The organism is Microbacterium sp. sgz311019, assembly GCF_056135325.1.
Map to the genome: position 1 here is coordinate 169,850 of NZ_JBWAXO010000006.1, position 170,261 is coordinate 340,110.

Annotated in this window: 140 protein-coding genes, 4 tRNA genes and 2 pseudogenes; 92 read left to right on the plus strand and 54 right to left on the minus strand. The window is 70.0% G+C overall.

Going from position 1 to position 170,261, the window contains the following annotated elements; translation table 11 throughout:
* Positions 1-474: 474 nt before the first annotated feature.
* Positions 475-1,404, minus strand: a complete 930-nt coding sequence (locus AC0NZN_RS11425; RefSeq protein WP_474592425.1) for an aldose 1-epimerase family protein — start codon at positions 1,402-1,404, stop codon at positions 475-477.
* Between the two features lie 223 nt (positions 1,405-1,627).
* On the opposite strand from AC0NZN_RS11425, the gene AC0NZN_RS11430 reads away from it, so the two are divergent.
* The 5 genes from AC0NZN_RS11430 to AC0NZN_RS11450 all read left to right on the plus strand — a co-directional run bounded on the left by AC0NZN_RS11430 (position 1,628) and on the right by AC0NZN_RS11450 (position 5,678).
* On the plus strand, positions 1,628-1,801 hold the full coding sequence (locus AC0NZN_RS11430; protein ID WP_474592426.1) for a hypothetical protein: 174 nt from the start codon (positions 1,628-1,630) through the stop codon (positions 1,799-1,801).
* A gap of 42 nt (positions 1,802-1,843) precedes the next feature.
* On the plus strand, positions 1,844-2,446 hold the full coding sequence (locus tag AC0NZN_RS11435) for a DUF1326 domain-containing protein (RefSeq protein ID WP_474592427.1): 603 nt from the start codon (positions 1,844-1,846) through the stop codon (positions 2,444-2,446).
* A 46-nt stretch (positions 2,447-2,492) separates the two neighbouring features.
* Complete coding sequence (locus AC0NZN_RS11440; RefSeq protein WP_474592428.1) at positions 2,493-3,293, plus strand: DUF2182 domain-containing protein; 801 nt, start codon at positions 2,493-2,495, stop codon at positions 3,291-3,293.
* Between the two features lie 535 nt (positions 3,294-3,828).
* Positions 3,829-4,152 (plus strand): hypothetical protein, encoded by a 324-nt coding sequence (locus AC0NZN_RS11445; protein WP_474592429.1) that lies wholly within the window; start codon positions 3,829-3,831, stop codon positions 4,150-4,152.
* Complete coding sequence (locus AC0NZN_RS11450; RefSeq protein WP_474592430.1) at positions 4,149-5,678, plus strand: DEAD/DEAH box helicase; 1,530 nt, start codon at positions 4,149-4,151, stop codon at positions 5,676-5,678. Before AC0NZN_RS11445 ends, AC0NZN_RS11450 begins: the two co-directional genes overlap by 4 nt.
* Before the next feature lie 51 nt (positions 5,679-5,729).
* On the opposite strand, the gene AC0NZN_RS11455 is transcribed toward AC0NZN_RS11450, so the two are convergent.
* Positions 5,730-6,299 (minus strand): TetR/AcrR family transcriptional regulator, encoded by a 570-nt coding sequence (locus tag AC0NZN_RS11455; protein WP_474592431.1) that lies wholly within the window; start codon positions 6,297-6,299, stop codon positions 5,730-5,732.
* A gap of 59 nt (positions 6,300-6,358) precedes the next feature.
* On the opposite strand from AC0NZN_RS11455, the gene AC0NZN_RS11460 reads away from it, so the two are divergent.
* On the plus strand, positions 6,359-7,108 hold the full coding sequence (locus AC0NZN_RS11460) for an MBL fold metallo-hydrolase (protein WP_474592432.1): 750 nt from the start codon (positions 6,359-6,361) through the stop codon (positions 7,106-7,108).
* Positions 7,109-7,229: 121 nt separating this feature from the next.
* Here AC0NZN_RS11460 and AC0NZN_RS11465 read toward each other — a convergent pair whose 3' ends face one another.
* From AC0NZN_RS11465 to AC0NZN_RS11475, 3 genes are read right to left on the minus strand one after another with little or no spacing between them, the layout of a single operon-like run.
* Positions 7,230-8,294 carry an Rv2578c family radical SAM protein gene (locus tag AC0NZN_RS11465; RefSeq protein ID WP_474592433.1) on the minus strand — a complete coding sequence of 355 codons (1,065 nt, stop codon included), beginning with the start codon at positions 8,292-8,294 and terminating at the stop codon, positions 7,230-7,232.
* Between the two features lie 31 nt (positions 8,295-8,325).
* The gene (locus AC0NZN_RS11470) at positions 8,326-9,261 is read right to left on the minus strand and encodes an NADP-dependent oxidoreductase (protein WP_474592434.1); all 936 of its coding nucleotides are present in this window, start codon (positions 9,259-9,261) and stop codon (positions 8,326-8,328) included.
* Between the two features lie 26 nt (positions 9,262-9,287).
* Positions 9,288-10,340 carry a M15 family metallopeptidase gene (locus tag AC0NZN_RS11475; protein ID WP_474592435.1) on the minus strand — a complete coding sequence of 351 codons (1,053 nt, stop codon included), beginning with the start codon at positions 10,338-10,340 and terminating at the stop codon, positions 9,288-9,290.
* A gap of 129 nt (positions 10,341-10,469) precedes the next feature.
* Here AC0NZN_RS11475 and AC0NZN_RS11480 point away from each other — a divergent pair, with 129 nt between their 5' ends.
* Positions 10,470-11,627 (plus strand): acyl-CoA dehydrogenase family protein, encoded by a 1,158-nt coding sequence (locus AC0NZN_RS11480; protein WP_474592436.1) that lies wholly within the window; start codon positions 10,470-10,472, stop codon positions 11,625-11,627.
* 82 nt (positions 11,628-11,709) lie between these two features.
* On the opposite strand, the gene AC0NZN_RS11485 is transcribed toward AC0NZN_RS11480, so the two are convergent.
* Genes AC0NZN_RS11485 through AC0NZN_RS11500 form a run of 4 tightly spaced genes read right to left on the minus strand, consistent with a single transcriptional unit; the run spans position 11,710 to position 15,779 of the window.
* Positions 11,710-12,495 carry an energy-coupling factor transporter transmembrane component T gene (locus AC0NZN_RS11485; protein WP_474592437.1) on the minus strand — a complete coding sequence of 262 codons (786 nt, stop codon included), beginning with the start codon at positions 12,493-12,495 and terminating at the stop codon, positions 11,710-11,712.
* Positions 12,492-14,195, minus strand: a complete 1,704-nt coding sequence (locus tag AC0NZN_RS11490; protein WP_474592438.1) for an ABC transporter ATP-binding protein — start codon at positions 14,193-14,195, stop codon at positions 12,492-12,494. The genes AC0NZN_RS11485 and AC0NZN_RS11490 overlap by 4 nt, the downstream gene beginning before the upstream one ends.
* 33 nt (positions 14,196-14,228) lie before the next feature.
* On the minus strand, positions 14,229-14,780 hold the full coding sequence (locus AC0NZN_RS11495; protein WP_474592439.1) for an ECF transporter S component: 552 nt from the start codon (positions 14,778-14,780) through the stop codon (positions 14,229-14,231).
* Positions 14,781-14,822: 42 nt separating this feature from the next.
* Positions 14,823-15,779, minus strand: coding sequence for a pirin family protein (locus AC0NZN_RS11500; RefSeq protein WP_474592440.1), 957 nt, complete (start codon positions 15,777-15,779; stop codon positions 14,823-14,825).
* Between the two features lie 59 nt (positions 15,780-15,838).
* On the opposite strand from AC0NZN_RS11500, the gene AC0NZN_RS11505 reads away from it, so the two are divergent.
* Positions 15,839-18,319, plus strand: coding sequence for a DEAD/DEAH box helicase (locus tag AC0NZN_RS11505; RefSeq protein WP_474592563.1), 2,481 nt, complete (start codon positions 15,839-15,841; stop codon positions 18,317-18,319).
* 42 nt (positions 18,320-18,361) lie between these two features.
* On the plus strand, positions 18,362-19,588 hold the full coding sequence (locus AC0NZN_RS11510; protein WP_474592441.1) for a glycoside hydrolase family 3 N-terminal domain-containing protein: 1,227 nt from the start codon (positions 18,362-18,364) through the stop codon (positions 19,586-19,588).
* A 13-nt stretch (positions 19,589-19,601) separates the two neighbouring features.
* Here AC0NZN_RS11510 and AC0NZN_RS11515 read toward each other — a convergent pair whose 3' ends face one another.
* Positions 19,602-19,910, minus strand: a complete 309-nt coding sequence (locus AC0NZN_RS11515) for a GNAT family N-acetyltransferase (RefSeq protein ID WP_474592442.1) — start codon at positions 19,908-19,910, stop codon at positions 19,602-19,604.
* 90 nt (positions 19,911-20,000) lie between these two features.
* The gene (locus AC0NZN_RS11520) at positions 20,001-21,482 is read right to left on the minus strand and encodes a dicarboxylate/amino acid:cation symporter (protein WP_474592443.1); all 1,482 of its coding nucleotides are present in this window, start codon (positions 21,480-21,482) and stop codon (positions 20,001-20,003) included.
* A gap of 173 nt (positions 21,483-21,655) precedes the next feature.
* On the opposite strand from AC0NZN_RS11520, the gene recQ reads away from it, so the two are divergent.
* From recQ to AC0NZN_RS11535, 3 genes are all read left to right on the plus strand, one after another.
* Positions 21,656-23,479: a DNA helicase RecQ gene (recQ, locus tag AC0NZN_RS11525; protein WP_474592444.1), complete on the plus strand. Its 1,824-nt coding sequence runs from the start codon at positions 21,656-21,658 to the stop codon at positions 23,477-23,479.
* A 97-nt stretch (positions 23,480-23,576) separates the two neighbouring features.
* Positions 23,577-25,250 carry a formate--tetrahydrofolate ligase gene (locus AC0NZN_RS11530; RefSeq protein WP_474592445.1) on the plus strand — a complete coding sequence of 558 codons (1,674 nt, stop codon included), beginning with the start codon at positions 23,577-23,579 and terminating at the stop codon, positions 25,248-25,250.
* A 43-nt stretch (positions 25,251-25,293) separates the two neighbouring features.
* Positions 25,294-27,072, plus strand: coding sequence for a glycoside hydrolase family 3 protein (locus tag AC0NZN_RS11535; RefSeq protein ID WP_474592446.1), 1,779 nt, complete (start codon positions 25,294-25,296; stop codon positions 27,070-27,072).
* An 18-nt stretch (positions 27,073-27,090) separates the two neighbouring features.
* On the opposite strand, the gene AC0NZN_RS11540 is transcribed toward AC0NZN_RS11535, so the two are convergent.
* The 3 genes and pseudogenes from AC0NZN_RS11540 to AC0NZN_RS11550 all read right to left on the minus strand — a co-directional run.
* On the minus strand, positions 27,091-28,029 hold the full coding sequence (locus tag AC0NZN_RS11540; RefSeq protein ID WP_474592564.1) for a universal stress protein: 939 nt from the start codon (positions 28,027-28,029) through the stop codon (positions 27,091-27,093).
* On the minus strand, positions 28,026-29,057 hold the full coding sequence (locus tag AC0NZN_RS11545; protein ID WP_474592447.1) for an amino acid permease: 1,032 nt from the start codon (positions 29,055-29,057) through the stop codon (positions 28,026-28,028). Before AC0NZN_RS11545 ends, AC0NZN_RS11540 begins: the two co-directional genes overlap by 4 nt.
* A gap of 136 nt (positions 29,058-29,193) precedes the next feature.
* A pseudogene (locus tag AC0NZN_RS11550) lies at positions 29,194-30,312 on the minus strand (diaminopimelate decarboxylase family protein); the annotation flags it as partial.
* Between AC0NZN_RS11550 and AC0NZN_RS11555 the strand changes: the two are divergent.
* The 3 genes from AC0NZN_RS11555 to AC0NZN_RS11565 all read left to right on the plus strand — a co-directional run bounded on the left by AC0NZN_RS11555 (position 30,232) and on the right by AC0NZN_RS11565 (position 36,262).
* A complete protein-coding gene (locus AC0NZN_RS11555) occupies positions 30,232-32,352 on the plus strand; it encodes an acyl-CoA dehydrogenase family protein (protein WP_474592448.1) in 2,121 nt (706 codons plus the stop codon). The pseudogene AC0NZN_RS11550 and the gene AC0NZN_RS11555 overlap by 81 nt on opposite strands.
* Before the next feature lie 90 nt (positions 32,353-32,442).
* Positions 32,443-34,170 carry an ABC transporter ATP-binding protein gene (locus tag AC0NZN_RS11560; RefSeq protein ID WP_474592449.1) on the plus strand — a complete coding sequence of 576 codons (1,728 nt, stop codon included), beginning with the start codon at positions 32,443-32,445 and terminating at the stop codon, positions 34,168-34,170.
* Between the two features lie 31 nt (positions 34,171-34,201).
* Entirely contained in the window at positions 34,202-36,262 is a 2,061-nt protein-coding gene (locus tag AC0NZN_RS11565) for an ABC transporter ATP-binding protein (protein WP_474592450.1), read from the plus strand.
* A 90-nt stretch (positions 36,263-36,352) separates the two neighbouring features.
* On the opposite strand, the gene AC0NZN_RS11570 is transcribed toward AC0NZN_RS11565, so the two are convergent.
* The 7 genes from AC0NZN_RS11570 to AC0NZN_RS11600 are packed head-to-tail and all read right to left on the minus strand — an operon-like array spanning position 36,353 to position 44,052.
* A complete protein-coding gene (locus AC0NZN_RS11570; RefSeq protein WP_474592451.1) occupies positions 36,353-37,531 on the minus strand; it encodes a glycine C-acetyltransferase in 1,179 nt (392 codons plus the stop codon).
* 17 nt (positions 37,532-37,548) lie between these two features.
* Positions 37,549-38,592 (minus strand): L-threonine 3-dehydrogenase, encoded by a 1,044-nt coding sequence (gene tdh / locus AC0NZN_RS11575; RefSeq protein ID WP_474592452.1) that lies wholly within the window; start codon positions 38,590-38,592, stop codon positions 37,549-37,551.
* Positions 38,589-39,800 carry a Gfo/Idh/MocA family protein gene (locus AC0NZN_RS11580; protein WP_474592453.1) on the minus strand — a complete coding sequence of 404 codons (1,212 nt, stop codon included), beginning with the start codon at positions 39,798-39,800 and terminating at the stop codon, positions 38,589-38,591. The genes tdh and AC0NZN_RS11580 overlap by 4 nt, the downstream gene beginning before the upstream one ends.
* 59 nt (positions 39,801-39,859) lie before the next feature.
* A complete protein-coding gene (locus AC0NZN_RS11585) occupies positions 39,860-40,915 on the minus strand; it encodes a LacI family DNA-binding transcriptional regulator (RefSeq protein WP_474592454.1) in 1,056 nt (351 codons plus the stop codon).
* Between the two features lie 3 nt (positions 40,916-40,918).
* Positions 40,919-41,806 carry a carbohydrate ABC transporter permease gene (locus tag AC0NZN_RS11590; RefSeq protein WP_474592455.1) on the minus strand — a complete coding sequence of 296 codons (888 nt, stop codon included), beginning with the start codon at positions 41,804-41,806 and terminating at the stop codon, positions 40,919-40,921.
* Positions 41,799-42,773 (minus strand): carbohydrate ABC transporter permease, encoded by a 975-nt coding sequence (locus AC0NZN_RS11595; protein WP_474592456.1) that lies wholly within the window; start codon positions 42,771-42,773, stop codon positions 41,799-41,801. The genes AC0NZN_RS11590 and AC0NZN_RS11595 overlap by 8 nt, the downstream gene beginning before the upstream one ends.
* A gap of 1 nt (position 42,774) precedes the next feature.
* The gene (locus AC0NZN_RS11600; protein ID WP_474592457.1) at positions 42,775-44,052 is read right to left on the minus strand and encodes an ABC transporter substrate-binding protein; all 1,278 of its coding nucleotides are present in this window, start codon (positions 44,050-44,052) and stop codon (positions 42,775-42,777) included.
* Positions 44,053-44,242: 190 nt separating this feature from the next.
* Here AC0NZN_RS11600 and AC0NZN_RS11605 point away from each other — a divergent pair, with 190 nt between their 5' ends.
* The 17 genes from AC0NZN_RS11605 to AC0NZN_RS11685 all read left to right on the plus strand — a co-directional run bounded on the left by AC0NZN_RS11605 (position 44,243) and on the right by AC0NZN_RS11685 (position 70,233).
* Positions 44,243-44,812, plus strand: a complete 570-nt coding sequence (locus AC0NZN_RS11605) for a DNA-3-methyladenine glycosylase I (protein ID WP_474592565.1) — start codon at positions 44,243-44,245, stop codon at positions 44,810-44,812.
* A gap of 178 nt (positions 44,813-44,990) precedes the next feature.
* Positions 44,991-51,053, plus strand: coding sequence for an Ig-like domain-containing protein (locus AC0NZN_RS11610; protein WP_474592458.1), 6,063 nt, complete (start codon positions 44,991-44,993; stop codon positions 51,051-51,053).
* 28 nt (positions 51,054-51,081) lie between these two features.
* Positions 51,082-52,053 carry an AAA family ATPase gene (locus AC0NZN_RS11615; protein ID WP_474592459.1) on the plus strand — a complete coding sequence of 324 codons (972 nt, stop codon included), beginning with the start codon at positions 51,082-51,084 and terminating at the stop codon, positions 52,051-52,053.
* On the plus strand, positions 52,053-53,315 hold the full coding sequence (locus tag AC0NZN_RS11620; RefSeq protein WP_474592460.1) for a DUF58 domain-containing protein: 1,263 nt from the start codon (positions 52,053-52,055) through the stop codon (positions 53,313-53,315). The genes AC0NZN_RS11615 and AC0NZN_RS11620 overlap by 1 nt, the downstream gene beginning before the upstream one ends.
* On the plus strand, positions 53,312-55,663 hold the full coding sequence (locus AC0NZN_RS11625; protein ID WP_474592461.1) for a transglutaminase-like domain-containing protein: 2,352 nt from the start codon (positions 53,312-53,314) through the stop codon (positions 55,661-55,663). Before AC0NZN_RS11620 ends, AC0NZN_RS11625 begins: the two co-directional genes overlap by 4 nt.
* Positions 55,660-56,973, plus strand: a complete 1,314-nt coding sequence (locus AC0NZN_RS11630) for an RDD family protein (protein ID WP_474592462.1) — start codon at positions 55,660-55,662, stop codon at positions 56,971-56,973. Before AC0NZN_RS11625 ends, AC0NZN_RS11630 begins: the two co-directional genes overlap by 4 nt.
* Complete coding sequence (locus AC0NZN_RS11635; RefSeq protein WP_474592463.1) at positions 56,970-57,797, plus strand: PP2C family protein-serine/threonine phosphatase; 828 nt, start codon at positions 56,970-56,972, stop codon at positions 57,795-57,797. Before AC0NZN_RS11630 ends, AC0NZN_RS11635 begins: the two co-directional genes overlap by 4 nt.
* The gene (locus tag AC0NZN_RS11640; protein WP_474592464.1) at positions 57,794-58,969 is read left to right on the plus strand and encodes an FHA domain-containing protein; all 1,176 of its coding nucleotides are present in this window, start codon (positions 57,794-57,796) and stop codon (positions 58,967-58,969) included. Before AC0NZN_RS11635 ends, AC0NZN_RS11640 begins: the two co-directional genes overlap by 4 nt.
* Entirely contained in the window at positions 58,966-60,588 is a 1,623-nt protein-coding gene (locus tag AC0NZN_RS11645) for a serine/threonine-protein kinase (RefSeq protein WP_474592465.1), read from the plus strand. Before AC0NZN_RS11640 ends, AC0NZN_RS11645 begins: the two co-directional genes overlap by 4 nt.
* Complete coding sequence (locus AC0NZN_RS11650) at positions 60,576-61,301, plus strand: hypothetical protein (protein ID WP_474592466.1); 726 nt, start codon at positions 60,576-60,578, stop codon at positions 61,299-61,301. The genes AC0NZN_RS11645 and AC0NZN_RS11650 overlap by 13 nt, the downstream gene beginning before the upstream one ends.
* 37 nt (positions 61,302-61,338) lie before the next feature.
* On the plus strand, positions 61,339-65,817 hold the full coding sequence (locus AC0NZN_RS11655; protein WP_474592467.1) for an FtsK/SpoIIIE domain-containing protein: 4,479 nt from the start codon (positions 61,339-61,341) through the stop codon (positions 65,815-65,817).
* 74 nt (positions 65,818-65,891) lie between these two features.
* On the plus strand, positions 65,892-66,224 hold the full coding sequence (locus AC0NZN_RS11660; protein ID WP_474592468.1) for a hypothetical protein: 333 nt from the start codon (positions 65,892-65,894) through the stop codon (positions 66,222-66,224).
* Positions 66,221-67,699, plus strand: coding sequence for a putative T7SS-secreted protein (locus tag AC0NZN_RS11665; protein WP_474592469.1), 1,479 nt, complete (start codon positions 66,221-66,223; stop codon positions 67,697-67,699). The genes AC0NZN_RS11660 and AC0NZN_RS11665 overlap by 4 nt, the downstream gene beginning before the upstream one ends.
* Positions 67,700-67,745: 46 nt before the next feature.
* Entirely contained in the window at positions 67,746-68,369 is a 624-nt protein-coding gene (locus tag AC0NZN_RS11670) for a hypothetical protein (RefSeq protein ID WP_474592470.1), read from the plus strand.
* A complete protein-coding gene (locus tag AC0NZN_RS11675; protein WP_474592471.1) occupies positions 68,362-68,976 on the plus strand; it encodes a hypothetical protein in 615 nt (204 codons plus the stop codon). Before AC0NZN_RS11670 ends, AC0NZN_RS11675 begins: the two co-directional genes overlap by 8 nt.
* A 44-nt stretch (positions 68,977-69,020) precedes the next feature.
* Positions 69,021-69,827, plus strand: coding sequence for a hypothetical protein (locus AC0NZN_RS11680; protein WP_474592472.1), 807 nt, complete (start codon positions 69,021-69,023; stop codon positions 69,825-69,827).
* Positions 69,828-69,933: 106 nt separating this feature from the next.
* A complete protein-coding gene (locus tag AC0NZN_RS11685; protein WP_474592473.1) occupies positions 69,934-70,233 on the plus strand; it encodes a WXG100 family type VII secretion target in 300 nt (99 codons plus the stop codon).
* 87 nt (positions 70,234-70,320) lie between these two features.
* On the opposite strand, the gene AC0NZN_RS11690 is transcribed toward AC0NZN_RS11685, so the two are convergent.
* The 3 genes from AC0NZN_RS11690 to AC0NZN_RS11700 all read right to left on the minus strand — a co-directional run bounded on the left by AC0NZN_RS11690 (position 70,321) and on the right by AC0NZN_RS11700 (position 73,680).
* Positions 70,321-70,785: a recombinase family protein gene (locus AC0NZN_RS11690; protein WP_474592566.1), complete on the minus strand. Its 465-nt coding sequence runs from the start codon at positions 70,783-70,785 to the stop codon at positions 70,321-70,323.
* Between the two features lie 82 nt (positions 70,786-70,867).
* The gene (locus AC0NZN_RS11695) at positions 70,868-72,667 is read right to left on the minus strand and encodes a cation:proton antiporter (RefSeq protein WP_474592474.1); all 1,800 of its coding nucleotides are present in this window, start codon (positions 72,665-72,667) and stop codon (positions 70,868-70,870) included.
* Entirely contained in the window at positions 72,667-73,680 is a 1,014-nt protein-coding gene (locus AC0NZN_RS11700) for a malate dehydrogenase (protein WP_474592475.1), read from the minus strand. Before AC0NZN_RS11700 ends, AC0NZN_RS11695 begins: the two co-directional genes overlap by 1 nt.
* A gap of 60 nt (positions 73,681-73,740) precedes the next feature.
* Here AC0NZN_RS11700 and AC0NZN_RS11705 point away from each other — a divergent pair, with 60 nt between their 5' ends.
* On the plus strand, positions 73,741-73,872 hold the full coding sequence (locus AC0NZN_RS11705) for a hypothetical protein (protein ID WP_474592476.1): 132 nt from the start codon (positions 73,741-73,743) through the stop codon (positions 73,870-73,872).
* Positions 73,869-74,849, plus strand: a complete 981-nt coding sequence (gene pip / locus AC0NZN_RS11710) for a prolyl aminopeptidase (protein WP_474592477.1) — start codon at positions 73,869-73,871, stop codon at positions 74,847-74,849. The genes AC0NZN_RS11705 and pip overlap by 4 nt, the downstream gene beginning before the upstream one ends.
* An 18-nt stretch (positions 74,850-74,867) precedes the next feature.
* On the opposite strand, the gene AC0NZN_RS11715 is transcribed toward pip, so the two are convergent.
* The 6 genes from AC0NZN_RS11715 to AC0NZN_RS11740 form a co-directional block, all read right to left on the minus strand.
* On the minus strand, positions 74,868-76,532 hold the full coding sequence (locus AC0NZN_RS11715) for a GMC family oxidoreductase (protein ID WP_474592478.1): 1,665 nt from the start codon (positions 76,530-76,532) through the stop codon (positions 74,868-74,870).
* Complete coding sequence (locus AC0NZN_RS11720) at positions 76,529-78,271, minus strand: aldehyde dehydrogenase family protein (RefSeq protein WP_474592479.1); 1,743 nt, start codon at positions 78,269-78,271, stop codon at positions 76,529-76,531. The genes AC0NZN_RS11715 and AC0NZN_RS11720 overlap by 4 nt, the downstream gene beginning before the upstream one ends.
* Positions 78,272-78,468: 197 nt before the next feature.
* A complete protein-coding gene (locus AC0NZN_RS11725; RefSeq protein ID WP_474592480.1) occupies positions 78,469-79,725 on the minus strand; it encodes a kynureninase in 1,257 nt (418 codons plus the stop codon).
* Between the two features lie 28 nt (positions 79,726-79,753).
* Positions 79,754-80,722: a hypothetical protein gene (locus AC0NZN_RS11730; protein WP_474592481.1), complete on the minus strand. Its 969-nt coding sequence runs from the start codon at positions 80,720-80,722 to the stop codon at positions 79,754-79,756.
* A complete protein-coding gene (gene kynA / locus AC0NZN_RS11735; RefSeq protein WP_474592482.1) occupies positions 80,719-81,579 on the minus strand; it encodes a tryptophan 2,3-dioxygenase in 861 nt (286 codons plus the stop codon). Before kynA ends, AC0NZN_RS11730 begins: the two co-directional genes overlap by 4 nt.
* Positions 81,580-81,612: 33 nt before the next feature.
* Entirely contained in the window at positions 81,613-81,870 is a 258-nt protein-coding gene (locus tag AC0NZN_RS11740; protein WP_474592483.1) for a glutaredoxin family protein, read from the minus strand.
* Between the two features lie 200 nt (positions 81,871-82,070).
* On the opposite strand from AC0NZN_RS11740, the gene AC0NZN_RS11745 reads away from it, so the two are divergent.
* Positions 82,071-83,213 carry a glycosyltransferase gene (locus tag AC0NZN_RS11745; RefSeq protein ID WP_474592484.1) on the plus strand — a complete coding sequence of 381 codons (1,143 nt, stop codon included), beginning with the start codon at positions 82,071-82,073 and terminating at the stop codon, positions 83,211-83,213.
* A 33-nt stretch (positions 83,214-83,246) separates the two neighbouring features.
* Positions 83,247-84,512: a threonine/serine exporter family protein gene (locus AC0NZN_RS11750; RefSeq protein ID WP_474592485.1), complete on the plus strand. Its 1,266-nt coding sequence runs from the start codon at positions 83,247-83,249 to the stop codon at positions 84,510-84,512.
* 38 nt (positions 84,513-84,550) lie between these two features.
* Here AC0NZN_RS11750 and AC0NZN_RS11755 read toward each other — a convergent pair whose 3' ends face one another.
* Both AC0NZN_RS11755 and AC0NZN_RS11760 read right to left on the minus strand, forming a co-directional pair.
* Entirely contained in the window at positions 84,551-85,783 is a 1,233-nt protein-coding gene (locus tag AC0NZN_RS11755) for an FAD-dependent oxidoreductase (protein WP_474592486.1), read from the minus strand.
* 116 nt (positions 85,784-85,899) lie between these two features.
* A complete protein-coding gene (locus AC0NZN_RS11760) occupies positions 85,900-86,559 on the minus strand; it encodes a fasciclin domain-containing protein (RefSeq protein ID WP_474592487.1) in 660 nt (219 codons plus the stop codon).
* Positions 86,560-86,684: 125 nt separating this feature from the next.
* Here AC0NZN_RS11760 and AC0NZN_RS11765 point away from each other — a divergent pair, with 125 nt between their 5' ends.
* The gene (locus AC0NZN_RS11765) at positions 86,685-88,241 is read left to right on the plus strand and encodes a molybdopterin-dependent oxidoreductase (RefSeq protein WP_474592488.1); all 1,557 of its coding nucleotides are present in this window, start codon (positions 86,685-86,687) and stop codon (positions 88,239-88,241) included.
* A gap of 19 nt (positions 88,242-88,260) precedes the next feature.
* Here the strand turns inward: AC0NZN_RS11765 and AC0NZN_RS11770 are convergent, their stop codons facing one another.
* Entirely contained in the window at positions 88,261-88,863 is a 603-nt protein-coding gene (locus AC0NZN_RS11770; protein WP_474592489.1) for an acyltransferase, read from the minus strand.
* A 400-nt stretch (positions 88,864-89,263) separates the two neighbouring features.
* Between AC0NZN_RS11770 and AC0NZN_RS11775 the strand changes: the two genes are divergently transcribed.
* The 15 genes from AC0NZN_RS11775 to AC0NZN_RS11845 all read left to right on the plus strand — a co-directional run bounded on the left by AC0NZN_RS11775 (position 89,264) and on the right by AC0NZN_RS11845 (position 111,388).
* Positions 89,264-94,138: a DUF4082 domain-containing protein gene (locus AC0NZN_RS11775; RefSeq protein ID WP_474592490.1), complete on the plus strand. Its 4,875-nt coding sequence runs from the start codon at positions 89,264-89,266 to the stop codon at positions 94,136-94,138.
* A gap of 51 nt (positions 94,139-94,189) precedes the next feature.
* Complete coding sequence (locus tag AC0NZN_RS11780) at positions 94,190-95,293, plus strand: Gfo/Idh/MocA family protein (protein ID WP_474592491.1); 1,104 nt, start codon at positions 94,190-94,192, stop codon at positions 95,291-95,293.
* Positions 95,290-96,282 (plus strand): NAD-dependent epimerase/dehydratase family protein, encoded by a 993-nt coding sequence (locus tag AC0NZN_RS11785; RefSeq protein WP_474592492.1) that lies wholly within the window; start codon positions 95,290-95,292, stop codon positions 96,280-96,282. Before AC0NZN_RS11780 ends, AC0NZN_RS11785 begins: the two co-directional genes overlap by 4 nt.
* Positions 96,282-97,421 (plus strand): DegT/DnrJ/EryC1/StrS family aminotransferase, encoded by a 1,140-nt coding sequence (locus AC0NZN_RS11790; RefSeq protein WP_474592493.1) that lies wholly within the window; start codon positions 96,282-96,284, stop codon positions 97,419-97,421. Before AC0NZN_RS11785 ends, AC0NZN_RS11790 begins: the two co-directional genes overlap by 1 nt.
* The gene (locus tag AC0NZN_RS11795) at positions 97,418-98,044 is read left to right on the plus strand and encodes an acetyltransferase (protein WP_474592494.1); all 627 of its coding nucleotides are present in this window, start codon (positions 97,418-97,420) and stop codon (positions 98,042-98,044) included. Before AC0NZN_RS11790 ends, AC0NZN_RS11795 begins: the two co-directional genes overlap by 4 nt.
* Complete coding sequence (locus AC0NZN_RS11800) at positions 98,041-99,168, plus strand: DegT/DnrJ/EryC1/StrS family aminotransferase (protein ID WP_474592495.1); 1,128 nt, start codon at positions 98,041-98,043, stop codon at positions 99,166-99,168. Before AC0NZN_RS11795 ends, AC0NZN_RS11800 begins: the two co-directional genes overlap by 4 nt.
* Positions 99,165-101,408: a glycosyltransferase family protein gene (locus AC0NZN_RS11805; protein ID WP_474592496.1), complete on the plus strand. Its 2,244-nt coding sequence runs from the start codon at positions 99,165-99,167 to the stop codon at positions 101,406-101,408. Before AC0NZN_RS11800 ends, AC0NZN_RS11805 begins: the two co-directional genes overlap by 4 nt.
* Positions 101,401-102,840, plus strand: a complete 1,440-nt coding sequence (locus AC0NZN_RS11810) for a lipopolysaccharide biosynthesis protein (protein WP_474592497.1) — start codon at positions 101,401-101,403, stop codon at positions 102,838-102,840. The genes AC0NZN_RS11805 and AC0NZN_RS11810 overlap by 8 nt, the downstream gene beginning before the upstream one ends.
* A complete protein-coding gene (locus AC0NZN_RS11815; protein WP_474592498.1) occupies positions 102,837-103,988 on the plus strand; it encodes a glycosyltransferase family 2 protein in 1,152 nt (383 codons plus the stop codon). Before AC0NZN_RS11810 ends, AC0NZN_RS11815 begins: the two co-directional genes overlap by 4 nt.
* Positions 103,989-104,016: 28 nt before the next feature.
* A complete protein-coding gene (locus tag AC0NZN_RS11820) occupies positions 104,017-105,240 on the plus strand; it encodes a rhamnosyltransferase WsaF family glycosyltransferase (protein WP_474592499.1) in 1,224 nt (407 codons plus the stop codon).
* A 31-nt stretch (positions 105,241-105,271) separates the two neighbouring features.
* Complete coding sequence (locus AC0NZN_RS11825) at positions 105,272-106,579, plus strand: glycosyltransferase family 4 protein (RefSeq protein ID WP_474592500.1); 1,308 nt, start codon at positions 105,272-105,274, stop codon at positions 106,577-106,579.
* The gene (locus tag AC0NZN_RS11830; RefSeq protein ID WP_474592501.1) at positions 106,576-108,138 is read left to right on the plus strand and encodes an acyl-CoA ligase (AMP-forming), exosortase A system-associated; all 1,563 of its coding nucleotides are present in this window, start codon (positions 106,576-106,578) and stop codon (positions 108,136-108,138) included. Before AC0NZN_RS11825 ends, AC0NZN_RS11830 begins: the two co-directional genes overlap by 4 nt.
* Positions 108,135-109,361 (plus strand): pyridoxal-dependent decarboxylase, exosortase A system-associated, encoded by a 1,227-nt coding sequence (locus AC0NZN_RS11835; protein ID WP_474592502.1) that lies wholly within the window; start codon positions 108,135-108,137, stop codon positions 109,359-109,361. The genes AC0NZN_RS11830 and AC0NZN_RS11835 overlap by 4 nt, the downstream gene beginning before the upstream one ends.
* Before the next feature lie 22 nt (positions 109,362-109,383).
* The gene (locus AC0NZN_RS11840; protein WP_474592503.1) at positions 109,384-109,650 is read left to right on the plus strand and encodes an acyl carrier protein; all 267 of its coding nucleotides are present in this window, start codon (positions 109,384-109,386) and stop codon (positions 109,648-109,650) included.
* 193 nt (positions 109,651-109,843) lie between these two features.
* On the plus strand, positions 109,844-111,388 hold the full coding sequence (locus AC0NZN_RS11845; RefSeq protein WP_474592504.1) for a hypothetical protein: 1,545 nt from the start codon (positions 109,844-109,846) through the stop codon (positions 111,386-111,388).
* Here the strand turns inward: AC0NZN_RS11845 and AC0NZN_RS11850 are convergent.
* From AC0NZN_RS11850 to AC0NZN_RS11865, 4 genes are read right to left on the minus strand one after another with little or no spacing between them, the layout of a single operon-like run.
* Positions 111,342-112,577, minus strand: coding sequence for a glycosyltransferase family 4 protein (locus AC0NZN_RS11850; protein WP_474592505.1), 1,236 nt, complete (start codon positions 112,575-112,577; stop codon positions 111,342-111,344). The two genes, AC0NZN_RS11845 and AC0NZN_RS11850, sit on opposite strands and share 47 nt — an antisense overlap.
* An 18-nt stretch (positions 112,578-112,595) precedes the next feature.
* Complete coding sequence (locus AC0NZN_RS11855) at positions 112,596-113,504, minus strand: glycosyltransferase family 2 protein (RefSeq protein WP_474592506.1); 909 nt, start codon at positions 113,502-113,504, stop codon at positions 112,596-112,598.
* Positions 113,501-114,775, minus strand: a complete 1,275-nt coding sequence (locus AC0NZN_RS11860) for an O-antigen ligase family protein (protein WP_474592507.1) — start codon at positions 114,773-114,775, stop codon at positions 113,501-113,503. Before AC0NZN_RS11860 ends, AC0NZN_RS11855 begins: the two co-directional genes overlap by 4 nt.
* A 32-nt stretch (positions 114,776-114,807) precedes the next feature.
* The gene (locus AC0NZN_RS11865; protein ID WP_474592508.1) at positions 114,808-115,638 is read right to left on the minus strand and encodes a YveK family protein; all 831 of its coding nucleotides are present in this window, start codon (positions 115,636-115,638) and stop codon (positions 114,808-114,810) included.
* 96 nt (positions 115,639-115,734) lie between these two features.
* Here AC0NZN_RS11865 and AC0NZN_RS11870 point away from each other — a divergent pair, with 96 nt between their 5' ends.
* Positions 115,735-116,433, plus strand: coding sequence for a YveK family protein (locus AC0NZN_RS11870; protein WP_474592509.1), 699 nt, complete (start codon positions 115,735-115,737; stop codon positions 116,431-116,433).
* Positions 116,434-116,470: 37 nt separating this feature from the next.
* Positions 116,471-117,322: a hypothetical protein gene (locus AC0NZN_RS11875; protein ID WP_474592510.1), complete on the plus strand. Its 852-nt coding sequence runs from the start codon at positions 116,471-116,473 to the stop codon at positions 117,320-117,322.
* A gap of 35 nt (positions 117,323-117,357) precedes the next feature.
* Here the strand turns inward: AC0NZN_RS11875 and AC0NZN_RS11880 are convergent, their stop codons facing one another.
* Positions 117,358-118,959 carry a DUF4082 domain-containing protein gene (locus AC0NZN_RS11880; RefSeq protein ID WP_474592511.1) on the minus strand — a complete coding sequence of 534 codons (1,602 nt, stop codon included), beginning with the start codon at positions 118,957-118,959 and terminating at the stop codon, positions 117,358-117,360.
* Between the two features lie 181 nt (positions 118,960-119,140).
* Between AC0NZN_RS11880 and AC0NZN_RS11885 the strand changes: the two genes are divergently transcribed.
* The gene (locus AC0NZN_RS11885) at positions 119,141-119,581 is read left to right on the plus strand and encodes a VanZ family protein (protein ID WP_474592512.1); all 441 of its coding nucleotides are present in this window, start codon (positions 119,141-119,143) and stop codon (positions 119,579-119,581) included.
* Positions 119,582-119,586: 5 nt separating this feature from the next.
* Here the strand turns inward: AC0NZN_RS11885 and AC0NZN_RS11890 are convergent, their stop codons facing one another.
* The 5 genes from AC0NZN_RS11890 to AC0NZN_RS11910 form a co-directional block, all read right to left on the minus strand.
* Positions 119,587-120,240: a polysaccharide deacetylase family protein gene (locus AC0NZN_RS11890; protein ID WP_474592513.1), complete on the minus strand. Its 654-nt coding sequence runs from the start codon at positions 120,238-120,240 to the stop codon at positions 119,587-119,589.
* Positions 120,241-120,245: 5 nt separating this feature from the next.
* The gene (locus AC0NZN_RS11895; protein WP_474592514.1) at positions 120,246-121,109 is read right to left on the minus strand and encodes a glycosyltransferase family 2 protein; all 864 of its coding nucleotides are present in this window, start codon (positions 121,107-121,109) and stop codon (positions 120,246-120,248) included.
* A gap of 46 nt (positions 121,110-121,155) precedes the next feature.
* Positions 121,156-122,181: a TolB family protein gene (locus tag AC0NZN_RS11900; protein ID WP_474592515.1), complete on the minus strand. Its 1,026-nt coding sequence runs from the start codon at positions 122,179-122,181 to the stop codon at positions 121,156-121,158.
* Positions 122,182-122,306: 125 nt separating this feature from the next.
* Complete coding sequence (locus AC0NZN_RS11905) at positions 122,307-122,957, minus strand: hypothetical protein (protein WP_474592516.1); 651 nt, start codon at positions 122,955-122,957, stop codon at positions 122,307-122,309.
* 224 nt (positions 122,958-123,181) lie between these two features.
* Complete coding sequence (locus tag AC0NZN_RS11910) at positions 123,182-124,732, minus strand: sugar transferase (protein WP_474592517.1); 1,551 nt, start codon at positions 124,730-124,732, stop codon at positions 123,182-123,184.
* 451 nt (positions 124,733-125,183) lie between these two features.
* On the opposite strand from AC0NZN_RS11910, the gene AC0NZN_RS11915 reads away from it, so the two are divergent.
* From AC0NZN_RS11915 to AC0NZN_RS11930, 4 genes are all read left to right on the plus strand, one after another.
* Positions 125,184-126,140, plus strand: coding sequence for a GlxA family transcriptional regulator (locus AC0NZN_RS11915; protein ID WP_474592518.1), 957 nt, complete (start codon positions 125,184-125,186; stop codon positions 126,138-126,140).
* Between the two features lie 173 nt (positions 126,141-126,313).
* Positions 126,314-126,901, plus strand: a complete 588-nt coding sequence (locus tag AC0NZN_RS11920) for an NAD(P)H-dependent oxidoreductase (RefSeq protein WP_474592519.1) — start codon at positions 126,314-126,316, stop codon at positions 126,899-126,901.
* Positions 126,898-127,893: an SLAC1 family transporter gene (locus AC0NZN_RS11925; protein WP_474592520.1), complete on the plus strand. Its 996-nt coding sequence runs from the start codon at positions 126,898-126,900 to the stop codon at positions 127,891-127,893. The genes AC0NZN_RS11920 and AC0NZN_RS11925 overlap by 4 nt, the downstream gene beginning before the upstream one ends.
* Positions 127,894-128,082: 189 nt before the next feature.
* Positions 128,083-130,818, plus strand: coding sequence for a DUF8189 domain-containing protein (locus tag AC0NZN_RS11930; protein ID WP_474592521.1), 2,736 nt, complete (start codon positions 128,083-128,085; stop codon positions 130,816-130,818).
* A gap of 77 nt (positions 130,819-130,895) precedes the next feature.
* Here the strand turns inward: AC0NZN_RS11930 and AC0NZN_RS11935 are convergent.
* Positions 130,896-131,099 (minus strand): annotated as a pseudogene (locus AC0NZN_RS11935) (IS5/IS1182 family transposase); the annotation flags it as partial.
* Positions 131,100-131,282: 183 nt separating this feature from the next.
* On the opposite strand from AC0NZN_RS11935, the gene AC0NZN_RS11940 reads away from it, so the two are divergent.
* Positions 131,283-134,159: a DUF8189 domain-containing protein gene (locus AC0NZN_RS11940; RefSeq protein ID WP_474592522.1), complete on the plus strand. Its 2,877-nt coding sequence runs from the start codon at positions 131,283-131,285 to the stop codon at positions 134,157-134,159.
* A 436-nt stretch (positions 134,160-134,595) separates the two neighbouring features.
* Here the strand turns inward: AC0NZN_RS11940 and AC0NZN_RS11945 are convergent.
* The 3 genes from AC0NZN_RS11945 to AC0NZN_RS11955 all read right to left on the minus strand — a co-directional run bounded on the left by AC0NZN_RS11945 (position 134,596) and on the right by AC0NZN_RS11955 (position 134,911).
* A tRNA-Phe gene (locus AC0NZN_RS11945) sits at positions 134,596-134,668 on the minus strand.
* A 69-nt stretch (positions 134,669-134,737) separates the two neighbouring features.
* A tRNA-Asp gene (locus tag AC0NZN_RS11950) sits at positions 134,738-134,811 on the minus strand.
* A 27-nt stretch (positions 134,812-134,838) separates the two neighbouring features.
* Positions 134,839-134,911: transfer RNA gene (locus AC0NZN_RS11955), tRNA-Glu, on the minus strand.
* Positions 134,912-135,137: 226 nt separating this feature from the next.
* Here AC0NZN_RS11955 and AC0NZN_RS11960 point away from each other — a divergent pair.
* Entirely contained in the window at positions 135,138-136,505 is a 1,368-nt protein-coding gene (locus AC0NZN_RS11960; protein ID WP_474592523.1) for a peptidoglycan DD-metalloendopeptidase family protein, read from the plus strand.
* A 61-nt stretch (positions 136,506-136,566) separates the two neighbouring features.
* Here the strand turns inward: AC0NZN_RS11960 and AC0NZN_RS11965 are convergent, their stop codons facing one another.
* Entirely contained in the window at positions 136,567-137,055 is a 489-nt protein-coding gene (locus AC0NZN_RS11965) for an inorganic diphosphatase (protein WP_474592524.1), read from the minus strand.
* Between the two features lie 199 nt (positions 137,056-137,254).
* Here AC0NZN_RS11965 and tilS point away from each other — a divergent pair, with 199 nt between their 5' ends.
* From tilS to lysS, 14 genes are all read left to right on the plus strand, one after another.
* A complete protein-coding gene (tilS, locus tag AC0NZN_RS11970; RefSeq protein ID WP_474592567.1) occupies positions 137,255-138,238 on the plus strand; it encodes a tRNA lysidine(34) synthetase TilS in 984 nt (327 codons plus the stop codon).
* A gap of 73 nt (positions 138,239-138,311) precedes the next feature.
* On the plus strand, positions 138,312-139,214 hold the full coding sequence (locus AC0NZN_RS11975; protein WP_474592525.1) for a VOC family protein: 903 nt from the start codon (positions 138,312-138,314) through the stop codon (positions 139,212-139,214).
* A gap of 43 nt (positions 139,215-139,257) precedes the next feature.
* On the plus strand, positions 139,258-139,809 hold the full coding sequence (gene hpt, locus AC0NZN_RS11980) for a hypoxanthine phosphoribosyltransferase (RefSeq protein ID WP_474592526.1): 552 nt from the start codon (positions 139,258-139,260) through the stop codon (positions 139,807-139,809).
* A 135-nt stretch (positions 139,810-139,944) separates the two neighbouring features.
* On the plus strand, positions 139,945-141,948 hold the full coding sequence (gene ftsH / locus AC0NZN_RS11985; RefSeq protein ID WP_474592527.1) for an ATP-dependent zinc metalloprotease FtsH: 2,004 nt from the start codon (positions 139,945-139,947) through the stop codon (positions 141,946-141,948).
* 5 nt (positions 141,949-141,953) lie between these two features.
* Positions 141,954-142,547 (plus strand): GTP cyclohydrolase I, encoded by a 594-nt coding sequence (gene folE / locus AC0NZN_RS11990; protein ID WP_474592528.1) that lies wholly within the window; start codon positions 141,954-141,956, stop codon positions 142,545-142,547.
* Positions 142,548-142,597: 50 nt separating this feature from the next.
* Positions 142,598-143,398: a dihydropteroate synthase gene (gene folP, locus AC0NZN_RS11995; RefSeq protein WP_474592568.1), complete on the plus strand. Its 801-nt coding sequence runs from the start codon at positions 142,598-142,600 to the stop codon at positions 143,396-143,398.
* Positions 143,395-143,763, plus strand: coding sequence for a dihydroneopterin aldolase (folB, locus tag AC0NZN_RS12000; protein WP_474592529.1), 369 nt, complete (start codon positions 143,395-143,397; stop codon positions 143,761-143,763). The genes folP and folB overlap by 4 nt, the downstream gene beginning before the upstream one ends.
* A complete protein-coding gene (gene folK / locus AC0NZN_RS12005; protein WP_474592530.1) occupies positions 143,760-144,371 on the plus strand; it encodes a 2-amino-4-hydroxy-6-hydroxymethyldihydropteridine diphosphokinase in 612 nt (203 codons plus the stop codon). The genes folB and folK overlap by 4 nt, the downstream gene beginning before the upstream one ends.
* Positions 144,368-144,862 (plus strand): DUF3180 domain-containing protein, encoded by a 495-nt coding sequence (locus AC0NZN_RS12010; protein WP_474592531.1) that lies wholly within the window; start codon positions 144,368-144,370, stop codon positions 144,860-144,862. Before folK ends, AC0NZN_RS12010 begins: the two co-directional genes overlap by 4 nt.
* Positions 144,863-144,893: 31 nt before the next feature.
* Complete coding sequence (locus AC0NZN_RS12015) at positions 144,894-145,454, plus strand: PH domain-containing protein (protein WP_474592532.1); 561 nt, start codon at positions 144,894-144,896, stop codon at positions 145,452-145,454.
* 14 nt (positions 145,455-145,468) lie between these two features.
* The gene (locus AC0NZN_RS12020; RefSeq protein ID WP_474592533.1) at positions 145,469-147,073 is read left to right on the plus strand and encodes a PH domain-containing protein; all 1,605 of its coding nucleotides are present in this window, start codon (positions 145,469-145,471) and stop codon (positions 147,071-147,073) included.
* Positions 147,070-147,789 (plus strand): DUF2520 domain-containing protein, encoded by a 720-nt coding sequence (locus tag AC0NZN_RS12025; protein ID WP_474592534.1) that lies wholly within the window; start codon positions 147,070-147,072, stop codon positions 147,787-147,789. Before AC0NZN_RS12020 ends, AC0NZN_RS12025 begins: the two co-directional genes overlap by 4 nt.
* Positions 147,790-147,817: 28 nt before the next feature.
* Positions 147,818-148,663, plus strand: a complete 846-nt coding sequence (locus AC0NZN_RS12030) for a 4-phosphopantoate--beta-alanine ligase (protein ID WP_474592535.1) — start codon at positions 147,818-147,820, stop codon at positions 148,661-148,663.
* A 93-nt stretch (positions 148,664-148,756) separates the two neighbouring features.
* Positions 148,757-150,286 (plus strand): lysine--tRNA ligase, encoded by a 1,530-nt coding sequence (gene lysS, locus AC0NZN_RS12035; protein WP_474592536.1) that lies wholly within the window; start codon positions 148,757-148,759, stop codon positions 150,284-150,286.
* On the opposite strand, the gene AC0NZN_RS12040 is transcribed toward lysS, so the two are convergent.
* Entirely contained in the window at positions 150,279-151,445 is a 1,167-nt protein-coding gene (locus AC0NZN_RS12040) for a DUF4192 family protein (RefSeq protein WP_474592537.1), read from the minus strand. The two genes, lysS and AC0NZN_RS12040, sit on opposite strands and share 8 nt — an antisense overlap.
* A 121-nt stretch (positions 151,446-151,566) precedes the next feature.
* Here AC0NZN_RS12040 and AC0NZN_RS12045 point away from each other — a divergent pair, with 121 nt between their 5' ends.
* The 7 genes from AC0NZN_RS12045 (at position 151,567) to AC0NZN_RS12075 (ending at position 158,928) form a co-directional block, all read left to right on the plus strand.
* Positions 151,567-151,743 carry a hypothetical protein gene (locus AC0NZN_RS12045; protein WP_474592538.1) on the plus strand — a complete coding sequence of 59 codons (177 nt, stop codon included), beginning with the start codon at positions 151,567-151,569 and terminating at the stop codon, positions 151,741-151,743.
* An 86-nt stretch (positions 151,744-151,829) separates the two neighbouring features.
* Entirely contained in the window at positions 151,830-153,287 is a 1,458-nt protein-coding gene (cls, locus tag AC0NZN_RS12050; RefSeq protein WP_474592569.1) for a cardiolipin synthase, read from the plus strand.
* Between the two features lie 202 nt (positions 153,288-153,489).
* A complete protein-coding gene (locus AC0NZN_RS12055) occupies positions 153,490-154,197 on the plus strand; it encodes a hypothetical protein (RefSeq protein ID WP_474592539.1) in 708 nt (235 codons plus the stop codon).
* Between the two features lie 170 nt (positions 154,198-154,367).
* On the plus strand, positions 154,368-156,893 hold the full coding sequence (locus AC0NZN_RS12060) for an ATP-dependent Clp protease ATP-binding subunit (protein ID WP_474592540.1): 2,526 nt from the start codon (positions 154,368-154,370) through the stop codon (positions 156,891-156,893).
* A 91-nt stretch (positions 156,894-156,984) separates the two neighbouring features.
* Complete coding sequence (locus AC0NZN_RS12065; RefSeq protein WP_474592541.1) at positions 156,985-157,488, plus strand: amino-acid N-acetyltransferase; 504 nt, start codon at positions 156,985-156,987, stop codon at positions 157,486-157,488.
* A gap of 71 nt (positions 157,489-157,559) precedes the next feature.
* Entirely contained in the window at positions 157,560-158,264 is a 705-nt protein-coding gene (locus AC0NZN_RS12070) for a hypothetical protein (protein WP_474592542.1), read from the plus strand.
* Positions 158,265-158,532: 268 nt separating this feature from the next.
* Positions 158,533-158,928 carry a dehydrogenase gene (locus AC0NZN_RS12075; protein ID WP_474592543.1) on the plus strand — a complete coding sequence of 132 codons (396 nt, stop codon included), beginning with the start codon at positions 158,533-158,535 and terminating at the stop codon, positions 158,926-158,928.
* 4 nt (positions 158,929-158,932) lie between these two features.
* On the opposite strand, the gene radA is transcribed toward AC0NZN_RS12075, so the two are convergent.
* A complete protein-coding gene (radA, locus tag AC0NZN_RS12080) occupies positions 158,933-160,294 on the minus strand; it encodes a DNA repair protein RadA (protein WP_474592544.1) in 1,362 nt (453 codons plus the stop codon).
* A gap of 131 nt (positions 160,295-160,425) precedes the next feature.
* Entirely contained in the window at positions 160,426-161,376 is a 951-nt protein-coding gene (locus AC0NZN_RS12085; protein ID WP_474592545.1) for an L-lactate dehydrogenase, read from the minus strand.
* 68 nt (positions 161,377-161,444) lie between these two features.
* Between AC0NZN_RS12085 and AC0NZN_RS12090 the strand changes: the two genes are divergently transcribed.
* The 3 genes from AC0NZN_RS12090 (at position 161,445) to AC0NZN_RS12100 (ending at position 163,308) form a co-directional block, all read left to right on the plus strand.
* Positions 161,445-162,290 carry a class II glutamine amidotransferase gene (locus tag AC0NZN_RS12090; protein WP_474592546.1) on the plus strand — a complete coding sequence of 282 codons (846 nt, stop codon included), beginning with the start codon at positions 161,445-161,447 and terminating at the stop codon, positions 162,288-162,290.
* A gap of 24 nt (positions 162,291-162,314) precedes the next feature.
* Positions 162,315-163,172, plus strand: a complete 858-nt coding sequence (locus tag AC0NZN_RS12095; protein ID WP_474592547.1) for an LLM class F420-dependent oxidoreductase — start codon at positions 162,315-162,317, stop codon at positions 163,170-163,172.
* A gap of 45 nt (positions 163,173-163,217) precedes the next feature.
* Positions 163,218-163,308, plus strand: a tRNA-Ser gene (locus tag AC0NZN_RS12100).
* Positions 163,309-163,337: 29 nt separating this feature from the next.
* On the opposite strand, the gene AC0NZN_RS12105 is transcribed toward AC0NZN_RS12100, so the two are convergent.
* The gene (locus tag AC0NZN_RS12105; RefSeq protein ID WP_474592548.1) at positions 163,338-164,504 is read right to left on the minus strand and encodes a tyrosine-type recombinase/integrase; all 1,167 of its coding nucleotides are present in this window, start codon (positions 164,502-164,504) and stop codon (positions 163,338-163,340) included.
* On the minus strand, positions 164,497-165,117 hold the full coding sequence (locus tag AC0NZN_RS12110; RefSeq protein ID WP_474592549.1) for a hypothetical protein: 621 nt from the start codon (positions 165,115-165,117) through the stop codon (positions 164,497-164,499). The genes AC0NZN_RS12105 and AC0NZN_RS12110 overlap by 8 nt, the downstream gene beginning before the upstream one ends.
* 115 nt (positions 165,118-165,232) lie before the next feature.
* Here AC0NZN_RS12110 and AC0NZN_RS12115 point away from each other — a divergent pair, with 115 nt between their 5' ends.
* From AC0NZN_RS12115 to AC0NZN_RS12145, 7 genes are all read left to right on the plus strand, one after another.
* Positions 165,233-165,460, plus strand: coding sequence for a helix-turn-helix transcriptional regulator (locus AC0NZN_RS12115; RefSeq protein WP_474592550.1), 228 nt, complete (start codon positions 165,233-165,235; stop codon positions 165,458-165,460).
* Positions 165,461-165,720: 260 nt separating this feature from the next.
* Entirely contained in the window at positions 165,721-166,719 is a 999-nt protein-coding gene (locus tag AC0NZN_RS12120) for a hypothetical protein (RefSeq protein ID WP_474592551.1), read from the plus strand.
* Positions 166,720-166,830: 111 nt separating this feature from the next.
* On the plus strand, positions 166,831-167,109 hold the full coding sequence (locus AC0NZN_RS12125; protein WP_474592552.1) for a hypothetical protein: 279 nt from the start codon (positions 166,831-166,833) through the stop codon (positions 167,107-167,109).
* A gap of 177 nt (positions 167,110-167,286) precedes the next feature.
* The gene (locus AC0NZN_RS12130; RefSeq protein WP_474592553.1) at positions 167,287-167,580 is read left to right on the plus strand and encodes a hypothetical protein; all 294 of its coding nucleotides are present in this window, start codon (positions 167,287-167,289) and stop codon (positions 167,578-167,580) included.
* A 45-nt stretch (positions 167,581-167,625) separates the two neighbouring features.
* Positions 167,626-167,919 carry a hypothetical protein gene (locus tag AC0NZN_RS12135; RefSeq protein ID WP_474592554.1) on the plus strand — a complete coding sequence of 98 codons (294 nt, stop codon included), beginning with the start codon at positions 167,626-167,628 and terminating at the stop codon, positions 167,917-167,919.
* Positions 167,920-167,992: 73 nt separating this feature from the next.
* On the plus strand, positions 167,993-168,271 hold the full coding sequence (locus tag AC0NZN_RS12140) for a hypothetical protein (protein ID WP_474592555.1): 279 nt from the start codon (positions 167,993-167,995) through the stop codon (positions 168,269-168,271).
* Complete coding sequence (locus tag AC0NZN_RS12145) at positions 168,264-169,181, plus strand: zeta toxin family protein (RefSeq protein ID WP_474592556.1); 918 nt, start codon at positions 168,264-168,266, stop codon at positions 169,179-169,181. The genes AC0NZN_RS12140 and AC0NZN_RS12145 overlap by 8 nt, the downstream gene beginning before the upstream one ends.
* Before the next feature lie 215 nt (positions 169,182-169,396).
* Here the strand turns inward: AC0NZN_RS12145 and AC0NZN_RS12150 are convergent, their stop codons facing one another.
* On the minus strand, positions 169,397-169,819 hold the full coding sequence (locus AC0NZN_RS12150) for a DUF1801 domain-containing protein (RefSeq protein WP_474592557.1): 423 nt from the start codon (positions 169,817-169,819) through the stop codon (positions 169,397-169,399).
* Between the last annotated feature and the right edge of the window lie 442 nt (positions 169,820-170,261).

Genomic DNA, 170,261 nt, shown 5'->3' on the forward strand with positions numbered 1-170,261 from the left:
GGAGCCCGCGGTTGCGGAGCATGCTGCTGAGCCGGTCGTCGGCGAGATGCCAGCCGAGGCGGAGGCGGAAGACGAGCCCGCGGTTGCGGAGCCTGCTGCGGAGCCCGCGGTTGCGGAGCCCGCTGCGGAGCGTGCGGTTGCCGAGCCCGCTGCGGAGCCCGCGGTTGCGGAGCATGCTGCTGAGCCGGTCGTCGGCGAGATGCCAGCCGAGGCGGAGGCGGAAGACGAGCCCGCGGCGACTGACGAGAAGTCGGCCGTGTCCGAGGCCGAGCCCGCCCCCGAGGCCGACCACGAGGGCGATTCGGACGCCGGTTCGACGGATGCGTCGGATGCCCCTGAGCCGGAGCCGTCGGATGAGTCGGCCGCGGAGCCGTCGGACGAGTCGGGCTCAGAGCCGCTCGAACCGGACGTGGAGGCATCCACGGAGCAGACCGATGACTCCGGCGAGGAGCCTCGGCACGACTGACCCGAGACTCAGGCGACGAGGCGGATGCCCCACTCCAGGGTCCAGAGTTCGCCGGGGGCGAGCCACCGCAGCCCACGGCCGGAGTTGAACGCATCCGCGGGTGCGGTCATCGGCTCGATCGCGACGGCCATGTCGTGTCCGGGATACGCCCTGTTCGTGAAGATCTGCAGGTAGTCGAAACCGGGTCCGGCCCAGAGTTCCGCCGCGCGGCCTTCGGGGGTCCGCACCACAGCCCGGATGCGGTCGTCCTCGCCGCGGACGATGTCGGAGTACGCCGTGTCGAGCTCGAGCTCTCCCAGCCGGCGCGGTGTCCGCAGGTCGGTCGCAGCATCCACCGGCGCCTCTCCGATCGGCACCTTCTGATCGTCCACCAGGAACCGCGTGGGTGCGTCGAGCTGCACGGTGACGTCCGCCGTCGGGCCGTCGCCGAGCGACAGGTACGGATGCTGGCCCAGCGCGACGGGTGCGGCATCCGCCCCGACGTTCTGGATCCGATGCGTCACCGTGAGGCCGTCGCCGCCGAGCGCATAGGTGACCGAGATGGCGACGTGGAACGGATAGCCGGTCTGGGGGAAGACCTCTGCTGTGAGCGTGACGGCATCCGGCCGCTCCTGCGTCGGCAGGTACGCGGTGAAGCGCAGCAGGCCGTGCGAGGCATTGTGGAGAGCCGGCTCCGTGATGGCCAGCCGGTGCTCCGTGCCGTCGTGCATCCATGCGCCGTCGCGCACGCGGTTCGGCCAGGGGAAGAGGACGATGCCGGAGGCCCCGGGGGCCGGCATCCCGCCGGGATAGTCCGCGATGATGTTGACCCCGCCGATCGCGAGAGCGCGGAGGGATGCCGCGACCTCGGTGACCTCGGCACGGGCGTCGCCGTGCTCGAGCACGAACCTGCGGCCGGTCGGATCGGCGCCGATGGTCGAGGGGGAGTCGGCTGCCATGCAGCAATGCTAGGCCTCGACGGCATCCGCGATTGAGAGCACTCCCGTCGTCACGGGGGTCCGCGTATCATGAGACCGTACCTCGACCAGGACGCAAGGAGATGGTGGAGAGACGTCATGTCTCCGGCCACATCTGTCGAAATCGATGTCCTGCCGCGCGGGTTCGATCCCGAGGACGCGACATCGACGGGGTCGTCGTACGCCGATGACGATTGGATGGTCGATGTCGACCGAAGCCTGTCGGCCGGGCGCGCTCTGGGAGATCGGCTCCCATCTCACGGTCACCGACGACCGTCGATACAGCCACATCGAGAATTCGTCATCGATCACGATCGCCGAACTCGACGACCGCCACTCGATCGAGCGCCCGACGGCGATGGTCGCCGGGGATGGCTGACACGAGCCGGCCCGCGCGATCCCGACCTTCTGGGGTGTGATCATGTCGTGGAATCTGACAGGGAGTTATGCGGAGACGTGTTCGTGTGAGTTGATGTGCCCGTGCAACACGAGCTTGGACCACGGTGCGACGTACGACTACTGTCGCGTCACACTCGCGTTCAACATCCGTGAGGGCGCGATCGACAGCACGAACGTCGGCGGCTGCAAGGTCGTGCTCATCGCCGACACGCCGAAGGTGATGACCGAGGGCAACTGGAGACTCGGTGTCTACGTCGACGACGATGCGACCGCTGATCAGTTCGACCGGCTGGTCGAAGTGTTCGGCGGCCAGCGCGGCGGTCCGATGGCAGGGCTGGCGCCGCTGATCGGAGAGATGGCCGGTGTACAGCGCGCAGCCATCACCATGACCGACGACGGACTGCGGCATTCCGTCCAGGTCGACGACAGCATCATGTTCGAGATCAAGGACATCGTGCCCTTCGGCAAGGAGGACGGCCAGCCCGTCAAGTTCGCCGGGATGTTCCACCCCGTCGCCTCCGACCTCACGATGGCGGAGGCGACGACGTCGCAGATCGATGCCTACGGCATCCAGTACGAGGGGAAGACCGGCCTCTCGTACTCGAACTTCACGTGGGCCGGATGACGTCGTGTCCGCTGAACCATCAGGCACGGCGGACCAACCCCGACCTGTGACGCCGGTATTCCGCGCCATCCGTGCGCGGCTCGGCTCCGTCATCGTGCTGTTCGCCATCGCCGGGGTCGGCTGGTGGTGGGTCGCCCAGCAGATGGCCGGAATGGACAGAGGCCCCTGGTCACCGCTGGGGTCGCCAGCCTGGTTCCTCGGCGCGTGGACGGTGATGATGGCGGCGATGATGTTCCCGTCGGTGTCGCCCACCGTCGCCCTATACGCGCGGATGACGAAGACGCATCGACCGCATCTGCCGCTGGCGTTCACGTCGGGATACCTCATCGTCTGGGTCGCGCTGGGCGTTCTCGTGCTGGCACTCGCCGGCCTCGCAGGCGCGGTTGCAGGCGATGCGCTCGCATGGGACGGACTGGGACGGCCCCTCACCATCGCGACTCTGCTCTTCGCGGCGCTGTATGAGTTCACGCCGTGGAAGAGTGCATGCCTCGGCAAGTGCCGGAGTCCGCTGGGCTTCCTCCTCGGGACGTGGCGGGACGGTTGGTACGGCGCCACGCTGATGGGAGCGAAGCTCGGAGCGTGGTGCCTCGGCTGCTGCTGGGCCCTCATGGCCGCGATGTTCGCCCTCGGGGTCATGAACATCGTCTGGATGGCATCCGTGGCTGCGCTGATCGCGCTGGAGAAGCTGCTGCCGTGGCGTCGAACCGCCACGTACATCACGGCCGGCGTACTCGTCGGGCTCGCGATGCTCGCGCTCTTCGCACCACAGGCGATGCCGGGCACCGCATCGACCCCGCCGATGCCGATGTCGATCGTGGATCTCGGTGGCTCCGTGATCGCCGCGTAGCGCGAGTCGAGGCTCGGGTGTTCTCCCAGCCCGGCACGGTAGCCTGTATGCGTCGGCTCTGGACACCGCGTGTTGCGGATGGGTTTGTGAGTCCAATGGGGCCGATGGTGAGCGCCGATCGGCGTGCATGACCATCACATGAATGGCCCCCGGCCGACGACAGTCCGGGTATGCCCGCCGGCCCCTCGTCAGCAACGCTGAGAGCTTCGGGCCCCGAATGCGGGTGCTGTTCTCGTGCGCAGAGAACCCAGAAGGACACCCATGCCCAAGAACAAGAAGCCCGCCGGCGGACGCCCGGCGAAGAACTTCGAGCCGCGCTACGGAACGAAGACCTCGTATCAGGACCGCAAGCACCGTCCGACGGATGCTGCGGCCAAGCCGGGCAGCAAGAGCCCGAGCCACCGCGGCTACCGCCCGCCGGTCGACGAGACCGCCGACCCGAAGCGGCGGTGGACCGCTCAGGAGCGGGCCGGCCGTGACTCGGCTCGTGCGATCCGCACGCAGGGACGGGATGACCGGGGGACTCGTTCGTACGATGACCGTCCGCGTCGGGATGACCGTCCGGCTCGGTCGTACGACGATCGTCCGCGTCGGGACTACAACGACCGTCCGGCTCGGCCTTACGACGACCGCCCTGCTCGTTCGTACGATGACCGCCCGCGTCGGGATAACACTGACCGTCCGGCTCGTTCCTATGACGACCGCCCGCGTCGGGATAACGCCGACCGTCCCGCTCGTTCGTACGACGATCGTCCGCGTCGGGATGACCGTCCCGCTCGGTCTTACGCCGACCGTCCGGCTCGTTCGTACGACGATCGTCCGCGTCGGGACTACAACGACCGTCCGCGTCGGGACGTGAACGACCGTCCGGCTCGTTCGTACGATGACCGTCCGCGTCGGGATAGCGCCGACCGTCCTGCTCGTTCTTATGACGACCGTCCGCGTCGGGATAACACCGACCGTCCTGCTCGTTCGTACGACGACCGTCCGCGTCGGGATGACCGTCCCGTTCGGGCTCGTGATGACCGTCCGGCTCGGTCCTACGACGACCGCCCGCGCCGCGACCACAGCGACCGTCCCAACCGCTCCGACTGGAACCCGCGGCCGAAGGCCGAGGACGACCGCCTCGACGTCGTCCACGAGCGGCTGCAGGCCGAGGCCGTGCAGGCCGAGACCGTCGCCGGCCAGAGCTTCGCGGATCTCGGCCTCGGCCAGAACATCGTGCGGGCTCTCGCCGACATGGGCGCGGCGAATCCCTTCCCCATCCAGGCCGCGACGATCGGGCCGATCCTGAACGGCAAGGACGTGCTGGCGCGCGGCCGCACCGGATCGGGCAAGACCATCGCGTTCGGCGCGCCCCTCGTCGAGTCGATCCTGGCCTCGCAGGCCGGCCAGAAGCGCGAGTTCGGTCGCGCGCCGAGGGCGATCATCCTCGCGCCGACGCGCGAGCTGGCCCTGCAGATCGACCGCACGATCCAGCCGATCGCCCGCAGCGTCGGTCTCTTCACGACCCAGATCTACGGCGGCGTGCCGCAGGCCCGCCAGGTCGGTGCGCTCAAGAAGGGCGTCGACATCATCATCGGCACCCCCGGTCGCATCGAGGACCTGATCAATCAGGGCAAGCTGGACCTCTCGCAGATCCGGATCGTCGTCCTCGACGAGGCCGACCACATGTCGGAGCTCGGTTTCCTCGAGCCGATGCAGCGCATCCTGCGTCTGGTCGGCTCCGACCTCGACGGTGCGACGCAGAAGCTGCTGTTCTCCGCGACGCTCGACCGTGAGGTCGCCGCGCTCGTCGAGGAGTTCCTCGTCGAGCCCGAGGTGTACGAGGTCGCGGGTGAGGACCAGGCATCCGGCACCATCGACCACCGCGTGCTCGTGATCGACCACCGCGACAAGGCCGAGATCCTCACGTCGCTGGTCGACCGCGAGGGAAAGACGCTCATCTTCGCACGGACCCGCGCGTACGCCGAGATGCTGGCCGAACAGTTCGACGACGCCGGCATCCGCGCGGTCGCCCTCCATGGCGATCTCAACCAGGCCAAGCGCACACGCAACCTCGAGAAGCTGACGTCGGGACGCGTGGACGTACTGGTGGCGACGGATGTCGCGGCACGCGGCATCCACGTCGACGACATCGATCTCGTGATCCAGGCGGACGCGCCCGATGAGTACAAGACGTACCTCCACCGCTCCGGCCGCACCGGTCGCGCGGGGCGCAGCGGCACGGTCGTCACGCTCATCCCGCGCCAGCGCCGCCGCCGCATGACCGAGATGCTCGAGCGCGCCGAGATCGAGGCGCCGTTCGACGACGCCCGTCCGGGTGACGACGTCATCGACGAGCTGTCGGGCCGTGTCCCAACCGCCGCGGCGCTCACTGAGTAAGCGCCGATCGACGACGCGGGCGCATCCTTCGGGGTGCGCCCGCGTCGTCTGTCAGCGGGCGGTCATCGCCAGCGCGTCGGCGATGCGCCGGGAGCCGTACTCGAAGGCGTCGTCGACGTCGCGGCCCATGCGGAAGCGGTCGGCCAGCTCCATCGACACAAACCCGTGCACCCACGCGGTGAGTGTGCGCGCGGCGTCGAGCGCATGCTCCTCGCCCACGAGGTCGCTGGACACGGTGAGCACCGCCGCGATCGTCCCGGCGAGAACGGCCGGCTCGGGCAACGCCGCGTCAGGCAGGCGAGCGAACAGGAGCGAGTAGGCGTTCGGGCGTGCGTGCGCGAACGCCCGCGTCGCGTGCAGCAGCGCGAGGACCCGTTCACGGGGATCGTGGATGCCGGCCACCGCCGCATCCAGTGCGTCGCCGAGGTCGACGGCGACCCGTTCCATGACGAGCCGGGTCACGTCGTTGCGACTGCGGACGCGCTTGTACAGTGACGGTGCACGCACGCCGACAGCGGCGGCCACGGCCTGCATGGTCAGGGCGTCGGTGCCGTCCCGCTCGAGGATCTCGGTCGCTGCGGCGACGATGGCATCGACGTTGGTGCGCTCGGGGGTCGGCATCTCGAATCCTCCAGAATGGCTATTGACAATAGCCATCATAGCTACATATCGTAGCGATCATGGAACTTCGCCCCGGATTGAACCGCATCGGCAACGACATCGTCGCCTGCTACCTCGTCTCCGATGACAGTGGCATCACTCTCATCGACGCCGGCATCCCCGGCCAATGGAACGACTTCCTCGCCGAACTCACCGCCATGGGCCGGAGCATCGAGGACGTCCGCGGTGTCGTGCTGACGCACGGCGACAGCGACCACATCGGCTTCGCCGAGCGCCTGCGGCGCGACCACGGCGTCCCCGTCTACGTGCAGGAGGAGGATGCGGCGCGCGCTCGCGGCGAGGTCAAGTCCTCCGCCTCGTGGGGCGGCATGCGCATCGGCCCCACGGCCCGCTTCCTCTGGTACGCGGCCCTCCACGGCGGCCTGAAGACGGCGTACCTCACCGAGGTCGTGCCGATCCAGGCGGGTATCACCCTCCCGCTGCCCGGCTCGCCCGCCATCGTCTCGATGCCCGGTCACTCGCCGGGCAGCATCGCGGTGCACGTCCCCGCCGTGGATGCCGTCTTCGTCGGCGACGCCCTGACGACGCGCAACGTCCTGACCGGCGTCGAGGGTCCTGCGCCGGCGCCGTTCACCGACGACCCGGCCGAGGCCCTCGAGGTGCTGGACCACATCGCCGGCTTGACGGCGACCTGGGTCCTGCCGGGTCATGGAGCGCCCTGGTCGGACGGCGTGGACGAGGCCGTGCGCCGCGTGCGCGCGGCGGCCGCGGCGAAGGCCGCAGGCTCCGGCGAGGCGAAGGCGGCGTGACGGCGTCTCCGCCTCTGGCCGACCGCATCGAGGATCGGCCAGAGGTGGAGGAGTCGCATCCCGCGGCGACCGGAACGGGTCGCGGCCGTCGGGACTCGTCCGCCCCGCGTCGGTCGCGGTCTCAGAAGAGCCGATCCGCGGCCGTCGCCCCGACGGGTGGCCCGGTCTTGCGGATCGCGGCGCGCGCAGCGAGACCCGACACGGGGCCCCGAGGCGGGCCATCATCCTCGGCGCGCCCATCGAGTCCGTGCGCGCGCACCAGCGGCCGCACCCGCCGCGCGAGCCACTGCCGATAAGCCTGGGGTGCCATCGCGGCGGCACCCGGATAGAGCCCGCGATACGACGACACCAGCTCCGGATGCTCCCGCTCGAGCCACTCGAAGAACCACGGCTTGACCCCGGGCCGCAGGTGCAGGGCGCCGAACACGACGTTTCGGGCGCCCGCATCCTTCACCCGCCGGAGGGCGTCGTCGATCGCGGGGATCGAGTCGGTGAGGTGCGGCAGGATCGGCATCATGAACACCGTCACGCCGAAACCGGCATCGGTCGCGGCGCGGACCGTCTCGAGCCGAGCGGCGGCCGTGGGTGTGCCGGGTTCGACCGAGTGCTGGAGCCGCTCGTCGAAGACCGCGATCGACGTCGCGATCGTGACGTCGACGTGCGATGCCGCCTCCTTCAGCAGAGGCAGATCGCGACGGATCAGCGTTCCCTTCGTGAGCACGGAGAAGGACGTGCCCGATTCCGTCAGCGCCGAGATGATGCCCGGCATGAGGCGGTAGCGCCCCTCGGCGCGCTGATACGGATCGGTGTTGGTGCCGAGCGCGACCGGGTCGCGCTGCCAGCTGCCGCGGCGCAGCTCGCGCTGCAGCACCTCGCCGACGTTGATCTTGACCACGATCTGCGAATCGAAGTCGTGCCCGCCATCCAGATCGAGGTACTCGTGCGTGCCGCGGGCGAAGCAGTATGTGCATGCATGTGTGCAGCCCCGGTAGGGGTTCACCGTCCAGTCGAACGGCATGTGCGATGCGCCGGGAACGTGGTTGAGCGCGCTCTTCGCCATGACCTCGTGGAAGGTGACGCCGGCGAACTCCGGCGTCGTCACACTGCGGACGAGGCCGTTGAGCTGTTCGAGTCCGGGCAGGGCTGTGACATCGGTCGTCCCCAATTGCTGCCCTTGCCACCGCATGGACCCATAGGAACAGAAATACGATACTGTGTCAAGTGAGGGTCGAATTTTTGATCGACAAACGCATGACGACCTTGCCGGTCAGGTGCCGGCCCTCCAGCAGGCGGAAGGCGTCGTGCAGGTCGTCCAGTTCGAATTCCTCCTGCACCGGCAGCGTGAGGTGGCCCACTGCGACGTGGTTCGCGAGTTCTTGGAGCACGTCGGCGGAGCGCTCGCCGGCGGGCGTGACGAGGCCGAGCTCCGAGGCGGCGGGGTAGTCCGCGATGGTGCAGATGCGATCCGGTGCGACGCCGAGCGCGAGCGCGGCGTCGATCGTGGCGCGGCCTTGCGCATCCACCGCGGCAGTCACCTCGCCGAGGTCGCGCACGGCATCCACGAGGCCCTCGCCATAGACGACCGGCTCGATCCCCACCTCGCGGAGCCGATCGTGATTCGACGGACTCGCGGTGCCGATGACGCGGGCGCCGGCGCGCCGGGCGAGTTGCCCGTAGAGGAAGCCCACCCCGCCGGCGGCCGCGCCGACGAGAACCGTGTCGGCAGCGCCGATGGGCACGGCGCGCAGGCAGGCGACCGCGGTGAGACCCGGCGTGGCAAGAGACGCGGCGACCCCCCACGGGAGCGCCTCGGGCTTGCGCGCGAGATTGGCGGCCGACACCGCGAGCCGCTCGCGCAGGGTGGAGACGCCCCAACCGAGGACCTCGTCGCCCGCCTGCACGTACGTGCCGTCGAAGTACTGCGCACCGAGGCCGTCGCGCGTCACGGTGCCCGCGAAGTCGCCGCCGAGACCGCGGGGGAAGGCGCTCTTGAGGGGCACCGCGCCCGAGCGGGCCTTCGCATCCCAGAAGTTCAGCCCGACCGCCTCCACATCGACGATCACCTGTCCGTCGCGCGGCTGCGGCTCGGACACCTCGGCGATGTACAGGACCTCGGGCCCGCCCACTTCGTCGTAACGCACGGCTCTGCTCATGCGTCGATCATGCACCCATGGCCCGCCTAATAGGTGGGCGCTGCTGGCAAGCCGAAGAACTCTTCGAGGGTGTGGAATCCGCCGTCGTGGTACGCCTTCGCCAATTGCACCCCGATGAAGCGGAGGTGCCAGGGCTCCGACGTATACCCGGTGACCGGGGTGTGGCCGGCCTCGTAGCGCACGATCCAGCCGTACTCCCAGCCGTGCGCGACGATGAACTGGTCCTGCGGAGTGCCGGCGAGCATGTCGAGGGTGCCGCAGGATCGGCTGCACGCGACCACGTCTCCCGCGAGCCCCGACTGGTGCTCGCTGAACCCGGGCCTCGCGCTCACGAGGTCGGCCCCCGACGAGCCGCGGGAGTTCACCTGGACGCCGTAGGACGTGACCTGTGTGTGGTACGACCGGAACCCGCTGTCGAGCGCGATCGCGCCGACACCCGCCTGCTTCGCCGCCGCCGCCATCTTCGACAATGCGGCGGCGGCGTCGGAACGGAGCGATCCGCCGTTGATCACCTGCACGCCGGCGGGCGCGCCGACCGGTGACGGTGTGTAGTCCTTGGGGGAGTAGGGACGCTGCTTGTTCACGACGACCCACGTGAACGAGGGGTCGTCGAGATGGACGCACGGTGCTTGGCCCGTCGCGACCTGCTCGCGGAACGTTGCGGCGCCCCCGGCGGCCGTGACGGCGGCCTCGGTGTCGTGCGCGGCGAGCGCGGCGGTGAAGGCGGCGTCCGTGCAGGGATTGCGTGTGGTCGTCACCGTGGTCGGATCGACGGGCGGTGGCGTGGCCGACGGGCGGGGGGACGGAGAGGCGGATGCGGTGGCGACCGCAGCGGAACCGGGTGCCGTGCTCGTCCCGTACGCAGCCGCGCTCACCGCCGCGGTGCCTCCGGCCAGCAGGGCGCCGGCGGCGACGAGAGTGAAGACGCCTCGGGTGCGGCGTGCGCGCCGATCGGCGGAATGGCGCACCCGCGCGACGGCGTCCGTCAGGGGGTCGGCGATGTCCGGCGCGTGGGCACGCTCGGCCGCGGCGCGAGCGGCGCGGCGGGTCAGAGGGGTGCCGGTGCTGGGGTCCGTCACCCGCCCATTGTCCCCCAATCGTGCCGAAAGGCACCTCACAGGACGACGACGTGCGGGCACGAGTGAGACTGAGTACCATGAAAGGTGAGGATCAGTCTCACGGATTCACTACCGAAGGAGGACACCGCGATGGAGCGGGACATCTACGACGAGGACCACGAGGCGTTCCGCGACGTCGTCAAGGAGTTCGTCAAGCGCTACGTCACGAACGAGAAGCGCGAGCAGTGGGATGCTGCGGGCGAGATCGATCGCGAGACCATGCTGGCCGCCGGTGCGGCGGGAATCATCGGCCTGTCGGTGCCCGAGGAGTTCGGCGGTGCCGGGATGCTGCAGGACTACCGCTTCCGCGCGGTCGTCAACGAGGAGACCATCGCCGCCGGTGCGGGCTCGCTCGCGGGGGCCTTCGGCATCCAGGACGACCTGGCCGTGCCGTACCTCGTGCACATGGGCACGCAGGAGCAGAAGGAGAAGTGGCTCCCGCGCATGGCGACGGGCGAGATCCTCGGGGCGCTCGCGATGAGCGAGCCCGGGGCCGGCAGCGACCTGCGTGGCATCAAGACGACGGCCAAGCGCGTCGAGGGCGGCTACCTCGTCAACGGCGCGAAGACGTTCATCTCCAGCGGCAAGACCGCCGACATGATCGTCACGTTCGTCAAGACCGGCGAGGGCAACCGCCCCGACGCCTTCAGCATCCTGATCATCGAGAACGGGATGAGCGGCTTCGACCACGGCAAGAAGCTGCACAAGATGGGCTTCCAGGGGCACGACACCGCCGAGCTCTCGTTCAGCGACGTGTTCGTGCCGGAGGAGAACCTCATCGGCGGGCAGGAGGGCCGCGGCTTCGTCCAGCTCATGATGAACCTGCCGCTCGAGCGCCTGTCGATCGGCGTCGCCGCGGCGTCGGCGGCGCAGGCCGGGTTCGACTGGACCGTCGCCTACACGCGCGACCGCGAGGCGTTCGGCGAGCGGATCATCGACTTCCAGAACACGCGGTTCCAGCTCGCGACCGTCTCGGCCACCGTCGAGGCGCTGTGGGCCTACAACGACCGCGCCGTGAAGGCGTACGGGGAGTCGAAGCTCACCGCCGAGGAGGCGGCCAAGTACAAGTTCTGGGCGACCGAGCGCGAGTGGGAGGTGCTCGACACCTGCGTGCAGCTCCACGGCGGCTACGGGTACATCACCGAGTACCCGATCGCCCGTGCGTTCCTCGATGCCCGCGTTCACCGCATCTACGGCGGCACGAACGAGATCATGCGCGACATCGTCAGCCGCCCGTTCGCCAAGTAGCCGACACGATTCAGGATGCCGTCTCCCTCGGGGAGGCGGCATCCGTCGTTCACGGTCCGCACGACCCGCCCGGACGACGAGCTCAGACGAGCAGGAACAGGGCCGCCGACACCGCCCAGAAGAGCACGACGAAGACCACATCCCGCACCCGGAACGGCACGTGGTGCCGCTCGGTGCGAGTCGGGTGGGCGCCGAAGGCACGCGCATCCATCGCCAGCGCGACGCGCTCCGCGTGCCGGATCGAGCCGGCCAGCAGCGGAACGACATAGCCGTACCAGCGTGCGATCGCCGCGAACGGACCGCGCCCGCCGTGCGCGCCGCGCACCCGGTGCGCCTGCCGGATGAGATCCAGCTCGTGGCCGAAACGGGGGACGAAGCGGAACGCCGCGATCGCCGTGTAGCCGACGCGGTACGGGACGCGGAGCTGCTGCACGAGCGACCGCGCGAGGTCCGGCCCGCTCGTCGACATGCCCGCGACGAGTGCGAGCGCGATGATCGCGACCAGCCGCAGAGCGGTGGCGAAGCCGACGACAACGGCCCCGCCGTACAGCGTCCAGCCGCCGAGCCGCAGGACGACGACATCGTGCGGTACCTGAGCGGGGTCGGTCCAGATCGACAGCCCGACACCGACGAGCACGGCGACTGCGGGGAGCCCCACGAACAGCAGCAGCGCCAGGGCGCGCGTTATCCGCATCCCGACCAGCAGGATCGCGTACGCGAGCACGATGAAGGCGAGCGGCGTCACCAGGTCGCGCACGAAGACGAGCAGCACCATCGCCGGCAGCGGCGCGGCGAGCTTCGCGAGCGGGTTCAGCCGGTAGAGGAAGCCGAGGGATGCGGGCATCTCGGCGTAGGGGTCGAGGCTCATGAGGAGCCTCCGGGAAGGTCCGCGAGGCGCATCGCCGAGGCGAGCTCAGGATGCTGCGACAGCCCATCCAGCGCCTGCCGAAGAGGCGGGGGCCGCAGCCCCGACCGCGCGAGCAGCTCGAGGTCGGTGAAGAGGTCGGCTGTCGCCGCATCCGCGACGACCCGCCCGTCCGAGAGGACCACCACGCGTTGCGCGTGGTCGGTGACGAGCTGCATGTCATGGGTCACCATGAGGACCGTCGTGCCGTCGTCGTTCAGGTCGCGCAGAAGCGCCAGCAGCTCGTCCGCCCGTGCGCGATCCTGCCCGAACGTCGGCTCGTCGAGCGCCAGGATCGGTGCGCCGGCGATGAGCGCTGTGCCCACCGACAGGCGTCGCTTCTGACCGCCGGAGAGGAGGAACGGATGGATGCCCGCCTTCTCGGCGAGTCCGAACCGCGCGAGCATGCGCTCGACCTCGGCGGTCGACGTGCCGCCGTGCGCGAGCTCGCCCGCGACCGTGTGGGTGATGAATTGGTGCTCGGGGTTCTGGAACACGAACCCGATCGCGCGGGCAAGGCTTCCGGAATCGAGCCGGGAGACGTCCTGGCCGTCGATCCGGACGGTCTCCCGGGGAGGTCTGACGACGCCGGCGATCGCCTGCAGCAGGGTCGTCTTGCCCGCCCCGTTCGCGCCGACGATCGCGACGAACTCGCCGCGGTGGATGTCGAGGTCGATCCCGTGGAGGACCTCGGTGCGCCCGCGGCGCAGGGTGAGATCGCGCACGGTGATCAGCGGCGCGAGGGCCGCGGAGGCGGTCTCCGCGCACACCGCGGAATGCGGCGCGACCTCCGACCCGGAACGCGGGTGCGCCTCGAGCGCCGCCCGCAGCTCCGCGGGCGTGAGCGGCACCGGATCCAGCGCATACCCGGCGCGCCGCAGCCGCAGGGCGGCGAGCGTCGACACCGGGAGCCACACGCCCAGCTCGTGCAGCTCGTCGGCGCGCGTGCGCAGGAGGTCGATCGGACCGTCGGCGATCAGCATCCCGCCCTGATCCAGGACGACCACGCGCGTCGCGAGGGCCACCGCGGCATCGAGATTGTGCTCGATCAGGACGATCGCGCGATCTCCGGCGGCGACGACTCCCGACAGGGTCGCGTAGACCTCGTCGACCCCGCGGGGGTCGAGGTTCGCGGTCGGCTCGTCCAGCACGAGCAGCGGCGAGCCCATCGCCAAGGCCGCCGCGATCGCGAGCCGCTGGCGGCCGCCGCCGGACAGCCGGTCGGGGTTCTCGCGACGGCGGTCCCACAGGCCGACGCGCCGCAGCGCGTCCTCGGTGCGCGCCAGCACCTGCTCCACGGGAAGCAGCAGGTTCTCAGGCCCGAAGGCCACCTCGTCGAGGACGCTGCCGGTGACCAGCTGCGCATCCGGATCCTGGAACACCATCGCGACATGCGTGCTCAGCTCTGCCACGGTGGAGTCCGCCGCGGTGATCCCGGCGATCTCGACCGATCCGGCCACCGCGGCCGGCACGTCGTGGGGGATCAGCCCGTTGAGCGCCAGCGCGAGCGTCGACTTGCCGGACCCGCTCGGCCCGAGCACGAGCACGACCTCGCCGGGGCGGACGTCGAACGAGACGTCCGCCGGCGTCGGGGACCACGCATCCACATGAGTGACCGCGAGGTGCCGCACGCGAGCGAGCGGCCCCGCGGACTCAGGCGGCACGGCCGGATGCCGGCCGGCTCGGGGTGAGCCGGCTCATCGGCGCACCGTGCGCGCGACCCCCGCGTTGCGGAGGGCGACGCCGATGCGCAGCCCGATCCAGGTCCAGAGCACCGGGGCGAGCAGCAGCACGGCGTACAGCGTGATCGTCGCCCAGAGGGGGAGCGCCGCGGCGTTCAGCACGAAGCCCATCACGACCGCCAGCGCGACCCCGACGATTCCGGCGGAGATGAAGAACCGCCAGGGCGCCCACGACCGGTACCGGGTGAGGGCGGCGACACCCTCCTGCAGGCCGCCGATGAGGAGCGCGGTGCCGAGGTAGCGGCCGATCCACTGCGGCGCGAAGGCGCTCGCGATCAAGGCGGCGAAGAGGTGGGTCAGCAGCGCCACCCACGGCAGTCGCAGCAGCGCCTGTGCGACGACACCGGGGATGACGTGGGAGGCGAGCACCAGTCCGTACAGGACCGGGAGCGTCGCGAAGACGACGGGGCTGACGTAGCCCGCGACGGCGGCCAGGAGGCCGGTGGCCACGCCGATGGCCGCGCAGATCAGCAGGACGCGCGTCGACAGCGTGCGGGATGGGGCCACGGGCACAGCCTAGCGGTCGGCAGTGAGGGTACCCTAACTCCCTCAGATCCGGCGGTGCCGGCGGGTCAGCCGCACGGCCGGCATCGGGGGAGCGGGGATCCGCTCGTCACCGTGACCCACGACGTGCCCGAAGCGGGGCGAATCGGCCTCCCACGCCTCGCGCGCCTCGACGATCTCGTCGTGCGTCCGGCCGACGAAGTTCCACCACATCACGATCTCGTCCTCGAACGGCTCACCCCCGAGCACGAAGATCGTGGCGTCGGCGTCCGCCCGCAGCGACGCCTCGGATCGATGGATGCCGAGATAGAGCAGGTGGTCGCGCGCGACCGCGGAGCCCTCGACGGCGACCTCGCCCGTCACGCCGACGATCCCGTACTCCCAGTCCGGCTCGAGCGGCAGCGTCACGTCGACCCCCGCGGGCACCGAGATCTCCACGCCGGCGATCGGCGTGTAAGCGGAGGCGGGGGATGCGACGCCCCCGAACGCGCCCATCACGATCGTCGCCGTGGCTCCTGAGCCGAGGTCGAGCGTCGGCAGCTGCAGGTGCTGCTCGAAGGCCGGCTCACCGTGTCGCCGCGACTCGGGCAGCGCGACCCACAGCTGCAGCGCGTCGAGCGGGATGGGCTCCTCGCCGACGGAATACTCGGAGTGCGCGATGCCCGCCCCGCTCGTCATGAGGTTCAGCTGCCCGCGGCGGAGCACGACGTCGCTGCCGACGGTGTCACGATGGCGCACCTCGCCGATGAGCGGCCACGTGACGGTCTGCAACCCGATGTGGGGGTGCGGCTCGACACGCATCCGCGTCGGGTCGGGGCCGAAGCGGTCGAGGAAGCACCAGGCGCCGATCATGGGCAGGTCGCGCTGCGGGAGAGCGCGCCGCACCTGCATCGCGCGCACCCCGCCGAGCGGGACCTCGCGAGCCTCGAGCAGCAGGGTTCGAGGGCCGTCGCATTCGGCAGCGGACTCGGCTTCCATCGGGCCGGCATCCAGGCGGGTCATGCCGCCAGGCTACGCCGCGTCGCGCGCGCTGGCAGACTCGGACGGTGCCTGCTTCGCTGATGGATGCCGTCCCCCTCGGCGCCGAGCCCGACGACGTCTACACGGGCTTCGTCGGGTGGGCCGAGGACCAGGGGTTCACGCTGTACCCGGCGCAGGACGAGGCCGTCATCGAGATCGTCTCCGGGGCGCACGTCATCCTGTCGACGCCGACCGGCACGGGCAAGTCGCTCGTCGCGGTCGCCGCGCATGCCGCCGCACTCGCCCGAGGCGGGCGCTCCTACTACACCGCGCCCATCAAAGCCCTCGTCAGCGAGAAGTTCTTCGCGCTGGTCGAGATCTTCGGCGCCGCGAACGTGGGCATGGTCACAGGCGACTCGTCGGTCAACGCGGATGCGCCGATCGTCTGCTGCACCGCGGAGATCCTCGCGAACCTGGCGCTCCGCCAGGGTGCTGTCGCGGATGTCGGCCAGGTCGTGATGGACGAGTTCCACTACTACGGCGATCCCGATCGCGGCTGGGCGTGGCAGGTGCCGCTCCTGCTGCTGCCGCGCACGCAGTTCATCCTCATGTCGGCGACGCTCGGCGACGTGACCGCGATCGCCGACGACCTCACTCGCCGCACCGGCATGCCCGTCGCGCGGATCACGGGCGTGGAGCGGCCGGTGCCGCTGCATTTCGAGTACGTGCGCACCCCCATCCACGAGACCGTCGAGGAGCTGCTTCACACGGCGCGCGCGCCGATCTACATCGTGCACTTCTCGCAGGCCGCGGCGATGGAGCGGGCGCAGGCGCTGTCATCCATCCGCATCGTCGACCGCGCGCAGCGCGACGAGATCGCCGACGCCATCGGCGGCTTCCGCTTCACCACGGCCTTCGGCCGCACCCTCTCCCGGTACGTGCGGGCCGGCATCGGCGTGCACCACGCCGGGATGCTGCCGCGCTACCGCCGGCTCGTCGAAACGCTCGCCCAGCGCGGGCTGCTGCGCGTGATCTGCGGCACCGACACCCTCGGCGTCGGCATCAACGTGCCGATCCGGACGGTGCTGCTCACGGCGCTGACGAAGTTCGACGGACAGCGGATGCGGCAGCTCACGGCTCGTGAGTTCCACCAGATCGCGGGCCGTGCGGGCCGTGCCGGCTACGACACAGCGGGGACCGTCGTCGTCATGGCGCCCGAGCACGAGATCGAGAACGCCGTCCAGCTCGCGAAGGCCGCGGACGACCCGAAGAAGCTCAAGAAGATCATCCGCAAGAAGGCGCCGCAGGGCTTCGTCAACTGGACCGAGAGCTCCTACGACCGTCTCATCGCCGCAGAGCCCGAGCCGCTCACACCGCAGCTGCAGCTCACCGCGGCGATGCTCATCAACGTCATCGCACGCGGCGGCGACGTGCTGCACAACATCCGCTCCCTCGTGTTCGACAACCACGAGCCGCGCGCCCGCCGGTACGAGCTCGCCCGGCGCGCGCTCGCGATCTTCCGCACCCTCGTGGTGGCGCAGGTCGTCGTGTGGGATGCCTCCGGGATCCGGCTCACCGTCGAGCTGCAGCCGAACTTCGCCCTCAATCAGCCGCTCTCGCCGTTCGCGCTCGCCGCGATCGACCTCCTGGATCCGCAGGATGCCCCGGGCGGCGTCGGCACGGGTCACTACGCCCTCGACGTCGTGAGCGTCATCGAGTCGACCCTCGACGACCCGCGGCCCGTGCTGTCGCAGCAGGAGTTCCGGGCGCGCGGCGAGGCGGTCGCGGCCATGAAGCGCGACGGCCTCGACTACGACGAGCGGATGGAGGCCCTCGAGGAGATCACCTACCCGCAGCCTCTGGCCGAGCTGCTCGCGGAGGCCTACGCCGTGTTCGCCTCGAGCCAGCCGTGGGTGCTCGACTTCGCCCTGCGTCCCAAATCCGTCGTGCGGGACATGTTCGAGCGCGCCCTCTCGTTCACGGAGCTCATCTCGCTGTACCAGCTCGCGCGCAGCGAGGGTCTCGTTCTGCGCTACCTCAGCGACGCCTATCGCGCGATCCGGCAGACCGTACCCGCGGACGCGCAGACCTCCGACCTGCTCGACGTCATCGCGTGGCTCGGCGAGATGGTCCGCCAGGTCGACTCGAGCCTCGTCGACGAGTGGGAGTCGCTCGTCAATCCGTCGCTCGATCCGGACGAACCCGTCGTCCCGCCCGCGCCGCCGTCGGTGCTCACGAACCGCCGCGCGTTCGGGGTGCTCGTGCGCAACGAGCTGTTCCGCCGTGTGCAGCTCGCCGCGCTCCAGCGCGACGACGACCTGGTGGAGCTGGATCCGGATGCGGGCTGGCCCGAGGCCCTCGACGCCTACTACGACGACCACGACGAGATGCTCACCGGCGGCCCGGCGAGATCGGCGGCCCTCGTTCACATCGAGGAGCACGCGGACGCGTGGAACGTCGAGCAGACGATCGACGATCCGGCCGGCGACCACGATTGGCGCATACGCGGCGTGGTCGACATCCCGGCGTCCGAGGAGGCGGGGACGGCCGTCGTGCGCGTGACGGAGGTCGTCCGGCTGTAGGTCGGTCATGCTCCGTTCAGGCTCGGGCCGGAGAATGGCCCGATGCCTCTCACGCGTTCTCGATCCGGCTCGCCGTGCCGGTGGCCGAGGCGCGCCCGCCGCCTCGCCGTCGGCGTCACGGCGCTCATCGCGATCGGGGGAGCGGCCGTCGCCTGCGCACCGGATCGGCCCTCAGCATCCGGTTCGCCGTCGACCTCCTCTGAACGGCCGAGCGCGACTCCGACGCCGACCCCGACCGTCGATCCGATCGGCGCACTGACGCTCGAACAGCGCGTCGGCCAGCTGTTCATGGTGGGCACGAGCGTGCGCGGCGCGGACCCGGTGACCCTCTCGGCCATCGCGGACCGGCACGCGGGCAGCATCTTCCTGCACGGCAGGTCGCAGGCGGGGGTGGATGCCACGGCATCCCTCGTCCGCTCGTTCACGTCGCTCGTGTCTCCGGCGACGACCGGCGACGAGCCGCTCTGGGTGGCGACCGACCAGGAGGGCGGCCAGGTCCAGGTGCTGCAGGGTCCCGGGTTCGACCGCATCCCCGCCGCCCTGGCGCAGGGGGCGATGCCGCCCGCCCAGCTCGCGATGCAGGCGCGGACCTGGGGCGGCCAGCTCGGCATGGCCGGCGTCAACATGAACCTCGCCCCCGTCGCCGACATCGTCACGAGCGCCGGCGCCGCGCGGTCGAATGCGCCGATCGGCGCGATGCAGCGCGAGTACGGCTTCGACGCGCAGACCGTGGAGTCGCACGCGGGCGCCTTCGCGGACGGGATGCGGGCCGCCGGCGTCGTCCCGACGTTCAAGCACTTCCCGGGCCTCGGGCGGGTGACCGGGAACACCGACGTCGACGAGGGCATCGTCGACGACACGGTGGATGCGGGGGCCTCCGACGTCGACGTGTACCGCCGCCTCACGGCCGGGCCGGGCGTCTCGACCGTGATGCTGTCGACGGCGGTCTACGAGAAGATCGACCCCACCGCGCCCGCGGTGTTCTCGAAGGCGATCGTGACCGACCTCCTCCGCGACGAGGTGGGCTTCGACGGGGTCGTCATGACCGACGACCTGTCGGCCACCGCGCAGGTGAAGGCGTGGTCACCCGCCGACCGGGCGGTGCTGTCGATCCAGGCCGGTGTCGATGTGGTGCTCGTCTCGGCGGACCCGACCGTCTACGCGCCGATGTACGACGCCGTCCTGGCGAAGGCCGAGGCCGATCCGGGCTTCCGGCAGCAGGTGGATGACGCGGCCCGCCGCGTCGTGGAGGCCAAGGCCCGCGGCTGAGAACGGCGGGCCCTCAGCTCTCGGCCGGCCAGTCGATCTTCAGACCGGGGACCTCGTACTCGCGCAGGTACTTCGTCACGACCGGGCACCGGGGGACCACGGTCTCGCCGCGGGACGCGACATCCTCCATGGCCCGCTCGACGACGATGCCGGCGAGGCCCTGCCCGCGGAAGGCCGGATCGATCAGCGTGTGCGGGAAGACGAGGCGCCCGTGCGTGTCCTTGATGAACTCGGTGAATCCGGCGAGCGTGTCGCCGACGCGCAGCTCGTAGCGGTGGGTCTCGTCATTGCGCGTCACGGTGATGTGGTCCATCGCGTTCATGCGTCCACTCAATCACGTCGCAGGGCGGCCGAGACCGAGGGGGCGGCATCCGTCCGGTGAACGGATGCCGCCCCCTGCGGTCACGAGAGGTCAGCGCGTGAGCGCAGCGTCCTCCTCGGAGGCCCGCTCCGAGGCGCCATCCTGCAGCGAGACGGTCGCGAGCGACCGGGCCTCGCGGGTCGCGAGGTCGTCGCTGTCGTCGTCGAGGTCCTCGGCGAACGGCTGGCCGTCGCGCGGAGCGTGGTAGAGCTCCTCGTCCAGGATGCCTTCGCGCCGCGAGACGATCGTCGGCACGAGCGCCTGACCGGCGACGTTGACCGCCGTGCGGCCCATGTCGAGGATCGGGTCGATCGCGAGCAGCAGACCGACGCCCTCGAGCGGCAGTCCCAGGGTCGACAGCGTGAGCGTCAGCATGACGACGGCGCCCGTGGTGCCGGCGGTGGCCGCCGAACCGACCACCGACACGACGATGATCATGAGGTACTGCCACCACTGCAGCTGGATGCCGTAGAACTGCGCGACGAAGATCGCGGCGATCGCCGGGTAGATGGCCGCGCAGCCGTCCATCTTGGTGGTCGCGCCGAGCGGCACGGCGAACGACGCATAGCCGCGCGGCACGCCGAGGTTCCGCTCGGTGACCCGCTGCGTCAGAGGCAGCGTGCCGATCGACGAGCGGCTGACGAAGCCGAGCTGGATGGCCGGCCACGCGCCCGAGAAGTACTGGCGGATCGACAGGCGGTTGCTCTTGAGGATGATCGGGTACACCACGAACAGCACGAGCGCGAGGCCGATGTAGATGGCGCCGGCGAACCAGGCGAGCGACGTCAGGCGCTCCCATCCGTACGTCACGACCGCCGAGCCGATGAGGCCCAGGGTGCCGAGCGGCGCGATGCGGATGATCCACCACAGCACGCGCTGGATGACCTTGAGCAGCGACTCGGTGAAGACCAGGAACGGCTCGGCCTTCTTGCCGGCCTTCAGCGCGGCGATGCCGACGGCCGCCGCGACGACGATGACCTGGAGGACGTTGAATCCGACGGTCGAGGTGATCGCACCCGAGGCCGGGTCGGCGGCGCTCGTGACCTGGAGCCCGAGGAAGTTCTGGGGGATGAGCCCGATGAGGAAGTTCCACCAGGTGCCCACTGTGTAGGGGTCACCGGGCTGGAGGTCCGTGCCCGCACGGCTGCCGGGCTGGATCACCAGGCCGAGCACGATGCCGATCGACACGGCGATGAACGCGGTGATCGCGAACCACAGGATCGTCTGGCCCGCGAGGCGCGCCGCGTTCTGCACGCGGCGCAGGTTCGAGATGCTCGCGACGATCGCGGTGAAGATGAGCGGCACGACGGCGGCACGCAGGAGGGTCACGTAGGACGTGCCGATGGTGGCGAGCGTGTCGGAGAGCGGCGTGTGGGTGGTGGCGCTCGCGCCGAGGCTGCGAGCGAGCAGACCGAGGGCGACACCGAGGATGAGGGCGACGACGATCTGGAAGCCGAACGAGGTCAGCACCTTGCGCAGGGGGCTGCGCGTATCGGGTGCCTTCGCACGGCGAGCGGGGGATGTTGCGGACATGCGGGGGTTACTCCTTAGGGGTTCCGTCCACCGTATGGAATATCGGATCCCATTCAGACGGATGTTTCTTCCTGTGACAGCCCTGTCAGCAACCGATGCCCGCGCTGAAGATATTCCCCCTGAGGTCGACGTCGACACCGGTGCTGTCGGCGCCCGCGGATATCGTGGGGCGGGTGGATGCTGGGCAGCGAGTGGTGGACGCGCACTCCGTCCTGCACGAGGTCTACGGCTACGACGACTTCCGCGGCGACCAGGCGGCGATCGTCGAGCACGTGATCGCGGGCGGGGATGCCGTCGTCCTGATGCCGACCGGCGGCGGCAAGAGCATCACCTATCAGGTGCCCGCTCTGGTGCGTCCCGGCACCGGACTCGTCGTGAGCCCGCTCATCGCGCTCATGCACGATCAGGTGGATGCGCTGCTCGCCAACGGCGTGCGGGCCGCGTACCTCAACTCGACGCAGTCGGTCGACGAGCGCCGCATGGTCGAGCGCGCCTACCTCGACGGAGAGCTCGACCTCCTCTATGTCGCGCCCGAGCGCCTCGGCAACGCGAACACCGTCGCGTTCCTGCAGCGCGGCGAGCTGAGCGTCATCGCCATCGACGAGGCGCACTGCGTGTCGCAGTGGGGTCACGACTTCCGTCCCGATTACCTCGCCCTCGGCGGGCTCGCCGACGCGTTCCCCGGCGTCCCGCGCATGGCGCTCACCGCGACGGCCACGCGCGAGACCCACCGCGAGATCACCGAGCGCCTCCGGCTGCCCGACGCCCGCCACTTCGTCGCCAGCTTCGACCGGCCGAACATCCAGTACCGCATCGAGCCGAAGGTCGACGCGCGACGTCAGCTGCTCGCGTTCATCCGGTCGTTCCCCGACGCCGCGGGCATCGTCTACGCGCTCAGCCGCAAGTCGGTCGAGCAGGTCGCCGACTACCTCGCCGGTCAGGGGATCGACGCGCTGCCGTATCACGCCGGACTGCCCGCGCAGCAGCGGGCGGCCAACCAGTCCCGGTTCCTTCGGGAGGATGGCGTCGTGATGGTCGCGACCATCGCCTTCGGCATGGGGATCGACAAGCCGGACGTGCGGTTCGTCGCGCACATCGACCTGCCGAAGTCGGTCGAGGGGTACTACCAGGAGACCGGCCGCGCCGGCCGCGACGGCGAGCCGTCGGTCGCCTGGATGGCCTACGGCCTCGGCGACGTCGTGCAGCAGCGCCGGCTGATCGAGGCGTCCCCCGGCGACCGCGCGTTCAAGACACGGCTGGGAAGCCACCTCGATGCGATGCTCGCCCTGTGCGAGACGGTGGGATGCCGGCGCCAGAACCTGCTCGGATACTTCGGCGAGACCTCCGAGCCGTGCGGCAACTGCGACACGTGCCTGACCCCGCCCGAGACCTGGGATGGCCTCATCCCCGCCCAGAAGCTGCTGTCGACGATCGTCCGGCTGCAGCGCGAGCGGGGTCAGGCCTACGGCGCAGGTCAGCTCGTCGACATCCTGCGCGGCGCATCCACCGAGCGTGTGCGCCAGTTGAACCACGACACGCTCGCGACGTTCGGCATCGGCGCCGACCTCGCCGAGCAGGACTGGCGGAGCGTCGTGCGCCAGCTGCTCGCCCGGGGCCTGCTCGTCGCGCGCGGCGAGTACGGCACCCTCGGTCTCACCGACGCGAGCGCCGGCGTGCTGCGCGGGGACGCGGAGGTTCCGCTCCGCCGCGATGTGCTCGGCCGCTCGAGCTCGAGCAGGTCGCGCAAGCCCGCGTCCTCCGACGCGGTCGCACCCGCGAATCAGGGACTGTTCGAGGCGCTTCGTGCCTGGCGTGCCGACACGGCGCGCGAGCAGGGCATGCCGGCCTACATCGTCTTCGGGGATGCCACGCTGCGCGCCCTGGCCGAGCAGCGACCAGCGACCCTCGCCGACCTCGACGGCATCAGCGGCATCGGCGCGAAGAAGCGCGAGGCCTACGGAGAGGCCGTGCTCGCGGTGGTCGCCGCCTCCGCATGACGGGCACTCCCGCGTCCTAGGCTGGCGGAATCGGGCCGACAGGGCCCGGCAATCCGGAGGGCCCGCGTCACCCGTGCGGGCCGGAGAGGGTTCGACGATGAGCCTCAGCAATATCGAGATCGCACAGGGCGCCCGGATGCTGCCCATCGGAGAGGTCGCCGACGGTCTCGGCATCCCCTTCGACAGCCTGGAGCCGTACGGACGCTTCAAGGCCAAGGTCTCGCTGCCGTTTCTCCGGTCGCTGCGCGACCGGCCGCAGGGCAAGCTCATCCTGATGACGGCGATCTCGCCGACGCCTGCGGGTGAGGGCAAGACGACCACCACCGTCGGCCTCGGCGACGCGCTGAGCCGCATCGGCGAGCGATCGATGATCTGCTTGCGCGAGCCGGCGCTCGGACCCGTCTTCGGCATGAAAGGCGGGGCTGCCGGCGGCGGCTACGCGCAGGTCGTGCCGATGGAGGACATCAACCTGCACTTCACGGGCGACTTCGCCGCGATCGAGGCCGCCACCAATCTCCTCGCGGCGCTCGTCGACAACCACGTCACGCACGGCAACGCGCTCGACATCGACACCCGCAGGATCACCTGGCGGCGCGTGCTCGACGTCAACGACCGGTCCCTGCGCGATGTCGTGATCGGACTGGGGGGTCTGGGCAACGGCAACCCCCGCGAGACGGGCTTCGACATCGTCGTCGCCTCCGAGGTCATGGCGATCTTCTGCCTCGCCACGAGCATCGCCGATCTCCGGGAGCGCCTCGGCGACATCGTCGTCGGGTACACGCGTGGGCGGGCCCCGGTGCGCGCCCGCGACCTGCAGGCCCACGGTGCGATGACCGCGGTGCTGCGCGACGCGATCTCGCCGAACCTCGTGCAGACCCTCGAGAACACCCCGGCCTTCGTCCACGGCGGCCCGTTCGCGAACATCGCCCATGGCTGCAGCTCGGTCATCGCCACCAGCGCCGCGCTGCGCCTCGCCGACTACGTCGTCACCGAGGCGGGGTTCGGGGCGGATCTCGGCGCGGAGAAGTTCGTCGACATCCTGTGCCGGACGACCGGTCTGCGCCCATCGGCGGCGGTCATCGTGGCGACCGTGCGCGCGCTGAAGTTCCACGGCGGCGTCGAGGTCGTCGACCTCCCGACTCCCGACGTCGCGGCGCTGGAGCGCGGGATGGTCAACCTGCGCCGACACGTGAAGACCGTGCGTGAGACGTGGGGCATCCCGGCCGTCGTGGCCGTCAACCACCGCGCCGAGGACACGGCTGAAGAGATCGCGGCCCTCGTCGCCGCCGTCGAGAAGGCCGGCGCCAAGGCGATCGTCGCGAAGCACTACGCCGAAGGCGGGGCGGGAGCAGAGGATCTCGCCCGCGAGGTCGTCCGCCTCTGCGCGGAGCCGACCGATCTGCACTTCACGTACCCCGACGAGTTCGGGCTATGGGACAAGATGAAGGCGATCGCCACGCGCATCTACGGCGCGAGCGACATCATCGCCTCCACCGCGGTGCGCACGCAGGTTCGCCGCCTCCAGGAGGAGGGCTACGGCGACTACCCGGTCTGCGTCGCGAAGACCCAGCACTCGTTCTCGACGGATGCCAAGCTCCGGGGCGCGCCGTCGAACCACGTCGTGGACATCCGGGAGGTGCGGCTTGCCGCCGGCGCGCGGTTCGTCGTGATGATCTGCGGCGACATCATGACGATGCCGGGGCTGCCCGCATCCCCCGCCGCCAACTCGATCGATGTCGACGACGACGGCCGCATCACCGGCCTCTTCTGACGCGGCGCGCAAAACCTAGCGGCATTCGGTTTATGATGGGCCGATGAGCAACGACGCCGAACTCGACACCGTCATCGACACCCGCTATCGCGATGCCTCCCTCCCCGTCGACGAGCGCGTCGAGATCCTCCTCAGCCAGATGACGCTCGAGGAGAAGGCCGGCCTCTTCTTCCACACGATGATCGCGATGGGCGAGGACGGCGAGCTCTCCGAGGGCGACCCGGTGTTCGGCATCGCCTCGAATCGCGAGTACATCGCCGGCCGCCACCTGTCGCACTTCAACCTGCTCGGCATCGCGCCGAAGGCGAGCGACATCGCGTCGTGGCACAACAGGGTGCAGGAGGTGGCGGCATCCACCCGCCTCGGCATCCCCGTCACGATCTCGACCGACCCGCGCCACTCGTTCAGCGAGAACCCGGGCGCCGCGTTCTTCGCCGGACCGTTCTCGCAGTGGCCGGAGCCCCTCGGGCTCGCGGCGACCGCCGATGCCGAGCTCGTCGAGCGCTTCGGCGACATTGCGCGCCAGGAGTACACGGCCGTCGGCATCCGCGTCGCACTGCACCCGCAGGTCGACCTCGCCACGGAGCCGCGCTGGGCGCGCCAGCTGCAGACGTTCGGAGAGGATGCCGATCTCTCGGGCGAGCTCGGTGCGGCCTACGTGCGCGGGTTCCAGGGCTCCTCGTTCGGACCGGGCTCCGTCTCGACGATGACCAAGCACTTCCCGGGCGGTGGCCCGCAGAAGGACGGCGAGGACCCGCACTTCGACTACGGCCGCGAGCAGGTCTACCCGGGCGACAACTTCGAGCACCACCTGAAGCCGTTCGAGGCCGTCTTCGCGGCCGGCGGCCGGCAGATCATGCCGTACTACGGCATGCCCGTCGGCACCGCCTACGAGGAGGTCGGCTTCGGCTTCAACAAGGGCGTCCTCACGGGTCTGCTGCGTGAACGCTACGGCTTCGACGGCATCGTCTGCACCGACTGGGGTCTCATCACCGACCAGCCGATCATGGGCACCGACTTCGCGGCACGCGCGTGGGGCGTCGAGCACCTCTCGCCGGCGGAGCGCATGGTGAAGGTGCTGGATGCGGGTGCCGACCAGTTCGGCGGCGAGCACGACCCCTCGATGCTCGTGGAGCTCGTCGAGTCGGGCGCGGTGAGCGAGGACCGGCTGGATGTGTCTTGCCGGCGCCTGCTGCGCGAGAAGTTCCTGCTCGGCCTGTTCGAGAACCCGTTCGTGGATGTCGAGGCGGCCGATGCCGTCGTGGGCTCGGCCGCGTTCCGGGCGGCGGGTCTGGATGCGCAGCGCGCGTCGGTCGTGGTGCTCTCGAACGGATCGGCGCTGCCCTTCGCGCGCGGCGCCAAGCTGTACGTCGAGGGCATCGCCCCCGAGGCCGCCGCCGCCTACGGCGAGGTGGTGGAGACCCCGGGTGAGGCGGATGTCGCGATCCTCCGCATCCAGGCGCCCTACGAGGTGCGCGACTCGATGTTCGAGAACTTCTTCCATGCCGGGTCGCTCGAGTTCCCTGAGGACGTCGTCGCCCACGTGCGCGAGGTCGCCGCTGCGGTGCCGACCGTGGTCGACGTGTTCCTCGACCGGCCCGCCATCCTCGCGCCGGTGGTCGAGGCCGCGGACGCGGTCGTCGCGAACTGGGGTGCGAGCGCGGGCGCGCTCCTGGACGTGCTGTCCGGCACCGCTCCGGCGCAGGGCACTCTCCCGTTCGACGTGCCGCGCAGCATGGCGGCCGTCGAGGCATCCCGTCCCGACGTGCCGTTCGACACGGAGGACCCGCTCTTCCGCTTCGGCCACGGCCTCACGCTCTGAGGCTCGCGTCAACTGGCGCTACGCGAGGCCTTCGCCCTCTTCGTCGAGCGCCTCTTCGGCGAGCTCATGCACGGCGCGCCGCGGCACCACGACGACGGGGACGGGGGAGTGGCGCACGACCTTCGCGGCGTGCGAGCCGAGGAAGACCCGGGCGATCGGCCCGAGGCTGCTCGACCCGACGACCAGCACGTCGTCCGCGTTCCACTCGACGTCGTCGATGGCCGACTCCCACGTGTGGCCCATGCCGACGACGGTTCCGGCGGTCTCTGGCGGTCGCGGCAGCGACGAGACCTCGCCGAGGAGCTGCTGCGCGTGTCGCTCGATGTCGTGCGCCCACTCGCCGATGATGTGCTGCTCGTCGTCGAGGCCTGTCCCCGCCGTGCCCGACACGATCGGAACCACGGCGAACGACGCGATCCGCAGCGATGCGCCCACCTGCGCGGCGATGCCCGCGGCCCCGATGACGAGGTCGGCCGCGGCCTCTGTTCCACCGTAGGCCGCGGTGATCCGCCCGACGCGGGCGTCGTCCTTCGTGCGGAACCCGCGGGGCGCGATCGCGACGGGCACGTGCGACGCGTGCACCAGCGCATCGCTCTCCGAACCGAGGGCGATGCGCCCGAGGGGGCCCGCGGAGGACGATCCGACGACCACGAGGTCGCAGCCCCGCTCATCGACGAGTTCGAGCAGTCCGCGGCGGGCGGAGGACGCCTCGCGCAGGACGTAGTCCGCCTTGACGGAGCCCCCGAGCACGGCGGCGGCGTGGTCGAGGACGACGTTCGCCGTCTGGTGCGTGTACCTCTGCCACTCCGCATCCGCCCTGCGCGCAGACGTGGGCCACGTCTGCGGCACGATCGCCGCCACGACGAGGTCGGTGTCCGCCGACCGGGCCAGCATGCCCGCCAGGTGCAGCGTCGATGCGGAGCGCTGACCCGGGTTCACGCCGACGAGGAAGGTCATCCCCGCTCCTCCTTCTTCCGCTCGGCGGCAGCCCTGCGCACCTCGCCGGTCGTCGGCTGCGCGACGTTCGTGGTGTAGGGCACATAGGGGGCGTTGTCGTCCGGATCTGCGCGGACCACGGGGTGGCCGACCTCCAGCTCGGAGTGCTTCCGTCCATAGAACCAGTAGAAGATGAGGAACACGATCGTCCAGATCACGAACACTTCGATCGTGATCAGGCGCAGCTGGGTGATGATCGCGATGCACCCGATGATCGACAGGATCGGGATCGTCCAGCCGAGCGGCAGGCGGAAGCCGCGTTCGAGTTCGGGCTCGCGCACACGCAGGATGATCACGCCCAGCGACACGACGATGAACGCGACGAGGGTGCCGATGCTCGTCATCTCGGCGAGGAAGTCGATCGGGATGACGGCGGCCAGGATGCCCGTCAGGATCATGACGATGACCGTGTTCGGGATCGGCGTCATCGTCCGCGGGTTCACCTTCGCGAAGATGGGCGGGATCATGCCGTCGCGCGACATGGCGAACAGGATGCGGGTCTGCCCGTACAGCACCACGAGGGTCACCGAGAAGATCGAGATGATGGCGCCCGCGGCCACGATCGTTCCCGGCCAGGTGGCGCCGATGATGTTCTGCAGGATGGCGGCGAGCCCCGCATCCTGATTCTTGAACTTGTCCGGCGCCTGCGCGCCGAGCGCCGCAATGCAGGTCAGCACGTAGAGCGCGATGATGATGAGCAGCGCGAAGATGATCGCGAGCGGCAGGTTGCGCTTCGGGTTCTTCGCCTCGTCGCCCGCGGTGGACACGGCATCCAGCCCCACGAACGAGAAGAAGATGATGCCCGCCCCGCCGATGATTCCCGCGAAGCCGGCCGGCGCGAAGTTCTGGAAGTGGTCGGTGTTCCAGCCGGTGAAGGCCACGGCGCAGAAGAACAGGATGACGGCGATCTTGATGACCACCATGACGCTGTTCACCGTCGTCGACTCGCTCGCGCCGCGGATCAGCAGCAGCGAGCACAGCACGATCACGATGATCGCCGGGATGTTGATGATGCCGCCCTGCTCGGGTGCCTGCGACCACTGGACCGGGATCTCTCAGCTCGGCGCCCGCCGGCAGGTGGTCGCGCGCGGCGCCGATGAGGGCGTCGAGATAGTCGGCGACGGATGCCGGGTGCTCGGCGTACGTGTACCGGGCGCCGAGCCCTCCGCCGAGGTCGTACACCGGGAACTCGCCCATCGCCGCCAGCGGAGCGACCGCCGCGGCGAGCTCCGCAGGATCCATGATCTGCGAGCCGACGTGCGCGTGGACGCCCCTGACATCGATGCGGTCGCTCGTGCGCATGCGGTCGATGAGCGCGCTCGCGGCGGGTGGGGTCAGGCCGAACTTGGACCCGATCTGGCCGGTCTGCACATGCGCGTGGGTGGATGACTCGACTCCGGGGACGATCCGCACGAGGACGCCCTGGCGCCGGCCCGCAGGCACGGCAGCTTCGAGTCGGTCGACGTCGTCGGCGTTGTCGACCACGACGAGTCCGACGCCGGCGTCGACGGCGAGCTCGATCTCCTCCGTCGACTTGGCGTTGCCGTGCAGCACGATGAGCGCCGGATCGACCCCGGCGCGCAGGGCGCTCTTGATCTCGCCGCCTCCGGCGACGTCGAGCCCGAGGCCCTCCTCGACCATGACGCGCTGCACCGCCGTCGCCGGGAAGGCCTTCGACGCGAACACCGCGCGGGCATGCGGCCAGCGCTTCGTGAGCTCCTCGCGGTACTCGCGCGCCCGGGCGCGCAGCGCGCCCTCGTCGACGACGATCGCGGGCGTGCCGAACTGCGCGGCCAGGTCGTCGACGCGGCAGCCGCCGAGCCGCAGGGTTCCGTCGGCATCCACCGTCGTGCCGTCGGGGAAGAGGGAGAGGATGTCGCGTTCCACGGCCCCAGGGTAGGACAGGGGCGTCGGGGGCTCTACGCGACCACGGGCACCTGGCTTCCGCGCACGGGCGGATATCTGCTCAGCAGAGGACCGCTGGGGGATGCGGGGCCCGCCGCTGTGCGGATATCCGTCGTACGCGCCGCGCTGTAGTCGTTCCACAATCGGGCCAGCGGGCGGCGCCCGCCGAAGTTGTCGGAGATGCCCAACCGAGTGGCGGTCGAGTTGTGGGAGTCCTACCGTTGACACCGTCCCCCGCCGATTCTGAAAGGTGCCGTCATGGTCGACGCCGTTGTCCGTCCGCACACGCCCGCTACCTCCAAGCACACGCCGGCCGGCGGCGCGCCCACCGCGCCGCACTCGGCTGAGGAGGCTCAGGCGGTCGAGGCATCCGAGCCCCGTCTCGACCTGGTGGCGGTCAACGATCTGCTGCTCGGAACCTGGGCCGCGACCCGTCGCGAGGCGCGCGAGCTCATCAAGGACCCGCTGTTCTGGAGGGTCGACGGTTTGCTGATGGCTGAGCACCGCGAGCGGGCGCTCGAGGCGATGCACGTGCTCGTGCAGAACAACGGCTCGCGCCGCGCGTTCCCGGAGAGGTTCGGGGGCCACAACGACAACGGCGCGAACATCGCCGGGTTCGAGGAGCTCGTGCTGGCCGACCCCAGCATCCAGATCAAGTCGGGCGTGCAGTGGGGCCTGTTCGGGTCGGCGATCTACCAGCTCGGGACCGATGCGCACCACGAGGCGTGGCTGCCCGGCGTCATCAGCCTCGAGCTGCCGGGCGCTTTCGCCATGACCGAGATCGGGCACGGATCGGATGTCGCCGCCATCGGCACCACGGCGACGTACGACGCGGAGGCCGAGGAGTTCGTCATCCACACGCCCTTCCGTGCGGCGACGAAGGAGTACCTCGGCAACGCGGGTCTGCACGGTCGCGCTGCGACCGTGTTCGCGCAGCTCATCACGGGCGGCGTCAACTACGGCGTGCACTGCTTCTTCGTGCCGATCCGGGATGCGTCGGGCGCCGACCTCCCCGGGATCACGACCGAGGACGACGGGGTCAAGGGCGGCCTGAACGGCATCGACAACGGCCGCATCACGTTCGACCACGTCCGCATCCCGCGCACGAACCTGCTCAACCGCTACGGGAACGTCGCCGCAGACGGTTCGTACTCGAGCGACATCGCGTCGCCCGGCCGCCGCTTCTTCACGATGCTCGGCGCTCTCGTGCAGGGTCGGGTCTCGCTGGACGGTGCCGCGACGACCGGATCCGCGCTCGCGCTCACCATCGCCGTCACGTACGCGAACCAGCGTCGCCAGTTCGACTCGGGCGCGGGGACGCCCGAGGTGGTCCTGCTGGACTACGCGAAGCACCAGCGCCGGCTCCTCCCGCGGCTCGCACAGACCTACGCGCAGGCCTTCGCGCACGACGAGCTGCTGCGCTCCTTCGACGGCGTCTTCAGCGGCCGCAGCGACACGCCCGCCGAGCGCGAGAACCTCGAGACGCTGGCCGCCGCATTGAAGCCGCTCAGCACGTGGCATGCCCTGGACACCATCCAGGAGTGCCGTGAGGCGTGCGGCGGCTCGGGGTTCATCGCCGAGAACCGCCTCGTCGGCCTGCATCAGGACCTCGACATCTACGTCACGTTCGAGGGCGACAACAACGTGCTGCTGCAGCTCGTCGGCAAGCGCCTGCTGAGCGACTACGCCAAGCAGTTCAAGGGGAAGGATGCCGCGGCCCTCGCCCGCTTCGCCGTCGGTCAGACGGCGGGCAAGCTGTTCCACGGCGCGGGCCTGCGCCAGCTCGGTCAGAACGTCGGCGACCTCGGCCGCACCGCACGCTCGGTGGAGCGGGGCCTGCGCGCCGACCAGCAGCACGAGCTGCTCGCCGGCAGGGTGCAGCAGATGGTCGCCGATATCGCGGCCCGGCTGCGACCGGCATCCAAGCTGTCTCCCGTCGAGGCGGCCGCCGTCTTCAACGAGAACCAGTCCGAGCTCATCGAGGCCGCCCGCGCGCACGGCGAGCTGCTGCAGTGGGAGTCGTTCACCGACGCCATCGCGAAGGTCGGCGACGAGGGCACCGTGCACATCCTGACGTGGCTGCGCGATCTCTTCGGCCTGTGGCTCATCGAGAAGCACCTCGCCTGGTACCTCATCCACGGCCGCCTGTCGGCTCAGCGCGCCGCCGCCGTGTCGTCGTACATCGACCGGCTGTGCGCGCGGCTGCGCCCGCACGCGCAGGATCTGGTGGATGCATGGGGCTTCGCACCGGAGCACGTGCGCGCGCCCATCGCCTCCGGCGCGGAGCGGGAGCGGCAGGATCAGGCCCGCGCGTACTACGCCGCGCTCGCGACGTCGGGGCAGGCGCCCGTCTCGGAGAAGGCCGTCAAGAAGCACTGATCGCGCCGGCATCCCTCCGTCGCTTTCGCTGACAGCGAAGAGGGATGCTTCGGCCTTCAGAATGTCGGAAGGTCGTGCAACTCTAGATCAGTGCTGGGCAAGATCCTCCTCCGTTATCTCAAGACCTACCGCTGGCTGCTGCTGGGCGTGCTGGTGTTCCAGTTCGCGTCCGCGTACGCGCAGCTGACGCTTCCACGACTGAACGCCGACATCATCGACCAGGGTGTCGCCAAGGCCGACATCGGCTACATCTGGTCGCACGGCGCGCTCATGCTCGCGGTGGCGCTCGGCCAGATCGTCGCCGCGATCATCGCGACATATTTCGCCGCCCGGGCCGCGATGGCCGCGGGTCGCGACATCCGACGAGACGTGTACCGCACGGTGAGCGGCTTCTCCGAGCGCGAGGTCACGCAGTTCGGGGCGGGCTCGCTGATCACGCGCAACACGAACGACGTGCAGCAGGTGCAGATGCTGGCCATGATGGGCGCCACCATGCTCGTCAGCGCGCCGCTGCTCGCGATCGGCGGCATCATCATGGCCCTGCAGCAGGACATGGGGATGGTGTGGATCATCGCCGTGTCGATCGTCGCCATCCTGCTCCTGATCGGCATCATCGCGAGCCGCATGGTCCCGCTGTTCCGCAGCTACCAGCACAAGCTCGACGGAGTGAACCTCGTGATGCGCGAGCAGCTCACGGGCGTCCGCGTCGTGCGCGCGTTCGTCCGCGAGCGGATCGAGGAGGCGCGGTTCCGCCTCGCCAACACCGACATCATGGTCGTCGGCCGGCGGGTCGGGTCGCTGTTCGTGCTCATGTTCCCGATGGCGATGCTCGTGATGAACCTCGCGGTCGTCGCCGTCATCTGGTTCGGCGGCATCCGGGTCAACGACGGCGAGATCCAGATCGGCACGCTGTTCGCATCCATCCAGTACGTCGGCCTGATCCTCGGCGGCGTCCTGATGGCCAGCTTCATGACCATCATGATCCCGCGCGCCGCGGTGTCCGCCGAGCGCATCGGCGAGGTGCTCGACGCGGAGGGCTCCCTCGAGCGTCCGGCATCTCCCGTATCGACCTTCCCGGCGCGGGGCACCGTCGAGTTCGAGGACGTCTCGTTCGCCTACCCCGGCGCGGACGAGCCCGTGCTCTCCGGCATCAGCTTCCGCGCCGAGCCGGGAGAGACCGTCGCGATCGTCGGGTCGACGGGCGCCGGCAAGACGACGCTGATCTCGCTCATCCCGCGGCTGTTCGACGTGAGCTCGGGCGCGGTCCGGGTGGCGGGCGTGGATGTGCGGGATGCCGACCTCGACCTGCTGTGGAAGAGCATCGGGCTCGTGCCGCAGCGGCCGTACCTGTTCACCGGAACGGTCGCGTCCAACCTCCGGTTCGGTCGCGAGGAGGCGACGGACGCCGAGTTGTGGCACGCACTCGAGATCGCCCAGGGGCGCGAGTTCGTGGCGGAGATGGAGGGCGGGTTGAACGCCCGCATCGCCCAGGGCGGCACGAACGTCTCGGGCGGGCAGCGGCAGCGGCTCGCCATCGCGCGCGCCATCGTGCACCGGCCCGACATCCTGGTGTTCGACGACTCGTTCTCGGCACTCGACCTCTCCACCGATTCGAGGCTCCGGCAGGCCCTGTGGCGAGAGCTGCCCGACGTCACGAAGATCGTGGTGGCGCAGCGCGTGTCGACGATCACCGATGCCGACCGCATCATGGTCCTCGACGGCGGCCGGGTCGTGGGCGCGGGCACGCACGACGAGCTCGTCGCATCCAACCAGACGTATCGCGAGATCGTCGAGTCGCAGCTGGGGGTCGACGCGTGAGCGCGGCGCGGGCAATCGAAAGGAGCGAGTCGTGAGCACTCCCGACATCCCCACCGAGGAGGAGCGCCTCGAGGCCGAGCTCGCAGAGCAGGCGCGCGTGTCGTCCGGCGACTGGGACAGCGTCAAGCCGGGCAAGGCCCAGGACTTCCGCCGCAGCTTCGGCCGCATGATCGGGCTGCTCGGCCCGCACAAGTGGGCGTTCGCGTTCGCGTCTGTGCTCGGGGCGCTCGGCGTCGTGCTGACCGTCATCGCGCCGAAGGTGCTGGCGCAGGCGACCAACCTCATCTTCGAGGGCTTCACCTCCAACGTGCTCGCGGCGTACTTCCCGGCGGGAACGAGCTCGGAGCAGGCAGCGGCCGCACTGAAGGCGGCGGGCAAGACCGACCAGGCCAACATGATCGACGCCATGGGCCACTTCACGGTCGGGGCCGGCATCGACTTCGACCAGCTGCGGGTCGTGGTCGCGTGGGTGCTCGCCATCTACGTGGGCTCCGCCATCCTCGGCTGGCTGCAGGGCTACATCATCAACGTGCTCATGGTGCAGGCGATGTGGCAGCTGCGAGAAGACGTCGAGGCGAAGATCAACCGGCTTCCGCTGTCGTACTTCGACAAGGTGCAGCGCGGCGAGCTGATCTCGCGCGTGACCAACGACATCGACAACATCACCCAGACGATGCAGCAGTCGCTCTCGAGCGCCCTGACCTCGGTGCTCACGGTCGTCGGCGCGCTCGTCATGATGTTCTCCGTCTCGTGGCAGCTCGCGCTCATCGCCCTCGTGGCGCTTCCGCTGACGGCGGTGATCTTCGGAGTCATCGGCCCGCGCTCGCAGAAGGCCTTCGGCGTGCAGTGGCGCAAGGTGGGACGTCTGAACGCACGCGTGGAGGAGTCGTTCTCCGGCCACGCCCTCGTGCGCGTGTTCGGTCGCGAGGCCGACTCGATGGAGAAGTTCCAGGTCGAGAACGAGGAGCTCTTCCAGGCCTCGTTCAAGGCGCAGTTCCTCTCCGGCGTCATGCTTCCCGCGATGATGTTCATCGGCAGCCTGACCTACGTCGGCATCGCCGTCGTCGGCGGGCTCATGGTCGCGAACGGGGCACTCCGCCTCGGCGACGTGCAGGCGTTCATCCAGTACTCGCAGATGTTCACCCAGCCGCTGTCGCAGCTGGGTGGCATGGCCGCCGCGGTGCAGTCGGGCACGGCCTCGGCCGAGCGCGTCTTCGAGCTGCTGGACGCCGACGAGCAGGGACCGGATGCGGCGGACTCGCCGGAGCTCGTCGAGGGCAACGGCGTGATCGAGTTCGAGCACGTCAACTTCTCGTACTCGCCCGATCACCCGCTGATCAAGGACCTCTCGTTCCGCGTCGAGCCCGGGCAGACGGTCGCGATCGTCGGCCCGACGGGCGCCGGCAAGACGACCCTGGTCAATCTGCTCATGCGGTTCTACGAGCTCGACGGCGGGTCGATCCTGCTCGACGGCCAGGACATCGCGGTGCTGACGCGCGACGACGTGCGCTCGCGCACGGGCATGGTGCTGCAGGACCCGTGGCTGTTCGCCGGCACGATCCGGGAGAACATCCGCTACGGCCGCCAGTCCGCCACGGATGAGGAGGTCGTCGCCGCGGCGGTCGCCACGCGCGTGGACCGGTTCGTCCGCTCGCTGCCCGACGGCTACGACACGATGCTGGACGAGGATGCGTCGAACGTCTCGGCCGGCGAGAAGCAGCTGATCACGATCGCCCGGGCGTTCGTTGCGCAGCCGGCGGTGCTCATCCTCGACGAGGCCACGAGCTCGGTCGACACGCGCACCGAGCTGCTGCTCCAGCACGCGATGGCCGTCCTGCGCGAGGGGCGCACATCGTTCGTGATCGCTCATCGACTCTCGACGATCCGCGACGCCGACCTCATCCTCGTGATGGAGCACGGCGACATCGTCGAGAAGGGCAGCCACGACGAGCTCATCGCCGCGCGCGGCGCCTACTGGCGCCTCTACCAGGCCCAGTTCGAGCAGGCCTCGGCCGAACTCGACCCGATCCTCGCCGGGATCGACGACGAGTCGGCCGACGGCGAGCCCGCGGAGCGCTCGATCCAGAGCTGATCCGCCGCTTGCGCGCGCGTGGGGGCTTGCGCGCAAGGAAGGGCCACGGTTCGGGGGAACCGTGGCCCTTCGTCTCGTTCGGGCTCGCGCCTACGCGACGGCGTCGCGGGCGGCGGCGAAGGCCTCCACGCAGCGGCGGATCTGGTCCTCGGTGTGCGCGGCCGAGAGCTGCACGCGGATGCGGGCCTGCCCCTTGGGCACGACGGGGTATGAGAACGGCGTCACGTACACGCCGCGGCGCTGCAGCTCGTCCGCGATCCGGCCGGTGAGCACGGCATCCCCGAACATCACCGGCACGATCGGGTGCTCGCCGGGAAGCAGGTCGAAGCCCGCGGCATCCATCCCCGCCCGGAACTGGGCGGCGTTTCGGGCGAGACGCTCGCGCAGCTCACCCGAGGATGCGAGGAGGTCGAGAGCCTGGAGCGTCCCGGCGACGATCGACGGCGCGAGCGAGTTGGAGAACAGGTACGGCCGAGCGCGCTGACGGAGGAGGTCGACGATCTCCTGGTGTGCGGCGACGTAGCCGCCCGAGGCGCCCCCGAGCGCCTTGCCGAATGTTCCGGTCGTGATGTCGACGCGGCCCTGGACTCCGGCGCGCTCCGGCGTGCCTCGTCCGCCCTCGCCGACGAAGCCGACGGCGTGCGAGTCGTCGACGAACACCAGCGCGTCATAGGTCTCGGCGAGATCGCAGATCGCCTCGAGCGGGGCGAAGTAGCCGTCCATCGAGAAGACGCCGTCCGTGACGATGACCCGCCGGCGCGCGTCCGACGCGTCCTTCAGCTTCGCCTCGAGGTCGGCCATGTCGCGGTTCCTGTAGCGGAAGCGCTGCGCCTTGGACAGACGGATGCCGTCGATGATCGAGGCGTGGTTCAGCTCGTCCGAGATGATCGCGTCATCGGCGCCGAAGAGAACCTCGAAGATTCCGCCGTTCGCATCGAAGCACGACGAGAACAGGATGGCGTCGTCGTACCCGAGGAACGACGCCAGCCGCCGCTCGAGGTCGAGGTGCTGGTCCTGCGTGCCGCAGATGAAGCGCACGCTCGCCATGCCGTATCCCCAGTCGTCGAGGCCGCGGTGGGCGGCTGCGACGATGCGCGGGTCGTCCGCGAGGCCGAGGTAGTTGTTGGCGCAGAAGTTGAGGACCTCGTGGTCCGCGACATCCACCAGCGTGTTCTGCGGGCCGTGGATGCCGCGCTCCCGCTTCGTCAGACCCGCCTGCTCGATGTCGTCCAGCTCGCCGCGCAGCTGCGCGCGCACATCTCCGTACATGCTCGGATCCCTTCCCTTCAGACCTGGGTCCAGTCCAGGATGACCTTGCCGACGCCCCCGGACTTCGCCGCGGCGAACGCGCGCTCCCACTCATGGGCGGGGTAGCGGTCGGAGATCGTCGAGGCGACCCGCTCTCGCAGCATCTTGCTGGTCTGCATCATCGCGCTCATCGAGTTCCACGTCTCGAACATCTCGCGGCCGTAGATGCCCTTGAGGGTCAGCATGTGCGTGACCACCTTGCCCCAGTCGATGGGGAAGGGCTCGCTCGGCAGACCCAGCATCGCGATGCGCGCGCCGTGGGTCATGTTGTCGATCATCGATGAGAGCGCCGAGGGGGCGCCGCTCATCTCGAGCCCGATGTCGAAGCCCTCGCGCATCTTCAGCGCGTGCTGGACATCGCCGATCGAGTCGCGCGACACGTCGACCACGGCATCCGCCCCCATGCCGATGGCGAGCTCGAGGCGGGCCCGGCTGATGTCGGTCGCGACGATGAAGCGCGCCCCGGCGTGCCGCGCGACGGCGATCGCCATGAGCCCGATGGGGCCGCATCCGGTCACCAGCACGTCCTCGCCGACGACGTCGAATGCGAGCGCCGTGTGCACGGCGTTGCCGAGCGGGTCGAAGATCGCCGCGACGTCGGGATCGATCTGCGTGTGGTGGACCCAGACGTTCGCACCCGGGATGACGATGTACTCGGCGAACGCCCCGTCGCGGTGCAGGCCGACGCCCTGGGTGCGGATGCACATCTGGCGCCGACCGGCGCGGCAGTTGCGGCACATGCCGCACACGATGTGCCCTTCGCCCGAGACCAGGTCGCCCACGGAGATGTCGTGCACCAGCTCGCCCACCTCCACGACCTCACCGCTGAACTCGTGCCCGGGGATCAGGGGAGTGCGGATGTTCGAGGCCGCCCAGTCGTCCCATCCGAGGATGTGGAGGTCTGTGCCGCAGATCCCGGTGCGGAGCACCCGGATCTTCACGTCGGCGGGGCCGATCTGCGGTTCGGGGCGCTCGACCCATTCGAATCCGGGGCCGGGGGCGGGCTTGAGCAGTGCTTTCATGTGGTGGCTGTCTCCTTGTGGGAATAGGCGCCGTGGGACGGGATCTGCCCCCGCTCGAAGTAGGAGACGAGGTCAGGGTCGAGCGACGGGACGGCGATGGCCGACCCGTCGCCACGCAGGGAAGCGGTCGCCAGGATGCCGGCGGCCACGGCCTCGCGCGCAGCGATGGGGGAGGTCTCGGTGAGGCCTCCGTCGCGGACGAACCGCAGGAATTCTGCCATGAGCAGCGCGTCGGCGCCGCCGTGGCCGGCGTCGGCGACGTCGGGGACGACGAAGGTCTCGTCGGGGGCCGCCGCGCCGCGGTGACGCCGGTTCCACAGGGCGACCGTGCCGCCCGGGGCGTCGTCGAGGTTCTCGATGCGGCCCTGGGTGCCGATGACCGTGTAGTTGCGCCAGTAGTCCGGGGTGAAGTGGCACTGCTGGTAGGAGGCGAGCACTCCGTTGGACAGGTGCATGTTCACCATCGAGACGTCCTCGACGTCGACGACCGGATGCAGACCGCTGAGCGATGCGGGCGGCCAGTTGTCGAGGCTGAACCAGTCGGGCATGCGCTCCCCGGAGCGGTCGCGTCGGTCGGAGATGTCTCCGTACACGCTGAGGGACCCCATCGCCGCCACCCGATCAGCGTACGCTCCCGCGAGCCAGTGGATCACGTCCAGATCGTGGGCGCCCTTCTGCAGCAGGAGGCCCGTGGTGCGGCGGCGGTCGGCGTGCCAGTCCTTGAAGTAGTAGTCGCCGCCGTGGCCCACGAAGTGACGGCACCAGATCGCCTTGACCTGCCCGATGCGGCCCTCCGCGATGAGCTCGCGCATGAGGGTGACGACCGGCATATGCCGCATGTTGTGCCCGATGTACAGGCGGGTGCCGGTGCGCATCGCGGTGCGGAGCATCTCGTCCGCGTCATCCAGGTCGATCGCCATCGGCTTCTCGCAGAAGACCGCGACGCCCGCTTCGAGCGCGCGGATCGCGACCGCGGCGTGCGAGTCGTCGGGGGTCAGCACGAGGACGGCGTCGATGCCGCTCGCGAGCAGCGCGTCGAGCGAGTCGGTGACCAGCGACTCCGGGAATTCGGCCAGCGCCGCGGTGCGAGCGGACTCGGCGCTGTCGCAGATCGCCGTGATGCGCGAGCCGAGGCCGGGGCGGTGGGCTTCGGCGCGCATGCTGCCGCTGCGGGCGCCGAAGCCCACGATGCCGATGGAGAGGTCCATGAGTGTGCTCCTTGAGAGAGGGCGAGCAGTCCGCGCTCGGGCGCGGAGGAAGGGATGGGTCAGCGCTGCGGCGCGGACAGGTCGGTCGAGCCGCCCGGGAAGAGCGACCATTCGAACTCGTGCACGCGCGGCGGCTCGGCGTCCTCGCCGAGCGCGCGGCGGACGATGATCTCGGCCTGGCGGCGGTAGAAGTCCGTGGGTCCGACGGTGGTCAGCGTCGGGGCGATGAGGTGGGCGTCCGGGGTGTTTCCCACGCCGATCACGGCCACGTCGTGCGGTACCCGCAGCCCGAGCCGGTGCGCCGCATTGATGGCGGCGATGGCGGCGAAGTCCGTCGTGGCGTAGATCGCGGTCGGGCGCACCGGGCGGGAGAGCAGGTCGAGCGCCGCCGTGAACGCGCTTGCGCTGGACTCCCGGTAGCTCGCAGTCAGGCCCGGATCGAGCGGGATGCCGTGCTCCTCGAGCCCCCGGATGTACGGGGTGTACCGCGTGACGCCGCGGGCGGCGCCCGCGACGGCCCCCTCGGCGGCGAGGCATCCGATGAGGGTGTGGTCCTCGAGCAGGTGCGCCATCGCCATGTCGCATCCGGGGATCGCGTCGGAGCGGATGACGTCGAACCCGTCGGGCTCGAGTGTCTCGGAGAACACGACGAGGTGCTGCCCCCGATCGGCGAGGGCGCGCAGCTTGTCGCGGGTCTCCTCGCCGCCGCGTGCGCTGTCGAGATACGCCACGTCGCACTCGATGCGATCGAGCGCGGCGTTCCAGTCGCCGTCGGCCAGGATCAGCGTCGTCAGCCCGTGCCGATTCGCCTCGGTGTTCACGGCATCCGCCACGGCCAGCGACCACGGGTCGCTCAGCATGTGCAGCGACAGGTGCACGGTGCCCGTTCGTCCCGTGCGGATGGCGCGCGCCGCGGTGTTCGGCCGGTAGTTGAGGCGGTCGGCCGCCTCCAGCACGCGCCGCACGGTGTCCTCCGCGATGCCGGCGCCGCTCGCGCGCCGGCCGGAGAACACGTACGACACCGTCGCCGTCGACACGCCCGCCTCGGCGGCGACGTCCCGCAGCGTCGGCCGCCGGTGGCCCGTGGCCGTCGATGTCTGCCAGGGGTTCGCCATCCGTCAGCCCTTGCTTCCGGAGAACGCGATGCCCTGGATGAACTGCTTCTGCAGGAGCATGAACGTCACGAGCATCGGCAGCGTCGCCAGCAGCGCCCCCGCCATCAGCACCGGGTAGTTCGTGCTGTGCAGGCCGACGAGCTGCGAGAGCCCGACCGACAGCGGCATCTTCTCGGGGTCGGTGGTCACCACGAGCGGCCACAGCAGGTCGTTCCACGACCACAGCACGGTGAAGACCACGAGTGCGATGATGCCAGGCTTCGCGAGCGGCAGCATGACCCGCCAGAAGGTCTGCCACGGGTTGGCGCCGTCGATGCGCGCCGCCTCCTCGAGCTCCGCGGGCATCGACATGAAGAACTGCCGCATCAGGAACGTGCCGAACGCGCTGAAGATGCCGGGCACGACGAGCGCCTGCAGCGAGTTCAGCCAGCCGAGGGTCTCCATGATCTCGTACTGCGGCAGCAGGTAGAGCTGCGACGGCACCATCAGCACCGACAGGAACACCACGAAGACGAGGTTGCGGCCCCGGAAGGGGATGCGGGCGAAGCCGTAGCCCGCCATCGTGCACAGGGTGACCTGGCCGACCGTGCGGCCGATCGTCAGCAGCACCGAGTTCAGGAACATCTGCCCGAACGGCATGGAGGCGAAGACCTCGGTGAAGTTCGTCCACACCCACGGCTGCGGAATGATGACGGGCGGCACCGCGACCGACTGGGTGAACGTCTTGAACGCCGTGAGCGTCTGCCACACGAACGGGAAGATCATGACGGCGGCGCCGACGATCAGGATCGTGTGGACGACCCAGTGACCGCGCGTGCGTCGCGCGACCGGCACGCTGCGCTCGGCGGTCGCGCTCGTGAGGGCGCGGGTGTCGAGGCTGAGCTCACTCATAGTGCACCCACTTCTTCTGCAGACGGAACTGGATGACGGTCAGCACCAGGATGATGATCAGCAGCAGGAACGCGATCGCCGCGGCGTAGCCGCGTTCGTTGTCGATGAAGCCCGCCCGGTAGAAGAGGTAGACGATCGTCTGGGTGTTCGGCAGGGCGGGGTTGCTCTTGCCGAGCATCATGTACACGAGGTCGAAGACCTGCAGTGCGCCGATCACGCTGACCACGCTGACGAAGAAGATCGAGGGGCTCAGCAGCGGGATGGTGATCGAGAAGAACTTCCGCACCGGCCCCGCGCCGTCGAGGTCGGCCGCCTCGAGGATCGTGTCGGGGATGCCTTGCAGGCCGGCGAGGAAGATCACGATGTTCGTGCCGAGTCCCGCCCAGATGCCGACGATCGCGATCGCGACGAGAGCGGTGGTCGGGTCGGTCAGCCAGGACTTCCCCTGGATCCCGAAGAGGTGCAGGAACTGGTTGAGGACGCCGTAGTCGCCGTTGTAGATCATGCGCCACACGAGCGCGATGGCTGCGGGCATCGTGACCACCGGGATGAAGTAGAGCGTCCGATACGCGCTGCGACCCTTGAGGCCCGTCGTGTTCAGCAGGGCCGCGATCGCGATGGCGATCGGGATGCCGACGAGCGCGATGATCGTGTACTCGGCGGTGTTGATCAGTGCGCCGACGAGCTCGGGGTCCTGGAACAGCCGCACGTAGTTGGCGAGTCCCACGAAGGTCGAGCCGCCGAATGGGCCGGTCTCGGTGAACGACATCGTGAAGGTGCGGATGGTCGGCCACAGGTAGAAGACGAGCAGGCCGACCGCCGTCGGGCCGATGAACAGCACCGCCCACAGGGGCGACTGTCCCGGCCCGCGGCCCCTCCGGCGGGAGCCGGGGGCGCGCACGGTGACGCGCCCCCGGTCCAGCTCGGAGATCGGCGCGCTCGAGCGCTGCGCGATCAGATCGGACATGTCACTTCTTCTGCTCGGCGTCGAGTGCGGCCTGCATCTTGTCGGCGAGCTGCTTCATGCCCGTCGCGGGCGCGAGCGTGCCCGCCCACACCTGGGAGAGGATGTCGGTCTCGTCCTGCGTCCAGGCCGAGGTGTTCTTCGAGACCGGGTAGGGGACGGCATCCTTCACTGCGTCGATGTAGTAGTGCAGGTCGTACTTCGGCATGGACGTCACCCACGCGTCCTGGGTGCCGTTGTAGGCGGGGATGACGGTGCCGGTGTCGGCCTGGATCTGCGACGCCTGCTTGCCGCTCGCGAAGGCCGCGAACTCCTTCGCCTCGGTCGCATGCGGGCTCTTGGCGTTCGCGACGTTGGCCAGACCGTGGATCACGCTCTGGTTGCCGGCGGGACCTGCGGGCAGCGGCGCGACGTTCACCTTGTCGGCGATGTCGGCGTTCTGCGCGTAGCCGATCGCCGCCCAGGAGCCGGTCTGCAGCATGGCGACCTTGCCGGAGAGGAACATGTCCTCGGGTGCGGTGTCGGTCATCTGCTGGGCGGTGGGGGAGCTGCCGGTCTTGATGAGGTCGATCCAGTACTCGATGCCCTTCAGCGCCTCGGGTGAGCCGTAGCCCGTCTTCTTGTGGTCGGGGCTGATGACGTAGCCGCCGGCCTGAGGGATCGAGTCGTAGTAGTTCTCCTGGCTGTACTGCGAGGCGGCGACGCCGTACACGCCCTTCGCCTTGTCGGTCAGCTTCGCGGCGGTGTCGGCCATGTCCTGCCAGGTCCAGCCGGCCTTCGGGTAGGCGAGCCCGGCGGCGTCGAACAGCGCCTTGTTGTACCAGACCGCGATGGTGTCGAAGTCCTTGGGAGCGCCGTACAGCTTGCCGTCGTAGGTGTAGAGATCGACGAGGCTCTTCGGGTAGTCCGCGGTGGGGATCTTCTGGTCATCGAGCGGGGCGAGGACGCCGTTGGATGCGTAGAGCTGGATGTGGGGGCCGTTCATCCAGAACACGTCGGGGCCGGAGCCGCCCGAGACGGCGGTCTGCAGCTTCGTCCAGTACTCCTTGTTCGGCGTGAGCTGGATCTTGACCGTCACGTTCGGGTGCTCCTTGTGGAACGCGTCGGCGATCTTCTGCATCGCCGGCTGCTGGTTCTGATCCCAGATGGCGTAGGAGAGCGTGACGTTCTCGGACGAGCTTCCGCCGGCGCTGCCGCCCGCACAGGCGGTGAGGGCGAGAGCGGCGGCGGCCGCGGTGGAGGCGGCGGCGAGGGCGCGGCCGCGGGGGGACAGGTGGCGCATGGGTATCAGGTACTCCTTCGGACGAGATAGGGGGTCGCACACGGCGTGAACGATGTTAATCGTTTAGCGTCGACAGTACATCGATCATTTCGTGCACGCAAGGTGCTCATTGCAATCACTTTCAATCATTTCTCTTGACCGTGGAGGAACGTCCGAGGCGCCGGATAGCGTGGTGCCCGTGACCGAACCCGTGCGCGACCTCGTCACCGGACCCGACGGGCGCGCCCGCTGCGCGTGGGTCGGCAGCGACCCGGAATACCTCCGCTATCACGACGAGGAGTGGGGCCGCCCGCTGCACGGCGATCGGCCGCTCTACGAGAAGCTGACCCTCGAGGGGTTCCAGGCCGGCCTCAGCTGGATCACGATCCTGCGCAAGCGTCCGGCCTTCCGGGCGGCCTTCGCCGGCTTCGAGCCCGAGGTCGTCGCCGCGTTCGACGAGGGCGACATCGAGCGGCTGATGGGGGATGCCGGCATCGTCCGCAATCGCGCCAAGATCGAGGCCGCCATCTCCAACGCGAGGATCGTCTCGGCCATGGCCGAGGGTGAGCTCGATGCCCTGCTCTGGTCGTTCGCGCCGTCGCCGAGCGCGCGGCGCCCGGCATCGTTCGCCGATCTCCCGGCGACCACCCCCGCGTCGGAGGCCGCGAGCAAGGCTCTCCGCAAGCTGGGCTTCCGCTTCGTCGGGCCGACGACGCTCTACGCGCTCATGCAGTCCGCGGGCATGGTCGACGACCACATCGAGGGATGCTGGCGCGCCTGAGGGGCGCCGCATCCCTGCTGGCCCCCGCCGGGTCCATGGGGAAACAGACCCATCGGCGGGATTCGCCGTGGGGAAACCTCCAGGCTATGGTGTAAAAGCCCTCCGCGCCCGCCGGTATCGATCGGTCGCTGGTGTGGAGCGCCGATCCGATGCTCCCCAGCGCACCCGGAGGTCCCTCATGAAGCTGCTCGCCCGGCTTCGGTCGCGCCCTCGCGCGCTGGCCTCCGGCGGCATCGTGACGGTGGCCGCGGTCGCGCTGACGGCGATGGCCTTCCTCTATCAGGGGATGCCGACCACCAAGGTCGACCTCAACGATGGCGGCGTCTGGGTGACCAAGGGCAGCGCCCTCCTCGTGGGGCACTACAACGACGAGTCGAAGCTGCTCGACGGCGCCGTACGCGGCGCCTCACGCGATCTCGACGTCCTGCAGTCGGGCAGCACGGTCGTCGTGGTCGATCCCACCGCGTCCACGGCGACGGCCGTCGATCCGGCCATGGTCGCGCTCGGCTCGAGCGGGCATCTGCCCTCGGGTGCGAAGGTCGCCCTCGGGGGCTCGGCGGTGGCGGTGCTCAGCACCAAGGGGCAGCTGTGGGTGGTGCCCGCATCCGCCATCTCGTCGTTCACGACGGGAAAGACCAAGCCGATCGCCGCACTCGGGGCCGGAGCGGCCGCCGCGGTCGGCCGCGACGGCATCGTCCACGCGGTCTCGGCGAAGAACCGCGAGCTCGTCGACATCCCCACCGACCAGCAGGGCAACCCCGCCGCGCCGCAGCGGCATGCACTCGGCGAGCTGAATGAGCGATCCCAGCCCTCGATCACGGCCGTCGGATCGACGGCGGTCGTGCTGGATGCGGCGAGCGGGAAGATCCTCACCGCCGATGGTGTGAAGGCGACGATCGCGCATGCCGACAGCGCCGCCCTGCAGCAGCCGTCCGACGGGGTGGATGTCGTCGCCGTCTCGACCACGACGGACCTGCTGCGCGTGCCTCTCGACGGCTCTGCGGTGCGGAAGACCTCCGCGCGCGGCTCGGGCGACCCCGCATCGCCCGTGCAGGTCGCCGGCTGCACCTACGCGGCCTGGTCGGGCTCGTCTCGGTACGTGCGCGACTGCCCCGGCGCCGGCGACGACGTGGCGAAGGCCATCCCGGGTGCGACCGGCTCGTCCAAGCTGCGGTTCCGCGTCAACCGCGATGTCGTCGTGCTCAACGACGTGTTCGGCGGCTCGGCGTGGGCGGCCAGCGACAAGCTGCAGAAGGTCGACAACTGGCAGGACGTCACACCCCCCGAGGGCAAGGAGCAGAAGCAGGACGAGCAGACGACCGACGAGCAGGTGCAGACGTCGCTGCCGCAGCGCAGCGACAAGAACTCGCCTCCCGTCGCCAACCCCGACGACTTCGGCGTGCGCCCAGGGCGCACGACGATCCTGCCGGTGCTCGAGAACGACACCGATCCCGACGGCGACGTGCTCACGGCATCCGCGCCGCTGACGACGCGGGTCGGCGATCTCCAGCCCATCGACGACGGCGGCGCCCTGCAGCTGCAGGTGCCCGACGACGCGACGGGCGGAGACTCGTTCGGCTACACCGCGGATGACGGGCGCGGCGGCTCCGCACGGGCTCAGGTGACCCTCGCCGTGCACGGCTGGGACGTCAACGGCGCTCCCGAGCAGAAGCGATCGACGACCCTCACGATGGAGGCCGGCGGCACCCTGACGTACAACGTGCTGCCGGACTGGCGCGACCCCGACGGCGACGAGATGACGCTCGTCGCGGCCGAGCCGGCTGTCGGCGACGAGGTCGAGGTCGCGGCCGACGGGACGCTCACGTACCGGGCGATCAGCGGCGCACTCGGGCGCCGCGATGTCGCCGTCAAGGTCTCCGACGGCGCGAAGACGGGCCAGGGCGTGCTCCACATCGACGTGCGCCCGGCGGGCTCGGTCGTGCCGATCACCAATGCCGACCACATCGTCGTGCGCGTCGGCGACACCGCCTCGGTCGCGCCCCTGGCCAACGACTACTCCGCGGGCAGCGAGCCGCTGCGCCTGACCCGCGTCGACAACGTCGCGGGGCTCAGCCTCAGCCCCGACTACTCCGCCGGGACCTTCACGGTGCGTGCCGACGCGATCGGCACGTACTACGTGCAGTACCTCGTCGCGGCCGGTGCCCCGACCGCCGCCGGCATCGTGCGCGTCGACGTCATCGACGACAAGGGCAGCGACCTGCCGCCGGTCGCGGTCCGCGACGTCGCCCTGGTGCAGGCCGGCGGCGACGTGCTCGTGAACGTGCTGGCCAACGACTCCGATCCCTCCGGCGGCATCCTCGTCGTGCAGTCCGTCAAGGTGCCGGCGGCCGCAGGCGTCACCGCAGCGGTGCTCGACCACGACACCGTCCGCATCGGCAACCAGGGGGCCCTCAGCGGGCAGGTGATCGTGGAGTACACGATCTCCAACGGCCGCAAGTCCGCCACGGGGACGATCGTCGTCATCCCGATCCCGGCGCCCGACACGCTGCGCCCGCCGGTCGCCGAGGACGACACCGCGGTCGTGCGCGCGGGCGACGTCGTCACCATCCCCGTGCTCGCCAATGACCACGATCCCAACGGCGGCACGCTGCACGTCGTCCCGCAGCTGGTCGCACCGCTGCCCGACCCGAAGTCGGGTGAGATCTTCGTCGCCCAGGACACCGTGCGGTTCCGCGCCTCGGACACCCCCGGCACCGTCCACGCGACGTACGAGGTCGTCAACGACAGCGGACAGAAGGATGCGGGCTACATCACGATCCAGGTCGTGCCGCGCAACGCCGACACGAACGCGGCACCCTTGCCGAAGGCGCTCGTCGCCCGCACCCTCGCCGGCGCCACCGTGCACATCGCCGTGCCGCTCGACGGCATCGACCCGGACGGCGACTCGGTGTCGCTCGTCGGCATCGCCTCGGCTCCGCAGAAGGGCCGCGTGATGAGCGTCGGTCCCGACGAGATCGTCTATGAGGCGCTCGCCGGCAGCTCGGGTGACGACTCGTTCACCTACCGGGTGCGCGATCGCCTGGGCGCGGAGGCGACGGCGACCGTGCGCGTCGGCATCGCGCCGGCACCCGGCGTCAACCAGGCGCCGTACGCGGTCAAGGACGCGATCACCGTCAGGCCCGGTCGCGAGGTCGCCGTTCCCGTGCTCGCCAACGACTCCGACCCGGACGGCGACCAGATCGGGCTCGTGACCGGCGGGCTCGTTCTTCCCGCGGGCCTCACGGCGAAGGTGCAGGGCGATCGCGTCGTCGTCACCGCGCCGGACAAGGTCGGCTCCACGTCTCTGCAGTACACGATCCGCGACGCCCGCGGCGCCGAGGCGATCGGCGTCGTGCAGGTCACCGTCAAGGGCGACGTGCCGCTGCTCGCCCCCATCGCCCGCGACGACGGCGTCGACGCATCCGTCGTCCACAGCGGCGTCGCCGACGTCGACGTCCTGAAGAACGACGAGGACCCGGACGGCACGACCACGGCGCTGAAGATCTCACTCGACGGGTCGTCGGCGCGTGTGGTCTCCGGTGGCACGGTGCGCGTCACGCTGACCGATGCCGACCAGCTGGTGATGTACACGCTCACCGACCCCGACGGGCTGACCGCATCGGCCTTCATCCGCGTGCCGGCGAAGGGATCGCTGCCGCCGACGCTGCGCTCGACCACGCCCCTCGAGGTGAAGAGCGGCCAGACCGTCGAGGTGCCGCTCGCCGACTACGTCCGCGCCGCCGACGGCGGACGGGTCGTCGTCACGGAGGCCGCCAAGGTCTCGACCGTGCACGGCAACGGCGACGGCCTCGTGAAGGACCAGACGACGCTCGTCTACACGTCCGCCACCGGCTACTTCGGACCCGACGCGCTGACCTTCGAGGTCACCGACGGCACCGGCCCCGACGACCCGAAGGGCCACAAGGCGACCCTCACGATCCCGATCACGGTGCTGCCGCCCGACGACCAGCCGCCGACCTTCGTGAACGGGCAGCTCAGCGTCGCGCCGGGAGAGGATGCTGCGACCCTCGATCTGCGCGGGCTCACGAGCGACCCCGACAAGGGCGACCTCGCCAGGATGGCCTACCAGCTCGTCGGCGGTGCGCCGGGCGGATTGAACGCCTCGATCGACGGCTCCACCCTCACGGTCAGCGCGCCGGCCGATGCGAAGAAGGGCACGGGCGCGACGCTGCACATCCGTCTGACCGACGGCCGCACCGGCCCGGTGGACGGCGAGGTAGCCGTGAGCATCACGGCATCCACCCGTCCGCTCGCCACCGCGAACGACGATGTGGTCACGGAGGCCCACCAGGGCACGACCGTGAGCGTCCCCGTGCTCGAGAACGACTTCAACCCGTTCCCGGACAAGCCGCTCGGGCTCGTCTCCGCGGCCACCGTGACCGGCGATGGACGGGCGACCGTCAGCGGGTCGAAGGTCGACGTCGCCATCGCGAAGGACTACGTCGGCACGCTCGTCGTGCGCTATCGCGTGCAGGATGCCACGGCCGACGTCGACCGTGAGGTCGAGGGGCGCATCGTCCTGACCGTGCAGGGGCGGCCGGGTCAGCCGGGCAAGCCGACGGTGACGAGCGTGCAGGACCGCACGGTGGTGCTCAACTGGACGCCCCCCGTCGACAACGGGGCAGAGATCACCGGCTATACCGTCCGGTCCCTGGCCGGTGGGTACTCGAAGGCGTGTGCGTCCACCACCTGCACGCTGGACGGGCTCACCAACAACGTCGAGTACAACTTCACGGTCACCGCGACGAACCGCGTCGGGACATCGGATGCGTCGCTGCCGAGCGAGACCGCACGCCCCGACGCACGGCCGGACACGCCCGACGCGCCGACGCTGGCGTTCGGCGACAAGAGCCTCGCCGTCTCGTGGAAGACGCCGACCACCCCCGGCTCGCCCGTCGAGTCGTACAACCTCGAGATCTCGCCGGCGCCGCCCTCGGGCGCCGTGCAGCGCACCGGCGTCACGGGCAACACCCTCACCTGGACGGGCCTCGAGAACGGCACCGACTACCGGGTGCGCGTGCAGGCCGTGAACAAGGCGCCCGAACCCTCGTCGTGGAGTGCGTGGTCGCTCGGCGAGACGCCGGCCGCCGCCCCCGCCGTTCCCGCGGCGCCGACGACGAACCGCCTCGAGCCTGTGCCCCCGCAGGCGCAGATCGAGGTCGTGTGGGCGGCCCCGGCGAGCAACGGCGACGCGATCGCGGGCTACGAGGTGCAGGTGCTCCAGGGCGGCGCGGTGCAGCGGACCATTCCCGTGTCGGCCTCGCAGACCCGTCAGGCGATCCCGCTGCCGACCTCGACGACCGACTACACCTTCAAGGTGCGCGCGCAGAACAAGGCGGGCTGGAGCGCGTGGAGCGCGGCATCCGCCCCCAAACGCGCCTTCATCGCACCGGGCCAGCCGACGAACGTCACCGCCTCCACGCCGAAGGGCGACAGCGCGATCGTCGTGGCGTACAGCCCCGCGCCCGGCAACGGCGCGACGGCGAGCGAGGTGAACTACGAGTACTCGCTCAACGGCGGCGCGTGGAAGGCCCTCGCGGGCACGACCATCGGCGGATTGAACAACGGCACGACCTACACGGTGCGCCTGCGGGCGTACACGTCGATGGACGGCGTGCGCTACACGGGTGACCCCTCCGCGTCCTCGAACGGCGCGGTCCCGTACGGCCCGGTGAACACGCCGGGCGCCAACGCGACGGCGAGCGGACAGGACATCAAGTACAGCTGGTCCGCGCCGGCCGCCAACGGCCGCGCCATCTCGAAAGTCGAGTACAGCATCGACGGCGGCGCGTGGACCACGGCCTCGCCGATGACCGGCAGCACGATCCGCAACAACGTCGGCTACAGCCACACCGGCACCATCCGCGTTCGGGCGTACGACGCCGCCGGCCAGGTGTCCGCGGTGGCCAGCGACAGCGCCACGACCGCGGCGAAGCCCCAGGCGACCGCCGACTCGGGCCACACCGGCAACGCCCAGGGCCAGCCGGGCTGCTCGTCCTCCGGCTGCGCCTACGGCACGGTCACCGTGCACAACTTCCCGGCGGGCAACTACACCCTGTCGTGCAACGGCACCGGCCCCTTCGGCGGCCGGTGGGGCGAGCGCACCTACTACGTCCCGTCGGACGGCACCGTCCAGCTCGGCTGCTACTTCGGCGGCGCGGGCTATGACTTCTGGATCAACATCGCCGGGTGGGGGGACGCCACGCACACGACGTGGTGACCACCCGTACACACGAATAGAGGACGACATGACGATGACCCCCGAACAGGCCGCCTGGTTCCAGGGCACCTTCGCGCGCCTCGTCGACAACGTCGACCAGGCGCTGATGGGCAAGCGCGAGGTCATCGGCCTGGTGCTGGCGGCCATGCTCGCCGAGGGGCACGTCCTCCTCGAGGACGCTCCGGGAACCGGCAAGACGAGCCTGGCCAAGGCTCTTGCGGCGACGGTGCAGGGCACGAACTCCCGCATCCAGTTCACGCCCGACCTGCTGCCCTCGGATGTGACCGGTGTCACGATCTACGACCAGCACAGCCACCGCTTCGAGTTCCATCGCGGACCCGTGTTCGCCTCGATCCTGCTCGCGGACGAGATCAACCGCGCCTCGCCGAAGACGCAGTCGGCCCTCCTCGAAGTCATGGAGGAGTCTCGCGTGACCGTCGACGGGCAGCCGCACGAGGTCGGCCGCCCGTTCCTCGTGATCGCCACGCAGAACCCCATCGAGCAGGCCGGCACGTACAAGCTGCCCGAGGCGCAGCTCGACCGCTTCCTCGTGCGGACCTCCATCGGCTACCCGTCGCTGGAGGTCGCCGAGCGCATCCTCGCCGGCGCCGCCGATCGCAACCCCTCGGCGCACCTGCCCGCGATCATCACCACGAGCGCGATCGCCGACATGGCCGACCTTGCCGCCACCGTTCACGTCGACACGGCCGTGCTCCGCTACGCCGCGCAGCTCTCGCAGGCGACACGCGACGATGCGGCGACGCGCCTCGGCGTCTCGGTGCGCGGCTCGCTCGCGATGATCCGCATCGCGAAGGTGCTCGCCGCCGCCGCCGGGCGTCACTACGTCCTGCCCGACGACATCAAGGCCCTGGCCCCGTACGTCTGGACGCATCGGATCGTGCTCGAGCCCGAGGCCGAGTTCGGCGGCACGACCGCCGAGGCCGTCATCGCCCGCGTGCTCGAGCAGGTGGCGGCCCCGCAGGCGCGATCGGCGGCGTGATGGCGACGGAGGCACTCGGGGCGCGCCGGGCGGCGAGACGGCGGGATGCTGCCGCTCCTGCGCGCGCAGCCGCGGCCTTCGCCGTCCCGGCCCCCGCAGCCGTCGGGCGCATCCTGCGCGTCGTGCGTCCCATCGGCTGGATCCTGATCGGCGCCGCCGTGGTCCTGTGGGCGGCCGGCTCGGCGCTCGGCTGGCAGGAGCTCACGATCGCGGCCGTCGTCGTCACGACGACGCTCGCCCTCGGCGCGCTCTTCCTCATCGGCCGGTCGACCTATGCTGTGACGCTCGACCTCGGCCGCACGCGCGTGGTCGTCGGCGAGCGCGCGGTGGGCGCCCTGACCCTCGCCAACGACGGGTCGCGGGCGATCCTGCCCGCGACAGTCGTCCTGCCCGTCGGATCCGGCCGCGGGGAGTTCGCGGTCAAGCGACTGTCGGCCGGGGAGTCGGTGGAGGAGCTCTTCGCGATCCCGACCCAGCGCAGGGGCGTGCTGCCCGTGGGCCCGGTGAGCGTCGTCCGCGGCGACGCGCTCGGGCTCTTCGAGCGCATCCAGCATCGGGGCACCGCCGTCGACCTGTACGTCCACCCGCGCACGGTGCTGTTCGCAGGTCAGTCGCTCGGCTTCGTCCGCGACCTCGAGGGGATGGCGGCCACCGACCTCTCGCGCGACGACGTCTCGTTCCATGCCCTCCGCGAGTACGTGCCGGGCGACGACCTGCGGCACGTGCATTGGCGCTCGACCGCCCGCACGGGCCAGCTCATGATGCGCCAGTACGAGGAGACGCGGCGCTCGCACTTCGCGATCGGCCTCAGCCGGAGCCCCGCCGACTACCGCGAGCCGGACGAGTTCGAGCTGGCGATCTCCGCGGCCGGATCCCTGGGACTGCGGGCTCTGCTCGACTCGCGCCGCGTGGATGTCCACGTCCAGGGGGCGACGATCCCGGCGCAGTCCGGCAAGCAGTTCCTCGACGGGCTCTCCGCCCTGCAGCCCTCCCGTCCGCGGCAGGGGTCGATCGACGACCTCGCGACGTCGGTGGTGGCATCCGTCCCGCTGGCGGCCATCGTCGTCCTCGTCACCGGATCCGCGGTGGATGCGGCGCGCCTGCGCGCTGCGTGCGCCCGTGCTCCCCAGGGCGCCCGCGTGCTCGCGCTCGTCGCCGACCTCGGTGCCGAGCCCTCGCTGCGGCGCCTGGGCGACGCCGATGTCGTGACGGTGGGCGCGCTCGAGCAGCTGCCGCTCGCGCTCTCGAAGGTGCTCGCGTGAGCGCCGGCACGAGCCCCGAGACGCTTCCCGCGCGCCGGTGGGTGCTCGATCTCACGGCGTCGGCCCTGCTGCTCGCCGTCCCGATCGTGGGCTTCGCGCCGACGTTCGACGGCCCGTCGTATCTGATCGCGGCCGTCGGGGGAGCGGTGCTCGGCCTCACCGTCGCCGCCGTCGGTGCGCGCCTGCGCTGGAGCGTGCTGGTCGTCGCCGCGGTCGTCGTCGCCGCGTACTTCCTCTTCGGGGGGGCGCTCGCGCTGCCCGGCACGGCTCTCGGCGGAGTCGTCCCCACGCTCGACACGCTGCGCGGCCTCGGCGCGGGCGCGGTCGAGTCGTTCAAGCAGCTGATCACGACGCCGGCGCCCGTGTCGGCCTCCGACGGCTTCCTGATCGTCCCCTCCCTGCTGAGCCTCGTCGCCGCCGTGCTCGTGGGTTCACTGGGCCTGCGCCTGCGGACTCCCGCGTGGGCGCTCATCCCGGCCACGGCCTACCTCGTCGGTCAGATCGCCCTCGGCACCTCGCAGCCCGCCGCCCCGCTCGCGCAGGGCGTCGTGTTCGGCGCGGTGGCGATCGCCTGGCTCGCGATCCGCCGGGCCTGGGCGCCCGCCGCGGCCGCGGTCGCCGTCGACTCGGACGGCGCGCCGACCCGCGCGGGGTCCGGCCGCCGCATCGCGGCGGGGGCCGGCATCCTCGCCCTCGCCATCGGCTGCGGAGCGGCCGCCGGCGCCGTCGCGGCACCGCCGACCACCCGCTATGTGCTGCGCGACGTGGTGATCGCGCCGTTCGATGTGCACCACTACGCGAGCCCGCTGCAGTCCTACCGCGGCTATGTGCGCGACTACACGAAGACGCCGCTGTTCACGGTCTCGGGACTGCCCAAGGGCGCCCGCGTCCGCGTCGCCGCGATGGATGCCTACTCCGGCACGGTCTACGACGTCTCCGACTCGGGCGCCGGCACATCGAGCGCGTTCAGCCCGGCGCGCACCAGCATGTCGGCGGATGCGACGGGCACCGAGGCGACCGTCCGCGTCTCCATCGACGGATACAGCGGCGTGTGGGTTCCAGGCGTCGGCGCGGCGCGGAGCATCACGTTCGGCGGTCCGCGCGCCGACGCCCTGCGCCGCACGGCCTTCTACAACGAGTCCACCCAGACCGCGGTCGACACCACTCCCCTGCAGAAGGGCGACTCGTACGAGATCCATGCCGTGATCCCGGCGGAGCACTCCGACGCGAGCCTTGCGAAGACCCCGTTCGCGCCGATCAGGATGCCGGCGCAGCACGGCATCCCACAGGCGTTCGCCGAGCTGGCCAGCAAGGCTGTGGGCGATGCCTCGACGCCCATCGCCCAGGTGCGCGCGCTCCAGAAGCACTTCGCCGACGGCGGGTACTACAGCGACGGCCTCGAGGGTCAGCCGCGCTCGCTCGCAGGTCACGGCGCGGGCCGCCTCGCGGCCCTCGTCGGCGCGCAGCAGATGGTCGGCGACGACGAGCAGTACGCCGTCGCGATGGCGCTGTTCGCGCAGGAGCTCGGGATCCCGGCCCGGGTCGTGCTCGGCTTCCATCCCAAGGATGCGTCGGCGCCTGGCGTCTTCACCGCGAACAGCGACACCCTCCACGCGTGGGTCGAGGTCGCCTTCCAGGGCGTCGGCTGGGTGCCCTTCGACCCGACTCCCGCCAAAGACCGCGTGCCCACCGAGGAGACGACGACTCCCAAGACGCAGCCGAAACCCCAGGTGCTGCAGCCGCCGCCGCCCGCGCAGGAGCCGGCGGACCAGCCGCCGAGCATCCCGGACGACCGCGGCAAGGACGACCGCAACAGCACCCTTCCCGGCTGGGTCGGAGCGGCGCTGGCGATCGGCGGCGGCACGCTCGCGGTCATCGCGCTGCTGCTCGCGCCGTTCGTCGCCATGGGGCTCGTCAAGGGCGTCCGGCGCCGCAGGCGGCGCGAGGCTCCGCGGCCGAGCGATCGCATCAGCGGCGGATGGGACGAGCTCGTCGATCGCGCGCTCGACCTCGGCACGCCCCTCGCGTCGGGTGCGACGAGGGCGGAGGATGCGTCGGCCGTCGCCACCGCGTTCGACCAGCCCGCCGTCGCGACCCTCGCCCGCGCGGCCGATGCCCAGGTCTTCGGACCGGCCGAGCCGACGGCCGACGACGTCGCCCGATTCTGGACGGAGGTCGACGCGATCGTGGGCGGCATGACCGCCGACCGGTCCTTCTGGCGGCGGCTCGGGGCTCGGCTCAGCATCCGCTCGCTGCGCAGCGGGCGGACGCCCGCGGCATCCATCGTCCCCCGTTCGTCGTCAGCGCCCGATTCGCCCCCACGCACCGCCCCGAAGGATCGCCCATGACCGTCTCCACACCCGCCTCCGAGCGCGTGAAACCGCTCGCGCCGACGTCGGTGCCCGCATCGATCGGGGTGCGGGCGGCCGCCTACGCCGTCGATGCCGCGGTCGCCGGCGTCATCGTCCTTCTCGCGTGGGGCCTCGGCGCGGTGTTCATCATGCTCGGCGGGGCGTCGGCGAATGCCGTCACTCTCGCGTGGGGTGTGCTGCTGGCGTCCGTGTTCACGATCGTCGTCTCGATCGCGTGGGCGCTCGTCTACACCGTTATGCAGGCCGGACACGGATCGATCGGCCAGCGCCTCCTGCGGATCGTGATCGTGGATGCCGAGGCGGCGACCCCGATCGGATTCCGGCGCGCGCTGCTGCGCAACATCGTGTGGTGGGCGGCGTGCGCGATCGTCGTCGGGTACGTCACGCCGCTCTTCGACGGCAGCGCGCGCCGGCGCGGATGGCACGACCGTGCCGCGGGCGCCGCCGTGGTCGAGCGCACCCGGCCTGGGGCCGAGCCCGCCCCGGCGGCTGCCGCGGCAGTGTTCCCGCAGCCGGTCGCGACACCGAATCCGTTCCTCGTGGCGGACCCTTCGACGCGGACGGCGTCGGCGCACACGACGTTTCCGACCGTTCCGGCCGCGAGCGTCGCCGACCTGATGCACACCGACCCCCACTCCGGCGAAGAGCCCGTCGCCCTGCCGCCGGTCCCTGCGCCCGCGCCTCCGGTGGCCGTGGCACCGGTCATCCCCGTGCAGGACGTCGGAATCATCTCGCAGGTGCCGGGTGGCGCGGCGCGTGCCACCACCGCGGCGCCCGAGGTCCCTGAGTCGACGGCGCCCCCCGCCGAGGCAGCCCCGGCCCCGGCCGCCGAGGCAGCCCCGGCCCCGGCCGCTGCGGCAGCCCCGACCGCAGCCCCGGCTGACGCTCCGCCCCCCTCCGCGCCCGGCGAGGCGGAGGATCTGGATGCGACGCGGGCGACCGCATCCCTCCGCTCCGACGCGCCCGTGCGACTCGCGCTCGTGTGGGACGACGGCACCCGCACGGCGATCTACGGCCGCACGGTTTTCGGCCGCAACCCCATCGCCGAGCCCGGCACCACCGCGATCGCCGTGCGCGACGAGACACTCTCCCTGTCCAAGACGCACTTCGAGGCAGACACCGACGACACCGGGACCTGGATCGCGGATCGACACTCCACGAACGGAACCGTGCTGCAGCGCGCCGGCTCCTCGATCCCGCTCGATCCCGCGGAGCGCGTGCGCCTGCAGGCCGGCGACCGCGTCGAGATCGGCGACCGCTCCCTGACCGTCGAGGAGCTCGCATGACCGGGGCATCCCCGCTCACCGTCGTCGCAGGTGCGGCGACCCACGTCGGCCTGCGTCGCAAGATCAACGAGGACTCGCACCTCGCCGCAGCGCCGGTGTTCGTCGTCGCCGACGGGATGGGCGGCCATCGGGCGGGCGAGGTCGCCAGCGCCATCGTCGTCGAGGAGTTCGCGACGCTCGTCGGTCGTCCGAGCCTCGGCATCGACGACGTCCAGGCGGCGCTCGCCAGGGCCCGCGAGCGGGTCGACGCACTGTCGGAGTCGGAGGGTGCGGAGGGCGCGGGGACGACACTCGCCGGAGTCGTCGTCGCCGACATCGACGGCGAGGGCTACTGGCTCGCGATGAATCTGGGCGACTCGCGCACGTACCTGCTGAGCGACGGTGGGTTCGAGCAGGTCTCGGTAGACCACTCGGTCGTGCAGGAGCTGGTCGACCTGGGCCAGCTGGACGAGGATGCCGCGGCCCACGACTCCCGCCGCAATGTCATCACGCGCGCGATCGGCGCCGGAAGCGCGGGGGAGCCGGACTTCTGGCTGCTGCCCGCATCCCGTGGCGACCGCGTGCTGGTGTGCTCCGACGGGCTCTCGAGCGAGGTGGATGCCGCGGCGATCGAGGCCGTCCTCCGCGCCGAGGCGCGGCCGCAGGCCGCGGCCGAGCGTCTCGTCCACGCGGCGCTCGACAACGGCGGCCGCGACAACATCACCGCGATCGTCGTGGACGTCACCGCGACACGGGCGCGCCGCGCCGGCGGTCCCCGGAGCGTTCCCGTCGGGCTCGACGAGCACGCCGACGGCGACACCCGACCGCGAGAGGTGATGGCATGAGCGCGCAGTACGCTCCCGGCCGCGCGGCGGCGCTCGTCTCCGGGCACGCCGTGGTCGTGGTCGACCGTGAGCTCGACCCGGCCGCGGCGGCCGGGCTCTGGGAGGCGGTCGCCGCCTCGGCAGAGCTCGGCTCGATCCTGGGTGCGCTCGCCGATGCCTGCGGCGCATCCCTCACGAACCTCCCCGACTTCGCAGTCGCCGTCGCCGAGCCGGGCGGCATCCGTCTGGCGCTCCGCGGAGCCGTCGTCGTGCGATCGGACGGCGTGGAGGGGATCTCCGGAACCGGCGTGACGACGTGGGTCGAGCGCGTGCTGCCCGGAGCGCGCGGCGTCCGGATCGCGCTCGCCGACGCGACCGCCGACGCGATCCTCCCCCTGACGGCGGGTGTCGTGTTCGCCTCGCGCATCGCGTGGACCGCCGAGAGGGGGGCGGATGCCGCACCCGCACCGGAGCCCGTGGCCGCACCGGAGCCCGCGCCGTCACACCTGGCCGCGGCGACCGGCATCATCGACTCGTCCGCCGTGCTCTCCGCCGCCACGGGTCACACGGACCCCGCCGACACCCTGCTGCCGATCGACACCGGCCTCGCTCCACGGGACGCGGACGAACCGGCCCCGTCTGATACGACCGGCTACGACCACCTCTGGGGCGCGACGATCATGCGCTCGGTCGAGGAGGCGGCCGTGCGGCCGGAGGAAGAGCCCGACGAACCGCAGCCCGAGTCGACGCCGGACGCCCCCGGCGACCACGACGGCGCCACGATCTCGCTCGCGCAGGCCCGCGCGCTGCGCGGCGTGGACGAGGAGCCGCTCGCGCCGCCGCGTCCGCCCGCGCCGGCTCGCATCCGGCTGTCCACCGGTGCGGTGCTGTCGCTCGATCGCACGGTCGTGATCGGCCGGCGCCCGCGGTCCACTCGCGTCTCGGGCACCGATCTGCCACACCTCGTCGCCGTCGAGAGCCCGCAGCAGGACATCTCGCGCAGCCATCTCGAGCTGCGCGTCGAGGCGGGGGCCGTCGTCGCCACCGACCTGCACACGACGAACGGGTCGATGCTGCTGCGGCCGGGCAGCGACCCCGTTCGGCTGCATCCCGGGGAGTCGACCGTCGTCGTCATCGGCGATGCCATCGACCTCGGCGACGGGGTCACCGTGACGATCGAGGATCTGTCATGACGCCCGCATCCACCTCGCCGTCCGGCGCCAAGCGCGCGCCGATGGCGCCGCCGGACCTGCCGGGGTTCCGCCAGCTGGACGTCCTCGGCTCGGGCGGATTCGCCGACGTCTTCCTCTACGAGCAGGAGCTTCCGCGGCGCAACGTCGCGGTGAAGGTGCTGCTCCCCGACCGGATGTCCAGCTCGTCGGTGCAGGAGTTCACCGACGAGGCGAACGTCATGGCGATGCTGTCGACGCATCCCGCGATCGTCACGATCTACCAGGCCGGAGTCTCGCGCGACGGCCGCCCGTACCTCGTGATGGAGTACTGCCCGAAGCCGAACCTGCAGGCGCGGCACCGGCGCGAGGCGTTCTCGGTCGCCGAGGCGCTGCGGGTCGGCATCCCGGTGGCGGCCGCCGTGGAGACGGCCCATCGCGCGGGCGTCCTGCACCGCGACATCAAGCCGGCGAACATCCTCGTCACCGAGTACAACCGCCCCGCGCTGACGGACTTCGGCATCGCGTCGACGACCGGTGCCGCGGGGGAGTCGGCGGGCCTGTCGATCCCGTGGTCGCCGCCGGAGTCGTTCGCCGACACTCCGCGCAGCGACGTGCGCTCCGACGTGTACGCGCTCGGCGCCACGGTCTACTCGCTGCTGGCGGGGCGATCGCCGTTCGAGCTCCCCGGACAGCGGAACGCCGGCGTCGACCTCATCGAGCGCATCGAGTCGCTGCCCCTGCCGCCGATCGGCCGTGCCGACGTGCCTGCCTCCCTCCAGCACGTGCTGGAGCGGTCGATGGCGAAGAACCCCGCCGACCGCTACGAGAGCGCACTGGCGTTCGCGCGGGCGCTCCAGACGGTCCAGATCGAGCTGGCGCACTCCGTCACGCCGATCGACATCCTGGATGACGGGGCCCCGGAGGAGCTCGACGAGGACGAGGACGACGGGCGCACCCGCGTGCGCGGCGTCATGTCGATCAGTCCCGAGACGACTCCCGCGGCCGGACGCACCCGCCCGTCCGCCGTGACGGTGCCGTCGGTGCGCCCGCCGGCCGAGACCGTCGACCACACGGTCGTGCGCGCGGGGATGCCCGCGGCGGCGGATACCGTGCGCAGGGAGGCGCCGGCCGCCGACGTGACCGTCGCGCGCGCGCCGGTCGCCGTGCCGCCGGCATCCGTCGCCTTCGAGGAGCCGCAGCCGGCACCGGCCGCCCGCGCGCCCGTCGGCAGGCGCCGCAGACTCACGTGGGGACTCATCGCCGGGGCAGCGGCCGTGGTCGTCGCCGTCGTGGTGGTGGCGGCATCCCTCGCCACGGCCGGAGCCCCCTCCGCGCGCAAGAGCCCGTCGCCGACGGCCGTGCCCCAGGACCCGATCTCCGCCGTCGTCGCTCCGGTCGCCGACCTGAAGGGGGTCCCCGGAGCCGGGGCCGTCACGTTCACCTGGACCAACCCCGACCCGCACCCGGGGGACGCCTACCTCTGGAATGTGGACGTGCCGGGCCAGGATGCCGACACCCAGCGCACCGACAAGACCTCGGTGACGGTTCCCGCGGACTCCGGCGGCCGCACGTGCGTGCAGGTGGTCGCCGTCCGCGCCGACGGCACGTCCTCCACCGAGACGACGGGATGCGCCCCGTGAGCGCCGGCGGTCTCACCGTCGACTTCGCCGGGGAGCTGTTCGAGGTCTCACCGGAGCAGGCGTTCCTCGTCGGCCGCGAGGGCGACCTCGCGATCGACGACAACCCGTTCCTGCACCGGCACTTCCTGGCGATCGAGCGGGTCGACGGGCTGTGGCTGCTCTCGAACGTCGGCAGCCGGCTGGCGGCGACCGTGACGGATGCCGCCGGCCGCGTGCAGGCGTGGCTGGCGCCCGGCGCGCGCCTGCCGATCGTGTTCGCCGCGACGGCGGTCATCTTCAGCGCCGGAGCGACGACCTACGAGTTCACGATCCACGCGAGCGAGCCGGCGTTTCGCCCGGTCGCGGTGTTCGAGGACGGCGACGGGCAGTCCACCATCGGCGATGTGCCGCTGACCCTCAGCCAGCGGATGATGATCCTCGCGCTCGCCGAGCCGATCCTCCGCCGCGAAGGTGCCGGCATGAGCGAGCTGCCGACGTCGGCGAACGCCGCTGCACGGCTCGGCTGGACCATCACCCGCTTCAACCGCAAGCTCGACAACGTCTGCGACAAGCTCGACCGCATCGGCGTTCCGGGCCTGCGCGGCGGCGTCGGCTCCTACGCGACGAACCGACGTGTGCGGCTCGTCGAGTACGCGGTCGCCGCGCGGCTCGTGACCCGCGACGACCTCCCTCTCCTCGATCAGGCGCAGGCCGCCGACCCCGACGACGCGTGACTGGAGACCGATGCGCCTCAAGCTGACCCTCAACCGCGTGGCAGGTCCGCCGGCGGACATCGTCGTGACGACGGATGCCGCCGCCACGATGTCGGATGTCGCCGAGGCCATCGCCCGCCTCGACCCGACGGGCCCCGCGCCCACGGGGGAGCGCACCCTCACCCTCGCCGCGACCGCGCCCGGTCAGGGCGCTGCGGCGGTCCTCGCCCCCGAGGCGGCGGTGGGCGAGTCCCCGATCGCCTCCGGCGCCGCGGTCGCGCTCGTCGAGGCCGGGCGCGCCGCATCCATCGATCGTCCTCCGGTCGCCCGCGTCCGGGTGATCGCCGGTCCCGACGCCGGTGCCGAGTTCCCCCTCTCCGAGGGCACGACCGTGCTGGGGCGTGGGGGAGCGGTGCCCGGTGCGAGCGGCGGGGTCGACATCGAGCTGCATGACCCGATGGTCTCCAAGCGCCACCTGCGGTTCGAGGCGTCCGATGCCGTCGAGATCGTCGATCTCGGCTCGGCCAACGGCCTGATGGTCGACGGCGGGCTGGTGCCGCGCATCCGCGTCGACCGCCGCGAGACGCTGCTGGTCGGCGACACGACGCTCGTCATCGAGGTCTCGCCGACTCGCCCCGCCTCCGGAGGCGTGCCCGAGAAGGCCGGTCCCGTCCTCTTCAACCGCTCGCCGAAGGTCGAGGCCCGGTACGCCGGCGAGGAGTTCGCGGCGCCCGAGGTGCCCGCCGACAAGCCCGACCAGCCGTTCCCGCTGCTCGCGATGCTCGTGCCGGTGCTGCTGGGCGGTGCGATGTTCTTCTTCACGGGGAACCCGAGCTCTCTCCTGTTCGTGCTCCTGACCCCGGTCATGCTCGTCGGCAACTACCTCAGTGGCCGCACGCGCGAGAAGCGGCGGCTCAGAAGGGCGATCGCCGTCTTCGATGAGCGCCTCGAGAGCCTCACGACGCTGCTCGGCGAGGAGCGGGTGCGCGAGCACGCGCAGCGCAACGCCGAGTCCCCCTCGACCCTCGAGGCGTACGAGCAGGCGCTGGCCCGCGGTCCGCTGCTGTGGACGCGGCGTCCGGAGCACTGGTCGTTCCTCAACGTCCGGCTGGGCGTCGGAGCGATGCCGAGCCGCAACACGATCCAGACGGCCGCGCGCGGCGAGATCCTTCAGGAGTTCCAGGAGCGGCTCGATGCGGTCGTCGACGAGCACCGCACCATCCCCGACGTGCCGATCATCGACAACCTGCACGATGCCGGTGCCCTGGGCATCGCGGGCACCCCGGAGCAGGCCTCCGGCGCCGTGAACTCCGTGCTCGTGCAGCTGACGGCCCTGCATTCGCCGGCGGAGCTCGTGGTGGCGGCCCTGGTCGCGCCGTCGTGGTCAGCGCCCTTGGAGTGGCTGAAGTGGATGCCGCACACCTCCTCGGCGCAGAGCCCCATCGATGGGGGCCACCTCGCCGACGGCGCCGCGAGCGCGGGCGCGCTGCTGTCCGCGCTCGAGGGCCTCGTCGAGAGCCGGCTCACGCAGCGGGATGCCGCGGCGGCCCGCGGCGCGATCCTGACCGAGCAGGCGGCGCTGACCCGCGGCGCGACCGTGGGCACCGGCGGCGAGCCGCAACGCGCGCCGGTGCCGGCTGTCGTGGTGCTCGTGTCGGACGACGTCGCTGTCGATCGCGCCCGCCTCGTGCAGCTCGCGGAGCGAGCCGCCGATGCGGGCGTCTACCCGATCTGGATCTCGCGGGACGTGGCATCCCTCCCCGCCGCCTGCCGCACCTACGTCTCGTTCGACGAGCGGCCGGGCGTCGCCACGGTCGGCTTCGTCCGGCTCGGCGAGACGATCGAGGACGTCGTCACCGAGCACGTGCCTGGCGCACACGCACTCGACTTCGCGCGGCGCATGGCGGCGGTGGTGGATGCGGGCGCCCTCGCCGTGGACTCCAGCGACCTCCCGCGGACCGTGTCGCTCGTGACGCTCCTCGGCCATGAGCTCGCCGAGTCACCCGACGCCGTGGTGGACCGCTGGCGCCAGAACGCCTCGATCCTCGATCGCGTCGGCGTACACGATCACGGCGGCCTCGCTCCGGCGCCCCGCCGGGCCGGGCGCCTGCGCGCGATCGTCGGCTCGAGCGGCGCGGATCCCCTGCACATCGATCTGCGCGCCCAGGGTCCGCATGCCCTCGTCGGCGGCACGACCGGTGCGGGCAAGTCGGAGTTCCTGCAGGCGTGGGTGCTCGGCATGGCCGCCGAGTACAGCCCCGATCGCGTCACGTTCCTGTTCGTCGACTACAAGGGCGGCTCGGCCTTCGCCGACTGCGTCGACCTGCCGCACTGCGTCGGGCTCGTGACCGACCTCAGCCCGCACCTCGTGCGCCGGGCGCTCACGAGCCTGCGCGCCGAGCTGCACCACCGCGAGCACCTCCTCAACCGCAAGAAGGCGAAGGACCTCCTCGAGCTGGAGAAGCGCGGCGATCCGGAATGCCCGCCGGCCCTCGTGCTCGTCATCGACGAGTTCGCGGCCCTGGTGGGCGAGGTGCCGGAGTTCGTGGACGGCGTCGTCGACATCGCCCAGCGCGGCCGGTCGCTCGGCATCCACCTGATCATGGCGACCCAGCGCCCGGCCGGCGTGATCCGCGACAACCTCCGCGCCAACACCAATCTGCGGGTGGCGCTGCGCATGGCGGATGAGTCCGACTCGGACGACGTCGTCGGCGTGAAGGATGCGGCGCACTTCGACCCGGGGCTCCCCGGCCGCGGCATGGCGAAGACCGGTCCCGGTCGCCTCGCGCTCTTCCAGTCCGGCTACGCCGGGGGCTGGACGAGCCGCGAGCCCGAGCAGGCCGTCGTCGAGGTCGCCGAGCTGCGCTTCGGCGGCGAGGTGCGCTGGGAGGAGCCGAACCGGAACGAGGATGCGGCGCCCCGCGACCCCGGGCCCACCGACCAGCAGCGGCTCGTCGCATCCATGCGCGGCGCCCAGCAGATCGCGGCGATCCCCGCGCCCCGCCGTCCGTGGCTCGACGAGCTGGCCGCCGTCTACGACCTGTCGCTCCTGCGCCAGCGCACCGACGCGCAGCTGATGTTCGGCGTCGCCGACATGCCCGAGCGGCAGCAGCAGGTCTCGCTGTCGTTCGACCCCGACGCCGACGGCAACATCGCGATCTTCGGCACGGGCGGCTCCGGCAAGTCCGTGGCCCTGCGCACCCTCGCGTGCGCGGCCGCGATCACCCCGCGGGGTGGGCCGGTGCACGTCTACGCCCTCGACTTCGGGGCGGGCGGCCTGCGCATGCTCGAGCAGCTGCCGCACGTCGGCGCGGTCATCGGCGCCGACGACACCGAGCGCACCGTCCGTCTGCTGCGCATGCTCAAGGCTCAGCTCGAAGACCGTGCGGCACGATTCGCCGCCGCCAACGCGGCGAGCATCACGGAGTACCGCCGGCTTGCGGAACGCCCCGACGAGCCGCGCATCCTGCTCCTCATCGACGGCTTCCCGAGCTTCCGCGACGACTACGAGGCCGCCGCCGGGCGGTCGCAGTGGTACGACGTGTTCCGCGATGTGCTGACGGACGGGCGGCAGCTCGGCATCCACGTCGCCATCACGGCCGACCGTGCGGGCGCCGTGCCCTCCTCGGTCGCGTCGAGCATCCAGCGCCGGATCGTGCTGCGCCTCGCCGACGACGGCTACTCGCTGCTCGATGTGCCGGGCGACATCCTCTCTGCCACGTCGCCGCCCGGACGCGCCGTCGTCGACGGCTACGAGACCCAGCTCGCGGTGCTCGGAGGCACGCGCAGCGTGTCGGAGCAGGCCGCCCACACGGCGAAGTTCGCCGCCGCCATGCGGCGTGCGGGGGTCGCGGATGCTCCGCGCATCGGCGCGATGCCTGTCGAGTACGTGCAGTCCGAGCTGCCGTCATCGGCCGGCGGCCGCCCGGTCCTCGGCATCGGCGAGTCCGACCTCGGCGCACTCGCGTTCGACCCGAACGGGACGATGCTGCTGGCCGGGCCGCCGGCGAGCGGGCGCACGACGGCGATCGCCGCCGTGGCGGAGGCGCTCGGCCGGTTCGACCCCGCCGCCCGCCTGTACTTCATCGGCGGCGCCCGGTCTCCGCTCGTCCGCTCCCGCGCGTGGGCCGCGACCGCGACCACGCCGGAGGAGGCCGCAGCCCTCGCCCGGAACCTCGAGGCCGCCATCACCGACCCCGACACCGAGGGCAGGATCGGCGTGTTCGTCGAGGCGATCGGCGACTACTTGCAGTCGTCCGCGGACATGCCGCTCGTCGACCTCATCAAGGCGGTGCGCCGCAGCGACCACTTCCTGCTGGCCGAGGCGGAGACGAGCGCGTGGGGGTCGAGCTGGCCACTGCTCGCCGAGGTCAAGAACGGCCGCCGCGGGCTGCTCCTGCAGCCGGAGGCCCTCGAGGGTGACCTGCTGCTGAAGACCCCGCTGCCGCGCATGCAGCGCGCCGAGTTCCCCCCGGGTCGCGGCGTCTACATCGCCAAGGGCGGGCACGAACGGGCCCAGCTGCCGATGGTGGGGTGACCCATGGGGATGTCTCCCCATCGCGGCGATGCCGCGACGGCGAATAGCGTGGCACGGACGGAAGGAGCGCACGCATGTCGGATCTGAAGATCGACCTCGGGCGGCTGGACACGCTGCACCGCGATCTCGCCGCGATCGCGTCCGAGTTCAAGAACGCGGACGACTTCTCGGATGCCGTCGCCGCGGCGACCGGGCATGACGAGCTCGCCGGGCACGTGCGCGACTTCGCACACAAGTGGAACGACAAGCGCAAGAAGATGACCGAGGCCGCCGAGAACCTCACGAAGTCGGTCGCGTCGATCACCGACGGCTTCACGAGGGTGGATGCCGGTCTCGCGAAGGCGCTCCAAGATGGCGAGGCTCAGTCGACGAAGGACGGCGTCACCGGCAAGAAGGGAACCCCGTGAGCGATGCGCCCTACCGCCCGTTGACGGGCGACCCCACGGCGCTGAAGGCGAAGGCGACGCACTACCGGAACATCGGCAACGCGATCGCGCGCTCGGCGAACACGCTGAAGGCCATCGGCGAGCAGCACGACATGACGTCGGAGGCCGTCGATGCCCTGCGCGACACCGCCAAGTCGGTCGGCGAGGACATCGACAAGGCCCGTGAGCGGTACCAGAAGACCGCCGAGGCGCTGCTGACATACGCCACCGCGCTCGATCTCGCGCAGCAGCACGCGGCCACCGCGATCTCGGCGATCACCGCGAAGGAGGGCGAGGCGGAGGCCGCGCACCGGGCGGCCTCCCGGGCCGCCGACAGCGTCGACACGGCGGCGGATGCCGATCGTGCCAGCGCTCAGACGGCCGCCACGCACGCGAAGAACCATGCCGACGACGCGGATGCCGCCCTCGCATCGGCCCAAGGGCAGTGGCACCAGGCGCTCGAGGAGAAGAACAACGCGGCGCGCGCAGCGATCACCGCGATCGTCGAGGTCGTCGACAAGAACAACCACGGTCTCGAGGACAGTTGGTGGGATGACTGGGGCGACGCGCTGTTCCACATCCTGAAGACGATCTGCGACATCGCGGGCGTGCTCGCGATCTTCCTGTCGTGGGTGCCGATCCTGGGGCAGGTCCTGCTCGTCCTCGCGGCGGTGGGGGCGGTGCTCGACCTCATCGACGCGATCGTCAAGGTCGCGAACGGTGAGGGGTCGTGGGGGGACGTCATTCTCGCCGCGGTCGGTGCCGTGCTCACGCTCGCCGGCGGAAAGCTCATCGCGCTCGCGGCCAAGGGCGCGAAGGCGACCGTCGTCGTCAAGGCCGCCTCTGTGCTCCGCGCCGAGGGCAAGAACGTCCGCACCGAGATGCGCGTGCTGCAGAACGCGAAGTACGGAACCGAGGCGTACATGAGCCAGGCCGCGGCGCGCACGGTACTCCGCGACGGCCGTAAGGCGTTCGACACGTTCGCGCACGGCCGCTCGACCGTCCTGACGGCGTTCAAGGACTCGTTCACGGCCGACGTGAAGGCGTTCAAGACCGACGGTGTCCGCACCCTCGTCGGCAACAAGCTCTACGACCTCCAGCACGGTCTCGGCCTCGGCAGGGATCTCAACCAGTCGCTGCGGATCATCAAGGAGTACCCGGAGCTGCTGAAGGACCCCGCCGTGGTGAAGTCGATGCTGGGGGCCACGTCGCTCCAGGTCGGCAAGGTCGGCACCGACGTCTTGAACGGCCTGTCGGCGGCCAACCGCGCGGAGAACGACCGCATCGCCGCCGGCAACCTGCACAGCCCGCTCGATCTGTGGTCCGATCGCGGCTTCAGCATCGCGAAGTCGCTGGGACTTGAACCGGTGTCGGGCATCCGCCAGGTGCCGAAGCTCGTGGACGAATCGGGGAAGATCCCCAGCGACTGGAGCAGGCTGACCGGGGCCGGACGGTAGAGACGCGCGGTCCGGTTACCCTGGACTGGACCACCGAGACGAGAGTATGACGACGAGCAACCTGGCCCCCATCACGGGCATCTCCCTCACCCTCGACGACACGTGGCACGCCGTACCTGCGCATGCGGATGCGGGCGAGCCATGGGCGGACGGGCTCCTCGCGGCCTGGTCGCTCGACGGACTCTCGGCAGAGGCGCTGCGCGAGCAGCTCCTGCGCCTGCAGGCGAATCTCTCGTCGCGGGTCGGTGACGAGGTCAGTGCGCTCGTGTGGGTGCCGGTGCCGCAGTCGGGGTACTGCAGCGCGGGTCTCGTCGCCCTCAACTGGCCGCTCGAGCCCGGCGGCATCGACGGACCGGTCGCCGTCGAGGATGCGTTCGGCCGCGGCGACTTCGTCCAGCCCGGCGACACCCTGCTCGATCAGCGGATCTGGAACGGACTGCTCGATGCCGGACCCTTCGTCGGCGTCTACCGGGTGACTTCGACGCCGACGGCCGACGCGGAGGAGGCCGTCGTCGAGACGGTCGAGTTCTTCGTCTTCCCGTCCGGCGCGTCCGAGTTCGCGCACCTGTCGTTCACGGCGGAGAGCATCGGCGCTTTCGAGGACATGCCGTCGCAGACGTGGGCGATCGCGCAGACGCTCGCGGTGACGGTGGGGGATGCGGATGCCTGAGCAGGCCGCCACGCAGACGGTGGGATCGGCCCACCACCGTTACGCGCTCATCGTTCCCGGCACGTGGGCATCCGTTCCCATGGATGATGAGCAGGCGCTGAAAGAGCGCGTGCGCCGGATCGTCAAGGAGCGCGTGCCGCGCGACGACCGGCTCGCCTCTCTCCGCCGCGACGCGCGCGAGGAGCTGCTCGCGAACGCGACGCGCGCCCGCACGGCGGGTGCCACCCTGTACGCCCTCTCGTTCGAGCTGCTGCCCGGCCTGCCGTTTCCCGCCTCGCTCATCACGTACGACCTCGAATGGCCGCCGGCAGCACCGTCGGCGGGCGATCCCGGCGATCGACTGATGGTGGCATTCCCCGCGGCGACGCCCATCGAATCGGTGCCCGTGCCCACTGTGCGGCAGGCGACGGTGCGGCAGCGCATGGTCGGCGACACCGAGACCACGACGCTCGACCTCACGTACTGGTTCGCCGCGCCGGGTGAGGGGCTCGTGTGCGCGATGGTCTCCGTGCCCGACTGCCCGGGGGTGGACCTCATCACGCAGCTGTTCGACATGATCGCATCATCCATCCACTGGGCGATTCCTGCCGAGGAGGCGGCACGGTGAGCGGCGACAGGGCGCCGCGGCTCCCGCGTGCGAAGACTGCGCCCGTGACGATCGATCCGCTGCGCGAGCCGGCGTTCCTCGTGCCGCCCGTCGAGCCGAGCGGCGCGCGGGTGATCGGGCGCGTATTCGGCTATCTCGGGATGACCCTGCTGTGGCTGCTCCTCCTCGGGGCCGTCGTGTTCGCGACGATCGTCGCGCTCTGGGGTGCTCTGGGCAGCGCCACGGCCGACGGCGGACTGGGGAGATCGTCCGGATGGCATTCATCGGATGCGTGGCTCGCGCCGATCGCCATCCCGCTCGCGGCGGCGGTCATAGGCATCCTGACCGTGTACCTCGTCCTTGCGGCACTCGGTCTGCTGCTGGCCGCCGCCACGCTCTTCGCGCGTTCGCTCAACCCCGCCTATCGCCATGAGCAGCTGTCGTTGAGCACGCGCACGCGCGGCGGCGAGGCCCTCGGCGGCGCGGCCACTGCGTTCACCGGGGTGTCGCTGTCTCTGGTTCCCGTGCGGCTGACTCGCTGGTCGAAGATCGTGACGATGGTCCAGTTCAACGGCTGGATCATCAACGGCGGCACGCTCGCCCTCGGCTGCATCTGGGGGCTGCTGTACTGGTTCACGCTCGGCTGGGCCCTGTGGCCGGCGACCGGTGCTGCTGTGCCGGTCTGCGTCGCCGTCACCGTCGCGCTCGCCGCGTGGTTCCTGTTCGAGATCTGGCGTCGCCGCCGCTCGTACGCGACGGTCATGCCGTCCGCCCTCCAGGGCACCGTCTACGAATTGTCCTGGCCGAATCGCCCCGAGAACGTGGCCGCGAAGTCCGCCGCGAAGAAGAAGCCGGCGAAGCCGAAGGCGTGAGGCATGGGGAGTCCTCCCCATGTGATCATCCAAACGGCGCAGGTACGGTCGGAGATATGAGGTCGGCCGGATGGGCCACCCGGTGAATTCCAAGGAGCACATACTCATGGCGAACATGAACGTCACCTACGCCGACATGCAGCAGGCCGCCGGCCGACTGAACGCGGGCAAGGACGACATCATCTCGAAGCTGCACGAGCTGCAGGCCCTCGTGAACAACCTGGTCAACGGCGGCTTCGTGACCGACTCGGCCTCGGGCGCATTCCACGAGTCATACCAGAAGTTCACGACCGGAACGACGCAGGCGGTCAACGGCCTCGACGGCATGAGCCAGTTCCTGAACAAGGCGGCCGACACACTGCAGCAGGTCGACTCGCAGCTGGCCCAGGGCATCTCCGGCCACTGACGCGAGCCCGCACTCGTTTACCGAGCCCGCATCCGATTCCCGCGAATCGGATGCGGGCTCGGCATTTCGCTGCGGGCTCGCGTTGCGTCAGTCGATGTCGAGGAGGTGGCGCTCGCCGTGGTCGAGCACCTTCACGACGATGCCCTGGGCGCGCAGCGCCTTGAAGGTGCGGGTCTCCTCGTCGGTGTCACGGCCGAGGGCATGCGCGCCGGCCACGACCACCACGTCTCCGCGGCGGAGTGTGCCGAACAGTCGCCCGAGCCGCTCCTCCCACGACTCGAGGGTCTCGGGCGCCGGATGACGGAACCCGTCGATGGGCACGCCGAAGCGGGTCAGGTCGTTGCGCTGCTCGACCACCGAGGGCATGTCGTCGCGGGAGACGACGAGCCCGACGAGGCGCGCGCCCGCGGGGCGGGCGAGCCACCAGTTGCGGTCGGCCTGCAGCTCTGTGAAGCACCGGGGGCACTCGGCCGCCGCGTGCGGCAGGTCGATGGGGCTGGTCAGCGCATCGCCGCCCTCGGCGGCGCCGGCATCAGCGGCACGCAGCGTCATCGGCGACGCTGCATCCATGTCGTTCGTCACGAGAACCCCCTCGGGTCCATTCTCTCCCACGGGGCGGGCACCCGTACCCGGCTCAGGTGGGCTCGTCGAGCCGCAGCTGCGCGCCGATCTGGTCGGCGTCGAGCTCCGCCCGGGCGTGCCGGAGCACCGAGGTGGAGTACGTGCCCTCGTGCGTCAGCGCCTCCAGCCGCTCGCGCATCGCCCGGATGATGGCGAGCCGCAGCTCGAGCTGCGCCTTCGTCGCGTCGGCCTCGCGGTCGATGGGCCGCTGCGCGTAGCGCTCTCCGACGCGTGCGAGGAGCTCCTGGTCGAACGGGCGTCCGTCGCTGTCCACGAGCCGCCCTGTGGTGAGGGAGACGACGGCCGCCTCCCGCAGCTGGTCGTCGAGCTCTTCGAGCCCGCCGCCCACGGGTTCCGCGGGCCTGTCCGCGAGTCCGAGGCGCCGTACGACCCACGGGAGGCTGAATCCCTGCAGCGTCAGGCTCACGGCCGCCACGAGGAAGGCCACGAAGACGAGGAGGGCGCGGTCGCCGTCGCGCGGCAGGGTCTGGGCGGCGGCGAGGGTCACCACGCCCCGCATCCCACCCCAGACGATGACCGTGCCCTGCCGCCAGTCGAGCGGAGCCGCCTGGTAGTAGTCGATGTCGGCGAGCGCCCGCGTCACCCGGCTGCGCGCCCGCGCGAGGAGCCGCTCGCGCTCCACCGGATCGTGCGGCAGCCTGCGACGCGGTCCGCGCTCGGGGTTGGTCACCGGACCCGCGATCACGCTGGGGGAGACGACCGGCACATCGACCGGCACGCTGGACACGTCGCCCGCCTCGCCCGCCTCCACCGCATCCAGGTGCTGACTGAACGCCTCGAAGCGGTCGCGGTCGAGCCGCCGCGACCGCCGGCCCTGGCTCCAGACGACGAACGTCACGTACGCGGCCCGGACGACGAGCACGATGCCGAGCGCGCCGAGGGCGAGCCAGACCGCGTGCCAGAGCCCGTTCTCGCCCTGCAGGTTGTCGTTGACGATCTCGCGCAGCTCGAGCCCCATGAGGAGGAACACCGCACCCTCGAGCACGAGCTCGATCGTGCGCCAGTTGAGGGTGTCCGACATCCGCTGCCCGGGGGTCAGGCGGCTCGGTGCGAGCTGGCTGGTGACGAGGCCGGCGGCCACGGCCGCCACGAGGCCCGATCCGCCCAGGTGCTCGGTGGGCAGGTAGGCGATGAACGGGACGGTGAAGCTCACCGCGGTGTTGGCCGCGGAGCTGCGCACCCACACACGCAGGCGCATCGACAGCCAGCCGACGGCGGCGCCGATCAGCACCGCGATGAAGACGCTCCAGATGAAGGCGCCCAGGGTGGCGCCGAACGAGAAGCGCCCGGCGATGGCGGTGATCGCGGTCCCCAGGAGCACGAGGGCGGTGGCGTCGTTGAGCAGGCTCTCGCCCTCGAGCAGCGTCACCACGCGGGGAGCGATGCCGAGGCGCTTCGCGATCGTCGTGGCCACCGCATCCGTCGGGCTGAGGATGGCACCGAGGGCGATGCCGAGGGCGAGGCTCAGGCCGGGCACGACCGCCCAGAAGAACACACCGAGCAGCAGCGAGCTCACGACGACGAGCACGACTGCGAGCCCCGCAATGGGGCGCAGATCCCTCCGGAACTCGATCGCCGGGAGGTTGACCGCGGCCGAGTAGAGCAGCGGGGGCAGGACGCCGACGAGGATCCACTCCGGGTTCACCTCGGGCAGGTGCACGAACGGCAGATACCCGACGGCGATGCCCACGGCCAGAAGGAGCAGCGGGGACGCGACGCCGAGCCGCCCACCGACGGCGGTCGACGCCGCGATCGCGAGGATGCCGAGGAGCAGGGGGACCAGCAGGTCCATCAGAGGATGCCGAGCTCCTGAACGGCAGCGCGCTCCGCGACGAGTTCGGCGACGGAGGCGTCGATCCGCGCGCGTGCGCGGGCGTCGAGGTCGAGCCCCTCCACCACCCGGTATCCGGTGCCGTCGGAGCGCACAGGGAACGAGCAGACGAGCCCCTCGGGCACACCGTACTCGCCGCGCGAGACGAGGGCCGCGGATGTCCAGCCGGCATCGGCCGGCCGGCCCAGCACGAGGTCGCGCACGTGGTCGATCGCCGCGTTGGCGGCGGATGCGACCGATGACGAGCCGCGGACCTCGATGATCTCGGCACCTCGCTTCGCCACGCGCGGCACGAACTCGTCGTCGAGCCACTGCGCGGCCGCCTCCGGTCCGAGCCGTTCGGCCAGCAGCGCGAGGACAGGGGTGCCGTCGGCGGTGGCGTGCGACACATCCGGGAACTGCGTCGCCGAGTGGTTGCCCCAGATCGTGACGTCGCGGATGCCGTCGGGCCGCGCATCCAGCTGCGCCGCGAGCTGCCCGACCGCACGGTTGTGGTCCAGCCGCGTGAGGGCCGTGAAACGCTCGGGCGGGACGCCGTCCGCCGACGCCTGCGCGATGAGGGCGTTCGTGTTGGCGGGGTTGCCGACCGTCACCACGCGGATGCCGTCCGCGGCATGCGCGGCGATGGCAGCGCCCTGCGGGCCGAAGATGCCCGCGTTGGCCGCGAGCAGATCCGCCCGCTCCATTCCGGCTGTCCGGGGCCGAGCGCCCACGAGAAGCGCCAGGTCGGCGCCCTCGAAGCCGCGGCCGATGTCATCGGTCACGTCGATCGACTGCAGCAGCGGGAACGCGCAGTCCTGCAGCTCGAGCGCGGCGCCCTCGGCCGAGCGCACCCCCTGCGGGATCTCCAGCAGCCGCAGCCGCACGGCACGATCGGGTCCGAGCATGTCACCGGCGGCGATGCGGAACAGGAGCGCGTAGCCGATCTGGCCCCCCGCGCCGGTGATGGTGATGGTCGTCGGAGAGTGCGCCATGGGCCGAGCCTAGACCGGAAATGCCCGGCCGTCCGGGCTGCGCGGGGTAGCGTGAAAGGCATGACGTTCAACGACAATGCGAACGTCGGGGGGAACAGCGCCCGTCGTCGCGGGGCCGGATTCGCCGTCAGAGACGGCAGCACGTGTCTCGGCGCCCGCCACGTGTTCTCCGTGTCGGGGAGGTCGCTGTGAGCAACGGGGCCGCACACCTCGACGACATCCTCTATCCGACGATCGATCCCTATGAGACCGGCATGCTCCTCGCCGGCGAGGGCAATCGCGTGTACTGGGAGCAGAGCGGCAATCCCGACGGCAAGCCCGTCGTGTTCCTCCATGGCGGCCCGGGTGCCGGCACCTCGCCGTGGCACCGCCGGTTCTTCGACCCGATGAAGTACCGCATCATCATGTTCGACCAGCGGGGATGCGGGCGCAGCACGCCGAGCGCGAGCGCACCGGACGCGGATCTCAAGCACAACACCACATGGCACCTCGTCGCCGACATGGAGCTGCTGCGCAAGAACCTCGGCATCCAGAGGTGGCAGGTGTTCGGCGGATCGTGGGGGAGCGCCCTCGCGCTCGCCTACGCCGAGGCGTACCCCGAGGTCGTCAGCGAGATCGTGCTCCGGGGCGTCTTCACGCTGCGCGCGCACGAGCTCGAGTGGTTCTACGAGGGCGGCGCGAGCGCGATCTTCCCGGACGAGTGGGAGAAGTTCCTCGCGCCGATCGCGCTGCTCGAGCGCGGGCGGCTCATCGAGGCGTACCATCGGCGGCTCATCGACCCCGATCCGGCGATCCACGTGCCGGCAGCGGTCGCGTGGTCGGGCTGGGAGGCCTCCACCCTCACACTGCAGCCGGACCCCGACCTCGTCGCGGCGATGACCAGGCCTGCGGCGGCGACGGCGTTCGCGCGCATCGAGAACCACTACTTCATGCACGGCGGCTTCTTCGACGAGGGCCAGCTCATCGCCCAGGTCGACAAGGTCCGCGACATCCCGGCGGTGATCGTGCAGGGCCGCTACGACGTCTGCACGCCGATCATGACCGCGTGGGATCTGCACCAGGCGTGGCCGGAGGCCGAGTACGTGGTCGTCCCGGATGCCGGGCATGCCGCGTCCGAGCCCGGCATCGCCACGGCGCTGCGGGCCGCGACGGACCGCTTCGCCGAGTGACCCCGGCCCCTCCGGGGGTCAGCCGAGGATGAGGTCCGCGGCCTTCACGCCGATGACGATCGAGGGTGCGTTGGTGTGCCCGCGAATGACCGTCGGCATGACGGATGCGTCGGCCACCCGCAGCCCCTCGACGCCGCGCACGCGCAGCTCGGGGTCGACCGGGGCCGCGGCATCCATCCCCATCCGCACCGTGCCCACCGGGTGGTACAGGGTGTGCGAGTAGCGACGCATCGACAGCTCGACGCGCTCCTCGGAGCTCATGGTCTCGCCGCCGACCGGCTGCACCCAGCCGTCCGTCGTGAGCTCGCCCAGTGCCTGCGTCGACAGCAGCCGCTCGCAGGCGTGGAGGCCCTCGGCGAGGGCCGCGGCATCCATCCCGTCGGCGTCGGAGAGGTAGGCGGGGTCGATGAGCGGCTTGTCGCGCGGGTCGGCCGACGCCAGGCGGATCGTTCCCCGGCTCACGGGCCGCAGCAGGATCGCGCCCACCGTGATGCCCTCGGCGGGCGTCGGCACAAGGCCCTCGCCGACGTAGGGCACCGGCGCGAAGATGATCTCGATGTCGGGGAGGCCCTCGCCCATCCCCCGCGCATCGGCGACGGAGGTGCGCACGAACCCGTACGCCTCGGCGACGTTGGAGGTCAGCATCCCCTTGCGCCGCAGGAGGTAGTTGACGAGCTGGCCCGCCTTCTCGGCGGTGTAGAGGGTGCCGCCCTTGGCCTGCGGTGCGAGCCCTGCGACGAGGTGGTCCTGGAGGTTGGCGCCGACCTCGGGGGCGTCGACGACGACGGGGATGCCGTGCTCGGCGAGGTGCCCGGCCGGGCCGATGCCGCTGAGCATGAGCAGCTGCGGCGTGTTGATCGCGCCGCCGGAGAGGATGACCTCGCGGTGCGCCGTCGCGTGCCGCGTGATGCCGTCGATCTCGACGTACACCCCGGTGGCCCGGGTGGCCGGGCCCACGCGCCCGGAGGCTCCGCCTGGCGCGTCAGCGACGGGGGGAGTGGGCGTGGGGCCGAAGGTCACCCGGCGTACGAGGGCGTTCGTGACGATGGTCAGATTGCGGCGGCCCTTCGCCGGCTTCAGATACGCGTCGGCGGTGGATGCGCGCCCCCCGCGATGCTCGCTCACCATGGTCTGCGAGAAGCCCTGGCCGACGGGAAGGTTGGGCGGGGTGACGGGGAAGCCGGCCTCGGCCGCCGCGCGGAGGAACGCGGCCGTGTGCGGGCGCGGGTCGCGCTGGTGCTCGACGGCCTGCGCGCCGTCGATGCCCTGCGTCTCGTGCACGGGATCCTGCGTGCGCTCGACCTTGCGGAAATAGGGGACGAGGGCATCCCACGACCAGCCGTCGCCGGCGGTCTGCGCCCACTCGTCGTAGTCCGCCGCGAAACCGCGCACCCACATCATCGCGTTGAGCGACGACGATCCGCCGAGGGTCTTGCCGCGCGGCCAGAAGATCGTGCGGTCCTCGAGGTGAGGCTGCGGGACGGTGTCGTAGTTCCAGTCGTAGGCGCCGCGGAAGAGCTTCGAGAAGGCGGCGGGGACGTGCAGCTCCATGGCGGTGTCGGGACCGCCGGCCTCGAGCAGCAGCACCGACACCTGCGGGTCCTCGCTCAGGCGCGCAGCCAGTGCCGCGCCGGCGGATCCGGCACCGACGATGATGTAGTCCGCGGCGAGATCGGCGCTCACGAGCGCATCGCCTGGGTCAGGGTCGCGATGAGCCGGGGGACGCTGCGGGTCATGTGCCAGCGGGTGAGGCCCTCGCCGACCGAGGCGCCTGTGCGGGCGTCGACGAACCACGGCGGCTTCGGCAGGATCGTGAAGCGGCCTCTGCCGCCGACGGCCCGCGGGAAAGGCCGGAACGGTCCGCGCAGGATGGAGCGCTCGACGCGGTCGAGCAGCAGGGTGTTGTGGACGACGCCGAGGCCGCTCTCCACATCCCGCAGCGTCGCGCCGGGGAAGGCGCCCCACGAGAGGATCGGCGTCGCGAAGACGACACCCGTCCACGTGTTGATCGCGATGCCGCCGTAGCGCAGGTCGGCGATCGCGCGCTCGAAGCCCGTGCCGAGGGCGGCCTCCGTCGCCGGGTCGATGAGGACGTTGGCGCCGAGGGTGCCGGCGAGCTCGTCGTTCGCGTGCGCGACGGCGTTGTCGAGGAACTCCTGCCCGGTGCCCGGCACCTGCACCACCCCCAGCACGGGGGAGAAGTACTCCGTCGTGTGGAGGGCTGTCGCGTCTCCGCCGGCGGTCAGGTCGACGAGCGCCCGTGTGCGCTCGGTGTTCCAGTGCGCGTCGGGGTAGTGGGTGGCCGCGGCATCCAGCTTCTCGTCGCTGCGGGGGTACCACAGCGGTCGATCCGGCGCCGCGTGCAGGGCCGTCTTCATCGCGGCGATGAACGCGTCGCGCTGCGGCCAGTCGCTCGAGAGGATGACGACCTGGCCGGCGATGCAGTTGTGGCCGCAGTTGTGCAGGCGCATGGTCGCGACGTGCTCGGCCTGGTACTTCAGGTCGGCATCGGTCCAGGCGCCCGGAACGACGATGATCGGCGAGACGCCGCCGAGCTCGGCGGTGATCGGCACGCGCAGCCCGGGGTCGTCGGCCGTGCGCCGCTTCGCGGCCTCGGCGCCGACGCCCCACACGATGGCGTCGAAGGTGACGGCGGAGCCCGTGATGTGGACGTGCGAGATGGACGGATGCTGCGTCAGGTAGGCGCCGACATCCCCGCCGCCCTGGACGATGCGCAGCAGGCCGAGCTCGATGAGCGGCGCGAGCGCGCGCTCGAACACCGGCACGACCGCGTCCTGTGTGGGGTTGACCTTGAGGATCGAGACCCGGTTCTCCGCGATCAGCTCGTAGAGCACGTCGAGGAACGGGATCGAGGTGATGTTCCCGGCGCCGAGGACGAGACCCACCCCGGTGTTCTCCGTCGCGCGCAGCTGGCCGAGTCCCGCCTCGGACCGCGCCTGGGCCTCGGTCACCCCGGGCACGAGCCACAGCTCTCCCGTGAAGCCCGACAGCAGCAGGCGGTCCATGCCCGAAGCCGGGAACGCCTCGACGCGCACTCGGTCGCCGGGCGCCGAGGACGTCGTGACCCCGTCGAGCGGGCTCGCGCCGCGCGCCAGGGCCTTCAGGCTCGAGATGTAGCCGTCGAGGCCGCCGAGGGCTGCGTAGGGGCCCGACATCCACTCCTCACCACGGAGCGGATGCCCGGACTCCAGGCCTTTCGACATCGAGGCGGCATCGGCCCAGTCGTCGGCGTTCGCGACCACCGCGGCGCGCACGCGGTCGAGCAGGCGAGCGCGCTGATCGAGCGTGAGGGCGGCCCAGGTGCGGGTGCCCTCCTGGAGGTCGGCGATGGCGGCGTCGAGCGTCGAGCGCACGTCCGCGGCGAGCTCGGCGGGCTTCGAGGTGGTCTTGGCAGGGCTCACGGAAACGCTCTCCTTCGGGCGTGGCACACCTCAGCCTACGTCGCAGATGCTGCGAAGAGAATGGGACTCGATGCCGCAGTTCCTGCGACGCAGTGCCAACGGCGACGCTCACAACTCGATGACTTGCCCTAGGTGCACGACGCGGCCGGGGGTGTCGCGTGCAGATAGGGCAAGTCAGCGGGTCGGCGGAGTGGGTATCAGGGGCCGTCGGCTCCGAGCCCGCGCAGCACCTCGACCACGCGGAGCAGACCCGCCTCCGTCTCGGCGAAGCTCGTCGACAGCGGCGAGAGGCCGATCCGCAGGCCGTGCGGGTCGCGGTAGTCGGGGATGACGTCCTGCTCCCACAGCCGCGCGGTCGCCTCGCGCATGAGCGGGTGGGCGAGGGTGACGTGTCCGCCGCGGCGCGCGGCGTGCCGTGGCGAGGCGATCGTGACGCCGAGCGGCGCGAGGTCGCGGTCGGCGACGGCGATCGCGAACTCGGTGAGGGCGATCGACTTCTGCCGGATCGCCTCGATGCCCACCTCGTCGATGAGGTCGAGGGTGTCCTGGACGGCGAGCATGCCGGTGATGGGCGGGGTGCCGGAGAGGAAGCGGCGCATCCCCGGCGCCGGAACGTACTCGGGACCCATCGCGAAGACGTCGGCGGACCCCATCCATCCCTGGATCGGCTGGGTGAGGGATGCCTGGTGCCGGTGTGCGACGTAGGCGAAGGCCGGCGAGCCGGGGCCGCCGTTGAGGTACTTGTACGTGCAGCCGACGGCGAGGTCGAAGCCCCACGCGTCCGCCTCGACCGGGACGGAGCCGGCGGAATGGCACAGATCCCACAGGATCAGGGCGCCGGCGTCGTGGGCGATCGCGGTGAAGGCAGCCGCATCCGCCAGATACCCCGACCGGTACGCGACGTGACTGAGCACGACGACCGCCGTCCGGGGTCCGATCGCGTCGCGCAGCGCGTCCTCGGTCACGCCCGACGCGCGGTCGACCTCGATCCATCGCACCTGCCCGCCGCGCTCGGCGGCGATCCCCTCGATGAGATAACGGTCGGTCGGGAAGTTGTCGCGGTCGACCACGATCTCCACGCGCGCCGGGTCGCTCGCTCGCTGGGCGTCGAACGCGGCGCGCACCAGCTTGTAGAGGAGGACGGTCGTGGAGTCGCCGATGACCGTCTGCCCGGGGCGCGCGCCGATGGCGACGCGGCCGATCGTGTCGCCGATCTCGAAGGGGAGCTGCATCCACGATTCGTCCCATCCGCGGATGAGCCGGCCGCCCCACTCCTCGCGGACGAAGCGCTCGAGGCGCTCGGCGCTCGCCCGCAGCGGCCGGCCGAGCGAGTTGCCGTCGAAGTAGACGAGGGAGGACTCCGCGCCGACGAACGCATCGCGGTGGGCGCGCAGCGGGTCGGCGTCGTCGAGCACTCTCGCCTCGAGCGCCATCGTGGGGTCAAGGTCCGACATCGCGGCTCCTCGGGGGTGTTGGTGCTGATCAGTGAGTGTCGGGCGCGAGCTCTTCGCGGGGCACGACGCGCGCGGTCGCGAGCCACTCCGGGATGCCGGTCGCCTCGTCCGGCGCAGGTCCCGGAACGAACGTCGCGACGCCGTGCGGCGGCTCCTGCGCGGGCCAGGGATCGGTCAGCGCCGCGATGAGCTCCGGCCCTCGGATGCCCGCGTCGTGCAGGGCGCGCAGCTCGCCCGCGCTGACGCCGGGCGCCCGATCGCCGTTGCCGAGGTCGGTGCCGTAGAGGACCGTCCCGCCTGCGGCCGCGAAGGCCCCGAGGTTCGCGGCGGCGCGCTCGCGGTCATCGCCCTCGTGGATGTCGAGCGTCGAGATCCAGCGCTGGCGCGTGGCGACCGCCCGGACGATCAGGTCATGGTCGACGGGCTCGGAGAACGGGGTGTGCGCGAGGACGTCGACTCCGTGCTCGATCGCGAGCCGCGCCATCCCCCGGCCCTCGACGTGCGCGACGACGGGAAGTCCGCGCTCGTGCGCCCGCGCGACGAGGGCCGTCAGGACGGCGGCATCGAAGACAGGTCCGGCGGCGGCGTTGAGCGACACCTTGACGACGGATGCGCCGAACTCCGCCTGCTCGTCGACCAGCGTGGCCGCGCCGCCGGCCGCGCCTGCGGCATGCGAGGCCGAGCGCACCTCGCGCCAGATGCCCTCTGGTGCCCACGGCCGCCCGGACGGGTAGCCGCCGGGTGCGGTGAGGAAGGCGCCGGCGTATGCCACGCGGGGAATGGATGAGAGCCGGTGTGCGAGGGCGACGGGGTTGCCGCCGAGGTCGACCACGGCCGCGATCCCGTGGGCGGCCAGCTCGCTCTCATCGATGAGGTGCAGGTGGACGTGGTGATCCGCCAGCGGCGGCAGCGCCGTGCCGTGTGCGCCGTCGAGTGCGAGATGAGCCGGGTAGGCGCGGGGTCCGAGCAGCTCCTGCAGTGCGTCGAGGTCGGTCATGCGCCGATCTCCGTCCGCACCGCGTACAGCTCGGGGAAGAACGTGAGGCTCAGCGCCCGCTGCAGGAACGGCACGCCGCTCGAGCCGCCCGTGCCGCGCTTGTGGCCGATGATCCGCTCGACGGTCTTCAGGTGGCGGAAGCGCCACAGCTGGAAGTTGTCCTCCAGGTCGACGAGTTCCTCGCACGTCTCGTACGCGGCCCAGTTCTCCGTCGGATCCGCGTAGATGCGCGCGAAGAGGTCGACCAGAGCCGGCTGGAGGACCCACGCCTGCGTGACGTCGCGCTCGAGCACCTCGGCGGGGACGTCGTAGCCCGCGCGAGCGAGGAGACGCAGGAACTCGTCGTAGAGGCTCGGGGACTCGAGCGCCGACCGGACGACCGCGAGGCTGGCCGGATCGTTCGCGAACACCCGCAGCATCCCGGCGTTCTTGTTGCCGAGGCGGAATTCGATCGCGCGGTACTGCGCCGACTGGAAGCCGCTCGCGTTGCCCAGCACGCCCCGGAACTGGGCGTACTCGGAGGGTGTGAGGGTCGCGAGCACCGACCACTGCTCGGTCAGCGTCTTCTGGATGTGCTTGACCCGGGCGATGCCCTTCAGCGCCGGCGCGAGCTCATCGGCGCGCAGGTGGGCGCTCGCCGCCTCCAGCTCGTGCAGCACCAGCTTGAGCCAGAGCTCGGTCGTCTGGTGCTGGATGATGAACAGCAGCTCGTCAGGATGCTCGGGATCGCTGAGCGGATGCTGCGCGGACAGCAGCGTCGACAGCTCCAGATAGCCGCCGTAGCTCATCCGGTCGGAGAAGTCGGTGACGACCGACTGCTCGATCGTTCGGGTGTTGCGTTCGACTCCCTCGTCCACGGCCTCAGCCTAGTGAGGCCGTGGCACCCCGCGTCAGAGCAGCGCCAGCTCGCGGAGCTTCGACTCCACGTCGGCGTTCGAGGGCTCGACGTGATGCGTCGCGTCGGGGTAGACGACGACGGGGATGTTCGTGCGGCCGGAGATGTCGCGGGCGACATCTGCCGCGGCCGGGTCGGCCACCAGGTCCACGTAGAGGTACTCCACACCGAGCTCGTCGAGCTGCTTCTTGGTGCGGATGCAGTCGCGGCACCAGTCGGCGCCGTACATGGTGATGGTCGAGGACGTCGTCATGCCTTCCAGGTTACGGGGGCTCCGCTGGGCAGGCGCTGGGCGCCGTCAGGGCCCGGAAGCGGGTCTTAAGTCCTCCCTCGGTAAAGCCTGTGGGGTGAGTGTGGGTCTTGACCTGGGCTTCGCTCCGCCGCAGCAGGCATGGAACCATGGTCCTAGTCCCCAGCACCAGCTTCGGGCTCCGCCGATCCGGAAGATCCCCGATGAACCTCACCATCATCGTGCCGACCTACAACGAGGCGCCGAACGTGGCAGAGCTGGTCCGCCGGATCACCCAGACGGTGGATGCCGCGGACACCGAGATCCTCTTCGTCGACGACAGCACGGATGCGACTCCCGAGACGATTCGGGAGGTCGCCGCATCCGCATCCCTGCCCGTCCGTCTGATCCACCGCGAGCACGCGACCGGCGGACTCGGCGGAGCCGTCGTGGAAGGCATGCGGGCGGCGTCGGCGGATGTCTGCATCGTCATGGACGGCGACCTGCAGCACCCGCCGGAGGAGATCCCCCTGCTCGTGCACCGGTTCCACCGCGGCGATGTGGACCTCGTCGTGGCATCGCGCTATGCCGGTGACGGCGCGGCGGACGGTCTGGCCGACCGCGGCCGGGTGCTCGTCTCGCGCGCATCCACCGCGGTGACGAAGGCGATGTTCCCCATCCGCCTGAGGGACGTCTCCGACCCGATGACCGGGTTCTTCCTGGTCGACCGCACCGCGATCGACCTCGACGGGCTGAAGCCGCGCGGCTTCAAGATCCTCCTCGAGATCCTGGCGCGCAAGCCGCTGCGCGTCGCCGAGGTCCCCTTCCGGTTCGCCGACCGGCACGCGGGGGAGTCGAAGGCCTCCTTCGGGCAGGGCCTCAGCTTCCTGATGCAGCTGACGATGCTGCGCTTCGGCAAGATGTCGCTGTTCGCGTTCATCGGCGTCCTGGGCGCCGTGGCGAACCTCGCGATCCTGTGGGCGCTCATCCACATGGGCGTGGGGTCGGTCTGGGCGGCGATCGTCGCGGCCGAGGTCACGATCATCGGCAACTTCCTCATGCAGGAGCACTTCGTGTTCCAGGACATGCGGGAGGAGGCGAGCGGCGTCTGGTCGCGCTTCGCGAAGTCCTTCGGGTTCAACAACGTCGAGGCCGCGATCCGCATCCCGATCATGGCGGCCATGGTCGCCGGGTGGCACATCTCCGCGGTCATCGCCACGGCGATCACGCTGGTCGTCGCGTTCGTCGTGCGGTTCCTGTTCCATTCGCTCGTCGTCTACGCCCCCCGCCGCGCCGGCGCCCGCAGCGCCGCTCGCGAGCTGATGGACGAGATCGACTCGCAGGCGATGTCGCCGGGCGAGCTCTGAGTCATCGCGTCGTAGCACCGCCACAATGGGGGCATGCCCTCTGAGCTGAGCAGCACTGCGCGCGCGTCGGACGTCGTCCTCGGCGATCTGGGCGCCCTGCTCCTCGACGCCGGCACGTCGGTGACGGACGTGCGCGCTGCGCTCGAGCAGGTGCGGGATGCCGCATCCCCCGGCTCGCGTGCGACCTTCTCCGTCCTGCCCGAGCTCGTGATCGTCAACGAGCCCGAGGTCCCCGGCGCCGTCACGATGGCGGACGCCGGGTCAGAGGAGCTGTCGTTCCGCCAGGCCGCGCACGCGAGTCTGCTCACGCAGCGGCTCGAGAAGCGCACGGTCGCCCTGGCCGAGGTGCCCGCGCAGATCGCGCGGATCCGCGGCATCCGTCGCCACCATCCGGCCCTGCAGTGGATCGCCGGCAGCGCGCTCATCTCGGCGGGCCTCGCCGTGCTGTTCCGGTGCCCGTGGTGGGCGATCGTGGTGGCGACGCTCGTCGGAGCGCTCGTCGGACTCATCACGCGGCTCATGACCCGGGTGCCCTCGGCGGCGGCGATCATCCCCTTCGTCGCGACGTTCGTGTCGACGATCGTCGTCGGACTCAGCGCGGGCTGGCTCGGCCTCGGGCCGGTGCCGCTGTTCGCCGTCTGCGCCCCGATCGCGATCATCGTGCCGGGAGCCCTGATCACCAACGCCCTGCTCGAGCTCACAGCGACCGATATCGTGACCGGTTCGGCGCGGCTCGTCTACGGCATCATCATCCTGGGCTTCATGACCGCGGGGATCATCGCCGGGGGAGCGCTCACCGGACTCCGCGTGAACCCGGATTCCGCCGCTCTCGTCGGCGAGGCCGCACAGGTCACGTCCGCCGGCGTCGGGTGGGAGGCCCTGCCGCCCCTGTGGCTCGCGTGGGTCGGGGTTGTCTTCGTCGCGGTCGGCATCGGGCTGGCCTTCGGCGCGGGCTTCCGGCTGACGCTCGTCAACATCCTCGTGATGATGTGCACCTACGCCGTGCTGGCCCTCGCGACGCCGCTCGTCGGCAGCATCGTGGCCACCGGGGTCGCCGCGGCCGCGCTGTTCGTCGCGGCGCGTCTGCTCGAGCAGGTGACGCTGGCCGTGCCGGCGACGGTGTCGTTCCAGCCGGCGTTCCTGCTGCTCGTCCCGGGGACCGTCGGGCTCGTCGCGCTCGCGTCGTTCGACCCCGAGGCGCTCTCGGCCACGCCGATGACGTTCGTCAGCCTGTGCATCGGCACGAAGGTCGGCGCCCTGCTCGTCGACGTGACCCGCGCCGTCCGGCACCGCGTCTGATCACTCTGAAGGCGAGCGATGCCGAGTCCCGGGGCAGGCTATGCCGAGGAGCGGAGCCGCTCGGGCCGGAAGCCGTAGCCGATGAGCCGCGCGGCCGCGCGCCGCAGGATCGGCAGGACCACCCGCAGTGCAACCCGCTGACCGCGGGTCGGCGGGTTGTCGACGATCTTCGCGATCCCCTGGGTCGAGATCGCCTGGTGCACACCCCGCTGCATCCGCTGCATCGCGGCGGTGGGCGCCTGGCGCCGCTCCTGCACCGCCGCGCACGCGCGGTCGACGGCCTCCGCCCGGTCGAGCGAGCCGGGGGTGCGCAGTGCCGGCACGACGAGCCGCGCCGTGGCGACGGCATCCTGGATCGCGTAGTTGATGCCGACGCCGAACACGGGCGACATCGCGTGCGCGGCATCCCCGATGCACAGCGCGCCGGGCCGCCACCACTGATCGAGTCGGTCGACCTGCACCGAGAGCAGCTTGACCTCGTCGAGGCTCTCGATCGCCAGCACCGACTCCGTCAGCCGCGGGGAGAGATCCGCGATGCGGGAGCGGAAGGCCGCCACGCCGGCGGCCGTCACCTCCTCGAATCCGCCCTTCGGGATGAGCAGCCCGCACTGCAGGTAGTCGGGCCGGGGGATCGTGACGAGCAGCCCGCCCTCGTTCGCCCACAGGAGGGTGTCCGGCAGCGGCACGGACGGCCGGGGGATGCGGAACCACAGCACGTCGATCGGCACGCCGTACTCCCGTGGGGTGAGACCGAGGGCGCGTCGGAGCGTCGAGCTCCTCCCGTCGGCGGCGATCGTCAGCTCGGCGGGGATGTCCTCGCCCGCCGACGTGCGGACGCCGACGACGCGGCCCTTCTCCTCGAGGACGCCCGCCGCCTCGACCCCCATGCGCAGGTGGAACGACGGATGCTCCGCCCCTGCCTCGGCGAGCAGGTCGAGGAGATCCCACTGCGGCATGAGCGTGAGGAAGCTGTTCGGCTTCGGCAGGGTGGTGAGGTCGATCGCGTGCAGGCGGATGCCGTTGATCACGGCGTCCAGCCGGGGGAGGGGAACGTGCGGGATGGCGTCGAACCCGGCGCGCAGCCCGAGGTCGTCGATGAGGTTCAGCGTGGACGGGTGCACCGTGTCGCCGCGGAAGTCGCGGAAGAAGTCGTCGTGCTTCTCGAGGACGGTCACGTCGATTCCCCGACGCGCGAGGAGCAGCCCGAGCATGACGCCGGCGGGACCTCCACCCGCGATGCACACCTGTGTCCCGGTCTGTCCCTGGTCCATGGATGCGACGTTACGCCGACGGTGTGTGACGGACGAGGTGCCCGGGGAACCGCACACGACGAAGCAGCCGGATCGACCTGCGTCGATCCGGCTGCTTCAGTTCGGGTCGCCCGCGACTACTTGGTCGGCGGCAGCAGCACGCCGTCGATGAGGTAGACGGTGGCGTTGGCCGTGTGCACGCCGCCGCAGATGACCGTGGCGTCGTTCACCTTGAGCGAGTCACCGGAGCCGGTCACCGTGAGATCGCTGCCCTCGACGGTCTTGTGCGTGCCCACGATGTCCTGCGGGGAGATCTCGCCGGCCACGACGTGGTAGGTGAGGATCGAGGTCAGCGTCGCCGCCCCCGCATCCGTCTTCAGGCTGTCGATGGTGGCGGCGTCGATCTTCTTGAAGGCATCGTCGACGGGCGCGAAGACGGTGAACTGCCCGCCGTTCAGCGTGTCGACGAGGTTGACCTTCGGGTTGAGCTTGCCGGAGACCGCGGCCACCAGCGTCGTGAGCAGCGGGTTGTTGCTCGCCGCCGTCGCCACCGGATCCTGCGCCATGCCCGAGACGGAGCCGGCGCCCGACGGCACCTGCTGGGCGTAGGCCGCGCAGCCGGGACCGACGAGGTCCGCGGCGGGGTCCATCGTCGCCTCTGCCGACGGCGTGGACGTCGCCTTCGGCGCGCTCGAGTCCATCGAGGACGAGCCGGAGCTCGAGGTGCAGGCTGTGAGTGCGAGGACGGCCGCGGCGAGAACGCCGGCAGCGGCAAGGGACATCTTCGTGGTGCGCATTTCCTTCTCCTTGGTGCGAGAGTCCTTCGAGACCGACCCGATCCAGGCGGTCAAAAAGTGCTTCGGCGCCGTCCGCCGATCGGATTGGGCCAATCCGCAACGGGTGTCCGCGACGAACATCCGTCGTGCCATCGAAACCAATCGCCCGCGTCCGCTGGGCCGACATCGCTTGGGCCGCGCTGGCCGGTGCCGTCAGCGGCGCGGTCTTCCTCGCCGTCTCGGAACTCGTCGCCCTCGCCGCGGCCCCGGGCGCCAGCCCGCTCCTGGCCGTGGGCTCGGTCGTCGTCGACATCGTGCCGCGCTGGGCGAAGGAATGGGCCATCGCCCTGTTCGGCTCGAACGACAAGCTCTTCCTGCTCTCGACCGTCGCCGCGGCCGCGCTGGCGGCTGCGGCCGCTGCGGGCGTCCTGGAGCTCTGGCGGAGGTGGGCCGGTGTGGCACTGTTCGCGCTCGCCGGCGTGGCTGCGGCTGCGGCGGCGGCCACGCGCGCCGACGCCGGCGCCCTGGCCGTCCTGCCCCCGCTCGCCGGCTTCGTGGCCGGATCGGTCGTCCTCCGGATCCTCGTTGCCCTGCTGCGCCGATGGCGAGCGACGGAGGCGCCGCCCGCGGCCGGCGCCGACCGCCGGCGCTTCCTCGTGCTGACGTCGATCGCCGGGCTCGCCGCGGTCGCGGCGCTCGCGGGAGCACGGATCGTGTCGGCGGGCTCGTCATCCATCGCCGCCGTCCGGGCACGCCTGCGCCTGCCCGCTCCCGCGTCGCGCATCACGGTGCCCGCCGGCGCCGAGCTCTCCGTGCGGGGCATCTCGCCGCTGTTCACGCCGAACTCCGACTTCTACCGGGTCGACACGGCTCTCAGCGTGCCTGCGGTGGATCCCGCGGCCTGGCGCCTCGTCATCGACGGCCTCGTCGAGAAGCGGGTGGAGCTGACCTTCGACGAGCTGCTCGGCATGGGGCTCCACGAGCACGCGATCACGCTCACCTGCGTGTCGAACGAGGTCGGCGGCGATCTGGTCGGCACCGCGCGCTGGCTCGGAGTCCCGGTGCGGGACGTGCTCGCACTCGCCCGTCCGCGCCGGGGCGCCGACATGGTGCTCTCGCGCAGCATCGACGGCTTCAGCGCCGGCACGCCGCTGTCGGCGCTGACGGATCCGCGCCGGGCTGCGATCCTCGCCGTCGGCATGAACGGGGAGCCGCTCCCGCTCGAACACGGCTTCCCGGTCCGGATGGTCGTGCCGGGGCTCTACGGGTACGTGTCGGCCACAAAGTGGCTCACGCGGCTGAAGGTCACGACGTTCGACGCCGATCAGGCGTACTGGACGCCCCGCGGCTACAGTGCGAAGGCGCCCATCAAGCTCTCCAGCCGGATCGATACCCCGCGCGTCGACCGCACCCTCGCGCCCGGCCCCACGGTCATCGCCGGAGTGGCATGGGCGCAGGGTGTCGGCATCCGTCGCGTCGAGGTCCAGATCGACGGCGGCGGGTGGCAGGACGCGAAGCTCTCGAATCCGGTCAGCGCGGACACATGGGTGCAGTGGTCGCTCCCCTGGAACGCGACGGCCGGCGGGCACACACTGTCGGTGCGCGCGACCGATCGCGACGGCCGCCTGCAGGAGGAGAGGCGGGCGCCCATCGCCCCGAACGGGTCGACGGGCTGGCAGCAGACGTTCGTGCGCGTCGGCTGACTCGCGGCCGCTCGCCGATTCAGTCGAGGCGCGTCAGCGTCTCGTCCTCCTGGCGGTAGCGCTCGCCGGTCTCGGGGCACAGCCAGTCGTCGCCGTCGCGCTCGAGCGGCCGCCCGGCGCGCCCGACCCAGCCGATGCGGCGTGCCGGCACTCCGACGACGAGCGCATGGGCGGGGACGTCTTTCGTGACCACCGCACCGGCCGCGACCAGCGCCCACGCCCCGATCGTCACCGGGGCGATGCACACCGCCCGCGCGCCGATCGAGGCCCCGTCGCCGATGGTCACGCCCACGGCGTGCCAGTCGGCCGCCGACTTCAGCGTGCCGTCCGGAGTGACGGCGCGCGGGAACTCGTCGTTCGTCAGCACCGCCGCCGGCCCGATGAAGACGCCGTCGCCGAGGCGCGCCGGCTCATAGACCAGGGCGTAGTTCTGCAGCTTGCAGCTGTCGCCGAGCACGACATCTGGTCCGACGTACGCACCGCGGCCGATGGTGCAGTCCGCGCCGATACGGGCGCCCTCGCGCACCTGGGCGAGATGCCAGATCCGCGTGCGGGCGCCGATCCGAGCGCGCTCGTCGACGTCGGCGGTCGGCTGGATGAGGGGGCTGTCAGAGTCCGGCATCCGCATCCCTCGTCTCGTCTCGTGGTCCGGTGTGTCGGCCAGCATAGGCGGCCGCAGGCCCCGGCGGCAGAGGCGGCCGCGGGCAGTGGTCGAATCTGGTGGGTGACAGTGGGCACTCCTGCGCGTAGACTCACCGGCGGACACGGTATCCGCGATGGGGATCGGCGAACACCGTCCAAAATGACGGCATGGCCGGCTGGGGTTTGGTCATGCGCTGACATTGGGGACTGGGGAACCAATGGCGAATACGGCCTTGTCCGTGCACGCACGCCGATCGCACGGAATTCGAATACTGGCACTCACGGGACTTGTCGTCCTCGTGACAGGCCTTCTCGCGAGCGTTGCACCGCCCGCGCAGGCGAGTACCGGCAGTTCGTGCGGCGCCACGATCAATCCGATCGTGTGCGAGAACTCGAAGCCGGGAACGCCTGACAGCGTGTGGGACCTCGACGGCGGCGGCGCCGGCGCGGCGGACATACAGGGCTTCGCGACCGACATCAGCGTCAACGCCGGCGACACGATCGGCTTCAAGGTCGACACGAGCGCCAGCGCGTACAAGATCGACATCTACCGGACCGGCTATTACCAGGGGAACGGCGCGCGGTACATCACCTCGGTGACCCCGTCCGCAACGCTGCCGCAAGTGCAGCCGCAGTGCATATCGGACACGACCACAGAACTGTATGACTGCGGCAACTGGGGGCTCTCGGCATCCTGGGGCGTGCCCTCGGATGCGGTCTCCGGCGTATACATCGCCTTGCTCACTCGCAGCGACAACGGCGACCGGAGCCAGATCATCTTCATCGTGCGCAACGACGCAAGCCACTCGGACATCGTCTTCCAAACATCCGACCCGACCTGGGAGGCGTACAACACCTACGGTGGCGCGGACTTCTATCAAGGCGGTGCGAACAACCGCGCCTACAAGATCAGCTACAACCGGCCGTTCGCGACCCGTGGCAACAACAGCGGGCGCGACTTCTATTTCAGCGGCGAGTTCGCCACGGTCCAGTTCCTGGAGCAGAACGGATACGACGTCAGCTACATCGCCGGTGTCGACACCGACCGCTTCGGATCGCTGCTGCGCAATCACAGCGTGTTCCTCTCCGTCGGCCACGACGAGTACTGGTCCGCCGCCCAGCGAGCCAACGTCCAGGCAGCGCGCGACGCCGGCGTGAATCTCCAGTTCCTTTCCGGGAACGAGATGTACTGGCATACGCGCTACGAGGCATCCTCGGCGAGCGGCACGAGCACGCCCTACCGCACGCTGGTCTCGTACAAGGAGACGTGGGGCAATGCCGCGAACCCCGGGGGCGGGAAGATCGACACCTCCACGCCCGAGTGGACCGGAACGTGGCGCGATCCTCGCTTCGCGACGGCTGCGAACGGCGGCAGTTCGCCGGAGAACGCCGTCACCGGCACCATCTTCATGGCCAACTCCGTCGACCTGCCCGTCACGGTCACGGCCGCTCAAGGCCAGACCCGGCTGTGGCGGAACACGAGCCTGACGTCGCTCGCCGCGGGGACCACGCAGGCGCTCGCGCAGCACACCGTGGGCTACGAGTCCGATGAGGACATCGACAACGGCTTCCGGCCGGTGGGGCTCGTCGACCTCTCCACGACGATCGGCCCCACATCGGCGTACTTGATGGACTACGGAAACGTGGTGCAGCCGGGTACGACCGCCCACCATGTCACGCTGTACAAGGCTGCGAGCGGCGCGCTCGTCTTCTCTGCCGGCAGCATCCAGTGGGGCTGGGGCCTCAGCCAGAATCACGACGGCGCGGGAGACCCGGCAGATGTGCGGATGCAGCAGGCGGAGGTCAACCTGCTCGCCGACATGGGGGCGCAGCCCGGCTCGCTCATGAGCGGGCTGACGGCCGCAGCGCCGAGCACCGACACGACGCCGCCGACGGCGGCGATCACGAGTCCCGCCGCCGGCGCAACGATCGCGAGCGGCACCTCGGTCACGGTGACCGGCACGGCGTCGGACGTCGGCGGTGTCGTCGCCGGTGTCGAGGTCTCGACGGACGGCGGCACCACGTGGCATCCCGCCACCGGCACCGCATCCTGGAGCTACACCTACATCCAGCAGGGGGCCGGCGCGGTGCCGGTCATCGCCCGGGCCATCGACGACAGCGGGAACTTCTCGCCCGCGGGCACCAGCCGGGGCATCACCGTCACCGGTCCTTACTCGGCGCTCGGCGTGGTCGTCCCTGCGACGCCGTCCGCCGCCGACACGAGCGCCGTGGAGCTCGGGCTCCAGTTCACCCCGGCGACCGACGGCTTCGTCACGGGCGTCCGCTTCTACAAGGGGTCCGCCAACACGGGCACGCACGTGGGGTCGCTGTGGGACAGCGGCACCGGTCAGCGGCTCGCACAGGTGACCTTCACAGGCGAGACGGCGACGGGATGGCAGACGGCATCGTTCTCGGCATCCGTCGCCGTCACGGGGGGCCACAAGTACACCGTGTCGTATTCGGCGCCGAACGGCGGATACGCGGCCACGACGCTGTACTGGCCGTACCGCGCGCAGGCAACCTCACCGCTGACCATCGCCTCCGGTGTCGGTCCGAACGCCCCCGGCGTCTACGGGACCGTCGGCGTGATGCCCGCCGCCACGTACCAGGAGGCGAACTACTACGTCGACGCGGTCTTCACCCAGACCGACGATTCGCCGCTGCGCATCTCCGGGATGACGCCGCTCCCCGGTTCGACGAGCAATCCGCCGACCGGCGCAGTGTCCGCCGTGATCTCGCGGGCGGTGGTGTCGTCCTCCGTTGCGCTCACCCTGAAGGATCCGTCCGGCACCGCGGCTGCCGGCTCTGTCGCCTACGACCCGACATCGCGCACCGTGACGTTCACGCCGTCGGCAGCGCTGAATCCGTCCACCCTGTACACGGCGACGGTCACGGCGACCGATTCGTCGGGCATCGGATTCAGCGGCGGGAACAGCTGGTCGTTCACGTCGGCGGCAACGACGCCGCCGGCGGGAACGTGCCCGTGCCAGCTGTTCCCCGACGCCACGGTCCCCGCCATCGGGTCGGCGAACGACTCGGCACCGGTGACCTTGGGCGTGCAGTTCACTCCATCCGTGGCGGGAACCATCACGGCCCTGCGGTTCTACAAGGGCAGCGCCAACACCGGGACGCACACCGGCACGCTGTGGAGCGCGTCCGGCACCGCGCTGGCGACGGTCACCTACACCAACGAGTCGACGCAGGGCTGGCAGACCGCGACCCTCTCGCAGCCGGTCTCCGTGACGGCGGGCGCGCAGTATGTCGCGTCGTACACGGCACCGGTCGGCGAGTACGCCGTGACGGCGGGACAGTTCAGCGCGTCGTACACGCGCGGACCGTTGCAGGTGCCGGCCAACGGGTCCGTGTACAGCTACGCCGGAGGCTTCCCGACGAGCACGTCCAGCGCCGGATACGGTGTGGACGTCGTGTTCCAGGCGGCCGCGAACGGGCCCGCGCTCACCGCCGCCACGCCGGCGGACGGCGCGACCGGCGTGGCGACCGCGACGACCATCTCCGGCACGTTCGACTCCGCCGTCGCATCCGCCCAGATCACGGTGTCGAGCGGCGGCACCGTCCTGGCGGGCACCACCGCGTGGAGCGCCGACCAGAAGACCTTCACGTTCACGGCGGGCGCCGCGCTGCCCGCGGGGGGCATCGTGGCCGTCGCCGCGACGGCGATCCAGGGTGCCAATGGCGGCCCCGGCGCGAACGTGTCGTGGTCGTTCTCGACCGCATCATCGGCGAGCGCGCCGGTGATCACCTTCTTCGGTGCACAGCCAGAGCCCGGCGCCTCGACGGCGACGGGCGACACGTCCTCGGTGGTGCTCGGCATGAGCTTCACGACATCCGTCCCCGGCCAGGTCACCGCGATCCGGTTCTACAAGGCGTCGACGAACACCGGGACCCACATCGGCTGGCTGTGGGGCTCCGACCCGACGACGCCGCTCGCCACGGTCACGTTCGCGCACGAGAGCGCGAGCGGATGGCAGAGCGCGACGCTGAGCACCCCGGTGCAGCTGGCCACCGGGGTGACGTACACGGTGTCCTACGTTGCGCCGAACGGGAACTACTCGTATCAGGCCGGCGTGTTCACCTCGCCCCTCACGAGCGGCCCGCTCACCGCCGGATCGCCGAACAACGGGCTCTACGTGTACGGCACCTCCGGGAAGCCGACCTCGACGTACAACTCCACGAACTACTTCGTCGACGTCGAGTTCGTCGCGAGCACCCCTGCGTCGGCCATGACAGCGACCACCCCGGCCGCATCGGCGACGAACGTCGATCCGGCCACCGCCACGATCACGGCGACCCTCGCGAACGCGTCGTCGGCGACGCTCGCGGTCACGGCGGCCGGCTCCGCGGTCGCGGGGACATCGGCCTTCAACGCGACGACGGGTGTCGTCACGTTCAGTCCGACCGCGGCACTCGCGTACGGCACGACGTATTCGGTCACCGCCAGCGCCAACGGCGCGGCGGTGACCGGGGGGACCTGGACGTTCACGACGCGTCCCGCGGCCACCCTGACGGCGACCACGCCGGTCGCCTCGGCGAAGAGCGTCGACCCGACGACCGTGAAGGTGACGGCGACCCTTGCCAACGCCACCTCCGGCACGCTGACGCTCAAGGCAGGCACCACCGCGGTCGCGGGGACGTCGAGCTTCAACGCCACGACCGGCGTGGTCACCTTCACGCCGACGGCGCAGCTGGCCTGGTCGACCACCTACACAGCGACGGTGACCGCGAACAGCGGTGCGGTGGCGAACGGCACCTGGTCGTTCGCGACCTCCGGCAAGCCGGTGAGCCTCTTCCCGTCGGGAACCCCGGCGACCCTGAACGCCAAGGCGACGCAGGCGATCCAGGTCGGCACGCGGTTCAAGACGAGCGCCGCGGGCGTCGTGACCTCCATCCGGTTCTACAAGGGTTCCTCGAACACGGGAACGCACACCGGCTACCTGTGGAGCTCCACGGGGACGAGGCTGGCAACCGTCACGTTCTCGAACGAGACCGGATCCGGCTGGCAGACGGCCACCCTCTCGACACCCGTGCGCCTGACCGTCGGCTCCGAGTATCGCGTCGGCCTGTACGGAACGTCGACGTACTACGCGGTGACCACGGGCGCCCTGCTGCTCAGCGTGACCAATGGCGCGCTCTCCACGATCGCCGTCGGCGGGGCATACGTCTACGGCACGGGTTTTCCCAGCACCACCAGCTCGAACAAGTTCTGGGTCGACGTGGTCTTCGTTCCGGACACCTGACCGGCGGGGGTCGGCGGAACTGATGTCGGATCAGCAGGAGGGGAGACCTGGATGGATGCGCAGCGCGCGACGTCGTCGCGTCTGAACGTGGCCGTGGTGGGGGCGGGCTACTGGGGGCCGAATCTGGCACGCAACTTTCGTGCGAGCGCGGAGTGGAACCTCGCCGTCATCTGCGACCTCGATCTCGACCGGGCGCAGCGGGTCTCGGATGCCGTGGGCGGGGTGCCCGTCTCCTCGAGCCTCGCGGAGGTGCTGGCCGACCCGTCGGTCGATGCGATCGCCGTCGCCACACCGGCTCGCACCCACCATCCGATCGTGCTGGCCGGACTGGACGCGGGCAAGCACGTCATCGTCGAGAAGCCGCTGGCCGACGAGCGCGGGCGCGGGATGGAGATGGTCGAGCGCGCCCGGTCGAACGGACTCGTCCTCATGACCGACCACACGTTCTGCTACACGCCGGCCGTGCTGAAGATGCGGGAGCTCATCGCGGAGGACTTCCTCGGCGACATCCTGTTCGTCGACAGTGTGCGGATCAACCTGGGGCTCATCCAGCCCGACGTGGATGTGTTCTGGGACCTCGCGCCGCACGACCTCTCGATCATGGACTTCGTGCTGCCCCATGGGCTCGACGCCGCCAGTGTCGCGGCGCACGGGGCGGATCCGCTCGGCACGGGGAAGTCGTGCATCGGCTACCTCACCATGCCGCTCGACGGCGGGGCGATCGCACACGTCCACGTGAACTGGCTCAGCCCGACGAAGATCCGCCACATGGTGATCGGCGGCACCAAGCGGACGCTCGTGTGGGACGACCTCACGCCGCAGCAGCGCGTGAGCGTCTACGACCGCGGTGTCGAGCTGTCCCAGGTCACGAAGGCGACCACCTCAGACGCGCGCGATGCCAACATCTCCTACCGTCTGGGCGACACCTGGGCGCCCGCACTTCCCGAGCGGGAGGCCCTCGCCGGGGTCGCGACGGAGTTCGCGGCGGCCATCCGCGAAGGGCGGGATGCACGGACCTCGGGCGTGGCCGGGCTCCGGGTGCTGTCCGTGCTCGAGAGCGCCACGGCGAGCCTGCAGGCCGGTGGCGCCCCGGTGGCCGTCGATCTGACATCGCCGACCGAGCTGGTCCCGCTCGGGGGGGAGACGATCCGGTGACCCGCATCGAGGGAGCGGACATCCTCGTCACCGGCGGTGCGGGAACGATCGGCTCGACGCTCGTCGACCATCTGCTCGAGGCCGGCGCCGCGCACGTCGACGTGCTCGACAACCTCGTGCGCGGTCGGATCGCCAACCTCGACGATGCCATCGCAACGGGCCGCACGACGCTCGTGGTCGGCGACATCCGCGACCGGGCGGTCGTCGACGAAGTCGTCGCGGGCAAGGACATCGTGTTCCACCAGGCCGCCATCCGGATCACGCAGTGCGCGGAGGAGCCGCGCCTCGCGCTCGAGGTGCTCGTCGACGGGACGTTCAACGTGGTCGAGTCCGCCGCGCGCCACCGCGTGGACAAGCTCGTGTCGGCATCGAGCGCCTCCGTCTACGGCCTGGCGGAGGAGTTCCCGACCGGCGAGCGGCACCACCACGAGAACAACGACACGCTCTACGGCGCCGCCAAGACGTTCAACGAAGGGCTCATCCGGAGCTTCCGCGCGATGCACGGCCTCGATTACGTGCTGCTGCGCTACTTCAACGTCTACGGTCCGCGGATGGACGTGCACGGTCTCTACACCGAGGTGCTCGTCCGGTGGATGGAGCGCATCACCGACGGCCGGCCGCCGCTCGTGTTCGGGGACGGGCTGCAGACGATGGACTTCGTATGCGTGCCCGACATCGCACGGGCGAACGTCCTCGCAGCGCAGAGCGACGTCACCGCGGGCACCTACAACATCGCGAGCGGAACCGAGACGAGCCTGCTCGAGCTGGCCGAGGCGCTGCTGCGGGTGATGGGCTCGGACCTCGGCGTCGAGCACGGACCCGAGCGCGCGGTGAACGGCGTCGTCCGGCGGCTCGCCGACATCGGCGCCGCCGAGCGCGACCTCGGCTGGACGCCGACGATCGGACTCGAGGACGGGCTCGGCATGCTCGTCGACTGGTGGCGGCCGCTGCGCGAGGAGATCGCAGCGGGCCGGGCGGTGAGCCTCTGATGGCCGATCGCATCGATGTCATGGTCCCCTGGCTCGGGCAGGAGGAGGTGGATGCGGTCGCCGAGACGATCGCGAGCGGATGGGTGGCCCAGGGTCCGCGCGTCGCGCGCTTCGAGACGGAGTTCGCCGGGGCGATGCAGGCGCCCTTCGCCGTCGCCACGACGAGCTGCACGACAGCCCTGCACCTCGCGCTCATCGTCGCAGGAATCGGGCCGGGCGATCACGTCGTCGTCCCGTCCTTCTCGTTCATCGCGACCACGAACGTGGTCCGGTACGTCGGGGCGGAGCCGGTCTTCGCCGATGTCGACCCCGTCACCGGCAACGTCACCGGCGAGACGGTGTGGGATGCGCTGACGTCGGCCACGCGAGCGGTCATCGCGGTCGACCAGGGAGGAGTCCCGGTCGACCTCGACGGCATCCGCGCCGTCGCGGATCCGCTCGGCATCGTCGTGATCGAGGATGCCGCGTGCGCCGCCGGGTCCACGTACAAGGGACGGCCCGTGGGCGCGGGCGCCGACATCGCGGCGTGGTCGTTCCATCCGCGCAAGCTCCTCACCACCGGGGAGGGCGGGATGATCACCACCGCCCGCGCGGACTGGGCCGCGCGGGCGCGGCATCTGCGCGAGCACGCCATGAGCGTCTCGGCCGCCGACCGCCACAAGGCCCTCCTCGCCCCGCCGGAGGAGTACACCGAGGTGGGGTTCAACTACCGGATGACGGATCTCCAGGCCGCCGTGGGCCTCGTGCAGCTCGGGCGGCTGCCCGAGCTGGTGGTGCGGCGGCGCGAGATCGCCGCACGCTACCACTCCGCGATCGCCGAGATCCCGGGCCTGCGCGCGGTCGCCGATCCCGCACAGGGGAGCACCAACTTCCAGTCGTTCTGGGTGGAGGTCGGCGACGGCTATCCGACCCATCGAGAGGGCCTGCTGGAGGCGCTGGCCCGCTCGGACATCTCGGCGCGCCGCGGCATCATGGCCGCGCACCGCCAGCCCCCGTACCGGGGGCTCCCTTCCGCCGACAGCCTTCCCGTCACCGAGCGGCTCACCGACGCGACGCTCATCCTGCCGATGCATCACGCGCTGACCGAGGCGGATCAGGAGCGGGTGATCGCCGTGCTCCGCGACCCGGTGCGATCATGAGCGCCGGCGTGCTGCTCATCGGGGCGAGCGGTCTCGCGCGCGAGGTGCTCGCGGCGGGCATTCCGGGTGTCGTCGGCATCCTCGATGACGATGAGATGCTGCACGGATCCGAGGTCGGCGGTGTGCCGGTCATCGGATCGCTTCCGGAGGCGATCGACCGGCCGGAGCTGCTGCTCGTCTGCGTCGGGCCGAGCGCGTGCCGCCGCGAGATCGTGAGGAGCTATGCCGCCTGCGGTGTGGATGCTGCCCGCTTCGCGACGTACATCGCCCGATCCGCGCGCATCGGGCGGTCGAGCGACATCGGCCCGGGATGCATCCTCCTCGACGGCGTCGTGGTGACGGCCGACGCCCGGCTCGGCGCACATGTCGTCGTCATGCCGAACTGCGTGATCACGCACGACGACGAGATCGACGACTTCTCCACGCTCGCGGCCGGCGTCGTCCTCGGAGGCGGTGTTCGCATACACGAATCGGCATATATCGGCATGAACGCGTCCGTGAGACAGGGCGCGACCATCGGCGAGGCGGCGACGGTGGGCATGGGGTCCGTCGTGATCCACGACGTGCCCGGCGGGCAGACGTGGGCGGGGGTGCCCGCGCGACACCTCGGAGGTCCCGAATGACCGAGCGGGTGCCGTTCCTCGATCTGGCCGCGCAGCAGGCCGAGATCGCCGATGAGGTGCTGCCGCAGTGGCAGCGCCAGTTCGCCGCGGCCGGCTTCATCGGCGGCGACGAGGTCGAGGCCTTCGAGCGCGAGTACGCCGACTACCTCGGCGTGGGGCACGTGGTCGGCGTCGGGAACGGCACGGATGCGCTCGAGCTCGCCTTCCGCGCCGTCGGAGTCGGACCCGGCGACGAGGTCATCATGCCGGCCAACACCTTCATCGCGACGGCCGAGGCCGTCTCGCGCGCCGGTGGCATCCCGGTGTTCGTCGACGTCGACGATGCGCAGCTGCTGATCGATCCGGATGCCGTGGAGGCCGCGATCACCCGTCGCACGCGCGCCATCGTGCCGGTGCATCTGTTCGGCCAGACCGCGCCGATGGAACGCATCCTCCCGCTCGCCGAGCGGCACGGCCTCGTCGTGGTGGAGGATGCCGCGCAGGCGCAGGGCGCTCGCTCGCCGGCGGGACGCGCCGGGACGATGGGACGAGTCGCGGCGACGAGCTTCTACCCCGGCAAGAACCTCGGCGCCGCCGGCGACGCCGGCGCCGTCCTGACCGATGACCCCGAGATCGCCGCGTTCGTGCGGAACGTCGCCGCCCACGGCAGCTCTTCGAAGTACGTCCACGACCGCATCGGCGTGAACTCGCGGCTGGACGCGATCCAGGCGACCGTGCTGCGCGCGAAGCTGCGCCGCCTCGACCGATGGAACGCCGCACGCCGTGTTGCGGCGGCCCGCTACGCCGAGCTGCTGGCGGGGGTCGACGGCGTGCTCCTGCCGAGGGTGCGCCCGGGCAACGCGGATGTCTGGCACCTCTACGTCGTGCGGGTCGACGAGCGTGATCGCGTGATCGCGGAGCTCGCCGATGCCGGCGTGGGGGCCGGCATCCACTATCCGACTCCTGTGCATCTCACCGAGGCATACGCGTGCCTGGGATACCGGCGCGGACAATTCCCCGTCGCGGAGGCGGCGGCGGACCGCATCCTGTCGCTGCCGATGTTCCCCCACCTGGCCGAGGAACAGCAGGAGCGCGTCGCCCAGGTCCTGCAGGCTGCCGTCTCCTCGACTGTGGGGCATCGATGAGCAACGTGTCGGCGACCGCGGAAAGGACCACCAGCGGGCGCGAGGAGTCATCGGTCACGCCGAGGATGGTCTTCTTCCGGATCAATGACAACGATCTGCCCGATTTCATCACCGGGCACTTCGCAGACCATGTGCGGTGCTTGCGTCAGTTCTTCGACGTCGTCGTCATCGACGACAACGCTGACTACGACGAAGTGGTCGACCGCGTTCATCCGGACATCGCGTTGTTCGAGTCGGGGGTGTACGCGCGCGCGGGGCGCCGAATCACACACACGGATCGGCATCCGGAGATTCCGAAGATCGGGCTGCTCGATGCGGATGCCTACTGCCTGACGCGCGGTGTGTTCCTCTCCGACATGGATGATTGGGGCGTCGAGACCTTCTTCTCGATCGGCGTATCGACGACGGGGTATACGCCGGATATCGCAGACCGCACCTTCGCGTGGCCGAACTTCGCGGATCGATCCGTCTTCCACACCTATCCGGGCGGCAAGACGCAGACGATCGTCCTGAGCGGCAGTCGAGAGACGAACTACCCCTGGCGGGTGCAGGTCGACCGCCTCTTGCGCGACCGGTTCCCCGTGCGTGACATCCCGCACGCCGGATGGTTCGACCGGAGTGCAGCGAATGCGATGCCCACGGGCGAGACGTACGCTCGGACCTTGAGTTCGGCGCTCATCGTGCCGACCTGCGGGACCATCGCCGAAGATCTCGTGCGGAAGCACCTCGAAATCCCCGCGTCGGGGGCGTTGCTGCTGACCGAGCGCACACCTGCGGTCGAGGCCGCCGGCTTCGTCGACATGGTGAACTGCGTCTTCGCCGACGCCACCGACGTGGTCGAGAAGGTCGAGTACCTCCTGGACGACCGCGAGGCGCTGAAGCGCATTGCGGACGAGGGGCAGCGTTTCGCGCACGAACACCACTCGATCGAGAACCGGAATCAGATTCGCCAGTGGTATGAACTGAGCCGGCTCAAGCGCGAGGGCGAGCGGATCGTCCAGACCGCTCTCTTCGCCCCGCTGACACTGGAGGACGAAGCGCAGCCCGGGCGACCCGTCGGCGTTCTGGCGCCGCCAGGCGTCGACCGCCGACTGGTCGCAGAAGGCGAGACCCTGCTGGCAGATGGCGATCCGAACCTCGGGGCCGAACGGTTCGCCGAGGTGCTCAACTACCACTTCGAACCCGAGGCGGCCCTGGGTCTTGCGCGCTGCTGGGTCCGGATGGGCCGGCCCGCCGATGCACGAGCGATCCTCGAGTACTGCACCAGCGTGGTGCGCAAGCCGCACGGTGCATCCCACCCCGACCCGGTGGAATGGGCGTGGCTCGTGCGAGCGGCCCTGTGTCAGGGCGATGCGCTGCTGGCCGCTGAGCTCGCCTCGGAGTATCCGACCCTCGAGCACCCCGAGCTGGAGCGCACGCGTGACGTGGTCGCTCGCGTCGCCGATGTGCGCGTTCCGGGTGGAACCGGCGGACGGCACCGGACACTGCATCCTGGAATGGGAATCGAGCCATGGAGTGCATGGGCAGCCGCACTCGTCGCCGACCTCGTCGCATGCGGACAGCCGGCCCTGGCCTCGCGTGTCGCAGCGCTGGCAGAGCCCGGCGGTCGGACCCCGGCGAGCGGCGCGACGGCGGTGCCTCCACGCAGCCGCGGCGGTGCTCTCGTGGTCCGCGGGCGTTCGCGCAGGATCGTCGAACGCGCTCGGCGTCGCGTCGCCCGGGAGTGGGCGAAGGCCCGCGGGCGTGAGATCGTTCCCCGTCGCCAGGCCGTCTTCTCATTGATCGGGGGCCGCTCACTGGATGCCGTCCTCCTCATCCTGGTGAGCGACGACGTCGCTCGTCGAGCGGCGGAGCTCGTGGCATCCGACCCTTCAGAGGTCAGCCTCGTCCGCATAGGATGCGAGCCCCGCGTGCCGTCCGCGGCCGGCTTCGCCCCGTGGGGGCTGCGATCGGGTGCGGACCCCAAGATCCTCGGACGGATCGCCGCGCTCGGGTCATCGCTGACGATCGCCGGGCGTCGGGGTGCCGCGTTGCTCGACGAGCATCAGCTGAGTCAGGCCGCAGTGTTCGTCGTCCTGGAGGATGCCCAGGCCGTGGCCCCCGTCGAGAGCCGGCTGGATGGCTCGCCTGCCTGGCGGACGTCTCCACCTGACGTGTGCGCGCGTGTGGCAGAGGCGCTGGGATGCGAATCCGTGCGCGCGTGGGAGCGGTGCGTGGTCGAGGGGGGCCTCGATGGCTGACCTCGATCGTTCCCTCCGCTCGAGGGCCGCCCGCGCGGCAGCGTGGAGCGGCCTGAGTACGGTCGTGCTGCGGCTCGGTGGCCTGGTGGTCGGGATCGTCCTCGCACGGGTGCTCGCCCCCCAGCAGTTCGGCGTGTATGCAGTCGCGCTCGCGGTGCAGTCGATCCTCCTGACGATCGCGGACCTCGGGCTGTCAGCGGGACTGATCCGTACGGACAAGCCCGACCGGATGGCACCGACCGTCGCATCGCTGGGCTTGGCGAGCGGAGCGGTCATGACGGCCGTGATGATCGCGACGAGCTCTTCGCTTGCGGCATTGCTCGGGACCCCGGCTGCGGCACCTGCGATCGCCGTGCTCTCACTGACGCTGGTGCTCGGCGGCGCCACCGTCGTCCCGTTCGCGTACTTGCAGCGACGTTTCCAGCAGAAGCAGATGTTCTTCGTCGGAGTCGCCGACTTCGCGGTGTCCACCACGGTGACGCTCGTGCTCGTCTCCCTCGGATTCGGTGTGATGGGACTCGCGATCGGGCGGGTGGCTGCGCAACTCGTCTCGTCGTCGCTGCAGTTCGTGCTGGCGCGTGTGAGACCGCGCTACGCGATCGATCGGGCGATCATCGGGCCGGTCCTCGCGTTCGGACTGCCCATCACGGCCGCGAACCTGCTGTCGTGGACGCTCCTCAACGTCGACAACATCGTGCTCGCCCGCGTGGCGGGGGCGACGGCGCTGGGGTTCTACGTGCTCGCCTTCAACATCTCGAGCTGGCCGATGAGCGCCCTCTCGCAGATGGTCCGCTCCGTCTCGCTTCCCTACTTCTCCCGCAAGGGCGCGAGCAGCGACGAACTGGCGACCGTGACGTCGCTCGCGTGGGCCGGGGCCCTGCCGGCCGGTGCCGTGCTCGCGGCGCTCAGCGCTCCGATCATCGAGGTCGTCTACGGCGCGAAATGGCTGCCCGCGGCGCCGGTGCTCGCCGCCCTGGGCCTCTACGGGAGCCTGCGCGTCGCGTTCGACGTCTTCGCCGGGTATCTCTATGCACGGGGCCGGTCGCGCCCCGTCCTGTGGATCCAGATCCTGTGGCTCGTCATCCTCATCATCGGCATGATCCTCGCCGCCAGTGCCTACGGGATCGTGGGCGCCGGCTGGGTGCACGTGGTCGTCGCGGTCGTCGTCATCCTGCCCGCGTACCTGGTCGCGCTGAAGACAGCAGGTGTCCGTGTTCGCACCGTCGTCAAGGCGTCGTGGTGGCCGACGGTCGCCACCATCCCGGCGGTCGCGGTGGCCCTGGCCGCACGGCTGCTCGTGCCTCAGCCATTGCCGGCCGTCCTGATCGGCGGACTCGGCTCGATCCTCGTGTACGGGCTCCTGATGTGGCCGTGGGCGTTGAACCACATCCGACAGATCCGACCCGCGAAACTGGAAGGGGCTGCACGGTGAGACGGGAACTGACCGACCGCTGGCGGGACTACCAGGAGAATCACGCGCTCGACGGGCGACTCCTGCGCCTGGCGGCGTCCCTGTCCTCCCGCCCGCGTTCGGCGAGGGTGGCGTCCCCGCCGCTCGCGCCCCAGCGCCCCGTGCGGGTGTCCGTCGTGATCCCGTGCTTCAACTACGGACGCTATCTCGGCGAGGCCGTCTCGAGCGCACTCGACCAGAGGCACGTGGACGTCGAGGTGATCGTCGTCGACGATCGCTCGACCGATGACAGCCACCGGGTGGCCACCGACCTGGCTGCCGTCGATGCCCGGGTGCGGGTCATCCGGAACGAGGTGAACAGCGGACACGTCCGCTCCTTCAACACCGGCTGGGCGGCAGCCTCGGGCGCACTCGTGGTCAAGCTGGACGCCGACGACCTGCTGACGCCCGGCTCGCTGGCGCGCGCCGCCGCCCTGTTCGAGAAGCACCCGGAGGTGATGCTCGTGTACGGGCATCCGCGGCACTTCACGGGCGCGCCCCCCGCGCCTCGGGTGCGGGATGTGAGCTGGGAGCTCTGGGCGGGTCGCGACTGGCTGGCGGAGCGCTGCAGGCGGGGCGCGAGCGCGATCACCAATCCCGAGATGGTCGTTCGCAGCGAGTTCCTGGCCCGCACGGGTGCGATGGACCCGGACGTCCCGTACGCCCCGGACATGGAGCTCTCCCTGCGCGCCGCGGCCTGGGGCGACATCGGCTACGTGCGAGGGGCGGATCAGGCTCTTCACCGCGAGCACGCCGAGAGCATGAGCGAGACCGAGGGCGCCGGGGCGCTCGTGGATCTGAATGCACGAAAGGCGGCGTTCGAGCGCGCGCTGTCGAAGGGCGGCCTGGATGCCGGGGAGTCCGCCGCGCTGGCGGACGCCGCTCGACACGCCCTCGCCGAGGACGCGCTGCGCTACGCCCGCGCGGCGCAGGACCACGGGCGCCCGTACGTCGAGATCGAACCGCTCCTCGACTTCGCCGCCGCGACGTGGCCGGCGGTCGACGCGGGGCGGAGTCGTCGTGGTGACGGAGTGGGCGGAGCGGTCCGGTCCCGCGCGCTCCTGGGGAGGGTCGGACGCCGGCTGCGGGATGAGCGGTACCGCACCCGCTGGTACGTGTTCGGCATCTGACGAGTGGGGGGCTCGGAGCATGTGGGGGATGGATTCCATATCGGAGGCGGTGTCGAAGGCGCGTCGTGCGCGAGACGTCGGGCCGCGGGGACTCGCGCAGCGCCTCGCGCAGCGTGCGTACCTGTCGTCCGGAGCCGGCGAGCTGCGCTTCAACCTGGATCTGGAGGACGTCCTGACCGGAGTCCCGTCCGAGCTTCCCGTTCCCCGCGCGCATCTCGCCCGTGATGTCCCCATGACGATCGGCTGGGTGATGACCCCGCCCGCGCCCGGCTCAGGAGGGCACACGACTCTCTTCCGCATGATCCAGGCGCTCGAGGCGCGAGGCCACCGATGCGTCGTCTTCATCTACGACCGGCACGGCGTCGACGTCGCGCGGCTCACGGCGCGCATCCGGTCGCACTGGCCATGGATCGGGCCTGTCATCCGCGATGCGCGGGCGGGCATCGACGGGGTGGATGCAGCAGTGGCGACGTCGTGGGAGTCGGCGCATGTGATCGTCAAGCACGGCCGCATCCCCATGCGCCGGCTTTACTTCATCCAGGACTACGAGCCCTACTTCTACGGCCACGGCGCGGAGTACGAGCTCGCTGCGATGACCTACCGGCTCCCGTTCCGCAGGATCGCGCTCGGGCCGATGCTCGGTGAGATGATCTCGGAGGCCACGGGGCTCGCGAGTGACGTCGTCCCGTTCGGGTGCGACTCCGAGGCCTATCGTCTCCCCGATCCACCGACGCCTCGGGCGGGCATCGTGTTCTACTGCCGGCCCGATTTTCCGCGGCGCGGCTATGAACTCGCGTGCGTCGCACTCATGCTCTTCCACCGTCTGCACCCCGAACAGCGGATCCACGTCTACGGCGCACCTCCACGAGGCCTCAGCATCCCGATCACCTTCCACGGCAGACTCACGACCGCAGAGCTGAACGACCTCTACGGGCGCACGATCAGCGGACTGGCGATGTCGTTCACGAACATCACCCTCGTCGCCGAGGAGATGCTCGCCGCCGGGAACATCCCCGTCGTCAACGACATGGAGCTCGCACACCTGGTGCTCTCGAACCCGCACGTCAGATGGGCCGAGCCGACCGCCGACTCCCTCGCCCAGGAGCTCAGCGCGGCTGTCACGGCAGCCGACATCGATGGGGAAGCGACAGCGGCGGCGCGGTCCGTGGTCGGACGATCATGGGAGCCGACGCGGCGCGCGGTCGTCGCCATCATCGAGGACGACGTGTACGGCTCTGGGGCGAGGGGCTAGGCCGATGCGTCGATCAGATGAAGCTCCGCACGTGCTGATCATCGTGCAGAACCTGCCGGTTCCCCTGGACCGGCGAGTGTGGCTGGAGTGCCAGGCGCTGATCGCCCGCGGATACCGGGTGAGCGTGATCTGCCCCAAGGGTCCGGGCGATCCCGCACGCCAGCACATCGACGGCGTGGACATCTACAAGTACGCGCCCGCTCGCGAGGCCGAGGGCTTCTTCGGCTTCGCCTGGGAGTTCGCGTACAGCTGGGCGCGAACGGCACGACTCTCCGTCGCGGCGTGGCGTCGGCGGCGATTCGACATCATCCAGGCCTGCAATCCCCCCGACACGTACTGGCTGCTGGCGCTTCTGTGGCGAATCCGCGGGGTGCGCTTCGTGTTCGACCACCACGACCTGAACCCGGAGCTGTTCATCTCCCGCTTCGGCACGCCGACGGGCTCCGCGCAGAAGCTGCAGTTCGCCGCGCTCACCTGGCTCGAGCGGCGGACGTTCCGCTCCGCGGACCGCGTCATCTCGACGAACGAGTCCTACAAGGCCATCGCGCTCCGGCGGGGCGACCGCCGTCCAGGCCACGTCACCGTGGTGCGGAGCGGGCCCGACACTCGTCGGATGCGGCCGATCTACCCCGAGAATCCGCGACCGGTGGATCAGGTCAATCTGGCCTACCTCGGCATCATGGGCCCGCAGGACGGGGTTGACCAGGTGCTGCTCGTCATGGAGGAGCTCGTACACCGGCGCGGGCGCTCGAACGTCACCGCGACGCTCATGGGCTTCGGGGACTGCCTCGAGGATCTGAAGCGGCAGTCGACCGCTCTCGGGCTCGACGACCACGTCACCTTCACAGGGCGCGTCGACCGGGTGGCCATCGCCGAGCACCTCAGCCGCTCCGACATCGGCGTGTGCCCGGACCTGAAGACGCCCCTCAACGACCTCTCCACCATGAACAAGACGATGGAGTACATGGCATACGGCTTGCCGTCGGTCTCGTTCGACCTCGCCGAGACGCGCGTCTCGGGCGGAGACAGCCTGATGTACGTGCGATCGGGCGACATCGCGGGCTTCGCCGATGCGATAGAGAGGCTGATCGATGACCCCGCTCTGCGTGCGGAGCTCGGTCGCAGGGGGCGTGAGCGCGTGGCCTCCCAGCTCGACTGGAGGCCTCAGGCCGAGGCCTACGTCGCCGTGTTCGATGAGGTGTCGGGCTTCAGCCGGCCGGGGCCCGCGGTGCCCGAGGAGACAGGCGTCGCCGAGACGGATGCGCAGGGTCGACGGTACGTCGACCTCGACGACCGCGAGCAATTCGACCGCTACCTGATCGAGCGGAGGGCACCATGACCGTGCGCATCCACCTCCACGACCTCCTCGCCGAGCGCGCCTCCGTCGCGCCCGACAACCCGGCTCTCACGTACAAGAGCGACGTCGTGTCCTATGGACAGCTCTGGCGACAGGTTCGCGCGGCCGCGGCGCAGCTCGTCGGCCTCGGCCTGACCCGCGGCGATCGGGTCGCGATCTATCTGGAGAAGCGCATCGAGACCGTGGCCGCGATCTTCGGCGTCTCCGCGGCCGACGGCATCTTCGTCCCGGTCAACCATGTGCTCAAGCCGCCGCAGGTCGGCCACATCCTTCGGGACAGCGGCGCCCGCATCCTCGTGACCTCCGTCGATCGCCTCGGCCAGCTGGCGGGAACGCTCGCCGACACCGCCATCGAGAAGGTCGTCGTCGTCGGGTCTGCCACGTCCCTCCCGGGGCTCGGACTCGAGATCCACGCGTGGCCGGAATCGCGGGGTCCCGTCCACCTGCCCGCCTCGGCGGCGATCGACATCGACCCGGCCGCGATCCTTTACACCTCGGGAAGCACCGGGCGACCGAAAGGCGTCGTCCTGAGCCATCGCAACCTCCTCATGGGCGCAGAGAGCGTCAGCTGCTACCTGCGGAACACCGCGGACGACGTCATCCTGAGTGTGCTGCCGCTCAGCTTCGACGCCGGTCTCAGCCAGGTCACCACGGCCTTCTGCGTCGGCGCGCACTGCGTGCTGACGAACTACCTCGTGCCGCACGATGTGCCCAGGCTGTGCGCCCGTCACGGTGTGACGGGCATCACCGGGGTGCCCCCGCTGTGGCTGCAGATCGCCGACGTCGAATGGCCGGACGATGCGGCGCGCCGCATCCGGTACTGGGCGAACACGGGCGGACGGATGCCACGCACCCTCCTCGGCCGGCTCCGCTCCATCTTCACCTCGGCCGACCCGTACCTCATGTACGGACTGACGGAGGCGTTCCGCTCCACCTACCTCGATCCCGCCGAGATCGAGCGGCGCCCCGACTCCATCGGCAAGGCCATCCCGAACGCCGAGATCCTCGTGCTGCGCCCGGACGGCACGCCCTGTGAGCCGGGGGAGGAGGGCGAGCTGGTCCACCGCGGCGCTCTGGTCGGTCTCGGCTACTGGAACGACCCGGTGCGCACGGCCGAGCGCTACCGCCCCGTCGTCCATGCCGGCCAGGACTGGCGGGCGCCGGAGATGGCCGTGTGGTCCGGAGACACCGTCGTGGCGGACGAGGACGGCTTCCTGTACTTCGTCGGTCGCGCCGACGAGATGATCAAGACCTCCGGATACCGGGTGAGCCCCACCGAGATCGAGGAGGCGGCGTACGCGACCGGCCTCGTGCGCGACGCCGTGGCTCTCGGGGTGGAAGAGCCCGGCATCGGGCATCGGGTCGTGCTGGTGGCGACGCCTGCCCTCGAAGACCTCGAGGCCGCCACGCTCATCACGGTCCTGCGTCGGGTGCTGCCCCTGTACATGGTGCCGTCGCACGTCGACGTGCGCGACGAGCTTCCGCGCTCGCCCAACGGCAAGTTCGACCGCAATCTCCTGAAGGCGCAGGTGTCGGCATGAACGTCCAGGAGCACGTCGCCGCGTTCGGCGTCGTCGGCGGCGAGCTCAGCGTCGGGGGGATGCCGCTGTCCCGCCTTGCGGCGCGCGTCGGCTCCACCCCCTTCTTCGCGTACGACCGTCGCCTCCTCGACGAGCGGATCGCCCGGCTGCGTGAGCTCCTGCCGGCGAGCGTGGAGATCAGCTACGCCATGAAGGCGAACCCCATGCCCGCCGTGGTGCAGCACCTCGCACGGCGGGTCGACCGGATCGATGTGGCGTCCGGGCTCGAGATGCAGACGGCTCTCGACAGCGTGGTCCGGCCGCAGAACGTGAGCTTCGCAGGCCCCGGCAAGGCGCCCGCCGAGATCCGCCAGGCGGTGGCCGCAGGCGTGATCGTCGAGGTCGAGTCGGTCACCGAGATCCTCCGCGTGATCGCCGCCGGTGAAGACCTCGGCCTGACGCCCCGCATCGCCGTGCGCGTGAACCCCGATTTCGCCGTCAAGGGCTCGGGCATGCGGATGGGGGGCGGCCCTCAGCAGTTCGGGATCGATGCCGAGGCGGTGCCCGACGTGCTGCGCGAGTTCCGGGAGTCCGGTCTCGACCTCCTCGGATTCCATGTCTTCGCGGGCTCCCAGAACCTCGACGCGCAGATCATCGCGGAGGCCCAACGACGCACCGTCGACCTCGTGAGCGCTCTGGCCGAGCACCTGCCCACACCGGTGCGGTACGTGAACCTCGGCGGCGGGTTCGGCATCCCGTACACCGAGCGGGACCGCCCGCTCGATGTCGCCGCTCTCGCGCGCTCGCTTCACGACCTCGTGAACGGTGCCGTCGCCGAGCGCCTGCCCGAGGCGGCGACGGTGATCGAGCTGGGCCGCTACCTCGTGGGGGAGAGCGGCGTCTACGTCACCCGCGTGCTCGACCGCAAGATCTCGCGCGGACGCACCTATCTCGTCGTCGACGGCGGGATGCACCACCAGCTCGCGGCGTCGGGCAACTTCGGGCAGGCCATCCGCCGCAACTACCCCGTGATCGTCGGCAACCGGATGGATGCAGACCCGCGCGAGCACGCCACCGTGGTCGGCTGCCTGTGCACGCCCTTGGATCTGCTGGCCGACGACATCGAGCTCCCTCCGGCCGAGATCGACGACCTCGTCGTGATCTTCCAGCAGGGGGCCTACGGGCTGACGGCGAGCCCGACCGCATTCCTCGGCCACCCCGCGCCCGCCGAAGTTCTCGTCTGACCGCTAGAGAAAAGGAAACGACATGACCCAGACGACCGACACCCTCGACTCCGTCCGCACGGTGCTCGTCGATGCTCTGGAGCTGCCGCAGCGACCCGAGACGATCTCACGCGACACGGAGCTGCTCGGCGCACTGCCCGAGCTCGACTCCTTCGGCGTGGTCGCTCTCGTCGCGGCCCTCGAGGACCGCTTCGGCATCACCATCGACGACGATGAGTTCGGCCCCGAGCTGTTCGAGACGCTGGGCACTCTCAGCGACTTCGTCGACGGCAAGCTGGCGGCGGGCTAGAGACGTGGGACCGGGCGCGCCCCTGCCGGGGTTCCTCGCGACCACGGACGTCGCTGTGCCGCCGGAGATGGCTGCGACACTCGGTAGCACGAGCCGGCGCGGCCCGGTGCACCTTCTCCGCTGGGGCACAGCGCCCGTCGCGTCGTCGGACGTGCAGATCCTCTCCCGCGTGGTCAGGCGGACGACAGGAGCTGTGCCGGCCGACGACGTGGCCGCGCAGATGCTCCGGGATCCGGGCGCCCTGATCTCGATGCTGCCGCCCTTCGCCGCCGCATCGGCGGGACAGGACGGCGTCACGATGGTCGCCGACTCCATGGGCTTCCGCCAGCTGTTCCACAGCGAGGCCGGGAGCGGCGGATCGGGCGTGCTCTCCACATCGGCCCTCCTGGCCGGGTGGATGCAGAGGGCGGAGCTCGATCCTGTCGGCGTCGCCGCGCAATCCCTGCTCGGCTGGCAGCTCGGCGAACGCACCCTTCATGCGGGGGTCAGGAAGCTCGCTGCGGGCGCGATCGCGCACCTGGGGGCGGATGGGGTGCGGGTGAGCCCCGCGGTCGAGGCTCCGGCCGAGCCGGTCACACTCGCCCGAGCGGTCCAAGAGGCCGCGAACCTGCTGCGCGCATCGCTCGCCGCCGTCCTCGATGACCATCCGGATGCCGTGCTGCAGCTGACGGGAGGCCTCGACTCCCGGCTGCTCCTCAGCGCGATCCCGGTCTCGCGCCGTCGCGGCCTGCGGGCGATGACTCTGGGCGTTCCGGGAAGTGGGGATGTCGCCATCGCCGGCGACATCAGCGCCCGTTACCGCATCGCGCACGAGGTCCACGGTCTCGCCGACCTGAGCGCGCTCGATCCGGAGGAGGCATGGACCCTGTGTCTCGAAGCGGCGGTGCGGCTCGACGGGATGTCGGATCCCGTCGCGCTCGCCGCTCTGGGCGTGGCCGAGCGGAGCTTCGCCCAGGGGGTTCGCATCTCCGGCCTCGGTGGCGAGGTCGCGCGGGGCTTCTACTACGTGGGTCGCGTCCGCGATCGCCCGTATACGCGGAAGGATGCGGAGCAGCTCGCAGCGTGGCGGATGTTCGTCAACGAGGCTGTCGAGCCGGGGCTGCTCACCGAGGACTTCGCGGCCTGGAGTCGCGAGGCGGCGAACGACGAGGTCTATGAAGCGCTCCGAGCGGGCGGCGATGAGTGGTTCCGCGCGACCGACGAGCTCTACCTCCGGCACCGCATGCAGCGATGGGCCGGCGCGACCGACACGGCTGTCGGCTATCAGCGCGTGGTCATCAACCCGATGCTGGATCACGACTTCCTCGCGCTCAGCCGTCGATTGACGCCCGAGTGCAAGGCGCACGCGCGATTCCTCGCGGCGCTGCAGCTGGAGCTCGATCCCGAGTTGGGCCGGATTCCGCTCGAGGGCCGTCCCAGCCCCGCGGCCTACGCTCATCCGTCCGTCTGGGACCCCGTCACGCAGACGCTCCGAACCGGTCAGCGGCTGAGCCGCAAGGCGCTCCAGCGCGTGCGTCGAGGCAATCGCCCGCCCGCAGGTGGGACGGTTCTCGCCGCCAAGGTGGTCGAGCGGTGGCGCGAGCATCCGTCCGAGCTTGAAGCCCTGGCCGATCTCGGATTCGTGGAGGACAAGTGGATCGACGGGGTGCTCTCCGGCGGGATCGACCCACGACCGAGCTCTGTCGGGTTCGTCACGAGCGTCCTGGTCGCGCGGACCCCGCCTTCCGCTGCGCGATGAGCTCGTCGTAGAGGTCGCTCATGCGGTCCAGACGGGAACTCCACAGGTGGTTCTTCTCGGCGTGAGTGCGTGCCGCCGCGCCCATCCGCAGCCGCAGGTCCCGGTCCGTGGCGAGGGTCCGTATCGACGCGGCACAGTCTTCGGCGAGCTGCTCCGGCGACTGTGCGGTCACGCGGAACGCGCAGGTGTCGTCGACGTTCGCGCCCGGTCCGCCGCGCTCGCAGACGATCAGCGGCAGTCCATAGGCCATCGCCTCGAGGCTGACGTTTCCGCCGGGCTCGCGATAGCTCGGGAACACGAAGACGTCTGCCCTCTCGTAGAAGGCGTCCACCTCGCCGCGAGGAACAGAGCCGTGGAACACGACGCGGCCGTCGAGCCCGAGTTCGGCCACCAGCGCCTCGCAGTTCGCACGGTCATTGCCGTCGCCGAGGACGTCGAGCACGAGGTCCAGCTCGGGCAGCATCCCCATCGCCCGGATGACGTCTCGAAGCCCCTTCGTGCGGACGATGCGTCCGACATGCAGGAGCCGGACCGGCCCCTCACGTCCCGACCGATCGACCGGCGGCTTCACCTCGTGCACCGCGGTCTCGCTCATGATCTCGAAGCGCTTCAGGCGAAGTCCCTCCAGGAAGTCGCTGACGTAGGGTGCGACGCCGACCACGCAGTCCGCGCTCTCATACGTCCGGCGCAGCACGGGATCCCTTCTGATCCGCCACGAGTCGAGGCTGCGCAGTCGCTGATACCAGGGGGTGGCGCCCTCCTCCTCGGCGAAGGCGGGCGGCGACTCCAGGCTGCCGCCCACCGGTCCGATGATGAACGGGATGCCGAGGCCCGCCGCCGGCGACGGATACCGCATCGCGACCGGCACGGCCTGGTGTGCGATGTCGAAGCCCTCACCGTCTGCCAGCCTGCGCTTCAGCCATCGTCGTCCTCTGAGGTAGAACGGCGCGTAGCCCGGTTCCATGAGGCTGTTCAGGCGCTCGAAGCGGCCGACCCCCGCAGGCTCCTCCCATTCGACGACCTCGACGTCCGGCAGCTGCTCGGAGGGAGCGCGGTGCCCGCGCTTGAAGGTCGTCAGCAGGGTGAGGTCGAAGCGCTCCGCGAGCATCCGGGCCCATTGGTAGGCCACCCAGGATTCCCCGATGTCCTCGCCGTCGCACGTCGGTGCGACCAACAAGACCTTCGTCATCCGATTCCCCGTTCCGGTCTAGCGCGGCAGGATCTTCTCGCTCGCGCCGAGCATCGGCGGGCGCTGGGACGGGCGCACGAGCGCCCGGAGGGTGGGCCATGACTTCTCGTGACCGAGAAGAGCTCGGCGCAGTTCGATGAGCACGGTCATCGCGTAGTAGGCGGAGGCGCGCACGTCGCCGGTGCGGCGGCGATAGATGCGCACGCGATTCAGGATCTTCATCGTGTGGGTCGTCGCGCTCTCACCCGACCCGCCGCCGATGTGCACGGCGCGGGCCGTCGGCGTATAGACCGTGGCGAAGCCGGCGTCCCTCGCCCGCAGGCTGAAGTCCGTCTCCTCCGAGTAGAGGAAGTACGACTCGTCCATGCCGTGCAGCTCTCGGTAGAGCTCCGCGTCCACGAGCAGGATCGCGCCGACGGCCCAGTCGACCTTGTGCTCGGTCTCGTACTCCCGGGGATCCTCGATGCGCTCCGTGAAGGCGGGCAGCCCGGTGAAGCTCAGGCCGCCGACCCGGGCGAGCGTCGGTCCGCGCCGGAGGGTCGGCGATAGGCTTCCGTCCGCCTCGCTCACGCGCGGTGCCACGATCCCGATCCCGGGTCGATTCAGCACCTCGAGCATCGAGGGAACGCATCCCTCCTCCAGCGCGGCATCGGGATTGAGGATGAGGATGGCGCGCGCCTCGGGCGAGTTCTCGACGCCGCGATTCATGCCGGCCGCGTAGCCGACATTGGTGGAGCGGATCACGCGGCAATCGAGGCGCGCATCGAGGACTTCGAGAGTGGCATCCTGCGAGCCGTTGTCGACGACGACCACCGAGTATGTCAGGTCGCCCATCGCGGCCGGGATGCTGTCCAGGAGCGCGGCGATGTGATCCTCGCTGTTGTACGTCACGACGACCGCAGCGACATCCGTCTGCGCCGCGGTCACGATGCGTACCCCCCGACATCGGATCCGGATCGCTCGATCCTGCGCAATGCGCCGCCCATCCCGATGGTGAGGAACAGCAGCCCCATGGTCATGGGGAACGCGAACGCATCGAAGAAGAAGAGGCAGACGAAGCCGGTCGTCACCGCCGCCGTGAAAGCCAGCGCCAGGTCGCGGGAGCGCTGGTCCCGGAGCGCGGCACGCAGGCGCAGCATCGTCGCGATGGTGGTCACGGCCAGCAGCACGAATGCCAGCGTGCCGACCAGGCCGATGGTGACGAGGAGGCCGAGATACTGGTTGTCGAAGATCCGGTACTTCGGAAGAAGGGTCCCGAGCCCTCGCCCGAACCAGGGCTTGCGTGCGATGAACTCGAACGCCAGAGAGAAGCTGTCCGTCCGCGATGCGATGCTGGGATCGTTCGCCGCGCCCGCGAAGAGGCCGATGATCGAACTGAACAGGTTCGGAGTGATGATGCCCATCGCGGCCACTCCCGCGACGATCAACGCGAGCATCCGGATGCGGCGCTCCGCCGTCCATCCGAACAGGCAGATGAGGATGCCGACCGCGGCCCCGAGATACGCCGAGCGGGACGAGGTCACCGGGACGATCGCGATCAGGGCGGCCGCCGGCAGCCACCGTACGGGTCCGCGTTCGCGTTGGTGGAAACCCACGTACAACGCGAGCGGGAGAAGCATCGCCACGAGCGTTCCGTACTCGATGGGATGCGTCGCGGTGCCCGATGGGCGGGGGAATCCGCCACGACCGTTGAGGCTGTAGCCCGGACTGCCGGTCAGCCCCGGGATGGACAGCTGGTCCACCCAGACCTGTCGTGTCAGGACCTGGACGAAACCGAGCAGCGCGATCAGACCGCCGCAGACGGTCAGGCGCCACAGGAGCAGCTCGAGCCGGCTGCGCCGTCCGATGTCGTCGTGCGTCAGGAGAAGGGTGCCCGTCCACGAGGCGAGCGAGAGCAGAGCGACGTCGCCCGGACTGATCTCGTCCGGGCTCATGGGCCCGGACATGGCCAGAACATAGGAGATGCCGGCACAGGCCAGGAAGACTCCGAGCGCGATCCGGATCGGCTGGCTGTCCATGGGTGGGGGCCTCACCGCCCCCAGACGGATGAGCAGCCAGAGCACGAGGCTGCCCAGCCCGAAGAGCATCGAAGGCGCACCGGCGCTCGCGAGAGGACCGATGACCAATCGAGTCGGGATGAACAGAAGCAGGATGACGTACACCGTCAGCCAGCCGACCGCGTCGGTGCGGGTCGGCACGACTCTCCGGTCAGACCGGACGAGCTCCCTCGTCAATCGCGTCGTCCTCGAAGGGGATCGTCACCGAGGCCGATCGCTGGAGTGCTCGCGGCCTCGGGCACTGCCAGGACGGGGAGGCTCGAAGCGACCACCCCCGGAGCGTCGCGCTTCGATCGCCAATCCGGCCGTCGCGGTCGCGCTTGCGCGGGGTCGCCGACTCCCGGTGGAACGGAGTCGCCCGATGTCTCGGGCTCCGCCCCGTTGTCGCCGGCGGCGAGTGCGGCTCGGCGCATCCGCGCCCGAAGCAGGAAGCCGTCCAGCGCGAACGTCACGATGCCCGTGAGGAGGATTCCCATGATCGCCGCGGCGATGACGATCCGGATCACTCCCGAATTGTCCTTCTTCGCTTTGTCGTCGATGACCAGCGGCATGGACGTGATGATCGCGCTCGACGGCGTGGCCACCTCTTGCTGCAATCGTCCGAGTTGAACCGGCACCTGATCCGCGATGTAGTTCAACGTATCCAGCGTCTCTGAGGAGCTGCGATCGGTGACATCGATGGCGATGACCGGGCCCCGCGTCGAGTCGTCGACCGCGACGTCGAACGTCGCCGTGGGTGCACGACTCGCGATGTCTTCTTTGGCGAGCGAACTCGAGAAATAGGCGACGAGAATTCCGGCCGGTTGATCCAAGCCGCCGAGCGCGAGGAAAGGGTTGCCACCTTTCCCGACACTCGCCTCCGAGGGCAGCAGCAGCACCAGCCCGCGGGCGGTGTACTGCGGCGGCGTCACCGTATACGCTCCGATCGCGAGACCCGCGGTGACGAGAAGGCCGACGAGCAGCACGTACCATCTGCGCCCCAGTGCACGCGCGACATCCATCATCGCGGCAGTCCCCTCTGCGTCGTTTCGACCTTGTCGTGCAATGCCGAGGCCCCCAGACCCCAGCGTCCCTGGCTCTATTCTAGATCGGGGGAACTCATGACTCTCTGGGAATTGCTGCGCGCAATGCTGCGATGGTGGCCCATTGTGCTCGCTGGTGCTGTCTGCACAGCGGTTTTCGCGCTGTGGTCGTGGAGCGACAAGGGTGTCTACTACACGCGGACGCAGATCGTGTTCCTCGCCCCGACCAGTTCGACCTATCCGAACGCGCTCCAGACCCAATCCGAGGACATCGTCGACACCGCGGGCGTCGTGGCGAAGCTGGTGGGCGGACCGGGGAAGGTGACGAAGTACGCCTCCCCGGACGTGACGATCGTCGGCACCGGGGTGCGAGACGGCTGGTCGCTCCGGCTGCCCGACACCGGCGGACAGTGGGCGACGAACTTCGTGAGCCAGACGCTGGATCTCGAAGTCGTCTCCCCGGATCGCGAGGTCGTTCGTGCCCGCCAGGAGCGACTGATCCGAGCGGTCAGTTCCGAGCTCTTCGCCATGCAGCGCGCGAAGGGCGTGGCGCCCGTGAACGACATCATCGCGACCGCCGCGCCGCAGTCGACGGTCATCTATCACGTCGGGGGCAGCCGGCCCCGCGCCTACGGCATGATCGCCCTGCTGGGGATCGGCGCGACCGTCTCCGTGGTGATCCTCCTCGAGCGCCTCCGCCCGAGAAGCGGCGGCGATCGTGTCGCTCGACGTGCAGCCGCTGCCCGTTCACCCGAATTGGTGAGTCTTGCCGAGTGAGACGTCGCCCGGGCGGACCGCATCGGCAACCCAGATCGTGCCGATCCACGCCGAGGATGCCGCCGCAGTCAGCGCGTTCCTGCACGAGAACCTCAACCGGCGAGTGACCGCCGCTCAGTGGTCGGCGATCGTCCGCCCGCCCTGGGCCATGCGCGGGCCGAACCATGGCTACCGCATCCTGCACGGCGGTGAGACGGTCGGCGTCTATGTCGCGATCTACTCCACACGATCGGGGCAGGATGGCGAGGTCAGCGTCTGCAACCTGGCAGCCTTCTGCGTCCAGGAGGAGTACCGGGTCCAGTCGCTCGCACTGGTCCGCGCGCTGCTCCGGCAGGCCGGGTACGTGTTCACGGACCTCTCTCCGAGCGGAAACGTCCCCGCGATGAACGAACGGCTGGGATTCACGAGGCTGGACACCGCGACGACCGTGATCAGCAACGTCGTGCCCGGGGTCTTCTCTCCCGCGTCCGTCACGGGCGACCCGGCCGTCATCGAGTCCGTTCTCACGGGCATCGACGCCGACGTCTATCGGGATCATCGTGCGGCGCCCGCGGCGCGCCACGCCGTCGTTCGCGCCCCGGACGGCGACCGGTACGCCTACCTCATGTTCCGGCGCGATCGACGGAAGCGGCTGCCGATCTTCGCGAGCCCTCTCTACGTCGGCGGCGACGTCGACCTCCTTCGTGAGAAGTGGGGCGCGGTGGCCGGTCATCTGCTGCGACGGGGGTTCCCCGCGACCTTGGCAGAGCATCGCGTGCTCGGCTTCACACCCCGCGGGGTGGGGTGGAGACTCCGTGCGCCGCGCGTGAAGATGTTCCGGGCGCCGCAGCAGGGGACCGGATTCGTCGTCGACTACCTCTACAGCGAACTCACCCTGGTGGAGTGGTGATCGGCGCGAGCGCCGATCACCACTCCATTCGACCGTCAGTTCGCCGGAGCGACTGCCGAACCGTCGTCATACAGGTTGTTGGTCCAGATCGCGCCGGGGGCGTTGATGTCGAAGGACGTGATCGGCCCCCAGTACCCGCACACATATCCACGGCCCCCGGCACCCATCTCGGTGCCGCGCTGCCAGATGTTGTTCGTGAACCGGATGTTCTTCGTCTGTCCGGAGTACGGCTTTCCTGCGGTCGATCCGCCGTACGAGCAGTACCCGCCCGAGCCGGCGATGAAGAGGTTGCCGTCGATCGTGTTGTTCTGCACCGGGTCGAAGTCCGGGTACCCGGTGAGGGCTGCCGAGCATCCCGCGTCCGGCGGATAGTCCGGCGCGTCGCACGCGATCGTATTGCCGACGACGTTGCTGTTCGTGTTCACGCGGATGCCGGACTCGTGGTTCACGCCCGACGTGTCATGGAACTGGCCGTGTACGTAGGAACCCGTGACCGTGCAGTTCGCGTAGCAGTTGATGGAGCGGGTTCCCCCGACCACCTCGACCCGCGTCGCCGTGAAGTAGGCGTCGCCGATTCCGGTCCCCGGGCCGTTCCAGGCGACCACCTTGCTGTCCGTGATGCTGAACGATCCCACGTTGTCGGTGTAGTCCGCATACACGCTGCCGTTGATCAGCGAGTTCTTGATCACGATCCCCTTGGCGAGGATGCGCAGGTCGCAGTTGACCGTCTTGGAGTCGATCACGGCACCCGCGGTCTGGATCGTGCAGGGCCCGGTGTACGGAGTGAGCACGGTTCCTGCAGGGACTCCCGTCGTCGCCGATGAGGGGAAGGAGCGTCCGAGGACCACGAAACCGCCTGGCTGCGCCGGGGGCGTTGCCGTTGGGGTGGGTGTGGGCGTCGCCGTGGGCGACGTCGTCGGCGTGGGCGTCGGCGTGGTCGTGCTCGACGAGGAGGGCGACGGGGTGGGACTCAGCGTGCTGGTCGCCGTCGCACTGGGCGTCGCGCTCGGGGTGGGCGTCGTCGTCGGCGTGGACGACTGGTAGACGATGTCGACGAGGTAGTTGGAGCCCCGGTACGTCGAGGTGGGGACCTTTCCCGTCGTTCCGTAGCGGTAGACGCCCGCGCCGGAGGTCAGCGCGAACCCGTTCTGGGTCTTCGCCGTCGTCAGGTCCCTCTCGGTGACGGGATAGCGTCCCGCGGGGGCGTTGTAGGAGGCGACGTACGTCTTTCCCGCTGACAGCGGCACGGCTGCCTTCAGCGGAACCGTGCGCCACCCCACCGTGCTGGACGGCGTGAACGACACCTGGGCGAGCACGGTGCCGCCGGCGGTCCACAGCGTGGCGGTCTTGACACCGGTGTCGCCGCGCCCCTGGTAGTACTGCAGGCTCGTGACGGTGCCGGACTGCTGGGGGCTGAACCGGATGCCGAGTTCGACGGCCTTGCGGTCCTGGTCGACGGCGACCTGGGGGGTCAGTGACTTGGAGAAGATGCTGGTCGTGGTGGGTGCCGCGATCGCGGGGGCAATCGCGATTCCTGCGACCGCGACCAGCGCCGCGATGCCGGCGGCGATCGCGATGTTGGTACGGCGGAGGCGGGTGCGGAAGCGCGCGCGGGCGCGGAGAGCTTTTCGGGTCATAACAATCCGGGGGTCGGGGGAGGGTTGCAGCGGGTGGGGGGGGTCCGCCTCTGGTAGTCTCCGCGACACTCACGCCGTCTCCAAAGGGATGAGAGGATTCTCACGTGCCAGACGGGGGCACGGCTACAGGTTTTGAACGGTCCAACACCCGTGTTCTCGGCTCAGAAGAGGGAATCTGCCTATGCCCTGTGAAAACGCCTGGTTGCGGCGCTGGGCGCTGGTCGGCCTCCTCATCTACGGGGCCTGTGCGGGTGCGGTGCTCCTCGCACCCCTGTCGTACAGCGGCATCGTCAACGGGATCGACTCGTGGCTGCGGTCGGCCCTCGGATTGACGTGGTTCGGCTCCGGCTGGGTGGAGTTCACCGCGAACATCCTGCTGTTCGTGCCGCTCGGATTCCTGCTGACGCTCCTGACGCGACCGCGCTGGCTGGGCGTCGTCCTCGCGCTGCTGGTGTCGGCCGGCGTGGAACTGGTGCAGATCGTCATCCCGTCGCGCGAGGCGAGTGTTCGCGACGTGCTCGCGAACACCGCCGGCGCGGTCGTGGGTGCCGTCCTGGCGTGGGTGCTGGTCCTGCGGAGGCTGCGGCGCGCACGCGCGGTGCGCGAGCCAGCTGCGAACTGACGGGGTCAGCGGAGGCGCTTGACGACGCTCTTCGCGAGTTTCACCGCATCCTCCGGTCCCGGCCGATGGCCGAGGAGAGCGCGCACCGAGTCGACCGTGTCCGCCGCTGTCACGCTGTACCGAGCCTGGAGCCACGCGCTCCGTCGTGCCGGGAATCGGTCGCTCGTATAGACCGTGTCGTAGCCGAGGCGCTTGAGGCTGACGAGCAGCCGGCGGTCGTAGCGCCCCAACGGAAGGGCGGCGTCGGGGATCGCGCCGCCGCTCGCCTCCTCCAGGGCGACGCGGGCATCGGTCAGCTCGCGCCGCGCGTCCTCGTCGCTCAGATCCGGCCAGGGCGTGTGGTCCCACCCGTGGGACCCGATCCTCATGCCGCATGACCGGAGGTCGCGAAGGTCCGCCGGAGTCAGGCTCGCATCGTCGTCGAGCCGGCCCGCGAGCGCGAAGAACGTGGCGTCGAGGCTGCGGGAGAGCAGCGCGGGCAGAGCGATGTCGACGTCGGATCGATTGCCGTCGTCGAAGCTCAGGGCGACGTCCGGGTGTTGCGCCACCTCGTCGAGGATCCGGTGGAGCAGCTCCGTGGTGATCCAGTACCGGGACTCGCCCGGCTCGCGCTCGAGGGGATCGTCCCCGATCCCGTGGAAGCACAGGTTGATCCTCATCGGCGTCACGCTCTGCCCGCCGGCTGAGGCGTGCGCGTGCTCTCGTCGCGTCCCCAGCCATCGCCCGAGCGGGCGGAGCGCCGCGATCGCACGGCCGCGACCAGCGTGATCGCGACGTAGGGAACGGCATCCGGAATCAGAGCCGGGTCGCGGAGCACGACCTCCCGCAGCCACGCCCAGCGGTCCGACGGCCTGACGGCGGCCTCGATGGAGCTGTCATCCGCCGCCGCACGCATCGCGGCGTTGCCGCGGCGCACGCGCGTCAGGCGCTTGACGAGGTCGCGCGACGTGAAGGGGGCCTCCACCACGATCTCGACGTCATCCACCTGCTTCTTCTCGACGTCGGAGAACTGCGAATCGAGGAACAGGTCGTCGGCCACCATCTCCGGGAACGTCCCGAAGCGCGCCCGTCCCCGCTCGGAGACCGCGATGAACCCGCGACCGAAGAGCCCGGTCCGGAAGGCGGGCAGCCGCTCATTGATCCGGTAGTAGGCGCACACCGGCCAGGCTCTGCCCCGCGTGGCCACGCGCCGGCCGGGCACCGCGACGAGTGTGCCCGGCGCGTCCGTCAACGCGGCGACGAGCGCGTCGATCGCGCCCGGGGGCGGGATGATGTCGGCGTCGAGGTAGATCCGCGGTGCGGACGATGCCACCGCGTCGGCGGCGTTGAGGGCCGCGGCCTTGCCCGGCTCCGGCCGATCGATGACCACGACGTCGCGCGAGGCCGCGATCGCCGCGGTGCGATCGGTGCATCCGTTCGCGGTCACGATGACCTCCAGGGGCCGGGTGCGGGTGGTCCCGAGCACGGCATCCAGGCACGCGCCGAGGACCGCCTCCTCATTGTGCGCGGCGATGATGACGCTGACCATGTCGATGGGCCTCCTCACGGATCGGGCGGACGGTGTCTGCGACGGGTCACCCCGTCCGGACGACGGACGGCGACCACGCGTGCTCGATGAGCAGCGTCGGCGGGCCCTTCCCGTCTGCGGCGAGCGCCCACACGTCGCTGTCTCCGGGAGTGCTGTTCGGGAGGCCGTAGAGAAGGGTGGTGTCGTCGAGCCACGCGATCTGGTCGTCGACGCTGCGTTTCTCCGAGCCGAGCACGGTCACGCGGCCGGATGCGAGGTCGAGCACGGCGGGCGTCCAATGCACCGTGGCGCCCGAGCCGCCGGTCACCCGCTTGAACGCGATCCGCGTGCCGTCGGGTGACAGCGACGGGCATTCCACCGTGTCGGCGATCGCGGTCAGCGTGCGGGCCGTCAGATCGCCGCGCACGAGATAGGTCCTGTCCGAGGTGGCGGCGGTGGCGTAGAAGGTGTCGTCGTCGCTCGAGAACGTGACGCCCCAGAAGTTGCGATCGGGGGGCGCGATCCGCTGCCCGTCCACGATGAACGCGAAATCCTCGAGGCTGCCGACGATCGTCCCGTCGCTCACACGGCGGATCTCGGCCTCGGTCGAGAACCGGACGGTGGCATAGGACGCGCCGGTCTCGAACGCGGTCGTCGCGACGAGTGTTCCGTCCGGCGAGAATCGAGCACGGCTCGGGATGCCGGGCAACGGCCACGTGAGACGCTGCCGGCCGGCGTCGTCGTACAGCGAGCCGTCGTAGGCGGGTGTGAGCCCGCGCTCGGACCGCAGGCACACGAACGCGGAGGCGATGGCGTCCACCCGGTCGCACGGGACGTCGGTCAGAGCGCGGGAAGCCTCCGGTCGGGCGAGCGGCACGCTCGCCACGAGTCCGTAGCCCTGGCCGCGCGCCGTGCTCCGGAAGACGATGCGGTCGCCCGACGCCCAGTCGGCCGACGTCGCCGTCTGTGCGCGAGCCGGGTCGCTCGGCTGGGACGAGTAGCGGGCCCACGCGAACACTCCCACCGCCATCGTCGAGCCGACGGCGATGAGCGAGACGACCGCGATCAGCAGCCAGGTCAGTCGCCTGCTCACGTCGACTCCTGGTCGCAGGTGAGGATGCCGGTCCGCCGGAGGACCGGCGCGGGCATCGCGCGGCCCTCCGACGTCTCGGTGTCCCCTTGCACGGGCTTACGGGAGAAGGAGAGGGACATGCGAGCTCACCGGGTGCGGAAGACGCCGAAGACGGTGTAGCGCGTGCCCGTGCCGCTCGGCTCGAACGACAGGGTCAGAGAGTCGTAGGGGCTGCGGAACGCGGTCGTCCCGTCCGACGTCTGCTGGAAGACGAGTCCCAGCGACGCCCACAGCAGGGCGTAGTGGGTGCGGATGTCGGCCGGAGTCGAGGTGGATCGCCCCACGAGTGAGACCTGCATGACGCGGCCTTCGGTCGCGATCGAGCTGGAGACGACGCTGGTTCGCGCTGCAGGCCCCATGATCTTCGTCGGGAAGCCGCCCACCAGTCCGCCCGACTTCGTGGCGGATGCGGGCAGCGGCGCCGACAGCAGGGGCGGCGCCTGCGTCACCGGGGGCAGGGCGTGCGCCGGAGCCGTGGTCGGGGGCGGCACCTCGCTGCCCGAGGTCGGCGTCCTCCCGGGCACGGGTCCCGGCGTGCCACTGGGCGGCGCACCCCGCTCGGCCCCGGATGGCGGGGAGGCCGACGACGCGGTGGAAGACGAGGTGGACGACGCGGTGGATGCCGGTCCCGATGGCGCCTGTGCCGAGGAGGTTGCGCCTCCCGCCGACAGCAGCGAGGCGCTCGCGACCGCTCCGATCAGGACGACGGCTCCGACTGCGATCAGGGCGGTCTTCATGCCGCGCGTCAGTCCTTTCGCACCAGTCTCATCCCGAGCCATCTCAACGACCTTCGTCGTTCCGGTATCCGCCGGACGGAGGGCCGGCGAGCGACGCCGGCGCAGGCGGGCGTTCGAGGAGGTAGAGGGGATCTACGGCCGCACACGTCGCGGGTGCGTCGCGTGAGGGATCAGGCCGCAGATCCCCAGTCGATCGGGCGGGGGATCTCCACCACGCCCGGAAGTCAGTAAGCACCCTCCGGCCTCAGCATGATCTTGACCGTGCGGCATATGAGCAGCAGGTCGCTCGTCACGGACCAGTTCTCGACATAGCGGAGGTCGAGGCGGATGCTGTCATCCCACGACAGGTCGCTGCGCCCGCTCACCTGCCACAGCCCGGTGATTCCGGGCTTGATGTACAGGCGCCGGCAGACGGTGCCGTCGTATGCCTGCACCTCGGAGACCAGGGGCGGGCGCGGCCCGACGACGCTCATGTCCCCGACGAGCACGTTCCAGAACTGCGGAAGCTCGTCCAGCGAGTATCGCCGGAGGATGGCGCCGACATGCGTCACGCGTGGATCGGACTTCATCTTGAAGAGCAGTCCGGCTCCCTCATTGCTGTTCGCCAGCTCGGACTGCCGCGCCTCCGCATCCATGCCCATCGTGCGGAACTTCACGATCCTGAAGATCCGCCCGTCGCGCCCGACCCGGTCCTGTCGGAAGAAGACGTCTCCCTTGCTGTCGAGTTTGATTGCCAGCGCGATGATCGGGACGAAGATCGCGACCACCAGCAGTGCCATCGCGGAGATCGCGATGTCCATCGTGCGCTTGAGGGCATAGCGTCCGCCCTCGAAGGTGGGGATCGCCACATGGACGAGCGGGAGTCCCTCGATCGGCTGAAGGGTCATCCGCGGGCCGGCGACATCGGCGAGAGGGCTCGAGAGCACGAGTTCGGCCGCGGATCCTTCGAGCTGCCACGCGAGGTGCTTGATGTACTCCGGATCGTCCCGGCGGGAGCTCGCGATGATCACGGCATCCGCTCCGAGCTCTTCGGCGACCCGCGCCACGGTGTCCATGCTGCCGAGTGCGCGGATCGTGTGGCCGCCCACGTCGATGCTCTTCGCCGGATCGCCGTCGAGCACGACGCCGAGCACGTGGTACCCGCAGACACCGCTGGCATGCACCGTCCTCGCGACGTATTCGACGTCCGCCCGCGTCCCCGCGACGACGGCGCGTGACACGAACTCGCCCGCCTCGCGCTGATGCACGAGCCAGCGCCGCGACATCCGCCGCGCGATGACAAGGCCCGCCATGCCGACCGGAAGGGCCACGAGCAGCTCCGTCCGGATGCTCTCGGTCTGCATCACGACGAAGCCGATGGCGAGGATGCCGAACGACAGGGCGGTCGACCGGATGACGCGACGGTACTCCGACGTCCCGTGCCCGATGATCCTCTCGTCGCGGGTCTTCAAGACCGCGAGCAGCGTGAGCCAGATCGTGGCGGTGACGAACGACACACGCGCGTCCTGCCACGGCGAGGCGGTCACGTCCACGGGTCCGGCTCCGATGACGGTGGCACCCTGCGCCAGCGCGGCGATGGCGACGGAGACCACCACGACCGAGATGTCGGCGAAGCGCAGTCTCCGCCGATACCGTCTCTGCCAGGCCAGCCGGCGTTCCAGCGCGGGCGCGACGCGCGGCGCGGCCGCCGCACGCGGCGCCCCCGCCGCACTCCGCAACATCGGCATGGTCGCCGTCATCTGCGTCGCCAGAGGCGACTCAGTCGCCGTCGTCACTGCCCACACCCAGCGTCGGCAGCGCACAAAGAGAGCGCACTGAACATGCGGTCCTACTTCATTCCCCAGCACCGCGGATCCCACATCCGTGGTGTACGAGATTCGCACCCTCAACATCCCCAGGTGAGGTGACGAGCGCTTCGGGTATTGAAGGGTGCTCGTCGTGTACGACTCTCGCGGACACTATAGCGCGGGGCCCGCGCCGATCAAATAGGGAGTTTGGAAAATTCCCCGACCTGCCCCGTTCGCGCTCAGATCGTGGGCGACGACGCCCGCGATCTGGGCAGAATGCGAAGTGACAAGCCCGCCGCCGAGTGGAAGCGCAGCTGCTCATGGGAGAGCGTGAAGCCTGCACGCCCCGGGTGTGCCCGAGACCGCCCGGGTGCAGAATGAGGGCGACGCGCCGTCGGTCCTGCCTGGGCGGCTCGAACCTCGATCGTCTGGAGGACACGTGTCCGAACGCAGGCGGATGGGCATCCTGGTCTACGACGACGTCACGATGATCGATGTCGCGGGTCCGGCCGACGTGTTCTCGCACGCCAACACCTTCGGCGCGAACTATCAGACCGTGCTCGTCTCGGCGGACGGGCGCAATGTGAAGGCGTCGAACGGCCTGGTCCTGACCGCTGAACTGCCCGCGGCGGAAGCGGGCCACCTCGACACCGTGATCGTGCCGGGAGCGTACGGAATGATCTCCCAACCGTTCGATCGGGCGCTCACCGACGCGGTCGTCACGCTCACAGGCGGAGCCGAGCGCATCGCGTCGGTGTGCACCGGCTCGTTCCTCCTGGCTCAGGTGGGGTTGCTCGACCACCGCAGAGCCACCACGCATTGGACTCGCGCCGCGCAGTTCGCCGCAGCGTTCCCGCTGGTGCGGGTGGATGCCGATGCCCTTTTCGTGCGGGATGGCAACATCATCACGTCGGCCGGCGTCAGCTCGGGGATAGACCTCGCGCTCGCGATCGTGGAGGACGACTGGGGGCCGCAGATCGCCCGTCAGGTTGCCCGGCAGATGGTGGTCTTCCTGCAACGGCCCGGCAGCCAGTCCCAGTTCTCCGCACCGTCTCGGGAGCACCTGGCGGCCGACAACCCTCTGCGCGGGCTGATGGACGCGATCGCGGCCGACCCGGCCGGCGACTACTCGCTCGCCCGCATGAGCGCGATCGCGAACGTGAGTCCACGGAGCCTCAGCCGGCTGTTCCACGACGACATCGGTACGACGCCGGCTCGCTATGTGGAGCTCATCCGGATCGAAGCCGCCCAGATGATGCTGCAAGACGGTGCGACGGTCGCCGAGGCCGCCGCTCGGAGCGGCTTCGGCACCTCCGAGACGCTGCGGCGGGTGTTCGTCGCGAGAGTCGGTTCGAGTCCGTCCGTCTATGCGGAGCAGGTGCGCTCAGGCGCGTAGCCGTCCGCAACGCCCGCCAGCACGCGTCGGGCGAAGTTGGCTGGATGTGTGGGCATCACGACCTGATTCTTCCTGGGCAGATTCGCTGTCCGCCACGAGAGTGGAGTCATGGCTTCGAAGAACTGGACACCGGCGCTGGCAATCAATCCGGCCGGCAATCGAGAGGAACCATCGTGAGCACCGCCCTGATCGTCGGGCACCCCGACCTGACCGCCTCGCGCGTCAACGCCGCCCTGACGGCGGCGGCCGCGGACATCCCCTCCGTGGATGTCCGCATCCTCGCCGACCTCTATCCCGGAGGCGTCACCGACGTCCTCGCCGAGCAGGCCGCGCTCTCGCGCGCGGACGACGTGGTCCTCCTCTATCCGACGTACTGGTACTCGGTGCCCGGGCCGCTGAAGAACTGGCTGGATACCGTCATGACGCGCGGCTGGGCGTACGGCACGGGCGCCCCTGGCGCTCTGGCGGGAAAGACGCTGCGCGTCGTGACGACGACCGGCGGCGCCGAGAGCGGGTACCGCCCGGGCGAGTTGCACAGCTACGAGTACGACGCCATCCTCGCCCCGCTCCGGGCGACGGCGCACCGGCTCGGGATGCGCTGGCGCGCTCCGCTGGTCGTCCACGGTGTGCGCGACATCGACGACGAGATGCTCGCCGAGCTGAGCCGCCACTTCGGTGAGATCCTGACAGGGCTGGCCGAGCCGAACGAGCGTCCTGCGAACGAGCTGGCGGCTGAGCTCGAAGCGGCGGTGGTCCGATGAGCCCCGCGCAGCGCATCCCGCTCAATACCCTGGCGATCGCTTTCGGGCTCGCCGGGCTGGCCGTGGTCTGGACGGGCGCTGGTCGGCTCTTGGGCGTGCCGGACGCCATCGGACAGGCTCTCTGGGTGGTGGTCGCGATCGCCTGGATCTGGCTGATCGTCGCGCACCTCCGCCGAGGAGCGCGCAGCGCCGAGTCGTTCGCCCAGCAACTCCGGCATCCCGCGCAGGGCCCCATCGCCGCGTTGGTGCCCGTGGTCGGGATGGTGCTCGGAGCCGACCTCTACCGGTTCGTCCCGCTCGCCGGCGAGATCCTCGTGATCGCCTCGATCGGTGTCGCGGCCATCCTCGCCGGATGGATCCTGGCCTTCTGGCACACCGGAAGCCTCCCGCCGGAAGCCTTCCACGGCGGATACCTGCTGCCGACCGTCGCCGCCGGACTCATCGCCGCGACCACGTCCTTCACGATCGGCCTGCCCGTCCTCGCCATCGGGGCGTTCGCGGTCGGCGTGTTCTTCTGGATCGTCATCTCCACCGTCCTGCTGGCACGGCTGGCGTTCTTCACACCGCTGCCGGACGCTCTCACCCCGACGTGCGCCATCCTGCTCGCCCCGCCCGCCGTCGCCGGGACTGCGTGGTTCACGATCAACGGCGAGCATGCGGACATCCTCTCGATGGCACTGCTCGGCCTGCTCGTGGTGATGGCGCTGCAGCAGGTCGCCCTCATCCCGCGCTACCGACGGCTCTCGTTCACCCTCGGGTTCTGGTCGTTCACGTTCCCGCTCGCCGCCGCCGGAGGATACGGGGCCGAGTGGGCGGCCGTCGCGGCGTTCCCCGGCTGGCAGCTCATCGCATGGATGCTGCTCGCTCTCGTCACGGTCGTCATCCTCGCCGTAGCGGCGCGTTCCGTCCTGCTCGTCACGGGCGTGCGCCGCGGCGTGCGCCGGGCCGAGATCGTCTTGCGTCACGCCGACGACGCGGTGGAACGGCGCTGAGCGCATTCGGCGCTTCACATTTCCATCGGGTGGCACGCAGAGCACGCGGAAGAGATCAACGCGAAACGTCGCTGCCGGTCCGGCGCCTGAGCACCACAACCGTGGAAGAGCTGCGCGAACGAGGCCGCCGCGGCCGCGTTCTCTGGTGGCTTGTCCCGGGGCTAGCGCGGCGCGGGAACGCTCCGTATTGTGCAATACAAGTATACAAATTCGAGACGAAGAGGTCTGATGTCTGCACGTCCTACCGCAAAGCTGGTGAAGTCTTTGTCGCTTCTCCTCGCCGCCATCCTCTTGATGACGGGTTTATCGCTGCGACCCCTCAGTGCGCAGGCGGATACGCCCTCGACGACGTTCGGCCTCTACGACGATCCGAGTCAGGAAATGCAGAACTGGGTTGCCCAGTTCTGGCAGAACGGGCGGCTCTACAAGAACACCGATCACACCGGGTATCCAGGGTGGTTCGCCGGGTCGGCCCTGATGAGCATCGTGAGCGACTACGAGCGCTACGGCAAAGCCAGCGATCTGCAGCTGATCTCGAAGATGTACGACTTCCTGACGACCACGTTGGTGACGGGGGATTCGACCAGGTGGGGACCGGTTTCGAATTGGTGCTCGAACATGAAGCTGGCCGGTACAGCTGAGTTCTCGTACGACGACGCGATGTGGACCGCTCTCCCGCTGTACGCGGCGTATCAGGCCACGGGCATCCAGAAGTACAGCGACGCGGCGAAGACGGTCTTCGATTGCGAGTACCAGGAGGGCTACCACGACATGTCGACCGCGCAGGACGGCAGCTCGGTGGCTGTCTGGTACAACAACGGCGGCTGGTGGCAGGGCAATACCTACACCGCGGGATACCTGACCTTTGGCCTGATCCAGCTTGCCTATGAGCTGAGCGACCAGTACCCGACGTCGGGCGCGAAGGCGGGCACGTCCTACGCCCAGGAGGCCGCCGCCATGTGGAACTGGGCGGTGAACCAGGGCAATCTTGTCGACCTGCAAACGGGTGATGTCTACAACGCGCGGGGGCTCAACAACCCCCAAGGCGGCACCTACACGCCGTTCCACAACGGCACGTCCGCGATCGACTACAACAGCTGGTCGTACAACGCCGGCAGCATGCTCGGCGCCGCGGCCGAGGCCTACCAGCGCACCTCGGGGACTACTCGGAGTCAGATCCTGGACGCGGGCAAGCTCGTGCTGACGCGTGTCATGACCCACAACCCGAATCGTCCGGATGCGCCGGACGGGAGTGTGTCGACGAACACCGACCTGTACAACCTCACGAACGCCAACGGCTACTTGACCTCGGAGTCCTATAACGACTCATCGTCGGTGTTCAAGCGGGATCTGCTGGATTGGACGGGCAGATTCATCTACACCACCAGTAACGAGTCCACGATGGCGTCCACGGTGAATACCGCTGTGAACTGGATGAAGGCGAACGGACAGCTGGCCTGGTCGAATCGCGACCCCCAGCGGGGGATCTTCGGGCGGTACAACCTCGCCGACTTCGCGCAGACCTCGAGCACCAACGGTGCGCTGCTCGACATCGGGTCGACGTTGAGCGGTGCACAAGCGGTCATCTCGGCCCCGACGTTCGGCCTGACCGATCTGGCCAGTGGGGGCACGGCCACCGCGAGCAGTACGGCTTCTGGCTCGAGCGCGTCGAACCCGCTGTCGGGCGCGTACGACTCGAGTTACTCGTCGTTGTCGGATACGAACGCCAAGTGGTACCAGGTGGACCTGGGTTCGGTGCAGACGATCGACGCGGTTGAGGTTGCCTGGGGACAGAATTATGCGTCCCAATACGCAATTGCGACATCCACCGACGGCGCCAACTGGACGACGGTCACGACTCGCAGCAGTGCCAACCAGAACATGGCCAAGTCGTCGGGGCTGAGGACGGATCAGTTCGCTCCGCAGCAAGCCCGGTACGTGAAGGTGACCGCGACGGCGCCGCCGGCCAGCAATGGCGCCGGCTCCAGCTGGAGCATCACTGTGGATTCGTTCCGTGTCTTCAACAACCCGCAACCCGTGGCACCGCCGTCATCGAGCGCGCTCTCGACGATCAGCCCTGCCGGGAGCATGGTGGTTGTGGCCCGCGATGCGAACAATCAGGTTTATCAGAAGGTCTGGAACACCAGTACTTGGAGCTCATGGGTCCCACTCGGTGGCCCCGTGAACGGCGTTGCGGCCAGCTCTCCGACGGTGATCGCGACCAACGACCGGACCGACATCTTCGTACGCGGCACCGATAACCAGTTGTGGCAGAACTACTGGACCAGGACGGCAGGCGCCTGGTCGGGGTGGGTCCTGCTCGGGGGCAGCGTCGCGGACACCCCGTCGGCGAGCTATGACCCGAGCGGCAACATCGCCATTGTGGCGCGGCGTACCGATAGCCAGCTCGCGGAGATCGTGTGGTCGCCCTCGACCGGTTGGAGTGCCTGGCAGACCCTTGGTGGTCCGACGGGAGGTGTGTTCACGGGCGCCCCCGCGCTGACCGCGACCACTGGTCGCATGGATGTGTTCGTCCGGGGAACGGATAATCAGCTGTGGCAGCGAACCTGGACCGCGTCCGCCGGATGGGGCGTTTGGGGTACGCTCGGCGCCACCCTGGCTGACAGCCCTGCCGCATCGTGGGACGCCACCGCGGATCGCCTGATGATCGTGGCCCGAGGGGTCGATAACGCGGTGTGGGGCAAACAGTGGACGCCTCAGGGCTGGGGGGGCTGGGTGCGGCTCGGCGCGCCGAACAACGGGATCGTGTTCGGATCCGCGAGTGTCATCACGCAGTCCGCTCGAATGGATGTGTTCGCGCACGGCACCGACAATCAGCTGTGGCAGTTGACGTGGACGTCATCCGGTGGATGGGGTACGTGGGCCGCCCCCGGCGGAGGGACCCTCAGCGCGGGACTGGGATGATCTCGCGGCCCCCGCGGGGCACCCGGAGGGGTGCTCTGCGGGGGCCGAGGGGGCTCGATTCAGCCGGACCAGTGCGCCCGATCGGTGACGTTTCGACCGCGGTATGCGTCGGCGTCGAACCCCGCCGGGCGTCCGCCGCGGCTGCCTCGCCGCTTCCGTGCGGCGATCTGGTCTCGCTTGTCCGGGATGATGGCCTTGACCTGGCGGCGGCGAAGCTCGCTGCGTATGACGCGCGTCGCGTAGGCGCGGTCAGCTATCACAGCGTCCGGTCGGGTCCGCGGATTCACGTCGCGCGACTGAGGCGATCTGGGGTCACCGAATACACACTCATCCTGTTCGCCGCAACTGTTTCGAAAGGTGGATGTCGGAAGTTTCTATAGGGATCTGTGGACGTGGTCGCGTCGATACGATCGGGCCCGGACGGCGCTTGCTGTCTGACCGGTCTGACCAATGGAGGATGCAGCGTGGCCAACTCAGATGATGTTGCCAAGACCCGTTTCGAGATCTCACGGCGGGCGCTGCTGGCCCTGGGGGCCAGCACGGGCGCAGCGATGGTGTTGCTGGATTTCCCGAAGCCGTTGACGGCCTTCGCGGACACGACGCCGACGACCTACTACGTGGCAACGACCGGCAACGACGCGAACGCGGGCACGGACGACAAGCTGCCGCTTCGCACGATCAACGCCGCAGCGCAGAAGGCTAACGCGGGCGACACCGTGATCGTCGGCGCGGGGGTGTACCGCGAAGAAGTCATCTTCCCCCGCGGCGGGACCTCGGACGCCGCCCGGATCACCTACCAGGCCGCGACCGGCGCCGCGGTCACGGTCACAGGTTCCGACGTGTTCACCGGGTGGACCAAAGTCACCGGCACCACCGATATCTGGACCCTGACGATCCCGAACAGCTACTTCGGGGGGTTCCACCCCTACGCCGAACAGGTCCACGGCGACTGGTTCGATGGGAAGGGTCGTATTCACCGCCGCGGCATGGTGTACCTCAACGGTGCGTGGCTGCCGCAGGCGACCAGCGCGGCCGCGGTCAGCTCGTCGGCGTCAGCGTCGTGGTGGTCCGACGTCGACGGACTCGTCGACGGCACCGCGCCCAGCTACACCCCGCAGTACAACGCCGCAGGCAACACCGTCATCACCGCGAAGTTCCCCGCGGGCTCGAACCCCAACAACGGATCGGTCGAGGTCGGCGTGCGGGCCACGGTGCTCAAGCCGTCCGCCGCCCTGTGCGACTACATCACCATCAGCGGGTTCACACTGACGAACGCGGCAACGAACTGGGCCGCCCCGACCATGGGCCAATGGGGCCTCGTCAGCGCCTACTGGTGCAAGGGCTGGATCATCGAGAACAACGAGATCGCCTACTCGCGCTGCTCGGGAATCGCGCTCGGCAAGTACTCCGACCAATACGACGGCCTGCGCGGCACCACCAACGGCTACTACTCCACCATCTCCGACGCGCAGACCATCGGTTCGGACGGAACACCAGCAAGCCGGTGGACCTTCGCGAACATCGGCAGCCACATCGTCCGCGGCAACACCATCCACCACTGCGGACAGACCGGAGTCGTCGGCTCGCTCGGCGCCATCGGCAGCACGATCACCGACAACGAGATCTACCAGATCGACACGCAGGGCATCTGGACGGGCGCCGAAATGGCGGGCATCAAGATCCACGCCGCCATCGACACCGTGATCTCGAGCAACCACATCCACGACTGCACCGCGGTGAACGCGATCTGGTGCGACTGGATGGCGCAGGGAACGCGCATCCTTGGCAACCTGATGCACCACAACGCCTCTGACTGCTTCTTCGAGGTCGACCACGGGCCGCTGTTCCTGGCCAACAACCTCATGCTCTCGTCGGCCGCATTCAGCTGCGCCTCCGACGGCGTGGCGTGGGCGCACAACCTGGTTGCCGGCACGACAGCCGCCACCAGCGACGGGCGGCAAACCCCGTGGTTCACCCCGCACACGACGACGACCGTCAACCAAGCGGCGATCCCGCTGGGTGGGCAGCAGTGGGCGAACAACATCCTCGGCAGACCGGTGAACCTCACGATCTGGGACAGCGCGAGCGGCACGAACGCAATCTCTATGAAGGCGAACGTCTACACGCAGGGCTCGACAGCGTCCTCCAAGGAAAGCAACGGGGTGTATGCGACAACGGTCGACTACTACCCGCTCCTCGAGAAGAAGGCGGACGGTTGGTACCTCACCGTTCCGCGCGATGACAACTGGAAGACCGTTCAGGCACTGGTGAGCACCGCCTCGCTGGCCAACACGCCCACGTCGCAGCAGAACTTCACCAACCCGGACGGCTCGTCCATGTCGGTCGCCACCGACTACCTCGGCGTGGCTCGGAACACCGCGAATCCGTTCCCCGGCCCTTTCGAGTCGGCAGGCGGAGCGACGGCGATCAAGGTATGGTCGCGCGTGGTCCCCACCACAGACGCGTGGGGTCTGCCCCCGGCACCCACCAAGAATGGGCCTGGCGCCGCGTCCGACTCCACGGGGAACATCACGTTGCACCTGCGCGGTACCGACAACCAGCTGTGGCAGGACGCATCCAGCGGCGGCGCCTGGAGCGGCTGGGCAGCGCTCGGCGGACCGAGTGGCGGGACATTCGCCGGTGCGCCGGCAACAGCGGCGAAAGTGGGACGTACCGATGTGTTCGTCCGGGGTCTCGACGACCAACTGTGGCAGAAGACCTGGACGTCAGGCGTCGGCTGGAGCGGCTGGAGTGCCCTCGGTGGCACTCTGGCGGACAGCCCGGCGGCGGCCGCTGACGGCAGCGGAAGCATCTCCGTCTACACGCGCGGGCCGGACAACCAGCTGTATCAGAACGCGCTCAACGGCGGCGTCTGGAGCGGTTGGACCGCGCTCGGCGGCCCCAGTGGCGGGTTCTTCACCGGAGCACCGGCAGTCGCCGCCAAGGCCGGTCGAACCGACGTGTTCGTGCGGGGCCTTGACGACCACCTCTGGCAGAAGACCTGGACCTCGGGGGTCGGCTGGAGTGGCTGGGCCAATCTCGGCGGCACCCTCGTGGACAACCCCGCAGCCGCAGCCGACGGCAACGGGAACATCACAGTCTACGTGCGCGGAACCGACAATCAGCTCTATCAGAATGCTTCGGGTGGCACGACGTGGAGTGGCTGGGCCGCTCTCGGCGGTCCGACTGCCGGCCAGTTCGCAGGTGCGCCCGCGACCGCGGCGAAGCCCGGACGCACCGATGTATTCGTGCGGGGTCTCGACGACCACCCGTGGCAGAAGACGTGGACGGCCGGCGTCGGCTGGAGCGCCTGGACGACTCTCGGCGGCACGTTCGGATAACCTCGGCGGTTCATGAATACCCGGGTTGCGGGTGACCACTGCAGGTGAATCTGCAGTGGTCACCCGCAACTCCCTTCGCCTAGAGACGACAGGCCACCCTGCGGAAAGCGAAGACCAGAGCGGCGCACGTCAATGCCTTCCGACGGTCATTCGCCGCGACAAGCTGAAGAGCGGTCACAGGCTCTTTCCGGAGGACCTGACGTCCGTCTCGATCGCTCTCGATCGCGCTGCTCACGATTCGTTCGTAGGCAAATCGTGGGCAAGAGCACCCGCCGACGACCTGAGTCTCGCGATCTGAGACCGCCGCAGGGGCGGCTGAGCGTGGTGTTTCCGAGTCAGCACTTCCCGCGATCGCAGTGATTCCGCGGAAAGGCGAAACCCCCGCGATGTAGAAGCTACGCGAGGGTTTCTGGGACGATTGTAACGATCGCCCTTGTGGCTCCGACCGGCATCGATCCGGTGACCTTTCGATTTTCAGTCGAACGCTCTACCAACTGAGCTACAGAGCCGCACGGCATCGAGGAATGTCGTGTCCTAAACGAAAGGCCCTCTGCAATGAAAGGGCCCGTCGCTCGGAGCGACCCTGACGGGACTTGAACCCGCGACCTCCGCCGTGACAGGGCGGCACGCTAACCAACTGCGCTACAGGGCCATGCTTGTGAAATTGTGGTGGTGAGAGTGACCCCAACGGGATTCGAACCCGTGCTACCGCCGTGAAAGGGCGGCGTCCTAGGCCGCTAAACGATGGGGCCGGGTGAACCTCGGAGGCTCAGGCTTACCGGAGATCAAGCATAAGGGAACATCTACGAGAACGCGAATCGAGCCACTCTACGAGCACGGCCTCTGCCGCTTCTCCGGCGTGGGGCTGTCGCCCTGCGGGCGTGAGGCGCATCATGGAAAGTGCCTGAATCCCACAAACCTGTGACGGTTGTTGCTAGTGTGACTGATGTTGTGCCCGAAGGCGGGAGGAGGCGGGGGATGCCGACCGACGACCTCGGAGACGAAATCCGAGCGGAAGACTGCGACTGCGCGCCCACGGCGCGTGAGCGTCGCGTGCTGTGGCCCGACCTGACCCGTCGGGCCGCGATCGGCGTGGGCGTACTGGGTCTCGCGACCCTCGCCGCGACCGCCGCCGGGTCGCTCCCGCGGGCGTGGGCCGACTCGTACCCGTCCTGGGACGACGTGCAGCGGGCCAAGGCGAACGAGGCCGCCAAGGCCGGCGAGATCACCAACATCCAGAACCTCATCACCGCTCTGCAGGCCGACGCGGCCAACAAGCAGGCTGCCGCTCGACAGGCCGGTGCGGACTTCTACGCCGCCCAGCAGGCCTACTTCGACGCCGCACAGCGCGCGCAGGAGCTGCAGGACCAGGCCGACGCGCAGGAGGCGAAGGCCAAGACCGCGGCGCAGCACGCCGGACGGGTCGCATCCCAGCTGTACCGCAACGGCGGCGACGACACCGCCATGCAGCTCTTCCTGTCCGGCTCGGCGACGACGGCCGACGACATCCTCGCCCGGCTCGGCACGATGGACAAGCTGCTCGAGCGCAACCAGAACGTGTACGCCGAGGCCGTCACCGCGCGGGACTCGGCGAAGAGCCTCAGCGACCAGGCCCAGCGGGCGCGCAACGAGCGCGATCGGCTGCAGCAGGTCGCGCAGCAGAAGATGGTCGCCGCGCAGGCGGCCTCCGACGCGGCGCAAGCTGCAGTCGACGCGCAGAGCCAGCACCTCGACGACCTCAACGCGCAGCTGGCCGCGCTGAAGGATGCGACGACGGCGACCGTCGCCGGCTACCAGGCCGGTGTCGAGGCCCGTCGCCAGGCGGAGATCAAGCGACAGCAGGAGCTGGCCGCGGCACGCGCTGCTGCCGCAGCCGCGGCCGCGAAGGGCGGCGGGGGCGGTGGCGGCGGTGGTGGTGGCGTCGCGTCCTCTGGATGGTGCCGTCCCACGAGTGGTCCGCAGAGCTCCGGCTTCGGGCCGCGCTCCGTGCAATGCAGCGCGAACTATTGCGCGACCAGCTACCACTACGGCGTCGACCTGGCGCCCGGCTGCGGTTACCCGATCGTCGCCGCCGCAGGCGGGGTCGTCGAGTTCGCCGGCAACAACGGCGGCTACGGCAACTACGTCCAGATCGACCACGGCGGCGGCGTCGAGACCGGCTACGGCCACATCGTCGACGGCGGCATCCAGGTGCGCTCGGGTCAGCGGGTCAGCGCCGGCCAAGTCATCGCCTACGTGGGCAACACCGGCCACTCGTTCGGCTGCCACCTGCACTACGAGATCCACGTGAACGGCACGCCGGTCAACCCCGTGCCCTTCATGGCGGACCGGGGAATCTCGGTCTGATCCAGACGACGAAGGGATGCCGTCGCCCGAGGCGGACGGCATCCCTTCGCTTCAGCGTCTGTCAGTGACCGTGGCTGTACCGCGCGATCGCCTCGCCGACGAGGCGCTCCGCCTCGGCCGCGTTCGCCCAGGCGTCGACCTTGACCCACTTGCCGGGCTCGAGGTCCTTGTAGTGCTCGAAGAAGTGGGTGATCTCCTTCTTCGTGTACTCGGCGATGTCGTCGACGTCCTGGATGTGGTTCCAGCGCGGGTCCTTCGCGAGCACGGCGACCACCTTGTCGTCGCCGCCGGCCTCGTCGCTCATCTTGAGCACGCCGACCGGGCGCACCGTCGCGTGCACGCCGGGGAACAGGGTCTCGTCGAGCAGGAGCAGGACGTCGAGCGGGTCGCCGTCCTCGCCGAGCGTCTTGTCGAAGAAGCCGTAGTCCGCGGGGTATCCGAAGACCGTGTACAGGATGCGGTCCAGGTGGACGTGCCCGGTCTCGTGGTCGACTTCGTACTTCACGCGGCTGCCGCGCGGGATCTCGATGACGGCGTCGTACGCGCCCATAAGTGCTCCTTCGGAAGATCAAGGGGATGCCGGTCAAGCCTAGTCGCGCGCGTCATCCCGCCCACCGCTGGCGGTCCGCACCCTCGCTCGACACGATGGAGGCATGGTCGATCAGCGGATGAACCGGGATGAGGATGCGGCGCAGAGCCTCGCCTCGCCGAGCGACCGCAGGGACAGCAGGCGCCCTACCGTGGACCTCATGCATCGTCCCGGGCTCGATCCCGCCGTCGCCGACGTCCGCCTCGCCGTGCGGCGGGCGCTGCAGGGTCGGCAGGGCGAGATCGTCGTGGCGCTGTCCGGCGGTGCCGACAGTCTGGCGCTGACGGCCGCGTCGGCCTTCGAGGGGCCGAAGCTCGGGCTCGCCGTGCGGGCCGTCGTCGTGGACCACGGCCTGCAGGACGGATCGGCGCAGATCGCGGAGGCGTCGGCCGCCGCCGCGCGCGGCCTCGGGGTCGAGGCATCCGTCGTCCGTGTCGAGGTGGAGGGCCGGGGAGGTGTCGAGGCGGCCGCGCGCGCGGCGCGCTATGCAGCGCTCCTCGCGTCCGCACGCGAGTCCGGCGCCACGGCGATCCTCACCGGGCACACGCTCGACGACCAGGCCGAGACGGTGCTGCTCGGTCTTGCCCGGGGTTCCGGGGCGGCGAGCCTGCAGGGGATGGCCTCGGCATCCGAGCGCGACGGCATCCAGGTGCTGCGTCCACTGCTCGGGGTGCGTCGCGCGACGACCCGTGCCGCGTGCGCAGCCGAAGGCCTCCGGCCGTGGGACGACCCGCACAACGACGACCCGACCTTCGCCCGAGTGCGGGTGCGCCGCACCGTGCTGCCGACGCTCGAGGCGGAGCTCGGCCCAGGCGTCGCGGAGGCGCTCGCCCGCACCGCCGAGCAGCTGCGGGAGGATGCCGAGGCCTTCGCCGAGATGATCGACGAGACGATCGAGGACATCGTGGAGCACGCCGAGGCCGGCATCTCCGTGTCGGCCGCCGCGCTTGCGGCGAATCCGGCCGCTCTGCGGAACCGCATCATCCGGCACGTCGTCGCGGCAGAGTTCGGCACGAGCCTCACCCGGGTGCAGACCGTCGAGGTCGCCCGACTGGCCACCGACTGGGCGGGACAGGGGCCCATCGACCTGCCCGGATGCCGGGCCAGCCGCGAGGGCGGCCGCATCGTCTTCACCGCGGGGTGACGGCGGGGCAACCCCTTGATCGAGCCGATGGGGTGCACGACGCTGGAGGTGACGATCTGAGAGGACTCATCTCATGCAGAAGATCATTCCCAGCATCTGGTGCCGACGGAACGCCGACGAGATGGCCGAGTTCTACGTCGCGGCCCTCCCCGACACCCGTATCGCGCAGTCGGAGAGGTATCCGAGCGAGGGGCTCCTCGACTTCCAGCGGGACATGGCCGGCAAGACGATCACGATCGACCTCGAGGTCGGCGGCTACCGGCTCAACCTGCTCAACGGGGGAGACGAGTTCGCGCCCAACCCCTCCATCTCGTTCATGCTGGACTTCAGCGATGCCAAGGGCGGCGACGCCGACGGCGCTCGAGCGGAGCTCGACCGGACATGGGCGATCCTGGCCGACGACGGCAACGTCATGATCCCGCTCGGCGAGTACCCGTACAGCCCGTGGTATGGCTGGGTGCAGGACCGCTTCGGCGTCTCGTGGCAGTTGATGCTCGCGAACCCCGGCGGACCGCCACGGCCGCCCGTGGTGCCGAACCTCATGTTCTCCGGGTCGAACCAGAACCGCGCGAGTGAGGCGCTCACCACCTACGCAGAGGTGTTCGGCGGCTCGCGAGGGACGACGGCCGAGTACACCGAGACCACCGGCCCCGCGACCGCGGGCGCGGTGATGTTCGGTGATGTCGAGCTGGCTGGGCAGTGGTTCGCGGCGATGGACTCCGGCGCCGAGCAGGACTTCACGTTCAGCGAGGGCATCTCGCTGATCGTGCAGTGCGACAGCCAGGACGAGATCGACCGCTTCTGGAACGTGCTGTCCCAGGACCCGGCGGCCGAGCAGTGCGGATGGTGCCGCGACGCGTTCGGCGTGAGCTGGCAGGTCGTCCCTGCGAACATCGGCGAGTTGCTGAAGGAACCGGGGGCCTTTCCGGCGATGCTGCAGATGAAGAAGATCGTGATCGCCGACCTCCACGGCTGACGGGGACCCCGCGGCTGGACGGGGCGGACACTAGGCTTCAGGCATGCGCGCGGCCGACATCTCCGACCAGCTGACCGATGTCCTCGTCACCGAGGAGCAGATCCAGGAGCGGCTGCGCGAGGTCGCCGCGCAGGTCGCTGTCGACTACACCGACAAGAACCTGCTGCTGGTCGGCGTGCTCAAGGGCGCGGTCATGGTGATGGCCGACTTCGCGCGGGCCCTGCCGATGGTCGCCCCGATGGACTGGATGGCGGTGTCCTCGTACGGTGCGGGCACGAAGTCGAGCGGCGTCGTGCAGATCCGCAAGGACCTCGACGAGGACCTCACCGGCCGCGACGTCCTGATCGTCGAGGACATCATCGACTCCGGGCTCACCCTGAGCTGGTTGCTGGAGAACTTCGAGTCCCGGGGGGCGGCATCCGTCGAGGTGTTCGCCCTGCTCCGCAAACCGGATGCTGCGAAGGTCCACGTCGAGTGCAGGTACGTCGGCTTCGACATCCCGAACGAGTTCGTCGTCGGCTACGGGCTCGACTATGCGGAGAGCTATCGCAACCTCCGCGACGTCGCCGTCCTCGCGCCGCACGTCTACGCCTGACGCAGTCCGAGCACCGCCCGCGCACTCGTTCAGCCGTGGGCGAATCCACAGGCCTCGTCCATGACACCGCGCTAGCCTGAGAAGACCGTCAGCAGCGACGGTTCGTGACGAAGGGACCGGGGCTCCCCCCGCACCATGGACTTCAAGAAGATCACTCGCAACCCGATCATCTACGTGATCCTGATCGGGTTCCTGCTGTTCGTGGGCTTCTCGCTCATCACCAGCCTGGGTGGAGCGAAGCAGATCTCGACCCAGGAGGGTCTTCAACTGCTGAAGGGCACCACGGTGACGTCGGTCACGAACACCGACGGCGACCAGCGGGTCGACATGAAGCTCTCCGAGCCGTACAAGGGCGCCGAGGACGTGCAGTTCTACTACGTCACGGCGCGTGCGAGCGAGGTCGTCAACGCGATCAACGCGGCCGACCCGAAGGGCGGGTTCAACGACGAGGTGCCGAAGGCGTCCTGGTTCGACGGCTTCCTGTCGCTCGCGCTGCCCATGGTGCTCCTCGGCCTGCTGTTCTGGTTCCTGCTCTCGAGCGCCCAGGGCGGGGGCAGCAAGGTCATGCAGTTCGGCAAGTCGCGTGCCAAGCTCGTGACGAAGGAGATGCCGCAGGTCAGCTTCGGCGACGTCGCCGGCGCCGACGAGGCGATCGAGGAGCTGCAGGAGATCAAGGACTTCCTGAAGGACCCGGCTCGCTTCCAGGCTGTCGGCGCGCGCATCCCGAAGGGTGTGCTGCTGTACGGCCCTCCCGGCACCGGCAAGACGCTGCTCGCCCGCGCCGTCGCGGGTGAGGCGGGCGTGCCGTTCTACTCGATCTCGGGCTCGGACTTCGTGGAGATGTTCGTCGGCGTCGGCGCCAGCCGCGTGCGCGACCTCTTCAACCAGGCGAAGGAGAACGCCCCGGCCATCATCTTCATCGACGAGATCGACGCGGTCGGCCGTCACCGCGGCGCCGGCCTCGGCGGCGGTCACGACGAGCGCGAGCAGACGCTGAACCAGATGCTCGTGGAGATGGACGGCTTCGACCCCAAGGCGAACGTCATCGTCATCGCGGCGACGAACCGCCCCGACATCCTCGACCCGGCACTGCTGCGTCCCGGCCGCTTCGACCGCCAGATCGGCGTCGACGCCCCCGACCTCAAGGGTCGCCAGACGATCCTCGAGGTGCACGGCCGCGGCAAGCCCCTGGCCGACTCGGTCGACCTCGAGGTCGTCGCGCGCAAGACGCCGGGCTTCACCGGCGCCGACCTCGCCAACGTCCTCAACGAGGCCGCACTGCTCACGGCCCGCTCGAACGCGCAGCTCATCGACAACCGCGCGCTCGACGAGGCGATCGACCGCGTCATCGCCGGCCCCCAGCGCCGCACCCGCGTCATGCGGGACAAGGAGAAGCTCATCACGGCCTACCACGAGGGCGGTCACGCCCTCACCGCCGCGGCGATGAACTACTCCGACCCCGTGACGAAGATCACGATCCTGCCGCGCGGCAAGGCCCTCGGCTACACGATGGTGATGCCGCTCGACGACAAGTACTCCGTCACCCGCAACGAGCTGCAGGACCAGCTCGCGTGGGCGATGGGCGGCCGGGTCGCCGAGGAGATCGTGTTCCACGACCCCACGACCGGTGCCTCCAACGACATCGAGAAGGCGACGAACATCGCCCGCAAGATGGTCACCGAGTACGGCATGACGACCGATGTCGGTCCTGTGAAGCTCGGCGCCGCCTCGGGCGAGGTCTTCATGGGCCGTGACATGGGTCACGGCCGCGAGTACTCCGAGACCGTCGCAGAGCGCATCGACGTCCAGGTGCGCGACCTCATCGAGCAGGCGCACAATGAGGCGTACCAGGTCCTCAACGACAACCGCGACATCCTCGACAAGCTCGCCCTCGCGCTCCTCGAGAAGGAGACGCTGGACCACAACGAGATCGCAGAGATCTTCACAGACGTCAAGAAGCTCCCGCCGCGCCCGCAATGGCTGTCGAGCAGCGAGCGCCCGACCTCGGCACTGCCCCCCGTCGAGATCCCGCGCCGTGCCCTCCCTGCGGGCGTGGCGGCTTCGACCGAAGCGGACGGCTCGCACGAGAAGGCGCCGCGCCGCCGCCCGACCGGACAGGCTCGCCCCGCGACGGCGTAGCCGGCGTGACCGTCGATCGTGAGCGCGTCCGCGCGCTCGTGCACGAACTGCTGGGGGCGATCGGGGAGGACCCCGATCGCCCCGGACTGCGGCAGACCCCCCAGCGTGTGGCCGATGCCTACGCCGAGTTCTTCGCCGGTGTGGGGCAGGATGCCGCGGCCCCCCTCGCGCACACCATCACGGTGTCGTCCGGGCCCGCGCCCGACACCGTGCCCTCCGGCGCGGTGATGCTGCGCGACATCCGCTTCCGCAGCATGTGCGAGCACCATCTCCTGCCCTTCACCGGGCACGCCCACATCGCGTACCTGCCCGGGGAGCAGGTCGTCGGACTCGGCGCGCTGCCGAAGGTCGTCGGCATCCTCGCCTCCCGCCCCCAGGTGCAGGAGCGCCTGGGGGAGCAGATCGCGGACACGATCATGGGCTCGCTCGACTGCCGGGGCGTGCTCGTCGTGCTCGATGCCGCGCACCAGTGCGTCACCGCCCGCGGTGAGCAGCAGGCCGACGCATCCACTGTCACGATCGCCGCGCGCGGCGAGCTGGCCGAGCCGGCGGCCCGCGCCGAGCTCATCGCCCTCATCGGAGCGGGATCCGGCCGTTGAGCGAGCGCGCTCCGCACGCCGTCCGGTCCGTGGGACCCGCCGTCCAGGTCATGGGGATCGTGAACGTGACCCCCGACTCGTTCAGCGACGGCGGCCGCTACCTTGATCACGCGGCGGCCATCGACCACGGCCGCAAGCTGCTGGCCGACGGCGCCGACATCCTCGACGTGGGCGGGGAGTCGACGCGCCCGGGAGCGCAGCGGGTCTCGCCCGAGGTCGAGCGGGAGCGCGTCATCCCGGTGATCGAGGCCCTCGCCGGGTGGGGCGGGGTGGTGAGCATCGACACGATGAACGCGTCCACCGCGCTCGCGGCGATCACCGCCGGCGCGCGGATCGTCAACGATGTCTCGGGCGGCCTCGCCGACCCTGAGATGCTGCCCGCGGTCGCCGGTACGGACGCCGAGATCGCACTCGGGCACTGGCGGGGACCGTCGGTCGACATGTACGCCCACGCCCAGTACGAGGACATCGTCGCCGAGGTCGTCGCGGAGCTCACGCAGCGCATGACGGATGCGGCGGCCGCCGGCATCCCGCAGGAGCGGATGATCATCGATCCCGGCATCGGATTCGGCAAGCGGGGCGGGCAGAATTGGGACGTGCTCCGACGCCTTCCCGATCTGTCCCTGCTCGGTCCGCGCCTGCTCGTGGGGACGAGCCGCAAGCGGTTCCTGACCGAGGCGCTGTCCGCCGCCGCCGATGCGGAACCGTCGACCGACCGCCGCGACCTCGCCACGGCCGTCACGAGCGTGCTCGCAGCGCAAGCCGGCGCATGGGCGGTCCGCGTCCACGACGTCGCCGCGACCCGGGATGCCCTGCGCATCGCGCAGCTGTGGACGGGGGAGGCGCGATGAACTCGTTCGACGAGATCACGCTCACGGGGGTTCGGGCGACCGGGTATCACGGCGTGTACGAGCACGAGCGCCGCGAGGGCCAGGAGTTCGTCGTGGATGCGACGCTGTTCCTCGATACCGCACGCGCCGCGGACACCGATCAGGTCACGGACACCGTGCACTACGGCGAGGTCGCGGAGCGCATCGTGGCGATCGTCGCGGGCGAGCCTGTCAACCTCCTCGAGCGGCTGGCGCAGCTGCTTGCCGATGCTCTGCTCTCCGAGCCACTCGTCCACCGCGTGCGAGTGACCGTCCACAAGCCGCAGGCGCCCATCGCGGTCCCGTTCTCCGACGTCTCGGTGACGATCGAAAGGAGTGCTGCGTGAGCGGCGGCTTCCGCTGGCCGGATCGCCGCCTCGCCGCCGGCTTCCACGGCGACGTGCCGCCGTCGAGCGCGCAGACCGTCACCGCCGTCGTCGCGCTGGGCGCGAACCTCGGCGACCGCGAGGCCACGCTTGCCGCCGCCGTGGAGGAGCTGCGCCGCCTGCCGCTGACCGACGGGGTCGTCGCATCCGCCCCGATCGAATCGGTCGCGATGACGCTGACCGGCGCGGACGAGTCCGCCCCGCCGTACCTCAACGCGGTCGCGCTCGTGACGACGCGCCTCGCGCCCACCGTGCTGCTGTCGTACCTGCAGGCGATCGAGACGCGCCACGGGCGCGACCGGGCCACGGAGGGCCGCTGGGGGTCGCGCACGCTCGACCTCGACCTCGTCGCGTACGGCGACGTCGTCAGCGCCGATCCGGCCCTGACGCTGCCGCACCCGCGGGCCGGGCAGCGCGACTTCGTGCTCGGGCCCTGGCTGCAGGTGGATCCGGATGCGGTGCTCCCTGGTTCGGGCCGCGTCGACGCCCTGCTCGCCCGCCGTGCCGCGGAGCCGCCGGCGCCCGGTGAGCCGGCGCCCGGCGACGAGGCGACGGGGGCCGGGGCATGAAGCGCACGGGTGCCGTTCCACTCGTCATCGCCGCCGTCGTCGGGATCGGCGTCGGGTTCCTGACCGACCAGATCCTCACGTCCGCCGGCCGGGCGACCTTCACGCCCACGGTCACGCTGCCGATCCTGCTGATCCTGCTCGGTGCCGTCGACATCCTGCTCGCGGTCCCCATCAGGCGAGCCACCCGCGGCCTGTCGAAGGCGCAGGTCAACCCGTTCCGCGCGCTGCGGGTCGCGATGCTCGCGAAGGCCTCGAGCATCGTGGGCGCGGCCGTCGGCGGATTCGCCGTGGGACTGGTGCTCTTCCTGTCGAGCCGTCCGGTGACGCCGTCGGTAGGCTCATGGGGCGTCATCATCGCGACGGCTGTGTGCGGCGGCATCCTGCTCGTAGCCGGCCTGGTGGCGGAGCACCTCTGCACAATCCGGAAGGACGGCGACGACGATGAGCACCCCGGAGCCCGCGACGCCGAGCCCCCCGCCCACTCGCACTGAGCCGCAGGTCCCGGGCGCATCGGCGCCGGTCATGAGGGCCGCTCGGGATGCGCAGGTCCCGTCCGCCCTCGACCGCGACACGTTCCCTCGCATGCTCGAGCCGCGCTCCGCCTCCCGCCTCCCGCTCGGCGACGGCACATGGCATCAGCTCGCCCGCTCGTACATGTGGGTCCGGCTCATCACGCTGACCGGGCTGTTCGCCGTCATCGCGGTCGCGGCGACGCTCCTCGCCCTCCTGGCAGGCTGGGTCTGGGTGTGGATCCCCGCCGGCCCCGCGCTTCTCGTCGTCGCGATCATGATCGCGATCGCCCCGCGGCAGGTGCGCGCGTTCGGCTATCAGCTGCGTCAGGACGACCTGGTCTTCCGGCGCGGCATCCTCTGGCAGCGCTCCGTCGCCGTGCCGTACGGCCGGATGCAGCTCGTCGACATCGAGCACGGCCCGCTCGACCGCGGCTTCGGCATCGCACGGCTGAAGCTCGTGACGGCCGCCGCATCGACGGGCGTGGAGCTCCCCGGCCTGACGCAGGAGGCGGCCGAGGAGCTGCGCGACACCCTCATCCGGGTGGCGGAGTCCCGCCGGACCGGGCTGTGATGACCCGTCAGCCCATGCCTCGCACGCCGCTCAGCGACGGCGAGTGGCACCGCATGCACCCGCTCACTCCGCTGTTCCGCGGGGGACTGGTGCTCGTCGTGGTCGCCGGTCTCGTCATCTCGAATCTGCGCGACCGTCTGATCGCGCTCTTCCTGCCTGTGGTCGCTCCCGACGTGCCGACCGAGGAGGCGCCCGGCGATCCCGTCGACTTCGTGCTGCGGCACAACCTCGTGGTCCTCGCCCTCACCGCAGTGCTCATCGTCGTGATGGTGCTCATCGGGCTGTTCTACGTGTCGTGGCGATTCCACACGTTCCGCATCACGGGCGACCACGTCGAGGAGCGTCACGGCGTGCTCTTCCGCAGCCACCGCCGGGCTCCCCTCGACCGCGTGCAGGGCGTGAACCTCACTCGGCCGATGCTGGCGCGTCTGTGCGGCATGGCGAAGCTCGAGGTCGTCGGCGCAGGCTCCGACGCGAACGTGAGGCTCGAGTATCTCTCCACGTCGAACGCCGAGGCCGTGCGCGCCGACATCCTGCGCCTCGCCTCGGGTCTGCGACTGGCGAAGGCGGGAGTGGATGCGGCGGCCGGCGGTGCATCGGCGCCCACGCGCACCGCGGCCGCGGCGGCGACCGTGTCCGCGGCGCTCGACGGGCTCGTGTGGGGTCCCGAGGCTCCGGTGGCGGAGCCCGCATCCGTCGTCTCCATTCCAGTGGGGCGGCTCGTCGCATCCCACCTGCTGAGTCGCTCGACGTTCGTGCTGCTCGTCCTGCTGGGTCTCATCGTGTGGGGCGCGAGCGTCGGCACGCCGTGGCTGCTCGTCAGCTTCATCCCGGCGCTGATCGGCTTCGGCACCTACTGGGTGCGCCAGATCACACGCGCTCTGCGCTACTCGATCGCGCCGACGCCCGACGGCGTGCGCATCACGTTCGGCCTCTTCACCACGATCACCGAGATCCTGCCGCCGGGACGGGTGCATGCCGTGCAGATCACCCAGCCGCTGCTGTGGCGGCCGGCGGGCTGGTGGCGCATCACGATCAACCGCCTGTCGGGCCATCGTGCCGGCAGCGACAGCCGCGCCGAAGAGGAGGCGACCCGTGTGCTGCCCGTCGGCACCCGCGCTGACGTCGAGCGCGTGCTCCACCTGCTGCTGCCCGGCCTCCCGGAGAGCGAGTGGCCGCTGATCGTCGCCCACGGGATCCGGGCCCACGCGCCGCGGAGCGGGCGCGGGGAGGGCGCAGACGACGACCCGTACACCACGACACCGCGTCGCGCGCGCCTGCTGCACCTCCTGTCGTGGCGGCGCAACGGTTTCCGCGTGACTCCGGATGCGCTGTTCCTCCGCCGCGGACGGCTGCACCGTCGACTGGCCGTCTTCCCGCTCGCGCGCACGCAGAGCATCGACATGACGCAGGGCCCGATCGCCCGCGCGTTCCGTGTCGCGTCCCTCCACGTCCACACGGTCCCCGGCCGGGTCTCCGGGCACCTCACCGGCATCGACCGGGATGCGGCGCTGGCGGCGTTCGCGGAGGTGGAGGCGGCCGCGGTGGCCGCCGCATCCACCGATCGCAGCCACCGCTGGGCCGGCGCGACCGGCGAGACCGCCGGAGCACCGGTATGAACCGCGACGGGCGCCTCGGCGTCGGGATCATCGGCGCGGGCCGCGTGGGTCCCGTGATCGGCGCCGCCCTCGCCGGCGCCGGCCACGCCATCATCGGCATCACGACCGGCGCGCACGACGAGCGCGCCGGCGCCGTCCTCCCGGGTGCGCCGGTCCTCGACGCGCTCGAGATCGTCCGGCGCAGCGAGCTCGTCGTCATCGCGGTGCCGCACGACGAGCTGCCGGGGCTCGTGTCCGGACTCGCGGAGCTCGAGGCCTGGCAGCTGGGGCAGCTCGTGATGCACACCGACCCGGCGCACGGCCTGGAGGTGCTCGGGCCGGCCGCCCGGCGGGGGGCGATCCCGCTGGCAGTGCATCCGGCCATCGCGTTCACGGGCACCTCGATGGATCTCCGGATGCTGCGCGACGCCTACGCCGCCGTCACCGCGCCCGGTCCGGTGCTGCCGATCGCGCAGGCGCTCGCGGTGGAGATGGGATGCGAGCCGGTAGTGGTCGCGGATGCCGACCGGCCCGCGTACGCCGAGGCGATCGCGACGGCGACCACCTTCTCACGCTCGATCGTGCGCCAAGCCGCGGGTCTCCTGCGGCAGGCCGGTGTCGCCGAGCCCGGCTCGTATCTGTCCGCCCTCGTGCACGCCACGGTCGACCTCGCCCTCCGCGACGCCGATCCGCTCTCGGAGGTGGACCGGATCGAGCCCGACGAGCTGGACGGATGAAGGGCGCGGGGGCCGCTACGCTCCAAAGATGATCACGACCGTCGATGCGCTGCGCGCCCGGCTCGACACCATCCGCTCGGCGGGTCCGGATGCGCGCATCGCGCACGTCACGACGCTCGGATCGCTCCACGACGGGCACATCGATCTGGTGCACCGCGCGAAGGAGCTGGCCGACGTCGTCGTGGTGACGGTCTTCGCGAACCCGTTGCGCTTCCGGAATGCGGCCGAGCTGGAGGCGTATCCCCGCACGCTGGACGACGATGAGCGACTGCTCGAGTCGCTCGGCGTCGATGTCATGTTCGGGCCGGATGCGGCCGAGCTCCTGCCGCGCGGAGCTGACACCACGAAGGTCTCGGCGGGCGATCTGGGCCTGCGCTACGAGGGGAGCGCCCGCGCGACCTACTTCGACGCACTCCTGACGATCGAGGCGATGCTGATGAACATCGTCAAGCCGCATGTCGCCGTGTATGGCGAGCGCGACCGCCAGCGCGTGTTCCTCGTGCGGCGGATGGTGCGCGACCTGTTCCTGGACGTCGAGATCGACGCCATCCCGACCGTGCGCGACGACGACGGCGTGCCGATCTCGACGCGTCTCGCCTTCCTCGACGAGGCGGACCGCAGCGCCGCGCGCAAGCTGACGGTGGCGCTCGACGCGGCGGCCGCCAACGCCGATCGCGGTGTCGACGCCTGCATCGCCGCAGCGCAGTCGACCCTCATGGGCGAGCCGCGCGTGCGACTCGAGTACCTGAGTGTGGTCGATCCCGACACCTTCCTCCCCGCCGACGAGAATCGCACCGGCCCGGCGATCGCGCTCATCGCGGGCACGATCGGCGGTCACCGGTTCGTCGACAACACGCCCATCCTGCTCGGATGAGCCGTCGGCGTTCCGTGCGGCGCTGAGGGCTCAGCAACCGCGGAGGGGCGCGCCGATAAGCTGGACCGCGACTTTCCCGAGGAGCCTGCCGACATGACCGATACGACTGCGCCCGCCGACGGCGCGCCCGCCGAGCCGACCGAAGAGGACATCTTCGAGCAGAAGGCCGTGCGCCGCGCCAAGCGCGAACGGCTGATCTCCGAACGGACGGATGCCGCGGGCGGCCCATACCCGGTCAGCGTCGGCGTGACCGACACCATCCCCGCGCTGCGCGAGCAGTACGCCGATCTCGAGGCGGGGGCGGAGACCGGCGTCACCGCAGCCGTCGCCGGCCGTGTCGTCTTCAGCCGGAACACCGGCAAGCTGTGCTTCGCATCCCTCCAGTCCGGCGACGGGCAGCGCATCCAGGCGATGGTCTCGCTCGCTGCCGTCGGGGAGGAGTCGCTGCAGGCGTGGAAGGAGCTCGTGGACCTCGGCGACCACGTGTTCGTGCGCGGCGAGGTGATCTCCAGCCGCCGCGGCGAGCTGTCGATCATGGTGTCCGACTGGGCGATGGCCGCCAAAGCGCTGCTGCCGCTGCCGAACATGTACACCGAGCTCAGCGAGGAGAGCCGGGTCCGCAGCCGCTTCCTCGACCTCATCGTGCGCGACCAGGCACGCCAGACCGTGCGCGCTCGCGCCAAGGTCAACGCGAGCCTGCGCCGCACGTTCGAGGCGCACGACTTCGTCGAGGTCGAGACCCCGATGCTGCAGACGCAGCCGGGCGGCGCATCCGCCCGTCCCTTCATCACGCAGTCGAACGCCTTCGACACCGAGCTGTTCATGCGCATCGCGCCGGAGCTCTTCCTCAAGCGCGCCGTCGTGGGCGGCATCGAGCGGGTGTTCGAGATCAACCGGAACTTCCGCAACGAGGGTGCGGACTCCACCCACAGCCCCGAGTTCGCGATGCTCGAGGCCTACCAGGCCTACAGCGATTACAGCGGCATCGCCGACCTCACCCAGGAGCTGATCCAGAACGCGGCGATCGCCGTCGCCGGCTCGACCATGGTCACGTGGGCCGACGGTACTGTCTACGACCTCGGCGGCGAGTGGGATCGCATCTCGATGTACGGCTCGCTGTCCGACGCTGCCGGGCAGGACATCACCCCGCAGACCCCGGTCGAGGAGCTCGCCGCGCTGGGCGCCGCCCACGGCGTCGACACGCCTCCGCACGCGACCCACGGCAAGTGGGTCGAGGAGCTGTGGGAGCACTTCGTCAAGGGCGGCCTCACCAGTCCGACGTTCGTCATGGACTTCCCGGTCGACACGAGCCCGCTCGTGCGCGATCACCGCTCCATCGCGGGCGTGGTCGAGAAGTGGGACCTGTACGTCCGCGGCTTCGAGCTCGCGACCGGCTACTCCGAGCTCGTGGACCCCGTCATCCAGCGCGAGCGCTTCGTCGAGCAGGCGAAGCTCGCCGCCCGCGGCGATGACGAGGCCATGCGCATCGACGAGGACTTCCTGCGCGCGCTCGAGCACGGAATGCCGCCGTCGGGCGGGATGGGCATGGGCATCGACCGGCTCATGATGGCGATCACCGGTCTCGGCATCCGCGAGACGATCCTCTTCCCGCTCGTCAAGTAGCGCCTGCGCCTCCCGAGGTAATCGCCGCCGGGCGGGACGACGCATCGGGGTCGAACGCCCACTCCGGGAGGTGGGTGTTGATCACGAAGGCGAGGACGATCTCCGCGAGGCCGTGCTCCCGCTCGATCTCGAGCGCCTGCGTGCAGTAGACCTCCGCGTGTGTGGAGCTCCCGAGCGCCCATGACAGCCAGGCGCAGACGGCGAGCGGTCCCGGCCGGTCCTGTCGCGGCGCGACGGCGACGAGCCTGCGCACGAGCTCGAGTGCCGTGCGGAGACGTTCGCTCGCGGGCCGTCGGCCCTCGCCCCACATGCGGCACGCGAGGTCCGACGGGTAGTCGTCGCCCTCCTCCCAGTCGAGCTGGGCGTCGAGCGCCCGATCGCCTGCGGAGAGGTCGTCACACCACTGGATCAGGGCGACATCGCGGAGGGTCGGCCGCGCGAGGCAGTAGATCATGGACGCCGCGTCGAACGCGTCGACGGATGCCGCGTCCCAGTCCAGAGCCGTCTCGAACAGCAGCGGGATGTCGTTGAGCGCGCAGACGGCGGTGAGCGCGGCGGGATCGACGCGCGCGTCATCCGTCTCATCCGGCTGGTCGGTCACCAGTCGCACGGCCTGGCCGAGGCTCTTCAGCGCCCGCGCGACGCGCTCGCGCTCGGCCAGGTCGGATTCCGGGAGCTGCGCGCCGGCGGATTGATCGGGATTCGGCGCGGAGGCCGGGTCCACACCCAGGTCCGAGAGCGCTCGCCCGCCCTCTGGGCAGTCGGCGTCAAGATACGACCCCCACGCGTCGGATGCGACGCACAAGGCGTCGACGACGCGCAGGCCGCACGCATCCGCCCGCGATAGCAGGGCGGCCACGAGCGCAGCCTGCGGTGCATCCGGGGCATAGCTCTCCTCGGTGTACACGACGATCGTGAACCCGTCCGCCCTGGAGACCTTGCACACCATGCCGATGCAGGTGGAGGCGATGCGGTCGATCTCGTTCCGCTCGGCCCCGCCGGCGTCGGCACCGTGCGGCAGGTCGAACCGCATCGCGCCGAGGCTGCGCCCGCGCTCGAAGGGGATGAGGACGAGGCTCTCGCTCGGGGTGAAGCCGAGCATCTCGGGGACGAGGGTGAGGAAGTGCGCGGGGCTGTGCGCGCGGACGATCGTGGTCATGCCGTCGAGCCTGAGGGCGATGGATGCCGCGCGCCGAGCCGTCTGCGCGGCGGTGAGCCGGGGGCCGGCGGACGGCGGACGTGGAGGAGACCGTGGCCGACCCGGGCGTAGCATGGATGGCATGAATTACTGGGAAGCCATCGTGTGGTCGATCGCACCGACCCTCATCGTGAGCGCCCTGTTCTTCTTCGTGCTCCGCGCGGCCGTCCGCGCCGACCGCACCGAGCGCAAGGTCTACGCCAAGATCGAGGCCGAAGAGCGCGCCAAGCGCGGCATGCCCGCGGCATCCGAGCACTGACCTCTCCGCCGGGGTCTCGCATCCCGGCCGCGCGGGGCGCCCCCGCTACGCTGGGATGACATCCCAGGGAGGCGCGAGTGCTGACGATCACGTTCTCGGCGACGTGGTGGCTGGTGCTCGTCTTCATCTTCGACCTCGCGGTCCGCATCGGTGCGATCATCGTCGTTCCGCGCAACCGCCGGCCGGGGTCTGCGACCGCCTGGCTGCTGGCGATCTACTTCATCCCCCTCGTGGGCGTGCTCCTGTTCCTGCTGATCGGCAACCCGCGCCTGCCGCGCAAGCGCCGCCGGAAGCAGCGCGACATCAACGACTACATCCGCCAGACGAGCGAGCAGCTCGCCTTCGGCACGCTGCGCCCGCACGCCCCGGAATGGTTCACGTCCCTGGTGACCCTGAACCGCACGTTGGGCGCCATGCCGATCACGGGCGACAACTCCGCGCACCTCATCTCCGAGTACCAGGAGAGTCTCGACGCGATGGCGTCTGCGATCGAGCGGGCGCAGTCCTTCGTGCACTGCGAGTTCTACATCCTGCAGGCGGATGCGTCGACCGAGGGGTTCTTCAGCGCCCTCGAGGGTGCGGCGGCCCGCGGCGTCCAGGTGCGCGTGCTGCTCGACCATTGGGCCAATCGCGGCAAGCCCTACTACAAGCGCACCCTCAAGCGGCTGACCGCGATGGGCGCCGAGTGGCATCTCATGCTGCCGGTGCAGCCCTTCAAGGGGCGCTACCAGCGGCCCGACCTCCGCAACCACCGCAAGCTGCTCGTGGTCGACGGGCTCGTCGCATTCATGGGCTCGCAGAATGTGACCGATTCCACGTACAACCTGCGGAAGAACATCAAGCGCGGCCTGCACTGGGTCGACCTCATGGCGCGCATGGAGGGGCCGGTCGTCGCATCCATCGATGCCGTGTTCCTCTCCGACTGGTACAGCGAGACCGACGAGGTCATCGAGACCGAACGGGAGCTCTTCTCGGTGACGACCGGACCCGGTGACCTCGACTGCCAGATCGTGCCGTCCGGGCCGGGGTTCGACTTCGAGAACAACCTCCGGCTCTTCCTCGGTCTCATGCACTCGGCGCAGCGCAAGGTCATCGTCGTCAGCCCCTACTTCGTGCCGGACGAGGCGCTGCTGCTGGCGATCACGACGGCGTGCAACCGCGGACTGCAGGTCGAGCTCTTCGTGTCGGAGGAGGGCGACCAGGCGATCGTCTACCACGCGCAGCGCTCCTACTACGAGGTGCTGCTGCGCGCGGGAGTGAAGATCTGGATGTACAAGAAGCCCTACATCCTGCACTCGAAGTCCATGTCGATCGATGATGAGATCGCGATCTTCGGCTCCAGCAACATGGATATGCGCTCGTTCGGTCTCAACATGGAGATCTCGATGCTCGTGCGCGGCACCGAGTTCGTGGAGGAGCTGCGCGGCGTCGAGGACAAGTACCGCAGCCTCAGCCGCGAACTCACGCTGGACGAATGGATGCAGCAGCCCCTGCGATCGACCGTGCTCGACAACCTCGCCCGGCTGACCTCGGCACTCCAATAGCGACCTGCGTGCGAATGAAACGGCGCAGGAGACGCGCGCCGGTGACGCCCTTTCCGCTCACATGGTGGCGAAATGGATGCCGCACACCTAACGAAAGGGTGTCGGGCATCCCTTTGCACGCGCATTTCCGGCAACATGGTGCTCAATGGGGAGAAGGGGGACTCCGATGTCTCGTTCTGCACGCATTTCGGGTGGCGCTCTCATGATCGTCGCTCTGGTATTCGGCGGGCTCGTGGGATGCGCCTCGAACCCCTCTCCGGGCTCCAGCTCCGCTTCGCCGTCCGAGTCCGCATCCGCCCCGGGCACGGCGGCCGTGGGCGCCGCCTGGCTGGATGCCGGCAAGGGTACGGCGGTCGTGAGCATGGGGAGCTCGACCTGCCCGCCCAAGGCCGGCGATGCCTCCGCGAGCGGCCAGACCGTGACGGTCGAGTTCAGCCTGCCATCGGGGAAGACGGCGTGCACCGCCGACTTCGCTCCTCGCGCGTCGTACGTCGCCCTGCCGGCCGGGGTCGACCCGACCAAGGACGTCCAGATCGTCGCCAAGGGCGCGCTCTCCGGAACGGTGAAGCTCACGGCACTCTCATCGACGCCTGCGGCGGCCGGCGAGAACGCGCCGAGCGCCGGCTGGGTCGAAGGCACCGCCGGTGGGTCCGACATCCCCGACGGAAGCTTCGCCTTCGCCACGTGGGGTTCGTCGACCTGCCCGCCCTCCGTCGCCTCGGTGACCGCGACCGGCTCGGCGACCGTCGTGGTGCAGCTCTCGGCATCCGCGGACACCGCCTGCACGATGGACATGGTCCCCCGCGCCGGTCTCACTGCGGTGCCGTCGACCATCACGGGCGCCGCCGTCAAGGTCGCCTTCCTGGGAGCCGGCGCCGCAGGAACCACGGACATGCTCGGCACGCGCTGACCCGATCCAGGCAGCGTCGCTGAGACGGCGCATCCTTCGTCGCGTCCGCCCGCGGGCTCTCCACGCCCGATCGAGCGAACGCTATGCCCCTGGCGAACACGGGCGCGCGCTCGGCGAGCGCTGGTTACGCTCGAAGCACGGCGCCACCAGTGCGCCGGGAGGAGTCGACGATGTTCGAGAGATTCACGGATCGTGCCCGTCGTGTGGTTGTGCTCGCCCAGGAAGAGGCGAAGATGCTCAACCACAACTACATCGGCACGGAGCACATCCTGCTCGGCCTCATCCACGAGGGCGAGGGTGTCGCAGCCAAGGCGCTCGAGTCCCTCGGCATCTCGCTGGACGCCGTCCGCGAGCAGGTGCAGGACATCATCGGGCAGGGCCAGCAGCAGCCCACGGGCCACATCCCGTTCACGCCCCGTGCCAAGAAGGTGCTCGAGCTGTCTCTTCGCGAGGCGCTGCAGCTGGGCCACAACTACATCGGGACCGAGCACATCCTGCTCGGCCTCATCCGCGAGGGCGAGGGCGTGGCCGCCCAGGTGCTCGTGAAGCTCGGCGCCGACCTGAACAAGGTGCGCCAGCAGGTCATTCAGCTTCTCAGTGGGTACCAGGGCAAGGAGCCGGCCGCGGTCTCTGGCGCTGCGCACGAACAGCAGGCGGCCGCACAGGGAGGATCCCAGGTGCTCGATCAGTTCGGGCGGAACCTGACCCAGGCCGCCCGCGAGGGCAAGCTCGACCCGGTGATCGGGCGCGAGAAGGAGATCGAGCGCGTCATGCAGATCCTGTCGCGACGCTCGAAGAACAACCCCGTCCTGATCGGTGAGCCCGGCGTCGGCAAGACCGCCGTCGTGGAGGGCCTCGCCCAGGCGATCGTCAAGGGCGATGTCCCCGAGACGCTGAAGGACAAGCAGCTGTACTCCCTCGACCTCGGCTCGCTCATCGCGGGCTCCCGCTACCGCGGCGACTTCGAGGAACGGCTGAAGAAGGTCACGAAGGAGATCCGCACCCGCGGCGACATCATCGTCTTCATCGACGAGATCCACACGCTCGTGGGCGCCGGCGCCGCCGAGGGCGCGATCGACGCCGCATCCATCCTCAAGCCGCTGCTCGCGCGCGGCGAGCTCCAGACGATCGGCGCCACCACGCTCGACGAGTACCGCAAGCACTTCGAGAAGGATGCTGCTCTCGAGCGCCGGTTCCAGCCGATCCAGGTCGCCGAGCCCTCGCTGCCGCACGCCATCAACATCCTGAAGGGTCTGCGCGACCGCTACGAGGCGCACCACAAGGTGCAGATCACCGACGGTGCGATCGTCGCTGCGGCGAACCTCGCCGACCGGTACATCAGCGACCGCTTCCTGCCCGACAAGGCCATCGACCTCATCGACGAGGCAGGCGCCCGCCTGCGCCTGTCGATCCTGTCGAGCCCGCCCGAGCTGCGCGAGTTCGACGAGAAGATCGCCTCCATCCGCAGCGCGAAGGAGCAGGCCTCCGAGGAGCAGGACTTCGAGAAGGCCGCATCCCTGCGCGACGAGGAGAAGTCCCTGCTCGCCGAGCGTCTTCGCCTCGAGAAGCAGTGGCGCAGCGGCGACGTCGCCAGCCACGCGGTGGTGGACGAGGGCCTGATCGCCGAGGTGCTCGCGCAGGCGACCGGCATCCCGGTGTTCAAGCTCACCGAGGAGGAGTCGAGCCGTCTCGTCTTCATGGAGAAGGCGCTGCACCAGCGCGTCATCGGCCAGGAGGAGGCGATCGCCGCGCTCGCGAAGACGATCCGTCGTCAGCGCGCCGGCCTCAAGGATCCGAAGCGTCCATCGGGATCGTTCATCTTCGCCGGCCCCACGGGCGTCGGCAAGACCGAGCTCGCCAAGGCGCTCGCGGAGTTCCTGTTCGACGACGAGGGCGCGCTGATCTCGCTCGACATGTCGGAGTTCGGCGAGAAGCACACCGTCTCGCGGCTGTTCGGAGCCCCTCCCGGGTTCGTCGGATTCGAAGAGGGGGGCCAGCTCACCGAGAAGGTGCGGCGCAAGCCGTTCTCGGTCGTGCTCTTCGACGAGATCGAGAAGGCGCACCCGGACATCTTCAACTCGCTGCTGCAGATCCTCGAAGAGGGTCGCCTGACCGACGGTCAGGGCCGGGTCGTCGACTTCAAGAACACGGTCATCATCATGACGACGAACCTCGGGTCGTCGGCGATCGCCGGGGGGCCCGTGGGCTTCCAGGTCGAGGGCAACCCGCAGACCTCGTACGACCGGATGAAGGGCAAGGTCGACGAAGAGCTCAAGCGGCACTTCAAGCCCGAGTTCCTCAACCGCGTGGACGACATCATCGTGTTCCCGCAGCTGAGCAAGGACGAGCTGCGCCAGATCGTGGGTCTGTTCACCAAGCGTCTCGGCGAGCGCCTGCTCGACCGCGACATGACGGTGGAGCTGACGGACGCGGCGAAGGACAAGCTCATCGAGATCGGCTTCGACCCGACCCTCGGTGCGCGTCCGCTGCGCCGCGCCATGCAGCGCGAGGTCGAGGACCGGCTCAGCGAGCAGATCCTGCACGGCCAGCTCAACCCCGGCGACCACGTGAAGGTGGATGCGCAGAACGGAGAGTTCGTGTTCGACACCGCGCCGCGCGGCGAGAAGGTCGCGATCGGCATCGCCGGAGGCGGCGAGATCTCGGCCACGCCGGACATGGCGGTCAACGGCAACTGACGGACGTCAGAGCGATCGAGAGGGTGGATGCGGAAGCATCCACCCTCTCGTCGCTTCCGGGAGCACGCTGCCGGGTGATTACGCTGGAACGATGAGCAGCTTCAGCGTGCGGCCGGCACGCTCGTCCGATGTCCGCGGCATACAGGCGATGCTGGAGCCGTACGTCCAGCGACGCATCCTGTTGGGCAAGGACATCGTCCTGCTGTACGAATCGTTGCAGCAGTTCCTCGTCGCCGAGGCCGATGGCACGCTGATCGGCTGCGGCGCCCTCCACGTCATGTGGGAGGACCTCGGCGAGATCCGCACCCTGATCGTCGAGGACGAGTGGCTGCATCACGGCGTGGGCAAAGCCATAGTTCAGGGACTCGAGGACAACGCCCGTGCGCTCGGCCTCTCGCGCCTTTTCTGTCTGACGTTCGAGGTCGACTTCTTCACGCGTCACGGGTTCGCCCCGATCGGGGAGCAAGTGGTCGACCCGGACGTGTACTCTCAGCTGCTGCGCAGCCCGGATGAGGGCGTCGCGGAGTTCCTCGACCTCGCGCACGTCAAGCCGAACACGCTGGGCAACACGCGGATGCTCAAGCGGCTCGTCTGACGCTCGGCCGTGATATCTGCACGACGCGCGCCGATCCCGGTGGCGTCGCTCGCCGCGCTTAGCCTGGAATCATGACCAGTCAGCAGCCGCGTCGCCGGCATTCGCCGGCGGTCTACCGGCGTCGCCGGCTCGTCGTGCTGCTGGTCCTCATCCTCATCATCGCGGGCGTGTGGCTGCTCATCGCGAAGCCCTGGGCGAGCAGGGCGGCCGACGCGGGCGGACCCTCCCCGGCGGTGGGCGCCACCGGGATGACGGCGTTGCCGGTGCCCTCGGCATCCACCCCCTCTCCGACCGCGGCACCGCCGCTCGACCCGACGCCGACCGCGACTCCGACGCCGACCGCGACCCACGCGGCGACCGCGACCGCGGCGCCCTGCACCTCCGCGAACGTGACGGTGGATGCCGTGACCGACCAGAACACCTACCCCGGCGGGCAGAACCCCAAGCTGTCGATCCGGCTGACGAACCACGGCGTCAAGGACTGCACGATGAACGTGGGCACGACGACGCAGAAGTACACGGTCACCAGCGGCAGCGATACGTGGTGGCGGTCGACCGACTGCCAGTCGGAGCCCAGCGACATGGTCGTCCTCATCAAGGCAGGGCAGACCGTGCAGAGCGCGTCTCCGCTCACGTGGGACCGCACGCGATCGTCCGTATCGACGTGCAATTCGCCGAGTCGGCCGAAGGCGCCGGGGGGCGGCGCGTCATATCATCTCGGCGTTGAAATCGGCGGAATCGCGTCCGCTCAGACCACACAATTCATCCTTTATTAGGATATATTCTGTTCAAAATGTCCCCCAAAAAGGGGACGCGAGCGCCTATTGCATTCACATAACCTGAAGTGGTCACGCAGACGTCGTAGCTGTCCCCAGCAGCGCCGAGCCGGCCCGATATCTTTCGACCGACCACGACAGTGCGAGGCCCGGACCCCCTGACGGCTTCCCCAGAGCCTAGAGGGGGTCCTCCTTTTGTGCCAGCACTTCGCGCCGACCAGGGCTCGGGGGACAGGCCGGGCTACTCAGCGCCGGTTACGCTGGAGCGATGGCCGCCGCATCCCGGAGTCCGCGTGCGGACGACCCCGCCGACCTGCGCAACACGGCGCTCGCCGATGCGCTTCAGACCCGCGATATCGCCGCGATCGCGTTCGCGCTGCGGCATGGGCCGACCGTCGTGCCGCTCATCGATTCCTCGGACGACGAGCAGGTGTGGACGCACCTGAATCCTGAGACGGGCGAGGTCGCCCTGCTGCTGTTCAGCGATGCGGAGAACAAGCCGGCGAGCCTTCCGCCCACCGCGGGTCTGCGGTCGCCGGCGTGGTTGCGCACCTACCTCGCCGAGCATCGCGACGACGTCGCCGTCGTGTTCTTCGACATCGCCGGTCCGCATCCGATGCAGGCCTCGCCCGGCGAGATCCTCCGCGCTCTTCTTCACGCCTGACCCGTCAGAACGCCGGAATCTCCTCGCGGACGGGCCGTGGGGGTCGCACGGTGAGATCGCGCAAAGCCCCGGTCAGCGATCCCGACCCTTCGTCGATGATCGTCTTGTAGCCGAGGCGAGTCGCCTCAGCGCGGCGGTGCGCCACGCTCGTGACCGGACGCACCTCGCCAGCGAGGCTCAGCTCGCCGACGGCCGCGATGTCGTGCCGCACCGCCTGTCCGCGCACGGAGCTGGCGATGGCGATCGCGATGGCCAGGTCGGCGCCGGGCTCGACGAGGCGGACTCCGCCGACGGTCGACACGTAGACGTCCTGGTCCGAGAGCCGCAGCCCTGCCCGTCGCTCGAGCACGGCGAGGATCATGGCGACCCGGGCCGAGTCCACGCCGCTGACGATCCGCCGCGGATTCGGGGCCGAGCTCGGAACCGTCAGCGCCTGCACCTCGACGGGCATCGCGCGCCGTCCCTCGAGCGCGATCGTGACGCACGTCCCGGGTTCGGGGGAGCCGTGGCCGAGGAAGAGCCGGCTCGGGTCGGGCACCTCGGCGATGCCGCTGCCGGTCATCTCGAAGCATCCGACCTCGTCCGTCGGCCCGAAGCGGTTCTTGAGAGCTCGCACGAACCGCAGCGCCGTGTGGCGGTCGCCCTCGAAGTGGCACACGACATCCACGAGATGCTCCAGGATGCGGGGACCCGCGATCGAGCCGTCTTTCGTGACGTGTCCCACGATGACGACGGGCAGCGCGCGTTCCTTCGCCAGCCGGATGAGGGTGGATGCGACCTCCCGCACCTGGCTCGGGTGTCCGGCCATGCCCTCGGAGACGCCGGACGAGACGGTCTGCACGGAGTCGACGATGAGCAGCTCGGGCTGAACCTCGTCGACGTGTCCGAGGATCGTCGCCAGGTCTGTCTCCGCGGCAAGGTAGAGCTCGTCGTGGAGCGCGCCGGTGCGCTCGGCGCGCAGCCGCACCTGGGCTGTCGACTCCTCCCCGCTGGCGTAGAGGACGCGGCGCCCGGCGCGCGCGCTCTGCGCCGCCACCTCGAGCAGCAACGTCGACTTGCCGACGCCCGGCTCTCCGGACAGCAGGATCGCCGCCCCGGGGACGATGCCGCCGCCGAGCACGCGATCGAACTCGGCGACCCCGCTCGTGCGCCGCGGAGTGTCGGCGGTGTCGATCTCGGTGATGGGACGAGCGGCGCGCACCGGGCTCGCCGCCGTCACGGTCTTGACGATGCCGGTCTGCTCGGCGGCCTCGACGACCGTGCCCCATTGCTGGCACTCACCGCATCGGCCGGCCCAGCGCAGCGTCGTCCACCCGCACTCTGTGCACCGGAACGGCGAGGGTGCGGCAGAGCGTCGGGAGGCCATGGGATCAGAGTAGGCGGAGGCGGCGACATCCCCGTCGTCCCGCGCTCACCCGCGGACTTCTGCGCTCCCGCGGATGTCTCAGGCTGAGCGCTCCGCGTGCCTCCAGAAGTCCGTCGCAGTGCGGGCGGGCCTCAGCGCAGCGAGGCGGCCACCTGGCTCAGCGTGTCCGCGGAGCGCCGCAGAAGCCCCAGCTCGCTCGCTGAGAACGTCGTCTCGCGCACGGGCACGGCGCCCGCCGAGCTCACGATCGACGGAACCGACAGCGCAACGCCGTCGATCCCGTGGAAATCATGCAGCACGGTCGACACGGGCATCACGGCGCGCTCGTCGTTCAGAATGGCCTCGATGATGCGGGCGGTGGACAGGCCGATGGCGTAGTTCGTCGCGCCCTTGCCCTGGATGACCTTGTAGGCCGCGTCGCGCACATCGACCGCGATCCTGTCGAGCTCGTCGACGGACATCGGGTCACCTTCATCCGGTCGCCAGTCGAGGATGGGCACGGTCCCGATGGATGCCGTCGACCACAGCGGGAACTCGGTGTCGCCGTGCTCGCCCACGATGTACGCGTGCACCGAGCTCGCCGAGACGCCCGCGCGCTGAGCGAGCTGCCACCGCAGCCGCGAGGTGTCGAGCACCGTGCCCGACGAGAAGATGCGCTCGGGCGGCAGGCCGGTCGCCTCCTGCGCCAGGACCGTGAGCACATCGCAGGGGTTGGTCACGATGACATAGATCGCGTTCGGCGCCGCCTCGAGCAGCTGCGGCATCATCCGCTTCATGATCCCGGCGTTGACGCCGGCGAGCTCGATGCGCGTCTGCCCGGGATCCTGCTTCGCGCCGGCGGTGATCACGACGACGTGCGATCCTTCGACCACCGACAGGTCGCTCCCGCCGACGATGTCGCTGGAGCCGGTGAACTGGGTGCCGTGCGCGAGGTCGAGGACCTCGGCATCCACCTTCGCGGCGGCGATGTCGTACAGGGCGACGTGCCGAGCGGAGCCGCGGATGAGGGCCGCGTAGGCCGCGCTGGACCCGACGCTGCCGGCGCCGACGATCGTCACTTTCGAGTTCTCGATCACGCTCATGCGCACAGTCTGGCAGGGTGGGGCCGAGGGGATCAGCAGGACCGGGATCACGAGCAAAGGGGAACGCGATGTGCCGTTGGTTGGCCTACACGGGGGAGCCGCTGCATCCCTCATCTCTCATCGTCGAGACACAGCACTCGATCGTCGCGATGTCGCTCAATTCGCCGCTCGGCGCGGAGACCGTGAACGGCGACGGGTTCGGACTCGGCTGGTATCCGGCCCACAGGGGCGAGGGGGTGGATGCGGGGCGTCCCCACGTGTTCCGGAGCATCGAGCCCGCGTGGAACGACGCCAACCTCCTCGAGATCAGCCGCGCCGTCACGAGCCCGCTGTTCCTGACCCATGTGCGTGCGGCGGCCGCGCCGCCCATCCAGCAGACGAACTGCCACCCGTTCCGGCACGAGAACTGGCTCTTCATGCACAACGGCGCGATCTCGCAGTTCGGCAAGATCAAGCGCGAGCTGACGTTCGAGGTCGACCCGGCCCTGTACACCGAGATCAAGGGCACGACCGATACGGAGGTGCTCTTCCACCTCGCGCTCACGTACGGCCTCATGGACGACCCGATCACGGCCATGGGCGCCGCGATCAGGCGGGTGGAGGAGGCCGGCCACGGGGCCGGCATCCAGTTCCCGATGCAGGGCACGATCGCCGTCTCGGATGGCGAGACGCTGTGGGCGTTCCGCTACTCCTCCCAGGGACGCTCGCGGACGCTCTTCCACTCCGCCGACATCCCGACGCTGCGGACGATGTATCCGGATGCCGAGAAGCTGTCGCAGTTCGGCGATCACGCCCAGGTCGTGGTGTCGGAGCCGCTCAACGACCTCCCGGGCATCTTCCTCGAGGTGCCGGAGTCGACCGTCGCCGTGCTCGATCCCACCGGCTACCACCACCAGCCTTTCCTCGACGCCTGACTCTCCGGGCCGTAGCCTGCAGACATGGACTATGGCCTGCACATCGCCGATTTCACCTGGAACAGCGGACCGGCACAGCTCGGCCCGGCACTCGCGAAGCACGTCCGTGATGCGGAGGATGCCGGCATCCAGCGCATCACCGTGATGGATCACTTCTGGCAGTTGCGGATGATCGGACCCGAGAGCAACGAGATGCTCGAGGCGTACGCCGCGCTGGGATTCATCGCGGCGCACACGCGGACGGCCCTGCTGCACACGCTCGTGACGGGCGTCATCTACCGTGAGCCGGCGCTGCTCGCGAAAGCGGTGACGACGCTCGACGTGCTGTCCGGCGGCCGGATGGGGCTCGGCATCGGCGCCGCGTGGAACGAGTGGGAGTCGCGCGGCCTGGGCTTCGAGTTCCCGCCGATCGCGGAGCGCTTCGAGCAGTTGGAAGAGACGATCCGGATCTGCCTGCAGATGTGGTCCGACTCGGAGGAGCCCTTCGACGGCGCCCACTATCACCTGGAGCGCACGCTGAACTCGCCGCAGAGCATCTCGCGCCCGCATCCCTATCTCATGATCGGCGGGGGAGGGGAGCGCAAGACGCTGCGCCTCGTCGCGCAGTACGCGGACGCCTGCAACATCTCCGCCGCGGCGGACGTCGCCGCGAAGCTCGACGTGCTGCGCCGCCACTGCGACGATCTCGGCCGCGACGAGGCCGAGATCGAGAAGACCGCGATGGCGCACATCACGCAGGAGTCGACCGTCGACGAGGTCGTGCGCGAGACGGAGAGGCTGAGGGATGCCGGTTTCACCGCGATCTACTGGTTCGCCGTCGCAATGCCGGAGCCCTCGGCTGTGGTGGAGCTCCTCGGCGGTGCGCTCGCTCGGGTGTCGTGATGCGTCGATTCGCGGGTTCCGGTGCCGTCGCGTACACTTGTCGGCGGTGACGTGTCCGAGCGGCCGAAGGTGCAACTCTCGAAAAGTTGTGTAGGGTAACCCCCTACCGTGGGTTCAAATCCCACCGTCACCGCCACCGTGCGAGGCCCCGACATCCCAGTCGTTTCAAGGGATGGCGGGGCCTTCGTCATGTCGTTCCAACGCCTCGTGGGTAAAGTTTGGGTAAATCACGGGTTGAGCCGGGTTCGCAGCCGCGTTCCGGCGGGCGACTTCCAGTGCAGTCGAGACAGCATCGAGGTCGTCCTCGAAGAGGTCGGCGTAGGTGTCCAAGGTCATCGCCGCGGACGCATGGCCGAGCATCCGCTGCACGGCCTTCACGTTCGCGCCCGAGCTGATCGCGAGGCTCGCGGTCGTGTGCCGAAGGTCGTGCGGCGTGATGCGCGGAAAGCGGGTGTCCTTCCGCTGACAGCGACGCACGGCGGCCGCGAACCATCCGTCTCGCGAATTCGGCAGGAGTAGGTGCGTTGCGCCGTCACCGAAGACGAGCGCCTCCGGCCCACGCAGCGATACGACGGTGTCGAAGTAGGGCATGAGGAAGGGCGGGATCGGCACCGTCCGGGTGACGTGTGTCTTCGGCGTGCCCACAACAAGCCGACCCGAGACACGTACCGCATTCTCTTCGACAAAGACGCGCTGGCGGTTGAGGTCGACGTGCAACACGCGGAGCGCCGTTGCCTCACCCCACCGCAGACCCGTGTAGGCGAGGAAGTAGATGAGCTCAGGGAATCGCGATTCCTGCGCCAGCTCGGCTACCTGCGCGTGAGAGAGGTAGTACCGGCGCTTCCGCGTCTTGCGAGGCATCGGAACCCCCCTTGCTGGGTTTCCCGCGATGCGTCGGTCACGCGCCGCGACATCGAGGATCCCCGACAGGACACCATGCGCGCGAAGCACGGTGGATGCGCTCCGTTTGGAAGAGAGTTCGGCGACCCAAGCACGGATATCGCTGTGGCGCACATCGGCCACCTTGATCCCTGACCAGCGCGGTTGAACATGGGTTCGCCACGCGGACTCCACGGAGTGGAATGTCGACGCTTTCAGCGTGGCGCGCTGGTCCTCAATCCAAGCGGCGCCCAGCTCGCCAATGCGAACGTCTCCGCTCCGCGGATCGATGAACTCCCGCCGGGTGATCTGGGTCGTGACGCTTGCGAGGAACTCCTTCGCGTCGGCCTTGCGGGTGAAGCCCCGTTTGTTGCCGTGCGTGCCGTTGGGCTTCTTGTATCGAACGAGGTAACGCTTGCCGTCTTTGGTCGAGTACTCCTGAATGCTAGCCACGCGGCGGGCGACCGGCCGCGTACCCCAGGCCCTCCAGTCGGCCCGCGGTGCGGGCGAGGCGGATCCAGTGGGCAGCGGTGCGCGGCGCGACGCCGAGTTCGCGTTCGATCGCCTTGGCGGGCGGCTGCCCGGTCAACGCAGCCACGCCGTAGACGAGCTGTACAGCGTCCAGCCGCGCTTCGCGAAGCTCCGTGCGCGCGGGCTCAGCTATGTTGCGGCTCTCGGACACGGGGTTGAGCGATTCGGCCAACCAGTGGGGGAGAAGTCGCCCCTCTGCAGCGCTCACGTCAGCGGCGGTGACCATCTCGTCATCTCCGAGGGTGAACGCTACGCATTGCGGCGCCGCAGCCTGCACGATCTCGGCGAGTCGCACCCGTCGAAGCTCGGTGCCCGTGATCTCACCGCCTGCGAGAGATCGCGTGGCGACCTGCCGCACCACGAAGCGACCTTCGTCACGGTCATATTCAACGTCGACCGTGTGGCCGAGTCCTGTGTGCTCGTCTTCGGCCTCGACCCGGTACTGCGGCACGATGCGCAACGCGGTGCCGACAGAGTGAGTGGCGGCCTGCCATCCCACCGGTGATCCATCGGGTGTACGCACGTCGATCTTCACCTCCTCAGTCTGCCTCTCCGCGTCACGCTTCTGCTATTGCTGATGCTTGACAAAGTAAAACACAGCGAGTAGACCGATGTCAAAGCTCGTCGAAGTTATGCATTGGAGGGGAACCATGGACATCGACGTCGCGAACCGCCTCGCTCATAGCTACCGGACGCCCCAGCAGATTGCGGACGAATTCCCGACCCTGAGCATGACCAAGCTCGCGATGTGGCGTCACCAGGGGACGGGCCCTCGCTACCGCAAAGCGGGCAAATCGGTGCTGTATGTGCTCGAAGAGGTCGTCGAGTGGCTCGAAGGCACCGCCCGACACGGTACCGGCCCTGGGCAGGAGGGCTGACGGATGGCACGTCTCAGCGTGTGCGCGGCCGGCGTTCCGATGCCGGCTTCCTCGGGTCTCGGAACGTCGCCCGCGCACCTCCGCGGCTGCCGAACGTGCTGCTCCAGCTTTCGGGACGCACATTCGCTCGGCAGCCCCTCATGACTACTCACCCTCAAGACGGACCATCCGGGCGCGGCGACCGTCAACAGCAAGCGGATGCCTTCTTCCAACGGGAGCTCGACACGCCAGCCCTGGTCCGGGTGACGGCTGAGCGCGTCATGCACGACGCCGAGGCGGACGCGTTCTTCGCTGCTTCGTGGCCGACGGACAGGCTCAGCAGACTTCTTGACGAATACGGCACGCCGCAGGCCCTTCTCGACGCTTTTGGTCGCGACTGCGAGCGGGCTCGCATCGCTCACACAAACGCGACGCGAGGCGATGTGCTCGCCGAACTGGCTGAAGGACGCCGCACCGCACGGGTTCGACGAGAGGTGCTCGCCGAACGGCGCCGCGCGGAAACCGAGAGGGTCCAGGCGTGGGCAGCCGCAAACCCGGAGCGGGTGCGCGAGAACCGCCGCCGCTGGGCGGACAACAACCGAGAACGACGTAAGCAGATCAACCGCGACTACTACCAGCGCAACCGGGACGCGATCCTCGCCAAGCAGCGCGAACACAACCACGTCGACCCCGCGCGACGCGCCGAGTACAACCGCCGATACACGCAAGCGCACCCGGAACGGAAGGCTGCCTTCAACAGGGCATGGCGGTCTGACCCGGAGAACAACAAGCGGCACCAGGAAGCGACGAAACGATGGAACGACCGGGAACGGCGACGCCGTGAGCTCGGCCTGCCGGCACGGCGCATCCATAAAGACCCGCCCGAGACCATCCGCGCATCTCAAGAAGATGCGGACGCGTTCTTTCAACGGAGTTGGCCTGCGGCCGAGATCCGCCGGATTCGCCAGGAACACGGCGAGCCGACGCCGCCCGACCTTCTCGCCGCATGGAAGGCCGAGTGCGCGAACGCCCGCCTTCGGTTCCGCCTCGCGGACGACCCCGAGTTTCGGAAACGCGTGGAGACGCGCCACGCAGCGCGAGCACATGAACGCCTTGAGCGCGAACGCGAGGAGCAGGAAGCGGCCCGCATGGACATCATCGCTCGCGCGATCAACGACCGTTTGCGCGGCAGACCACGCCGCCGCAATGCAGCAGTCGTCGACAGATGGGCTCCGACTCAGGTGCCATTGGATCCCGAGACCGGCGGACTCGGACTATGAGCCTGCAGCGTCAACCCCTCGCGTGGCGTCGAGCCGTGGCGGGTGTCCGAATCAGAATTGAGACACCGCGGCTACCGCGCGAGGTGACTCGACCGCGAGATGGAGGACACGATGTTGGACCGGTCCGAGATCGAGGCGACCATCGCACGTGTCGCGTACGCAGCCTTCACCTACTACCCCGACAAGGCCCGCGACCTTCCGGGATACAGGGTCGACGACGACGTGGAGTGGTGCATGGTCCCGTTGCGCAGTCTTTCACCTGGTTACCAGGCGGGATTTCGGGACCGCATCCGCCTGCTCATCATCGACCCCGAGCAAGACCGGCAACTCTTCATCCGGGACCTGAAGATCCTCGAGTCGCCCGAGTCCAAGTTCGGCACCGAGAGGTAGCCACCGGCCGCGTCATCCCCGGGATCTTTCGCCGACGAGAGTGTACGCGGCCTCTTCCAGCCGTCAAGGGCGCTGACGCGTCGCTACGCGATGCGGCTGCGCCGCACCCTGGACCGCCGCGCGCGTCCGCGTGAATCGGCAGCTGCCGAAAGGCACGAGGAGGAAAGGACAACAACCATGGAAACCATCGACGTGACGCCCACTCCCGCCGAATATGCCGCGATCGCCGAACGCATCATCTACGCGGCGTACGGACTGGACTGCATCGAGCTCAGCCGATACCAGGTGATCTGGGCATGGTCCGCCGCCGAGCACGCTGCCGAGAGAATCGGGACACCCATCCAGGACCTGCCCCGCTCGCTGGGGCGCGAACTGCTGCGCATGTACCTGGTGCGTGCCCGGGCGGTGGCCGAACGGCCCATCACCAACGACACCACGTTCGAGCAGCTCAGTCATCCTGCGGTGGCCTGAGGTGACGACCGAACCGCTCGGGTGATCAACCACGCGACGATGGTTATGGATGCCGGCATCCCCGCACCCGTGATGTATCAAGTCCTCGGCGACCTCAAGGTCGCGACCGGATACGGACTCGCGCAGGCGCTGTCGCAGCTCGCCCGAGGCCTCGGATCGACCCTCGCGAACTACGACGTGTATCAAGGCGATGGATCCGACCCCGTGCAGGCCGTCGCCCGAGCCGTGGAGGCGCTGACTGCCGCCGCATCCGATGCTCAGCGCATCGGCAGAAAGCTCGACGACGCGCAGTCAGCCATAGCAGGACAGGGCTTCCGAGGAGGCGCGATCCGCTCCTAGCCGCACGGTTCGTCGCGGGTGCCCAACGCGACCACCGCCATAGACTGCCCGAGAGGTGATCTCGGAGGCAGGAATGACGGACGATCGGGATGCGACGATCCGCACGTCCTGGCGCCCGGACGACATCGTCGCGTATGAGGAGCTGCGCGACCTCGCCGTCATTCTCCAGACCATGCTCATCGCTCGAGCACGCGATGATGCGGCCGCCTCCGCGGGGATGCGCGCCGAGGCCGGCGCGGTGCGCCGCGAGACGCTTGCGGTCGACGGTTTCGACCGCAAAGCGGTGGATGCGCATACCCGTCGTCTCGCGACTCGCATCGCCCAGCTCCGTCAGGAGCAGCGCGATGGCTGACGACATCTTCGTGACTGAGATCAGACCGTTCCTGTTCGACGGCGTGGCTGAGGAGCAGCAGAGGCCCGAGTTTGTGCTCCTGGTCGGTCAGGCCGGCGCCGGCAGATCCCGGGAAGTCGGAAGGCTGCTCGACGAACTCTCGGGGCGGGCAGTCGTGCTTCGAGCTGCCGACCTGACGCCATTCCTCCATGAATCACAGGGACGCGACGTCATACGTAGCTGGATCAGCGCCTCGCTCACCTACGCCCGAGAACGTCGGACATCGATCATTCTCGAGGACTCGTTCCGAACCGTTAACGACGCGATCGCCGCTCTGAATCTCTTCGAAAGGGCCGGGTTCCAGAACCGTGTCATAGCACTAGCCCTGCCAGGAGCGGAGAGCCTCTTGGCAACTGCTGCCCGCATGGAGCGGAGCGCTGCTGCCACTCGACCTGCTCAAGTGTCGCTTCGAGCCGAAAACGATGCCGAGATCTCGACGGTCGAGCAGATCATCACTTCGGCGCCTGCAGGCACTCTCGTCTCTGTCATCGCAAGAGATGGAACAGTCAGCCCTCCCGTTGCCGTTGCTGAAGCAGCCCCAAAATGGCGTGATGCCTATCGCACCCCCTTGCCAGCGCGAGTTTCGGCCGAGTGGATTAGCGAGCTCCGACGGCTCACCGAGTCTGTGCTCGAGATCCCGCGTCCCACGCGCGGCCACCTCGTGGAAGCTCTCGTTGACCTGCACCGGATCGCGCTCGAAGAGGTAATTCCGTCCCTTCCGCTCGCGGAGAACTCGGCGGCCCGCGCTCAGTTGACCGTGCGGATCCGACGCGACCTGGCTCTGCTTGAGTCGCACACCGCAACCGTTGAGCCGACACCTGCGCGCCCTGAGGTCGCACCAGAGTCGCAAGTCGGCCTGTCCGGGCTGTAGCCGCTCGCTTGCGCGTCGGTCAGGATCCATAAGCGGGCATTGCCCGGTGGAGGCACCACGCGCACGGTCCTCGAGGAGTGCCTGTGCACTGGCGGTGATCGCGGATGCCCGGGCGACCTGGGGGTGCGGTCTCGGCGAAGATCACGGCACACGACGTGTGGCCACGAGCGGGCCTCGTGTCATGCGCATCCCCGCACCCTGCGGGTTCGTCGTGGTCAGGCGCCTGGATCGTCCTCCCGTTCCCAGGCGATGCGGATCAGCTGTCGCAGGACTTCGAGGTCGATGTCGTCGAGCTTCTTCACGTAAATGCATCCGGCACCCTCCGTGAATCCCCCCAGCTGCGGAAGCAGCGCCGCGCCGTCGGGAAGGTCCTTCAAGCCGTAGAGCGAGAGTTGCGCCCTGCGCGGTGAGAATCCTGTCTTCGGCCAGTCACCCCGCCGCTTCGGGTCTGATGGTGAGACGTACCGGTAGCTGCCGTACCCGACGATCGACGGACCCCAGAGGATCGGCTCGGTGCCGGTGACCTCACGGAAGATCTCGGCCAGTGCGAGGCCGTCCTCTCGCCGTCGCGCCGGCGTCGCCGCGTCGAGGAACTCCCGGACGTTCGCGGTCGTCGGCTGAGTCTTGATCTCTGCCACGGCAGGATTATCGCCTTCGGCAGGCCAACCCGCCAGGCCGGCACAGAACGCCGGCGGCACACCTACGGGGATGACCCAGGAGGCACACCTCGCAGGAACGTCCTGCATCGACGGCGTCGGGTGCGAATCACGTCACACGCGACGCGGCTTGCGGCCTTCGGATCCCTATTCGGGCACTGCTCGAATGCCGGCGGTCGCGAGCGGGAATGGGTGCGTTGACGACGTAGCATCGGTCTCACGCCGGATTTTTGGTTCGATGTGCATGGGTGAGCATTCGATGGCCCTCCCTGTCAGCGCGGACCGTGAGTGTTCACCGGCCTAGGCCGTGTTGATCAAGAGATTTCGCTCTCCGCTGGGTGAGTCTTGTGCGGTGACGCGACAGGAGATCTCTGACGAGGTGTGGTCCGTGATGGAGCCGTTGATGCCGAGGGTGACTGGCAGG

Excerpts from the sequence above, each read along its gene's own strand:
- AC0NZN_RS11425 (WP_474592425.1), bottom strand. The coding sequence starts at position 1,404 with ATGGCAGCCGACTCCCCCTCGACCATCGGCGCCGATCCGACCGGCCGC.
- AC0NZN_RS11430 (WP_474592426.1), top strand. The coding sequence starts at position 1,628 with ATGTCGACCGAAGCCTGTCGGCCGGGCGCGCTCTGGGAGATCGGCTCC.
- AC0NZN_RS11435 (WP_474592427.1), top strand. The coding sequence starts at position 1,844 with ATGTCGTGGAATCTGACAGGGAGTTATGCGGAGACGTGTTCGTGTGAG.
- AC0NZN_RS11445 (WP_474592429.1), top strand. The coding sequence starts at position 3,829 with ATGACCGTCCGCGTCGGGATGACCGTCCGGCTCGGTCGTACGACGATC.
- AC0NZN_RS11455 (WP_474592431.1), bottom strand. The coding sequence starts at position 6,299 with ATGCCGACCCCCGAGCGCACCAACGTCGATGCCATCGTCGCCGCAGCG.
- AC0NZN_RS11460 (WP_474592432.1), top strand. The coding sequence starts at position 6,359 with ATGGAACTTCGCCCCGGATTGAACCGCATCGGCAACGACATCGTCGCC.
- AC0NZN_RS11465 (WP_474592433.1), bottom strand. The coding sequence starts at position 8,294 with ATGCGGTGGCAAGGGCAGCAATTGGGGACGACCGATGTCACAGCCCTG.
- AC0NZN_RS11470 (WP_474592434.1), bottom strand. The coding sequence starts at position 9,261 with ATGAGCAGAGCCGTGCGTTACGACGAAGTGGGCGGGCCCGAGGTCCTG.
- AC0NZN_RS11480 (WP_474592436.1), top strand. The coding sequence starts at position 10,470 with ATGGAGCGGGACATCTACGACGAGGACCACGAGGCGTTCCGCGACGTC.
- AC0NZN_RS11485 (WP_474592437.1), bottom strand. The coding sequence starts at position 12,495 with ATGAGCCTCGACCCCTACGCCGAGATGCCCGCATCCCTCGGCTTCCTC.
- AC0NZN_RS11500 (WP_474592440.1), bottom strand. The coding sequence starts at position 15,779 with ATGACCCGCCTGGATGCCGGCCCGATGGAAGCCGAGTCCGCTGCCGAA.
- AC0NZN_RS11505 (WP_474592563.1), top strand. The coding sequence starts at position 15,839 with ATGGATGCCGTCCCCCTCGGCGCCGAGCCCGACGACGTCTACACGGGC.
- AC0NZN_RS11510 (WP_474592441.1), top strand. The coding sequence starts at position 18,362 with ATGCCTCTCACGCGTTCTCGATCCGGCTCGCCGTGCCGGTGGCCGAGG.
- AC0NZN_RS11515 (WP_474592442.1), bottom strand. The coding sequence starts at position 19,910 with ATGAACGCGATGGACCACATCACCGTGACGCGCAATGACGAGACCCAC.
- AC0NZN_RS11520 (WP_474592443.1), bottom strand. The coding sequence starts at position 21,482 with ATGTCCGCAACATCCCCCGCTCGCCGTGCGAAGGCACCCGATACGCGC.
- AC0NZN_RS11530 (WP_474592445.1), top strand. The coding sequence starts at position 23,577 with ATGAGCCTCAGCAATATCGAGATCGCACAGGGCGCCCGGATGCTGCCC.
- AC0NZN_RS11535 (WP_474592446.1), top strand. The coding sequence starts at position 25,294 with ATGAGCAACGACGCCGAACTCGACACCGTCATCGACACCCGCTATCGC.
- AC0NZN_RS11540 (WP_474592564.1), bottom strand. The coding sequence starts at position 28,029 with ATGACCTTCCTCGTCGGCGTGAACCCGGGTCAGCGCTCCGCATCGACG.
- AC0NZN_RS11555 (WP_474592448.1), top strand. The coding sequence starts at position 30,232 with ATGGTCGACGCCGTTGTCCGTCCGCACACGCCCGCTACCTCCAAGCAC.
- AC0NZN_RS11570 (WP_474592451.1), bottom strand. The coding sequence starts at position 37,531 with ATGTACGGAGATGTGCGCGCGCAGCTGCGCGGCGAGCTGGACGACATC.
- tdh (WP_474592452.1), bottom strand. The coding sequence starts at position 38,592 with ATGAAAGCACTGCTCAAGCCCGCCCCCGGCCCCGGATTCGAATGGGTC.
- AC0NZN_RS11580 (WP_474592453.1), bottom strand. The coding sequence starts at position 39,800 with ATGGACCTCTCCATCGGCATCGTGGGCTTCGGCGCCCGCAGCGGCAGC.
- AC0NZN_RS11585 (WP_474592454.1), bottom strand. The coding sequence starts at position 40,915 with ATGGCGAACCCCTGGCAGACATCGACGGCCACGGGCCACCGGCGGCCG.
- AC0NZN_RS11590 (WP_474592455.1), bottom strand. The coding sequence starts at position 41,806 with ATGAGTGAGCTCAGCCTCGACACCCGCGCCCTCACGAGCGCGACCGCC.
- AC0NZN_RS11595 (WP_474592456.1), bottom strand. The coding sequence starts at position 42,773 with ATGTCCGATCTGATCGCGCAGCGCTCGAGCGCGCCGATCTCCGAGCTG.
- AC0NZN_RS11600 (WP_474592457.1), bottom strand. The coding sequence starts at position 44,052 with ATGCGCCACCTGTCCCCCCGCGGCCGCGCCCTCGCCGCCGCCTCCACC.
- AC0NZN_RS11610 (WP_474592458.1), top strand. The coding sequence starts at position 44,991 with ATGAAGCTGCTCGCCCGGCTTCGGTCGCGCCCTCGCGCGCTGGCCTCC.
- AC0NZN_RS11615 (WP_474592459.1), top strand. The coding sequence starts at position 51,082 with ATGACGATGACCCCCGAACAGGCCGCCTGGTTCCAGGGCACCTTCGCG.
- AC0NZN_RS11620 (WP_474592460.1), top strand. The coding sequence starts at position 52,053 with ATGGCGACGGAGGCACTCGGGGCGCGCCGGGCGGCGAGACGGCGGGAT.
- AC0NZN_RS11630 (WP_474592462.1), top strand. The coding sequence starts at position 55,660 with ATGACCGTCTCCACACCCGCCTCCGAGCGCGTGAAACCGCTCGCGCCG.
- AC0NZN_RS11635 (WP_474592463.1), top strand. The coding sequence starts at position 56,970 with ATGACCGGGGCATCCCCGCTCACCGTCGTCGCAGGTGCGGCGACCCAC.
- AC0NZN_RS11640 (WP_474592464.1), top strand. The coding sequence starts at position 57,794 with ATGAGCGCGCAGTACGCTCCCGGCCGCGCGGCGGCGCTCGTCTCCGGG.
- AC0NZN_RS11645 (WP_474592465.1), top strand. The coding sequence starts at position 58,966 with ATGACGCCCGCATCCACCTCGCCGTCCGGCGCCAAGCGCGCGCCGATG.
- AC0NZN_RS11650 (WP_474592466.1), top strand. The coding sequence starts at position 60,576 with ATGCGCCCCGTGAGCGCCGGCGGTCTCACCGTCGACTTCGCCGGGGAG.
- AC0NZN_RS11660 (WP_474592468.1), top strand. The coding sequence starts at position 65,892 with ATGTCGGATCTGAAGATCGACCTCGGGCGGCTGGACACGCTGCACCGC.
- AC0NZN_RS11670 (WP_474592470.1), top strand. The coding sequence starts at position 67,746 with ATGACGACGAGCAACCTGGCCCCCATCACGGGCATCTCCCTCACCCTC.
- AC0NZN_RS11675 (WP_474592471.1), top strand. The coding sequence starts at position 68,362 with ATGCCTGAGCAGGCCGCCACGCAGACGGTGGGATCGGCCCACCACCGT.
- AC0NZN_RS11685 (WP_474592473.1), top strand. The coding sequence starts at position 69,934 with ATGGCGAACATGAACGTCACCTACGCCGACATGCAGCAGGCCGCCGGC.
- AC0NZN_RS11690 (WP_474592566.1), bottom strand. The coding sequence starts at position 70,785 with ATGACGCTGCGTGCCGCTGATGCCGGCGCCGCCGAGGGCGGCGATGCG.
- AC0NZN_RS11695 (WP_474592474.1), bottom strand. The coding sequence starts at position 72,667 with ATGGACCTGCTGGTCCCCCTGCTCCTCGGCATCCTCGCGATCGCGGCG.
- AC0NZN_RS11700 (WP_474592475.1), bottom strand. The coding sequence starts at position 73,680 with ATGGCGCACTCTCCGACGACCATCACCATCACCGGCGCGGGGGGCCAG.
- AC0NZN_RS11705 (WP_474592476.1), top strand. The coding sequence starts at position 73,741 with ATGACGTTCAACGACAATGCGAACGTCGGGGGGAACAGCGCCCGTCGT.
- AC0NZN_RS11725 (WP_474592480.1), bottom strand. The coding sequence starts at position 79,725 with ATGTCGGACCTTGACCCCACGATGGCGCTCGAGGCGAGAGTGCTCGAC.
- AC0NZN_RS11730 (WP_474592481.1), bottom strand. The coding sequence starts at position 80,722 with ATGACCGACCTCGACGCACTGCAGGAGCTGCTCGGACCCCGCGCCTAC.
- AC0NZN_RS11740 (WP_474592483.1), bottom strand. The coding sequence starts at position 81,870 with ATGACGACGTCCTCGACCATCACCATGTACGGCGCCGACTGGTGCCGC.
- AC0NZN_RS11745 (WP_474592484.1), top strand. The coding sequence starts at position 82,071 with ATGAACCTCACCATCATCGTGCCGACCTACAACGAGGCGCCGAACGTG.
- AC0NZN_RS11750 (WP_474592485.1), top strand. The coding sequence starts at position 83,247 with ATGCCCTCTGAGCTGAGCAGCACTGCGCGCGCGTCGGACGTCGTCCTC.
- AC0NZN_RS11755 (WP_474592486.1), bottom strand. The coding sequence starts at position 85,783 with ATGGACCAGGGACAGACCGGGACACAGGTGTGCATCGCGGGTGGAGGT.
- AC0NZN_RS11760 (WP_474592487.1), bottom strand. The coding sequence starts at position 86,559 with ATGCGCACCACGAAGATGTCCCTTGCCGCTGCCGGCGTTCTCGCCGCG.
- AC0NZN_RS11770 (WP_474592489.1), bottom strand. The coding sequence starts at position 88,863 with ATGCCGGACTCTGACAGCCCCCTCATCCAGCCGACCGCCGACGTCGAC.
- AC0NZN_RS11780 (WP_474592491.1), top strand. The coding sequence starts at position 94,190 with ATGGATGCGCAGCGCGCGACGTCGTCGCGTCTGAACGTGGCCGTGGTG.
- AC0NZN_RS11790 (WP_474592493.1), top strand. The coding sequence starts at position 96,282 with ATGGCCGATCGCATCGATGTCATGGTCCCCTGGCTCGGGCAGGAGGAG.
- AC0NZN_RS11795 (WP_474592494.1), top strand. The coding sequence starts at position 97,418 with ATGAGCGCCGGCGTGCTGCTCATCGGGGCGAGCGGTCTCGCGCGCGAG.
- AC0NZN_RS11800 (WP_474592495.1), top strand. The coding sequence starts at position 98,041 with ATGACCGAGCGGGTGCCGTTCCTCGATCTGGCCGCGCAGCAGGCCGAG.
- AC0NZN_RS11805 (WP_474592496.1), top strand. The coding sequence starts at position 99,165 with ATGAGCAACGTGTCGGCGACCGCGGAAAGGACCACCAGCGGGCGCGAG.
- AC0NZN_RS11810 (WP_474592497.1), top strand. The coding sequence starts at position 101,401 with ATGGCTGACCTCGATCGTTCCCTCCGCTCGAGGGCCGCCCGCGCGGCA.
- AC0NZN_RS11820 (WP_474592499.1), top strand. The coding sequence starts at position 104,017 with ATGGATTCCATATCGGAGGCGGTGTCGAAGGCGCGTCGTGCGCGAGAC.
- AC0NZN_RS11830 (WP_474592501.1), top strand. The coding sequence starts at position 106,576 with ATGACCGTGCGCATCCACCTCCACGACCTCCTCGCCGAGCGCGCCTCC.
- AC0NZN_RS11835 (WP_474592502.1), top strand. The coding sequence starts at position 108,135 with ATGAACGTCCAGGAGCACGTCGCCGCGTTCGGCGTCGTCGGCGGCGAG.
- AC0NZN_RS11840 (WP_474592503.1), top strand. The coding sequence starts at position 109,384 with ATGACCCAGACGACCGACACCCTCGACTCCGTCCGCACGGTGCTCGTC.
- AC0NZN_RS11850 (WP_474592505.1), bottom strand. The coding sequence starts at position 112,577 with ATGACGAAGGTCTTGTTGGTCGCACCGACGTGCGACGGCGAGGACATC.
- AC0NZN_RS11865 (WP_474592508.1), bottom strand. The coding sequence starts at position 115,638 with ATGATGGATGTCGCGCGTGCACTGGGGCGCAGATGGTACGTGCTGCTC.
- AC0NZN_RS11870 (WP_474592509.1), top strand. The coding sequence starts at position 115,735 with ATGACTCTCTGGGAATTGCTGCGCGCAATGCTGCGATGGTGGCCCATT.
- AC0NZN_RS11880 (WP_474592511.1), bottom strand. The coding sequence starts at position 118,959 with ATGACCCGAAAAGCTCTCCGCGCCCGCGCGCGCTTCCGCACCCGCCTC.
- AC0NZN_RS11885 (WP_474592512.1), top strand. The coding sequence starts at position 119,141 with ATGCCCTGTGAAAACGCCTGGTTGCGGCGCTGGGCGCTGGTCGGCCTC.
- AC0NZN_RS11890 (WP_474592513.1), bottom strand. The coding sequence starts at position 120,240 with ATGAGGATCAACCTGTGCTTCCACGGGATCGGGGACGATCCCCTCGAG.
- AC0NZN_RS11895 (WP_474592514.1), bottom strand. The coding sequence starts at position 121,109 with ATGGTCAGCGTCATCATCGCCGCGCACAATGAGGAGGCGGTCCTCGGC.
- AC0NZN_RS11905 (WP_474592516.1), bottom strand. The coding sequence starts at position 122,957 with ATGAAGACCGCCCTGATCGCAGTCGGAGCCGTCGTCCTGATCGGAGCG.
- AC0NZN_RS11925 (WP_474592520.1), top strand. The coding sequence starts at position 126,898 with ATGAGCCCCGCGCAGCGCATCCCGCTCAATACCCTGGCGATCGCTTTC.
- AC0NZN_RS11960 (WP_474592523.1), top strand. The coding sequence starts at position 135,138 with ATGCCGACCGACGACCTCGGAGACGAAATCCGAGCGGAAGACTGCGAC.
- AC0NZN_RS11965 (WP_474592524.1), bottom strand. The coding sequence starts at position 137,055 with ATGGGCGCGTACGACGCCGTCATCGAGATCCCGCGCGGCAGCCGCGTG.
- tilS (WP_474592567.1), top strand. The coding sequence starts at position 137,255 with ATGCATCGTCCCGGGCTCGATCCCGCCGTCGCCGACGTCCGCCTCGCC.
- AC0NZN_RS11975 (WP_474592525.1), top strand. The coding sequence starts at position 138,312 with ATGCAGAAGATCATTCCCAGCATCTGGTGCCGACGGAACGCCGACGAG.
- hpt (WP_474592526.1), top strand. The coding sequence starts at position 139,258 with ATGCGCGCGGCCGACATCTCCGACCAGCTGACCGATGTCCTCGTCACC.
- ftsH (WP_474592527.1), top strand. The coding sequence starts at position 139,945 with ATGGACTTCAAGAAGATCACTCGCAACCCGATCATCTACGTGATCCTG.
- folP (WP_474592568.1), top strand. The coding sequence starts at position 142,598 with ATGGGGATCGTGAACGTGACCCCCGACTCGTTCAGCGACGGCGGCCGC.
- folB (WP_474592529.1), top strand. The coding sequence starts at position 143,395 with ATGAACTCGTTCGACGAGATCACGCTCACGGGGGTTCGGGCGACCGGG.
- AC0NZN_RS12010 (WP_474592531.1), top strand. The coding sequence starts at position 144,368 with ATGAAGCGCACGGGTGCCGTTCCACTCGTCATCGCCGCCGTCGTCGGG.
- AC0NZN_RS12015 (WP_474592532.1), top strand. The coding sequence starts at position 144,894 with ATGAGGGCCGCTCGGGATGCGCAGGTCCCGTCCGCCCTCGACCGCGAC.
- AC0NZN_RS12020 (WP_474592533.1), top strand. The coding sequence starts at position 145,469 with ATGCCTCGCACGCCGCTCAGCGACGGCGAGTGGCACCGCATGCACCCG.
- AC0NZN_RS12025 (WP_474592534.1), top strand. The coding sequence starts at position 147,070 with ATGAACCGCGACGGGCGCCTCGGCGTCGGGATCATCGGCGCGGGCCGC.
- AC0NZN_RS12030 (WP_474592535.1), top strand. The coding sequence starts at position 147,818 with ATGATCACGACCGTCGATGCGCTGCGCGCCCGGCTCGACACCATCCGC.
- lysS (WP_474592536.1), top strand. The coding sequence starts at position 148,757 with ATGACCGATACGACTGCGCCCGCCGACGGCGCGCCCGCCGAGCCGACC.
- AC0NZN_RS12040 (WP_474592537.1), bottom strand. The coding sequence starts at position 151,445 with ATGACCACGATCGTCCGCGCGCACAGCCCCGCGCACTTCCTCACCCTC.
- AC0NZN_RS12045 (WP_474592538.1), top strand. The coding sequence starts at position 151,567 with ATGAATTACTGGGAAGCCATCGTGTGGTCGATCGCACCGACCCTCATC.
- AC0NZN_RS12055 (WP_474592539.1), top strand. The coding sequence starts at position 153,490 with ATGATCGTCGCTCTGGTATTCGGCGGGCTCGTGGGATGCGCCTCGAAC.
- AC0NZN_RS12060 (WP_474592540.1), top strand. The coding sequence starts at position 154,368 with ATGTTCGAGAGATTCACGGATCGTGCCCGTCGTGTGGTTGTGCTCGCC.
- AC0NZN_RS12065 (WP_474592541.1), top strand. The coding sequence starts at position 156,985 with ATGAGCAGCTTCAGCGTGCGGCCGGCACGCTCGTCCGATGTCCGCGGC.
- AC0NZN_RS12070 (WP_474592542.1), top strand. The coding sequence starts at position 157,560 with ATGACCAGTCAGCAGCCGCGTCGCCGGCATTCGCCGGCGGTCTACCGG.
- AC0NZN_RS12075 (WP_474592543.1), top strand. The coding sequence starts at position 158,533 with ATGGCCGCCGCATCCCGGAGTCCGCGTGCGGACGACCCCGCCGACCTG.
- radA (WP_474592544.1), bottom strand. The coding sequence starts at position 160,294 with ATGGCCTCCCGACGCTCTGCCGCACCCTCGCCGTTCCGGTGCACAGAG.
- AC0NZN_RS12085 (WP_474592545.1), bottom strand. The coding sequence starts at position 161,376 with ATGAGCGTGATCGAGAACTCGAAAGTGACGATCGTCGGCGCCGGCAGC.
- AC0NZN_RS12090 (WP_474592546.1), top strand. The coding sequence starts at position 161,445 with ATGTGCCGTTGGTTGGCCTACACGGGGGAGCCGCTGCATCCCTCATCT.
- AC0NZN_RS12095 (WP_474592547.1), top strand. The coding sequence starts at position 162,315 with ATGGACTATGGCCTGCACATCGCCGATTTCACCTGGAACAGCGGACCG.
- AC0NZN_RS12115 (WP_474592550.1), top strand. The coding sequence starts at position 165,233 with ATGGACATCGACGTCGCGAACCGCCTCGCTCATAGCTACCGGACGCCC.
- AC0NZN_RS12120 (WP_474592551.1), top strand. The coding sequence starts at position 165,721 with ATGCACGACGCCGAGGCGGACGCGTTCTTCGCTGCTTCGTGGCCGACG.
- AC0NZN_RS12125 (WP_474592552.1), top strand. The coding sequence starts at position 166,831 with ATGTTGGACCGGTCCGAGATCGAGGCGACCATCGCACGTGTCGCGTAC.
- AC0NZN_RS12130 (WP_474592553.1), top strand. The coding sequence starts at position 167,287 with ATGGAAACCATCGACGTGACGCCCACTCCCGCCGAATATGCCGCGATC.
- AC0NZN_RS12135 (WP_474592554.1), top strand. The coding sequence starts at position 167,626 with ATGGATGCCGGCATCCCCGCACCCGTGATGTATCAAGTCCTCGGCGAC.
- AC0NZN_RS12140 (WP_474592555.1), top strand. The coding sequence starts at position 167,993 with ATGACGGACGATCGGGATGCGACGATCCGCACGTCCTGGCGCCCGGAC.
- AC0NZN_RS12145 (WP_474592556.1), top strand. The coding sequence starts at position 168,264 with ATGGCTGACGACATCTTCGTGACTGAGATCAGACCGTTCCTGTTCGAC.